189 protein-coding genes and 4 tRNA genes (2 of these 193 only partly in view) are annotated in these 190338 nt (G+C 69.1%); 112 read left to right on the top strand and 81 right to left on the bottom strand.

The genetic code is table 11. From position 1 onward, the window contains the following. The 4 genes in view from ACRSBM_RS09180 to ACRSBM_RS09195 are tightly spaced (at most 54 nt apart) and all read left to right on the top strand, a layout consistent with a single transcriptional unit that may run on beyond the window. On the top strand, positions 1-841 hold the 3' portion of the coding sequence (locus ACRSBM_RS09180; protein WP_434441840.1) for an ABC transporter ATP-binding protein. It extends 191 nt beyond the left edge of the window; 841 of the gene's 1032 nt are visible here — the last part of the coding sequence; its start codon lies off the left edge, out of view; it ends in the stop codon at positions 839-841. After that, positions 838-1971 (top strand): low temperature requirement protein A, encoded by a 1134-nt coding sequence (locus tag ACRSBM_RS09185; protein ID WP_434441842.1) that lies wholly within the window; start codon positions 838-840, stop codon positions 1969-1971. Before ACRSBM_RS09180 ends, ACRSBM_RS09185 begins: the two co-directional genes overlap by 4 nt. 54 nt (positions 1972-2025) lie before the next feature. After that, a complete protein-coding gene (locus tag ACRSBM_RS09190; protein ID WP_434441845.1) occupies positions 2026-2421 on the top strand; it encodes a VOC family protein in 396 nt (131 codons plus the stop codon). Beyond that, positions 2421-3581, top strand: coding sequence for an MFS transporter (locus ACRSBM_RS09195; RefSeq protein ID WP_434441847.1), 1161 nt, complete (start codon positions 2421-2423; stop codon positions 3579-3581). The genes ACRSBM_RS09190 and ACRSBM_RS09195 overlap by 1 nt, the downstream gene beginning before the upstream one ends. Positions 3582-3596: 15 nt before the next feature. On the opposite strand, the gene ACRSBM_RS09200 is transcribed toward ACRSBM_RS09195, so the two are convergent. Then, complete coding sequence (locus tag ACRSBM_RS09200) at positions 3597-5078, bottom strand: LVIVD repeat-containing protein (protein WP_434441849.1); 1482 nt, start codon at positions 5076-5078, stop codon at positions 3597-3599. Between the two features lie 195 nt (positions 5079-5273). Between ACRSBM_RS09200 and ACRSBM_RS09205 the strand changes: the two genes are divergently transcribed. Beyond that, positions 5274-5876: a DUF305 domain-containing protein gene (locus ACRSBM_RS09205; RefSeq protein WP_434441851.1), complete on the top strand. Its 603-nt coding sequence runs from the start codon at positions 5274-5276 to the stop codon at positions 5874-5876. An 18-nt stretch (positions 5877-5894) separates the two neighbouring features. Here the strand turns inward: ACRSBM_RS09205 and ACRSBM_RS09210 are convergent, their stop codons facing one another. Further along, complete coding sequence (locus tag ACRSBM_RS09210; RefSeq protein ID WP_434441852.1) at positions 5895-6224, bottom strand: antibiotic biosynthesis monooxygenase family protein; 330 nt, start codon at positions 6222-6224, stop codon at positions 5895-5897. A gap of 80 nt (positions 6225-6304) precedes the next feature. Here ACRSBM_RS09210 and ACRSBM_RS09215 point away from each other — a divergent pair, with 80 nt between their 5' ends. Beyond that, positions 6305-6895 carry a TetR/AcrR family transcriptional regulator gene (locus ACRSBM_RS09215; RefSeq protein ID WP_434441854.1) on the top strand — a complete coding sequence of 197 codons (591 nt, stop codon included), beginning with the start codon at positions 6305-6307 and terminating at the stop codon, positions 6893-6895. 201 nt (positions 6896-7096) lie between these two features. On the opposite strand, the gene ACRSBM_RS09220 is transcribed toward ACRSBM_RS09215, so the two are convergent. The 9 genes from ACRSBM_RS09220 to uraH all read right to left on the bottom strand — a co-directional run bounded on the left by ACRSBM_RS09220 (position 7097) and on the right by uraH (position 15583). Further along, positions 7097-7426 carry an allophanate hydrolase-related protein gene (locus ACRSBM_RS09220; RefSeq protein WP_434453026.1) on the bottom strand — a complete coding sequence of 110 codons (330 nt, stop codon included), beginning with the start codon at positions 7424-7426 and terminating at the stop codon, positions 7097-7099. Then, positions 7311-8393, bottom strand: coding sequence for an XdhC family protein (locus ACRSBM_RS09225; protein ID WP_434441857.1), 1083 nt, complete (start codon positions 8391-8393; stop codon positions 7311-7313). Before ACRSBM_RS09225 ends, ACRSBM_RS09220 begins: the two co-directional genes overlap by 116 nt. A 25-nt stretch (positions 8394-8418) precedes the next feature. Beyond that, a complete protein-coding gene (locus ACRSBM_RS09230; protein WP_434441860.1) occupies positions 8419-9825 on the bottom strand; it encodes an NCS2 family permease in 1407 nt (468 codons plus the stop codon). A gap of 115 nt (positions 9826-9940) precedes the next feature. Continuing rightward, positions 9941-10402, bottom strand: a complete 462-nt coding sequence (locus tag ACRSBM_RS09235; protein ID WP_434441862.1) for a nucleoside deaminase — start codon at positions 10400-10402, stop codon at positions 9941-9943. A 19-nt stretch (positions 10403-10421) separates the two neighbouring features. After that, a complete protein-coding gene (locus tag ACRSBM_RS09240; RefSeq protein ID WP_434441865.1) occupies positions 10422-12608 on the bottom strand; it encodes a molybdopterin cofactor-binding domain-containing protein in 2187 nt (728 codons plus the stop codon). Then, on the bottom strand, positions 12605-13957 hold the full coding sequence (locus tag ACRSBM_RS09245) for an 8-oxoguanine deaminase (protein ID WP_434441868.1): 1353 nt from the start codon (positions 13955-13957) through the stop codon (positions 12605-12607). The genes ACRSBM_RS09240 and ACRSBM_RS09245 overlap by 4 nt, the downstream gene beginning before the upstream one ends. Beyond that, a complete protein-coding gene (locus ACRSBM_RS09250; protein ID WP_434441870.1) occupies positions 13954-14415 on the bottom strand; it encodes a (2Fe-2S)-binding protein in 462 nt (153 codons plus the stop codon). The genes ACRSBM_RS09245 and ACRSBM_RS09250 overlap by 4 nt, the downstream gene beginning before the upstream one ends. Further along, a complete protein-coding gene (locus ACRSBM_RS09255) occupies positions 14406-15266 on the bottom strand; it encodes an FAD binding domain-containing protein (RefSeq protein WP_434441873.1) in 861 nt (286 codons plus the stop codon). The genes ACRSBM_RS09250 and ACRSBM_RS09255 overlap by 10 nt, the downstream gene beginning before the upstream one ends. A 2-nt stretch (positions 15267-15268) precedes the next feature. Continuing rightward, complete coding sequence (gene uraH / locus ACRSBM_RS09260) at positions 15269-15583, bottom strand: hydroxyisourate hydrolase (protein WP_434441875.1); 315 nt, start codon at positions 15581-15583, stop codon at positions 15269-15271. A gap of 144 nt (positions 15584-15727) precedes the next feature. Here uraH and ACRSBM_RS09265 point away from each other — a divergent pair, with 144 nt between their 5' ends. The 10 genes from ACRSBM_RS09265 (at position 15728) to ACRSBM_RS09310 (ending at position 24594) form a co-directional block, all read left to right on the top strand. Continuing rightward, positions 15728-17167 carry a PucR family transcriptional regulator gene (locus tag ACRSBM_RS09265; RefSeq protein WP_434441878.1) on the top strand — a complete coding sequence of 480 codons (1440 nt, stop codon included), beginning with the start codon at positions 15728-15730 and terminating at the stop codon, positions 17165-17167. Positions 17168-17176: 9 nt separating this feature from the next. Continuing rightward, positions 17177-17431 (top strand): hypothetical protein, encoded by a 255-nt coding sequence (locus ACRSBM_RS09270; protein ID WP_434441880.1) that lies wholly within the window; start codon positions 17177-17179, stop codon positions 17429-17431. A 66-nt stretch (positions 17432-17497) separates the two neighbouring features. Next, positions 17498-17821, top strand: coding sequence for a hypothetical protein (locus ACRSBM_RS09275; RefSeq protein ID WP_434441882.1), 324 nt, complete (start codon positions 17498-17500; stop codon positions 17819-17821). A 51-nt stretch (positions 17822-17872) separates the two neighbouring features. Continuing rightward, on the top strand, positions 17873-18607 hold the full coding sequence (locus ACRSBM_RS09280) for a hypothetical protein (RefSeq protein WP_434441884.1): 735 nt from the start codon (positions 17873-17875) through the stop codon (positions 18605-18607). A 123-nt stretch (positions 18608-18730) separates the two neighbouring features. Then, positions 18731-19573, top strand: coding sequence for a helix-turn-helix domain-containing protein (locus tag ACRSBM_RS09285; protein ID WP_434441886.1), 843 nt, complete (start codon positions 18731-18733; stop codon positions 19571-19573). A 166-nt stretch (positions 19574-19739) separates the two neighbouring features. Further along, a complete protein-coding gene (locus ACRSBM_RS09290) occupies positions 19740-20639 on the top strand; it encodes a superoxide dismutase (RefSeq protein WP_434441888.1) in 900 nt (299 codons plus the stop codon). 224 nt (positions 20640-20863) lie between these two features. Continuing rightward, a complete protein-coding gene (locus tag ACRSBM_RS09295; protein ID WP_434441890.1) occupies positions 20864-23233 on the top strand; it encodes a sensor histidine kinase in 2370 nt (789 codons plus the stop codon). Next, positions 23230-23667 carry a roadblock/LC7 domain-containing protein gene (locus ACRSBM_RS09300; protein WP_434441892.1) on the top strand — a complete coding sequence of 146 codons (438 nt, stop codon included), beginning with the start codon at positions 23230-23232 and terminating at the stop codon, positions 23665-23667. The genes ACRSBM_RS09295 and ACRSBM_RS09300 overlap by 4 nt, the downstream gene beginning before the upstream one ends. Beyond that, on the top strand, positions 23667-24032 hold the full coding sequence (locus ACRSBM_RS09305; RefSeq protein ID WP_434441895.1) for a DUF742 domain-containing protein: 366 nt from the start codon (positions 23667-23669) through the stop codon (positions 24030-24032). Before ACRSBM_RS09300 ends, ACRSBM_RS09305 begins: the two co-directional genes overlap by 1 nt. Next, positions 24013-24594 carry a GTP-binding protein gene (locus tag ACRSBM_RS09310; RefSeq protein ID WP_434441897.1) on the top strand — a complete coding sequence of 194 codons (582 nt, stop codon included), beginning with the start codon at positions 24013-24015 and terminating at the stop codon, positions 24592-24594. The genes ACRSBM_RS09305 and ACRSBM_RS09310 overlap by 20 nt, the downstream gene beginning before the upstream one ends. Positions 24595-24681: 87 nt before the next feature. Here ACRSBM_RS09310 and ACRSBM_RS09315 read toward each other — a convergent pair whose 3' ends face one another. The 4 genes from ACRSBM_RS09315 to eat form a co-directional block, all read right to left on the bottom strand. Then, a complete protein-coding gene (locus tag ACRSBM_RS09315; RefSeq protein ID WP_434453028.1) occupies positions 24682-25401 on the bottom strand; it encodes a class I SAM-dependent methyltransferase in 720 nt (239 codons plus the stop codon). Between the two features lie 42 nt (positions 25402-25443). Further along, a complete protein-coding gene (locus ACRSBM_RS09320; RefSeq protein WP_434441900.1) occupies positions 25444-26307 on the bottom strand; it encodes a 3-hydroxybutyryl-CoA dehydrogenase in 864 nt (287 codons plus the stop codon). Positions 26308-26428: 121 nt separating this feature from the next. After that, on the bottom strand, positions 26429-27208 hold the full coding sequence (locus ACRSBM_RS09325) for a hypothetical protein (RefSeq protein ID WP_434441901.1): 780 nt from the start codon (positions 27206-27208) through the stop codon (positions 26429-26431). A gap of 288 nt (positions 27209-27496) precedes the next feature. Next, the gene (eat, locus tag ACRSBM_RS09330) at positions 27497-28921 is read right to left on the bottom strand and encodes an ethanolamine permease (protein WP_434441902.1); all 1425 of its coding nucleotides are present in this window, start codon (positions 28919-28921) and stop codon (positions 27497-27499) included. Positions 28922-29032: 111 nt separating this feature from the next. On the opposite strand from eat, the gene ACRSBM_RS09335 reads away from it, so the two are divergent. The 6 genes from ACRSBM_RS09335 (at position 29033) to ACRSBM_RS09360 (ending at position 35733) form a co-directional block, all read left to right on the top strand. Continuing rightward, positions 29033-30373 carry a glutamine synthetase family protein gene (locus ACRSBM_RS09335; RefSeq protein WP_434441904.1) on the top strand — a complete coding sequence of 447 codons (1341 nt, stop codon included), beginning with the start codon at positions 29033-29035 and terminating at the stop codon, positions 30371-30373. Further along, a complete protein-coding gene (locus ACRSBM_RS09340; RefSeq protein WP_434441907.1) occupies positions 30360-31064 on the top strand; it encodes a gamma-glutamyl-gamma-aminobutyrate hydrolase family protein in 705 nt (234 codons plus the stop codon). The genes ACRSBM_RS09335 and ACRSBM_RS09340 overlap by 14 nt, the downstream gene beginning before the upstream one ends. Further along, positions 31061-32413, top strand: coding sequence for an aldehyde dehydrogenase family protein (locus tag ACRSBM_RS09345; RefSeq protein WP_434441910.1), 1353 nt, complete (start codon positions 31061-31063; stop codon positions 32411-32413). Before ACRSBM_RS09340 ends, ACRSBM_RS09345 begins: the two co-directional genes overlap by 4 nt. Before the next feature lie 34 nt (positions 32414-32447). Next, a complete protein-coding gene (locus tag ACRSBM_RS09350) occupies positions 32448-33215 on the top strand; it encodes a 3-oxoacyl-ACP reductase (protein ID WP_434441913.1) in 768 nt (255 codons plus the stop codon). Positions 33216-33217: 2 nt separating this feature from the next. Then, complete coding sequence (locus ACRSBM_RS09355) at positions 33218-33916, top strand: FadR/GntR family transcriptional regulator (RefSeq protein WP_434441916.1); 699 nt, start codon at positions 33218-33220, stop codon at positions 33914-33916. A gap of 173 nt (positions 33917-34089) precedes the next feature. Then, a complete protein-coding gene (locus ACRSBM_RS09360) occupies positions 34090-35733 on the top strand; it encodes an AMP-binding protein (RefSeq protein ID WP_434441918.1) in 1644 nt (547 codons plus the stop codon). Positions 35734-35898: 165 nt separating this feature from the next. Here ACRSBM_RS09360 and ACRSBM_RS09365 read toward each other — a convergent pair whose 3' ends face one another. After that, positions 35899-37386 (bottom strand): IS4 family transposase, encoded by a 1488-nt coding sequence (locus ACRSBM_RS09365; protein WP_434441921.1) that lies wholly within the window; start codon positions 37384-37386, stop codon positions 35899-35901. 299 nt (positions 37387-37685) lie between these two features. On the opposite strand from ACRSBM_RS09365, the gene ACRSBM_RS09370 reads away from it, so the two are divergent. After that, positions 37686-38945: an IS701 family transposase gene (locus ACRSBM_RS09370; RefSeq protein WP_434441924.1), complete on the top strand. Its 1260-nt coding sequence runs from the start codon at positions 37686-37688 to the stop codon at positions 38943-38945. Positions 38946-39145: 200 nt separating this feature from the next. Here the strand turns inward: ACRSBM_RS09370 and ACRSBM_RS09375 are convergent, their stop codons facing one another. After that, positions 39146-39613, bottom strand: coding sequence for a hypothetical protein (locus ACRSBM_RS09375; protein WP_434441927.1), 468 nt, complete (start codon positions 39611-39613; stop codon positions 39146-39148). Next, the gene (locus tag ACRSBM_RS09380) at positions 39610-39924 is read right to left on the bottom strand and encodes a hypothetical protein (RefSeq protein WP_434441930.1); all 315 of its coding nucleotides are present in this window, start codon (positions 39922-39924) and stop codon (positions 39610-39612) included. Before ACRSBM_RS09380 ends, ACRSBM_RS09375 begins: the two co-directional genes overlap by 4 nt. A gap of 138 nt (positions 39925-40062) precedes the next feature. Between ACRSBM_RS09380 and ACRSBM_RS09385 the strand changes: the two genes are divergently transcribed. From ACRSBM_RS09385 to ACRSBM_RS09425, 9 genes are all read left to right on the top strand, one after another. Then, a complete protein-coding gene (locus ACRSBM_RS09385) occupies positions 40063-40554 on the top strand; it encodes a GNAT family N-acetyltransferase (protein WP_434441933.1) in 492 nt (163 codons plus the stop codon). A gap of 76 nt (positions 40555-40630) precedes the next feature. Continuing rightward, entirely contained in the window at positions 40631-42637 is a 2007-nt protein-coding gene (gene thrS / locus ACRSBM_RS09390; RefSeq protein ID WP_434453030.1) for a threonine--tRNA ligase, read from the top strand. After that, a complete protein-coding gene (locus ACRSBM_RS09395) occupies positions 42634-43182 on the top strand; it encodes an HIT family protein (protein WP_434441936.1) in 549 nt (182 codons plus the stop codon). Before thrS ends, ACRSBM_RS09395 begins: the two co-directional genes overlap by 4 nt. Positions 43183-43238: 56 nt before the next feature. Then, positions 43239-43418, top strand: a complete 180-nt coding sequence (locus ACRSBM_RS09400; RefSeq protein ID WP_434441939.1) for a hypothetical protein — start codon at positions 43239-43241, stop codon at positions 43416-43418. A 276-nt stretch (positions 43419-43694) separates the two neighbouring features. Next, positions 43695-44534: a helix-turn-helix domain-containing protein gene (locus tag ACRSBM_RS09405; RefSeq protein WP_434441941.1), complete on the top strand. Its 840-nt coding sequence runs from the start codon at positions 43695-43697 to the stop codon at positions 44532-44534. A gap of 379 nt (positions 44535-44913) precedes the next feature. After that, positions 44914-45516: a phosphatidylinositol phosphate synthase gene (pgsA, locus tag ACRSBM_RS09410; RefSeq protein ID WP_434441944.1), complete on the top strand. Its 603-nt coding sequence runs from the start codon at positions 44914-44916 to the stop codon at positions 45514-45516. Further along, a complete protein-coding gene (locus ACRSBM_RS09415; protein ID WP_434441947.1) occupies positions 45513-46415 on the top strand; it encodes a phosphatidylinositol mannoside acyltransferase in 903 nt (300 codons plus the stop codon). The genes pgsA and ACRSBM_RS09415 overlap by 4 nt, the downstream gene beginning before the upstream one ends. Then, positions 46412-47524, top strand: a complete 1113-nt coding sequence (locus tag ACRSBM_RS09420) for a glycosyltransferase family 4 protein (RefSeq protein ID WP_434441950.1) — start codon at positions 46412-46414, stop codon at positions 47522-47524. The genes ACRSBM_RS09415 and ACRSBM_RS09420 overlap by 4 nt, the downstream gene beginning before the upstream one ends. Beyond that, complete coding sequence (locus tag ACRSBM_RS09425) at positions 47521-48471, top strand: NUDIX hydrolase (protein WP_434441953.1); 951 nt, start codon at positions 47521-47523, stop codon at positions 48469-48471. The genes ACRSBM_RS09420 and ACRSBM_RS09425 overlap by 4 nt, the downstream gene beginning before the upstream one ends. A gap of 83 nt (positions 48472-48554) precedes the next feature. Here ACRSBM_RS09425 and ACRSBM_RS09430 read toward each other — a convergent pair whose 3' ends face one another. The 8 genes from ACRSBM_RS09430 to ACRSBM_RS09465 form a co-directional block, all read right to left on the bottom strand. Beyond that, positions 48555-49547 (bottom strand): TIGR03842 family LLM class F420-dependent oxidoreductase, encoded by a 993-nt coding sequence (locus ACRSBM_RS09430; protein WP_434441955.1) that lies wholly within the window; start codon positions 49545-49547, stop codon positions 48555-48557. 15 nt (positions 49548-49562) lie between these two features. Then, on the bottom strand, positions 49563-50948 hold the full coding sequence (gene hydA / locus ACRSBM_RS09435; protein ID WP_434441957.1) for a dihydropyrimidinase: 1386 nt from the start codon (positions 50946-50948) through the stop codon (positions 49563-49565). Beyond that, positions 50945-51787, bottom strand: a complete 843-nt coding sequence (locus tag ACRSBM_RS09440; RefSeq protein WP_090012906.1) for a nitrilase-related carbon-nitrogen hydrolase — start codon at positions 51785-51787, stop codon at positions 50945-50947. The genes hydA and ACRSBM_RS09440 overlap by 4 nt, the downstream gene beginning before the upstream one ends. After that, entirely contained in the window at positions 51784-53292 is a 1509-nt protein-coding gene (locus ACRSBM_RS09445) for an NCS1 family nucleobase:cation symporter-1 (protein ID WP_434441960.1), read from the bottom strand. The genes ACRSBM_RS09440 and ACRSBM_RS09445 overlap by 4 nt, the downstream gene beginning before the upstream one ends. Positions 53293-53513: 221 nt before the next feature. Then, entirely contained in the window at positions 53514-54269 is a 756-nt protein-coding gene (locus ACRSBM_RS09450) for a hypothetical protein (protein ID WP_434441963.1), read from the bottom strand. 490 nt (positions 54270-54759) lie between these two features. After that, entirely contained in the window at positions 54760-55263 is a 504-nt protein-coding gene (locus ACRSBM_RS09455; RefSeq protein WP_434441966.1) for a hypothetical protein, read from the bottom strand. 36 nt (positions 55264-55299) lie between these two features. Then, a complete protein-coding gene (locus tag ACRSBM_RS09460; protein WP_434441968.1) occupies positions 55300-55923 on the bottom strand; it encodes a class I SAM-dependent methyltransferase in 624 nt (207 codons plus the stop codon). 17 nt (positions 55924-55940) lie between these two features. Then, the gene (locus tag ACRSBM_RS09465) at positions 55941-56486 is read right to left on the bottom strand and encodes a MerR family transcriptional regulator (RefSeq protein ID WP_434441971.1); all 546 of its coding nucleotides are present in this window, start codon (positions 56484-56486) and stop codon (positions 55941-55943) included. A 128-nt stretch (positions 56487-56614) separates the two neighbouring features. Here ACRSBM_RS09465 and ACRSBM_RS09470 point away from each other — a divergent pair, with 128 nt between their 5' ends. Next, complete coding sequence (locus tag ACRSBM_RS09470) at positions 56615-57064, top strand: hypothetical protein (protein ID WP_434441973.1); 450 nt, start codon at positions 56615-56617, stop codon at positions 57062-57064. 30 nt (positions 57065-57094) lie between these two features. Here ACRSBM_RS09470 and ACRSBM_RS09475 read toward each other — a convergent pair whose 3' ends face one another. After that, entirely contained in the window at positions 57095-58687 is a 1593-nt protein-coding gene (locus ACRSBM_RS09475; RefSeq protein WP_434441975.1) for a PucR family transcriptional regulator, read from the bottom strand. Between the two features lie 106 nt (positions 58688-58793). Between ACRSBM_RS09475 and ACRSBM_RS09480 the strand changes: the two genes are divergently transcribed. Genes ACRSBM_RS09480 through ACRSBM_RS09490 form a run of 3 tightly spaced genes read left to right on the top strand, consistent with a single transcriptional unit; the run spans position 58794 to position 61775 of the window. Then, positions 58794-60077, top strand: coding sequence for an aspartate aminotransferase family protein (locus ACRSBM_RS09480; protein WP_434441978.1), 1284 nt, complete (start codon positions 58794-58796; stop codon positions 60075-60077). Continuing rightward, a complete protein-coding gene (locus tag ACRSBM_RS09485) occupies positions 60074-61555 on the top strand; it encodes a CoA-acylating methylmalonate-semialdehyde dehydrogenase (protein ID WP_434441981.1) in 1482 nt (493 codons plus the stop codon). Before ACRSBM_RS09480 ends, ACRSBM_RS09485 begins: the two co-directional genes overlap by 4 nt. A gap of 37 nt (positions 61556-61592) precedes the next feature. Continuing rightward, positions 61593-61775, top strand: a complete 183-nt coding sequence (locus tag ACRSBM_RS09490) for a DapH/DapD/GlmU-related protein (protein ID WP_434441983.1) — start codon at positions 61593-61595, stop codon at positions 61773-61775. On the opposite strand, the gene ACRSBM_RS09495 is transcribed toward ACRSBM_RS09490, so the two are convergent. After that, a complete protein-coding gene (locus ACRSBM_RS09495; RefSeq protein WP_434441986.1) occupies positions 61776-63833 on the bottom strand; it encodes an elongation factor G-like protein EF-G2 in 2058 nt (685 codons plus the stop codon). A 247-nt stretch (positions 63834-64080) separates the two neighbouring features. Here ACRSBM_RS09495 and pdxS point away from each other — a divergent pair, with 247 nt between their 5' ends. Beyond that, positions 64081-64974: a pyridoxal 5'-phosphate synthase lyase subunit PdxS gene (gene pdxS, locus ACRSBM_RS09500; RefSeq protein WP_434441988.1), complete on the top strand. Its 894-nt coding sequence runs from the start codon at positions 64081-64083 to the stop codon at positions 64972-64974. 80 nt (positions 64975-65054) lie between these two features. Here the strand turns inward: pdxS and helR are convergent, their stop codons facing one another. Together helR and ACRSBM_RS09510 are read right to left on the bottom strand one after the other, a co-directional pair. Beyond that, entirely contained in the window at positions 65055-67226 is a 2172-nt protein-coding gene (gene helR, locus ACRSBM_RS09505; RefSeq protein ID WP_434441991.1) for an RNA polymerase recycling motor ATPase HelR, read from the bottom strand. Positions 67227-67596: 370 nt separating this feature from the next. Then, the gene (locus ACRSBM_RS09510; RefSeq protein WP_434441994.1) at positions 67597-68151 is read right to left on the bottom strand and encodes a helix-turn-helix domain-containing protein; all 555 of its coding nucleotides are present in this window, start codon (positions 68149-68151) and stop codon (positions 67597-67599) included. Positions 68152-68208: 57 nt separating this feature from the next. Here ACRSBM_RS09510 and ACRSBM_RS09515 point away from each other — a divergent pair, with 57 nt between their 5' ends. Both ACRSBM_RS09515 and ACRSBM_RS09520 read left to right on the top strand, forming a co-directional pair. Continuing rightward, a complete protein-coding gene (locus ACRSBM_RS09515; RefSeq protein WP_434441997.1) occupies positions 68209-68904 on the top strand; it encodes an AzlC family ABC transporter permease in 696 nt (231 codons plus the stop codon). Then, a complete protein-coding gene (locus ACRSBM_RS09520) occupies positions 68883-69191 on the top strand; it encodes an AzlD domain-containing protein (RefSeq protein WP_434442000.1) in 309 nt (102 codons plus the stop codon). Before ACRSBM_RS09515 ends, ACRSBM_RS09520 begins: the two co-directional genes overlap by 22 nt. 9 nt (positions 69192-69200) lie before the next feature. Here ACRSBM_RS09520 and ACRSBM_RS09525 read toward each other — a convergent pair whose 3' ends face one another. Continuing rightward, positions 69201-69641 carry an Lrp/AsnC family transcriptional regulator gene (locus tag ACRSBM_RS09525; RefSeq protein ID WP_434442003.1) on the bottom strand — a complete coding sequence of 147 codons (441 nt, stop codon included), beginning with the start codon at positions 69639-69641 and terminating at the stop codon, positions 69201-69203. 74 nt (positions 69642-69715) lie between these two features. Here ACRSBM_RS09525 and ACRSBM_RS09530 point away from each other — a divergent pair, with 74 nt between their 5' ends. From ACRSBM_RS09530 to ACRSBM_RS09545, 4 genes are all read left to right on the top strand, one after another. Next, the gene (locus ACRSBM_RS09530) at positions 69716-70903 is read left to right on the top strand and encodes a trans-sulfuration enzyme family protein (protein WP_434442006.1); all 1188 of its coding nucleotides are present in this window, start codon (positions 69716-69718) and stop codon (positions 70901-70903) included. A 140-nt stretch (positions 70904-71043) separates the two neighbouring features. Then, a complete protein-coding gene (locus ACRSBM_RS09535; protein WP_434453032.1) occupies positions 71044-72384 on the top strand; it encodes an amino acid permease in 1341 nt (446 codons plus the stop codon). A gap of 81 nt (positions 72385-72465) precedes the next feature. Continuing rightward, positions 72466-73098 (top strand): pyridoxal 5'-phosphate synthase glutaminase subunit PdxT, encoded by a 633-nt coding sequence (gene pdxT, locus ACRSBM_RS09540; protein ID WP_434442009.1) that lies wholly within the window; start codon positions 72466-72468, stop codon positions 73096-73098. Next, entirely contained in the window at positions 73095-73844 is a 750-nt protein-coding gene (locus ACRSBM_RS09545) for a YebC/PmpR family DNA-binding transcriptional regulator (protein WP_204766037.1), read from the top strand. The genes pdxT and ACRSBM_RS09545 overlap by 4 nt, the downstream gene beginning before the upstream one ends. A 54-nt stretch (positions 73845-73898) precedes the next feature. Here ACRSBM_RS09545 and ACRSBM_RS09550 read toward each other — a convergent pair whose 3' ends face one another. Continuing rightward, the gene (locus ACRSBM_RS09550) at positions 73899-74174 is read right to left on the bottom strand and encodes an Imm1 family immunity protein (RefSeq protein ID WP_434442012.1); all 276 of its coding nucleotides are present in this window, start codon (positions 74172-74174) and stop codon (positions 73899-73901) included. Further along, entirely contained in the window at positions 74171-75103 is a 933-nt protein-coding gene (locus tag ACRSBM_RS09555) for an alpha/beta hydrolase family protein (protein WP_434442015.1), read from the bottom strand. Before ACRSBM_RS09555 ends, ACRSBM_RS09550 begins: the two co-directional genes overlap by 4 nt. A 114-nt stretch (positions 75104-75217) precedes the next feature. Here ACRSBM_RS09555 and ACRSBM_RS09560 point away from each other — a divergent pair, with 114 nt between their 5' ends. Continuing rightward, positions 75218-75802: a TetR/AcrR family transcriptional regulator gene (locus ACRSBM_RS09560; RefSeq protein ID WP_434442017.1), complete on the top strand. Its 585-nt coding sequence runs from the start codon at positions 75218-75220 to the stop codon at positions 75800-75802. A gap of 17 nt (positions 75803-75819) precedes the next feature. On the opposite strand, the gene ACRSBM_RS09565 is transcribed toward ACRSBM_RS09560, so the two are convergent. The 3 genes from ACRSBM_RS09565 to ACRSBM_RS09575 all read right to left on the bottom strand — a co-directional run bounded on the left by ACRSBM_RS09565 (position 75820) and on the right by ACRSBM_RS09575 (position 79943). Beyond that, complete coding sequence (locus ACRSBM_RS09565) at positions 75820-77463, bottom strand: methyltransferase (protein WP_434442020.1); 1644 nt, start codon at positions 77461-77463, stop codon at positions 75820-75822. Positions 77464-77494: 31 nt separating this feature from the next. Further along, the gene (locus ACRSBM_RS09570) at positions 77495-78616 is read right to left on the bottom strand and encodes an aldehyde dehydrogenase family protein (RefSeq protein ID WP_434442023.1); all 1122 of its coding nucleotides are present in this window, start codon (positions 78614-78616) and stop codon (positions 77495-77497) included. A gap of 226 nt (positions 78617-78842) precedes the next feature. Continuing rightward, positions 78843-79943, bottom strand: coding sequence for a phenazine antibiotic biosynthesis protein (locus ACRSBM_RS09575; RefSeq protein ID WP_434442026.1), 1101 nt, complete (start codon positions 79941-79943; stop codon positions 78843-78845). A gap of 419 nt (positions 79944-80362) precedes the next feature. Between ACRSBM_RS09575 and ACRSBM_RS09580 the strand changes: the two genes are divergently transcribed. The 4 genes from ACRSBM_RS09580 to ACRSBM_RS09595 all read left to right on the top strand — a co-directional run bounded on the left by ACRSBM_RS09580 (position 80363) and on the right by ACRSBM_RS09595 (position 82288). Beyond that, positions 80363-80713 (top strand): hypothetical protein, encoded by a 351-nt coding sequence (locus ACRSBM_RS09580; RefSeq protein WP_434442029.1) that lies wholly within the window; start codon positions 80363-80365, stop codon positions 80711-80713. A gap of 60 nt (positions 80714-80773) precedes the next feature. Beyond that, positions 80774-81187 carry an SsgA family sporulation/cell division regulator gene (locus tag ACRSBM_RS09585; RefSeq protein ID WP_434442032.1) on the top strand — a complete coding sequence of 138 codons (414 nt, stop codon included), beginning with the start codon at positions 80774-80776 and terminating at the stop codon, positions 81185-81187. Between the two features lie 121 nt (positions 81188-81308). Beyond that, complete coding sequence (locus ACRSBM_RS09590; RefSeq protein WP_434442035.1) at positions 81309-81809, top strand: DUF4262 domain-containing protein; 501 nt, start codon at positions 81309-81311, stop codon at positions 81807-81809. Next, the gene (locus ACRSBM_RS09595; RefSeq protein WP_434442037.1) at positions 81806-82288 is read left to right on the top strand and encodes a GNAT family N-acetyltransferase; all 483 of its coding nucleotides are present in this window, start codon (positions 81806-81808) and stop codon (positions 82286-82288) included. The genes ACRSBM_RS09590 and ACRSBM_RS09595 overlap by 4 nt, the downstream gene beginning before the upstream one ends. A gap of 154 nt (positions 82289-82442) precedes the next feature. Here the strand turns inward: ACRSBM_RS09595 and ACRSBM_RS09600 are convergent, their stop codons facing one another. Continuing rightward, the gene (locus ACRSBM_RS09600; RefSeq protein WP_434442039.1) at positions 82443-82976 is read right to left on the bottom strand and encodes a TIGR03086 family metal-binding protein; all 534 of its coding nucleotides are present in this window, start codon (positions 82974-82976) and stop codon (positions 82443-82445) included. A 174-nt stretch (positions 82977-83150) separates the two neighbouring features. On the opposite strand from ACRSBM_RS09600, the gene ACRSBM_RS09605 reads away from it, so the two are divergent. Further along, on the top strand, positions 83151-84626 hold the full coding sequence (locus ACRSBM_RS09605) for a peptide MFS transporter (protein WP_434442042.1): 1476 nt from the start codon (positions 83151-83153) through the stop codon (positions 84624-84626). A 157-nt stretch (positions 84627-84783) separates the two neighbouring features. On the opposite strand, the gene ACRSBM_RS09610 is transcribed toward ACRSBM_RS09605, so the two are convergent. Both ACRSBM_RS09610 and ACRSBM_RS09615 read right to left on the bottom strand, forming a co-directional pair. Beyond that, positions 84784-86073, bottom strand: a complete 1290-nt coding sequence (locus tag ACRSBM_RS09610) for a cytochrome P450 (protein WP_434442045.1) — start codon at positions 86071-86073, stop codon at positions 84784-84786. A gap of 31 nt (positions 86074-86104) precedes the next feature. Further along, positions 86105-86698 carry a TetR/AcrR family transcriptional regulator gene (locus ACRSBM_RS09615; protein ID WP_030470246.1) on the bottom strand — a complete coding sequence of 198 codons (594 nt, stop codon included), beginning with the start codon at positions 86696-86698 and terminating at the stop codon, positions 86105-86107. A gap of 175 nt (positions 86699-86873) precedes the next feature. Between ACRSBM_RS09615 and ACRSBM_RS09620 the strand changes: the two genes are divergently transcribed. From ACRSBM_RS09620 to ACRSBM_RS09655, 8 genes are all read left to right on the top strand, one after another. Then, a complete protein-coding gene (locus tag ACRSBM_RS09620) occupies positions 86874-87026 on the top strand; it encodes a hypothetical protein (protein WP_434442048.1) in 153 nt (50 codons plus the stop codon). 228 nt (positions 87027-87254) lie between these two features. Then, positions 87255-89657, top strand: a complete 2403-nt coding sequence (locus ACRSBM_RS09625) for a PQQ-dependent sugar dehydrogenase (protein WP_434442052.1) — start codon at positions 87255-87257, stop codon at positions 89655-89657. Positions 89658-89798: 141 nt separating this feature from the next. Continuing rightward, positions 89799-90998 carry a glutamate-cysteine ligase family protein gene (locus ACRSBM_RS09630; protein WP_434442055.1) on the top strand — a complete coding sequence of 400 codons (1200 nt, stop codon included), beginning with the start codon at positions 89799-89801 and terminating at the stop codon, positions 90996-90998. Then, entirely contained in the window at positions 90995-92284 is a 1290-nt protein-coding gene (gene egtB, locus ACRSBM_RS09635) for an ergothioneine biosynthesis protein EgtB (RefSeq protein ID WP_434442058.1), read from the top strand. Before ACRSBM_RS09630 ends, egtB begins: the two co-directional genes overlap by 4 nt. A 4-nt stretch (positions 92285-92288) precedes the next feature. Continuing rightward, entirely contained in the window at positions 92289-93014 is a 726-nt protein-coding gene (egtC, locus tag ACRSBM_RS09640; protein WP_434442061.1) for an ergothioneine biosynthesis protein EgtC, read from the top strand. After that, on the top strand, positions 93011-93982 hold the full coding sequence (gene egtD, locus ACRSBM_RS09645) for an L-histidine N(alpha)-methyltransferase (RefSeq protein ID WP_434442063.1): 972 nt from the start codon (positions 93011-93013) through the stop codon (positions 93980-93982). The genes egtC and egtD overlap by 4 nt, the downstream gene beginning before the upstream one ends. Before the next feature lie 63 nt (positions 93983-94045). Next, entirely contained in the window at positions 94046-95641 is a 1596-nt protein-coding gene (locus ACRSBM_RS09650; RefSeq protein WP_434442066.1) for an alpha/beta hydrolase, read from the top strand. A 105-nt stretch (positions 95642-95746) separates the two neighbouring features. After that, entirely contained in the window at positions 95747-97342 is a 1596-nt protein-coding gene (locus ACRSBM_RS09655) for an alpha/beta hydrolase (RefSeq protein ID WP_434442069.1), read from the top strand. A 21-nt stretch (positions 97343-97363) separates the two neighbouring features. Here ACRSBM_RS09655 and ACRSBM_RS09660 read toward each other — a convergent pair whose 3' ends face one another. Then, positions 97364-98083, bottom strand: a complete 720-nt coding sequence (locus ACRSBM_RS09660) for a sulfite exporter TauE/SafE family protein (RefSeq protein ID WP_434442072.1) — start codon at positions 98081-98083, stop codon at positions 97364-97366. Between the two features lie 193 nt (positions 98084-98276). Between ACRSBM_RS09660 and ACRSBM_RS09665 the strand changes: the two genes are divergently transcribed. Continuing rightward, positions 98277-100040: a LamG-like jellyroll fold domain-containing protein gene (locus ACRSBM_RS09665; RefSeq protein WP_434442075.1), complete on the top strand. Its 1764-nt coding sequence runs from the start codon at positions 98277-98279 to the stop codon at positions 100038-100040. Here ACRSBM_RS09665 and ACRSBM_RS09670 read toward each other — a convergent pair. Both ACRSBM_RS09670 and ACRSBM_RS09675 read right to left on the bottom strand, forming a co-directional pair. Then, the gene (locus tag ACRSBM_RS09670; RefSeq protein WP_434442078.1) at positions 100000-100917 is read right to left on the bottom strand and encodes a sigma-70 family RNA polymerase sigma factor; all 918 of its coding nucleotides are present in this window, start codon (positions 100915-100917) and stop codon (positions 100000-100002) included. The two genes, ACRSBM_RS09665 and ACRSBM_RS09670, sit on opposite strands and share 41 nt — an antisense overlap. Next, a complete protein-coding gene (locus tag ACRSBM_RS09675) occupies positions 100914-101876 on the bottom strand; it encodes a helix-turn-helix transcriptional regulator (RefSeq protein ID WP_434442080.1) in 963 nt (320 codons plus the stop codon). Before ACRSBM_RS09675 ends, ACRSBM_RS09670 begins: the two co-directional genes overlap by 4 nt. Positions 101877-102060: 184 nt before the next feature. On the opposite strand from ACRSBM_RS09675, the gene ACRSBM_RS09680 reads away from it, so the two are divergent. Continuing rightward, on the top strand, positions 102061-102252 hold the full coding sequence (locus tag ACRSBM_RS09680; protein WP_434442083.1) for a S1 RNA-binding domain-containing protein: 192 nt from the start codon (positions 102061-102063) through the stop codon (positions 102250-102252). A 36-nt stretch (positions 102253-102288) separates the two neighbouring features. Here ACRSBM_RS09680 and ACRSBM_RS09685 read toward each other — a convergent pair whose 3' ends face one another. The 4 genes from ACRSBM_RS09685 to ACRSBM_RS09700 form a co-directional block, all read right to left on the bottom strand. Next, the gene (locus tag ACRSBM_RS09685) at positions 102289-103146 is read right to left on the bottom strand and encodes a hypothetical protein (RefSeq protein ID WP_434442085.1); all 858 of its coding nucleotides are present in this window, start codon (positions 103144-103146) and stop codon (positions 102289-102291) included. Beyond that, complete coding sequence (locus ACRSBM_RS09690) at positions 103143-103604, bottom strand: hypothetical protein (RefSeq protein WP_434442088.1); 462 nt, start codon at positions 103602-103604, stop codon at positions 103143-103145. Before ACRSBM_RS09690 ends, ACRSBM_RS09685 begins: the two co-directional genes overlap by 4 nt. Before the next feature lie 159 nt (positions 103605-103763). Beyond that, positions 103764-104240 (bottom strand): hypothetical protein, encoded by a 477-nt coding sequence (locus ACRSBM_RS09695; RefSeq protein ID WP_434442091.1) that lies wholly within the window; start codon positions 104238-104240, stop codon positions 103764-103766. Next, a complete protein-coding gene (locus tag ACRSBM_RS09700) occupies positions 104240-105673 on the bottom strand; it encodes a helix-turn-helix domain-containing protein (RefSeq protein ID WP_434442094.1) in 1434 nt (477 codons plus the stop codon). The genes ACRSBM_RS09695 and ACRSBM_RS09700 overlap by 1 nt, the downstream gene beginning before the upstream one ends. Before the next feature lie 381 nt (positions 105674-106054). Here ACRSBM_RS09700 and ACRSBM_RS09705 point away from each other — a divergent pair, with 381 nt between their 5' ends. The 8 genes from ACRSBM_RS09705 to whiA all read left to right on the top strand — a co-directional run bounded on the left by ACRSBM_RS09705 (position 106055) and on the right by whiA (position 113232). After that, entirely contained in the window at positions 106055-106549 is a 495-nt protein-coding gene (locus ACRSBM_RS09705; protein WP_434442097.1) for a hypothetical protein, read from the top strand. Positions 106550-106672: 123 nt separating this feature from the next. Continuing rightward, positions 106673-106960, top strand: a complete 288-nt coding sequence (locus ACRSBM_RS09710) for a Rieske (2Fe-2S) protein (protein WP_434442099.1) — start codon at positions 106673-106675, stop codon at positions 106958-106960. Positions 106961-107142: 182 nt separating this feature from the next. Continuing rightward, positions 107143-107595 (top strand): Rieske (2Fe-2S) protein, encoded by a 453-nt coding sequence (locus ACRSBM_RS09715; RefSeq protein WP_434442102.1) that lies wholly within the window; start codon positions 107143-107145, stop codon positions 107593-107595. A 138-nt stretch (positions 107596-107733) separates the two neighbouring features. Next, on the top strand, positions 107734-109635 hold the full coding sequence (gene uvrC / locus ACRSBM_RS09720; protein ID WP_434442105.1) for an excinuclease ABC subunit UvrC: 1902 nt from the start codon (positions 107734-107736) through the stop codon (positions 109633-109635). Next, positions 109635-110123, top strand: coding sequence for a hypothetical protein (locus tag ACRSBM_RS09725; protein WP_434442108.1), 489 nt, complete (start codon positions 109635-109637; stop codon positions 110121-110123). Before uvrC ends, ACRSBM_RS09725 begins: the two co-directional genes overlap by 1 nt. Before the next feature lie 300 nt (positions 110124-110423). Then, complete coding sequence (rapZ, locus tag ACRSBM_RS09730) at positions 110424-111281, top strand: RNase adapter RapZ (protein WP_434453033.1); 858 nt, start codon at positions 110424-110426, stop codon at positions 111279-111281. Positions 111282-111286: 5 nt separating this feature from the next. Then, positions 111287-112255 (top strand): gluconeogenesis factor YvcK family protein, encoded by a 969-nt coding sequence (locus ACRSBM_RS09735; RefSeq protein WP_434453036.1) that lies wholly within the window; start codon positions 111287-111289, stop codon positions 112253-112255. Continuing rightward, positions 112246-113232: a DNA-binding protein WhiA gene (gene whiA / locus ACRSBM_RS09740; protein WP_109637858.1), complete on the top strand. Its 987-nt coding sequence runs from the start codon at positions 112246-112248 to the stop codon at positions 113230-113232. The genes ACRSBM_RS09735 and whiA overlap by 10 nt, the downstream gene beginning before the upstream one ends. 159 nt (positions 113233-113391) lie before the next feature. On the opposite strand, the gene ACRSBM_RS09745 is transcribed toward whiA, so the two are convergent. Next, positions 113392-115743, bottom strand: a complete 2352-nt coding sequence (locus tag ACRSBM_RS09745) for an ATP-binding protein (protein ID WP_434442112.1) — start codon at positions 115741-115743, stop codon at positions 113392-113394. A 90-nt stretch (positions 115744-115833) separates the two neighbouring features. Here ACRSBM_RS09745 and ACRSBM_RS09750 point away from each other — a divergent pair, with 90 nt between their 5' ends. From ACRSBM_RS09750 to ACRSBM_RS09775, 6 genes are all read left to right on the top strand, one after another. Further along, complete coding sequence (locus ACRSBM_RS09750) at positions 115834-116046, top strand: hypothetical protein (protein WP_434442115.1); 213 nt, start codon at positions 115834-115836, stop codon at positions 116044-116046. 115 nt (positions 116047-116161) lie between these two features. Then, a complete protein-coding gene (gene gap / locus ACRSBM_RS09755; protein WP_191303910.1) occupies positions 116162-117166 on the top strand; it encodes a type I glyceraldehyde-3-phosphate dehydrogenase in 1005 nt (334 codons plus the stop codon). A gap of 16 nt (positions 117167-117182) precedes the next feature. Then, positions 117183-118376: a phosphoglycerate kinase gene (locus tag ACRSBM_RS09760; RefSeq protein ID WP_434442118.1), complete on the top strand. Its 1194-nt coding sequence runs from the start codon at positions 117183-117185 to the stop codon at positions 118374-118376. After that, entirely contained in the window at positions 118376-119164 is a 789-nt protein-coding gene (tpiA, locus tag ACRSBM_RS09765) for a triose-phosphate isomerase (protein ID WP_434442121.1), read from the top strand. The genes ACRSBM_RS09760 and tpiA overlap by 1 nt, the downstream gene beginning before the upstream one ends. 94 nt (positions 119165-119258) lie before the next feature. Continuing rightward, positions 119259-119498 carry a preprotein translocase subunit SecG gene (secG, locus tag ACRSBM_RS09770; RefSeq protein WP_030478109.1) on the top strand — a complete coding sequence of 80 codons (240 nt, stop codon included), beginning with the start codon at positions 119259-119261 and terminating at the stop codon, positions 119496-119498. A 66-nt stretch (positions 119499-119564) separates the two neighbouring features. After that, positions 119565-119909 (top strand): RNA polymerase-binding protein RbpA, encoded by a 345-nt coding sequence (locus tag ACRSBM_RS09775; protein ID WP_089912928.1) that lies wholly within the window; start codon positions 119565-119567, stop codon positions 119907-119909. Positions 119910-119986: 77 nt separating this feature from the next. On the opposite strand, the gene ACRSBM_RS09780 is transcribed toward ACRSBM_RS09775, so the two are convergent. After that, a complete protein-coding gene (locus ACRSBM_RS09780) occupies positions 119987-120331 on the bottom strand; it encodes a carboxypeptidase-like regulatory domain-containing protein (RefSeq protein ID WP_434442124.1) in 345 nt (114 codons plus the stop codon). Here ACRSBM_RS09780 and ACRSBM_RS09785 point away from each other — a divergent pair. From ACRSBM_RS09785 to ACRSBM_RS09795, 3 genes are all read left to right on the top strand, one after another. After that, the gene (locus ACRSBM_RS09785) at positions 120315-120599 is read left to right on the top strand and encodes a hypothetical protein (protein ID WP_434442126.1); all 285 of its coding nucleotides are present in this window, start codon (positions 120315-120317) and stop codon (positions 120597-120599) included. The two genes, ACRSBM_RS09780 and ACRSBM_RS09785, sit on opposite strands and share 17 nt — an antisense overlap. 348 nt (positions 120600-120947) lie before the next feature. Then, entirely contained in the window at positions 120948-121661 is a 714-nt protein-coding gene (locus ACRSBM_RS09790; protein ID WP_434442129.1) for a hypothetical protein, read from the top strand. Then, the gene (locus ACRSBM_RS09795; RefSeq protein WP_434442132.1) at positions 121658-123268 is read left to right on the top strand and encodes a serine/threonine-protein kinase; all 1611 of its coding nucleotides are present in this window, start codon (positions 121658-121660) and stop codon (positions 123266-123268) included. The genes ACRSBM_RS09790 and ACRSBM_RS09795 overlap by 4 nt, the downstream gene beginning before the upstream one ends. On the opposite strand, the gene ACRSBM_RS09800 is transcribed toward ACRSBM_RS09795, so the two are convergent. Then, on the bottom strand, positions 123255-123875 hold the full coding sequence (locus tag ACRSBM_RS09800; protein WP_434442135.1) for a TetR/AcrR family transcriptional regulator: 621 nt from the start codon (positions 123873-123875) through the stop codon (positions 123255-123257). The genes ACRSBM_RS09795 and ACRSBM_RS09800 overlap by 14 nt on opposite strands. A 38-nt stretch (positions 123876-123913) precedes the next feature. Here ACRSBM_RS09800 and ACRSBM_RS09805 point away from each other — a divergent pair, with 38 nt between their 5' ends. After that, on the top strand, positions 123914-125020 hold the full coding sequence (locus ACRSBM_RS09805; RefSeq protein ID WP_434442137.1) for a glycoside hydrolase family 113: 1107 nt from the start codon (positions 123914-123916) through the stop codon (positions 125018-125020). Here the strand turns inward: ACRSBM_RS09805 and ACRSBM_RS09810 are convergent. From ACRSBM_RS09810 to ACRSBM_RS09820, 3 genes are all read right to left on the bottom strand, one after another. Beyond that, the gene (locus ACRSBM_RS09810) at positions 125007-126263 is read right to left on the bottom strand and encodes a sensor histidine kinase (protein ID WP_434442139.1); all 1257 of its coding nucleotides are present in this window, start codon (positions 126261-126263) and stop codon (positions 125007-125009) included. The two genes, ACRSBM_RS09805 and ACRSBM_RS09810, sit on opposite strands and share 14 nt — an antisense overlap. Positions 126264-126393: 130 nt before the next feature. Further along, the gene (locus ACRSBM_RS09815; protein ID WP_434442141.1) at positions 126394-127023 is read right to left on the bottom strand and encodes a DUF4360 domain-containing protein; all 630 of its coding nucleotides are present in this window, start codon (positions 127021-127023) and stop codon (positions 126394-126396) included. 76 nt (positions 127024-127099) lie between these two features. After that, entirely contained in the window at positions 127100-127726 is a 627-nt protein-coding gene (locus tag ACRSBM_RS09820) for a DUF4360 domain-containing protein (protein ID WP_434442144.1), read from the bottom strand. 194 nt (positions 127727-127920) lie between these two features. Here ACRSBM_RS09820 and ACRSBM_RS09825 point away from each other — a divergent pair, with 194 nt between their 5' ends. Beyond that, on the top strand, positions 127921-128310 hold the full coding sequence (locus ACRSBM_RS09825) for a response regulator (RefSeq protein ID WP_434442146.1): 390 nt from the start codon (positions 127921-127923) through the stop codon (positions 128308-128310). Here the strand turns inward: ACRSBM_RS09825 and ACRSBM_RS09830 are convergent. Continuing rightward, positions 128298-131111, bottom strand: a complete 2814-nt coding sequence (locus ACRSBM_RS09830; RefSeq protein WP_434442148.1) for a substrate-binding domain-containing protein — start codon at positions 131109-131111, stop codon at positions 128298-128300. The two genes, ACRSBM_RS09825 and ACRSBM_RS09830, sit on opposite strands and share 13 nt — an antisense overlap. Before the next feature lie 118 nt (positions 131112-131229). Here ACRSBM_RS09830 and ACRSBM_RS09835 point away from each other — a divergent pair, with 118 nt between their 5' ends. Together ACRSBM_RS09835 and ACRSBM_RS09840 are read left to right on the top strand one after the other, a co-directional pair. Further along, on the top strand, positions 131230-132585 hold the full coding sequence (locus ACRSBM_RS09835) for a hypothetical protein (RefSeq protein ID WP_434442151.1): 1356 nt from the start codon (positions 131230-131232) through the stop codon (positions 132583-132585). A 125-nt stretch (positions 132586-132710) separates the two neighbouring features. Next, entirely contained in the window at positions 132711-133601 is an 891-nt protein-coding gene (locus ACRSBM_RS09840) for a M48 family metalloprotease (protein WP_434442154.1), read from the top strand. Between the two features lie 48 nt (positions 133602-133649). Here the strand turns inward: ACRSBM_RS09840 and pgl are convergent, their stop codons facing one another. From pgl to tkt, 6 genes are read right to left on the bottom strand one after another with little or no spacing between them, the layout of a single operon-like run. After that, positions 133650-134429 (bottom strand): 6-phosphogluconolactonase, encoded by a 780-nt coding sequence (gene pgl / locus ACRSBM_RS09845; protein WP_434442157.1) that lies wholly within the window; start codon positions 134427-134429, stop codon positions 133650-133652. Further along, on the bottom strand, positions 134426-135442 hold the full coding sequence (gene opcA, locus ACRSBM_RS09850; protein ID WP_434442160.1) for a glucose-6-phosphate dehydrogenase assembly protein OpcA: 1017 nt from the start codon (positions 135440-135442) through the stop codon (positions 134426-134428). The genes pgl and opcA overlap by 4 nt, the downstream gene beginning before the upstream one ends. Beyond that, positions 135439-136980 carry a glucose-6-phosphate dehydrogenase gene (gene zwf, locus ACRSBM_RS09855; RefSeq protein ID WP_434442163.1) on the bottom strand — a complete coding sequence of 514 codons (1542 nt, stop codon included), beginning with the start codon at positions 136978-136980 and terminating at the stop codon, positions 135439-135441. Before zwf ends, opcA begins: the two co-directional genes overlap by 4 nt. Next, complete coding sequence (locus ACRSBM_RS09860) at positions 136977-138563, bottom strand: glucose-6-phosphate isomerase (RefSeq protein ID WP_434442166.1); 1587 nt, start codon at positions 138561-138563, stop codon at positions 136977-136979. The genes zwf and ACRSBM_RS09860 overlap by 4 nt, the downstream gene beginning before the upstream one ends. A 25-nt stretch (positions 138564-138588) precedes the next feature. Next, a complete protein-coding gene (gene tal / locus ACRSBM_RS09865; RefSeq protein WP_434442168.1) occupies positions 138589-139701 on the bottom strand; it encodes a transaldolase in 1113 nt (370 codons plus the stop codon). Continuing rightward, positions 139698-141788: a transketolase gene (tkt, locus tag ACRSBM_RS09870; RefSeq protein ID WP_434442171.1), complete on the bottom strand. Its 2091-nt coding sequence runs from the start codon at positions 141786-141788 to the stop codon at positions 139698-139700. The genes tal and tkt overlap by 4 nt, the downstream gene beginning before the upstream one ends. A 252-nt stretch (positions 141789-142040) precedes the next feature. Between tkt and ACRSBM_RS09875 the strand changes: the two genes are divergently transcribed. Together ACRSBM_RS09875 and ACRSBM_RS09880 are read left to right on the top strand one after the other, a co-directional pair. After that, positions 142041-142973: a heme o synthase gene (locus tag ACRSBM_RS09875; RefSeq protein ID WP_434442174.1), complete on the top strand. Its 933-nt coding sequence runs from the start codon at positions 142041-142043 to the stop codon at positions 142971-142973. Positions 142974-142995: 22 nt separating this feature from the next. Further along, the gene (locus ACRSBM_RS09880; protein ID WP_434442176.1) at positions 142996-144906 is read left to right on the top strand and encodes a hypothetical protein; all 1911 of its coding nucleotides are present in this window, start codon (positions 142996-142998) and stop codon (positions 144904-144906) included. Positions 144907-145061: 155 nt separating this feature from the next. On the opposite strand, the gene ACRSBM_RS09885 is transcribed toward ACRSBM_RS09880, so the two are convergent. Genes ACRSBM_RS09885 through ACRSBM_RS09895 form a run of 3 tightly spaced genes read right to left on the bottom strand, consistent with a single transcriptional unit; the run spans position 145062 to position 147454 of the window. Further along, the gene (locus tag ACRSBM_RS09885) at positions 145062-145715 is read right to left on the bottom strand and encodes an HD family phosphohydrolase (RefSeq protein ID WP_434442178.1); all 654 of its coding nucleotides are present in this window, start codon (positions 145713-145715) and stop codon (positions 145062-145064) included. Between the two features lie 59 nt (positions 145716-145774). Then, complete coding sequence (locus ACRSBM_RS09890) at positions 145775-146422, bottom strand: hypothetical protein (RefSeq protein ID WP_434442181.1); 648 nt, start codon at positions 146420-146422, stop codon at positions 145775-145777. A 6-nt stretch (positions 146423-146428) separates the two neighbouring features. Next, positions 146429-147454 (bottom strand): hypothetical protein, encoded by a 1026-nt coding sequence (locus ACRSBM_RS09895; protein ID WP_434442184.1) that lies wholly within the window; start codon positions 147452-147454, stop codon positions 146429-146431. 319 nt (positions 147455-147773) lie between these two features. On the opposite strand from ACRSBM_RS09895, the gene ACRSBM_RS09900 reads away from it, so the two are divergent. Next, positions 147774-148295, top strand: a complete 522-nt coding sequence (locus tag ACRSBM_RS09900) for an FKBP-type peptidyl-prolyl cis-trans isomerase (RefSeq protein WP_434442186.1) — start codon at positions 147774-147776, stop codon at positions 148293-148295. A 48-nt stretch (positions 148296-148343) separates the two neighbouring features. On the opposite strand, the gene ACRSBM_RS09905 is transcribed toward ACRSBM_RS09900, so the two are convergent. Beyond that, entirely contained in the window at positions 148344-148592 is a 249-nt protein-coding gene (locus ACRSBM_RS09905; RefSeq protein WP_434442188.1) for a cold shock domain-containing protein, read from the bottom strand. Then, positions 148589-149530 (bottom strand): quinone oxidoreductase family protein, encoded by a 942-nt coding sequence (locus ACRSBM_RS09910; RefSeq protein ID WP_434442191.1) that lies wholly within the window; start codon positions 149528-149530, stop codon positions 148589-148591. The genes ACRSBM_RS09905 and ACRSBM_RS09910 overlap by 4 nt, the downstream gene beginning before the upstream one ends. A gap of 121 nt (positions 149531-149651) precedes the next feature. Here ACRSBM_RS09910 and ACRSBM_RS09915 point away from each other — a divergent pair, with 121 nt between their 5' ends. Continuing rightward, on the top strand, positions 149652-150440 hold the full coding sequence (locus ACRSBM_RS09915) for a glycoside hydrolase family protein (protein WP_434442193.1): 789 nt from the start codon (positions 149652-149654) through the stop codon (positions 150438-150440). Here the strand turns inward: ACRSBM_RS09915 and ACRSBM_RS09920 are convergent. Beyond that, on the bottom strand, positions 150437-152023 hold the full coding sequence (locus ACRSBM_RS09920) for a DUF885 domain-containing protein (RefSeq protein ID WP_434442195.1): 1587 nt from the start codon (positions 152021-152023) through the stop codon (positions 150437-150439). The genes ACRSBM_RS09915 and ACRSBM_RS09920 overlap by 4 nt on opposite strands. Positions 152024-152059: 36 nt before the next feature. Between ACRSBM_RS09920 and ACRSBM_RS09925 the strand changes: the two genes are divergently transcribed. The 4 genes from ACRSBM_RS09925 to ACRSBM_RS09940 all read left to right on the top strand — a co-directional run bounded on the left by ACRSBM_RS09925 (position 152060) and on the right by ACRSBM_RS09940 (position 154830). Further along, positions 152060-152350: a hypothetical protein gene (locus ACRSBM_RS09925; RefSeq protein ID WP_434442197.1), complete on the top strand. Its 291-nt coding sequence runs from the start codon at positions 152060-152062 to the stop codon at positions 152348-152350. Next, positions 152347-153186, top strand: coding sequence for an ATP-grasp domain-containing protein (locus ACRSBM_RS09930; RefSeq protein WP_434442199.1), 840 nt, complete (start codon positions 152347-152349; stop codon positions 153184-153186). Before ACRSBM_RS09925 ends, ACRSBM_RS09930 begins: the two co-directional genes overlap by 4 nt. A gap of 55 nt (positions 153187-153241) precedes the next feature. Beyond that, entirely contained in the window at positions 153242-154024 is a 783-nt protein-coding gene (locus ACRSBM_RS09935; RefSeq protein ID WP_434442203.1) for an alpha/beta fold hydrolase, read from the top strand. Between the two features lie 110 nt (positions 154025-154134). Beyond that, positions 154135-154830, top strand: a complete 696-nt coding sequence (locus ACRSBM_RS09940) for a hypothetical protein (protein ID WP_434442206.1) — start codon at positions 154135-154137, stop codon at positions 154828-154830. On the opposite strand, the gene ACRSBM_RS09945 is transcribed toward ACRSBM_RS09940, so the two are convergent. The 4 genes from ACRSBM_RS09945 to ACRSBM_RS09960 form a co-directional block, all read right to left on the bottom strand. Further along, on the bottom strand, positions 154790-155881 hold the full coding sequence (locus ACRSBM_RS09945) for a hypothetical protein (protein ID WP_434442209.1): 1092 nt from the start codon (positions 155879-155881) through the stop codon (positions 154790-154792). The genes ACRSBM_RS09940 and ACRSBM_RS09945 overlap by 41 nt on opposite strands. Continuing rightward, positions 155881-156207, bottom strand: coding sequence for a hypothetical protein (locus ACRSBM_RS09950; protein ID WP_434442212.1), 327 nt, complete (start codon positions 156205-156207; stop codon positions 155881-155883). Before ACRSBM_RS09950 ends, ACRSBM_RS09945 begins: the two co-directional genes overlap by 1 nt. Before the next feature lie 76 nt (positions 156208-156283). After that, entirely contained in the window at positions 156284-157861 is a 1578-nt protein-coding gene (locus tag ACRSBM_RS09955) for a solute symporter family protein (protein ID WP_434442215.1), read from the bottom strand. Next, positions 157858-158268 carry a DUF485 domain-containing protein gene (locus ACRSBM_RS09960; protein ID WP_434442218.1) on the bottom strand — a complete coding sequence of 137 codons (411 nt, stop codon included), beginning with the start codon at positions 158266-158268 and terminating at the stop codon, positions 157858-157860. Before ACRSBM_RS09960 ends, ACRSBM_RS09955 begins: the two co-directional genes overlap by 4 nt. A 333-nt stretch (positions 158269-158601) precedes the next feature. Between ACRSBM_RS09960 and ACRSBM_RS09965 the strand changes: the two genes are divergently transcribed. The 7 genes from ACRSBM_RS09965 (at position 158602) to ACRSBM_RS09995 (ending at position 164599) form a co-directional block, all read left to right on the top strand. After that, on the top strand, positions 158602-161220 hold the full coding sequence (locus tag ACRSBM_RS09965; RefSeq protein WP_434442221.1) for a nitrate- and nitrite sensing domain-containing protein: 2619 nt from the start codon (positions 158602-158604) through the stop codon (positions 161218-161220). After that, complete coding sequence (locus ACRSBM_RS09970) at positions 161217-161636, top strand: roadblock/LC7 domain-containing protein (protein ID WP_434442223.1); 420 nt, start codon at positions 161217-161219, stop codon at positions 161634-161636. The genes ACRSBM_RS09965 and ACRSBM_RS09970 overlap by 4 nt, the downstream gene beginning before the upstream one ends. A gap of 75 nt (positions 161637-161711) precedes the next feature. After that, positions 161712-162185 carry a DUF742 domain-containing protein gene (locus ACRSBM_RS09975; RefSeq protein WP_434453038.1) on the top strand — a complete coding sequence of 158 codons (474 nt, stop codon included), beginning with the start codon at positions 161712-161714 and terminating at the stop codon, positions 162183-162185. Continuing rightward, entirely contained in the window at positions 162166-162783 is a 618-nt protein-coding gene (locus ACRSBM_RS09980) for a GTP-binding protein (protein WP_434442226.1), read from the top strand. Before ACRSBM_RS09975 ends, ACRSBM_RS09980 begins: the two co-directional genes overlap by 20 nt. Positions 162784-162926: 143 nt before the next feature. Beyond that, positions 162927-163490, top strand: a complete 564-nt coding sequence (locus tag ACRSBM_RS09985) for a Uma2 family endonuclease (protein ID WP_434442234.1) — start codon at positions 162927-162929, stop codon at positions 163488-163490. Positions 163491-163595: 105 nt separating this feature from the next. Continuing rightward, complete coding sequence (locus ACRSBM_RS09990; protein WP_434442236.1) at positions 163596-164432, top strand: helix-turn-helix domain-containing protein; 837 nt, start codon at positions 163596-163598, stop codon at positions 164430-164432. Next, positions 164429-164599 carry a DUF397 domain-containing protein gene (locus ACRSBM_RS09995; protein WP_434442239.1) on the top strand — a complete coding sequence of 57 codons (171 nt, stop codon included), beginning with the start codon at positions 164429-164431 and terminating at the stop codon, positions 164597-164599. Before ACRSBM_RS09990 ends, ACRSBM_RS09995 begins: the two co-directional genes overlap by 4 nt. Here the strand turns inward: ACRSBM_RS09995 and ACRSBM_RS10000 are convergent. Continuing rightward, on the bottom strand, positions 164596-165060 hold the full coding sequence (locus ACRSBM_RS10000) for a hypothetical protein (protein ID WP_434442242.1): 465 nt from the start codon (positions 165058-165060) through the stop codon (positions 164596-164598). The two genes, ACRSBM_RS09995 and ACRSBM_RS10000, sit on opposite strands and share 4 nt — an antisense overlap. 139 nt (positions 165061-165199) lie before the next feature. On the opposite strand from ACRSBM_RS10000, the gene ACRSBM_RS10005 reads away from it, so the two are divergent. Together ACRSBM_RS10005 and ACRSBM_RS10010 are read left to right on the top strand one after the other, a co-directional pair. Continuing rightward, complete coding sequence (locus ACRSBM_RS10005; RefSeq protein ID WP_434442244.1) at positions 165200-165664, top strand: GbsR/MarR family transcriptional regulator; 465 nt, start codon at positions 165200-165202, stop codon at positions 165662-165664. 9 nt (positions 165665-165673) lie between these two features. Next, entirely contained in the window at positions 165674-166777 is a 1104-nt protein-coding gene (locus ACRSBM_RS10010) for an ankyrin repeat domain-containing protein (protein WP_434442247.1), read from the top strand. On the opposite strand, the gene ACRSBM_RS10015 is transcribed toward ACRSBM_RS10010, so the two are convergent. Genes ACRSBM_RS10015 through ACRSBM_RS10025 form a run of 3 tightly spaced genes read right to left on the bottom strand, consistent with a single transcriptional unit; the run spans position 166756 to position 169376 of the window. Next, entirely contained in the window at positions 166756-167670 is a 915-nt protein-coding gene (locus ACRSBM_RS10015; RefSeq protein WP_434442250.1) for a COX15/CtaA family protein, read from the bottom strand. The two genes, ACRSBM_RS10010 and ACRSBM_RS10015, sit on opposite strands and share 22 nt — an antisense overlap. Positions 167671-167691: 21 nt before the next feature. Beyond that, positions 167692-168390 (bottom strand): ABC transporter permease, encoded by a 699-nt coding sequence (locus ACRSBM_RS10020; protein WP_434453040.1) that lies wholly within the window; start codon positions 168388-168390, stop codon positions 167692-167694. A gap of 56 nt (positions 168391-168446) precedes the next feature. Then, positions 168447-169376 carry an ABC transporter ATP-binding protein gene (locus tag ACRSBM_RS10025; RefSeq protein WP_434442253.1) on the bottom strand — a complete coding sequence of 310 codons (930 nt, stop codon included), beginning with the start codon at positions 169374-169376 and terminating at the stop codon, positions 168447-168449. Positions 169377-169728: 352 nt separating this feature from the next. Here ACRSBM_RS10025 and ACRSBM_RS10030 point away from each other — a divergent pair, with 352 nt between their 5' ends. Together ACRSBM_RS10030 and ACRSBM_RS10035 are read left to right on the top strand one after the other, a co-directional pair. Beyond that, a complete protein-coding gene (locus tag ACRSBM_RS10030) occupies positions 169729-170271 on the top strand; it encodes a DUF998 domain-containing protein (protein ID WP_434442255.1) in 543 nt (180 codons plus the stop codon). Beyond that, entirely contained in the window at positions 170268-172253 is a 1986-nt protein-coding gene (locus ACRSBM_RS10035) for a glycosyltransferase (protein WP_434442258.1), read from the top strand. The genes ACRSBM_RS10030 and ACRSBM_RS10035 overlap by 4 nt, the downstream gene beginning before the upstream one ends. Here ACRSBM_RS10035 and ACRSBM_RS10040 read toward each other — a convergent pair. From ACRSBM_RS10040 to mptB, 4 genes are all read right to left on the bottom strand, one after another. Beyond that, positions 172234-172674 (bottom strand): hypothetical protein, encoded by a 441-nt coding sequence (locus tag ACRSBM_RS10040; protein WP_434442262.1) that lies wholly within the window; start codon positions 172672-172674, stop codon positions 172234-172236. The genes ACRSBM_RS10035 and ACRSBM_RS10040 overlap by 20 nt on opposite strands. A gap of 139 nt (positions 172675-172813) precedes the next feature. Continuing rightward, a complete protein-coding gene (locus ACRSBM_RS10045) occupies positions 172814-173350 on the bottom strand; it encodes a TetR/AcrR family transcriptional regulator (protein ID WP_434442264.1) in 537 nt (178 codons plus the stop codon). Between the two features lie 41 nt (positions 173351-173391). Further along, positions 173392-177048, bottom strand: a complete 3657-nt coding sequence (locus ACRSBM_RS10050) for a patatin-like protein (protein ID WP_434442267.1) — start codon at positions 177046-177048, stop codon at positions 173392-173394. A gap of 76 nt (positions 177049-177124) precedes the next feature. Continuing rightward, on the bottom strand, positions 177125-178660 hold the full coding sequence (gene mptB / locus ACRSBM_RS10055; protein WP_434442269.1) for a polyprenol phosphomannose-dependent alpha 1,6 mannosyltransferase MptB: 1536 nt from the start codon (positions 178658-178660) through the stop codon (positions 177125-177127). Positions 178661-178754: 94 nt separating this feature from the next. On the opposite strand from mptB, the gene ACRSBM_RS10060 reads away from it, so the two are divergent. The 13 genes from ACRSBM_RS10060 (at position 178755) to ACRSBM_RS10120 (ending at position 186739) form a co-directional block, all read left to right on the top strand. After that, on the top strand, positions 178755-179483 hold the full coding sequence (locus tag ACRSBM_RS10060; RefSeq protein WP_434442272.1) for a helix-turn-helix transcriptional regulator: 729 nt from the start codon (positions 178755-178757) through the stop codon (positions 179481-179483). Next, positions 179480-180934 (top strand): Fe-S cluster assembly protein SufB, encoded by a 1455-nt coding sequence (gene sufB, locus ACRSBM_RS10065; protein WP_434442275.1) that lies wholly within the window; start codon positions 179480-179482, stop codon positions 180932-180934. The genes ACRSBM_RS10060 and sufB overlap by 4 nt, the downstream gene beginning before the upstream one ends. A gap of 1 nt (position 180935) precedes the next feature. Next, the gene (gene sufD, locus ACRSBM_RS10070; protein WP_434442277.1) at positions 180936-182093 is read left to right on the top strand and encodes a Fe-S cluster assembly protein SufD; all 1158 of its coding nucleotides are present in this window, start codon (positions 180936-180938) and stop codon (positions 182091-182093) included. Further along, on the top strand, positions 182090-182404 hold the full coding sequence (locus tag ACRSBM_RS10075) for a non-heme iron oxygenase ferredoxin subunit (RefSeq protein ID WP_093601368.1): 315 nt from the start codon (positions 182090-182092) through the stop codon (positions 182402-182404). Before sufD ends, ACRSBM_RS10075 begins: the two co-directional genes overlap by 4 nt. 33 nt (positions 182405-182437) lie before the next feature. Further along, positions 182438-183211, top strand: a complete 774-nt coding sequence (sufC, locus tag ACRSBM_RS10080) for a Fe-S cluster assembly ATPase SufC (RefSeq protein ID WP_434442282.1) — start codon at positions 182438-182440, stop codon at positions 183209-183211. Positions 183212-183237: 26 nt separating this feature from the next. Further along, the gene (locus tag ACRSBM_RS10085) at positions 183238-184515 is read left to right on the top strand and encodes a cysteine desulfurase (protein ID WP_434442285.1); all 1278 of its coding nucleotides are present in this window, start codon (positions 183238-183240) and stop codon (positions 184513-184515) included. Then, positions 184515-184955 (top strand): Fe-S cluster assembly sulfur transfer protein SufU, encoded by a 441-nt coding sequence (sufU, locus tag ACRSBM_RS10090; RefSeq protein WP_166054513.1) that lies wholly within the window; start codon positions 184515-184517, stop codon positions 184953-184955. The genes ACRSBM_RS10085 and sufU overlap by 1 nt, the downstream gene beginning before the upstream one ends. Next, complete coding sequence (locus tag ACRSBM_RS10095; RefSeq protein WP_434442288.1) at positions 184952-185329, top strand: metal-sulfur cluster assembly factor; 378 nt, start codon at positions 184952-184954, stop codon at positions 185327-185329. The genes sufU and ACRSBM_RS10095 overlap by 4 nt, the downstream gene beginning before the upstream one ends. Positions 185330-185781: 452 nt before the next feature. Continuing rightward, positions 185782-185854: transfer RNA gene (locus ACRSBM_RS10100), tRNA-Gly, on the top strand. 107 nt (positions 185855-185961) lie between these two features. Next, positions 185962-186035: transfer RNA gene (locus tag ACRSBM_RS10105), tRNA-Leu, on the top strand. A gap of 1 nt (position 186036) precedes the next feature. After that, a tRNA-Leu gene (locus ACRSBM_RS10110) sits at positions 186037-186109 on the top strand. A gap of 86 nt (positions 186110-186195) precedes the next feature. Then, positions 186196-186273: transfer RNA gene (locus tag ACRSBM_RS10115), tRNA-Ile, on the top strand. A gap of 16 nt (positions 186274-186289) precedes the next feature. Next, entirely contained in the window at positions 186290-186739 is a 450-nt protein-coding gene (locus tag ACRSBM_RS10120) for an NUDIX domain-containing protein (RefSeq protein WP_434442290.1), read from the top strand. Here the strand turns inward: ACRSBM_RS10120 and ACRSBM_RS10125 are convergent. The 4 genes from ACRSBM_RS10125 to ACRSBM_RS10140 all read right to left on the bottom strand — a co-directional run. Further along, complete coding sequence (locus ACRSBM_RS10125; protein ID WP_434442293.1) at positions 186730-187140, bottom strand: CBS domain-containing protein; 411 nt, start codon at positions 187138-187140, stop codon at positions 186730-186732. The two genes, ACRSBM_RS10120 and ACRSBM_RS10125, sit on opposite strands and share 10 nt — an antisense overlap. 109 nt (positions 187141-187249) lie before the next feature. Continuing rightward, positions 187250-188338 (bottom strand): carboxylate-amine ligase, encoded by a 1089-nt coding sequence (locus ACRSBM_RS10130; RefSeq protein ID WP_434442296.1) that lies wholly within the window; start codon positions 188336-188338, stop codon positions 187250-187252. Between the two features lie 130 nt (positions 188339-188468). Then, positions 188469-190142 carry a GGDEF domain-containing protein gene (locus ACRSBM_RS10135; protein WP_434442299.1) on the bottom strand — a complete coding sequence of 558 codons (1674 nt, stop codon included), beginning with the start codon at positions 190140-190142 and terminating at the stop codon, positions 188469-188471. Between the two features lie 42 nt (positions 190143-190184). Continuing rightward, positions 190185-190338, bottom strand: the 3' end of a protein-coding gene (locus ACRSBM_RS10140) for a lycopene cyclase family protein (protein ID WP_434442302.1). Its footprint extends 815 nt past the window's final position; 154 of the gene's 969 nt are visible here — the last part of the coding sequence; the start codon falls outside the window, past its right edge; it ends in the stop codon at positions 190185-190187.

The following is a 190338-nucleotide window of genomic DNA, read 5'->3' on the forward strand; positions in this document are numbered from 1 at the left end:
CAAGGACATCACGAAGGTGCCGGCCAACAAGCGGGACATGGGCATGGTCTTCCAGGCCTACAGCCTGTTCCCGAACATGACCGCGGCGCAGAACGTCGCGTTCGGCCTGAAGATGCGCAAGGCCGACACCAAGCGCACCTCCGAGCTGCTGGAACTGGTCGGCCTCTCGCACCTCGGCGGCCGCTACCCGCACCAGATGTCGGGTGGTCAGCAGCAGCGCATCGCGCTGGCCAGGGCACTGGCGATCCAGCCGCGCGTGCTGCTGCTGGACGAGCCGCTGTCGGCGTTGGACGCCAAGGTCCGCGTGAACCTGCGCGACGAGATCCGCCGCATCCAGACCGAGCTCGGCATGACGACGTTGTTCGTCACGCACGACCAGGAGGAGGCGCTCGCCGTCTCCGACCGGGTCGGCGTCATGTCGCACGGACGGCTGGAGCAGCTCGACACCCCGTCCGTCGTCTACCGGCAGCCCGCGACGGCGTTCGTGGCGCAGTTCGTCGGCGTGACGAACTCGGTGGAGGCCAAGGCCGAGGGACAGACCGTCGTCATCAACGGCGTCACGGTGGCGGCGACGCACGACCAGCCGTCCGGCAGCGACGTCCGCGTCATCGTGCGGCCGGAGGACATCGGGGTGTCCGGGCACGACGGCGACCCCACTGGCAAGATCGTGGGCGACGTGCTGACCCAGTCGTTCCTCGGGCCGGTCACGCGGATCTCGGTCAGGGTGGGTGAGCAGGTGCTGCGCATCGACCAGCCCTCGAACACCGCCTCCGCGTACCAGCCGGGCACGCGGGTCGCGCTCGACCTCAGCGAGTCACGGATCATGGTGGTGCCGGGATGATCAGGAAGCTCCTCGCGCGCGACACGGCGGAGACCCATCGGGTCGCGACGCCGTTGGAGCTGTTGTTCGACCTGAGCTTCGTGGTGGCGGTCGCCCAGGCCGCCGCCTCGCTGCACCACGCGGTCTCCGAGAACCACGCCGGAGCCGGCCTGGTGGCGTTCTGCATGGCGTTCTTCGCGCTGTGGTTGCCGTGGCTGAACTTCACCTGGTTCGCCAGCGCGTTCGACAACGACGACACGCTGTACCGGATCATCACGATGGTCCAGATCGCCGGCGTGCTCGTGGTCGCGTCGGGCGTCCCCGCCGTCTTCGAACACCAGGACTACCGGATCGTCGTCGGTGGCTACGTCGTCATCCGGCTCGCGATGGTCGCGCACTGGCTGAGGGCGTCGCGCGACAACCCGTCACACCGGAGCTGCACCCGCCGTTACGCCGGTGGCATCGCCTTCATGCAGGTGCTCTGGGTGCTGTGGGTCGTGCTCGCGCCGCCCTCGCTGCAGATCCCGCTGTGGATCCTCTTCATGATTGGTGAGCTGTTGGTGCCGGCCTGGGCCGAGCGCTCCGGCGCCACGACCTGGCACCCGCACCACATCGCGGAACGGCACGGCCTGTTCACCCTGATCGTGCTCGGCGAGTCGATCCTGGCAGCGACGCTCGCGTTCCAGAAGGGCTTCGACAGCGGCGTCAACCTGATCTCGCTCGCCGTGGCGTCGTTGGTCATCGTGTTCTCGGTGTGGTGGATCTACTTCGAGGCGTCGACCCACCTGCACAACCTGAAGAAGGCGTTCTTGTGGGGGTACGCGCACCTGTTCGTCCTCGGCTCGATCGCCGCGCTCGGCGCCGGTCTCGCCGCGTCGGTGGACTACGACCTGCACATCTCGCACGCGCCGGGCACGACCGTCGCCGCGTTCACCACGGTGCCGCTGGCCCTGTTCTTCCTGTGCGTCTGGTACGTGCAGGACTGTCCTGGACAGGACGGGCTGCGCAAGTACCTGCTGCCGATCGGTGCGGTGGCGGTGGTCGCGGCTACGTTCGGGCCGGCGCCGATCCACGTCACGGCGGGGATCGCGCTGGTTCTGGTCGTCGTGACCCGGCTGGTGGCGGCGCCGGCTCAGCGCGTCGCGGTGTGAGGCATCTTCGCGTCTTCTCGTCCTTCTGACATCGGTGGTGCGATGATCGTCGCCATGACCGGTGTCCGTGAACTCCGCCTGGTCGTCACCGCCGACGACTACGACGAGGCCCTGCGTTTCTACCGCGACGTGCTCGGGCTCGAGCAACGGGCGGCGTTCGCGTCCGACGGCGGGCGGGTCACGATCCTCGAGGCGGGCCGGGCCACGCTGGAGATCACCGATCCGCCGCACGCGGAGTTCATCGACTCCGTCGAGGTGGGCAGGCGCGTCGCCGGGCACGTCCGGGTGGCGTTCGAGGTGGACGACTCCGAACGGACCACCCGTGAGCTGGAAGCCGCCGGGGCCGAGGTGATCGCGGAACCGACGCGCACGCCGTGGAACTCGCTGAACGCCCGGCTGGCCGCGCCGGCCGGGCTGCAGCTGACGTTGTTCCAGGAGTTGGGCGAGTAGTGACGATCTCCGCAGCCGGGTACCGCGACCTCGCGAACCGGGACGTGCTGGCGTGCGCCGTGGTGACGGTCGCCGCGAAGCTGCCGATGTCCATGACGCCGCTGATGATGGTGTTCCTAACCAGGGGACTGCCCGGCGGTTACGTGCTCGCCGCGTCGCTGGTGGCGGTGTACGTGCTGGGCGAGATCCTCGGCGCCGCGCTGCTGGGGCTCTTCCTCGACCCGTCGCGGATGCGCGGTCAGCTGTCGGTCGGGCTGCTCGTCGGCGCGGGGGCGTTCACGACGCTGGCGCTGACGCAGAACGTGACGGTGCTGGCGATCGCGGCGTTCGTCGCGGGTGCCGGGCCGTCGACCACGCCCGGCGGGTTGCGGGCGATGCTGCTCGGGCTGGTGCCGGACGCGTTGGTGCCCAGGGCGATGGGCTTCGACGCCATGATCACGCAGGTGGTGTGGGCGGTGGCGCCCGCGCTGGTCACCGTGCTGGCGTTGAGTGTCGACCACCGTGCGCCGGTCGTGGTGTCGGTGTCCCTGGTGGTCGTGGCGGCGTGGCTGGTGTTCATCCTGCCGCGCGGGCACGTGACCTCGCGGTCCGGCACGGCGAAACCTCGTGTGGTGGCGTCGGCCTGGCCGATCTACCTCGTGAGCGCGGCGGCGCTGGCGCAGCTGGCGGTCGCGGAGCTGGTGCTGCCGGCGTTGCTGGAGCACCGGGGGATCGGCATCGGCTGGATCGGGCCGCTGCTCATGGGGTTCGCGGCGTGCAGTGCGCTGGGGGCGGTGCTGTACGGGCTGCGGCCGTGGCCGGGGACGTTCCGCACGCAGGGTCTGGTGCTGCTCGTCGTCACCGCGACCTGCGTCGGCGCGCTGGCGTTGTTCCCGAACCTGCCGGGTATCGCGGGCGCGTTGCTGGCCGCCGGGTTGTTCCAGTCCGGTGTGCTGGTGACGCGCAGTCTGGCGTTGCGCGAACGGCTTCCGGTCGGTGCGCACGCCGCCGGGTTCTCGATGATGTACGCGGTGACGGGTGCGGGCTACGGGCTGACGGCCGTCGTGGCCGCGTGGGCGATGGACGTCGGGTCGCCGATCTGGGCGGTCTTCGGCGGTGTCGCGGTGACCCTGGTCCTGACAGCAGTCAGCGCGGCTGCCGAACGCCGGCAGCCGCGCTGATCTGAGAGAACTGAACTACCCGCGGTAGAAGTTCCCCTGGGTCTGGACGTTCAGCTCGTCCGTGCGGAACAGCTTCGCGACGAACGTGCGCGGGTCGCGCATGTCGATGACGTCGAAGCCACGGCCCATCTCCGAGGAGTAGATGTAGCCGTTGTACCAGTAGGTCGACCACGTGCCGCCGCCGCCGTTGTTCGGCATCGGGCCGCGCTCGAAGAAGCCGATCTCACGCGGCTTGCTCGAGTTCGTGAAGTCCCACACCGAGATGCCGCCCTGGTACCAGGACTGCACCATGATGTCCTTGCCGGGCACCGGGATCAGCGAACCGTTGTGCGCGACGCAGTTCTCCGAGTCGGCCTGCATGCGCGGGATCTTGTAGTAGGACTTGAAGACCAGCTTGCGCTTGTCGCCCTTGCCCACGATGTCGTAGATGCCGTTGGCACCACGCGTCGGGCCGATCTTCTCGTTGCAGGTCGCGGCGCCGCCGCCACCGAGCTCGTCGGTGAAGACGACCTTGGTGCCGCTGTTGTTGAAGGTGGCCGAGTGCCAGAACGCGAAGTTCTTGTCGTCCTGGACCCGGTGGATCTCCACCAGGTTCTCGCGGTCCGTCATGTCCCACAGCACGCCGTCACCCATGCACGCGCCGGCCGCGAGGTCGAGCTGCGGGTAGACGGTGATGTCGTGGCAACCGGAGGTGGCCGAGGTGTAGCCCGTCTCGATGGAGCCGGGGGTACCGGCGTTGCCGCCGTCCGGGAAGAGCACCGGGGCCTTGAGCAGCGAGGCCGCGGCCGGGTTCCTCACCGGGACCTTGACGATCGAGATCTTGTCGTGCGGCGGCTGGCAGTCCGGGAACGCGGCGTTCGGCGAGTAGGAAGAGACGTAGAGGTACACGTCCTTCTTGTTCTTGCTCGGCACCATCGTGTGGGTGTGCGAACCGCAGGCGGTCTCGACGGCGGCAACGTAGCGCGGCGCGCTCTTGTTGCTGATGTCGAAGACCTTGATGCCCTCCCACGACTCCTTGATCGTCGCGGACTGGGACGTGCTGTTGCACGAGTTGTCGCTGCGCGACGAGTCGGTCGAGAGGAACAGCAGGTTCCCGTAGACCGAGATGTCGTTCTGCGAGCCGGGGCACAGGACCTGGCTCTTGATCGTCGGCTTCTTCGGGTTGCGGATGTCGTAGATGACGAATCCGTCGTAGTTGCCGACGAACGCGTAGTTGTCCTGGAACGCGATGTCGGTCTGCGTCGAGTTGAGCGGAGCCTGCTTGTCCAGGTGGGCGACCGGGACCATGTTGCGGCTGCGGCTGATCTCGTCGACGCCCGGAATGCCGGTGACGCCTTCGGCCTGCGACTCGAGCTGAGCCTCGCTCAGTCCCTTGCCGTCGGCGGGGAGGTCGGGCTCGGCGTACGCGGGCGCGGTCACCGTCGACAGCGTCAGTGCGAGCGCCCCCAGAACCGCCAGCGACGCTCTGCGCCGGCCGGTCGTTGCGCGTGAAGTCACAGCTTTACCCCCTCAGTACGGGTTGGTGAGGGGGAGTATGACCCCTTCGCCTTGCTAAGGGCCAGCTTCTTTCGGGGGGTTCTGCACTCTTGTCCACGGGCCGGAAAACCGGACAAGGAAGTCGATCACCTGTTCGACCCGGCGTCACGCCGTGAGGTGGCGGCTCGCGGCGGGTCGAACTGTATTGTCCGGAGCATGCGCTCTGGGGTTCTGGTCATCGTGGCGGCGTTCGCCCTGCTGGCAGGCTGTACATCGGCACCCGATGCGGCGCCGGTCATCGCACCGGACACGCCCGGCGGGTCGGCCCCGACCGTTGCTCCGTCGGACCTGACCGGCGTGACCCCGCCGCCGCCGAACGACGCCGACCGCGAGTACGTGGCGATGATGATCGTCCACCACGAGCAGGCGCTCGCGATGACGAGGTTCGCCCCCGATCGCGCGCAGAACGAGACGGTGAAGGGTCTGGCCGACCGCATCCGGTACAGCCAGGAACCCGAGATCGGCGCCATGAAACAGTGGCAGCGCACGTTCAACGCCATCGGCACGCACGGCGACCACGCCGCGATGCCGGGCATGGCCACTCAGGACCAGTTGAACGCCCTGGGCGCCGCGCGCGGCAAGGACTTCGACAAGATGTTCCTGGAGCTGATGATCATGCACCACGAGGGTGCGATCAAGATGGCGACGGACGTGCGCGCGAAGGGCACCAACGTCCAGGTCGAGGAGATGGCGGACGACGTGGTCGCCACGCAGTCCGACGAGATCAACCGGATGAAGGCCCTGCTGCCCACGTTGTGACAGCTTGGCCTTTCCGGCTCACGCCTCGGTGCGCTGCCGCGGCAGCACCATGTCCTCCGCGTGCGTGAACCGCTCCGGCTCGTTGCCCGTGACCAGGCGGGCGATCGTGCGGTGGCCCTTGTGCGCCTCGCGGAACGCCTCGGAGGCGACCCACGCGCGGAAGGCCTCTTCCGACTCGAACTCGTTGACCGAGACGTACGGCTGGTCGTCCTGCGTCGGCTTGAGCAGGGTGCTGCGCAGCAAACCGGGGACTCCGGGCAGATGGGTGCGCATGTTGCCGCGGAAGTACCGCTCGAACTCCTCGGACATGTCCGGGTTCACGAACATCCGGTTGGTCGCGATGAACATGCTGGCCTCCCTGATCCCGACGCTCTGTCGGAAACTATTCCAACTCCCCGTCGGGAAATCAAGCGCGATACGATTCCGCTGTGCCGAGGATCAGCGCAGACACCGTGGCGGAACACCGCGCCAACCGGTTGCGCGCCCTGCTGGACGCCGGGCGGGAGATCGTGGCGACCGAGGGCGCGGAGGCGCTGACGCTCGCGTCGCTCGCGAGACGTGTCGGGCTGTCGCGGCCGAGCCTCTACGAGTACTTCCGCTCGCGCGAGGAACTGGTCGCGGCGATCGTGTCGGACGCGCTGCCGGAGTGGGCGGACAAGCTGGAGGACGCGGTCAACAGCGCCGCGTCCGTGCCGGAGAAGATCGAGGCGTACCTGCGCACCGAGCTCGCGATCATCACCGACGGCAGCCACGGCGCCGTCGTGGCCCTGTCCGCGCACACGCTGCCGGACTCGTCGCGCGAACAGATCCGCGCCGAGCACGAACGGTTGCTGGCGCCGTTGGTCGGTGTCTTCACCACGGCCGGGGTGCAGCGCGCCCAGCTTCGGGCCATGCTCGTGCACGCGATGGTCGAGGCGACGTCCCGGATGATCACGCCGGGCCGCAACGAGCACAACGAGGCGGTCATCCAGACGTTGCTCGACCAGGTGGTGCACGGGCTGGACCAGCCCATCGCCTGAGCGGCACGACCTCGCCGGGGCGGTGCTGACGTCTCACCACGGCGCGAACGTCGGCGTGGTGATCATCGCCGTGCACCGGCTTTCGTCGTGCTGTCCTTCATTTTGCTGGGAGAGGCAGGTCCCCCGCGGCGGGACCACCTCGGTGGTCCCGCCGCCTGCGGCAACTCCCCCTTGCCGGTGGCACCCCCCGATGCCACTCCCTCACCCCTCGCGATGAAGGAACTCCCGCCAGTCGCCGAGATACGAGATGTCCCGGATGTCACCCGATTGGAGCAACGGGTCCACCATCGCGTCCCTCAGCACCGTCGCCAGGGCCGCGCTGCCGTCCTCGAGTTCGATGACGCCGATCTCCAGCTCGGCGGGTTCGGCGGGGACGAGGTGGTCGCGCAGGATCTTCAGCGGCAGGTCGTAAAGTTCACCGACCACCGATGACGTGCCCGACTCGTGCATCGCGGGGAACTTCCCCCGCACCGAGAAGTAGCGGTACCTGGCCGCACTGCGCGCCCGGCACACCATTGGCGTGCCCTGCAGTTGCGCGTGCAGCGGTCCGCCCCGCATGCCGCCGCCGTTGAGGAAGATCAGTGCCATGACGCTCCAGGGGTCGGTGGATGGGAGAGGACAGGGTCGACAGCGGCAGCCCGGTGCCGCCGTGCCGCAGGGCGACGAGCTCGGCGGCGATGGAGACCGCGGTCTCGGCCGGGCTGCGGCCGCCCAGGTCGAGGCCGATCGGGGACCGCAGCCGGGCCAGCGCGGTCTCCGGAACGCCCTCCGCGCGCAGCCGCTCCAGACGTTCCGCGTGGGTGCGGCGGGAGCCCAGCGCGCCCACGAACGCCAGTGGGCGGGACAGGGCCTCCACCAGGACGGGGATGTCGAACTTCGGGTCGTGCGTCAGCACCACCACCGCCGTGTCGGGGCCGGTGTGGGTGGACGCGAGGTAGCGGTGCGGCCAGTCGACGACGACCGAGTGCGCCGCGGGGAAGCGTGACGTGGTGGCGAAGACCGGGCGCGCGTCGCACACCGTCACGTGGTAGCCGAGGAACCGCCCGATCTCGGCCACCGCGGCGGCGTGGTCGATGGCACCGAACACCAGCAGGCGCGGCGGCGGCATCCACGACTCCGTGAACACCCGGCCCTCGGCCTCGAACCGCACCGACACCGGATGGCCGTCCACAGTGGCCTGAAGAGCCGCGCGCAACGAGGGTGAGTCGCGCTGCACCAGGACATCCAGCGAGCCGCCGCAGGTCAGTCCGACCGCGAACGCCGTGTCGTCGGAGTACCCGAACGTCGCGAACGCCGGCTGAGACGTCGCCAGTACGGTGCAGGCCAGGTCGTGGACCTCGGCCTCCACGCAGCCGCCGGACACGCTGCCGATCACCTCGCCCGAGGGGCCGACCGCCATCGCGGCGCCCACGGGGCGGGGCGCGCTGCCGCGCACACCTACCACCGAGGCGACCGCGAAGCGGTCCCAGGTCAGCAACGTCTCAGCCAGGTCGCGCATCAGATCTCCATTCGCGGGGACGCGGTCAGTGGCCGCTGATCAGGTCCACGCCGAAGTACACGGCGAACATCAGGGCGAGGCCGGCCATCAGCCAGCCCGGCCAGCGGCCCTTGCAGACGCGCAGCACGACGTAGGACACGAGGCCGGCGCCGATGCCGTTGGTGATCGAGTAGGTGAACGGGATGATCGCCACGGTCAGGAACACCGGGATGGTGAAGTCCGTGTCCTGCCAGGGGATCCGGCGGATCTGGGTCATCATCAGGCCGCCGATCACCACCAGCGCCGGGGCGGCCGCCTGGGCGGGCACGACGGTCGCGAGCGGTGTGAAGAGCAGCGCCACCAGGAACAACCCGCCGGTCACCACCGAGGCCAGGCCGGTCCGGGCGCCTTCGCCGACGCCCGCGGCCGACTCCAGGAACACGGTGTTCGGCGCTGACCCCGTGACGCCACCGGCGATCGCGCCGGCGCCGTCGACCATGAGGATCTTGCCCATGCCCTCGACCTTGCCGTCCTTGGTCAGACCCGCCTCGTCCGACACCGAGGTGATCGTGCCCATGGCGTCGAAGAAACCGGACAGCACCAGGGTGAACAGGAAGATCGTCGCCGCGATCACGCCGGCGGACACGAAACCGCCGAACAGGTCCACCCGCCCGAACAGGCCGAAGTCCGGCGAACCGACGATCGACGAGGGCAGCGACGGCGTCACCAGCCCCCAGTTCTGCACGTGGAACACCGAGTTCACCACCACGGCGACGACCGTGGCCACCACGATGCTGATCAGCACGGCACCCGGCACACCGCGCGCCATCAGGACGATCATCAGCAGCAGACCGAGGCAGAAGATCACGATCGGCCAGCCGCTCAGGTGCCCGTCGATGCCCATCCGGACGGGCACCGTCGACCCCGCCGCGTCCGGCGTGCGGGTCACGAAACCGGCGGAAACCAGCCCCACCAACGCGATGTAGAGCCCGATGCCCACGGTGATCGCGATCTTCAACGGCTCCGGGATCGCGTTGATGATCCGCTCGCGGACGCCAGAGGCGGCCATGATCACGATGCAGACTCCTTCGAGCACCACGAGACCGAAGGCCTGCGCCCACGTCATGGTCGGTGCCATCTGGAAGGCCACCACGCCGTTCACCCCGAGGCCCGCGGCGATCGCGAGTGGCGCGTTGCCGACGAGTCCCATGAGGACGGTCATCACGCCGGCGGCCAGCGCGGTCGCCGTGGTGATCTCGGCGATGGTGAGCTTGGCGCCGGTGATGTCCGCGGAGGCACCGAGGATCAACGGGTTGAGCAGCACGATGTACGACATCGCGACGAACGTCGTGATACCGCCGCGTACCTCGCGTCCGAACGTGCTGCCGCGTTCGGTGACGCGGAAGAACTGGTCGAGCGGCGACGCCGCCGCCCGGCTGCGTAACTGGGTCATTGAAGGACGGCCTTTCCCATGCCGGTGGGCGCGTTCCAACGCTGGAACGCGTTTGTGCGATGCAAGCTCCGGTCAGCTGGACAGGCTTGTGGCCCTGGAGAACGACTAACTACTACTAGTAGTCGATGCGAGAAGCGAGTGACATCCACGCGGTGAACGGGGCGTTGTTCTCGCCAGTGGAGATCTGGTGCACCGGCAGGTCCCATTGGGAACGGGGCTTGCCGAACAGCTCGTAGAACTCGCGGTCGTCGAACCCGGCCGCCGCCGCGTCGTGGCGGTCGGCGGCGTAGACGACCCTGTCGACCCGCGCCCAGAGCGCGGCGGACAGGCACAGCGGGCACGGCTCGCACGAGGAGATCAGCGTGCAGCCGGTCAGCTTGAAGTCACCGAGTGCCTGGCAGGCCGCGCGGATGGTGACCACCTCGGCGTGCGCGGTGGGGTCGAGCATCGGCGTCACCTGGTTCACGCCGGTGGCGATCACCTCGCCCTCGCGGACGATCATCGCGCCGAACGGGCCGCCACCGGAGGCCACGTTGCGGGTGGCCAGGTCGATGGTGGCGAGCAGATGTGCGTTCACAGCAGAGAACTCCAAGAACTCAGGTACCGGTGAGGTGTTCCGGGCGGACCGGGACGCGGGTGAGCGCCAGGCCGGTCGCCGCGCGGATCGCCGCCACGATCGCCGGGGTCGACGAGATGGTGGGCGGTTCGCCGACGCCGCGGATGCCGTACGGGGCATGGGGATCGGCGAGTTCGAGCACGTCGATGCTCATCGGGGGCATGTCGAGCACGGTGGGGATCAGGTAGTCGGTGAACGACGGGTTGCGCACCTTGCCGCCGGAGGTCTGGATCTCCTCCATCACGGCGAGGCCGAGGCCCTGGGCGGAACCGCCCTGGATCTGGCCGACCACGGCCTGCGGGTTCAGCGCACGGCCCACGTCCTGCGCGCAGTCCAGTGACACGACGCGCACCAGGCCGAGGTCCACGTCCACGTCGACCACGGCGCGGTGGGCGGCGAAGCCGTACTGGACGTGCGCGTTGCCCTGTCCGGTGACGGGGTCGATGGCCTCGGTCGCCCGGTGCCGCCACTCGGTGGTCTCGTCGATCACCTCGTCGCCGATGTCGGTACGACCGTCCAAACGCGACCTGACCAGAGCGCAGGCGGCCTTCACGGCACCGCCCGTCACGTACGTCTGGCGCGAGGCCGAGGTCGAACCGCCGTTGCCGATCGTGGTGTCCATCGGCAGCACGGTGACGCGCTCGATGCCGAGCTCGGTCCGCACGATCTGCTGCATGATCGTCACCAGGCCCTGGCCGACCTCGCAGGCGGCGGTGTGCACGGCGGCGGCGAGTTCCCCGTTGACCATCGAGACACGCACTCGTGCCGTCGAGTAGTCGTCGTAGCCCTCGGAGAAGCAGATGTTCTTGATGCCGACCGCGTAACCGACGCCCCGCACGACACCCTCGCCGTGGGTGGTGTTCGAGACGCCACCGGGCAGTTCGCGGATGTCGGACGAGGTTCCCGCCGGCAGTGGCTTGTCCTGCACCAGCTTCAGCAGCTGGGCGACCGGCGCGGCCGAGTCGACCACCTGGCCGGTCGGCATCACGGAACCCTCGGTCATCGCGTTGCGCACCCGGACGTCCACCGGCGACATGCCCAGCGCCTCGGCCAGCTTGTCCATCTGGGACTCGTAAGCGAAACCTGCTTGCACGGCACCGAATCCGCGCATCGCGCCGCACGGCGGGTTGTTCGTGTAGACGCCGTAGGCATCGATCGTGACGTTGTCGACCTCGTACGGCCCGACGCCCAGCGTCGCCGCGTTGGCCACGACAGCGGGAGTGGACGAGGCGTAGGCGCCGCCGTCCAGGTACATCCGCGTGCGGACGTAGACCAGCTTGCCGGTGTGGTCGGCGCCGTGCTCGTAGTACAGCACGGCCGGGTGCCGGTGCACGTGCCCGTAGAACGACTCTTCGCGGTTGTAGACCATCTTCACGGGCTTGCCGGTGTGCAGGGCCAGCAGGCACGCGTGCACCTGCATCGACAGGTCCTCGCGGCCACCGAACGCGCCACCGACACCGGACAGCGTCAGCCGCACCTGCTCCTGCGGCAGCCCCAGTGCGGCGGCGATCTGGTCGCGGTCGACGTGCAGCCACTGCGTCGCGATGTAGAGGTCGACCGACCCGTCCGGAGCCGGCACCGCGAGCCCGGACTCCGGTCCGAGGAACGCCTGGTCCTGCATCCCGACCTCGTACCGCCCGGTCACCACGACGTCGGCCGTGACGTCCTGCGAGCCGCGCCGGATCGGCACGTGCCGCACCAGGTTCCCGCCGGGGTGCAGCGGGGTGTCGCCGACGGCGGTCTCCATGTCCACCACGGGTTCCAGCACGTCGTAGGTCACGACGATCTTCTTCATGGCGCGCAGGGCGGTCTCCGGGTGGTCGGCTCCGACCAGCGCGACCGGCTCGCCCTGGTAGCGCACGACGTCGACCGCCAGCACCGGCTGGTCCTTGTGCTCCAACCCGTACAGGTTCCGCCCCGGTACGTCCGAATGCGTCAGCACCGCGTACACACCGGGCACCTTCAACGCCTCGGTGATGTCGACCGACGTAATGCGGGCGTACGGGTGCGGTGACCGCAGCGTCGCGCCCCAGATCATGTCCTCGTGCCACAGGTCGGACGCGTAGGCGAACTCGCCGCGCACCTTGAGGTTGCCGTCCGGGCGCTGCGGTGACGTCCCGATGCCACCCGACACCGCGGAGGTGAGCTCGGCGGGAGTGAGGGTCATCGTGCTGCCTCCTGAAGCTTCAGGCTGGCGGCCGAGAGGTCCCGCGCCAGCTCGTCGGTCGACGCCGTCAGCAGGACCCCGTCCCGCACGACGACCCGGCCGCCCACGACCAGCAGTTTCACCGGCGGGGGAGTGCCGAGCACCAGTGCCGCCACCGGGTCCGCGATCCCCGCGTAGTCCATTCCGGACAGGTCCCACACCGCCAGGTCCGCGACCTTGCCCGGCTCGATCGAGCCCAGCGAGTCCGCCCGGCCCAGCACCTGCGCGCCGCCCATCGTGCCCATCCACAACGCCTTGCGGGCGTCCAGGGCGCGGGGTCCGCCACGCTGCCGTGCCTGGTACAGCGCCGACCGCAGCTCGACGACCAGCCCGCCGTCCTCGTTGGACGCGGCACCGTCGACGCCGAGCCCGACCGGCGCGCCGGCGTCCAGCAGGTCGCGCACGGGTGCGATCCCGGTGCCCAGCCGCCCGTTGGACGTGGGGCAGTGCGCGGAACCGGTCGAGGTCGCGCCGAGCCGTTTCACCGCGTCGGCGTTGAGGTGCACGGTGTGCGCGAGCCACACGTCCGGACCCAGCCAGCCGAGCTGCTCGGCGTACTCGGTCGGCGTGCACCCGTTCTCCGCCAGGCACTGCTCCTCCTCGTCGAGGGTCTCGGCGAGGTGGGTGTGCAGCCGGACGCCGTGCCGTCGCGCCAACGCGGCCGCGCCGGTCATCAGCTCCCTGGAGACCGAGAACGGCGAGCAGGGACCGACGGCCACGCGCACCAGCGCATCGTCGGCGGTGGAGTGGTAGTCGCCGATCGCCTGCTCGGTCGCGACCAGCGCGGCCTCGGTCTCCTCGACGAGGTTGTCCGGCGGCAGCCCGCCCTGCGACTCGCCCCGGTCCATCGACCCGCGGATCGCCTCCAGCCGGATCCCGATCCGCCGCCCGGCCGACACCAGCGCGTCGAACACGTCACCGCCGCCGGACGGGAAGACGTAGTGGTGGTCGGCGGCCAGCGTGCAGCCCGTCAGGGCCAGCCGCGCCAGCCCCGCCGACGCCGCCGCGTGCGTCACCGTGTCGTCCAGTCCCCGCCACACCGGGTAAAGCGTGGTCAGCCACTCGAACAACGTGGCGTCGGTCGCGAGGCCGCGCGTCGCCCACTGGTAGAGGTGGTGGTGCGTGTTGATCAGCCCCGGCGTGACCAGGCACGACGACGCGTCGACGTAGGTGTGCGGCGCGGAGGGCCGGGGGGCCGGTCCCGAACCGGCCGAGACGATCCGCCCGTCGTCGACGACGACGTGGCCGGACAGGTGCTCGGTCCCGGCCGAATCCACAGTGGACACCGCGCAGCGGTCGAGGATGATCATCGGCGTGACGCTGCCAGTCGCACGGCGTCCAGGATCTTCTCGTACCCCGTGCAGCGGCACAGGTTTCCGGCCAGCGCCTCGCGGATCTCCGGGTCGGACGGCTGCGGCACGCGGTCGAGCAGGTCGTGCGCCGCCACGACGAGACCGGGCGTGCAGAACCCGCACTGCACCGCGCCCGCCTCGACGAACGCCTCCTGCACCGGGTCGAGCCGATCACCCTCGGCGAGCCCCTCGACCGTGCGGACCTCGCGGTCCTGCGCCTGCCCGGCCGCGACCAGGCACGCGCACACCGGCACGTTGTCCAGGTACACCGTGCAGGAACCGCACTCGCCCTGCTCACAGGCGTTCTTCGAGCCGGGCAGCCCGAGCCGCTCGCGCAGCACGAACAGCAGCGACTCGCCCTCCCACACGTCGTCGGCCTGGCGCTGCTCGCCGTTGACCGTCACGTTCACGCGCATGCCCGCTCCCCGTCCAAGAGTTCCTGCCAGGCCCAGCCCAGCGTCCTGCGTGCCATGACCGCCAAGGCGTGCTTGCGGTACGCGGCCGACCCGCGCACGTCGTCGATCGGCGACGCGGCCCGCGCGACCAGCTCACCGAACTCGCGTTTCACCGAGTCGAGCAACGGCCGTGGGTTCGTGAAGTCCAGTTCCGCGGCGAGGAACTCCTCGGCCTCCGGCGCCCGGCGTGGCGTCGGAGCCGCGGACCCGACCGCCGCGCCGACGCGGTTCTCCGCGGGGAACAGGGAGATCGCGAACGAGCACACCGCGATCACCATGGCGTTGCGCGTGCCGACCTTCGAGAACTGTTGTGGCCCCTTGGCAGGCGCCAGGTGCACCGCCACGATCAGTTCGTCCGGCTCCAGCGCGTTCCGCTTGACGCCCAGGTAGAACTCGGTGGCCGGGATCATCCGCGTGCCGCGCACGGAGGCCACCTCGATGACCGCGTCCGACGCCAGCAGCACCGGGTGCGTGTCTCCCGCGGGGGAGGCCGCGCCGAGGTTGCCGCCGACCGTGCCCCGGTTGCGGATCTGCGGCGACCCGACCGTGCGCGCGGCCATCGCGAGGCCCGGCAGTTCCGCTCCCAGCTCGTCGATGATCCGCACGTACGGCACGCCCGCGCCGAGCCGCAGCCCACCGGAGAACTGCCGCAGCTCGGGGATCCGGGTCAGGTCCAGGAGGGCGGAGGGCCTGCGGTGGTCGAAGTTCAGCTCCACCATGACGTCGGTGCCGCCGGCGATCGGCACGGCGTCCGGCCGGGAGGCCTTCAGCTCCAACGCCTCCGCGAGCGTTTCCGGTCGAAGGAAGTCCATCGTCAGCTACCTCGGTAGGTGGAGTAGGCGAACGGCGACAGCAGCAACGGCACGTGGTAGTGCTGCGCCGGATCGGAGTAGTCGAAGGTGAGCACGACCTCGGGGAAGAACGGCGCCGCCCGCGCGGTGTCGAACACCAGCCGGTAGATCCCGGCCTCCAGACCTTCACCCCATCCGGTGATCCTGCCGTCGGTGTTCGTCTCGGCGTTCGCCACCTCGGTCCCGTCGCGGCGCTGCAGCGACACGGTGATGCCCGCGAACGGCCTGCCGCGCGCCGCGTCCAGCACGTGCGTGGAGATCGTCACTCGCCCTCCCATCTGGTTGTGAGCCAGTACACAGACCGGCCGTGCCGCTCAGCTACGGCCAGGACACATGAATCACCAGGCTCCTGCAGACCGTGAATTTGTGCTTTCCTACAAATGTCATCCATTCTGGCGACGAATGGACGAAAGTGACCTGTCATGTTGCTGCTGCGGACGTTGCTGCAGATGCCGGAACTGCGGCTGAGCCTGCACACCGGTGAGGACCAGCTCGACCGCACCGTCACGCGCGTGTACGGAACCGAGCTGCCCGATCCCAGCCGGTACCTGTCCGGCGGGGAGCTCGTGCTCTCCGGCCTGCTCTGGCACCACGGCCCGCAGGACTCCGAGACGTTCGTCCGCTCGCTCGCCTCGGCACGCGTCGCCGGCCTCGCCGCGTCCGAGACCGAGAACCGCGCGCTGCCCGACGACCTGGTCGACGCCTGCGTCCGTCACCACGTGCCGTTGCTCGAAGTGCCGATCGACCTCTCGTTCGCGACCATCACCGAGCGCGTCTCGATGGAGCTCGCCGGTCTCAGCCGGCACCGGAGGCTGCTGAACGTCGTCGCCGAGGGCTCCGGGCTGCCCGCGTTGGTGTCGGCGGGCGGCCACGAGCTGAACTCGCCGTGCTGGGTGCTGTCCACGACCGGCCGTGTCGTCGCGGGCGGCGACCTTCCGGACCGCGTTCTGCTGGTGAAGGAGTTCCTGCAGGCGGACCGCCTCCCCAAGACGGTCAGGGGCGTGACGCTCGTGCCCGTCTCCGACCGCGGCGGCAACCGGCTCACCAGCTGGATCCTCGTAGTGGGCGGATCGGTGCAGCAGGAGGCCGCGGCCGAGCTCGCCTCCCTGGTCGGGCTGGAACGCCTCCGCGAGGCACAGGGCCGCCAGATCGAGAACCGCACCGCCGCACCGCTGGTCTCGGCGGTGCTGAGCGGGTCGGCCGACCTGGAGTCACGGCTCGCGGCCGCCGGACTGGAGCGCGCCCGGCTGCGGGTGATCAGCGCGGTGACGTCCGATCACCGGACGGACCTCGCGGCGGCGGTGCTGGAGGAGACGCTGCCCCAGGCGTTGGTGACGCCCGTCGGCGAGACCGTCTACGCCGTCGCGAAAGCCGGCGACTCGCGGCCGGACGACGTCCGCGAGGCGATGCGCGTGCTGGAACCGGGCCTCGGCTCGTCCCGCGTGCTCGTCGGCATCAGCTCGCCGGTCTCGTCGCGCGGACTCCGCGGCGCCGCGGAGGAAGCGACGCACGCCCGCCGGTTGGGGGAACGGCGTGGCGGTCGCACGTGTGTGGTGGCGGGTGAGGAGATCGCGCTGCACCAACTGCTGCTCGCGGGCGTGCCGGAGGAGTTGCGGACGTCGTTGCGGCGACGGCTGCTGGGCCCGGTGCTCGACTACGACGCCGAGCACGGCTCGGACCTCGTCGGCACGCTGAAGGTGTTCCTGGACTGCAGCGGGTCCTGGACGGCGGCGGCCGCGAAACTGCACGTCCACGTGAACACGTTGCGGTACCGGGTGGGGCGCGTGGAGGAGCTGCTCGGCGCCGACCTCGCGGAGTTCGAGGCGCGCGTGGACCTCTTCCTGGCGCTGCAGGCGGGGTAGCTTGGGCTGGTGCCCGACCATCGGCCGATCGAACGAATCGCGGCCGACCTTCGTCGTGTGCGCCGGCTGCGGGCCCGGTTCGAGCCCGGTGCTTCGGCGGCCAAGAAGATCGGTGCGCGTCAGGCGTACGACGCGCTGCTCGTGCAGGCGTGCGACGCGCTGGGTGTCGAGCACCGGTTGCTCAGCCTGCCCGAAGGGATGGACCGCGAGATCGAGCGGTTGCGGGTCGAGGAACGACTGAGGGATCTCGGCTTGTCAGTCTGATGGCTGATACCGCTTGAGCCTTCAGGCTGATGCTCGGACACGCCCCCGCTTCCTACTGTTCGGGGCATGAGGACCGCCGCCTTACTCGTGGGCCTGCTGCTGGCCGGAAGCACCGGCTGCGCGGCAGCGCCCAGCATCCGCGTGGTGGTCGAGGGAACGGGCACGACCGACCGGCTCACCTACACGTTTCCCGGTGAGGAGGAACGGACCCTGCGCAACCCCGACCTGCCGTTCGAGCGCACGGGCAAGCGCAGGGGACGGGTCGCGATCAGGCTCGAGGGCGTGCGCGGCGAGATCACCTGCAAGATCATCATCAACGGCCGGCAGGTGAGGTCCTCCACGTCCAGCACGGGTGCCGCGCTCACCTGCGATCACTCGATGGCCGTCTGATGCAAGCCGGGGAAAGCCCGTAGCTTCAACGTGTCGGGGAGGTACGGGTTGATGAGTGACGCAGTGGCGGTGGCCACCACAGGGGTCATCAGGGGCAGAAACGACGTACCACCGGGGTTGCGGCCACCCGCGCCGCCGCCGCACTTCGTGGGCAGGGACGCCGAACTGGCCGGCATCAGGGCCGGGGTGACGGTGCTGCACGGCGCCCGCGGGGCGGGGAAGACCGCGTTGGCGCTGAAGTGGTTGCGGGAACGGGGATCCGGCGACCAGCTGTACGTCGACCTCGGCGCGCACGACCTCAGCCGGGTGCTGCGGGCGTTCGGCCTCGACGCCGATCCCGCCGACGAGAAGGCGGTCTTCCGCAGTCTCGTCACCCGCAGGCAGTTCACCCTGTTGCTGGACAACGCGGACTCGGCCGAGCAGGTGACGCCGCTGCTGCCCGCGTCCGGCACCGTGCTCGTGACCAGCCGCGGGAGGCTGCACCTCCCCCAGGCCCAGGAGATCGAGGTCGGACCGCTCAGCGACGACGGACGTCTCGGGCAGCTGCTCGACCGGTCCTATGTGGAGCTTCCGGAACGGCAGGCGCGGCTCTACCGGCTCTGCGCGTGGGAGCCGGGCGCGTTCGGCGTGCCGGTGGCCGCGGCGATCGCGGGGGAGTCCGAGTGCGACGTCGAGGACGCGCTGGACGACCTGGTGGAGAAGTCGTTGCTGACCGAAGTGGGCGACTACGCGTTCGGGTTCCATGATCTCGTGCGTGCCCATGCGCGCGCGAAACGCTATCAATAGTAAAAAGCACCCACGGCCGTTTAACGCAATGTGTTCCGGTAAACGAAGACCGTTGGCGTTTAACGGTTGTCAACACCGGGGTGGCTCCATTCGGAAATCCGAATCGGTCATATCCTTCACGTCATGCCGAAGGATTTCCGGGCCACGACGCTCGAACGCGCCATCGGGCGGCAGCTGGCCGGGTGGCGCGACGAACGCGAGCTCAGCCTCACCGAGGCGGGCCAGCGCGTGGGCTTCAGCAGCGCCAAGCTGTCCATGATGGAGAACGCGGTGCAGCCCTCGGCGCCGGTGGACGTCATGGCGCTCGGTTACGTCTACAAGGTGCCGACTCCGGAATGGCAGGCCGTTGTGTTGCGGGCGCAGTACGCGGAACAAGTGCGTACGCGCGCGCTCGGCAACGCGGTGCACTTCGATCCGGCGGCCGATTTCGCGAATCTCGTGTTCGAGGCGACGGTGTTGCGCGCGTTCACGACGGATCTGGTCCCGGCGGTCTTCCAACTGCCCGAGTACACGAACGCCGTGATGCAGAACGACGACCCGGTGCGCATCGCGCGGATCGCGATGGTGCGCGAGGCGTGGTCCACCAGGGTGGGCGACAAGGATCCGCTCACGGTGCGGGCGGTGTTCCCCGAGGCCGTGCTGGGACAGGTGGTGGGCGGGCCGCGGGTGATGAAGGCGCAGCTGCTGCACCTGATGGAGGTCAGCGAGCACCCGGCCGTCAGCGTGCAGGTGGTGCCGCGCGGCGCCGGTGCCTATCCGGCGATGGGCTCGCCGTTCACGTTGCTCGGCTTCCCGCACCGCCAGCACAACGACGTGGCGTACCTGGAGACGTTCGTCAGGGGCGAGTACGTCGAGGACCCGGACCTGACCGAGCAGTGCGCGCAGCGGTTCGACGGCCTGCGGGAGATCGCCCTGGGGCCGGGGGAGTCGCTGGAGCTCATCGCGGAGGCGGCGGCCGACCTGTAGCCGGTGTCGCCGGGCCGATCGCGGTGACCCGGCAGTTGCTGGGCTTCGCCGGCAGCCGCTGAGCTGTGGAGATGTCGGATTGCTGAGGAAACTCCTGTTCACCGCCCAGCAGGGGAAGGATCAGGAGCGCACTCCAATCCGATATGTCCTCTGGCAAGGAGGCGGCATGTACCGCAGATTCGGTGTCCTGCTCGCGGCGGTCCTGGGCGTTTCGCTCACGGCCGCGGCGCCGGCCACCGCAGACGGTTCCAGGCAGTTCCCCACCGAGTTCTCCCTGCCCAACGGGTGGCAGCCCGAAGGCATCGCGATCAGCGGCACCAAGGCCTACTTCGGGTCGCGGGCCGACGGGTCGATCTACGCGGCGGACCTGCGCACCGGCGACGGCAAGGTGCTCGCCAAGGGGCCGGGCACGCCGTCGCTCGGCCTGAAGGTCGACTCGCGCAAGCGGCTGTGGGTCGCGGGAGGCGTGGGCGGCGACGCTCGCGTCTACGACACGCGTACCGGCGCGTTGCTGGCGAAGTTCCAGTTCGCGACGGCGGACACGTTCGTCAACGACGTCGTGCTGACCGAGAGGTCGGCGTGGTTCACCGACTCGCGCAAGGCGGTGCTCTACGAGGTGCCGCTGAACCTCAAGCCGCACCGGACGCTCGCGCTCACCGGCGACCTCGTCGTCACTCCCGGTGCGACGAACGTGAACGGCATCGTCACCGGGCTCGACGGCGGCTTGATCGTCGTGCAGAGCAACACCGGGAAGTTGTTCAGGATCGATCCGCGGAGCGGCAAAACCGCCGAGATCAATTTGAACGGTCAAACACTCACCAATGGTGACGGTCTGTTGCGTGAGGGACGGCAGTTGTACGTGGTGCAAAACAGGCTGAACAAAGTCGCCCGCTACACGCTCAGCCGTGATGGCGGGACCCTCGCCGCGGAACGCACGGACGCTCGGTTCGACGTTCCCACGACGGTCGCCGCGTTCGGCAAGCGCCTCTACCTGCCGAATGCCCGTTTCAGCACGCCGCCGACGCCCGAGACGACTTACAACGTTGTCGCCGTGCAGCGTCCGTAGGAACGAGCACGGGAACTAGTCCGTACGGGGGTTCTTGCCTTGTGAGAACCCTCGTACCGGGTGTTGCTCCGCTCACTCGACTGGGTAGCCTGCCAACCGCGTAGAGCGTGTGATCGCTGTCATTGGGTAACGATGATCTCAACCCGTAACCTAATTGCAGCCGAAGGAGTGAGCCGGGCTACCCGCAGCGCTAGCCGTGGGACACAGGAGACCGTGAGAGCGCTGTGAACGAGAAGAGCGGTTACACACCGACCAACTACCGGACCATTCGGTCGCGGCTGGCCGGCGTCGTGGTCGTTCCGAGCGTGGTGCTCCTGGTCATGTGGGCCGTTTTCTCCTCTTACACCCTTTTCGACGGTTTCTACATGCGGTCGATCACGGCCGGGGTGAAGGACGTGACGATCCCGTCCGTCGAGGCGTTCGCCGGGCTGCAGGAGGAACGTCAGCTGAGCCTCGTGCGGCTCAGTGCCGCCGAGGGTGCCGACGCGGCGGAGTTCGGGCGGCAGCACGGGACCACCGACGAAGCGGTGCGCAGGATGAAGGACGCGCTCGCCGAGCTCGCGGGCAGCGCGCCGCAGGACGTCGTCGACCGGATCAACGCGCTCGACGCCGTGCTGAACGAGCTGCCGCAGCAGCGTTCGCAGGTCGAGTCGGGCTCGGCGAACCCGCAGGCGGTCTACAACTACTACAACAGCCTGCTGGACGCGGGGGTGGCGCTGCTGTCGCGGCAGGCGCGCCTCGTGCCGGACGCCGAGGCCGGCCAGGCGAGCGTCCAGGCCGTCGCGATCTTCCAGGCCGCCGACTGGATGTCCCGCGGCGCCACGATCGGCTCGCGCGGGCTGCTCAACGGCACGTTCACCCCGGCGGAGCGTGTCGAGTTCTCCCGGCTCATCGGCTCCTACCACGCGAACCTCGACACGGCGATCCCGTTCGCGCTGGAGCAGCCGCGGGCGCGGTACGACGCGCTGCGCGGCAGCACCGAGTACCGGACGTTGATCGACCTCGAGGGCCGGATCATCAACGGCGACCCCGGCGTCACCGACGCGCAGTGGCGCACGGCGGCGGGGCAGGTGCACGACGACCTGGTCGGGCTCGCGGTCCAGCAGGCGCGTGACGCCGCCGACCTCGGCGTCGCCAAGGCCGACAGCCGGTTCGCCGCGGTGCTCATCGGCAGCTTGATCGCGTTGATCGCGGTCGTCGTCGGCATCGTGCTGGCGTTGCGCATCTCGAACCGGCTCGTGTCGAGGGCTCTCATCACGCGGCTGACGTCGCTGCGCGAGGACACGCTGCGGCTCGCGCAGGAACGGCTGCCGCACATCGTGGCGCGGCTGCGCGGCGGCGAGCAGGTGGACGTCCACCGCGACATGCCTCCGCTGGACTACGGCAACGACGAGATCGGCCAGGTCGCGGACGCGTTCAACACCGCGCAGTACACGGCGGTCGCGGCGGCGGTGAAGGAGACGCAGGCCCGCGAGGGCGTGAACCGCGTCTTCCTCGACATCGCGCACCGCAACCAGGGGCTCGTGCACCGGCAGCTCAAGATCCTCGACAAGCTGGAACGCGAGGAGGAGCACCCCGAGCAGCTCGACTCGCTCTTCCAGCTCGACCACCTGGCGACCCGCGCCCGTCGCAACGCGGAGAACCTGATCATCCTCGCTGGGGAGCAGCCGGGCAGGCAGTGGCGGAAGCCGGTGCGGCTGAGCGACGTCATCCGCTCCGCGGTCGCCGAGACCGAGCAGTACGTCCGGGTCAGGGTCAACCCGGTGCCCGACCGCGCGCTGGCCGGCGTCGCCGTCGCCGACACCATCCACCTGCTCGCCGAGCTCGTCGACAACGCGACGGCGTTCTCGTCGCCGCGCTCGGAGGTGGTCGTCCACTCCAGCGCCGCGCCGCACGGCATCGTGGTCGAGATCGAGGACCACGGCCTCGGCATGACGCAGGAGGAACGCCTCCAGGCCAACGCGAAGCTCTCCAACCCGCCGGACTTCGAGACGATGGCGTTCCGCGGCGAGTCCCGGCTGGGACTGTTCGTCGTCGCCCGCCTCGCGGCGCGCCGGGGGATCAAGGTCGAGCTGCGCGATTCGCCGCACGGCGGCACAGTGGCCATGTGCGTCCTGCCGCCGAACATCGTCGCCCCGCACAACACCGCGGGCGACATCACCGAGACCACCCAGATGCCCGTGCGGTCGTTCCACGACACGTACCACGGCCACACCGAGGAGCACCCGAGCTTTCCGCTCGCGGTGACGCCCGAGGGGCTGGAGGCACTGAACGCGGGACTGCGGGCACTCGTAGACCCCGGCATGAACCCGACCGCGCCCGCAGTCGTTCCCACAACAGACGTACCGGTGGACGAACCGGCCCCCGCGGCCCCTCCGGCCCAGGACGGGAAGGCCCCCCTTCCCCGCAGGAAGAAGCGGCAGAACCTCGCGCCGCAACTCATGCAGTCCTCGGAGGAGCCACCCCCTGCCGAGCCCGAGAGCGGCGATCGGCCGGCCGAGCGGATCCGAGACGGGCTCGCCGCGTTCCAGCGCGGCACCCGCGACGCCCGGCTGACCGACGACTGGAGATCAGAAGGAGCCCCCTCGTCATGAAGGACAACACCACCAGCCAGCACGGCGAGCTGAACTGGTTGCTGGAGGACCTGATCCAGCGCGTGGTCGGCGCCCGGCACGCGGTCGTGCTGTCGGCGGACGGCCTCCTGCTCGGCCGCTCGGCCGGGCTGTCCCGCGACGACTCCGAGCACCTGTCCGCGATGGCGTCGGCGTTCCAGTCGCTCGCCCGCGGCACCGGCCGGCACTTCGGCGGCGGCGCCGTGCGGCAGACCATCGTGGAGATGGAGCATGCTTATCTCTTCGTGACGGCGGCCGGCCATGGCGCGTGCCTGGCCGTGCTGGGCGAGGAGGACGCCGACATGGGCATGATCGCGTACGAGATGAACATGCTGGTCAAGCGCGTCGGAACCTACCTGTCCTCGGCCCCCCGCGCGGAAACGGCGACCGTCCCTTCGGCGCGTGAGTCGCGCTGATGACCGCGCGCGAGGACTGGTGGTACGACGAGGCCGCGGGGCCGCTGGTGCGGCCCTACGCGATGGTGCGCGGCCGCACCCGGCCGAACGCGCCTGACCTACACCTCGTGACGCAGGTACGGGCGTCCACGTTTGCGTCCGACCAGACGTCGCTGACGGTCGAACATCGCGAGATCATTGCCCTGTGCGCACGCCCGCTCTCGGTCGCCGAGGTCGCCGCCTACCTCGACGTCCCGCTCGTCGTGGTGAAGGTCCTGCTGTCGGACCTCCTCGAGCGCGGTGACGTGATCGTGCAGAACTCCTCTCCCCATATCCCCGACAGGGATCTCCTGCAGGCTCTACTGGATGGTGTTCGTGGGATCTGACTCCCAGCTGACCGTGCCGACCGCGGTCAAGATCGTCATCGCGGGCGGGTTCGGCACCGGCAAGACCACGATGGTCGCGTCGGTGTCCGAGATCGCGCCCCTGAGGACCGAGGAACTGCTCACCGAGGCAGGTGTGCACGTCGACGACCTGGCGGGCATCGAGGGCAAGGACACCACCACCGTCGCCCTGGACTTCGGCCGCATCACCATCAACACCAAGGTGGTGCTGTACCTGTTCGGCACGCCGGGCCAGAACAGGTTCTGGTTCATGTGGGACGAACTGGCGACCGGGGCGATCGGCGCCGTGGTGCTCGTCGACACGCGGCGTCTCGACTCGTCGTTCCCGTCGATCGACTTCTTCGAGCACCGGGGCATCCCGTTCATCGTCGCCGTGAACTGCTTCGACGGGTCGCAGCTGTACACGGTGGACGAGGTCCGGCACGCCCTCGACCTGGACGAGGCGATTCCGGTGGTGCTGTGCGACGCGCGGGACCGGGAGTCGTCGAAGGCCGTGCTGGTGGAACTGATCCAGCACACGATGAACCGGCTGGCCGCGGTCTGAGCACCGCGGCCCTAGTTCCTCAGCGCACGCGGGGACTTTCGTTCGCTCCCCGCGTGCGGTCTGGAACGTCGCGAGGTGGTGCCGCTGTCACGGCGCCACCAGCGAGAAGAACAGGAAGCTCGGGCTCGTGGCGAGCGCGGCGTAGTCGTCGGGGAACAGCTCGCGCGCCTCCGGTACCGGCAGGGGTTCGGCGATCTTGGCGACGGTGAACCCGGCCGCGGTGAACGCGCCGGTCATGGCGTGCAGCGGGCGGTTCCAGAACGACATCTCGACGGGCTCGCCGGTGTGCTCCCAGACCTCGGTCCAGTTGTAGGTCTCGAAGTAGTTCGTCCTGCGGCCCTCGGCGCGGTGGAGGGCGTGGATCGCGAACGGGTGGTCCACCGAGACCAGGAGGCGGCCGCCGGGCTTGAGGACGCGCCGCAGTTCGGTGAGCGACGGCCCCCAGTCCTCCAGGTAGTGCAGGACCAGCGAGGCGACCACGTCGTCGAACTCGGCGTCGGGGTAGGGCAGCGGGGCGGCCAGGTCGGCGACGCGCAGGTCGGCGTCAGGAACACGACGGCGGGCCAGGTCCAGCATGCCGGGGCTCAGGTCGAAGCCGCTCACGACCGCACCCCGTGCCCGCAGTGCGGTGAGCAGGGGACCGGTGCCGCAGCCAGCGTCGAGGATCCTGCGGCCCGACACGTCCCCGGCCAGGGCGAGCATGGCGGGCCGCTCGTAGTAGGCGTTCTGGATGTCCGTCTCGTTCGACTCGCTGTAGGTCTCAGCCAGCCGGTCGTAGTCGTTCGTCGTCCCAGGCACGTGATCAATACAAGCAGAAGGCCCGCCCTGGCGGCGGGCCCTCGGCCAGCGTTACTTCGCGTAGTTGTGGAAACCGCGGCCCGACTTCTTGCCCAGCAGCCCCGCGTCCACCATGCGCAGCAGCAGCGGCGGCGGGGAGTACAGCGGCTCCTTGAACTCGTCGTACATCGACTCGGCGATGGCCTTCGTGGTGTCGAGGCCGATCAGGTCGGTGAGGCGCAGCGGTCCCATCGGGTGCGCGCAGCCGAGCACCATGCCGTTGTCGATGTCGTCGGCCGAGGCGAAGCCGGACTCGAGCATGCGGATCGAGGAGAGCAGGTAGGGGATCAGCAGCGCGTTGACCACGAAACCGGCGCGGTCCTGCGAGCGGATGACCTCCTTGTGCAGGGTCTCGCGCACGAACGCCTCGGCGCGGTCCTGGGTGGTGGCGCCGGTCAGCAGGGACGGCACGATCTCGACGAGCTTCAGCACCGGCACCGGGTTGAAGAAGTGCACGCCGATGACCTGCTCCGGCCGGGTGGTCGCCATGCCCAGCTTCATGATCGGGATGGACGACGTGTTGGACGCGAAGATGGCGTCCTCGTCCTTCACGACCTTGTCGAGCGCGGTGAAGACGTCGGTCTTGATCTGCTCGTTCTCGGCGACCGCCTCGACCACGAACTGCCGGTCGGCGAACTCGCCGATGTCGGTGGTGAACCGGATGCGCCCCAACGCGCCCTCGCGGTCCGCCTCACTGAGCTTGCCGGACTTCACGCCCCTGGCCAGCGAGGCGGCGATCCGCCCCTGCGCTGCCTCGGCCGCGCTCGCGTTGACCTCGACGACGATGACGTCGAGACCGGCGCGTGCGCTCACCTCGGCGATTCCGGAGCCCATGAGGCCGGAACCGACGACTCCCACACGTTGAATGTCACTCACGGTCCCGATCCTGCCACGACCTGCTCGAAACGGGGTTGTGACCCGGAGCCGGCCGATCGCGGGAGGCATGACTGGCCCGGCCGCGCCGTCAGGCGGGCCGGGCCACGTCGTGGTGACGAGGTCAGCCGGACACTGATGCCTTGATCGTCTTCACGTCCCCGTTGGGGAGGGCGACCTGGGCGGACGCGTAGAGCTGGTACGTGCCGCCGATACCGGGAACGGTCCGGCTCACGGTGGTGGACCAGTAGGCGGTGCGCCGGGTGCAGGACGTCGCGCAGAGGTCGCGGGTCTTGTGGGTGTCGGTGCCGTCCGAGACGATGCCGACGCGGACCCACCGCGGCTCCAGCCAGTTGCCGGCGGACGGGGTGACCGTCAGCTTGCCGCGCTCCTGGTAGGTGTCCCGGTAGGCGCGTTCATGCCGGTAGGCGCAGATCTTGCCGGCGGTGTAGGTGGCGCACTTGCCGGCGATCCGGGTCCACTCGCTCCAGGAGGCGGCGACGTCGAAGACGTAGCCGCCGGAGATCTCGCCCCTGGCGATGTAGGACCCGGCGGTGGTCTTGACGGGAGTCCACGCCGAGGTCCACGCGGAGGTCTGCGGGGCACAGCCGCCCGAGCAGATCGGGTTCGTGGCTCCGTCCGAGCTCCAGGTGTGGGTGGTCGGCTTCAACGAGTGACCCTCGGCGGGAGCGACGGTGAGCCTGGCGCGGTAACCAGTGATCGAACCGGTGTCGGTGACGCGCTTCTGCACCTCCGCGCAGGCCGAACCGGCGGTCGCGCCGCCGAAGCCGATGACGGTCTTGCAGTTCTTGTCGAAGGCTTGCCAGGTGGTCGCGGCCTGGGCGGCGGGTGCGATGACGATGCCACCCACGACGACCGCGGCCGTGGCGCCAAGGGCGAGCACAGCCGTTCTGAATTTCCGCAAAAGCCTTGTCTTTCTGTTCGGGCCGCTGGTTCGGCTGAGCTGAAATGGCGCCGCACCTCAATGGACCCGCTTGCCATCCGGCAGCGGTCCGCGGCGGCATGGTCAAAATATCAGCGACATCCGCCGGACGCTGTGGGTCGATCAACCGACAGACGATGCAAGAGATCGGTGGCAATTCGTCACGCTCGATGACCGCGCATTCAGAGAAACGCCGAACGGCGGCACGGCCGACGAGGCCCGTGCCGCCGAGGATCGACGCGCGCTGAGTTAGTCGAGTTCGGCTTCCGCACGGGCGATCGCCGCGAACTCCTCCTCCGGCGCGTTCGCCACCAGGTGATGGCGGCTGTAGAACCAGTAGTAGGCGACAGCGATCAACACGATGCCCGCCGTCACGGCGGCAGCGATCTCGTCCACGAAGAACGTCGCGATGACGGCCGCGATAGCGAGAACCAGAGCAACGCTCGTGGTCACCACACCGCCAGGAGTCCGGTACGGCCGTGGCAGGTCCGGCGCCGTCTTACGCAGGACGATGTGCGACACCATCATCAGCACGTACGACAGGGCCGCGCCGAACACCGCGATGTTGATGAGCCGCGCGCCGCCCGTCACCGGGTCGACGGTCTTCATGATCGTCGCCAGCACGAAGCCGACGGTGCCGGGCACGATCAACGCGAGGTACGGCGTCTTGCGCTTGCCGGTCTTCGACAGCCACCGCGGCAGGTAACCGGCGCGCGACAACGCGAACAGCTGGCGCGAGTAGGCGTAGATGATCGAGAAGAACGACGCCACCAGGCCGGCCAGGCCAACGTAGTTCACCAGCTGCGCCAGGAACGTGTCGCCGCCGTAGGCCGCGCGCACCGCCTCGGGCAACGGGTTGCCGGACGCCTCCAGGGTCTTCGAGCCCGCGCCACCGGGTGCGACGAGCAAGATCGCCGCCGCGAACACCAGCAGCACCACCATCGCGCCGATGATGCCGCGAGGCATGTCCCGCTTCGGGTCCCGCGCCTCCTCGGCGGCCAGCGGCACGCCCTCCACCGCGAGGAAGAACCAGATCGCGAACACGATCGCGCCCCACGCACCTGTCACGCCCATCGGCAGGAACGAGCCGTCACCGATGTCGAACAGCTTGGCCGAGTCGAACTTCGGGATCATGCCCGCCACGAACACCACCAGGGCCACGACGGCGACACCCGTGATCACGAACATCACCCGCAGCGCCTCGCCGACGCCGTACAGGTGGATGCCCACGAAGATCACGTAGCACGCCAGGTACACGGGCCAGGTGGCGTCCAGGATGCCCAGGGCCTTGACGTAGTCGCCGATGAACACCGAGATCGCCGCGGGTGCGATGGCGTACTCGATCAGGATGGCGATACCGGTGGCGTACCCGCCCAACGGGCCGAGCGCGCGCCTCGCGAATCCGTAGCCGGCTCCCGCGACGGGCAGCGCGGACGCCAGTTCGGCGAGACCGAACACCATGCAGGTGTACATCGTCGCCATCAGGATCGTGGCGATCAGCAACCCGCCCCAGCCGCCCTGGGCGAGACCGAAGTTCCACCCGGCGAAGTCGCCGGAGATCACGTACGAGACACCCAGCCCGGCCAGCAGGACCCACCCCGCCGCGCCACGTTTGAGCTGCCGGTGCTCCAGGTAGTCGCTGCTCACCTTCTCGTACTCGACGTGCTTGGCCATATGGACTCCTAGTAGTCCTTTAAGCGGTGGTTGAGGGTGGCGCTCGTCACCCAGTGGTGTCAAGATGATGCGGCCAATGGCTCGCAGACATACCTTTGGAGGAACGCGGAAATGCTGACCGTCGAGGAGTTGCGCGAGGCCGTGGACACCGGGGAGATCGACACCGTCCTGGTCGCGATCGTGGACATGCAGGGCCGCCTGCAGGGCAAGCGGTGCGCTGCCCGGTACTTCCTCGACGAGGTTCTCGGCCACTCCGCGGAGGGCTGCAACTACCTGATGGCCGTCGACGTCGAGATGAACCCGGTCAGCGGCTTCGCGATGTCGAGCTGGGAGCGCGGGTACGGCGACTTCGTGATGAAGCCGGACGTCGAGACCCTGCGCAGGGTCCCGTGGCAGGAGGGCACCGCGCTGATCATGTGCGACGTCGTCTGGGAGAACGGCGACCCGGTCGTCGCCTCACCGCGGCAGGTCCTGCGCAAGCAGCTCGACCGGCTCGCCGCGCTCGGGCTCGACGCGTACGTCGGCACCGAGCTCGAGTTCATCGTCTTCGACGACACCTACGAGCAGGCGTGGAACGCGGGCTACCGCAACCTCACGCCGTCGAACCAGTACAACGTCGACTACTCGTTGCTCGGCACCGCGCGCGTCGAGCCGTTGCTGCGGGCCATTCGCAACGGCATGACGGGCGCGGGCATGGTCGTCGAGTCGGCCAAGGGGGAGTGCAACCCCGGCCAGCACGAGATCGCCTTCCGCTACACGACGGCGCTGCGCACGTGCGACCAGCACGCCATCTACAAGAACGGCTCCAAGGAGATCGCGGCGCAGCAGGGCAAGTCGCTCACGTTCATGGCCAAGTACAACGAACGCGAGGGCAACTCCTGCCACATCCACCTGTCGTTGCGGTCGAAGGACGGCGACCCGGTCTTCGCCGAGGGCCACGGCATGTCGGAGCTGATGAGGCACTTCCTGGCGGGCCAGCTGGCCGCGCTGCGGGAGTTCACCTACTTCCTCGCGCCGAACATCAACTCCTACAAGCGTTTCGTCGAGGGATCGTTCGCGCCGACCGCGGTGGCGTGGGGCCGCGACAACCGCACGTGCGCGCTGCGGGTCGTCGGCCACGGCCAGTCGCTGCGGTTCGAGAACCGGGTGCCCGGCGGCGACGTGAACCCCTACCTCGCGGTGGCGGCGCTGATCGCGGCCGGGCTGCACGGCGTCGAGCAGAAGCTGGAGCTGGAGGACGAGTTCGTCGGCAACGCCTACGCCTCCGACCGGCCGACGGTGCCGACGACGCTGCGCGAGGCCGCCGACCTGCTGGCGTCCAGCGAGCTCGCGCGGAGTGCGTTCGGCAAGGACGTCGTCGACCACTACCTGAACGCGGCCGAGGTCGAGCTGACCGCGTTCGAGGCGGCGGTCACGGATTGGGAGAAGGTACGCGGGTTTGAGCGCCTCTAAGCCACTCGTCGGGATCAGCACGTACCTGGAGCGCACCCGCTTCGGGCACTGGGACGTGGAGGCCGCGGTGCTCTACCGCGGTTACCTCGACTGCGTGGTGCAGGCGGGCGGCACCCCCGTCATGCTGCCCCCGGTCGGCACCTGGACCGCCGAGAGCATCGCGTTCCTCGACGCCCTCGTGATCGCCGGCGGCGCGGACGTCGACCCCGCCGCCTACGGTGCCGAGAAGCACGAGAAGACCGGTGAGCCGCGACGTGACCGCGACGACGCCGAGTTCGCGCTGGTCGAGGCCGCGTTGAAGCTCGACCTGCCGGTGCTCGGCGTGTGCCGCGGCATGCAGGTGCTCAACGTGGCGCTGGGCGGCACGCTGCACCAGCACATCGAGGGCCACAACCCGGCGCCGGGCGTCTTCGAGCACACCGACATCGAGGTCGCCCCGGACACGCTGCTGCACGCGATCCTCGGTGACCGCACGAACGTCCAGTGCCACCACCACCAGTCGCTGGACCGGGTCGCCGACGGGCTCGCCGTCACCGCGCGAGCGCCGGACGGCACGGTCGAAGCGGTGGAACTGGAAGGCGCGCGGTTCGTCGTCGGCGTGCAGTCGCATCCGGAGCAGGACATCGAAGACCTGAGGCTGTTCGAAGCCCTCGTGGCCGTGGCCCACAAGTTCGGAAGGAGAAAAGCGTGACCTTCGACGTCGTCAACCCGGCCAACGAGAAGCTGGTGCGTCAAGTACCGCACACGTCCCTCGACGAGACGGACGCCGCGATCGTCAAGGCGCACAAGGCGTTCGAGACCTGGCGCACCGTCGCACCCGGCGATCGGGCCCGGCTGCTGCGGAAGTTCGCGGACCTGGTCGACGCGCACAACGAGGAGCTGGCGCGGCTGGAGGTCGAGAACTCCGGCCACACCATCGGCAACGCGCGCTGGGAAGCGGGCAACGTCCGTGACGTGCTGCACTACTACGCGGCCGCGCCGGAACGGTTGTTCGGCAAGCAGATCCCGGTTCCCGGCGGCCTGAACGTGACGTTCCACGAACCGCTCGGCGTCGTCGGCGTGATCGTGCCGTGGAACTTCCCGATGCCGATCGCCGGCTGGGGCTTCGCGCCCGCGCTGGCCGCCGGCAACACGGTCGTGCTCAAGCCCGCGGAGCTCACGCCGCTGACCGCGATCCGGCTCGGTGAGCTCGCGCGCGAGGCCGGAATCCCCGAGGACGTCTTCCAGGTCCTGCCCGGCAAGGGCAGCGTCGTCGGCAACAGGTTCGTCACGCATCCGTTGGTGCGCAAGGTGGTCTTCACCGGCTCGACCGAGGTCGGCAAGCAGATCATGGCCGGCTGCGCGGACCAGGTGAAACGGGTGACGCTGGAGCTGGGCGGCAAGTCGGCGAACATCGTCTTCGCGGACTCCGACCTGGAAAAAGCGGCTGCGACGGCGCCGTACGGGGTGTTCGACAACGCCGGGCAGGACTGCTGCGCGCGGTCGCGGATCCTGGTGCAGGCCAGTGCCTACGACAGGTTCATGGAACTGCTGGAGCCGGCGGTCAAGGGCGTGAAGGTCGGCGAACCCGGCGACGAGGCGACCGAGATGGGGCCACTCATCTCCTCGTCGCACCTCGGCAAGGTGGCGTCTTATATCCCAGACGACGCCCACGTCGCGTTCCGCGGAACGGCGCCGGACGGACCGGGATTCTGGTTCCCGCCCACGGTTCTGACGCCTCCCGCCGACCACGTGACGGTCTACGAGGAGATCTTCGGACCGGTCGTCGTCGTGCTGCCGTTCGAGGACGAAGCCGACGCGATCAGGATCGCGAACGACTCCGAGTACGGCCTGTCCGGTTCCATCTGGACCAACGACGTCGGCCGGGCGATCCGGGTCTCGCGGGCCGTCGAGGCCGGGAACCTGTCGGTGAACTCGCATTCGTCCGTCCGCTACTGGACGCCGTTCGGCGGCGTGAAGCAGTCCGGGCTCGGCCGTGAGCTCGGCCCGGACGCGCTCGACGCCTTCACCGAAGTCAAGAACGTCTTCATTTCCACCTGATTCTGGGCGAACCTGACACACGAGGAGAAACAAGATGGTGCAGCGACTCGAGGGCCGCGTGGCCGTCGTGACGGGTGGCGGTAGCGGCATCGGACTCGCGACCGTGCGCAGGTTCGCGAGCGAGGGCGCGAAGGTCGTCGTCGCCGATCTCGACCCCGCGACCGGCAAGGCGGCGGCGGACGAGGCAGGTGGTCTGTTCGTTCAGGTCGACGTGACCGACGAGGAGCAGGTCAAAGCGCTCTTCCAGACCACTGTGGACACCTACGGCAAGCTGGACATCGCGTTCAACAACGCCGGTATCTCACCGCCCGACGACGACTCGATCCTCACGACGGGCATCGAGGCGTGGGACCGCGTGCAGAAGGTGAACCTCACGTCGGTTTACTTGTGTTGCAAGTACGCCATCCCGCACATGCAGGCGGGCGGCAAGGGCTCGATCATCAACACGGCGTCGTTCGTGGCGACGATGGGCGCGGCGACGTCGCAGATCTCCTACACGGCCTCGAAGGGCGGCGTGCTGGCGATGTCGCGTGAGCTCGGCGTGCAGTTCGCGCGCGAGGGCATCCGCGTCAACGCCCTGTCGCCCGGCCCGGTCAACACGCCGTTGCTGCGGGAGCTGTTCGCGAAGGACCCGGAGCGGGCCGCCCGGCGCCTCGTCCACGTCCCGCTCGGCCGGTTCGCGGAACCCGAGGAGATCGCCGCGGCGGTCGCGTTCCTCGCCTCCGACGACTCGTCGTTCATCACCGCGTCGAACTTCCTCGTGGACGGCGGCATCGCCGGCGCGTACGTGACACCGCTCTAGTGATGGCCGAGCATGCGCAGGAGGCGTTGTTCCGCCCGGTGCGGGCGGGCAACGCCTTCGAGGAGACCGTCGAACGGCTCATGCAGTCCATCCGGCTCGGCGTCGTCGCGCCGGGTGAACGGCTGCCGTCCGAACGGGATCTGGCCACCCGGCTCGGCGTGAGCCGGGTGACCGTGCGCGAGGCGATCAGGTCGCTGCAGGAGAACGGCTACGTCGAGTCCCGCAGGGGCCGGTACGGCGGTACGTTCGTCAACGAGGTGGTCCCGAAGCCCGCGCCGGGCAAGGAGTTCGGCGACCTCCACGACGTGCTGACGTTGCGGAAGGTCCTGGAGACCGGCGCCGCGGAGACCGCGGCGGGCAGGTCGCTGGGTCCCGCGGAACGCCGCGGGTTGCGCGCCCGGCTGGACGAGGCGTCGACCTCGTCGCTCGCGGAGTACCGGCGCAAGGACTCGCGGCTGCACCTCGCGATCGCCGAGGCGACGGGGTCCGCGTCGCTCACCGCCGCCGTCGCCGAGTCGCGGATGCGCGCCAACGAGCTGCTGGACCACATCCCGTTGCTCGAACCGAACCTCGCGCACTCCAACGCCCAGCACGAGCGCATCATCGACTCCATTTTGGACGGAGACCCCGCGACGGCGCGGCAGGCGATGGCCCAGCACCTCGACGGGACGGCGTCGCTGCTGCGCGGGTTCCTGGTCTGAGCGATCAGACTCGGTGTACCGGAGCCGGCGGGAACGGCCGTGCGCGATGAAAACGTTTGCAATGGAGAAAGTCGTGTTGTCATGCACATTCCGCACGGAACAACCCTTGGCGTGGGCCTTGCGGGCGGTTACCGTCCGAACACCTCGAGGACTTGCAGCGCGAGGAGCTGTTGATGCCAGGGTTGCGCAAGGTGTTTCGCGACGCCATGGGCCGGGTGCACTCACTGCGTGTCTTGTCCGCCGCGGGCATGGTGAGTCTCACGAACTTCAAGATGTCCGTGCAGGCGTTGAAAGAGGTCAAGGTCTGGGGGCCGAACGTCACGGCGCTGCGCCGGTCGGTCCGGCTGAACCCGGACGGCATCGCCGTCGTCGACGAACGGGGCTCGGTCACCTACCGGCAGCTGGACAGACGGTCGACCGCGATCGCGCAGGGGCTGCGCGCGCTGGGTGTGCAGCACACGCACATCGTCGCGCTGATGTGCCGCAACCACCGCGGCATGGTCGAGTCGCTGCTGGCGTGCGCGAAACTCGGTGTGCGCGTCCTGCTGGTGAACACCGGCTTCGGCGCCCCGGTCGTTCTGGACCTCCTGCAACGTGAACGCGCGTCGCTCGTCATCCACGACGAGGAGTTCACGCCGCTGTTCCACCAGTTGCCGCCGTCGATCCCGCGCCGGCTCGCGTGGTCGCGTGACGGGCTGGACCGCCGCACGCCGACACTGGACCAGCTGGTGGCCAAGGCGCCGCGCGGGGAGCTGGAACCGCCGCGCGAACCCGGTGTCGTGATCCAGCTGACCTCGGGCACGACCGGGACGCCCAAGGGCACGGCGCGCGAGATCAAGTCGGTGCTGACCGCGTCCGACTTCCTCGACCGCATCCCGATGCGCTCGGGCGAGTCGACGTTCATCGCCGCGCCGATCTTCCACTCCGTCGGCTACTCGCACCTCACGCTCGCGATGTCGCTGGGGTCGCGCGCGGTGCTGCACCGCCGTTTCGACCCGCGCAAGACGCTGTGGTCGGTGCAGGGCCAGCGCTGCACGACGCTGGTGCTGGTGCCGACCATGCTGCAACGGATCATGGAACTGGACCGCCACGTGCTCGACTCGTTCGACCTGTCGCACCTGAGCGTCGTGTTCTCCTCCGGCTCGACGCTCGCGCCGGACCTCGTCGAGCGCACCCAGGCCGTGCTGGGACCGGTGCTCTACAACCTCTACGGCTCAACGGAAGTCGCCGTCGCCACCGTCGCCACGCCGGAGGACCTCGCGGCCGCGCCGTCCAGCGTCGGCCTGCCACCGCACAACTGCGTCGTGCGCCTCTACGACAGCGAGGGGAACCGGATCACGCGTTCGTTCGTGACGGGCCGGATCTACGTGCGGGGCTCGCTCACTGTCGACCTCTACACGGACGGCACGCAGAAGGACTCCATCGACGGTCTCGTCGCGACCGGCGACCTCGGGCACTTCGACCCCAGCGGCCGGCTGTACTTCGACGGCCGCGAGGACGACATGATCGTGTCCGGCGGCGAGAACGTGTACCCGGTCGAGGTGGAGAACCTGCTGATGACGCACTACCGCGTGCGGGACGCGGCGGTGCTCGGCGTGCCGGATCCCGAGTACGGGCAACGGTTGCGCGCCTTCGTGGTGCCGGTGGCGGGGACGCGGATCGACGTACGGGAGCTGCGCGAGTTCGTGCGGACCAGGCTCGCGCGGCACAAGGTGCCGCGCGAGGTCGTGGTCGTGCCGAAGCTGCCGCGCAACGCGACCGGGAAGGTGCTGCGGCGGCAGCTCCTGGCGATCCGGCTCGGGCCGCAGGCGCAGTGAGGGTATGGGCGGAACGCACGTCACAGCAGAACGAGGGGGACTGATCCAGCCATGACGTGCGTCCCTGGATAGTGGCGTGGCTCGGAACGTGGGCTGGGTGATTCACGCTCAGCAGGGCGCCTCGCGGCACCGCCCCCACGCCCCCGTACAACCAATGCCTGGAACTTAAGCGGTTCTGGGGCTGCTTGTGGTTGGCGGGTGCGTGGTAGCTGTTGTTGAAGTCGTTGTGGGGAGTACCTGGATCTGGTAGCTGGCGTTGTTGCTGGTCAGCTGCCGGGTCTTCCCGCGCCACGGGTATCGCGCGTAGGTGTTCTTGAGCGCGCGGGGGAAGATCCGGTGGTGGGTGTGGACGGTGACCAGCTGCCGGCTCAGGTCGTGTACTGCCCAGGCGAGGTGTCTGGCGGCGTCGGCGGGCGTGGTAGTGATCGCGTGCTCGACGGTGTCACGGGCGGCGGTGAAGGAGATCCGGGACGGGTCCAGGTCGTGGGTGAGTGCGGCGTGGCCGATCAGTAGCCGGATGGCCTGGTGGACGACCAGGGTGGCCCATAGTTCTTGCTGGGCGCGGATCGGGGTCTGGCCGCGTAGTGCTCGCTTGGCCAGCAGCACGGTTTTGATCTCGCCGATGCCGGTCTCGGCGGCCCACCGGCGGGCGTAGAGGGCCACCAGCTGGTCCGCGGGGGCGGTGGCGGGGTCGAGCAGGCTGGTGACCAGCCGGTATTTCTCGGTGCGGGTCTCGCCGTCGGCGGTGACGGTGATCAGCGCCTCGACCACCCGCACCACGATGCCCTTGATCGGACGGGGCGTGGGCGGGCGGTGTCCGTGTTGCTTGTTGCGGCGCACGTTGCGCCGCCAGTTGCGGGCGTCGTCGGGGTCGTGGAGCACGGACAGCCACGATCCGTCCGGCAGTGCCTGCCGCACCGGCAGAATCGGCTTGTCCAGCTTGGCCCGCCACAACAGATGCGTGCCGCGGGCCCGGCACGCGGTCCACAACGCGTGGCTGAGAAAGCCGCGGTCGGCCAGCAGCAGCATCCCGGCGCGCAGCCGCTCGATGAGCTGCCCGGCCAGGAATCTCTCGCTGCGGGCGACCCGCCCGGTGGCCGCACCCAGCAGACGGCGTCCGCCGCAGGCCAGCAGCACCAGAACCCGTGTCTTGGGCAGTCCGTGGAAGACGCCTTTGCGTTGATGGGGCGGGAAGTGCTCGCGGTTGGCGGTGGTGTCGGCCAGCTCGATCTCGGTGCCGTCCCAGGCACACACCAGCAACCCGAACGCATGCGACCACGGTCGGACTGGGGCCGGTATCGCCTGGACAAGCGCGCCGAACAACAGTTGAAACGGCACCACGCCGATCCGGTCCCGCAGCGCGGTCAACGCCGTGCTCGACGGCAGCCGCCAACCCCGCACCGATAACCGGACCAGACCGTCGAGCGGGAACATCGCCTTGATCGTTGTGGCTGCCGACTTGGTGCGCAGCAGGCATAACGCGAGCACGAAGTACACGCCCAGCCGCGATGGCAACGCCCGGAACCGTCGCTCGTCGCGGCCCGACACCGCCAATGCCTCATCGACCAACGCCGGTGGCAGGACACACGACAACAGGCCTAGCGCGGACCGGGACAACAACCGCCCCACCGGCGAGGACCACCCTGAGGGCATGACAGCATGAACAGACAACGAGGCTCCTGGCCCAGACTGCTGACTTCGACAATCACCAGTCCTAGCCGGAGCCTCGTTGCCTGTTCAGGCAGCCACACTGATCACAGCCGAACCGTGATCAACGCCCTCCGCCACCCAGCCTTAAGTTCCAGGCATTGGTTGTACGGGGGCGTGGGGGCGGCACCACGATGCACCCGTCTGACCGCGAATTCGCCCGGCAACGTTCCAAGCCACACCACTAGTAGTGCTTTGTTAGGTGTGGGTGCGCGGGTGGATGTCGCGTGTGATCTTCTTGCGGGGTGCGTCCGGAGGAGATGGCTCGGGTTCGGCCGGTGATCGAGGACTTCGCCGCGTCGATGTTCGGTGGGTTCGCGCGACGTGATCAGCGGGTGAAGGGTGAGCTGTATCTGCGTGGGTTGATGCTGGACGGCAAGCGCAAGTCGATGCAGCCGATGGCGGAGCGGCTCGGGGTCGATCATCAGCAGTTGCAGCAGTTCGTGTCCACCTCGACGTGGGATCACGTCGAGGTGCGGCGACGCCTGGCCGAGTGGGCCGGTGAGTTCGTCGATCCGGACGCGCTAGTGATCGACGACACCGGGTTTCCCAAGGACGGCAAGGATTCCCCCGGTGTGGCGCGCATGTATTGCGGTGCGCTGGGCAAGACCGGGAACTGCCAGGTCGGGGTGAGCGTGCACGCGGTCACCGACTGGGCCTCGGCCGCGATCGACTGGCGACTGTTCCTGCCGGAATCCTGGGACGACGAGAAAACCACCGATGAGCAGGCCGCCGCCGAGATCCGTGCGCGGCGGGCCCGCAGCCAGGTCCCGGACGAGGTGCGTCATCGGGAGAAGTGGCGCCTCGCGCTGGACATGCTCGACGAGGTCATCACCGAGTGGGGCCTGCCCCAGCGGCCCGTGGTGGCCGACGCCGGCTATGGCGATGCCACCGAGTTCCGGCTCGGCCTGACCGAGCGCGGCCTGGCCTACGTGCTGGCCGTCAGGGCAGACGCGACCGCCCACCTCGCCGACGCGGTGCCGACCACCGCGGCCTGGGCCGGTAACGGCCGCCCGCCAGGACCGCGTTACCAGGACAAACCTGTGGATCTGAAGACTCTTGCCATGAACGCCGGCCGGTCGGCGGGCAAGTTCGTGGTCTGGCGGCACGGAACCAAGAAGTCACCGGGCAATCCGACCGCGAGCATGCGGTCGCGGTTCCTCGCGCTGCGGGTCCGGCCGGCCAACCACAACATTCCCCGCAATCCCGACGGGAGCCTGCCCGAGTGCTGGCTGCTGGCCGAGTGGCCGCCCGGCGCACCCGAGCCCACCGACTACTGGCTTTCCACCCTGCCCGCCGACATCCGGCTGCGGGATCTGGTGCGGCTGGCCAAGATCCGCTGGCGCATCGAGCACGACTACCGCGAACTCAAAGACGGCCTCGGCCTGGACCACTTCGAAGGCCGTTCCTGGCTGGGCTGGCACCGCCACGTCACCCTCGCCGCCGTCGCCCAAGCCATCTGCACCCAGCTCCGCCGCACCCCAAAAGCCCCTGCGCAGGCCTGACGCTCTACGCGGTCCTGCGCGAACTCCAGGCCTTACTCGCGGTCTGGACAGGCGTCTGCCACACCTGCCGACAACCCGTCCAGACCCCAACACCCACAACAACACCCCAGGTCAGCAACACCTAACAAAGCACTACTAGGTGAGCGCACGACCCGCGTCGTCGGGGATCGGGCAGTAACGCGGGTCGTGCGCTCGGTCTGTCACCGCTCGAAGCGGTCGCCGCGGTCGTCGTAACGGTCGTTGAACGGGCCACGCTGCTCGAAGCGGTCGCCACCGCGGTCCGGTCCGCGCTCACCGCGCTCGTACATCCGCATGTGGCCGGGGCCGCCGCGGTCGTCGAACCGGTTGGCCGCGACCGCTCCCACGATGCCGCCGCCGAGGACGAGACCCAGCAGGCCCACGGCGACCAGCTGGGTGGCGCGGTGCCCGGCGAAACGCCTCATCCGGCCACGGCCGGCGGGTACCGCGACCGACGGGGTCACCGCCGCCGGAGCGGGTGGTGTTTCCGCGGCCGTCGCCGCCGGTTGGTCCTGGGTGGGTTGCTGACCAGGCGTGGCCGGTGCGTCGGCCGGCAGCGGGGTCGTCGCCTGGTCCGGTGCGGGCTGGGCGGCCCGCGGTTCGTCGCTCGACGGCTCCTGGGGTGGAGGCGTCTGTCCCTGCTCGCTCATGTCCTCAACGATGCGCCGTTCGGCTGAGCTGAGGCTGACAGCCACCTGTTCGTTTCCTGAAGCCCGCCGGCATCGCGCGCTGAGTTCATCACGGGCCTGGAACCAGCGAAAACGTGCCGCTGGTCGGCGTAGGTCGCGCCGACGAGCTCGGGGTCGAGGTCGCCGGACCACAGGAAGTGCAACGTCGTGCGCGTGCCGTCACGGGCGTCGCGGCGCGCGTAGTGGTCGCGCAGGTCGGCGTAGAGCAGGCGCAGTTCGTCCCGGTTGGACGCGGTGAGGCGGACCGGGCATTCGACGACCAGATCGGACATGTCGGTGCTCCATTCGGCGGGCCGGGAGACACAGGGTGCTCGCCCGGACCGCCGGGGCGCATCCGAAAAACCACTCAGAAACGTCTACGTAGGCATCGCGATCGGAAACAGGTTGCGCGCACCCGCTTCAATCAGAGGATGGAACTCGTCCCTCTCCGCAAGGAGTTCGCGCAGGCGATGGCGGCCGCCGGCCCGCACGACGCCGAGGTGAACCGTCTCACCGGTACTCACGCCACGTTCACTCTGGAGGATTACGAGGCCTACATCGAGCGGACGCTGAACGATCCGAACCGCTACACCCGTGCGATCACCGAGGACGGAAAGTACCTCGGCGAAGTCGTTCTCACGATCAATCCGGACAACCGCTCGGCGGGCATGAGGATCGCGTTGTGGGACGGTTTCGGCAAGGGCTACGGATCGATCGCGATCCGGCACGTGCTCGACCACGCGTTCAAGGAACGCGACCTCCATCGGGTGGACCTGGAGGTGTACGAGTTCAACGACCGGGCCATCCACGTCTACAAGAAACTCGGCTTCCAGGAGGAAGGCCGGCTCAGGGACGCGCTGCTGTGGGACGGCGTCTTCCACGACGCGATCGTCATGTCCATCTTGAGCACCGATAACATCTGAACCGCAATCACCATCTTCGAACGTAGGAGTCACCGTGTCCGAGTCGCGCCCAGCAGTCGCCCAGAACCCGCCGCGCGTGGTGGTTCCGGCTGGGACGACGGCGGGCACGGCCGTGCGCGAGGCCGGTCTGCCGGGCAAGGGCTCCGACGCGGTCGTCGTCGTACGCGACGCCGAGGGCCACCTGCGCGACCTGTCGTGGACCCCTCAGGTCGACGTCGAGGTCGAGGCCGTCGCCGCGGACACCGAGGACGGCCGCAGCGTCATCCGCCACTCCGCCGCGCACGTGCTGGCGCAGGCCGTGCAGCAGCAGTTCCCCGAGGCCAAGCTCGGCATCGGCCCGCCCGTGAAGGACGGCTTCTACTACGACTTCCAGGTCGACAAGCCGTTCACGCCCGAGGACCTGCAGGCGCTCGAGAAGCGCATGAAGCAGATCATCAAGTCCTCGCAGCGGTTCTCGCGCCGCGTCGTCGAGTCGGTCGACTCCGCGAAGGCCGAGCTCGCCTCCGAGCCGTTCAAGCTGGAGCTCGTCGACATCAAGAGCGACGTCGACACCAGCGAGGTCATGGAGGTCGGCGGCGGCGAGCTGACGATCTACGACAACGTGGACCCGCGCTCGGGCGAGCAGGTGTGGGGCGACCTGTGCCGCGGCCCGCACGTGCCGACCACCAAGCACATCCCGGCGTTCAAGCTGACCCGCGTGGCGGCGGCCTACTGGCGCGGCAACGAGAACAACCCGCAGCTGCAGCGCATCTACGGCACCGCGTGGGAGTCGGCCGAGGCGCAGGACGCGTACCTGGAGCGGCTGGCCGAGGCCGAGCGCCGCGACCACCGCAAGCTCGGCGTGGAGCTCGACCTGTTCTCGTTCCCGGACGAGATCGGCTCCGGCCTCGCGGTGTTCCACCCCAAGGGCGGCATCATCCGCAAGGCGATGGAGGACTACTCCCGCCAGCGGCACACCGAAGAGGGCTACGAGTTCGTCTACTCGCCGCACATCACCAAGGGCAGGCTGTTCGAGGTCTCCGGTCACCTGGACTGGTACAAGGACGGCATGTACCCGGCGATGCACCTCGACGCCGAGTTCAACGACGACGGCACGGTCCGCAAGCCCGGTCAGGACTACTACCTCAAGCCGATGAACTGCCCGTTCCACGACCTGATCTTCAAGTCGCGGGGCCGGTCCTACCGCGAGCTGCCGCTGCGCATGTTCGAGTTCGGTGGCGTCTACCGGTACGAGAAGTCCGGCGTGGTGCACGGCCTGACCCGGGTGCGCGGCATGACGCAGGACGACGCGCACATCTTCTGCTCGCGCGAGCAGGTCCGCGACGAGCTGAAGTCGCTGCTGACGTTCGTGCTGGACCTGCTGCGCGACTACGGCCTGGACGACTTCTACCTGGAGCTCTCCACCAAGAACCCGGAGAAGTTCGTCGGCCCGGACGACGTCTGGGAGGAGGCGACCGCGACGCTCGCGTCGGTCGCCGAGGAGTCCGGTCTGGAGCTCGTGCCCGACCCCGGTGGCGCCGCGTTCTACGGCCCGAAGATCTCCGTGCAGGCCCGTGACGCGCTCGGCCGCACCTGGCAGATGTCGACGATCCAGCTCGACTTCATGCTGCCCGAGAAGTTCGAGCTCGAGTACACCGGCCCGGACGGCTCCCGCCAGCGCCCGGTCATGATCCACCGCGCGCTGTTCGGCTCGGTCGAGCGGTTCTTCGGCGTGCTGACCGAGCACTACGCGGGCGCGTTCCCGGCGTGGCTCGCGCCGGTGCAGGTCATGGGCATCCCGGTGACCAGCGAGAACGCCGACCACCTGTTCGCGGTGCGGGATGTGCTGAAGAAGGCCGGCATCCGGGTGGACGTCGACGCGTCCGACGACCGCATGCAGAAGAAGATCCGCAACCACACCATGCAGAAGGTGCCGTTCATGCTCCTGGCCGGCGCCAAGGACGTGGAGGCGAACGCGGTGTCGTTCCGGTTCCGCGACGGCACGCAGATCAACGGCGTGCCCGTGGAGAAGGCCGTCGAGCAGATCGTCGAGTGGGTGCGGCGCCGGGAGAACGCCTCGCCCACGGCGGAACTGCTCTCGTGACGCCTGAGTTCTCCGAGCAGGACGGGGTCGGGGTCCACGACGCGTTGCAGCGCCTGTGGACCCCGCACCGCCTGTCGTACGTGCAGGGCGCGGGCAAGGCCGAGGGCGACGAGCCCGCGGGCTGCCCGTTCTGCCGCGTGGTGGAGCTGTCCGACTCCAACGGGCTGATCATCGCGCGCGGGGCCGAGGTCTTCGCGTTGCTGAACCTGTACCCGTACAACCCCGGCCACCTGATGGTGCTGCCGTACCGGCACGTGGCGGACTACCCGGACCTCTCCGCGCCGGAGACCGCCGAGCTGGCCGCGTTCACGCAGAAGGCGATGCGGGTGGCGCGGCACGTGGCGGCGCCGCACGGGTTCAACATCGGCATGAACCAGGGCGTCGTCGCCGGCGCCGGGATCGCCGCCCACCTGCACCAGCACGTCGTGCCGCGGTGGGGCGGGGACGCGAACTTCATGCCGGTCATCGGGCACACCAAGGTGCTGCCGCAGCTGCTGGGCGAGACCCGGCAGCTGCTGGCGGACGGCTGGAAGGCGGTCGACTGATCGTTTCACGGTGTCTATCTGTTGACTTTCGATAGATCGCGAGCGATAGTCGATCCATGCCTCGACTGCTGCTGCCCTTGGTGGGCTGTGTACTCCTGGTCGCGCTCGGTGTCGGCGCGATCATGTACGCCCACCACGACGACGCCCCTGGGCTGGGGCTCATCGGCTTTGTGCTCATTCTCGGCGCCATCGCGCTCGGTGTTCGCGCGGTATTGCGGGCTAAACGGAGTATTTAGCCGGGGTACGTGATTGAAAGTCGTACCAATTGTTGGACAAAAGAGTGACAAAAACCACTCATGTTGTCCGCCCTCGACAATCGATGTCGTTTCCAGGCGGCCCGGAATCACTTTCGGTTACAACTTTCGGGTGCATTTCTCCGGACGATCGAGACGTAACGCCAGTTCAAACCGATTCCAGGTAGGTGAGATCACCCACCTGGAGGTGTCAACTGCGAGTCAAGTCCCCGCCTATGGCCGATCGTCTGAACGTGTGCGGATGGTTACGGTGCGAACATGACCGCACCTGAGCGTTCGCGATTAGCGAGAGAACGGCTTTCGCGTGAACTACGCCGGTTGCGCACCGAGGCGAAGATGACCGGCACGGCCACCGCCCGTGCCACCGGGATGAGCCAGTCCAAGCTGTCGAAGATCGAGAACGGCATGCTGCTCCCGTCCGTCATGGACGTGGAGCGCCTCGTGGCGGAACTGGCCGCCGCGAGGGAGACGCGCATCGAACTGGTCGAACTCGCCAGGTCGCTGCACGCGGAGGCGGAGACCCGCCGCGTCGTGCTGCACCGAGGAGCGCACCGCCACCAGCAGACGATCAGCCGCGTGGAGGCGCGGGCGGCGACATCGAGGTTCTTCCAGGTCAACCTGGTGCCCTCGCTGCTGCAGTCCGAGGCCTACCTGCGCATCGTGCTGGGGACGATGCCGCATGCCGAGCAGGAGGCCGCGGTGGCCGCCCTGCGCACCCGTCGTTCGCGGATGGACGACCTGGCGAAGCAGTTCGTCTTCGTGCTCTCCGAAAGCGCGCTGCGCTGGCGGATGGGCTCGGCGGAGCTGATGGCGGACCAGGTCGAGCACCTGGCCGCGATCCAGCGCCGCCCGAACGTCCGCCTGGGCGTGGTGCCGTGGTCGGCGGACGCGAACGTGGTCGCGCTGCACGGTTTCCACGTCTACGACGAGCGCGTGGTGACGGTCAGCGTGCTGACCGGCAACGCCACCATCACCGACCCGCTGGACGTCCGCGAGTACCTCGCGCTGTTCGGCCGGTTGGAGCGGCTGGCGCTGCGGGGGGAGGAGCTGCAGGCGTTGCTGAAGCGGATCGCCGAGGACCACCGCCGGCTCGGGTAGGCCGGCTGGAGGGGTTTCGCGAGGGGGTTGAGCGAGGGGTTGGGCGGGCTGTTCGCGGGTGCTGTCACTTGAGGTGGACGGCGCTCGCTCTGGCCCGCCTCCCGGCTTGTGGGCCACACGAGAAGTGGCTGCCGTCTCGGTCGGGGGCACGCGGGACGTGGTGACCGCCTCGCACGGGGGACGCGGGTCGTGGCTCCGCCTCGGGCGGGGGCACGCGCGATCCCCGGACGTCCCGCCCGCTCGTGGACCGCACCACCACCTTGTCCTGCGAGCCGGCGACCTTCACCCCGAGCGCGAGCCGCGTCCCCTCACTCGCGCCCGCCCGCCGCCTCACCCGCGAGCGGTGCGTTTCAGCAGTCCAGCTAGGCTGCGACCTGCCATGCTGAACATCTTCGCTCGCGCGTCCGTCTCGCGCGTCACCGATCCGGTCGGGGCGTGGCTGCTGGCGCGTGGCCTCACGCCCAACGCCGTCACCGTGGTCGGCACGATCGGTGCCGTGGCGAGCGCGCTGTGGTTCATCCCCCGCGGTCAGCTGTTCCTCGGGTGCGCGCTGGTGGCGTTCTTCGTGCTGCTCGACCTGCTCGACGGCGCCATGGCCCGTGCCCAGGGGCCCACCAAGTTCGGCGCCGTCCTCGACGCCACCTGTGACCGCATCGCGGACGGGGCGCTGTTCGCGGCGCTCACCTGGTACGCGTTCGACACCGGCGACCGGTGGACGGCCGCGGCCGGGTTCATCTGCCTGGTCGCCTCGCAGGTCATCTCGTACGTGAAGGCACGCGCCGACGCGACCGGGCTGTCGGCCGACGGCGGGCTGGCCGAGCGGGCCGAGCGCTTCATCGTGGCGCTGATCGGTGCCGGCGTGCAGGGTCTGGGCGTGCCGTACCTGATGGGCATCTCGCTGTGGCTGCTCGCGGTCATGACGGTCGCGACGGTGCTGCAGCGGATCTTCGCCGTGGCGAAGTCGGCGCGGGAGGCCGCGTGAACCTCGTGACCCTCGGGTACAGCGCCGGGTGGCGGCTGATCCGCCTGCTGCCGGAGTCGTGGGCGCGCGGGTTGTTCCGCGCGGGCGCGGACTACGCGGCGAAGCGCAAAGGCCCGAGCGTCGAGCAGCTGCGCACGAACCTGCGGCGGGTCGTGCCGCAGGCGGGCGAGGAGGAGCTCGACGACCTGGTGCGCGACTCGTTGCGGTCGTACGCGCGCTACTGGCGCGAAGCGTTCCGGCTGCCGTCGATGGATCTGCGCGCCCTCCACGAGCAGCGCAGGTTCCAGGTGTCCGGCCAGGAGAACCTCGACGCGGCGCTGGAGAACGGCACCGGCGCGATCGCCGCCCTGCCGCACAGCGGCAACTGGGACATGGCGGGCGTCTGGCTGGTCGGCCACTCCGGCACGTTCACGACGGTGGCCGAGCGGCTGAAGCCCGAGTCGCTGTACCGCAAGTTCGTGGAGTTCCGCGAGACCCTCGGCTTCGAGGTGGTGCCCCTGCACGGCGGCGACCGTCCACCTGCGACGGTGCTGGCCGAGCGCCTGCGGGACAACAAGGTCGTGTGCCTGCTCAGCGACCGCGACCTGACGTCGTCCGGCGTGCCGGTGACGTTCTTCGGCGAGCAGACCCTGATGCCCGCGGGCCCGGCGCACCTGGCCGCCACGACGGGCGCCGCGCTGCTGCCGGTCGGCTGCTGGTTCACCGAGGACGGCTGGCACTTCCGCATCCACCCGCCGATCAAGGTCAGCACCGTCCAGGCCGCCACCCAGGCCGTCGCGGACGTGTTCGCCGCCGACATCGCCGCCCACCCGGCCGACTGGCACATGCTGCAGAAGCTCTGGCTCGCCGACCTGCCGGAGAGCCGCCGCACCGCACTGGCCAGGAGGCTCGCGCGGTGAAGGTAGGCATCGTCTGCCCGTACTCCTTGGACGTACCAGGGGGAGTGCAGGCCCACGTGGTCGACCTCGCGCGCGCCCTGATCGGCCTCGGGCACGAGGTGAACGTCCTCGCGCCCGCCGACGACGAGCAGGCGCTGCCGCCGTTCGTCACCTCCGCGGGCCGGGCGGTCGGCATCCCCTACAACGGTTCCGTGGCGCGGCTGAGCTTCGGCCCCGTCTCCTACACGCGGGTCCGCCGCTGGATCGAAGAGCACGAGTTCGACGTGTTGCACCTGCACGAGCCCACGGCGCCGTCGCTGTCGTTCCTCGCATTGGTGGTCGCCGACGGCCCGATCGTCGCCACGTTCCACACCTCGACGCCGCGCTCCAAGATGCTCTCGGCGCTCCAGGGCGTGCTGCAGCCGTTCCTGGAGAAGGTCACCGCCCGCATCGCCGTCTCGGCGCTGGCCCGGCGCGTCCAGGTCGAGCACCTCGGTGGCGACGCCGTGGAGATCCCGAACGGCGTCGACGTCGACTTCTTCGCCTCGGCGTCCACTTTGGACGGCTACCCCCGCGCGGGCGGCACGATCGGCTTCGTCGGCCGCTACGACGAGCCGCGCAAGGGCATGCCGATCCTGTGGGAGGCGTTCGGCCTGATCGCCGACGAGTTCCCCGACCTGCGGCTGCTCGTCGTGGGCCGCGGCGACAGCCCGTTCGACGGACCGTACGCCGATCGCGTGGACCTGCTCGGCCAGGTCGGCGACGAGGACAAGGCGAGGATGCTGCGCTCGCTCGACGTCTACGTCGCCCCGAACACGGGCGGCGAGTCGTTCGGCATCATCCTGACCGAGGCGATGTCCGCCGGCACCGCCGTGGTCGCGTCGGACCTCGACGCCTTCCGCCGCGTCCTGGACGACGGCAAGGCGGGCGTGCTGTTCCCGGTCGGCGACGCCTCCGGCCTTGCCGACGCGTTGCGCTCGGTGTTGCGGGACTCGGCCCTGCGCGCCGAGTACGTCGACCTGGCCTCGGCCCGCGTGCAGGCCTTCGACTGGTCCGTGGTCGCGAGCCAGGTGCTGCGCGTCTACGAGACGGCCATCGCCGCCGACCCGCGCCGGGTGAGCGAGGCATGACGGCGTTCCTGGTCGTCGTGCTGGTAGCGCTGCTGCTGGCCGCCTGGATCCTGGCGATGGCGAACCGCCTCGACCGTCTGCACGTCCGCACGGACGCCGCCTGGGCCGCGCTGGACGCAGCCCTGGCCCGTCGCGCCGTCGTGGTGCGGGCGCTGCTGGATCCCGCGCTCTCGGCAGCCGCTTCCCGCGCCGAATCCGCCGCACGCTCCGAACGCGAGCTCGCCGAGAACGAGCTCTCCGGCCTGCTGGGCGCCCTGGACCGCTCGTCTCTGGCCCCAGCACTGGCTTTCGAGCTCGCCGACGCCGAAGAACGAGTCGTGCTCGCCCGCCGCGTCCACAACGACGCCGTCCGCGACACGCTGCAGCAACGCCGCCGCCGCGTGGTCCGCTGGCTGCGCCTCGCCGGCACCGCACCGCAGCCGTCGTACTTCGAGATCGCCGAACCCTCGTCCCCGTCCGACGCGGTGATGCTCAAGCCCCGCCCGTCCGCCCGCGTGGTGCTGACGGATCGTGAGGGCCGCGTGCTGCTGTTCCAGGGCTTCGACCCCGCGCGCCCGCAGGAACTCTTCTGGTTCACCGTCGGCGGCGGCGTCGAGGACGGCGAGGAGCTGCGCGACGCGGCCGTGCGCGAGGCCTTCGAGGAGACCGGCGTGAAGCTGGCACCCGAGTCGCTGGTCGGCCCGGTGTGGCGGCGGCGCGCGGTGTTCAGCTTCGACGGGGTGACGTTCGACGCGGAGGAGTGGTTCTTCCACGCCTCCGTCGACAGCGACCTGTCCATCGACACCTCGGGGTTCAACGACGTCGAGGAGACCACCATCTCCGGGCACCGGTGGTGGAGCGCGGAGGAGCTGGAAGCCACCGAGGACACCGTCTATCCGGTGCAGCTGGCCGAACTCCTGCCCACGCTCGCCTCGGAGTGGGACGGCGAGATCCGCACCGTCCGCTGAGCCTCGGCCGGCAGTGAGGTTGATGAGGAGAGCTTCCCCGACCTCAGGTGATGAATGCTCCCCTCATCAACGTCGCCTCGCGTTCAGACGGCGGAGATGATCGCCGACCCGTAGGCGTCGCGCGTCTTGTCCTTCTCGTCGTGCATCAGGTAGAGCGCGAAGTTGTCGACGCCGATCTCCTTCAGCTCCTGCAACCGCTCGACGTGCGCCGACTCCGGCCCGACCAGGCAGAAGCGGTCCACGATCGCGTCCGGCACGAAGTCGGTCGACCGGTTGCCCGCCCTGCCGTGGTGGGAGTAGTCGTAGCCCTCGCGGTCCTTGATGTAGTCGGTCAGGGCCTTGGGCACGGCGCCCGAGTCGCCGTAGCGCGCCACGAGGTCCGCGACGTGGTTGCCGACCATGCCGCCGAACCACCGCAGCTGGTCCCGCTGGTGCGGAAGATCGGTTCCGACGTAGGCCGGTGCCGCCACGCACATCGTGATGGCCGACGGGTCGCGTCCGGCGGCCACCGCGGCCTCGCGGACCGAGCCGATCGTCCAGCGGGCGATGTCCGGGTCGGCGGTCTGCAGGATGAAGCCGTCGGCCTGCTCGCCGACCATCTTCAGCGCCTTGGGACCGTACGCGGCCATCCACATCTCGAGCTTTCCGTTGCGCACCCACGGGATCCGCACGGCCGTGCCGTGGTGCTCGACCTCACGACCCTCGGCCAGCTCCTTGATCACGTGCATCGCGGAACCCAGGGTCGCGAGCGACGCGGGTTTCTGGCCGATCACACGGCGGGCCGAGTCGCCCCGGCCGATGCCGCAGACCGTGCGGTTGCCGAACATGTCGTTCAGCGTCGCGAACAGCGATGCCGTCACCGACCAGTCGCGTGTGGACGGGTTGGTGACCATCGGGCCGACGACCAGGTCGCGGGTGGCCGACAGGACCTGCGAGTAGATGACGAACGGTTCCTGCCACAGCACGCAGGAGTCGAACGTCCAGCCGTAGCGGAAGCCGCAGTCCTCGGCCGCGCGGAGGCCTTCCACCACGTCCCGCGCCGGCGGGTCGGTCTGCAGCACTACACCGAAGTCCACGGGTGACCGCCTTTCTCAGACGAGGTACTGGTTGAGGTCGCGGGACACGAACCGGCCGTGGCCCGTCGAACCGTGGTACGCGCCGTCCGCGATCACCTTGCGGCCGCGGGAGAACACGGTGTCGACCTTGCCGGTGACTTCGAAGCCCTCGTAGGCCGAGTAGTCCACGGCCATGTGGTGGGTCTCGGCGGAGATCGTCTGCGACGCCGTGGGGTCGTAGATCACGACGTCCGCGTCGGCTCCCGGTGCGATCACGCCCTTGCGCGGGTACATGCCGAACATGCGCGCGGGAGTCGTGGAGACGATCTCGACCCAGCGTTCGCGGGTGATCTCGCCCTTCACGACGCCCTGGTGCAGCAGGTCGACGCGGTGTTCGACGCCAGGCATGCCGTTGGGGATCTTGGAGAAGTCGCCGAGCCCCAGCTGCTTCTGGTCCTTGAAGCAGAACGGGCAGTGGTCGGTGCTCACCACCGAGAGGTCGTTGGTCCGCAGCCCGCGCCACAGCGACGACTGGTGTTCCTTGGGGCGCAACGGAGGCGACGCCACGTACTTCGCGCCTTCGAAGCCCGGCCTGGCCAGGTCCTCCAGCGACAGGTACAGGTACTGCGGGCACGTCTCGGCGAACACGTTCTGGCCCGTGTCCCGCGCGGCCGTCACGGCGTCCAGCGCTTGCGCGGCCGACAGGTGCACGATGTAGAGCGGTGAACCGGTCACCTTCGCGAGCTGGATCGCGCGCGAGGTGGCCTCGCCCTCCAGTTCCGGCGGCCGGGTCAGGCCGTGCTGCACCGGGTCCCCCAGGCCGGACGCCAGCGCCTGCGCGACGAGCTGGTCGATCGCGATGCCGTTCTCGGCGTGCATCATGATCGTGGCGCCGGTCTCGCGCGCCTTCTGCATGGCGCGCAGGATCTCGCCGTCCGTCGCGTAGAAGACGCCGGGGTAGGCCATGAACATCTTGAAGCTGTTCACCCCGGCCGCGATGCACGACTCCATCTCCTTGAGCGACTCGTCCGTCACGTCGGAGATGATCATGTGGAAGCCGTAGTCGACCGCGCAGTTGCCGTCCGCCTTGCTGTGCCACTTGTCCAGAGTGGACAGCAGGCTGCTTCCCTTGGGCTGCACGGCGAAGTCGACGATCGTGGTGGTGCCGCCCCACGCCGCCGCGGTCGTGCCGGTCTCGAAGGTGTCCGCGGACTGGGTGCCGCCGAACGGCATCTCCATGTGCGTGTGCGCGTCGATGCCGCCGGGGATGACGTACTTCCCCGCCGCGTCGATGACTTCGTCGGCCTGCACCTCGAATCCGGGCGTGACGAGCGCGGCGATGTGCTCGCCGTCGATCAGCACGTCGGCGGCGTGCGAGCCGGTCGCGTTGATGACCAGGCCGTTGCGGATCAGAACACTCACGGCGTCACCAGACCCTCGTAGGTGTCGGGGCGGCGGTCGCGGTAGAACGCCCACGTGTCGCGGACCTCGGTCAGCAGGTCCAGGTCGAGGTCGCGCACGACGAGCTCTTCCTCGGTGTCGGACGCCGCGTCGCCGACGAGCTGGCCGCGCGGCGACACGAAGTAGGTCTGGCCGTAGAACTCGTTGTCACCCAACGGTTCCACGCCCACGCGGTTGATCGCGCCGACGAAGTACTCGTTCGCCACGGCCGCGGCGGGCTGCTCCAGCTTCCACAGGTACTCGCTCAGCGACCGGGACGTCGCCGACGGGTTGAACACGATCTTCGCACCCGCGAGGCCGAGAGCACGCCAGCCCTCGGGGAAGTGGCGTTCGTAGCAGATGTAGACGCCGATCCGGCCGACCGCCGTGTCGAACACGGGATAGCCGAGATTGCCGGGCTTGAAGTAGAACTTCTCCCAGAAGCCCTTCACCTGCGGGATGTGGTTCTTGCGGTACTTGCCGAGGTACGTGCCGTCCGCGTCGATCACGGCCGCGGTGTTGTAGTAGACGCCCGGCTGTTCCACCTCGTACATCGGCACGATCAGCACGATGTTGTTCTGCGCGGCCACTTCCTGCATCAACGCCGTCGTGGGGCCGTCCGGGATCGACTCGGTGTAGGAGTAGAAGTCCGCGTCCTGCACCTGGCAGAAGTACGGGCCGTAGAAGAGCTCCTGGAGGCACAGCACCTGCGCGCCCTGCGATGCGGCGGCGCGGATGTGCTCGACCGCGTTCGCGATCATCGACTCCTTGTCGCCCGTCCACTTCTGTTGGACGAGCGCCGCCCGGATGATGTTGCTCACCTGGTCGTCTCCTTTGCGGTGTTGTCCTTGAGAGCGAGGAAGACCAGGAAGCCGGCGACGAAGCCGACCACCCAGTTGTAGTCGTAGAGCGGCTTGAGGAACGGGATCAGCCCGTCCGCCGGGAACGGTCCGCCGTAGGCGCCACCGACCGCGAGCACGGAGCCCACGAGCGTCGCCACGACGGCACGCCAGTTCCAGCCGCCGTTGAACCAGTACGCGCCCCGCCCGTCCAGGTAGAGGTCCTGCAGCTGCAGCTCGGTCTTCTTGATCACCCAGTACCCGGCGACGAACACGCCGGCGACGCTCGCGAGGAGCCCGCCGTAGAACCCGAGCCACGCGAAGATGTAGATGCTCGGGTCGGAGATCAGCCGCCACGGCTGGATCACGATGCCGATGACACCGGTGATCAGCCCGCCGATCGCGAACGTGATGCGCTTGGGGAAGGCGTTCGAGAAGTCGTACGACGGGCTGACGACGTTCGCCGCGAGGTTCGCCGAGATCGTGGCCAGCACCAGCGAGATCAGCGCGACGATCACCAGCAGCGTGTTGTCGAAGCGAGACGCGAGGTCGGCCGGGTCCCAGATCGCCTCGCCGTACAACGCCTGCGCGCCGGACGTGGTCAGGATCGCGACGATCGCGATGAACGACATCGTGGTCGGCAGACCGAGGATCTGCCCGATCGCCTGCTTGCGCTGACTGCCGCCGAACCGCGTGAAGTCCGGCATGTTCAGCGACAGCGTCGACCAGAACGCGATCATGCCCATCAGCGCGGGGAAGAAGACCTTCCAGAAGTCCGCTCCCCAGCCGAGCTTGCTGGGCGTCTCGAGGATCGGCCCGAAGCCGCCCGCCTTCACCAGCACGTAGCCCAGCAGGATCAGGAACCCGACGCTGACCAGCGGCGCCGTCCAGTTCTCGAACCGCCGGATCGCCTCCATGCCGCGCCAGATCACGAGCATCTGCACGACCCAGAAACCGAAGAAGCACAACCACAACGTCCACGGCTGCCCGCCGATCTGCGACGCCTTCGTCCAGCCGTCGCCGGTCAGCCGGCCGATGATCACGTGCAGCGCCTTGCCGCCCACCCACGTCTGGATGCCGAACCAGGCACAGGCGATGAAAGCGCGCAGCAACGCCACCAGGTTCGCGCCGCGGATGCCGTAGAAGGCGCGGGCGAACACGGGGAACGGGATGCCGTACTTCGTGCCCGCGTGGCTGTTGAGCAGCATGGGGACCAGCACGATCAGGTTGCCGAGGGTGATCGTGACGAAGGCCTGCACCCAGTCCATGCCGATCGCGATCAACGACGCCGCGAGCGTGTAACTGGGGATGTTGTGCGCCATGCCCATCCACAGCGCGAAGAAGTTGTACGTCGTCCATGTCCGCTGCTCGACGGGCACGGGCGCGAGCTCGGGGTTGAAGAACCTGCTGTCCTGGATGGGACGCACGTCGCTCAGTTCGACGCGGCCGTCCGGTGTGACCTGGGGCGGAGAGGACTCGACTGCCATCGTTCAACCCCCTGTTACGCTGCTGAAACACGGCGAACGCGGTCAGATTCCATCCCGGAATCCTGGGTCCGCTGTCGCGGGTGTGGCAGTGTCAGAGTGTCCACGCTTGGCATGATCGGCGCACGTTGTGTCCATTGCGCCTGGGAGTGGTGTCTTCACGCGGCACAGGCGCTTGGTCCCGCTCCTCAGGGAAGCGGGACCAAGCGCCCGCCATGAGACGGTCAGCAGAGCGCGCTGGGGACTTGCAGGAAACTGTGAGAATAGGACCACTTCGGGACGTACGGGCGCGGGATAGCGGTATGCCCTCCCTGGTCTCTCGCCGGAGGCTGGTAGCTGGCTGTCACTTCCGCGAGGCTCACGAAGTAATCCATCGAGTTGGTCGAACGCAGGTTTGTGAAATCAATGGAGAACCATGTGGCGTAGGGAATTGGGCAGCTGAGTGTGAAAGTCCAGCTCTTCTCCGAGATGGATTCAGGCAAGGACGTCTGTCCCAGTACGTGGGTCATGCCGTTCTTATGGACTTTCACCGTCGCTGTCCCCGGCAGGTTGTCTGTTGGCATGTCCGTCCGGGGGTAGATTTCGATGTGGCTAGTGCCGTTCCCTAGTTGCATGTTGGACGGAGTCACGGTGACGGTCTCCGTCGCGGTCGGTGTCTTGTAATAGCCGCTGAGCCATCCTCGGCTCTGGTTGGGAGAGTGAGCAATTGTATCTCGCAGAAGTTCGCGGCAGATGTACCAGGGGCAATATTCAGTACTGGTGGTGGTCGTGACAGCCTGTGCTCGGTAGAGCACGGGCTGCAAGGCATAGAGTGCTTTCCGTGCACGCTCCATCGCCAGAGAAAAATCGCTGACCGGGTAGGAGAGCTCGTCCGATGCTGTCGTTTTGGCGTCGTTGCAGCCGAGGTCCGAGCCGCAGTTGATCGCCGCGACGGCGTTCGCTGCCACAGGGCGTTTGTCGTCTGCTTCGACCATGCCCATCTCGAGAGCTTGGACGTAGTTGGTGGTCGCGTTGTACGCGTGCAGAAATTCCTCGTTCGTGTACGCGTTCGCCGGAGAGGTGAGGGTGGTTGAGATTAGTGTGAATGCTGCTGAGGCGACCAGAAGCCTGTGATGTCTACGATGCATTTTTGCCTCTTGGAGACTGGAGGAGGAGGAGGAGCGGCGCGCGAGTTGTGTTCGGCGCCACTGGCATCGTAAGTCTCGAAAATCAACCACACGGGGTTGTGACGGCTTTGCCCTTTAGTACGGTTATGGTGGGCAGTTGCCTGGGCAGCGCCCCAGGAAGTGTGTACCTTTGGTAAATCAACAGCCGTCGTTCGGACCTCGACGAGGCTGTCGCCGGACACGAGCTCGGCGGGGCGGGGGCGTGCTGGCGGCGCGCTCAGCCCATGTCGTGGACGAGTGGCACACCGGGGCGTTCAGCACGAATGCGGTGATCGGGGCCGCGTGCTGCTGGACGCATTGCGGTTCACCGCGCGCCGGCTTTGAGGCGCACCACGGCCGTGCCCGCCTTGCGGTCGTGCCAGGTGCGCGTCCCGCGCAGGTCCAGCGACTCCACCGCGGACAGCACGAGCATCACCAGACCGCCCACCAGCAGCAGCGGCGCGAGCCATCCCGACGACGCCACCGCCAGGTGCTCGCCGACGACGACCCACGGCTGTTGCCAGCCGAGGCCCGCCATCAACGCCGGCTCCCGCCAGCCCAGACCGGTCAGCACGAGCACCATGCCCGCGCCCGGCAGCGCGGTCGTGACGAGCGTGCGGGCCAGCACGCGTCTGAGGCTCAGGCCGGCCGCGGGGCCCACCACACGCAGCCCCGTCAGGACTTTGCCGAGGCTGTTGAGCCGGAGCAGCAGGGCGTCGTACACCGCCGCGCAGAGCACCACCAGCACGGGCTCGTGGACCAGCGGCCACGCCACGACCAGCACCAGGAGCCAGTCGAGCAGACGGGCGATCAGCCGACGAACGAGCATGATTCACGCTATTCGGCGGGAGTCCGCCATAAGTGGTCAGTTCATAGTCAGTTCACGTTCGAATTCCGCGATCCAGCGGCCCCCGTCGCGCTGGACCTTGCGAGTGGACAGGCCGTCCGTCTGGAACGCGTTGATCTCGGACGGCATCAGCGGCCACGGCGGACCGTCCGCGACCGTGCCCTCGTCGCGGGCCACGGCCAGCACCAGCAGCCGCGCCCCGGTCAGCCATGCCACGCGTTCGATGGCCGCGGCGTGCAGGTCGATCGGCAACGCCTGGACGGTCATGTTCTCCACCACCAGGTCGAACGCCCGGTGCCACTCGGCGGGCGGGTTCAGCAGGTCGGCGACGACGTACGAGACGGGGGACCGCGGGTAGCGCGCCTTGACGGCGGCGATGGCGGTGGGGGAGATGTCGAACGCGACCACGTCGAACCCCAGCGAGGCCAGGAACTCCGAGTCGCGGCCGAGACCACAGCCCACGACCAGCGCGCGCCGGCCAGCGCCGTCGACGCCGGCCGCCCACTCGACGAGGTGCGGCTGCGGATGGGGAACGTCCCACGGAACGGAGGCCCGGCCGGCGTCGGCCTCCACGTAAAGATCTTCGAACCAGCCGGTCGGGTTGGCGGTTTGCAGGCGGCGTGCGTCGTCATCAGCGGACATGACGACACCTTGTCAACTCATCTGGCGGCGCGCGCCCGATTTACGTAACCGACCAGGCCGTCGCCGGCGGGCCACTGACGCGGTTCCCGCACCAGCTCGAGCCAGGACGCCTTCACCGCCTCCACGGCCTCCGTGCCCATCGCCGCGGCGCGGGACCGCAGATCGCCGAGCTGGTCGGCGGTGAAGTAGCTCTCGTACACGGCCGTCAGCTCCAAAGTGGACAGAAGGGACTCGGTGGTGTGCCCGTCGAGCAGCGCCGTGAGCCGTGACCGCAGCACCTCGGCCTGCCGCGCCTGCGCGGTGAGCGCGGCGAGCTGGGCCTGGAAGATCGGCCGCAACGAGTCCGAACGGGACAGTGCCGAGCGGACCTCCTCCAGCGACAGACCGAGCCGGCGCAGCGATCTCACCTGATAGAGACGGCGAACGTCGTCCGGTGTGTACCGACGGTGACCGGAGGTCGTTCGCTCGGAAGTGGCGACCAGTCCGACCTCGTCGTAGTGGTGCAACGTGCGGACCGTCAGTCCGCTCGCTTTGGCCAGGTCACCGATGCTCCAACGGGTCACGGCACGACCGTAGGACCTCCCGCCGCGTGAGGTTCAAGCCCTGAACACCCGATCGAGCGAGTTAATTCGCGAACCGAACGCGCCGATGAATACGAAGATCGGTCCCCAAATCCAGATTGAGGAAAACTGTGTCTCGTTCAGGACTGTTCCGCGCCGCCGCCCTCCTCGCCGCCAGCGCCGCCCCGCTGCTCGCGGGCTCGGCCAGCGCCGCTGAGGTGCCGCAGCTGAACAGCGGCCTTCCCGATGTCGGCGCGGACAAGCTGATCACCGACGCCACGAAGCTCGCGAACCCGCTCGATGCGGCCAGCGCTCTCCAGCTGTCGCAGGTCCAGGCGCCTGTGGTCGAGGACCTGCAGCTGCCCGCGCTTCCCGGCGTCCCGGTCGGGCAGGAGCGCGCCCTCCCGACCCCGATCGCGGCCGAGGTCGGCCAGATCGCGGGCCTGCCGGACCCCCGCGACCTGCCGGGCACCGCGAGCATCGGCAACCTGCCGTCGCCGGGCCTGCCCAACCTGGCGGCCAACAACGTCGTGCCGAACCCGTCCGTTCTCTCGGGCACCCTCCCGACGATCAACGGCTGAGTTGCACGCGGAAAATGGGCCCGTGCGCGCTCACGGGCCCATTTCGTGCACCAACAGCGCCACGTAGAGCGACAGCACGGACTCCGGGTCCTCCAGCGAGACGCCCAGGACCTGCTCGATCCGCCCCAGCTGCTGGTAGTAGGCCGTGCGCGACAGGTGTGCCGCCGAAGCGGCCGCCGACTTGTTGCCGCCGTTCTCGCACAGGCACCGCAGCAGCTCCACCAGCCGCGAGCCCTGTGCCGTGTCGCGCGCCAGCAACGGGCCGAGCTCGCGGTCCGCGAACGCCCGCACCCGCTCGTCCTCGCGCAGCAGGTGCAGCAGGCCGCGCAGCCGCACGTCGTCGAGCCGGTGGTAGAGCTGGGATCCCGGCGCCCGCAACGCCGCCCCGGCCACGTGCGCGGCCTCGCCCAACGACCGGCGAACGTCCGTTGTGGACGCCACGGTCGTGCCGACGGCGATGACCACCGGGGAGGCCGCCGTCCGGTGGATCTCGCGCGCGACCTTGCGCAGCACCCCTTCCACGCCCACGGTCAGCGGCACCGACAGCAGCGCCCGCACCGACGTGTCGTCCACGACGCCGACCAGTGCCGCGACCGTCACCCGCCGCCCGGCCAGCGCCGCCGCCTCGGCGAGATCGCGCAGGACCTCCTGCGTGGCAAGCGCCTGGCCCTGCAGCACGGACACCGGCCGGACCGCCACGCCGATCAGCTGCCGCCGTTCCAGCGGCACACCGAGCGCCGCCGCCCGCGCGCCCAGATCCGGCGACTGCGGCGACTGACCGAGCAGCTGTGCCAGCAGGGTGCGGTGCGTCTGCCGTTCCAGCGACTCGCGGTCACGCGCGACCAGCCGGTGCACGGCCAGGGCGGACGCCGCGCGCTCGGCCACCACGACGTGCCGGTGCGGCGGCGGCTCCGGTGACACGAGCACGAGGCGGCCCCAGTCCGCGCCGCGCGCGCCCACGATCGTGATCAACCAGCCGGATGTGGTGTCGTAGGCGGTCCGCTCGGACACCGTGACGGCCCGTGAGCGCGCCGCCCAGTCGTCCAGCAGCGCCGCGGGATCGTGCCCGGCCGCGTCGTAGGCGAGCACGTCGTGGCCCAGCGTCTCCAGCACGACCGGCAGCCCGGACGTGCGCGCCACCTCGCGCAGCACCTCGGCGGGCTCGGCACCGGCGACCGTCAGCGCCGTGAACGTCTCGTGCACCTGCTCGGCGGCCCGCAGCTCGGCGAGCTGGGCGTCCACGATCAACGCCACCACCGCCTCCGTCACGGCCACGTACTTGGTCTCCTCGGAGAGCGTGAGCAGCGGCAGCCCGTGGTGCTCAGCGGCCGTCACCAGCGCGGCCGGCACGTCGTCCCGCCATCGCCTGCCCAGTTCGACGACGAGCCCGGCGCAGCCGACGGCGGCCAGTTCCTCGACGTAGCGGGCGAGGCCGGACTCGGGCAGCATCACGCCGGTCGTGAGCACCAGCTCGCCCCCGCGCAGCAGCGGCGCGATGTCTGCGATCTCCGCCACATGCACCCAGCGCACCCGTCGGCCCAGACCGGCCGACCCGGCCACCAAACGAGGCTTTCCCTGCCGGATCACCGGCAGAGCGACGACTTCGGCGACCGTCGGGTACATGGACACAACGTAATGCCAACCAGCCGATCCGGGTACAGGTTGTGCATGGCGGCGAACCGGCCGTCCCAGCAGACTCTCGGGTCAGGTGAGAACCCCTGGAGGAGAGATGGCCCACAAGGAGCTGCTGGCACGGCACCGCGCGGTGATGCCGGAGTGGCTGGCCCTCTACTACGACGAGCCCATCGAGATCGCGAGCGCCGAGGGGCGCCGGGTGACCGACCGCGAGGGCACGACCTACCTGGACTTCTTCGCGGGCATCCTGACCAACGCCATCGGCTACGACGTCGCGGAGATCAGCGACGCCATCCGCGCGCAGCTCGACACCGGCGTGCTGCACAGCTCGACGCTCTACCTGATCCGCTCCCAGGTCGAACTGGCCGAGAAGATCGCGGAACTGAGCGGCATCCCGGACGCCAAGGTGTTCTTCACCAACTCCGGCACCGAGGCCAACGAGACCGCGCTGATGCTCGCCACCCAGGCGCGCCGCAGCGAACAGGTCCTGGCCCTGCGCAACAGCTACCACGGCCGGGCGTTCGCCACGATCGCCATCACGGGCAACCGCGGCTGGTCGGCGTCCGCGCTGTCGCCGATCAAGGTCAGCTGGGTGCACGGCGGCTACCGCTACCGCAGCCCGTTCCGGCACCTGGACGACAAGGACTACATCAAGGCCTGCGTCGACGACCTGCGCGAGATCATCGAGACGACCACGTCCGGCGACGTCGCCTGCATGATCGCCGAGCCGATCCAGGGCGTCGGCGGCTTCACCTCCCCGCCCGACGGCCTGTTCCGCGCGTTCAAGGACGTCCTGGACGAGTACGGGATCCTCTTCGTCTCCGACGAGGTGCAGACCGGCTGGGGCCGCACCGGCGAGCACTTCTGGGGCATCCAGGCGCACGACGTGGTGCCGGACGCGATGACGTTCGCCAAGGGCCTCGGCAACGGCCTCGCGATCGGCGGCGTGGTCGCGCGCGGCGACCTGATGGACTCGATCAACGCCAACTCGATCTCGACCTTCGGCGGCAACCCGATCTCCACGGCCGGCGCGCTCGCCACCGTGAACTACCTGCTCGAGCACGACCTGCAGGCCAACGCGGCCAAGCTCGGCTCGCGCCTGCTCGCGGGCCTGCGCGAGCTCGCCGAGAAGCACCCGGTCATCGGTGACGTGCGCGGCAAGGGCCTGATGGTCGGCGTCGAGTTCGTCGGTCCGGAGGGCGAGCCGAACGCGGCCGCCGCGGCCACGGTGCTCGGCGAGTCGAAGGCGCTCGGGCTCCTCGTCGGCAAGGGAGGCCTGTACGGCAACGTGATCCGCCTTGCCCCGCCGATGACCCTGACCGAGGACGAACTGGAAGAGGCGCTGGGCATCCTGGCGCGGGCGGTGGAGCGCGCATGATCAGGCACTGGATCAACGGCAAGCCCTGGGACGACACCCCGGAACGGCTCGGTGACGTCTACGACCCGGCCACCGGCAAGGTGGCCCAGCAGGTCGCCTTCGCTTCGGTGTCCGAAGTGGACGCCGCGGTCGACGCCGCCGCGGAAGCGTTCGCGTCCTGGCGGAACGCGTCACTGGCGCAACGCATGACCGTGATGTTCAAGTTCCGCGAGCTGCTCAACGACCGCAAGGGTGATCTCGCGAAGATCGTCTCCGCGGAGCACGGCAAGGTCGTGTCCGACGCCGGCGGCGAGATCCAGCGGGCGCTGGAGTCGGTCGAGTACGCCTGCGGGATCCCCCAGCTGCTCAAGGGCGGGTTCAGCGAGAACGCGTCGACCCGCGTGGACGTCTACTCGATCCAGCAGCCGGTGGGCGTGGTCGGCGTGATCTCGCCGTTCAACTTCCCCGCGATGGTCCCGCTGTGGTTCGTGCCGACCGCAATCGCTTGCGGCAACGCGGTCGTGCTGAAACCGTCCGAAAAGGACCCATCGGCGTCGAACTTCGTCGCGGAGCTGTTCGCCGAGGCCGGACTGCCCGACGGCGTGCTGAACGTCGTGCACGGCGACAAGGTGGCCGTCGACCGGCTGCTGGAGCACCCGGTCGTGAAGGCGATCTCGTTCGTCGGCTCCACCCCGATCGCCCGGTACGTCTACGAGACCGGCACCGCGCACGGCAAGCGTGTGCAAGCTCTGGGCGGCGCCAAGAACCACATGGTCGTGCTGCCTGACGCCGACCTCGACCTGGCCGCGGACGCCGCGGTGTCCGCCGGGTTCGGCTCGGCGGGGGAGCGGTGCATGGCGATCTCGGTCGTCGTGGCAGTGGGCGATGTCGGCGACCCGCTGGTCTCGAAGATCAAGTCGCGGATCGCCGACGTCAAGGTCGGTTCCGGCGCGTCGTGCGAGATGGGACCACTCGTCACCGGCGTGCACCGGGACAAGGTCACGTCCTATTTGGACGCCGGGGTCGAGGCCGGTGCGGTTCTCGCGGTCGACGGGCGCGACCACCCGATCGACGGTGACGCGAGTGGGTTCTGGCTCGGGCCGACGCTGTTCGACCACGTCGGCACGGACATGACGATCTACACCGACGAGATCTTCGGACCGGTGCTGTCGGTCGTCCGCTGCGCCACCTATGAAGAAGCCGTCGAGATGGTGAACACCAACCGGTACGGCAACGGCACCGCGATCTTCACCAACGACGGCGGCGCCGCCCGCCGGTTCCAGAACGAGATCGAGGTCGGCATGGTCGGCGTGAACGTGCCGATCCCCGTGCCGGTCGCCTACTACTCGTTCGGCGGGTGGAAGGAATCGCTGTTCGGCGACGCGCACGCGTACGGGCCGCACGGCGTGCACTTCTTCACCCGGTCGAAGGTGGTCACCTCGCGGTGGCTCGACCCGTCGCACGGTGGCGTGAACCTCGGGTTCCCGCAGAACACCTAGCAGTCAGTCGGGGGAGCACGGCCAGCCGGGTGCCCAGGTGCGCTCCACGGGCGTGCTCCGTCGAAGGCTGTGCGGAATCGGGGCCTCCGCGATGGTCCTGCAGGGCGTGACGGTCGGCGAGGACGCCGTCGTGGCTGCCGGGGCCGTGGTCACCCGTGACGTCCCCGCCCGCACCCTCGTGGCCGGTGTACCGGCGGCGGTCCTCCGGACGATCGGCTGACTACCTCCCCGTGCGCGCCACCAGCGCCTCCGGCAGCGGGTCGTACCGGGAGAACCGGCGGGTGAACGTGCCGGTGCCCGACGTGAGCGACCGCAGTTCGATCGCGTACCGCAGCAGTTCCGACGACGGCACCTCCGCGCGGATCACCGTGCGCCCGCCCTCGTCCGCCTCGGTGCCGAGCACGCGGCCACGCCGGCCGGACAGGTCCCCCAGCACGGTCCCGAGGTGCTCGTCGGGCAACCGGATCGCTAGCTCGTCCATGGGTTCGAGCAGCTGCGTGCGCCCGACGGCGGCGGCTTCCTTCAACGCCAGGGCACCCGCCGTCTGGAACGCGGCGTCCGAGGAGTCGACGGAGTGTGCTTTGCCGTCGACGAGGGTCACCCGGACGTCGACGACAGGGGTGCCGTCGCGCAGGCCTCGTTCCAGCTGTGCCCGCACGCCCTTCTCGACGGAGGGGATGAACTGGTGGGGGACCGACCCGCCGACGACCTTGTCCACGAACTCGAAGCCGGAGCCGCGGGGCAGCGGTTCCACCACGATGTCGCACACCGCGTACTGGCCGTGACCTCCAGATTGCTTGACGTGCCGGCCGTGGCCTTTCGCCGGTCCCGCAAAGGTTTCGCGCAGGGCCACGCGGACCGGTTCGGTGTCGATCTCCGCACCGCCGGCGCGCAGGCGGGCCAGCACGACGTCGGCGTGGGCCTCGCCCATGCACCACAGGACCATCTGGTGCGTCTCGGCGTTGCGGTCCAGGCGCAGGGTCGGGTCGCTCGCGACCAGGCGGTTGAGGTTGCGGGCGAGGTTGTCCTCGTCGCTGCGGGTGCGCGGCACGACGGCGATAGGCAGCAACGGTTCCGGCATGTCCCACGGCGCCACAAGCAGTGGCTTCTCGGGGGCGGAGACGGTGTCGCCGGTTTCGGCGGTGGCGAGTTTGGTGAGTGCGCACAGGTCGCCGGCCACGCAGTAGGGCACCTCGCGCAGGGAGGAACCGAGCGGCGAGTAGATGTGGGCGACGCGCTCGTCGGCGTCGTGGTCCTCGTGTCCGCGGTCGGCCATGCCGTGGCCGGAGACGTGCACGGGCCGTTCGGGGCGCAGGGTGCCGGAGAAGACGCGGACCAGCGACACGCGGCCGACGTAGGAGTCCACCGCGGTGCGGACGACCTCGGCGACGAGTGGCCCGTCCGGGTCGGCGGCCATGCGGGGCTGCGGGATGCCATCCACCGACGTCACGGACGGAAGCTCGTGCTCCAGCGGTGACGGGAACGCGCGCGCGATGCCGTCCAACAGCTCCGTCAAGCCCATGCCGGTCGCGGCGCACACGGGCATCACGGGGTGGAACGAGCCGCGCGCGACGGCGGTCTCCAGGTCGGCGATCAGCGTGTCCTGGTCGATCTCCTCGCCCGCCAGGTAGCGGTCCATGAGGGTCTCGTCCTCGCTCTCGGCGATGATCCCCTCGATCAACGCCGCGCGTTCGTCCGGGTAGTTCTCACCGGACGTCAGCAACCCGACCAGCGAGTCGCCCTCCTGCATGTACAGCTGTACGACACCGGCGCCGAACGCCGCCTGGCACTCGATGACCTCGTTGGAGAAGTTCGCTCGGTGGTGGTCGGTGCGTGTGATGACGACGGCGCGAGGCATGCCTACGAGAGCGCACTCCTCCCACAGCGCGATGGTCGCCGAGTCGACGCCCTCGAAGGCGTTGACAACAAAAAGGGCCGCGTCCGCGGCCCGTAGTCCTGCCCTGAGCTCACCCACGAAGTCGACGTATCCGGGGGTGTCGATCAGGTTGATCTTGATGTCCCCGTGCTGGATCGGCGCGACGGCGAGGCCTACCGATCGTTGTTGTCGCACGGCGGCCGGGTCGTGGTCGCAGACCGTGGTGCCCTCGGTGACCGATCCCGCGCGGGTCAGCACGCCGGTGGCGGCGAGCAGGGCCTCGGTGAGCGTCGTCTTGCCCGCGCCGGACGGGCCGACGAGCACGACGTTGCGGACCTTGGCCGGGTCGTCCACAGCGACCGCGCCTGCCGGTGTCCCGTTGTCGGAGTGCTTGCTTCCCATGGCGACCTCCGTCAAGTCGTAGTGTTCGATCTCACACCCGTCCACCTCCCGGGGCAAGGGTTCAGACCCGACTGGATGTCGACCGGCTCACGCACGCGTCTCGCGGGCCCAGTCGGTGATACCGGTCACGACCTGCGGTTGATCGGAAAGTGGCCTTCTGATTCTCGGCTCCAGTGGCTTGGATGAGGGGGCCACGTCAGACGTACGGTGAGTTCACCAAGACTTCCCCTCGTGAAAGGTTGCCCCGGTGAGCACTGATCAGGTCACGGGTACCGCCCGCGTCAAGCGCGGCATGGCCGAGATGCTCAAGGGCGGCGTCATCATGGACGTGGTCGACGCCACCCAGGCGAAGATCGCGGAGGACGCGGGCGCCGTCGCCGTCATGGCACTCGAGCGCGTTCCCGCCGACATCCGCGCGCAGGGCGGCGTGGCCCGCATGAGCGACCCCGACCTGATCGACGGGATCATCAACGCCGTCTCGATCCCGGTGATGGCCAAGGCCCGCATCGGCCACTTCGTCGAGGCCCAGGTCCTCGCGTCGCTCGGCGTCGACTACATCGACGAGTCCGAGGTGCTCACCCCGGCCGACTACGCGAACCACATCGACAAGTGGGCGTTCACCGTTCCGTTCGTGTGCGGTGCGACGAACCTGGGCGAGGCGCTGCGCCGCATCACCGAGGGCGCGGCCATGATCCGCTCCAAGGGCGAGGCCGGCACCGGTGACGTCTCCAACGCCACCACGCACATGCGCAAGATCCGCCAGGAGATCCGCCGCCTGCAGAACCTCCCCGAGGACGAGCTCTACGTGGCCGCCAAGGAGCTCCAGGCGCCGTACGAGCTGGTCAAGGAGATCGCGCAGAACGGCAAGCTCCCCGTCGTGCTGTTCACCGCGGGTGGCATCGCGACCCCGGCCGACGCCGCGATGATGATGCAGCTCGGCGCCGAGGGCGTGTTCGTCGGTTCCGGCATCTTCAAGTCCGGCAACCCGGCCCAGCGCGCCGAGGCGATCGTGAAGGCCACCACCTTCCACGACGACCCGGACGTCATCGCCAAGGTCTCGCGCGGCCTGGGCGAGGCCATGGTCGGCATCAACGTCGACGACATCCCGGAGCCGCACCGCCTGGCCGAGCGCGGCTGGTAAGACGCAGCTTCACAGCGAAGGCGCACCGCATGAAGCGGTGCGCCTTCGCTGGTCAGAGCGTCACATCGACTGTACTTCAGTCATGTGCGCACCGTCTCGGCGAGACCGGACAGAGCAGCCGGCAACGGCTCGTGGTGCAACACGCCGAGCCGTTGCGTGGCACGGGTCAGCGCCACGTACAGCTCCGCCGCGCCGCGCGGCCCGTCCGCGAGGATCCGTTCCGGCTCGACGACGAGCACCGAGTCGTACTCCAGGCCCTTCGTCTCCGCGGCGGGCACCGTTCCGGGCATGCCGGGCGGGCCGATCACGACGCTCGTTCCCTCGAGAGCGGTCTCCTGCTTGACGAACTCCTCGATGGCCGCGGGCAGCTCGTCCGTGGTCACCCGGCGGGCCCACGGCTGAACACCGTTGGCGCGCACCGACTCCGGCGCCTGCACGTCCGGCGCGAACTCGGCCAGCACCCGTGCGGCGACGGCCATGATCTCCGCGGGCGTGCGGTAGTTGACCGTCAACGACCGGTACTCCCAGCGGCCCGGCACGTACGGTTCGAGCATCTCGGCCCACGAGGTGGCACCCGCCGCCGCACGACGTTGCGCCAGATCGCCCACCACCGTGAACGAACGACCGGGGCACCGGCGCATCAGGACCCGCCAGTCCATCTCGGACAGTTCCTGGGCCTCGTCGACCACGACGTGCCGGTAGGTCCAGCTCCGGTCCGCGAGCGCGCGTTCGACGAGCGTGCGCTGGTCGTGCTGCTCGAAGCGCTCGGCCAGGTCGCCTGCCTCCAGCATGTCCGTGGCGAAGAGGTGGTCCTCGTCGTCCATGTGGTCCACGCGACTGACCATGCTGTCGAGCACCTCGGCCGCGTACCGCGCCTCGGCCGCGCGTTCGGCCGCGGCGGCCTGGTCGACGGCCTGCTCGGTGCCGTCGCGGCCCAGCAGGTCGTGCAGCTCGTCGAGCAACGGCACGTCCGAGACCGTCCAGGCCTCGCCGTCCTCGCGGTGCAACGACGGGTCACCGCCCGCCGCGGCCAGTTGCTCCGGCGTCGTGTACAGGGAGCCGAGCAGCTCGAACGGCGTCATGATCGGCCACAGGGAGTCAAGCGCCGCAACGAAAGTCTCGTCGTCGTTGAGGTCCTGGACCAGACCGGCCCGCATCTCCTCCCAGGCCTGCTTGTCGGACCGGGACATCCAGCCCTTCCCGATCCGGCCGATCGCGCGTTCGGTCAGGACGTACGTGACGATCTCGCGGAACACCTTGCGGGCCTCGTTGTGCGGCAGACCGCTGTCGCGTGCCTCCTGCCGGGCCCACTCGGCGACGTCGGCGCCGATCTGCACGACGACGTCCTTCATGCCGATCGGGATCGGCTCGGCGGGGATCCGCTGCCGGGCGGCGACGGCCGCCTTCAGCACGTCGGCCATCTTGCGCGAACCCTTGGTCCGCGCGACTTCCGGCGTGTCCTCGGCGGTCACGACCAGGCCCGGCAACAGGCTGCCCGCGGTCGAGAACACGACGTCCGACTCGCCCAGCGACGGCAGCACGCGGCCGATGTGGTTGAGGAACGCGGGGTTCGGGCCGACGACGAGCACGCCGTGCCGTTCCATGCGCTCGCGCTGCGTGTACATCAGGTACGCGACGCGGTGCAGCGCCACGACGGTCTTGCCCGTGCCGGGCCCGCCCTCGATCACCAGCACGCCGGGGTGGTCGAGCCGGATGATCGCGTCCTGTTCGGACTGGATGGTCGCCACGATGTCGCGCATGCCCTCGCCGCGCGGCGCGTTCAATGCCTCCAGCAGGGCCACGTCGCCCTGCTCCTCACCGAGCTTGCCGAACACCTCGTCGGTGAACCCGGCCACCGAGCGCCGGCGGGTGAGGAACTGGCGGCGCCGGCGCATGCCCTCGGGGTTCGCGCCGGTGGCGGTGTAGAACGGCCGCGCCGCCGGCGCACGCCAGTCGAGCAGCAACGGTTCGAAGTCGTCGAACTCGTCGAACAGGCCGATCCTGCCGACGTAGGAGACGTCCCCGTCGGCGCTGTCGAGCCGGCCGAAGCACAGCCCGTAGTCGGCGACGTTCAGGCGCTTCATCTCACGGTGCCGGGCGCGCACCTCGTTGTCGCGATCCATGGCGGTCCCGCCGGTGCCACCCAGCGCCGACTGGTACGCGGCCTTCACCCGCGCACGTTCGCCATCGAGCCGTGCGTAGAGCCCGGCAACGTAGTCACGCTCGGACTGCAGTTCTTCTTCGTACCCCACGTGCTCCCCAGTGCGCCTGTGTTCTGGCATGAGGCGATGAGTGTGAACGATGAACGGGGTCTTGTGGCAAGGGCCCCCACCTGCTATAGGTTTAAGTGGGAAGAACGGGCCGGGTCGCACTACGCGACCCGGCCCGTTCGTCGTTCACGGCCCGGTCACACGGGAGATCCTGGATGGCCGCGGAGATGGCGTCATGCCCGTGGGGCCGGCCCGGCACGATCGGCCGGTGACCCGGGCGGGAGGATGCCGGCTGGTCCCGCCGCGTCCGTTGTCGCTCCGTCCGCCTGCCTGCGCCGGATCGCGGGCCGCGTCTCAAGGTCGTCGGCGATCCAGTCGTCCCGCAGGTCGGGCAACCGGTCAGCCGGCTCGGCTAGACGGTGTGCTCCATCACCATCATCGCGGTCGTCCCCGCCTCCAGCGCCTTGCAGATGTGCGGCAGGTCCCCGGGATAGACGATGTAGTCACCGGGACCCAGCTCGACCGGGTCGTCGGCGAGGCCCGCCAGGCACCGCCCGGACGCCACGATCATGTGCTCGACGCTGCCCGGCACGTGCGGCAGGGACTCGCGGGCGCCGCCCGGTTCGAGGGCCAGCCAGTAGATGTCGTGCTTGGTGCCCGGCCGGCACGCGGCGAGCAGGGTCGCGGAGTAGTGCGCGCGTTCGGAGTGGATGATCGGCCCCTCGCCGGCGCGGATCACCTGGACGCGCGGCACGGCGGGTTCGACGAGCTGGCTGAACGGGACTCCCAGAGCCACGCCGAGTGCCCAGAGGGTCTCGACGCTGGGGTTGCCGGAGCCCGACTCCAGCTGGGAGAGCGTCGACTTCGCGATGCCGGCCTTCTTGGCGAGCTCGGAGAGCGAGATTCCGGTGCGGTCGCGCTCGCGCCGGAGGTTGGCCGCGATGAGGTCGAGTGGTGCGTTCGACACAGAAGTCCATCCGTTCGGCTTGACGAACACCCGTTCCAGTGTTCATCGTAATGGGTGATGCGTTCGATATGGCGAACCCTTGATGCTGTGCTCCTGCGTGACGTCGCCGCAGTCGCACTGGGTGCCGCGGTCACCGGCGCCTCCTTCGGCGCGATCTCGGTCGGGTCCGGTCTGCCGTGGTGGATGCCGGTGCTGATGTCGCTGGTGATCTTCGCGGGCGGCTCGCAGTTCATGGCGGTGGGCGTCGTCGCCGCCGGTGGCAGCCCCGCGGCCGCGGTGCTGGCCGGGCTGGTGCTCAACGCGCGGCACCTGCCGTTCGGGCTCGCGATCGGGGACGTGCTGGGGCGCGGCCCCCTCGCCCGGATCGTCGGCAGTCACCTGCTCATCGACGAGTCGACGGCCTTCGCGATGGCGCAGAAGGACCCCGCGAGAGCGCGTGCGGCCTACTGGGCGTGCGGCGTGTCGTTGTTCTTCAGCTGGAACGTCGGTGTGCTGGTCGGTGCGCTCGCCGGCCAGGCGATCGGCGACACGATGACGTTCGGCCTGGACGCGGCCTTCCCGGCGGCGCTGCTCGCGCTCACCCTGCCCGCGCTCAAGGACGCGGCGACGCGCAACGCGGCGCTGGTCGGCGCGGCGATCGCGCTCGCGACGACGCCGTTCCTGCCCGCGGGTCTGCCGGTGCTGCTCGCGCTCGCCGGGCTGTTCGTGTTCAAGACGAAGAAGGTGGAACCGTGCCCGTCACCGCAGTCCTGATCCTCGCCGCGGGCACGTTCGCGATCCGGCTGGCCGGTCCGCTGCTGCGGGACCGGATCACGTTGCCCGACCGGGTCCGCGAACTGATGACCGCCTCGGCGACGGTGCTGCTGTTCGCGCTGGTGGCGATCTCGGCGTTGACGAACGGCAAGCAGTTCGGCGGCTGGGCGCTCGCGACCGGGGTCGTCGTCGGCGGGCTCGCGGCGTGGCGGAAGCTGCCGTTCGTGGCCGTCATCGTGCTGGCCGCGGCGACCACGGCGGGGCTGCGGCTCGTCGGCGTGGCATAAAGGCTCCGGTCAATGCTTGCGAACGTGCGAGAAGAGCAGGTTCGTATGAACCTCGGTCACTTCCCGCCGGCTGGTGAACTTGTCGAGCACGAGTCGCTGCAGATGGCCGACGTCCGCTACCGCGACGTGCACCAGGAAATCCTCCGGACCCGTCACATGGGAGAGCGCGAGCGTTTCCGGCAGTGACAGCACATAGGCCATGAACGGGTCGACGATCTCTTTGGTGTGCGGCCGGATCTTCACCGCGAGCATCGCCTGCACGTGCTGTCCGACCGCGTTCGGGTCGACCTCCGCGTGATAGCCGGTGATCACTCCGCGTTCCCGCAGGGCCCGGTGCCGGACCACCGCCGTGGACTGCGCGACGTTGACGCGTTCGGCCAGGTCCTTGTTCTGCAGCCGCGCGTCCTTCCGCAGCTCCCGCACGATGGCCTCGTCGATCGAATCCAGCACGGCTCTTCTCCGTTTCACCGAATCAGCTGCGGTTCGTTGCCCATTCTGCCGAGGAAGTCTCCACCATTCGGGCCATGACGCGCATCGAGACCATCGCAGTGCACGGCGGCCGTGACGACCTCGCGGAACTCGGCGTGCACGCGCCTCCCATCGACCTGTCCACCACCTACCCCGTGCCCGACCAGGCACTCGGCGGGGAAGCGCTGGGTGAGTGGGCCACGGGCGCCGCGCGGGCCACCTCGCCCGTGTACGCGCGGCTGCACAACCCGACGGTGGCCCGGTTCGAACAGGCACTCGCGGCCCTCGAGCGCACCGAGACGTCCGTGGCGTTCGGCAGCGGCATGGCGGCGGTGACCGCCGTGGTCCAGGCCGCCTGCGTGATGGCGGGAAAGCCGCACGTCGTGGCCGTGCGGCCGTTGTACGGCGGCACCGACCACCTGCTGTCGTCCGGTCTCCTGGGCGTCAGGACCACCTACGTGGAAGCGGGCCTGGTGTCCTCCGCGATCCGGCCGGACACCGGGCTCGTGGTCGTCGAGACGCCCGCCAACCCCAACCTGGACCTGGTCGACATCGAGCACGTCGTGCGCCAGGCCGGCTCGGTGCCGGTGATGGTCGACAACACCTTCGCGACGCCGATCCTGCAGAACCCGGCGCTGCACGGCGCCTCCTACGTGCTGCACTCCGGCACCAAGTACCTCGGCGGGCACGGTGACGTGCTGGGCGGCGTCGTGGCGTGCTCCGAGCAGGACGCGGCGGCGTTGCGGCAGGTCAGGATCATCACGGGGGCCGTGCTGCACCCCCTCGGCGGCTACCTGCTGCACCGCGGCCTGGCCACCCTGCCACTGCGCGTCGAGGCGGCTTCCCGGTCCGCCGCCGTGCTGGCCGCGCGGCTCGCGGAGCACGACGCCGTCGAGTTCGTGCGCTACCCGTCCACGTCACGGCAGATGCGGGGGACCGGCGCGATGATCGCGTTCGGCGTGCACGGCGACCCGACGTCGGTTGTGCGACGGCTGAAGCTGATCACGCCCGCCGTGTCGCTGGGGTCGGTCGACACGTTGATCGAGCACCCCTCGGCGTTGACCCATCGCCTGGTACCCGGCGAAGAACTGCGCGCATCGGGAGTTCCGGACAATTTGCTGCGCATTTCCGTGGGACTCGAGCACGTCGAAGACATTTGGTCGGACCTGAACGCGGCTCTCTGTGACGTCCCTTACGTTAAGCCTTCCCTAGGTGATTTCTTGGTGACGACGGCCACTCACTAATGTCCCAACGCATCAGCGCGTCGGGGCGCGGGAGGTTCCGACGCGAGCGTTTTTCCGTTTTCGGAAGGAACCTCCGAGTGAGTTCTGTGGAAACTGATGCGGACGGCTACACCAAGGCGCTGAGCAAGCGCCAGGTGCAGATGATCGCCATCGGTGGCGCGATCGGCGTCGGCCTCTTCCTGGGCGCGGGCGGACGCCTCGCCACAGCGGGGCCGTCGCTGATCCTGTCGTACGCGGTGTGCGGCCTCGCGGCGTTCTTCGTCATGCGCGCGCTGGGTGAACTGGTGCTGCACCGCCCGGTCGCCGGCAGCTTCGTCGAGTACGCCCGCGAGTTCATCGGCCCGTGGGCCGGCTTCACATCGGGCTGGATGTACTGGGTGAACTGGGCGATGACGGGCATCGCCGAGATCACCGCCGTCGCGATCTACATGCACAAGTGGTTCCCGGACCTGCCGCAGTGGATCACCGCGCTGGTCGCCCTCGTCGTGCTGGTCGCGATCAACATGTTGTCCGTCAAGCTGTTCGGTGAGCTGGAGTTCTGGTTCTCCGTCATCAAGGTAACGGCCATCGTCGTGTTCCTGGTGACCGGCGTCGGGCTCGTCATCGCCGCCGCGGACATCGGCGGCACCACGGCTTCCGTCACGAACACCGTGAGCCACGGCGGACTCTTCCCGGCCGGCTTCGGCGTCGCCCTGATGACGTTGCAGGCCGTCATCTTCGCGTACTCGGCCATCGAGCTCGTCGGTATCGCCGCGGGCGAGACCAAGGACCCGGAGAAGATCATGCCGCGCGCCATCAACGGCGTGGTGTACCGGATCGCGATCTTCTACGTCGGTTCGGTGCTGTTGTTGACGATGCTGCTGCCCTGGGACCACTACACCGGCACCGAGTCGCCGTTCGTGACCGTTTTCTCCGCTCTGGGAATTCCGGCGGTCGGCGACATCATGAACGCCGTCGTGCTCACCGCGGCACTGTCCTCGTGCAATTCCGGCCTTTACTCGACCGGCCGCATCCTGCGGTCACTCGCGCAGAAGGGCGAGGCGCCCGCGTTCACCGGCAAGATGAACTCCCGGCACGTTCCTTTCGGAGGCATTCTCTTCACCGGTGCGGCGTATCTGTTCGGTGTGGTGCTCAACTACACCGTGCCCAAGGACGCGTTCGACATCGCGATCGCCGTCGCCTCGCTCGGTGTCGTGTCCACCTGGGCCACATTGATCATCTGCCAGCTCCGGTTGCGCAGGAAGGCGATGGCGGGAGAGCTGGAACGGCCCTCGTACCGGATGCCCGGCGCGCCCTACACCTCCTACGGGACGCTCGCGTTCCTGGCGCTGGTGGTCGGGCAGATGGCGTTCTCCGAAGGAGCGGCGGAGAGGATCGCGTTCTGGTCCATCCCGGTGCTCGCCCTGATCTTGTTCCTCGGGTGGCGCTACGTGCAGTCGCGCCGTCCGGCGGAACAGCGGGAACTCGTCACCACCGACTGACGCATCCCGTTCAGGCCGCGAGCCGTCCCCTCACGAAGGGGGCGGCTCGCGGCGTTCGAAACCTCGAATATGCTGGTAGGCATGGTTGTCGCTGCCCCTCCCGTCATTGGCGTGCTCGCTCTTCAGGGCGATGTCCAGGAGCACCTCGTGTCGCTCGCGAAGTGCGATGTCACCGCACGGCCCGTGCGTCGCGCCGAAGAGCTCGACGAGCTGGACGGGATCGTCATCCCCGGCGGCGAGTCGACGACCATGAGCAAGCTGCTGGACAACTTCGAGCTGCTCGAGCCGTTGCGGGCGAAGATCAAGGCTGGTTTCCCGGCCTACGGGTCGTGCGCGGGCATGATCCTGCTGGCCAACGACGTGCTCGACGGGCGAGAGGACCAGCACCAGCTCGGCGGCCTGAACATCACCGTCCGGCGCAACGCGTTCGGGCGGCAGATCGACTCGTTCGAGACCGACCTCGACCTGGCCGGCGAGCGCGTGCACGCCGTGTTCATCCGTGCGCCGTGGGTGGAGGCGGTGAGCGGTGACGTCGAGGTTCTCGCTACCGTGCCCGTTACGGCTGAGGCGGGCGATGCCGCCGGTAGGATCGTCGCGGTCAGGCAGGGCAAGGTGCTGGCAACGGCGTTTCATCCGGAGCTCACGGGGGATGAGCGCGTCCACCGCCTGTTCGTGGACATGGTTCGTGGTTTGACTGGTTCGGAGGAGAAATGAGCGGCCACTCCAAGTGGGCGACCACCAAGCACAAGAAGGCCGCCATTGACGCCAAGCGCGGCAAGCTCTTCGCGCGGCTGATCAAGAACATCGAGGTGGCGGCCCGCACCGGTGGTGGGGACCCGGATGGCAACCCGACGCTGTACGACGCGATCCAGAAGGCCCGGAAGAACTCCGTGCCGCTGGACAACATCGAGCGCGCCCGCAAGCGCGGCGGTGGCGAGGAGGCGGGCGGCGCCGACTGGCAGACCATCATGTACGAGGGCTACGGCCCCAACGGTGTCGCGGTGCTCATCGAGTGCCTCACGGACAACCGCAACCGCGCCGCGACCGAGGTCCGCACGGCCATGACCCGCAACGGCGGTTCGATGGCCGACCCCGGCTCCGTGTCGTACATGTTCAGCCGCAAGGGCGTCGTGATCGTGCCGAAGGCGGGCACGACCGAGGACGACGTGATGCTGGCGGTGCTGGAGGCCGGCGCCGAGGAGGTCAACGACCTGGGCGAGGCCTTCGAGGTCGTGTCCGAGGCCGGCGACCTGATCCCGGTGCGCAAGGCCCTGCAGGACGCGGGCATCGACTACGAGTCGGCCGAGTCGAGCTTCCTGCCGTCGGTGTCGGTGCAGCTGGAGGCCGAGGGCGCGAAGAAGATCTTCAAGCTGATCGACGCGCTGGAGGACTGCGACGACGTGCAGAACGTCTTCGCGAACTTCGACGTGTCGGACGAGGTCATGGCCGAGGTCGGCTGAGAACTGGTCCCAGAAACGCCGGTCACGCGGAGCGCGTGACCGGCGTTCTTCGTTTCAGAGGATGTTGGCGGTCCTCTGCCATTGGACGCAGGTGGGGCGGTTGCCGGTCAGCTGGAACTCGCCCAGCGCTTTCGTGATGACGTCCAGGCTGATTGCCGCGCCAGGCGGGAACGGCGTCTCGTTGGCCCTGTCGATGTACAGCACGGGCGGAGTGCCCCCGAGTTCCTCGGTCGCGACGGACGCCCATGAACCGAACTGACCGTGTGCATCGTCCGGGTCAGGTCCGACGTAGTGCAACGCGCCGAGCTCCGACTTGTCTTCGTTTCTCACCGGGTGTCGATGCGCCCGATCGGGTCGGCGGACTCCGCGAGCTCCGCCTGCACCTGCTTCCACGCCAGGCCGTCGATGCCCAGGGCGTCGCGCAGATAGGCCCAGGACGCCCGCCGAACCAGCGCCACGCGCTCGGGGCTCTCGTCGGTCGTGTCGGTGGCGTTGTAGCCGTGGATCCCGCCGAGCGAGTGCTCCCCGCCGAACAACGTGAGCAGGTCGCGGGCGCCGGGGCTGTGGTGGTGGACGTCGGTGAACCAGTCGGGGCCGCGCGTCGAGAGCAGGGACTGGTCGTGGTCACCGGCGACGACGAGCGCGGGCGTGGTCAGGTTGGCGAAGTCGGGCGACATGAAGGAGAAGTTCTCCTGGGCGAACGGTGTCAGGGCGTCGCCGCCGAAGCCTGTCGTCGCGAGGAGCACGCCGGCTTTGACGCGGGCGTCGGTCAGGTCGGGGCCGGGGGTGCCGTCCGCGCCGACGACGCGGGCGCCGAGCAGCATGCCGACCGTCTGGCCGCCCCAGGAATGTCCCGCGACGGCGAGGCGGTCGCGGTCGACGCGCTCGGCCAGGCCGGGGACCGCGCCGAGGATGTCGCCGAGGTCGTCGAGCACCCGTTGGACGTCCTGGACGCGGATCTGCCAGATGTCGGAGTACCGGGGGTCCGCGGGCGTGACGCCGAGGGTGATCGAGTCCAGGAACGTCGGCTGCACGACGACGAAGCCGTTGGAGGCCCAGAAGTCGACCAGCGGGTCGTACGAGGACATCGACTGGCTGAAGCCGTGGGCGAAGACGATGATCGGCAGGCCGGTGCCCCGGGCCGGTGCCGACACGCGCACCTGCAGGTCGTCGCCACGGTCCGGCGCGGGCAGCACGACCGGTTTGACGCTGATGATCGGGGTGGCGAAAGCGGGTACGGCGGTGCTGGTCACGGGCATGAGAGGGTCCTTCTCGAACGTGGGCGGGCGTTGCTAGACTCCTAACCGGAGCGCAGTTCCGAATATACGGAGCAATGTTCCGCTTGGCAAGCGTGAGTGATGGGAGAGTGCTGCGTGGGTGCAGGGGAGGCGTCGGCCAAGCGTGCGGACGCACGGCGCAACGAGAAGGCGCTGCTCGATGCCGCGGCCTCGGTGTTCGTGACCGACGGGGTGGACGCGCCGGTGCGCCGGATCGCCGCCGAGGCGGGCGTCGGCATGGGAACGATCTACCGGCACTTCCCCACGCGGGCCGATCTCGTCGTGGCGGTGTACCGGCACCAGGTCGACGCCTGCGCCGAAGCCGGGCCCGCTCTGCTCGCGACGGCGCCGTCACCGTTCGCGGCGCTGCGCCAGTGGGTGGACCTGTTCGCGGACTTCCTCGTGACCAAGCACGGCCTCGGCGCCGCGACCCGCAACGACCCCGACGGCTTCGCCACCCTGCACGCGCTGTTCCTCGACCGGCTCGTGCCGGTGCTCGCCGACATCCTCGCCGCCGCCCGCGACGCGGGTGAGATCACGGCGGAAATCCCCGCGTACCAACTGCTTCGCGCGATCGGCGACATCTGTGCGGGCGCCGAGCGGGTCGATCCCGACTACGACGCGCGGCTGACCATCAGGCTGCTGCTGGACGGATGCCGGCGTGAGAACGCGGCCGGCTGACCACGACGGCGCCTCGATCAGCAGGCCTTCGCCACCACCAGGTTCAGGTCCACCGGTAGCGCTCGCATCTCCTGGACCTGGAAACCCGCGTCCAGCAACAGCTTCTCGTACTCGGACCGCTCGCGCTCACGGCCGCCGGTGACGGCGAGCATCTGCAGGTCCCACACCGCCCCCAGATCGCCTGCCCGCGGTGGCGTGCCGGCCTCGGGCAGGAAGCGCTCGAGAACGAGCAGGGTCGCACCGTCCTGACACGCGTCGCGGCAGTTGGCCAGAATCCGTGCACAATCCTCGTCGCTCCAATCGTGCAGCACACGGGAAAGCACGTACACGTCACCGCCCGAGGGCACACTGGTGAAGAAGTCACCCGAAACAGTGCGGAACCGCTTCTCGCCGTGGTGCAGCGACGCGGCGTGTGTGGTCACGTGATCGCGGTCGAACACGACACCGGAGACCTCATCGTGCTCCCGGAGCACGGCTTGCAGGAGCGTTCCGTTGCCGCCACCGACATCGATCACCGTTGCCCCGATGGGGAAGTCGTAGGTTCGGGCCATCTCGTCGGCCACGAGCTCCGCCACGGCCTGCATCGCCCGGTCGAACGTCCGGGCTTCTTCGGGATTTCCGGCGAAGTGTTCGAAGTGCTCGACACCGAACCGGTGGCGGAACGCCGTCGCACCCGTGCGCACCGTCGCGCCGAGCTCGCTCCACGCGTCGTAGAACCCACCGCCGTACAGCCGCGTGAGGTCGCTGAACGGGTTGCTCGAATGCAGAAGGTTGCCCATCTCCGTGTTGGCGTACGTCGCGTCGTCGAGCTGACGGACCACACCGACGCGCTCCAGGTACCGCAACAGTCGCGTGATGGCAGCAGGGTCACAACCGGTACGTTCGGCGACATCGGCCGCGCTGAGGCGGGAGGAGTCCAGCACGTCCGCAAGCCCGATCTGCGCGGCCACATGAACAGCCCTGGCCGCCCAATGGCCTGCCAGGATCGACAGCAACGCCGTGTGCTCGTCCAGATTCTCGGCCTCAGCCGAGCGGTGCGCGTCGAGAACGTCGGTGCGATGCCCGGACGTGGTCAGTTCCAGCCGCCCGAGATGCGACGCAGCCGACCCCGCCTGGAAGTACAGCACCGTGCGGCCGCCGGTGGCGGCATGTTCGTTCGGGTTGTAGCCGCAGCCGTCCGTGCGCATGTCGAGCTGCCGGCAGCGACGCCACACCGCCTCCAGCTCGTCGCCGGGGACGAACCAGGCGAGATGCGACTCCGCTCCCGTCGACCTCTCCCGCGCCACCAGTCCACTGTGAACGGAGGCGTTCTCCTGCGGCAGCACGAAGATCTCCAGCCCGGCCTGGCCTCCGTGACGCCGGTGGGCCCGCACGATGGAGACGTTCAGATCGCGCGCGCTCACCCGGTAGCGCCGGGCGAGGCGATCCCGGACCACCACACTGGGGAACGGCTCGTCGACTTCGTAACCCTCGTTCACGCAGAACCCGACGACGTCGTCAACGCTGTCCGGAAAGACCAGGACCCCGGCATGGTCGAAGCTCATCCGGGCGCTTTCCGGGAACTCCCCACCGACTGCTCCGGCAAGGAAATCCTCGGCTGTGGCACGGGCAGCGATGTCCATGGCCGCGCGCAACCGTTGCTCATCGTGGCGGTCAAGCATGTCGTTTCCCCTCTTCAGCGAACGGAGTCGGTCACGGCAGGACTGACTTGCTCTTCATCAGGAACTCCGCGAGGTGCCCGTCGTGCGGAAGTCCCGGGCGCATGTGGTGGGTGGGGTTGTCTCCGATGTGGAGGTTGCTGATCGAACCGTCCTCGGCCAGCGACTCGAGCAGTTCGCTGTCCGTGGTGATCGCGGTCAGCGTGAGGGTGTTCCTCAACGGACCGATGCCGTCCGCACGAGACCACGGAACCACCCACGCGCAAGGGAAAGGCAGCTCGATCTGCGCCTGTGGCGCGGTGGCCTGTGCGAGCAGCACGACCGCGGGACGCAGCACGGCACCGCCTGTGTCCAGTTCGGCGATTGCGTTCTCGCCCGCCATGAACTCGGCATCGGCTGCCTGCGCCCGCAAGTAGGCCTCGGTTGCCCTTGCGCGTTCGAGTGAGAACGTCGGCAGCACGGCGTTCTCGTGCAGCGGAGGAAGAACGGGGAGTTCACCGAGCCTGCGCGCCAGCTCCTTCGCCACCGCGGCCGCGTCGCCCTCCACGAACACGGCCGAGGTGTTGACGCACGCCGTCCCGCCGAATCCACTGACCGAGTCGACGATCGTGTCGACGTGATCACGCCAGTCGTCCCGGGCGAGCAGTACCTTGGAACGCCCGGGCCCCTGGACCAGCACGTCGGAACGAGCGCCGTATGCCGCCACGACGTCGTCACCGCCGTAGACCAAAGCCAGATCCGCCGCATCGACGAGCACGTCGGCGGTGGCGTGGTCACAGGGCAGCAGAACCACCTGGTCGTCGTGGAAACCGCTGGCGCGCAACGCACTCACTAACCGGCGTGGCGTGAACGGTTCGCGTTGGGACGGCCGGACAGCGACGCGGTAGCCCAGCGCGAGTGCTTCGAGCCACGCGGCGTGCACCGCGGGATGGTTACCCGGTGCCAGCACCGCGAGCACTTCGCCGCGCCGAACCCACAGCGCGCCCGCGTCCCGAACGTTCCGCCAGTCCTGCACGGAGGTCCGAGGCTGTGCTCCGGTGACGGTCGCCTCCGCCTGGGCCGCCGTCTCGGCGATTCGCCGCGAAGCCTCGCGCACCACGGGAAGCGCGACACCGCTGGAAAGAGACACACGGCGTTCATGCTCGTCCAAGGTCACTCCGTCGACCGTGCCCAGGAACAACTCACCAGCGGCGGCAAGTGCCCTGAACCGCTCCGCGCGTGACAGTGGACGGGCATCGCGCAGCGCGCGTAGGTTCCGCCGGACGTACATCGGTGGAACAACACTCATCACAGCGAGTTCGCTGCCGTCCACACCGGACACACGACTGGTACGCGTGGTGCTGTAGGAACCCTGCACACCCAGCGCGTCCAGGCGCACGGGCTCAGTACACACCCTCGATCACCTGCGCCTGCTCGAACACCGCGACCGGCGTCACGTCCGCTACCGACACGCCGAGCGCGCCGGGGAGAGCCGGCATCCGCATGGCTTCGTCCCGCTCGAGATTGTTGGGCAGCAACATGGACTTGCTGATGTGGTGCGTGACGACCCGGCCGCGCTCGCCGTCCGCGACCGGAGTCCGCGTGTCCGGGTCGACGACTTCGAAGCTGACAAAGGGTGAGAAGGAATCGAACACGCACGGACCAGAGCCGTCCGTGTCGCTCGGCCGCTCCATCGTGCCACCGAGGATCATCGTGCTGCCGTATTGGCCGCGCAACCGCACGTCCGGAAAGACGTCCTGCTGCAGAATCGCACGGGTGTCGGCGTCCAGGTGAGCGCCGCCCCACATGATGACGGACACCTTCTCGTTGATCGCCTTGACCAGGTGGTCCCGTTCGGCCATCCGTTCCAGCAAAGGCGGCGTGATCACGAGAACGCCGACATTCTGTTGCGCGAGAACGGATTCCGCCTGGTCCACGATGTGTTCGGCATAGCGACCGGCCTCCGCGGCCCGTCCTTCCTGAAGGCTGCGACGGACCCACCGCGGATCCAGGTCGACGCTGAACCCGATCCCTCCGCGCATGCGCGGGAGTTCCGCCATGAGCCGGCCGAAGATGTGCGGACCGGTCGGGGCGAGCGTCAGCCAGTTGACGCCGCGGGGGAACCCGAGCGCGTCCATGCGGTCCGACTTCCAGGACAACAACTCGGTGAACCAGTCCGACATCAGCAGCACCCGCTTGGGCGTTCCCGTCGTCCCGCCGCTGTCGTACGAGCCGATGATGTCTGCCTTGCCGTTGTAGCCGCGCGGGATGAGTTCCTCCAAGGGAACATCTCTGAACTCGTTCGCCACGTTCGGGAACAGCCGCAGGTCGGCATGCGTCCGAATGTCCTCGCGCGGATCGAAGTCGAGCGAGCGTGCCCGTTCCAGCCAGAAAGGTGATCCCGTCCGCGGATCGAAGTGCCACCGCATCGCGGCGGACAGGAACTCGGTCTCCGACCAGGCGCGGTCCGCGCTCGGATCGGAAAAAGTGGCAGCGTCCAGCATCAGCCCTCCCAGCTGAAAAGGAAATGACGCGGACCGCGATCGTGAGGCGGTCCGCCGAAGCGATGTATCGGACGGTAGTGCGACGGCTACTCAGCGGGAGCTTGTCGTAACCCCGGTCCGCACTGGCAGACAACAGTTGGTGCCCGAAGGTGAGATTTTCCCGAGCGGCGCACACCGAGCAGGCAGGACCGGGGATCCTGCCGCGAACGATGGGTCACCGGCCGGGCGCGAGACTCCGTAGGTCACCTCCACAGGTGTCCGCGCCGACCAGGGAAGATGCTCTTGCGCCCCGCTATCGCCGCAGGTCAACGGCTGAATCCCAGTACATCGTCGGATGGCCGATGTCTCCCGGGTCACCCAACGCCAGCATTGGTTGTGCCCGACGTACCCGTGAAAGCCGAGATCGGAGGAACGTCGTCATGAACGCGACATTCGCCCAACGTCTGGTCATCGAGGACCGCGCCGAGGACGCCGGCTTCATGGCGCCCGACGACCGGCTCACCTGCCACGTGCACGGCAGGTGGATCCACCAGTGCGTCTCCTCGCCCGTGCACGTCAACCAGGTCACCCGCCACCGCTGGTGCCGCGCCTGCCGGACGCCGCTGGGCATCGTCATCGACGAGCTGACCCGTGACGTCCTGATGCGCTGCCAACGGTGCGGTGAGGGCGGAAGCGCGGCCACCACCCGGTTAATCGCGGCGTGCCGCAAGAGCTTGCGCGCTGCCACGGGCGAAGCCAGGCACATCACCCCGCTCGCGGCCTGTGCGTGACCCAGGCCCACCCCCCGCTGACTGACGCTGGTCTCGCCGGCTACGAGGAGGAAAGCGACCATGAGCAACGGAGATCTGACCGCCAGGACGACGCTCCACCTGCTGGCTCCCGGCGTGGCGCCGGTACCGGTGGAAGCGGAGTTGACGTACGCCACGGAGGACCCGTACGCGGTCACGGTCGTGTTCCACGCCGGCGGAGGGCAGGTCACGTGGATGTTCGCCCGCGACCTGCTGGCCGACGGCCTGCTGGCGCCGGCAGGGGAGGGCGACGTCCTGGTGCGGCCGGCGGCCGACGACCCGAGCCGGGTCATCGTGGAACTCAGCACTCCGGCCGGGTCCGCGGTCCTGAGCGCGGTGGCGGAGGAGCTGGCCGAGTTCCTCGACCGGTCCTACGACGTCGTTCAGCCAGGCGAGGAAGACCTGTGGATCGACTTCGACCGGGAACTCCGGAAGCTCGTCTCGACCATCGACTAGGTCGAGTCCCGCGAGTCCGTTCGCCGAGAGTCACGGACACCGAACGTGCCCGCATCCTGGAGCGTTGGAGCCGCTCCAAGCAGGCATAAGGCACCCGAGAAGGTGCCGTAGGGTGGACGGCGTGCTTTCCGACGAAGACATCGAGCTGCGGGCCCGCCTGCTCTCCGCCGCCGACCGGCACGGTCACACCAACATCGTCGTGAACCCCGACTCCGAGGGAGCGGGGTACGTGTTCTCGGTCGGGGCCTGGCGCCGGTTCGGCGTGGCCGAGGCGGTCGTGATCGGGCTTCCCCAGGGCATGGGGGAGAACCTCGTCAACACCTACGTGCGGCGGGCCAGCGGCGGTGAGCGGTTCGTGCCGGGGCAGCTCTACCACGACTTCTTCGACGGTGTGCCGGTCACGTTCGAGCGGGTCTACAAGGGGTTCTACCCCGAGTTCTTCGGCAGCGCGTACCTGCTCTACGACGGGTCGGACTTCGCGGCCGTGCAGATCATCGTGCCGACGCCGCAAGGCCACTGGCCGTGGCAGCCGGACGCGCCGGAAGGCTTCCACGACCACCAGCTGGTGCTGACCGAGAGCGGTGTGCCCGAGAGCTGGACGCCGGGGATCACCGGCCCGTGACCGTCCATATCGGACCACTGCTGCCGGCGCACGCGGGCGAGGTCATGACGGTCCAGCGGGCCGCGTACCTGCAGGAAGCACGCCGGTACGGGGCGTGGGACCTGCCGCCGCTCGTGGAGACGCTCGACCAGATCCGCGACCACCTGAGTGACGGCACACCGGCGTTGGGCGCGTTCGACGGGCAACGGCTGATCGGGTCGGTGCGCAGCCGGGTCGACGGTGACCGCATGGAGGTCGCGCGGCTGGCCGTCGCGCCCGACGTCCAGGGTGGCGGGGTCGGGCGGAGGCTCCTGCAGGCGATCAGCGCGCGGGCGCCGGAGGGTGTCGGCGTCGTCTGGCTGTTCACCGGTGCCGAGAGCGACGACAACCTGCGGTTCTACGGCCGCGCCGGGTTCAGCAAGGCCGGCGAGCACCTCGACGCCGTCGGAATCAGGTGCGTGACCCTGGAGAAACGTTGTCCGGAGGTCGTTGTCCGCTGAACTCGCTCCGACACCGGACAACGATCGACCTGTAGAAATGCGGTGCGGCCGGCCAGTCCGGGGGGATCTGGGGGCCGTAGCCGGGGGAGGAGCGCCCCGCCCCGCAGGAGGCAGGGGGATGCGGAGCGGGGCGCTTCAGAACACCGGAGACCCGTTACGGCTTGCGTCCCAGGAGTCCGATCAGTCGTGTTTGGTCGTCGGCGTCCGCGGCAACCGGAACGGGTGAGTCGAACATCGACGACCCGCCCCACTCGTCGATGTTGCGTTCCACGTACGCCAGCACCGCCGACGCCAGGTCCGGGTCGATCCGCTCGTCGGCACCGATCGACCGCGCCAGGTCCCAGGCGTGCACCGCGAGGTCCACGGTCATCTGCCAGCAGTACTCCTCGGCGTCGATCGTCCCCGACGACACGCTCACCGTCTTGTCCAGCGCGGACGGTTCGAGCCACGCCTCGCGCGCCGCCGCGGCCGCGACCACCCAGGACACGAGCGGCTCGTCGCCGAGGTTGTCGTGGTCGAAGCGGTTACCGACCTGCTTCGGCGTGCAGCCGGCGAGCAGTTCCGGAGCCCACAGTTGCTCGTAGACGAGGTGGCCGACGAGGTCTCTGACCGACCACTCCCGGCAGGGGGTGCCGAGCGACCACTGGTCCGGTGCGATCTGCCGGACCCGCCGATCGAACTCCGTCATCGCCACTCCGTGCGCCTGGATCAAGTCCACCCCACAAGTGCATCAAATCCCGCTCAAGTGCGCACTCTGGCGTGAGAGTTGGGCCACTCGGACGCAACGCCGGTTTGCTAACCGTACGAGCGTTCGGCGTAATGTGCACCGGATCCGCCGTGACATCGTTGACACGAGAGGACGATGACTGTGAGCGCACCTAGCGCCAGCATCTCCGCGCAGGACAAGGGATTCTTCGGGCACCCCCGAGGCCTGTCCACGCTGTTCTTCACCGAACTCTGGGAACGGTTCTCGTTCTACGGGATGAAGGCCATCCTCGGCCTCTACCTGTGGACAGCCGTGTCCGAGGGCGGTCTCGGCGTCGACAAGGCGCTCGCCCTGTCGGTCGTCGCCATTTACGGCACCGCGGTCTACATGTCCGGTGTCGCGGGCGGCTGGCTCGCCGACCGCGTGTGGGGCGGGCAGCGCGCGACGTTCTACGGCGGCGTGCTGATCATGTGCGGTCACATCGCGCTGGCGCTGCCGATCGGCATCACGGGCGTGTACCTCGGCCTGATCTTCATCGTCATCGGCACGGGCCTGCTCAAGCCGAACATCTCGACCGTCGTCGGCGGCCTCTACGAGCAGCACGACACGCGTCGTGACGCCGGCTTCACCGTCTTCTACATGGCGATCAACATCGGCGGCTTCGTCTCGCCGCTGGTCACCGGCGCGCTCGCGGACGGCATCGGCTTCCACGCCGGGTTCGCCGTCGCCGCGGTCGGCATGGCACTCGGCCTGGTCCAGTACCGGATCGGCCGCAAGAACCTGCGCGGTTCCGCCGCCGTGCCGCCGAACCCGCTGCCCTCGCAGGAGAAGGGCCGCGTCTACGGCCTCATCGGCGGCATCGCCGTCGCGATCGCCGCGCTGGGCGTCGTCTCGTACCTGCTGGGTGGGGTCGAGGGCGTCATCCTGATGATCAGCATCATGTCGATCGTCCTGCCGATCACGTACTTCACCGTGATGCTGCGCAGCAAGAAGACGCTGCCGGAGGAGAAGCCGCGGGTCATCGCCTACATCCCGCTGTTCATCGCGGCCGCGATGTTCTGGCTGATCTTCGAGCAGAGCGCGTCGGTCATCGCGGAGTTCGCCGACTCGCACGTCGACAACCACGTGTTCGGCTGGGAGTTCCCGATCGCCTGGTTCCAGTCGATCAACCCGATCATGATCATCGCGCTGGCGCCGGTGTTCGCGCTGCTGTGGGTGAAGCTCAAGGACCGGGCGCCGTCCACGCCGCGCAAGTTCGCGGGCGCGCTGGTGCTCGTCGGCTTGTCGTTCGTGCTGATGTACTTCGCGAGCAACTCGGCCGCCGACGGCAAGGTGACGCCGCTGTGGCTCGTGGCGATGTTCCTGATCATGACCGCCGGTGAGCTCATGCTCTCGCCCGTCGGCCTGTCCGTCACGACGAAGCTGGCGCCCAAGGCGTTCGCGTCGCAGACGATGAGCCTGTGGTTCCTCGCGACCTCGGCCGGCACCGGTGTGGCCGCGCAGCTCGTGAAGTTCTACACGACGAGCCCTTCGGCGTACTTCCTCACGCTGGGCGGCGCGGCCGTCGTCCTCGGTGGCGCGCTGGCCGTCGCGGCACCGGCGATCCGGAAGTTGATGTCGGGCGTCGAGTAGACCTCCGGACGAGGTGAGAGGGAGGCCCGTCGCGGCGGCGGTGCGGCGGGTCTCCCTCTCACTTTCCAGGATGCACTACGCAGAAGTGTCATTGGGGCACGAACATTGCTCCAGACAGGTGAAGTCGGGCACGGTCCGCAACGATTTTCGCGCCACGTCAGATCGGCTTCACTGCCAGTGACCGTTTGGTCTCGTTCGTCCGCACTGGAAGTCGCAACGCGCCGCGGATGAGCTTCGAACGCCGCCGCGCCACCGGACCGTCCGGCGCGAGGTCCGGGAAGCGCTTGAAGAGCTCGTGCAACGCGATGGCGCCCTCGATGCGGCTGAGCCCCGCGCCGATGCAGTAGTGGATGCCCGCGCTGAACGCGAGGTGCTCCCGCGCGTTGGACCGCGCCGGGTCGAACGTGAGCGGGTCGGTGAACACCCGCGGATCGCGGTTCGCCGCCGCCAGCACCAGCATCACCGGCATGCCCTTCGGCAGCGACACCCCGGCCAGTTCGAGGCGTTCCCTCGGCCAGCGGATCGTGTACTGCACGGGCGGGTCGAGCCGCAGCACCTCCTCCACGAACCCCTCGGCGTACTCCGGGCTCTGGGACAGCGGCGCGACCGTGTGCGGGTTCTCGAACGCCTTCAGCACGCCGTTGCTGATCAGGTTCACCGTCGTCTCGAACCCGGCGAAGAGCAGCAACCCCGTGGTGGCGACCAGGTCCTCGCGGGTGAGGTCGGCGTGCCGCGTCACGAGGTGGCTGACGATGTCGTCCTGCGGGGCGCGGCGGCGCTCGGCGATCAGGCCGTCGATGAAATCGTTGTACTCGACGATCGTGGCGTGCAGGCCCTTGAGCTGCTTGTGCGACCACACGCCGTCGAGCGTCTCGGCGAGAGAGCTTCCCCAGCGCGCGAAGACGTCCTTGTGGTCGTCGGGTACGCCCAGCAGGTCCGCGATGACCTGGATCGGCACCTGCGAGGCGAACTCGCTGACGACGTCGAACCGGCCGCCGAGGCGGTCGAGGTGGTCGGTCACGATCTTCTGGATGGACGCCGTGCGGTCCTTGAGCGCCCTCGGCGTGAAGAACGGCTGCACGAGCTTGCGCAACCGGGTGTGGTCCGGCGGGTTCTTCATCAGGAACGAGTCCTGCACCGGGTTGACGACCTTCTCACCGTCCCGCACGAGCGTGATCGGGATCATCGACGCCTCGTCGAAGGTCGCGGTGACGAACCTGTTGTCCCGCAGCACCGAGTCGCAGATCTCGCGGCTCGCCGTGACGTAGGCGCCCATGCGGCTGCGCACCATGTCACCCCTGGCGCGCATCTTCTCGTACATCCGGTACGGGTCGCGGTCCGGCGGCGAGGCCAGGACGCCCGCGTACGGGTCACCGAGCAGCGCGTAGCCGCGAACGAGCGTGCGCAGCGCGAAGAACTGGGTCGCGATCTTCAGCGTGGACGGCATGCGTCCACCTTGAGGTTTAAGTGAAGAACCTTCAAGAGCTGCGACGGTGGCGCCGCACGGTTTCTTCCACCAGATCGAGCACGGGTTCCATGTCGTCGGCCGGCAGGCCCATCGCGAGGTGCGAGACCAGACCTTCGAGGACCAGTTCCAGGAAGCTCGTCAGTACCGTCACGTCGACGTCGTCGCGCAGGTTGCCGGCTTCTCGCTGCCGGATGAGCCGCTGCCGCGTGGCCGCCGTCAGCTGTTCACTGCGCTCGGCCCAGCGCGCCCGGAAGTCCGGGTCCGTGCGGAGCCTGCGCGAGACCTCGAGCCGCGTGCCGAGCCAGTCCGCGGCGTGCTCCTCGGTCCGCTTCTCCGGTTCGTCGAGCAGGTCGCGCATGACCTGGACGAGACCCTGTTCGGCCACCACGTCCGCCATGCGCAGGGCGTCGTCCTCGGCGAGCGCGAGGAAGAGCGACTCCTTGTCGCGGAAGTGGTGGAAGATCGCACCACGGGAGAGTCCCGTCGCTTCTTCCAGGCGGCGTACCGTGGCACCCTCGTAGCCGTGTCGCGCGAAACAGGCACGCGCGCCGTCGAGGATCTGACGGCGGCGGGCGTCGAGGTGGTCCTGGCTCACCCTGGGCACCTGTAGATGGTGGCAGGGGAAGAGCGGGAAATCCAATCCGTACGTACGGATTGGACAGGTCCATCTGTGTGATCTTCGCGTTCCCGCTCGCCGCCCGGCGGGCGCCGCCCTTTCGTGTGGATCTTCGGCCGAGTCTGCGCGGACCGGCCCGCTCGCACCAATATCCTCTGCCGCCATGGATACCCAGGAGATCATCAAGCTGTCGACGCTCGCCGAGCGCCTGGGCTGGCAGCGGCGTGAGTCGACCGGCGTCCACGTGGTCGACCTGTTGCTCAGCCGGACGGTGTCGGACCTCATCTCGGCACTGGCGGAGTGCCGGGACAGGTAACGGGTTCTGGTAAGCGCTTTCCAGTGCGTCTCGGACGGGGTTGACTCGAACAGCCGCGCGGTGGTGTGATCTGCGCGACAGTTAGGAAAGTTTCTAAACCAAACCGCCGCCGCTTCGTCGTGATCCCCTACCCGTCTTGTGGGAGGCACAACAGTGGCACCGAGCAGAGGCCGGGCGTTGCGAACGTTCGGCGCGATGGGTGTTGCCTGCACAACAGCCGTCGCAGTGATGTCAGCACCGGGGCCGGCCCTCGCGGCGCCGGTCCGCTACGAAGCGGAGAGCGCGACGATCTCGCAGGGCGTGGCCGAGTCGAACCACGCGGGTTTCTCCGGGACCGGGTTCGTCAACTTCGACAACGTCGCCGGCAGCTCGGTCGAGTTCACCGTGACCGCGGCGAAGGCGGGCCAGGCGAGACTGGTCTTCCGCTACGCCAACGGAACCGCCGACAACCGGCCGCTCGACGTGAGCGTCAACGGCGGCCTCGCGGCCGACGACCGCGCCTTCGCGGGCACCGGCGCGTGGACGACGTGGATGTCGGCCGAGAACACGGTGAACCTGAACGCGGGTTCGAACAAGATCAAGCTCACCTCCACCGGCGCCACGGGCGGTCCGAACCTGGACTACGTCGAGGTCGAGGAGGCCGGCGCCGCACTCGAACAGGAGGCGGAGGACGCGGTCGTCGGGCAGGGCGCCGTCGAGTCGAACTGGACGGGCTTCTCCGGTCGCGGGTTCGTCAACTACGACAACGTCATCGGCTCGTACGTCGAGTACACGATCAACGCCGAATCCGGTGGAGAGCACGACCTCACGTTCCGCTATGCCAACGGAACGACGGCCGACCGCCCGGTCTCGGTGACCGTGGACGGGGCGAACGCGCAGACCGTGTCGTTCCCCGGCACCGGCGCGTGGACGGCGTGGCAGACGCGGACCGCGAAGGTCACGCTGCACGCCGGTGCCAACCGGATCCGGGCGACCGCGACGACCGCGAACGGCGGCCCGAACGCGGACAAGCTGACCGCCGTGCTGGCCGGCCCGCCGGACGAAGAGGCGCCGACGCCGCCGCGCGACCTGCGGTTCGTCAGCTCCACGCACAACTCCGTGACGCTGCGGTGGGAGGCGGCCACGGACAACGTCGGCGTCACCGGCTACGACATCTACCAGCACGGCCAGCTCGTCACGAGCGTCGGCAACGTGCTGGAGGGCACGGCGACCGGCCTGCGCCCCGACGTCGAGTACGACTGGACCGTGTTCGCGAAGGACCGCGCGGGCAACGTCTCGCAGGCCTCGAACAACGTGCCCGGCCGCACCAAGCCCGCGCCGCCGGACAGCCAGGCGCCCACCACGCCCGCCGGTCTGCGTTCCACCGGCGCCACCTCGGCCAGCGTCTCCCTCGCCTGGAACGCCTCGGCCGACAACGTGGCCGTCACCGGCTACGAGATCCACTTCGACGGCGCGCTGAAGCAGACCGCCGACGGTTCGGCGACGACCGCGACCGTCGCGGGTCTCACCACCGGCCAGACCTACGCCGTGAAGGTCAGGGCGAAGGACGCGGCGGGCAACTTCTCCGCGTTCTCGAACGAGATCAGCGTCCGGCCGAGCGCCGGCGGCGGCACCGGCACGCCGAACCCCGGCACGGTCCGGCAGATCGCGTCCGGAGTGGACGTGGCGTGGGGCCTCGCGTTCCTGCCCGACGGGTCGGCGCTGGTGACCGAGCGCGAGACGTTCAACGTCCTGCGCGTCACCGAGGGCGGCACCAAGACCGTGCTCGGCAAGGTGCCCGGCGCGATGGGCACCAACGGTGAGGGCGGCGTGCTCGGCATCGAGGTCTCGCGAACCTTCGCCACCGATCGGTTCGTCTACGTCTACCACACCTACAGCGGCGGAAACCGCCTGGTCAGGGCCCAGTTCGACGGCACGCGGCTGTCCGGCTGGACGACGTTGCTCGACGGCGTGCCGAAGAACCGCTACCACAACGGCGGGCGCCTGCGGTTCAGCCCGGACGGCCGCTACCTGTTCATCTCCACCGGTGACGCCCAGAACGGCAACAACGCGCAGAACCTGAACACCAACGCGGGCAAGATCCTGCGCGTCCACCCGGACGGCTCCATCCCGTCCGACAACCCGTTCCCCGGCAAGGCGATCTGGAGCTACGGCCACCGCAACGTGCAGGGTCTCGCCTTCGACTCGCGGGGCCGCCTGTGGGCCTCGGAGTTCGGCAACTCCCGCCAGGACGAGGTCAACCTGATCACCAAGGGCGGCAACTACGGCTGGGATCCCTGCGAGGGCACGATCGGCAACTGTGCCGGCACCGTGCCGCCGAAGAAGACCTGGCCGACCTCGCAGGCCTCACCCTCGGGTCTGACGATCATCAATGACCACGTCTTCGTGGCCACGACCGTGGGCCAGCGCATCTACCGGATGCGCATCGACGCGAACGGCGACCTGGTCGACCAGCAGATCTACTTCCAGGGCACCTACAACCGGCTGCGCACGGTCGAAGTGGACCAGCAGGGCGACATCTGGCTGACGACCACGACCGACAAGGACGGTTCGGCCGGCAACGACCGCATCCTGCACATCGACATCGTCTACGAGGGCGGTGCCTTCACCCGTCCCAACACCAGGACGTAACTCCCATCTGGTGAACAAGAGTGCTCGTGCGCACGCGTGCGCACGAGCACTTCACTTGGTTCGTAAGGATTTGGGAGCTGCAACTGTCAGACCCCGCGTGTAGCGTCGAACGCGCCAGACGATCACGGGGAGTGTGGCAGCGTGACTGCGTTGCGTAACCAACCGGTGCCGGCGAGGTTCGCCGATCGCGCCGAAGCCGAGGCTTATGTCGCCTCGGTCTGCTTCAAGCACGGACCTCCGAGGCTCTTCGGCGTGGAGCTGGAATGGACCGTCCACCACGCCGAAGACCCTGCTCAGGTCCTCGATCGGCACAGACTCGCCGCCGCGCTCGGCGCGCACGCACCACCCACTCTCGTTCCGGACAGCCCCCAGAGGCCGCTTCCCAGCGGCACACCGCTGACCGTCGAACCGGGCGGGCAGGTCGAGATCTCCACTCCTCCCTGCACCAGCCTCCCGGACCTCTTCTCCACCGTCGCCCAGGACATCTCCCACCTCACCGCCATGCTGGCCGATCACGGTCTCGTGCTCGGCGACAGAGGCGCTGACGGGCATCGACGCCCCACGCGCATGCTGCGAGTGCCCCGGTACGCCGCGATGGAGCACGCGTTCGACCCCCTCGGTGCCGACGGCATCTCGATGATGTGCAACACCGCGGGCCTGCAGGTCTGCCTCGACTTCGGCGAGCAGAAGCACCTGCGGGACAGATGGGCCGCCGTGCACCAGCTCGGGCCCGTGCTGATCGCGCTGTTCGCGAACTCGCCGAGCGTCGGCGGCATGCACGAGGACTGGGCGTCGGCGCGCATGCGGACGCTCTACGGCACGGATCCCGTGCGCACCAGGCCAAGTGCTGTGTGCGCCGATCCGGCGGCCGCGTACGCGCGAAGAGTCGTCGACACGCCCGTGATCGTCGTGCGCGGGCCGAGCTCCAGCTGGATCCCGCCGCGCAGACTGACGTTCGCCGACTGGATCGACGGGGCGCTCGACCGCAGCCCCACAAGTGACGACCTCGACTACCACCTGAGCACGATGTTCCCGCCGGTCCGGCCGCGCGGGTACATGGAGGTCAGGTATCTCGACACGCCCGCGCCTGGCGGGTGGATCGCGCCGAGTGCGCTGCTCGTCGCGCTGTTCAGCGACCCGTTCGTTGTGGACGGTGTGCTGGCGGCGACGGAACGGGCCGCCGGGCGGTGGCTCGTCGCCGCTCGGTACGGGATGGCGGACGAACGCATCGCCAGAGCCGCGCGGGACGTCGTCGCTCTGGGCATCGAGTCGTTGCACCGCACCGGTCTTTCACACGACCAGATCAGCACCATCAGCCGGGAGCTTGAGGGGAAGCTGTGACCGAAGAACTCCGCGAGCAGGTGGCGGAGGAACTGTTGCGCTCGCGCGCGCGTTCCACCGCCCTGACCGACGCCGTCGACGAGCACGACCTCGTGCGGCAGCATTCGAAACTGATGTCGCCGCTGGTCTGGGACCTGGCGCACATCGGCAACCAGGAAGAGCTGTGGCTCGTTCGCGACGTCGGCGGCCGCGAGCCGGTGCGCAGCGACATCGACGAGTACTACGACGCGTTCAAGTACGGCCGTTCCGTCCGGCCGGAGTTGCCGTTACTCAATCCCCGCGAAGCCCGCCAGTACGTCGGTGACGTGCGCGGCAAGGTGTTCGACGTGCTCGAGAAGGTGCCGCTGCAGGGCCGCCGGCTCGTCGAGAACGCCTTCGCGTTCGGCATGATCGTGCAGCACGAGCAGCAGCACGACGAGACGATGCTCGCCACGCACCAGCTGCGCACCGGCGAACCGGCTTTGCACGCACCGGCGCCTCCGCGCGGAAACCTCGTCCCCGCAACGGAAGCGTTCATCCCGGGCGGACCGTTCGAGATGGGCACGTCGGACGAGCCGTGGGCGCTCGACAACGAACGCCCCGCGCACGCCGTCCACGTCGACTCGTTCTTCATCGACACCACCCCGGTCACGAACGGCGAGTACGCCGAGTTCATCCTGGCCGGCGGCTACGACGACCGTCGCTTGTGGACCGACGAAGGCTGGGAGCACCGCACCACCGCCAAACTGGTGGCGCCCAGGTTCTGGCAGCGGGAGGAGAACTCGTTCGTCCGCACGGCGTTCGGCGTGACGGAGCCGATCGTGCCGGACGAACCCGTTGTCCACGTGTGCTTCCACGAGGCCCAGGCGTACGCGACGTGGGCGGGCAAGCGCCTGCCGACGGAAGCCGAGTGGGAGAAGGCCGCCCGGTTCGACACGGCGACCGGCCGGACCCGCCGCTACCCGTGGGGGAGCGAGGAACCCGCCGAGCAGCACGCGAACCTCGGCCAGCGGCACCTGCGCCCGGCTCCGGTCGGCGCGTACCCGCGGGGAGCGTCTCCCGCCGGTGTGCACCAGCTGATCGGTGACGTGTGGGAGTGGACCTCCAGCGACTTCGGTCCCTACCCCGGCTTCGAGGTCTTCCCGTACCGCGAGTACTCGGAGGTCTTCTTCGGACCGGACTACAAGGTGCTGCGCGGCGGCTCGTTCGGCACCGACAAGTCCGCGATCCGTGCCACGTTCCGCAACTGGGACTACCCGATCAGACGGCAGATCTTCGCCGGCTTCCGCTGCGCCAGGGACGCCTAGCCCGATGTGCCGCCATCTGGCTTACCTGGGCGCCGCCGTGCCGCTGGCCAGTCTGCTCTACGACGCACCGCACTCGTTGGAGCGCCAGTCGTACGCGCCCGGCGACATGCGGGCCGGGGGAACCGTGAACGTCGACGGCTACGGTGTCGGCTGGTTCCCCGGCCCGGTGCGGTACCGCCGCGCGGGCACGTTGTGGAGCGATCCGAACCTGCGTCAGCTGGCGACCGCCGAATCGGTGGCGTTCCTCGCGGCGGTCCGTTCGGCGACCACGGGCATGCCGGTCTCGGACGCGGCCTGCGCACCGTTCACCGACGGCACGTGGTTGTTCAGCCACAACGGACGCGTCGACGGCTGGCCGCACACCGTGGCGGGGCTGGCGAAGACGCTCGACGTGACCGACCTGCTCACGATGGACGCACCGACCGACGCGGCGCTGTTGTGGGCGGTGCTGAGACGTCGTCTGGAAACCGGGAAGGATCCGGCCCAGGTACTTGTTGAACTCGTGCGGGAAGTCGCGGACGCGGCGCCGAAGTCGCGCCTGAACTTCTTGCTGACCAACGGAGAAGTGCTCGTGGGGACGACGTGGACACACGCCCTGTGGGTGCTGCAGAAGGGACAGGGCGTGACCCTCGCGTCCGAACCGCTCGACGACGACCCTGGCTGGCGGGAGATCCCCGACCGGCACGTGGTCACCGCCGCTCCATCCACTGTGGAGGTTCTACCGCTATGACCGAGCCGGTGCTGGACGTTCATCTCACACCGGAGGACGCCGCCCACGCGCTGCGTGCCGACGTGCGGGCCGGACTGACCGCGGACCCGAAGTGGGTCTCGCCGAAGTGGTTCTACGACGCGGCCGGCAGCGCGCTGTTCGAGGACATCACGCGGCTGCCCGAGTACTACCCGACACGCGCCGAACGCGAGGTGCTCGCCGAGCGCGCGGGCGAGATCGCGGCGACGACCGGGGCGCATTCGCTGGTGGAGCTGGGTTCCGGCTCGTCGGAGAAGACGCGGCTGCTGCTCAGCGCGTTGCGCGAGCACGGCACGCTGCGGGAGTTCGTGCCGCAGGACGTGTCGGTGTCGGCGCTGACGGAGGCCGCGCACGCGATCATGGCGGACTACCCGGGCCTGCGGGTGCACGGCGTGGTCGGCGACTTCACCCAGCACCTCTCGCTGCTGCCGGGCGAGTCGCCGCGCCTGGTGGCATTTCTGGGCGGCACCATCGGGAACCTGATCCCGGAGGAGCGCGAGAAGTTCCTCCGCACGGTCCGCGACGTGCTGGACCAGGGGGAGTGGCTGCTGCTCGGCACCGACCTGGTGAAGGACGAACGGACACTGGTGCGCGCGTACGACGACGCGCAGGGCGTGACGGCGGAGTTCAACCGCAACGTGCTCAACGTGCTCAACCGCGAGGTCGGCGGCGACTTCGACGTCGAGGCGTTCGAGCACGTGGCGTTGTGGAACGCCGAACAGGAGTGGATCGAGATGCGCCTGCGTGCTACGCGGGCGATGCGGGTGACGATCGCGGAGCTCGGGCTCACCGTGGAGTTCCGCGAGGGCGAGGAGCTGCGCACCGAGGTGTCGGCGAAGTTCCGCGAGGAGGGCGTGCGGCGGGAGCTGGAGGACGGCGGATTCTCGTTGCACCGCTGGTGGACCGACGCGCAGGGGAGGTTCGCGCTCTCGCTGGCCCAAGCGGTGTAACCCGGGACACAACCCGACGATAGGCGGGTACACGCGGTGCCTGCTCAGTGATGGGCTGGATCGATGACTCCTGCATCTACGCGTGCCGTGCGCGTGGCGCTCGCCAGTGCGCTCGCGCTCGGCACCGTCATCACCGGCTTGGGCACCGCGTCGGCCCAGCCCGAAGCCGCTTCCGCCGCCAGACCCGCCGCGTGGGGGCCGTGCGCGGCCGACGTGCTCGCCGAGATCCCCGCCGCGGAACGCGCCAAGGTCAGCTGTGCCGTCCAGGAGGTGCCCGTCGACCACTCGCGTCCGCGCGGTGACTCGACGGGCATCGTCATGATGAAGCGTCCCGCCGGCGACCCGGCGAAGAAGATCGGCTCGCTGTTCATCAACCCCGGCGGCCCCGGTGGCGCCGGTCTGATCTACAGCGCGTACGGCTCCAGCTTCTTCACCCCGGAGATCCTCGAGAAGTTCGACCTCATCGGCTTCGACCCGCGCGGTGTGGGCCGCAGTGCGCCGCTGCGCTGCTTCCGCACCCAGGAAGAGGCCGAGGCCGTCAACGACGGCTGGTACGCGCTGCCGATCACGTCCGACGAGATCGCGAGCTCGATCCGCCAGTCCAAGGCCTACACGGACTACTGCAAGATCAACGCCGGTCCGCTGCTCAACCACATGTCCACCGAGGCCGTCGCGCGCGACCTCGACGTGATGCGTGAGGCCGTGGGGGACAGGCAGCTCACCTACGTCGGCTTCTCGTACGGCACCCTGCTCGGCGCGACCTACGCGAACATCTTCCCGCACCGGTCGCGTGCGCTGGTCCTGGACGGCAACGTCGACCCGCAGCTGCGCCTGACCAACGGCGCGCAGTACGACCGCGAGCGCGCCCGCGGGTTCGAGATCGCCCTCGACGCGATGCTGAAGCGGTGCGACAGCGTGGGTGTCGAGCGGTGCGCGTTCGCCGGTGACGCCCGCAAGAAGTTCGACGGCATCCGCGAGTCGCTGCGCAAGGGCCCGACGACGTTGCCCGGCGGCACCACGGTCACGCTGACCGACGTCGTGGGCCGCACGGGCGGCAGCCTGTACAGCCCGACGTCGTTCAAGGCCCTGACCGCGTGGCTCCAGTCGATCCACGCCGCCCAGAACCCGTCCGCCGCCCTGGCTGTTCAGTCCGTTGTGGACGTTCCGGTGTCGAACAACCTGAACGGCAGGCTCGACGTGCGCGCGCTGCCGGAGACGCCGTACACGAGCGACGACTCGTACTACGCGGTCAACTGCACCGACAAGCCGTTCTCGCGCACGACCCGCAACTGGGCTCGGACCGCGGCGAAGTGGGAGAAGGAGTCGCCGACGTTCGGCCGTTACCAGGCCGCGTCGGACCTGCTGACGTGCGCGACCTGGCCGGCGCGTCACCCGGATCGCTGGATCGGCCCGTGGAACCGCCACACCAAGAACCCGATCGTCGTGGTGGGCAACTACTACGACCCGGCCACGCAGTACCTGTTCTCGCAGCGCATGGCCAAGCAGCTCGGCAACGCGCGGCTGATCAGCGTGGACGCCTTCGGTCACTGCATCCTCGGTGACTCGGCCGGTGCCGACGCGGCGGTGACGAGGTACCTCGTCGACCTCACCGCTCCCGTGGACGGCACGGTGTTCCAGCCGAACGCGCAACCGTTCTGATTCGTCCCGAACGCCCGCCTGTCGTCGGGACAACCCGACGATAGGCGGGTACAAACGGTGCACGGTCGGTGATGGGGTGCATCCGTGACGTCATCTTCTGCTTCTGTGCGTGTCGTGCTCGCGAGTGCGCTCGTGCTCGGCACCATCGTTTCCGGTCTGGGCACGGCTTCCGCCCAGACCGACGCTTCCTCGGTCAGACCCGCCGCCTGGGGGCAGTGCGCGGCCGACGTTCTCGCCTCCCTGCCCGCCTCGGTGACGCCCGAGGAGCGGGCCCGGCTCACGTGCGCCGTCCAGGAGGTGCCCGTCGACCACTCGCGCCCGCGCGGTGAGAAGACCGGCATCGCCATGATGAAGCGGCCGGCGAACGACCCGTCGCGCAAGATCGGCTCGATCTTCCTCAACCCCGGTGGTCCCGGCGGTTCCGGCCTGATCCGCGGCGCCATCGCCAAGAACTACTTCCAGCCGCAGGTGCTCGACAGGTTCGACGTCATCGGCTTCGACCCGCGTGGCGTGGCCCGCAGCGCGCCGCTGCGCTGCTTCCGCACCCAGGAGGAGGCCGACGCGGTCAACGAGGGTTGGCACTCCCTGCCCATCACCTCCGACGAGATCGCGAGCACGATCCGCCAGTCGAAGGCCTACACGGACTACTGCAAGATCAACGCCGGTCCGCTGCTGAACCACATGTCCACCGAGACCGTCGCGCGTGACCTCGACATCATGCGCGAGGCGGTGGGCGACAAGCAGCTGAACTTCGTCGGCTTCTCCTACGGCACGCTGATGGGCTCGACGTACGCGAACATCTTCCCGCAGCGCACCAGGGCGATGGTGATCGACGGCAACGTCGACCCGCAGCTGCGTCTGACCAACGGCGCCGAGTACGACCGGCAACGCTCCCAGGGCTTCGAGATCGCCCTGGACGCGATGCTGAAGCGCTGCGACAGCGTCGGTGTTGAGCGGTGCGCGTTCGCCGGTGACGCCCGCGCGAAGTTCGAGGACATGAAGAAGGCCCTCGCCAAGGGTCCGGTCACGCTGCCGAACGGCACCAAGGTGACGCTGTCCGACGTCGTGGGCCGCGTCGCGGGCGACCTGTACTCGATCGCGCGGATCGCACCGCTCGCGGCGTGGCTGCAGAGCGTCCACATGGCGCTCAACCCGTCCACCGCCGTGACGACGTTCGGCGTCCAGTCCACTGTGGAGCTCGCGGCGCCGCTGAACAACAACGCCGGCCGCATGGACGTCGACCCGCTGCCCGACACCCCGTACACCGCGGACGACTCGTACTACGCGGTCAACTGCATCGACAAGCCGTTCTCGCGCACGACCCGCAACTGGGCCCGTACCGCGGCGAAGTGGGAGAAGGACTCGCCCACGTTCGGCCGCTACCAGGCCGCGTCGGACCTGCTGACGTGCGCGACCTGGCCGGCACGCCACCCGGACCGCTGGATCGGCCCGTGGCACCGCAAGACGCCGAACCCGATCGTCGTGGTGGGCAACTACTACGACCCGGCCACGCAGTACCTGTTCTCGCAGCGCATGGCCAAGCAGCTCGGCAACGCGCGCCTGGTCAGCGTCGACGCGTTCGGCCACTGCATCCTCGGCCGTTCGGCGGGCACGGACGCGGTGGTGGCGAAGTACCTCGTGGATCTCGTCGCGCCGGCCGACGGCCAGGTGTTCCAGCCGAACGTCCAGCCGTTCGCCTGATCGCGTTCCGCGGAGCGCGCTTCAGAGCAGTGCGCTCCGCACGATCAGCACCACCGCGCTCGCCCCGGCCATGACCAGGGTGGGCGTGCGGATGCCCTTGGCGTCGAACTTCTTGCGCAACGGCCCGGACAGCAGGAACCCGGCCACGAGGAACGGGATCAGCAGCACGCCGCTCCACAACTCGTTTCCGGTGACGTTCCCGGTCACGGTCAGCCCGCTGATCGAGACGGCGGAGCCCAGCGTGAAGAACGCCGCCAGCGTCGCCCTGACCTGCGGGCCCGCCTGGTTCTGGTAGAGCAGCGCGACCATCGGCCCGCCGATCGACGTGGCCGTGCCGAACGAGCCGCTCGCCACCCCGGCGGTGACCAGCGACGGCGGCGTGGGGTGCGGGCGCCACGAGGTGACCGACAGCAGCACGCACACCAGCACCGCGACGCCGACGACCACGCCGAAGCTCTTCGGGTCGAGCGAGTCGACGATCCAGATGCCGACGGCGGTGCCCGGCAGGCGTCCCAGCATCGCCCAGCCGACGCCGCGCCAGTCGACGTGGGCGAACTCCCTGGCCAGCGACATCACCGCGTGCGCGCAGGCGATGACCAGGACCGGTACCGGGACGAGCGCCGGGTCCAGCAGCGCGAGCAACGGCACGGCGACCAGGGCCAGCCCGAAGCCGATCAGCCCCTGCAGCAGCCCTCCGCACGCGACCACCACACCCGCTACCGCCAGCAATCCCCAGGACATAGTTAGCCATGCTAATCGATGGGTGCGGGACCGCTGCGTCCCCGTCGGGTCGCGCGGAAGCTTCACGCGTGCGGTTGCGCGGGACCGCCGCGGACAGTCACGGCCGCGCGAAAGCTCCCCCACCTGCCGCCCGGCAGGCAGGTTTTGCCTCGCGTTCGCCCTGCGTTGGCCAGGCGCACCTACGCTCCGCGCCATGACCGCGTCCCGCCGCTCCTTCCTCCTCGGCACCGGTGCGACCGCTGCCGCCGCCGCCCTGGTCACGCCTGGTTCCGCCGCCGCTGACAACGTTGTCGGCGGCCGTCCCGACCCCGAGGCTCGACGGTTCACGCTCGCGGTGATCCCGGACACGCAGTACATGTTCGACCTCGACCGCGGCGACTCGGCGCCGTTGAAAGCGACGCTGCAGTACCTGGTCGATCGCCAGAGATCCGAGAACATCGTCTTCGTCAGCCACCTCGGCGACCTCGTCGAGAACGCGCGGAAGAGCGAGATCGACGACATCAGCGCGCGGTTCGAGGTGCTGGACCGCCGCCGGGTCGGCTACAGCGTGCTCGCGGGCAACCACGACGTGCCGGACTCGCGCCTCGACGACCAGCGCGGCAGCACGCCGTACCTCGACAAGTTCGGTCCTGGGCGGTTCCGCCGCTCGCCGACGTTCCGCGGGGCGAGCACCGACGGCTACAACTCGTTCCACGTCTTCCGGGCCGCTGGCAGGGAGTGGCTGGTCCTCGCGCTGGACTGGCGCATGTCCGCCAAGGGCTTCGAGTGGGCGCGCTCGGTGCTGAAGCAGCACCCGAAGCTGCCGGTCGTCCTGACCACCCACGAACTCGCCTACGACGGCGGCGACGGCGTGGCGGCCATGTCCGGCTACGGACGCAGGCTGTGGGACGAGCTGATCAAGGACAACGACCAGATCTTCCTGACGCTCAACGGGCACTTCTGGCCACCGGCGCGGGCGACGATGCGGAACTCCGCCGGCAACGACGTACACGTCCACATCACGAACTACCAGGACCGCTACTACGGCGGCGGCGCGATGATCCGGCTCTACCACTTCGACCTCGACCGCGGCACGATCGACGTGCGCACGCTGTCGCCGTGGCTGCTCGGCAAGAAGGCGCTCAACCCGTTGGAGCGCAAGGAGACCGAGCTGACCGGCCCGGCCGACCGGTTCAGCGTGCCGATCGACTTCGAGCAGCGGTTCGCCCGGTTCGACCCGCCGGTGCTGCCACCCGCGCAGCCCGCCCGCGACGTGCTGGTGCGCGGCACCGTCGCGTACTGGCGACTCGGCGAGGGGCTGAAGGACCTGTCGGGCAACGGGAACGACCTCCGGCAGACGGGTGAGCTGACCGCGTCCGAGGAGCACCACCGGTTCGCGCCGTCGCACAGTTCGCTCTACTTCGGCAAGAACGGCTATCTGTCCACCGTGGACTCGGCGCCGTTGAACAGGGAGACGTTCGAGCGCGGGTACACGGTCGAGCTGTTCCTCAAGCTGCCCAACGGGTTCAACCACCCGTGGTGCGGCCTGCTCACCAAGCTCGCGCCCGGTTCGGCGGCCGGCAAGACCGGGGACGACCCGAGCGAGCCGATCGCCACGCTGAACGTCGCGGGCGGCGGCCAGCTGCAGTGGGCCGTGTTCCCGCGCAGCCTGCCGGGCATCTCCACGAACTGGGGCCACGAGATGGACTACGAGACGTGGTGGCACGTCGCCGTGGTCAACGACGGCGTGCACACCACGCTGTACGTCGACGGATCTCCTTTGCTGCGCAACCCTTCCACGCCCGCGCGCGGCATCTCGACCGCCGGCGATCCGTGGCTCGTCGGCGCCTACGCGTACAACCGGGTCGTCGAGAAGTCGTTGCACGGCTGGCTGGGCGACCTGCGGATCGTGAACCGGGCCCTCGACCGCTCCGAGTTCATGCGGTCGAAGGCAGCCCGAACCTCGGGAACAGACTGAGGTCGAAGAACGACGAGACGCGCGTGATCCGGTCGCCGACCTCCAGCACCTGGAGGTTGAACGGCCGGAACACGCCGTCCGGTTCGCGCAGGTACAGGCCGTAGGCGGGCTGGCCGTTGGCTTCCGTGGCGATCATCCTGGCGCCGTGCGGGACCGCCGGGCACTGGTTCGTGAGGTGCCACGCCACCATGTCCGGGCCCCGGTACCACTGCGGGAACGGCGGCATCTCCCAGACGACGTCCTCGGCGAACATCCCGATGATCGCCGGGATGTCCTTGGCCTCGAACGCCTTCACCCACCGGTCGAGCAACGGCTTGGCGTCCGCCGGTTCGACGACCTCGTCCTCGGAGAGGTCCTTGAGCTGCGCGTGGGCCCGCTGCAACGCGCTGTTCACGGCCGCCACGGTCATCTCCAGCTCGTCGGCGGTCTCGGCGGCGCTCAGCCTGAGCACGTCGCGCAGGACCAGCACCGCCCGTTGCCTCGGTGGCAGGTGCTGCAGGGCCGCGACGAACGCCAGCCGGGTGGACTCGCGTTCGGTGACGATCGCGGCCGGGTCGGTCGGGAACGGCTCCAGCCACGGGACCTCGTGGTCCTGCGTGAGCTGGTCGTTCTCCGTGGCGCCGCTCGTGGCGAGCCCGAACGGCAGGGGACGCCTGGCGCGGCCGTCGAGCGCGGTGAGGCACGCGTTCGTCGCGATCCGGTACAGCCAGGTGCGGACCGACGAGCGGCCCTCGAACTGGTCGTACGCCTTCCACGCGCGCAGGTACGTCTCCTGCACCAGGTCCTCGGCGTCGTGCAGCGAGCCGAGCATCCGGTAGCAGTGCGCGAGCAGCTCCCGCCTGAACGGGTCCGCGGCGGTCGCGAAGTCCACTGTCACTCCCGCACTGTAATCGCGTTCTGCAGCCTGGTGATGAGGACTCCGATGTGCTCGGCCAGTTCCGGCGGCTCGTGCAGCTGGAAGTCCAGCCCGATGAAGAGCAGGTAGAACACCATCCGGTCGAGTGACTCCGCGCCGGTGCGCATCAGGCAGGAGTCGTCGTCGATGGGCTCCAGCGACACGGCCATCGGGGAGGTGCGTTCCGCGACCACCTGGAGCGGGGCGTGGATCGTCAGCACCGCCTGGTAGGTGTAGACGTTCGACGCGACCTGCCGGGAGACGAACTCGCCCAGGCTCTCCGCCGGGGGTTCGCGGGGTGTGAACCGTGCGGCGAGCGTGGGTTGCTCCGTGACGCGGTCCACCCGGAACGTCCGCCAGTCCTGTTTGGACACATCCCACGCGACCAGGTACCACCTCCGGCCGGTGTGCACGAGGCCCTGGGGTTCGACCAGGCGCCGGGCGGGCTCGCCGTGCGTCGAGGCGTAGGTGAACCGCAGCTGCTGGTGGTCGCGGCAGGAGGCCGCGATGATCGTGAGCGTCTCCGGGTCGACCGTCGGACCCGCCATCGGCACGGGAGTGGTGTGTGCCTGCAGCGCCTGCACCCGCCGGCGGAGCCTGCTGGGCAGGATCTGTTCCAGCTTGGTCAGAGCGCGGACCGACGTCTCCTCGATGCCCGCGACCGTGCCGTTCGCGGCGGTCCTGAGCCCGACCGCGACGGCCACGGCCTCGTCGTCGTCGAGCAGCAGCGGCGGGAGCTCCGCGCCGGCGCCGAGCTGGTACCCGCCGGTCGCGCCGGGCAGCGACGTGACGGGGTACCCGAGGCTGCGCAGCTTGTCCACGTCACGGCGGATCGTGCGCACGTCGACGCTGAGCCGCTCGGCGAGCTCGGGGCCCGTCCAGTCGCGCCGCACCTGCAACAGCGACAGCAGCTTCAGCAGGCGTGCCGACGTCTCCAGCATGTGACGGATTCTAGGTTCCGTTGCGGACAACGGCTTGTGGTGGCTAGGGTTTGCGTCATGACTGCCGGGTCGGCCTTGTGCCGTGAGCGGAACGGTTGCCCGGCCCTGACTTGATCAGGGCCCCTCCGGTCCCGCGCCTGTCTGCCTTTGTGGAGATAGCGCACGGGAGAGGAGGTGATGCGCAATGCTTCCCAACGTTGGTGATGTCTTCTCGGGAAAGGTCGTCTCGACCGTTCCCTTCGGTTCGTTCATCGAGCACCCCGCCGGTGCACACGGGCTCCTGCACGGCCGGCAGGCCGAGGTCGGTGCCTCGGTGCGGGTGAAGGTGCTCGCGGTGGACGCCGAGCAGCAGCGTTTCAGCCTGGAGCTGGCGTGACGTGAGTGCCCGGGCAGAGGCGCCCTGCCCGGGCTGTCACGGCTTGCGGTAGTCCGAGCACTCCCTGGTCAGGCGGTCGTGCAGGGTCTTGCGGTGCCCTTCGTCCTGGGGCGCCGGACCGAGCGCGTCCGCCGGGCTCGTGACGCCGTGCAGCAGCCGGTACAACACGACATCCGTTGCGGTGTAAAGCCAATCGTCCGCCTTGCCGGGCGGTGCGGCGGGTCCGAGCATGTTCTCGAACCACGCCGGGAACAGCAGATCGTTCGCGACCGCGTCCTCGATGCGGGCGCGGATCTGTTGTCTCGCGTGCGCGACGGCCTCGTTGCCCGCTGACTTGGCAGCGGCGTCCTTGGCGTGCGCGTCGTCGTCCGGTGCTTCCGGGCGTTCCTGCCGGGTGATGGTTCGCCACTGCTTGTACTTCTTGCGCCACAACGATTCCGCGTTCGGCGGAAGCGTGGTGAGAGCCTCCGCGGCGTCGATCGCTTCGAGGGCTCTTCTGTCGTACTCGGCGATGGCCTTGCGGGTCTCCTTGGCCTGCTGGGGCGTGAAAGCCTTGCGCGCGTAGGCTTCCTGGCCTTGGAGGATCTTGGCGATGACCGGCTCCGGGAGGTCGGGCCAGTCGTCGAAGTCGGCCTTCCTGGTCTCGCCCGCCCGGACCTTCCTGTTGAGCGCCACGAGGAGTCGTTCCAGGCGGTGGACGCTCTCCGCCAGTTCGGTGACGCGGTCGTCGGTCCTGGTGAGCTTGCGGGTGGTGTCGCGGAGCTGGTTCGTCTGGCTCAGCTGGTTCTGCGCCGCCTCGGTCTGGGTGTTGTCGAGGCGGGTCTCAAGGCTCTTCAGGTCCCTCTTGAGGCGCTCGAGCTTGTCGTTCAGGGCCTTGACCGGGTCGATGTTCACCGGCGAGTCCTCCAGGCCCACCAGGCGATGCCCGCCGCGGTGACGAGTGCCGCCCAGCCGCTGGCGAGGGGAGTGAGGAGGGTGGCGGCGAGGGCCGCGGTGATCGCCGCCGTCCTGGCCCTGGGTTCCCAGATCGTGCGACCGGCGGGGTCCACGAGGACCGCTGCCGCCGTGGCCACCGCCAGCATGAGGGAGAGCAGGGACCAGGCGTCGAACCAGCCCACGGCGACGATCAGGGCCGCTCCCGTGGTGGCGGCGGCGATCGCGCGGTTCGGGACGGTGAGTCGCGCCGCCTCCATGTCCCTGCGGGCCTGCATCACCGCTTCGACCTCGTCGTTCGTCGTGGTGAGGAGTGTGCGGAACTCGGGGCTGCCGGGGCCTGCGGCGGTGAGGGCTCGGAGGGCTGTTCGCAACGCTTGCTGGCGGTCGGCCAGGCGAGCGAACGGATCGGCTGCCATGCCCCGAAATCGTGATCAAGGGGGAAGGGCGGGGCTAGGGCCTGAAGACCTAGTTGGTCCGGTTGCCGATGAACTTCCCTCGCTCGGACTAGTGGCGGGTGAAGAGCGAGCGGCGCCTGGGCCGCTCGCTCACGACGAGGCAGGACGGACTGACCGGCGTTACGGCTTCCGGCGTGCCTGCGGAGGCCACACGACCTCGATCGGGACGCCCTCCGCCCGTGCCTGTTCCACCACGTCCGCCGTGCCGCCCTTGCCCTGCGCCGGCAGACCGTCCCACACCGCCACGAGCAACTCGACGGAGGCGAGCATGCGTTCGTTCGCGGCCACGTAGGCCTGCCGGCCGGACGACATGTGCGGCAGGACGCTGACCACCGTCGCCGCGGCGCGCAGCTCGTCGTAGTCGGCCACCTGGTGTGGTTTCAGGCGGTCCCGGTAGTCCAGGGCGGGCAGCACGACCTCCACCTGGCCACCGAGGTTCAGGACGGCGCGGGCGAACACCTGGTCCGCCCCCGGAGCCAGGCAGGTCACGCCGACCAGGGGACGGCCCAGCCGTTCCAGCGTCTCGGTGATGGCCGCCTGGATCGCCGGGACGCACTCCGGGACGAGGTTGCTGTGCCCGGTGATGCCCACGCGCATCAGGCTGTCCGTATCGCTCTGATCGCGTCCGTGGTGTCCTGGACGGCGGGGATGTGGCGGTGCCGTGCCGCTTCCTTGGCGAAGTCCTCCAGTTTGCGCAGAACCCGGCCCGAGGAGAGCTTCGCCGCTGTCGGCAGGACCTCGTTGATCAACCCGCACGCCGCCTCCGGGTCTCCCGCGACCATCTTGGTGCGCGCCAGTCCGATCACGTCGAAGGCGCGGTTGCGCACCTTCGAGGGGTCCCGCAGTGCCAGGGCCCGCCGGATGTGCTGCTCGGCGAACACGGCCTGAGCCGGGTCGTGCATGGCGAGATCGCGGCAGCGGGCACCGATCACGCCCTCCAGCTCGGCCTCGTCGAAGCTGTGCAGGTAACGCGGTTCGTGGCCCGCGTCCCGTTGCGCGAAGCTGTCCTGTGCCATGCCCACGGCCTGGTGGAACTCGCGGGTCTTGCCCATCTGCGCGTAGGCCCAGGCCTCGCGGGTCAGCAGCAGCGCCTTCAACGTCGGCGTGCCGGTCCGGCGGGTGCCGTACTGGCCCAGTTGGACCAGCTCCAAGCCGTCCTCCGGGCGGCCGAGGTCGAACATCTGGCGTGCCATCGCGGCCAGGCAGAGCGCCGCGAAGCCGTCGTTGTGACCGGCTTTGGCCATGCGGATGGCCAGCACGTAGTAGCGCTGCGCCGCGTTGTGCAGGCCCGCGTCGAACGACATGCTCGCGGCCACCTTCGACAGTTCGGCGCCGATGAAGAACGCGCGTTCCGTCGTCGGGCCCGAGGGCGCCCTTCCCAGGCGTTCGGCCAGCTCGTCGAGCTGACCCAGGACCGCCTTGCGGGCGAGTCCGTACCCGCCCCGGCCACCCCAGCCGCGCAGCCCGTCGGCGACGCGCTGGAGGGCTATGAGCTCCTCCTCGCTGATCGCCGAGTGCGACGACCACTTCGACAGGTTCTGCAGGGGGTGCAACCACCGCTGCAGCGGCTCGACCAGTGCGGATCCCACCGTCACCGCGGCGGCTCCCGCGAGCGCCGCTCGTCTGCTGATCGCCAAGTCGCTCCTCGCCGTCTCCTCGACCGAACGGGCAATGCTCGTCGCCTCCCAGGGGGCGGCGAGCACGTCTGGCGGGCTCGTTCCGGGAAGGCCCACCTGAGCTGGGATGACGACTCGGTCGAACCACAGTCGTTCGCCCGGCACGCCGAGCACCAGCGCGAAGTGGCGCAGCCGGTCGAGGCGGTCGATCTGGTTCTCGCCCGACTCGTACCGCGAGAGCTGCGCCTGGCTGATGCCGAGCCACGCGGCCATGCGGTCCTGCGTGACGCGGCTCAGGTGCTGTGGGTGGTGCCGGTACGCGGAGATCAGCGCACCCATGTCGCGGTCCGTGCAGGCGGCTGCGATCGCCGGGTGGTCCCAGAAGTCGTTGGGGACCTCAGGCGGGCCGTGCACGTCCGCACGAGCGTTGCGGCGGCACCGGTGACACAGCCGATCGGAGTTGTCTGCGGCGATGAACGCCCCGCACGGGCAAGCGCGTCTGGATTTGGGTCTCGCGGTATCCATCGGCCTCGCCCCCGTCACTGAGCGTTTTCCAAGTGTACGGAGCTGTGATCGTCAGTCCATCCATCTCATGCATAAGACGTAATGGATTCGCGTGTCGCAGTTCCGGTGCCTCCGTGTGGCGGATGAGCTTCATACGTCCGCTGCATGAGGCCCATGCAGCGGGCGAGTGGTGTTGGCGTGAAGTGAGACGCACTCTGCACATCGTCAGGCCGCGGGTCGATCCCCGTGGCCCGTCAGTGCCTGACCCACCAACGGGGAGGACAACCGCCGATGAGCCTCACGACCGCGGAGACCGGCACCGGGAGTGCCGGGATCCCACAGAACAGGGGACACGCACGCGCGATCGGGGAGGCCGTCGCCGGCTACCGGTTGCTCGGCTGGCAGGTGACCGTCACAGAACAGGGCGTGTTCCTGCCCCTTGGCCCCGCGACGACAGCACTGGCGATGCCGGCCCGCATCGGGTCGCGCGTGCTGGCCGACCTCAAGTCGCGCATGCTCGCCGGTCCCGTCACCGTCATTCCCGGCCCCCGCGAGCACTGGATCTTCCTGGCCGAGCTGGTGGCGTTACTGCCGACCCACCTGAAGGCGCCGCCGGAGGTCCAGTTCGTGCGCTCGCCGCACCGGATCGCGCTCCCACCCACGATGACCAGGTACGGATCGCTGCGCTGGGCGAACCCGCCGTCGCACTCGCGGCACTGGTTCCCGCCCTTCACCGCCGTGCTGGCACTGGCCCGGACGGCGGCCGCGGAGGACCAGCGCCGATAATCGGTGCTCGTGGATCGTCGTTCGGTGTTGTTGTGTGGGCTCGTCGCCGCTGCCATGAGCGCGTGTGGCGAGCCCGTTCCTCGTAAGACGGGCGGTGTCGGGACCGCCCGGCCGGGAGACCGGGTGACTTCGGCTGCTTCCGTGCCCGAGGGCAGCGGCGTGCTGGTGGACATGCCCGGCAACGCCCAGCTCCTGGTCGTTCAGCCTCGATCGGGTGAGTTCCGCGCGTTCAACCCCGCCTGCCCGCACGTGGGTTCACTGGTCAACCCTCCCGCCGGTGGTGTCATCACCTGCCCTCTGCACGGGAGCACTTTCGACCCTTCGACCGGAGCTGTCCGCAAAGGACCGGCGACTTCCGGTTTGACCGAGGTCGGCATCGCTCTTTCCGGCGCGGATCTGGTCCTCTCCTAGTTGCGTGACGGGCGCTTTCGCCTCGTATTTCGATGGTCGGACAGGCGCCTCGCCAGGTCGCCGGTTCATGGTTCTGGACCTGTGCATTTGCTGTGCATCGCACTCCGCGCTGAACTTCCGCCCATCGAACCGCGTAATGCTGTGGTGTGACCCCGGACACCCACCACCACGGAGGAACGGTCGTGAACACCGAAAGCCCGGTCAACAGGCGGGCGGCGCTGTGCGGAATCGTGGTCGCCCTCGCGGTTCCCAGCGGACTTGTGACGGCGTGCAGTTCTGGTTCCACTGACTCACCCGCCCCGACCCAGGGAGGTTCCACACCGGCTTCGGGATCCGCCGGCACCGCTCTCGTCGCGCTGGCCGACGTGCCGGAGGGCGGTGGCGCTGTCGTCGACGGTCCCGATGGCAAGAAGATCGTCGTCGCGCGCGTTTCCGCGGCCGAAGTGAAGGCATATGACGCGACGTGCCCGCATCAGGGTTCCATCGTCGCCGAACCCTCCGGCGGCACGATCCTGTGCCCTTCGCACGGCAGCCAGTTCTCGCCCGCGGACGGCTCCGTGAAGAAGGGGCCGGCGACGTCCGGACTGCGCGCCGTCGCGGTGAAGGTCGACGGCGACCAGGTGGTCCTGGCCTAGTGGCTCGGAACGCTGGCTGGTGACTCACGCCCGGCAGGGCGCCTCGCCCGGCTGACCGCGAATTCGCCCGGCACCGTTCCGAGCCACACCACCAGGCCTTTTCTGTTTTTGTCAGACCACGTCGATAGTCTTGACGGCGTGGCAGATCCCTCGACGTACCGCCCCGCGGTGGGCACGATTCCTGAGGCTCCCGGCGTCTACAAGTTCCGCGACGCCGGAGGCCGGGTCGTGTACGTCGGCAAGGCGAAGAGCCTGCGCGGCAGGCTCAACTCCTACTTCGCCGATCTGGCCGGGCTGCACCCGCGCACGCGTCAGATGGTGACGACGGCGGCCTCCGTCGAGTGGACGGTCGTCACCACCGAGGTCGAGGCGCTGCAGCTCGAGTACAACTGGATCAAGGAGTTCGACCCGCGGTTCAACGTCCGGTACCGCGACGACAAGTCGTACCCGGTGCTGGCGGTGACGCTGCACGAGGAGTACCCGCGGCTGCACGTGTACCGCGGCCCGCGCAAGAAGGGCGTGCGCTACTTCGGGCCGTTCGCGCACGCCTGGGCGATCCGCGAGACGTTGGACCTGCTGCTGCGCGTGTTCCCGGCGCGCACCTGCTCGGCGGGCGTTTTCAAGCGGCACAGCCAGATCGGGCGCCCGTGCCTGCTCGGGTACATCGACAAGTGCTCGGCGCCGTGCGTCGGCAAGGTGACGGCGGACGAGCACCGCGACATCGTCCTCGACTTCTGCGACTTCCTGGCGGGCAAGACGGACCACATGGTCCGCCGCCTGGAACGCGAGATGTCGGCCGCCGCCGAGGAGCTGGAGTTCGAACGCGCGGCCCGGCTGCGCGACGACCTCGGTGCGTTGCGCCGCGCGATGGAGAAGCAGGCGGTCGTCCTCGGCGACGGCACGGACGCGGACGTGATGGCGTTCGCGCAGGACGAACTGGAGGTCTCGGTCCAGGTCTTCCACGTGCGCGGCGGCCGGGTGCGCGGCCAGCGCGGCTGGGTGCTCGACAAGGTCGAGGCGATCGACGACGCGGCGCTGGTCGACCAGTTCATCATGCAGTTCTACGGCGACAACACCGAGAACATGCCGCGCGAGGTGCTGGTCCCGGTGCTGCCGGACGACGCCGCCGCTCTCGAAGACCTCCTGTCCGAGCAACGCGGCTCCCGCGTAGCCCTGCGCGTCCCGCAGCGAGGCGACAAGCGCGCGCTGATGGAAACCGTGGCCCGCAACGCCTCCGAGGCCTTCGCCCAGCACAAGCTCCGCCGGGCCGGCGACCTGACCGCCCGCTCGGTAGCCCTGCAGCAGCTGCAGGACGCCCTGGCCCTGGACACCGCGCCGCTGCGCATCGAGTGCATCGACATCAGCCACGTCCAGGGCACCGACGTCGTGGCCTCCCTGGTCGTCTTCGAGGACGGCCTGGCCCGCAAGTCCGAGTACCGCCGCTTCGCCATCCGCGAAGCCGCCACCGAGGGCGACGTGGCCTCGATCGCCGAGGTCGTCCGCCGCCGCTTCCAGGCGATGCTGCGCGAAACCGCGTCCGGCGGCCCGAACCCCGGCATCGACCCGGACACCGGCAAACCGCGCAAGTTCGCCTACCCGCCGAACCTCCTGGTGGTGGACGGCGCGGCCCCCCAGGCCGCCGCAGCGGCCGACGTCCTGGCCGAACTGGGCATCACCGACGTGGCCGTCGTCGGCCTAGCCAAGCGCCTGGAGGAGGTCTGGGTCCCCGGCGAGCCCGACCCGGTCATCCTCCCCCGCACCAGCGACGCCCTGTACCTGCTGCAACGAGTCCGCGACGAGGCCCACCGCTTCGCCATCGCCTACCACCGCCAGAAGCGCTCGAAGCGCATGATCGCCTCCGAGCTCGACGACGTGCCGGGCCTCGGCGAAACCCGCAAAGCCGCACTGCTGCGGCACTTCGGCTCGGTCCGCAAGCTCCGCCAGGCCACAGTGGACGAGATCAGCGACGTCCCGGGCGTGGGCCGCCGCACCGCGGAGGCCGTGGTGGCGAGCCTCGCGTCGTCGGGCGGGAAGTCGTGATGGGCCAGGGGTTCGCCGGCCGCGTGCGGGAGTGGGTGGCCGCCGACGGCACACGGGTCGTCCTGCCCCGCCACCGTCGAAGGCGTGGTGCCGTGTCCACCTCCGGGGCCGCAGGGACGTTGCCGTGGGACTTGCGGGCCGTGCCGCGTGACCGTCGAAGGCGCGGTGCCGTGCCCACCCCCGGCCCAGCGGAGGTGTTGCCGTCGGACCGGCGGGCCGTGCCGCGCGATCGCGGAAGGCGTGGTGCCGCGCCCACTCCCGGTCCGGCAGGGACGTTGCTGTCGGACCTGCGGGCCGTGCCGCGTGACCGTCGAAGGCGTGGTGCCGTGTCCACCTCCGGCGCCGGAGGGACGTTGCCGTGGGACCTGCGGGCCGTGCCGCGTGACCGTCGAAGGCGTGGTGCCGTGCCCACCCCAGGCCCAGCAGGGACGTTGCCGTCGGACCCGAGGGCCGCGCCGCGCTGGACGGCGCACTTCGGCGCGGCATGATCCGGAGTGGGTCTGGCCGTGACCGGCGTCACCGAAGCGCAGCCGCCTCATCTGTCGCACCGGTCCCGCTGGTACCGCCCGTGCGGCGCGCACCCCGCCCGCGAGGCGAGGATCGTGACCGCTGCCACGGCAGCACCGTGTCAACCGCCGAACTTGCCACGCGCCGGAGCCGTTCCAGTGGAGACTCGACATCGGCGCGTCCGACAGTGGCGTGGCCCCAACACAGAGCTTGCCCAAACGAGAGCGTCCAGCTCATGAACAGGTAACGGAGTCGTAGTCGTGAACGCGGAGAAGTCCGGCATCGAAGTCGCCGTGGTGACCGGGCTGTCCGGTGCGGGCCGCAGCACCGCGGCCAAGTGCCTGGAGGACCTCGGCTGGTTCGTCGTGGACAACCTGCCCCCCGAACTCATCGCGACCATGGTCGAGCTCGGCGCCCAGGCGCGTGGAGCGATCACCAGGGTCGCCGTCGTCATGGACGTGCGCAGCCGCGCGTTCACCGAGGACCTGGCCGCCATCATCAAGGACCTCGACGCGCGCGGGTACAAGCCGCGCGTGTTGTTCCTCGAGGCCACGGACGCCGTGCTGATCCGGCGGTTCGAGACGGTGCGGCGCGGTCACCCGATGCAGGGCGACGGGCGGCTGCAGGACGGCATCGAGGCCGAGCGGATGCTGCTGACCCCGCTCAAGCAGGAAGCCGACCTGGTGCTCGACACGTCGGCACTGTCCATCCACCAGCTGCGGGCCAAGATCGAGGACACCTTCGGCACCGAGGCGGCCACCAGGACCAGGGTCACCGTGCTGAGCTTCGGCTACAAGTACGGGCTGCCGATGGACAGCGACCTCGTCATGGACGTGCGGTTCCTGCCGAACCCGTTCTGGATCCCGGAGCTGCGCGAGCAGACGGGTCTCGATGGTGAGGTGCGCAACTACGTGCTGTCCCAGGAGGGCGCTGACGAGTTCCTTGATCGGTACCACGAGCTCCTCCGACTCATCGGGGCCGGGTATCGGCGTGAGGGCAAGCGCTACCTGACGCTCGCGATCGGCTGCACCGGCGGCAAGCACCGCAGTGTGGCCCTGAGCGAAGAGCTGGCCGCGAGGCTGGCTAGCGAGGACGGCATGGCCGTGAAGGTCGTGCACCGGGATCTGGGACGCGAGTGACGAAGTTGAAAGCTGTTGCTTTGGGCGGCGGGCACGGGCTGCACGCGACGTTGACGGCGCTGAAACGCGTCACCGACGACGTGACGGCCGTGGTGACCGTCGCGGACGACGGGGGCTCGTCGGGACGCCTGCGGCGTGAGCTGTCGGACCTGCTGCCGCCGGGTGACCTGCGCAAGGCCATGGCGGCGCTGGCGGGGGAGGACGAGGCCAGCAGGCTGTGGACGTCCCTGTTCAAGCACCGCTTCGGCGGCACGGGAGCCCTCGCCGGCCACGCGGTCGGCAACCTGGTGATCGCCGGGCTGCTCGAGCAGCTCGGCGACCCGGTGGCGGTGCTCGACGTCACCAGCAGGCTGCTCGGCGTCAAAGGCCGGGTGCTGCCCATGTCGAACGACCCGCTCGACATCGAGGCGGACGTCATGGGGCTCGACGAGGACGTGACGGACGTGCGGCGCATCCGGGGACAGGTCGCCATCGCGACCACCCCCGGACTCGTGCAGCGCATCCGTCTGACCGCCCCGAACGGGCGACCTACCGGCTGTCCGGAAGCAGTACACGCTGTACTTGACGCTGATCTTGTGTTACTTGGCCCCGGATCATGGTTCACCAGCGTGTTGCCGCATCTGCTGGTGCCCGAACTGCACGACGCGCTCGTGCGCACGCGGGCCAAGAAGGTGCTGGTGCTCAATCTTGTCCCCCAACCGGGGGAAACCGCCGGTTTCTCTCCGGAACGCCACTTGGACGTAGTCTGCGAACACGCACCCGAGCTGAAGGTGGACGCGGTGATCGCGGACGTCGACTCGGTCCCCACCCCGGACCGGCTGACGCGAGCCGCCTCGGCACTGGGCGCGCGGACGCATCTGGCGAAGATCGCCGCACCGGACGCCGCCGAACGGCATGATCCGGAGGCGCTCGCCAGCTGCCTGAGGCAAGTGGTCGAGGAGACCGGAGTGGGAGGGACGAGCCCGTGGCGATGACGTCGGCGGTCAAGGACGAGCTGAGCAGGCTCGCCGTATCCAAGACCTGTTGCCGCCGCGCGGAGGTGTCCTCCCTGCTCAGGTTCGCCGGCGGCCTGCACATCGTGTCCGGCCGGGTCGTCGTCGAGGCCGAGCTCGACCTGGGTTCCGCGGCCCGCAGGCTGCTCAAGGAGATCCAGGCGCTCTACGGTCACCACGCCGAGGTCTTCACGATCCAGTCGAACGGCCTGCGCAAGGGCACCCGCTACGTCGTGCGCGTGGTGAAGGACGGCGAGGGTCTCGCCCGCCAGACCGGTCTGCTCGACCCGCGCGGCCGCCCGGTCCGCGGCCTTCCGGCGCCGGTCGTGTCCGGCGGGGTGTGCGACGCCGAGGCGGCGTGGCGCGGCGCGTTCCTCGCCCACGGCTCCCTCACCGAACCCGGCCGCAGCTCGTCGCTGGAGATCACCTGCCCCGGCCCCGAGGCCGCGCTGGCACTGGTCGGCGCCGCCCGCCGCATGGGCATCTCCTCCAAGTCGCGCGAGGTCCGCGGCGCCGAACGCGTGGTGATAAGGGACGGCGACGCCATCGGGGCGATGCTGACCAAGCTCGGCGCGCACGACAGCGTGCTGGCCTGGGAAGAGCGGCGGATGCGGCGTGAGGTCCGCGCCACCGCGAACAGGCTCGCGAACTTCGACGACGCGAACCTGCGCCGTTCGGCCCGAGCCGCCGTCGCCGCCGCCGCACGGGTCGCGCGGGCGCTGGAGATCCTCGGCCCGGAGGCACCGGACCACCTGGCCGCCGCCGGGCAGCTCCGCCTCGCGCATCGCCAGGCGTCGCTGGAGGAGCTGGGCCAGCTGTCGGACCCGCAGATGACCAAGGACGCGGTGGCGGGCCGGATAAGGCGTCTGCTGGCGATGGCGGACAAGCGCGCCAAGGACCTGGGGCTGCCGGACACGGAGTCCGCGGTCACGGCGGAGATGCTCGAAGCCGAGGTCTAGTGCTGCGTCAGCCAACCTTCGCCGCGTCTTCGGCGCTCAGCGGGCCGCCTCGCGGCACCGGCCCCGCGCCCCGGTACAACCAGTACAGGGACGCGGGGCCGGCACCACGATGCGGCCGTCTGAACACCGAATACGGGGCAAAGGCTGACTGACGCAGCACTAGGTCGTGTGCCGGCCCGCCCACACGGCGAGCTGAGCCCGCGAACGCAGTCCCAGCTTGCCGCGGGCGTGCGTGACGTGCCGGGCAACGGTGTGCGGCGAGATGCCCAGCCGTTGCCCGATCTGCCGGTTCGTCAGCCCTTCCGCCACCAGCGTCGCCACGTGCCGTTCGCGCGCGGAGATCAGACCGTCGGAGTCCTCGGGGTGCGGCTGTGCGGTCAGGGCGTAGGAAATGGCCTGTGCCAACGACATCCGCTCACCCGTCGACTCGGCGGCCCGCAACCGCCCGGCGGTGATCCGGTCGCGGCACACGGCACGGGCCTCGTCGAGCAACGCCTGCCAGTACGGTTCGGCGCGAAAGTCGTAGCGGGTGCGCACGACGGACGCCGACATCAGCAGCGAGAGAGCGCGTTCGTCGTCTGCACCCACGCCGACCAGCCCCAGCGCCAGCCCCTCCAGGTCGTAGAACTGGTCCATCGGGTGCTCGGAGCCGACGGCGAGACTCTCCCGGAACAGGTCGACGGCCTCGGGAAAACTCTTGCGCGCCAACGCGATCGCGCCCGCGGTGTGCAGGACCGGGTTCAGCATGTGCGGCAGGCCGATCAGGCGCGTCAGCGTCAACGCCTCGCGGACCAACGGCGCCGCCAGGTCCGGCTCGCCGTGCTGCAGCAACGTCCAGCCGTAGGAGTTCAGCAGGATGGCGCGCGCGAGTTTGTCGTCCTGATCGCGCAGCAACGCGACGGCCTCGTCGAACAGCCGCCAGGCCAGCGCGGGATCACCGGTGTGGGCCTCGGCGGAGGCGAGCACCTCCAGCGCTCGGGCCGTCGTGCCGGGACGGCAGGCGTCGGCGCGTTCGATCGCCAGCGACTCCCGCGCGAACTGACGCGTCACGTGCCAGCCGCCGCGGACCCGGTGGTGCATGGCGGCCAGCACCGTCAGGACGCTCCGGTACGACCGTGGCATCGGCCGGGACAGCGCCTGGTGTAGCAGTTCGGTGGGGGCGCCACGAGGGCCGCGCGGGGTCGCCGTCCAGGCCGTGGCGACGATCGTGAGGGCGTGCCGCGACCAGTCGCCGGTCTCGGCCGTGCGGGTCGCGGCCAGTTCGATCAGGCCGACGTTGCGGTCCAGGCGCAGCACCAGAGGTGGCGACGGGAAGAACGACGAGATCTCCGGCTCCACGACCGAACACACCCACTCGACCACACGGTCGGCCACGAGAGAGACATCTCCGCACTCGACAGCGCGTTCATGGCAGTAGAGACGGACCGATTCGAGCTGGCGGAACGTCGTATGGCCACCGGCCCGATCGGCGACCAGCAGCGACTTCTGTTCGAGCCCGGTCAGCAGATCCAGAGCGTCCTCGACCCCGCAGACCGCGCTCGCGACGCCGAGGTCGAACGGAACGCCCAGCACCGCGAGCCGGCGCGACGCGGCCTGCTCGTCAGGGGAAAGGAGCTCGTAGCTCCACTCGATCGCGGCCCGCAGCGTGCGGTGGCGGTCGTCGGCGGCACGCGGCCCACCGGTCAGCAACGCCAGGCGGTCGCCCAACCGGGCGAGGACGTCGGCGGGGGACAGGACGGTGATGCGGCGCGCGGCCAGCTCGATGGCCAACGGCATGCCGTCCAGCGACCGGCACACGGCGACGACATCGGCGACGTTCGACGAGTCCACCTCGAACGAGCGGTCCACCGAGACGGCACGATCGCGGAAGAGCACCACGGCGTCGTGGCGCAGGGCTTCGGCGAGGTCGGCGTCGGCGGGCGGCAGCTCCAGCTCGCCGACCGCGAAGACCCGCTCCCCGGCGAGGCGGAGCGGCTCGCGCGATGTCACCAGGATCCGCAACCGGGGACAGCGCGCCAGCAGCTCCGCCACGACGTCGGCGACGTTGGGCAGCAGGTGCTCGCAGTTGTCGAGCACGAGCAACGGGCGCCGGTGCCGGTCGATCTCGATGATCACGGCGTCGCGCACCGAGCGGTTCGGCAACGGGTGGGCGCCGACCGAGTGGTAGATCGCCTGGATGACGTCCGACACGGGCGCGAGAGCCGTCCACCACACCTGGTCAGCGCGTTTGCCCACGTGCTGGGCGGCCAGCCGCGTCTTTCCCGCTCCCGCCGGGCCGACCAGCGAGACGAGACGGTCCGTTCCGAGCCTGGCCAGCGCGGCCAGTTCCCCGCGGCGGCCCACGAACGTGTCGAGAGGCGCCGGCAGGGCCGGGTCGTGCGGCGAGCCGTCGCGGGCGGAGGCGCGTTCGCGGTAGGCGCGTTGACGGCACGCGTTGGCGCAGTAACGTCGGCCCGGGGCTCCTTCGCTGAGCGGGTTCCCACATGTCAGGCAGGCGGCGTCGGCCGTCATGAGCAATGACCGTACCGGCGTGTAACGACCCGTAACACCCGCTGTTTCGGGGTATTGAGAGGTCCTCCGCGGCGCGGACAGGATCGGGCCATGACCGCGCAGACCAGTCCCGGAAGCACACCGCCGCTCGTGCCGCCGCAGGACCGCCAGGTGGTCGACGAGTGGCTCGCCAGGATCGCGGCCGTCGTCGGCACGGACGCGGTGGACACCGGCCCGGAGGCCTGCCGCACCGCCGCGGAGGCCGCGGAGGAGCTGAGCGCCTACCTCTGGATGCTCCGCGCGTCCCGCCGCCGAACGGCCTAATCAGAGGCCCTTTTTCTGGCTCGATCCAGAGATACTCACTATCCCTGTGACCAGCGACGCAGTTCTCCAGATAGGGTGGTCTCGTTCCTACCAAGCTGAACGCAAGGAGTCAGTCGTGACGGTTCGTGTAGGTGTCAACGGTTTCGGTCGCATCGGGCGCAACTTCTTCCGCGCCGTGAGGGCCGGTGGCCACGACATCGAGATCGTCGCGTTCAACGACCTCGGTGACGTCGCCACGATGGCGCACCTGCTGAAGTACGACAGCATCCTCGGTCGTCTGGACGCCGACGTGCAGGTCACCGATGAAGGCATCTCCGTCGACGGCAAGGTCATCAAGGCCCTCGCCGAGCGCAACCCGGGCGCTCTGCCCTGGAAGGACCTCGGCGTCGACGTCGTGGTCGAGTCGACCGGCTTCTTCACCGACGCCACCAAGGCCCGCGCGCACGTGGACGAGGGCGGCGCCAAGAAGGTCATCGTCTCCGCGCCGGCCAAGAACGAGGACCTCACCGTCGTCATCGGCGCGAACGAGGAGAAGTACGACGGTTCGCAGACGATCATCTCGAACGCGTCCTGCACCACCAACTGCCTCGCGCCGCTGGCCAAGGTCCTCAACGACAGCTTCGGTGTCGAGCAGGGCCTCATGACCACGATCCACGCGTACACGCAGGACCAGAACCTGCAGGACGCGCCGCACAGCGACCTCCGCCGTGCCCGCGCCGCCGCGCTGAACATCGTCCCGACCTCCACGGGCGCCGCGAAGGCCATCGGCCTGGTGCTGCCGGAGCTCAAGGGCAAGCTCGACGGCTACGCGCTGCGCGTGCCGATCCCCACCGGCTCCGCCACCGACCTGACCGTCACGCTCAAGCGCGAGGTCACCGTGGACGAGGTCAACGCCGCGTACAAGGCCGCCGCCGAGGGCCCGCTGGCCGGCATCCTCAAGTACTCGACCGACCCGATCGTGTCGGCCGACATCGTCACCGACCCGCACTCGTGCATCTACGACGCGCCGCTGACCAAGGTGATCGGCAACCAGGTCAAGGTCGTCGGCTGGTACGACAACGAGTGGGGCTACTCCAACCGCCTCGCGGACCTGGTCAAGCTCGTCGCTTCCAAGATCTGAGTTCGGGAGTAGAGCGTTGAAGACTCTCAGCGACCTGCTCGCCGAGGGTGTCGCAGGTCGGCGCGTCCTGGTGCGCGCCGACCTGAACGTCCCCCTGGATGGCGACAAGATCACCGACGACGGCCGTGTGCGCGCGTCGGTGCCGACGATCAAGGCTCTCGCCGACGCGGGCGCCCGCGTGATCGTCACCGCTCACCTCGGCCGCCCCAAGGGCGAGCCGGACCCCAAGTTCTCCCTGGCCCCGGCCGCCGCTCGCCTCGGTGAGCTGCTCGGCACCGAGGTCGCGCTCGCGAGCGACCTGGTCGGCCCGTCCGCCACGTCCGTGGTCGGCGCGCAGACCGACGGTGGCGTCGTGATGCTGGAGAACGCCCGCTTCGACGCCCGCGAGACCTCGAAGGACGACGCGGAGCGCGCCTCGCTGGCCGAGGAGCTGGCGTCGTTCGCGGACGCGTTCGTGTCCGACGGCTTCGGTGTCGTGCACCGCAAGCAGGCCTCGGTCTACGACGTGGCGCAGAAGCTGCCCGCGTACGTCGGTGGCCTCGTCGAGGCCGAGCTCAAGGTCCTCAAGAAGCTCACCGACGACCTGGAGCGCCCGTACGTCGTGGTGCTCGGCGGCGCGAAGGTGTCCGACAAGCTCGGCGTCATCGCGAACCTGCTGTCCAAGGTCGACCGGCTGCTCATCGGCGGCGGCATGGCGTACACGTTCCTCAAGGCCCAGGGCCACGAGGTCGGCACGTCGCTGCTGCAGGAGGACCAGCTCGACCAGGTCCGCGGCTTCCTCACGGAGGCCGAGAAGCGCGGCGTCGAGCTCGTGCTGCCGGTCGACGTGCTGGTCACCGCCGAGTTCGGCAACACCGAGCACGACGTCGTGGGCACCGACTCGATCCCCGCCGACAAGATGGGCCTCGACATCGGCCCGAAGTCGCGTGAGCTGTTCGCCTCGAAGCTCGCCGACGCCAGGACCGTGTTCTGGAACGGCCCGATGGGCGTCTTCGAGATCGAGACCTACGCCGGTGGCACCCGTGCCGTCGCGGAGGCACTGGTCAAGTCCGAGGCGTTCACCGTCGTCGGTGGCGGCGACTCGGCTGCCGCGGTGCGTGCGCTGGGCCTGCCCGAGGACGGTTTCTCGCACATCTCCACTGGCGGCGGCGCCTCCCTCGAATTCCTCGAGGGCAAGGAACTCCCCGGCATCAGCGTTTTGGAGTCCTGATGGCAGCCCGGCTCCCGCTCATCGCGGGCAACTGGAAGATGAACCTCAACCACCTCGAAGCGATCGGCCTCGTGCAGAAGATCGCCTTCTCCCTGCCGGAGAAGTACTTCGCCAAGGTCGAGGTGGCCGTTCTTCCCCCGTTCGTCGACATCCGCAGCATCCAGACGCTGGTCGACGGCGACAAGCTGCTGATCAAGTACGGCGCTCAGGACATCTCGCAGCACGACTCCGGTGCCTACACCGGTGAGGTGTCCGGCCCGATGATCAAGAAGCTCGGCTGCCACTACGTGGTCGTCGGCCACTCCGAGCGGCGCGAGTACCACGGCGAGACGGACGCCATCGTCAACGCCAAGATCAAGGCGGCGCTGAAGGTCGAGGTCACCCCGATCTTCTGCTTCGGTGAGAAGCTGGACGTCCGCGAGGCCAAGGGTCACCTGGAGCTCGTGAAGGAACAGCTCGAAGCCGGCCTCAAGGGCTTCACCGCCGAGCAGGTCGCCAAGATCGTCTTCGCGTACGAGCCGGTGTGGGCCATCGGCACCGGCCGCACCGCGTCCTCGGCCGACGCGCAGGAGGTGTGCTCGCTGGTCCGCTCGTTCGTGGCGGAGAAGTACGGCGAGGAGACCGCGGCCGTCGTCCGGGTGCTCTACGGCGGTTCGGTGAAGTCGTCGAACATCGGCGAGCTCATCGGGCAGAAGGACATCGACGGCGCTCTCGTCGGCGGTGCCAGCCTTCAGGCCGACGAATTCACCAAGCTGTGCGCATTGGCTGCCGGCGGGCCTCTACCCTAAGTTGATCTGGCTAAACCCATAACCCCACTGGTTGCACACGTTCGGCAGTCGAACAGGTACTCTATGGCGTCGGCTGCCTGACAGCGAGGAAGAAATGATCCTGTTCCTGCAGATCCTGTTGATCGTCTCCAGCGTGCTGCTGGTGCTGTTGGTGCTGTTGCACCGCGGCCGTGGTGGCGGCCTTTCTTCGCTGTTCGGCGGCGGCATGCAGTCGAGTCTGTCCGGTTCCTCCGTTGTCGAGAAGAACCTCGACCGCCTGACGCTGTTCGTCGGCGCGATCTGGGTCATCGCCATCGTGGGCATCGGGCTGCTGATCAAGCTCCCCGGAGCCTGATCAACCGTTCAGCGGCAGAAGCCCTCAGGGGCTTGGGGTAACCACTTGGTGGGGGTGTAACGGTCGATGTCCGGTGGTAACGCGATTCGCGGTACCCGCGTCGGCGCAGGCCCGATGGGCGAATCGGAGCGCGGCGAGTCCGCGCCCCGTCGTCGGGTGTCGTACTGGTGCGCGAACGGTCACGAGTCCCGGCCTTCCTTCGCGGTCGACGCGGACGTTCCGGAGAACTGGGACTGCCCGCGCTGCGGCCTGCCGGCAGGCCGTGACGAGCAGACGCCACCCGCGCCTCCGCGCAACGAGCCGTACAAGACGCACCTTGCGTACGTGAAGGAGCGGCGCTCCGACGCGGACGGCGAGGCGATCCTCGAAGAGGCTCTCGCCAAGCTGCGCCGCCAGCGCGAAGAGCCGTAAGCTCGAAGATCAACGTGAATGGGTCCCCCGGCACAGTCGAGGGGACCCATTCACGTTTCCGTCTGCAGCGCGTGCGGCTAGCGGCGGAGGCCGGAGAACTGGCGGCGCAGCATCGCGGCACCGACCAGGAGGAAGAACAGCAGCACCACGAGCGTGCTGGTCGTGCCGCCCGACGAACTAGACAGCGTCACGTCGACGTTGCCCACGAGCACGATGCCGCACTCCGCGCGCACCTTGTGGCGGCCGGGCTCGATGTTCGCGAACTTCACCGGCGACCGGAACTCGCCGTTCTCGTCGGCCGTGGTCTGGCCGACGTGCTGGCCCAGCGACTTCAGCGTCACGTTCGCGCCCTTGGGGCAGCCCGTGCCGGTCGCGGTCAGGTCGTCGCCGGGCTGGATGTTCTCCTTGTCGAGGACCAGCACGCCGTCACCGGGGTCGGACGGCTCGCTGGACGACGACGGTTCCGAGGACGACGGCGGCGTGTCCGTGGTCGTGGTGGTGGTCGTCGTCGGGGGAGTCGTGGTGGTCGTGACGATCGGCGGACGAGTCGTCACGGGCGGGTTGGTCACCGGCGGGTTCGTGACCGGGGGATTGGTGGTGACGGGCGGGCGCGTCGTCGTGGTGACCGGAGTCACGGTGAACTGGTTGCGAGCGAGGCGCTGGCAGTCGTCGCTGGCGGTGAAGGTGTAGGTGCCTTGCTTCGATCCGGCGGGGATGGTCGCGGTGACCGAACCGTTAGCCGCCCAAGGCGCGGTGGCCAGTACGCTTCCCGCCCAGTTGATGCGCACTGTGCCCTTGCACCTGTAGAAGCCTGACCAGGTGAAAGTGGTGCTTGAGCCCGCCGGGCCGCTGTTCGGGGTCGCGGTCACTGCCACCTGCTGCTGGGCCGCGGCCGGTGTGGTGACCAGCACCGTAACACCGGCCGCCAAAGCCACGAGTAAGCCTAAAGACCGCATTCCCTCTCCCCGGATCAGAACCTAAGGTGCGCTAGTGAGACGTCGCATGGCCGGTGCAGGTTTACTGCTGTGGTGCGGAATTATGCTGCTCCCGTCAACGGCGGCCGCACAGGACGGCTCGGTGATCCTCGAGGCCGATGTGGACGGTAGGCCGGTTGGAGTAGGGAATCTCGTTCTCGACCCGGCGGAGACCGCCAAGGTCTCCATCACGGTGCGCAACAACTCGAACACCGTCCAGCGCGTCAAGACCGTGCGGATCAGCGGCACCGCGCTGGCGTTGACCTTCTTCGCTTACGACACAACGGTTCCGTTCGATGTGCCGGCGAATTCCTCGGAGACCCGCTCGTTCCCGCTGGAGCCCACCGACCTCGGCGCGCAGGCGATCGGGCTGCTTCCGGTGACCGTCGAGGTCGTCGACGTCCAGCGGGAGACCATCGCGTCGGTGGAGACGACCGGCGACATCAGGGGTTCGCTCTGGTCGGTGTACGGGGCGTTCGGGTTGGGTGTGCTGGTGTTGACGGGGTTGTCGTGGGCGGGGGCGTTGATCGCGCTCGCGAGGCGTCGTCTGCCCGCGAACCGGTGGCAGCGGGCGATGCGGTTCCTGCCCGCCGGGATCGGGACCGGGTTGATCGCGGTGATCTCGTTGTCGGTGCTGCGGTTGGTGGCGCCGTCGCCGACGGCTGAGATCCCGTTCATCGTGGGCGCCGCGGCGGCCGCGTTTGTTCTTGGCTATGTGACACCGCATCCGGGTGGGCAGCAACCGTCCGAAATGGATACCGTGAGGATTCAACGGTGACTCTGTCCACTGTGGTCGCCGCTCTGCCGCAGTACGCCGTCGGCGAGCAGATCGGCGAGGGCGGCATGGGTGTCGTCTACGGCGGCGTGCACCGGCAGCTGGGCCGGCCGGTGGCGATCAAACGGCTGCCACACGCGGTCGCGGAAGACCCGCGGATGAGTGAGCGCTTCGAGCACGAGGCGCGGTTGCTGGCCCGGCTCGACCACCCGCACATCGTTCCCGTCTACGACTACGTCCGGCAGCAGGGCGAGCACCTGCTGGTGATGGAACGCCTCGACGGCGGCACGGTCTGGTCGCGGTTCGCGGGCGACGGACTCACCGCGCAGCAGTCGTGCGGGCTCGTGCTGGCGGCGCTGTCCGGGCTGCACGCCGCGCACGAGGCGGGCGTGCTGCACCTCGACGTGAAGCCCAAGAACCTGCTCTTCACCTCGGCCGGCGTGGTGAAGGTGGCGGACTTCGGCATCTCCCAGGTGGTGTCGGAGGGTGCGACGCTCGTGACGCACGGCGGCGCGGTGCTCGGCACGCCCGCGTACATCGCGCCGGAGCAGGCGATGGGCAACCCGCTGTCGCCCGCAGCCGACGTCTACGCGACCGGCACGATGCTCTACGAACTGCTGTGCGGCGACCTGCCGTTCGAACGCGGCGGCGGCCCGATCGCGATGATCCAGAAGCGGGTGTTCCAGGAGCCGCGGCCGTTGCCGAACGTGCCGGAACCCCTTGCGGGCGTGGTCATGCGCAGCATCGCGCGCGACCCGGACGCGCGCTACCGCAACGCCGAGACGTTCGCGATCGACCTGGCGGGCGCGGCGGCCCACCTGTTCGGTTCGGACTGGCTCGTGCGCCTCAACATCCCCGTGCACCTCGCACCGCAGGTGTCGTCGTCGTCCACTCGTCCGTCGTTGCGGCCCGTTCCTGAGCGCGAGACGGTCACGCTCACCCAGCAACCGATCCGCGCCACGCTGGTCGACCCGGTTCCCGCCGCACGGTTGAGCGGCAGCAGCCCGCTCGTGCCGGCCGCGCAGGTGATCAAGCCGCCGTCGACGCCCTGGGCGCTGTGGCTGGTGGCCGCGTTGTCGTTGCTGGCGTTGGTGATCGTGCCGTTCGTGGCGACCGGGAGTCCGCCGGGGGTCGTCGTCACGCAGGACCTGGCCGATCCGGTGAAGGCCGAGGGCACCCACCTCGTCGTGACGGCGGCGGGGATCCCACTTGCGGACGTGCCGCAGCCCGGGCCGGACGGCTTCGTGCTGCCGGGAGCGGCGCGGTGGATCGTCGGTGGCGTCGTGACGGCCCAGGTGGACGACCAGCCGCCGTTCCTGCTGCGCTCCAGCCAGTCGCCGTGGCTGAGTCTCATGGGCACCGGATCGGTGTTGCTGCTGCTCTTCGCCCTCGCGTACCTGGAGTCGAACCTGCGGGCGTTGCGCCGGCGCCAGACCGGGATGGCGGCGGTGATCGCCTCGGTGCCGCTCGGCCTCGGGCTCGGCCTGGCCGTGTGGCTGCTGGTGTCCGTGCTGCTGGAGCACGAGCCGGCGATGTCGGTCGCGCTCACCTGCGGTGTGCTCGGCGCGGCGGCGGCTCTGAGCGCGTCGCTCGCCTCTAAGCGCGCCTGACCGCGAACTCGAACAGGTCCGCGAGCTCCCTCGCGTACTCGGCGACGTCGGTGCCCGGCCGGGCCATCAGCTCGGCCGGCGCCGCCTCCATCGCGGCGATGACCGACACCGCGATCACCCGTGGCGAGAACTCCCGCAGCTCGCCTGCCTCCTGACCCTCGCGGAACATGTCCTCCAACTCGGTCAACGTGCGCGCGTTCTGTTCCTCCGACCACGTCCGTGCGGCTTCCGCGTCCCGCGCGGCGGCCGCGATCTGCGCGATCGCGATCAGCTCGGCAGGGTGCTCCGCGCAGTAGTGCACGAAGCCCTCGACGAGGGACCGCAGCGCCGTGACGTAGCCGTCGGCGTTCTCGGTGCGTTCGGTCAACGCCTGGTCCATCGAGTCGTGCACGGTCAGCATGACCTGCTTCATCAGTTCCTCGCGCTTGGCGAAGTGGTACGTGATGAGCCCCGGGCTGATGCCCGCACGCCGTGCGATCTGCACGAACGACGCCTTCGCGTATCCGATCTCGGCGATCGTCGCGATGGTGGCGGCCACGATCTGGCCGCGCCGGGCGTCCTCGATGAAGCTGCGCTTCTGGTCGCCCGACCGATTTTCTGGTTGCATGACTAGTAGCCTAGTCGCGTAACTAGTCAGGGGGAACGATGATCAGCCGAAAGGTGTTCTTGAAGTCCGTCGCGGGTGCAGCCGTGCTGGCGGGGATGAGTGGAGGCGTGGCCTCGGCGGCGCCGAAGAAACGTGGCGGCGTCTGCTACGACACCGGCGTGCTGCACGCCGTCGGGGACCCGTTGAGCCGCGTGCGCTGGAGCCGCCGGCAGCTGGAACGGGAGATCGGCCTGATCGCGTCCGGCCTGCGTTGCCCGTCGATCACGGCGTTCGGCACCGACCTCGGCCGCCTCGCCGAGACCACGGACGCGGCGTTGCGCCACGGCATGCAGGTCTTCGTGCAGCCGAGGCTCTACGACCACCCGCAGGACGAGATCCTCGACCACATGGCGGAGGCCGCGCGGACGGCCGAGCGGAAGCGGAGCGGCGACAACGTCAAGTTCGTCACCGGCTGCGAGCACTTCCTGTTCACGCCCGGCATCATCCCCGGCGACACGTTCCTCGACCGGATCGCGCACATCCCGGAGATCCCGGAGCAGGAGTGGCCGGCGATCATCCGGCGTTTCCGCGAGTTCATGGCGCGGGCCGTCGAGGTCACCCGCCGCGAGTTCCGGGGCCGCATCACCTACGGAGCGGCCGCGGACGCCGACGCGGAGTGGAACGACTGGTCGTTGTTCGACGTCGTCGGCCTCGACTACTACTCGCACTTCGAAACCGACGCCGAGTACGCAGCTGACCTGGACAAATACCGGCGCTGGGGCAAGCCGCTGATGATCCTCGAGTACGGCTGCTGCACCTTCACCGGTGCCGCGAAGGCCGGTGGGATGGGCTGGGACATCGTCGACTGGGAGGCGACGCCACCGGTGATCAAACCGGGCTTCGAGCGGAACGAACGCGAGCAGGCCGACCACGTCGCCCGCATGCTGCGCGTGTTCGCCTCGCAGCCCGACGTCGAGGGCTCGCACCTGTACTCGGTCATCTCACCGGACTCGCCGCACCACCCGACGTGGCGCGATCGCGACTACGACATGGCCTCGTACAGCTTGCTCCGCACGATCCGTGAGCGGTTCGACGACGACAACTCGCCGTACCGCCTGGAACCCAAGAAGTCGTTCCACGCCTTCCAGCGCTTCAATCGGAGATGACGCGTTCCCTCGGGAACGACGCCGTCACCAGGAAGCCGCCGTCCTCGGTCGGCCCCGCCGAGAACTCGCCGCCGAGCAACGTGGCGCGCTCGCGCAGGCCGACCAGGCCGTGACCTCCGCTGGGCAGCGACGACGACGGGCTGGACGTTGCGGTGTTCCGCACCTCGACCAGCACGTTGTCGTCGTACTGCGCGTCGATGAACACGGTCGCGCTCGCGCCCACGGCGTGCTTGCGGATGTTGGTCAGGGCCTCCTGCACCGTCCGGTAGACGGCGCCGGACACCGGTGCGGAGAGTTCCTCGACCGGACCCTTGAGCTGGACGGTGACCTCGAAGCCCGCGCCGGCCGCCAGGTTGGACAGCTCGCCGACACCAGGCTGGTTGTCATCCGTGGTGCGTAGGACGGACACGAGCTGACGAAGCTCGTCGAGAGTGCGCGTCGACAACGTGCGGATGGTGCCGGCGACCTGCTTGTGCTCGGCGTCGGCGACGGCCATGCGCAGCGCACCCGCCTGCATGGCGATCAGGCTGACCTGATGCGACACCACGTCGTGCATCTCGCGGGCGAGCTTTGCCCGTTCGTCCGCACGGATGGCGTGCGCGTGCAGCACACGTTCTCTCTCGCGTGACTCGGCGAGTTCGGAGATGCGGTCCGACAGCTCCTGCCGGGCGTGGACGAGCAGACCGATCGCGATCGGCAGGCCGGCGACGAGGAAGCCGTAGATGGCGGAGTGGAAGTGGCCCGACGCGGGACGTTCGATCAGTTCCGCGAAGGGCCAGGCGACGAACCGGCAGAGCCACACCAGCGCGGCCGCGAGGCCCGTCTGCCAGCCACCGATGTAGCGGCGGGCGACCGTGTACAGGGCGATCATCGCGGCGAGCTGCGACCAGCCGACGAAGAAGCCGGGAATGGTCAGCACGAGCGTGAGGAACGGGAACCGGCGGCGCAGCACCAGCGCGCCGACCGCGAGCCAGCTGAGCCACAGCTGGTAGTTCTCGATCGGCGGGAGGTCCGTGATCGGGTCGGCCTCGAGCCACAGCCAGAACAGCCAGACGTCGAGCACGGCGAAGAAGATCAACGCCAGATCGGCGAGGATCTGACGGTAGTCACCACTCAGCGGCCAGCGCGAGCCGGCCGCGGTCTCCGCCGACCGCCTGGCCGGGAGCAGCGTCGTGGTCAGGATCCGACCTCCCCTGTGAACCTTCCGGCCCTCACCGTACTGCGCGTATGCCGCGGATGGCATTGGTTGCCCCTCACCCCGACCTGGCCCGTCATGGGGTAAGACGACCTCACACGCGAATCTGTACGGCTCTCGGCTCACATATGTGCTACCGCACACGCTCGTGCGAGCGCGTGCGGTAGTCACAGCACTACTAAGGGCACGTTTTCCAGCTGAACCGGTACGTCGTGTCGATGGCACCGTCGGTCGAGTCCATCGACACGAAACTCGTCGTCGTGGCCGTGTTGGACGAGCCGGGGTAGACCCGGAGCTCCGTGTTGATGTTGAAGTTGCGCTTCTCGCCGCACGGCGAGTAGACGATCGCGGCGACCTCCGTCGTGTCCGTGGCCTGCCAGTCGTCGCTGTGCGGGCCGTTGTACCGGTGCTGAGCTGTTTCGTTCTGCGACATGCCCTGGAAGTAGTAGTTGGCCTTCTGGATGGCGTAGGCACCGCGTTCCAGGTGGGCGAAGCCTCTGTAGTCGGCCTGGGCGATGCCGTAGGTGAAGCCCTGCGGCACGTTGACCCGCAGGTTGAGCTGGCAGTTCTTCCGGAAGTCGGTCGGACGGGCCCCGACGCCGACCTGGGCCAGATAGTCGCTGTAGGTGACGGTGAAGGCCTTGTTGTCCTCGGACACCGCCACGGCCGCCGTGCCCGCCGGGCAGCCCGAGCCGTTGACCGTGACGATGTCGATGGTGATGTGGTCGGGCGGCGGCGTCTCGTTGGGCGCGCCGGGCGGAACGACGATGGACGAGGCCAGCAGGGCAGCGGCAACCGCGTTGAGCATGGGTGCACCTTTCCGATGCTTCTCGCAGGGTGGAGCGGCGGCGGTGGCAATCGGGTGGCGGCGGCCTTTGGTGGAATCAGCAGCGCTTCCACGAGAAGTGGTAGAGCGTGCGCACTTCTCCGCGCGTGTAGTCCATCGTCATGAAACTGTTTGTATTGGCATCCGAAGAGCCCTTGTCAACGCGCAGGGAGCTGTTGACGTTGAGATTCTTCTTCTCGCCGCACGGTGCGTAGACGATGTCCGCGAACTCGGTTCGATGGGTGATCGACCAGTTGTCGTCGAACGGCCCCGGGAAGGTGTGCTTCCACGTGTTGGTGGCCGTTTGACCCTGGAAGTAGTAATTGACGTACTGGTAGCCCGTCGAGCCGCGTTCGAGGTGCCCGTAGCCCGCGTAGGTCGCCTCGGCGATGCCGTACGTGAAGCCCTGAGGAGTGTTGATCTGCAGGTTGAGCTGGCAGTTCTTCCGGAAGTCGGTCGCCGGAGCACCCTTGCCCGCCTGGGCGAGGTAGTCGCTGTAGATCACCCAGAACGAGGTGTTGTCCGGCGAGACGATCACTTCCGCGGTGCCTTGCTTGCACCCGGATCCGTTCACCGTCACCACGTCGATCGTCACCCGGTCCGAAGGAATCGTCTCGGCGTGCGCGGGTGCGGACGACAATGTGAACAGCACGGCCAGGGCGGCTGCTGCCGTCGCTTTACGCATGAAGTTGGCCTTTCCTGGTGCCTCTTTCTCAGCGTGGAGCGGCAGCGGTGCCGCGAAGGTTAGCGCAGACCCTCAACCAATGGTGTGATCCAAATGGCCCATGTCATCCTGATGGAGCAGTTCGTGAAGAATTCCCGAAAACAGCCGCCGACCTGGTGCTGAAGGGACGAATAGTTTCCGGCATACTTGCCCGCATGTCGCAAGCTGGGCTGGTGCTCGTGGTCGAGGACGAGGACCCCGTGCGGAGGTACACCGTGAGCCTGCTCGAGGAGCTGGGCTTCGAAGTGCTGCAGGCCAGCGACGGCGGCGAGGCGATCGCGGTCCTGCGGGAGCGGTCCGCCGAGATCCACGCGATGCTGCTCGACCACAGCATGCCGGGCCTGTCCGGCGAAGAGGTGCTGGTCCGGCTGCGGCACGAGGGCCTGACCGTGCCGGTGGTGCTGACCAGCGGTTACGACCGCGCGTCGCTGGAACGCCGGTTCGCCGGGCACGAGATCTCCGGCTACCTGCAGAAGCCGTTCCGGCTGGAGACGCTCGACGAGACGATCCGCGGCGTGCTCGCCCGGAACGCTCAGGCGTCCTGAACCAGGGCCTTCCGCACGCGTTCGAGCAGTTCCGACTCCACGTACGGCTTGGTGATCAGCGCCTCGTCGCCGAGGATCTCGTCGGTCGTGTACCCGGACATGTAGATCACGGCGGGCGCCGCACCGGTCGAGCGCAGCAGCCGGACGAGCTCGGGTCCGCCCATCTTCGGCATCACGACGTCGGTGAGCACGAGGTCGATCGTGCTGCGGTGCGCGGTCGCGAGTTGCAGCGCCTCCTGCCCGTCACCCGCCTCGATCACGGCGTACCCGGCCGTCTCCAGCGAGCGCCGGGTCATGATCCGTACCTGCGCGTCGTCCTCCACGAGCAACACGGTGCCCACGCCCCGGTGCGTGACGGTGCGGCGCGCGCACGGTGCTTCGGGCGTGCCGTCGCGGTCGTGCGGCACGGGCAGATAGACCTCAACGGTCGTGCCGGCACCTGGTGAGCTGATCAGCTCGATCTGCCCGCCGGACTGCTGCACGATGCCGAACACCGTGGACAAGCCGAGTCCGGTGCCCTTGCCGACCGGTTTGGTCGTGAAGTACGGCTCGAAGACCTGCGCCTGCACGTCCGGCGCCATGCCCGAACCGGTGTCCTGGACGCGCAGCACGACATACCGGCCCGGCCGCACGCCGACGATCCGGCCGGTGTCGCCGGAGCCGAGCGCGGTGTCCTCGATGGACACCTTCAGCGTGCCGCCGTTCGGCATCGCGTCGCGGGAGTTGACCGCGAGGTTGAACAGGATCTGCTCGACCTGGCCCGCGTCCGCCCACACCCGTGCGACGTTCTCCGGCAGACGCATCTCCAACTCGATGTGGTCGCCGACGAGCGTGCGCAACATCGAGTGCACCTTGGTGAGATTGTCCTTGAGGTCCAACGACTCCGGGTGCAGGACCTGCTGGCGGGTGAACGCGAGCAGCTGGCGCGTGAGGTTCGCGGCCCGTTCACCCGCGTGCCTGATGTCCTCGATCGCCGTGCGCCGCGGATCGTCCTGCAGGGTGCGGCGCAGCAGCATCTCGCTGTTGCCGTTCACGACCGTGAGGATGTTGTTGAAGTCGTGCGCGATGCCACCGGTCAGCCTGCCGATGGCCTCCATCTTCTGCGCGTGCCGCAGTTGCGCTTCCGTCTCGCCGACGCGTTCTTCCAACCGTGCGCGCGCATCCTTCAGTTCCTGCATCAGCCTGATGCCGCGTAGCGCGCTGCTGAGCTGCTGCTGCACGGCCTCGTAGATCCAGCCGGGTTCGGGACCCTCCTCGAAGATCGCGTACCCGAGGTGGTCCTCGTCGGTGTAGAGCGGGGTGATCAGCGCGCTGAACGGCTCGTCGCGCCGGAAGCGGTACGGCGTCAGGTGGATGGCGGGGAACGGCGTCTCTGGCGGCGACTTGAGTTCGTTGCTCTCGTAGCGGATGAGCACGCGCGCCGTGCCGGGGGTGTCGTACGCCATGACATGACACCCAGGGATGTTGAGGCGGGGGAGCTCCTCGGTGAGCGCGTTCGTCAGCTCGTCCACGTCCCGTGACGCGATAAGCCGTTGCCCTGCTTCACGCACAGTCTGGTCGTGACGCTCTTGCGACAGGTACTTGAAGCGCGCGTCCGTGGCGAACGCATCGCCGACAAGCAACTGCACGCGCAACCACAGGTCGTTGATGATCGTCGCGTCGCTGATCCGTGCCGTCACGAACCGATGCAGATCGAACAGCGGTGGCCACCATCGCGCCGGTTCGACCCCGGCGCGCGCGCTCGAACGGAGGTACTCGGCCAGCAACTCCAGGAACTCCGCGCCCTCGACCTCACCGCGGCCCGCCGCCATCAGCTCGACGACCAGCTGCTCCGCCCACCCGTCCGGCAGCGTGGCGGAGGGCGGCCCGAGCGAGTCACGCAGGTGGTCGGCCACCGTCGCGGCGGTCGCGGACTCGTTGATGGTCAACCGGCCGTGCGCGGGCGCGTGGTCGCCCAGCCCGGACGGCAGGCAACCGCACGACCCCCGCACGACCAGTTCGGTCGGCATCATCTGGCGTTGCCGCGTGGGTTCGCCCCTGACCAGCGCCACCGCCAGTTCCGCTGCCCGGAAGCCCATCTCGCGGAACGGCGACTCGACTGTCGTGAGGTCGTGCGTGCGAACGTTCGTGTGGTTGCCGTATCCGACGACGGCGACTTCTTCGGGCGTGCGGAAACCCAGCTCCTCCAACGCCGACACGACCCCGATCGCGAAGTCGTCGTTCGCGGTGGCGATGGCGTCCGGCGGCTCGTCGACCCGCGCGATCATCTTGCGCACCGCGTCGGCCGCACTGCTCGGTTCCCAGCCGGGCATCATGACGAGCGCCGGATCGAGCGGGATCCCGTGGGCGCGCAACGAGTCCACGTAACCCTGGAACCGCTCCTGGGAGCCCGCATGCGTGTACGGACCCCTGATGAACGCGATCCTGCGTTTGCCGTGCACCTCGATGAGGTGATCAACGGCCTGTTTCATGCCATCCCGGTTGTCTGCCAAGATGGTCGGCCACTGCGCGAGAGGCGTCTCCACACTCACGATCGGCATCGGCGCGTACCACTTCAGGTACTCCTGCATGCCCTCGGAGCCGATGAGCTGCCCCACGCGCGCGGTCCACACAACGAGCGCATCGATACGATTCGGCGAAATGAGGTCATAGACCGTGTTCGCCCGTCGCTTGTGCGGATCCGGATGGTCCAGTTCACTGCCCACGAAACACACGAGGTCGCACCCGAGGTGCCGGGCACCGTCACTGACACCACGCCACTGCTCGCCCGCGAGCTCGATGAGCGGGCCAGCGGTGATCATCCCGATGGTGGGACGTCGCCTCGGACTGCCGTTCGCCACAGAACCCCCGCTACTCAACGCGATTCGGGATGATACGCGTTGTCGCGGGGAATGCCTGCCCGTGTTGCCAGGGGGAGTGGTGAACGCTGTTCTGCTGGGCCTGGCGTCGAACCCCGCGCTGCCGGGCCGGTTGCTGGACCGGCTGGTCGTCTTCCCGGAGCTGGGTTTCGAACTGGCCTCTCGCGCGGACCTGTCCACCGGCCACGTGCACGCGTTGCTCTCGCACGGCGACCCGTCGGTCGTGCACCAGTTGCTGTCGACACACCGAGTCCGGCCGGCGGACGTGCCTCTGACGACCGAGCCCGTCGCGCTGGCACTGACCGGCCACCCCGGCGCCGACCCGGCGGTGGCCCGCGTGCTCGCCTTCCACCCGGATCCCGCGATCCGCCGCCAGTTGCCGGAAAGGGCGCACCACCTGCCCGCCGACGTGATCGAGCGCCTCGCCGGGGACGACGACCCGGAGGTGGTCGCCGAACTGGTCACCTTCCACGCGCTGCCTCCCGCACTGGCGCTGGCGGTGAGCCGTCACCCGGCTGCCGGGGTGCGCCACGCGGTGGCCGCCAGCCCGCACACACCCGCCCCGGTGCTGGTCGCGCTGAGCGCGGACGATTCCCTGGCCCGCGAACTCGCCTCGAACCCCGCGACCCCGCCTCTGGTCGCGGCAGACCTGCTGCGCCACCACGCGTCCCGCTACTTCCTCGCCTCGCGCACCGACCTGCCCGTGGAGGTGTACGAACGGCTCGCGTCCGAGATCGAGCCTGGCATCCTGTCGGAGCTCGCCGCGAACCCCGCGGTCCCGGCCGCGGTACTGCGCCACCTCACCGGAACCCGCGCGCTGCTCCGCAACCCGGCGATCCCGCTGGACCTGCTGGTGGAACTGGCCCCGGCCGCGCGCATCGGCACCGAGGTCGTGCCGCGTGTCGCCGCCGCTTCCGCCGCCGAACTGCGGACGCTGGCGGGATCTCCGGTGACGCAGGTGCGGATGATGGTGGCCGCACGCGCCGATCTGCCGCTGGACCTGGTCCAAAGCCTTGTCCTGGATGACGATCCCGGTGTGGCCGCAGCGGTCGTGACGAACCCGTTGGTCTCCGTCACGCAGCTCTGGGAGCTGGTGTCGCGGCACGGGGCACGGTTGTACCCGCGGGTCGCGCGGAATCCCTCGTGTCCGCCGGAGTTGTTGCACCACATGGCTTTGGCGGTGTCATCGGCGGAACAGACATATCGGGCGATCGCCCGGCACCCGGCGGCTCGGGGCGAGACGTTGTCGCTGTGCCTGGAGGACGCCCAGGCCCGGCACCTCGCCGCCGCTCATCCGCACCTGCCGGTGGAGACGATCGTGGAGTTCCTGGGGAGTGAGTTCACGGCCGGGCCGGCGGCGGCGAACCCGTCGTTGCCGGTGGCCGTGATGGAGGATCTGCTCAACTCCACCACTTGATCAGGTTCGTCTGCCGGCCTCGTATCCGTTGGCCGCGTGGACTCCCGCGCACACTGGGCGGTACGGGCGAATCGGCTGGACACAAACGGCACGCGCTGGAACGCTCGGACATCGGGGTGATAACCGTGCGCACATCCCGAAGGCGGCGCTTCGACCTGTCCGCGGTGTCCGAGCTGCTGTTCGGTGTGCCGACGGTGCTGAGCAGCCTGCTGGTGGTCACCTTGGCGGGAAGGCTGGTGGCACCGGACCGCCTGTGGCTGTTTCCGGTGGTGTGGCTGGCGTCCGGCGCTGTCGTGTTCGTCCCGGCGATGGACACGCTGCTCGCCGCCCTCGCGGCGAACCTCCGCAAGCCGACGGGCAAGGAACGCGCTGTGCTGGAGCCGTTGCTGGAGGAGGTGTGCGGCGCGGCAGGGGTCGACCCGAAGAGGTACTGGCTGCGGATCCAGAACTCCAGGGAGATCAACGCGATGGCGGTCGGCGGGCACGTCGTCGCGGTGTCGACGGCGGCGTTGCAGTTGCCCGCGCGGCAACTGGAAGCGGTGCTCGCGCACGAACTCGGACACCACCTGGCGGGCCATACCAAAGCTTCGCTGCTGCGGTGGTTCTACGAGCTGCCGGCACGGGGGCTGGTGCGGCTGATCATCCTCGTCGGGATGGGCGTTCTCCTGGCGGGCCAGGCGATCGGCACCACGTGGGCCCTCGTCACGAGCGTCGGGCTGGTCGCCGCCCTCGCCGTCGTCGCGGTCGTGGCGAGCCCGTGGTTGTTGCTGGTGCCGGTGATCGCGCCGCTGCTGGCGTGGGCGAGCCGGCGCGGAGAGCTGCACGCGGACCGGGTCGCGGCCGAACTCGGGTACGGGCCGGTGCTGCTGGAGGTCCTGCGGAGGTGGATCAAAGAGGGGCACGACGACATCCGTGCCAGGGCGCCGATGCGAGCGCGGATGCTGGCCTCGCACCCGTCGTGCGCGCGGCGGATCAGCGAACTGAGCCGCAAAAGGCCCCCAGGGCGTGTCCCGTGAGTCCGTTCGGGGACTTGCGGGACACGCCCAGGCCGAAGTGTGACGCGCTCAGGCCAGTGGTGGCGTGAACAGGGCCGGAACCTTCGCCGCGGCGGCCGTGTCCAGCAGCCACAACGTCCGGCGTTGCCCGGTCGCCCCGGCGGCTGGCAGCTGCACCTCGCCCGCGCCGGTCAGCGCCATGGCCACCGCGGCGGCCTTGGACTCACCGGTCGTCATCAGCCAGACCTCCTGCGCGCGCCGCACCGACGACAACGTCAGCGAGACACGGGTCGGAGGCGGCTTCGGGCAGTTGCGGACGGCGACGACGGTCCGTTCCTTCTCGTACACGGCAGGAGAAGCGGGGAAGACCGACGCCACGTGGCCCTCCTCGCCGACGCCCAGCAGGCACACGTCGAACGACGGCACGTCGCTGTGGTCCTCCGGCCTGGCAAGGGAAGCGAGCACGTCGGCGTAGGCCGCGGCGGCCGCTTCCGGGTCGTCGCCGAACCTGCCGTCCGAAGGCTCCATCACGTGCACGCGCGCCGGGTCCACCGGGACGTGGTCCAGCAGCGCCGCACGGGCCTGCGTCTCGTTGCGGTCCGGGTGACCGGACGGCAGGAAGCGCTCGTCGCCCCAGAACAGGTCGACGCGGGACCAGTCCACGGCGTCCCGCGCACCGTTGCGGTTCAGGTGTTCCAGCACGGCGGTGCCGGTGCGGCCGCCGGTCAGCACGACCGACGCGTAGCCGCGTGCGGTCTGGGCGTCGACCATCCGGGTCACCAGGCGGGCCGCCGCGGCGGCGGCCAGCAGGTCGCCGTCGCGGTGGACCACTACTTGCGCATTGCTCACGAACCGGCCTTCGCCTTCGACTTCTTGGGAGCGGCCGCGCCGTTGGAGGATTCCGGCGCCGCGGCGGGAGCCTCTTCCTTCGGGGACGGCGTGCGGCCCTTCGCGACCTTCGACAGCGACCGCAGCGCCGCCGCGTAGACCTCGTCCGGGTCGAGCCGGCGCAGTTCCTCGGCGAGGCAGTCCCGCACCGAACGGCGCTGCAGCGCGACCCTCCGCTCCGGCTGGCCCGGCTGCGACAGCGTGCCGACCTTGCCGTCCGGGCGCAGCAGGTCGACGTCACCGGACGGGCGGACGAGCCGCACCTCCACGATGCCTTCGCCCGAGGTCGCCTTGAAACGCTTGGCCGGAACCTTCAACCGGTCCGTCAGCCACGCGGCGAGCAGGTCGGTGGACGGCGAGTCGGCCTCACCGGTCACGTCCGCTTCCACGACCTTCTCGTACGGCGGCAGGTCCAGCGACGAGGCGAGCATGGCGCGCCACAACGTCAGCCGCGTCCACGCCAGGTCCGTGTCACCCGGCGCGTAGTGCGCCCGGCGCGCCTCCAGGGCCTTGATCGGGTTCTTCTCGGCGGCGGCGTCGGTGATGCGGCGCTGCGCGAGCTGACCGATCGGGTCCTTCGACGGCGACACCGGCGCCTCGAACGGCCACCACGCCACGACCGGGGTGTCCGGCAGCAGCAGCGGCATGACGCACGAGGCGCCTTCCTTGGCCAGCTCGCCGTACAGCCGGAGAACCACGACCTCGGACGCACCCGCGTCGCCACCGACGCGGATCTGCGCGTCCAGGCGAGGAGCCGCCTGACGAGCGCCGCGGGCCACGACGATCACGCGGCACGGGTGTTCGCGCGAGGCGTCGTTGGCCGCGTCGATCGCGGCGTCGGTGCGCTGGCCGTCCTCGGTCACGATGACCAGGGTCAGCACGCGACCGAGGGTCGTGGCACCGCCTTCGTCACGCAGGCGAACCAGCCGCGAGTTGATCTGGGAGGTGGTGGTCGAGGGCAGGTCGATGATCACGGACGCCTCCAGTGCCTTCCGGTCCTGGCGGTCATCGCGTCCGCCGACGGCGGGCCCCAGGTTCCAGCCTTGTACTTCTCGAGCGCCGGCTCGTCCTTGCGCGCCCAGAAGTCGAGGATCGGGTCGAGGATCTCCCAGGAGAGCTCGACCTCGTCGTTCTTCGGGAACAGCGACGGCTCCCCGAGCAGCACGTCGAGCAGCAGCCGCTCGTAGGCCTCCGGCGACGACTCGGTGAACGAGTGGCCGTAGCCGAAGTCCATCGTGACGTCACGGACCTCCATCGTGTTGCCCGGCACCTTCGAGCCGAACCGGATCGTCACGCCCTCGTCCGGCTGAACCCGGACCACCAGGGCGTTCTGGCCCAGCTCCTCGGTCGCGGTGTCGTCGAACGGCAGGTGCGGCGCCCGCTTGAACACGACGGCCACCTCGGTGACGCGCCGGCCCAGGCGCTTGCCGGTGCGCAGGTAGAACGGCACCCCGGCCCAGCGGCGGGTGTTGACCTCGCAGGTGATCGCGCCGAACGTCTCGGTCTTCGACTCGGGCGAGAAACCGCCCTCCTCCAGCAGACCCGGGACCTTCTGGCCGCCCTGCCAGCCACCGGTGTACTGGCCGCGCGAGGTGGTCTCCTCGAACGGCTCCGCCGGACGCGTCGCCGAGAGGATCTTCACCTTCTCCGCCCGCAGGTCGGCCGGCTTGAAGGAGACGGGCTCCTCCATCGCGATCAGCGCGAGCAGCTGCAGCAGGTGGTTCTGGATGACGTCGCGCGTCGCGCCGATGCCGTCGTAGTAGCCGGCGCGGCCACCGAGACCGATGTCCTCGGCCATGGTGATCTGCACATGGTCGACGTAGTTCGAGTTCCAGATGGGTTCGTACAGCTGGTTCGCGAACCGCAGCGCCAGGATGTTCTGCACGGTCTCCTTGCCGAGGTAGTGGTCGATGCGGAACACCGACTCCTCGGGGAAGACCTCGTTGACCGTGCGGTTCAGTTCCTTGGCGGACTTCAGGTCGTGGCCGAACGGCTTCTCGATGACGACGCGGCGCCACTGGTCGGCCTGCGACTGCGCCAGGCCTGCGCGCTTGAGCTGGTTGATCACCGTCGGGAACGCGCCCGGCGGGATCGACAGGTAGAACGCGTGGTTGCCGCCCGTGCCGCGCTCGGCGTCCAGAGCGGCCAGGCACGACGCGAGGTTGTCGAACGACTGGTCGTCGTCGAACGTGCCCTGCACGAACCGGATGCCCTCGGCGAGCTGAGCCCAGACCGCCTCGTTGAACGGCGTGCGCGCGTGCTCCTTGACGGCGTCGTGCACGACCTTCATGAAGTCCTGGTCGGCCCAGTCACGGCGGGCGAAGCCGACGAGACCGAAGCCCGGCGGCAGCAGACCCCGGTTCGCGAGGTCGTAGATCGCGGGCATCAGCTTCTTGCGCGAGAGGTCACCGGTGACACCGAAGATGACCAGCGCGCTCGGGCCCGCGATGCGGGGCAGGCGCTTGTCGCGCGGATCCCGCAGCGGGTTGCGCCACTTGGCGGATGAGGTCACGAGCCGTCCTCCTGGACTGCCTCGACGAGCTGGGCCAAGCCTGAGATGCGGTCCTCGAGGTGAAGCCGCAGAACCGGCCGACCGTGCTCGGCCAGGACCTGACCGTCACCGAGCGCCTGCGCGAGCTGGAGCTGCGCCAGCGTGTAGGGACGGCCGGGCACCTCCAGGTCGTCGCCGGACTCCCCGGTGATCTGGATGAACACGCCGTTCTGGTGACCGCCCTTGTGGTACTGGCCGGTCGAGTGCAGGAAGCGCGGACCCCAGCCGAACGTGGTCTGCAGGTGCGTCCTCTTCGCGATCTCCGCGCGGAGCAGCTCGAACGACGCGTCGTCGATCCTGTCCAAGTACGCCTGAACCGAGATGTAGCCGTGCTCGGGCGCGACTTCGACGATCGCCGCCAGCGCCTCCGCGACGGTGTGGACCTCGCGCGGTGCCCAGTCCGTGCCGTGACCCTCGACCGGACCGTCCACAAAGGACGGGATCGTGGCGGACGCCGCGGGCGCGTCCAGCAGGGCGCGGGAGGCCTTCTTCGCGGCCTCGACGTCGGGCTGGTCGAACGGGTTGATGCCGAGCACCCGGCCGACGAGCGCGGTCGCGTACTCCCACAGCAGGAACTGCGCGCCCAGCTTGCCCTCGACCGCGACGTTCGCGGAACCGGTGGCCGGTCCGATCGCGACGGTGGTGGCGTCCGTCCGCGCGTCGACGAAACCGGGAGCGCCGGGTCCTTCGACGACGACCGGCAGCAGGCCGGTGCCGTTCTTGCCGGTCGACTCGGCGATCAGCTGCTCAGCCCAGTCACCGAACCCGGCGATGCCGGAACCGGTGTCGGCGAAGATGATCTTCTCGGCACCGTTCGCGTGCGCGGCACCGAAGATCGCGGCCAGCTGGACCGCCGGGTTGTCGGCGGAGTCCTGCGACACGACCTTCGCGACCTCGGCCGCGTCGTCGAGCAGCGACTCGACGTCGGCGCCCGCGAGGTAGGACGGCACCAGGCCGAACGCGGTCAGCGCCGAGTACCGGCCGCCGACGTTCGGGTCGGCCAGGAACACCTTGCGGTAGCCCGCTTCCTCGGACGCGGACTGCAGTGGCGAGCCGGGGTCGGTGACCACCACGATGCGCGACGGGGCGTCGATGCCCGCGTCGGCGAAAGCCTTCTCGAAGATGCGCCGGTGGCTGTCGGTCTCGACGGTGCCACCGGACTTGGACGACACCACGATCACCGTGCGCTCGAGGTCACCGGCGAGTGCGTCGGCGACCTGGGCGGGATCGGTGGTGTCCAGCACGACCAGCGGAACGCCCTGCGTCCGCGTGATCACCTCGGGGGCCAGCGACGAGCCGCCCATACCGGCGAGCACGACGCGGTCCACGCCCTCGGCGTGCAGGTCCTCGCGCAGGGCCTTGAGCTCCGCGAGCAGCGGACGGGACGTCTCGTGCAACGTCGTCCACGACAGGCGGATGCTCGCCTCGGACTCGGCTTCCGGCCCCCACAGGGTCGGGTCCTGCGCGGTCAGCTTGCTCGGCACCGAATCCGCGACCAGGTCAGCAGCGATCGTGCTGACCTGGTCGGCGTTCGGTGACCTCACGATTTCGACGGAGGTCACTTGGTAATCAGCCCTTCAGTTGAGCCAGTTGGTTCGTCACCGTCTCGAGCAACTCTTCCCAGGACTTCTCGAACTTGTCGACACCCTCGGTCTCCAGGACCTTGAACACGTCCTGCAGGTCGATGCCCGCGGCGGCGAGCTGGTCGAACACCTCCTGGCCCTGGGCGGCGCGTCCGGTGACCGTGTCACCACTGATCTTGCCCGCGTCCGCGACGGCGTGCAGCGTCTTCTCCGGCATCGTGTTCACGACGTCGGCGACGACGAGCTGGTCGACGTAGAGGGTGGGGGAGTAGCTCGGGTCCTTCACGCCGGTCGACGCCCACAGCGGGCGCTGCGCGTTCGCGCCGTCCGCCTTGAGCGCGTCCCAGCGCGCACCCTGGAAGGTCTTCTCGAACGCGCCGTAGGCGATCCACGCGTTGGCGAGAGCGGCCTTGCCCCGCAACGCCTTCGCCTCGTCCGTGCCGATCTTGTCCAGCCGCTTGTCGATCTCGGTGTCCACGCGGGACACGAAGAACGACGCGACGGAGTGGATCGAGCGCAGGTCGTGGCCGTTCGCCTTGGCCTGCTCGAGGCCCGCGAGGTAGGCGTCCATGACCTTCTCGTACCGCTCGACCGAGAAGATCAGCGTGACGTTGACCGAGATGCCCTCGGCGATCGTCTTCGTGATCGCCGGCAGGCCCGCCTCGGTGGCCGGGATCTTCACCAGCAGGTTCGGCCGGTCCACGGTCTTCCACAGGTCCTGCGCCTCGGCCACGGTCTTGTCCGTGTCGAACGCCAGGCGCGGGTCGACCTCGATGGAGACGCGGCCGTCCACACCGTTGGTGGAGTTGTAAATGTCGCGGAACTTGTCACATGCGTTGCGCACGTCCGTCGTGGTGACCTCGCGGATGGTCGCCTCGGTGTCGGCACCCCGGTTCGCGAGCTCGCGGACCTGCTCGTCGTAGGACTCGCCCTTCGACAGCGCGCCGGCGAAGATCGTCGGGTTCGTCGTGACACCGACGACGTTCCACTCGCGGATCAGCTCGTCGAGGTTGCCGCTGGTGAGGCGCTCGCGGGACAGGTCGTCCAGCCAGATCGAGACACCGGCGCCGGACAGTGCTTCCAGTTGCGGCTTGCTCACTTGTTACCCCTCACTCGGTCAAGGGAACGGCGGGCGGCGGCGACGACGTTCTCCGTCGTGAAGCCGAACTCCTTGAACAGAACCTGGTAGTCGGCCGAGGCACCGAAGTGCTCGATCGACACGATCTCTCCCGTGTCGCCGACGTAGCGGTACCACGGCAGCGCGATACCGGCTTCCACCGCGACGCGCGCCTTGACCGACGACGGGATGACCGACTCGCGGTACTCGGCGTCCTGCTTCTCGAACCAGTCGATGGAAGGCATGGACACCACACGTACTGCAACGCCCTCGCCCTGCAGGACCTTCCCCGCCTCGGCGGCCATCTGCAGCTCGGAGCCCGTGCCGATGATCACGACCTCGGGGTTGTCGTCACCGAAGAGCACGTAGCCGCCGCGCTTCACGCCCTCCGCGGAGGTGCCCTCCAGCGTCGGGACGTTCTGGCGGGTCAGCGCGAGGCCGACCGGGCCGAGCTGCTCGATGACGGCCTTCCACGCGTACGCGGTCTCGTTGGCGTCACCGGGACGGACGACGGCGAAGTCCGGGATCGCGCGCAGGGCCGCGAGGTGCTCGATCGGCTGGTGCGTCGGGCCGTCCTCGCCCAGGCCGATGGAGTCGTGCGTCCACACGTACGTGACCGCCGCCTGCATGATCGCCGCGAGCCGCACGGACGGGCGCATGTAGTCGGAGAACACGAGGAACGTGCCACCGAACGGGCGGGTCGGGCCGTGCAGCGCGATGCCGTTGAGGATCGCGCCCATCGCGTGCTCGCGGACACCGAAGTGCAGCACGCGGCCGTACGGGTCGGCCTTCCACATGCCCGTGGAGATCTCCTCCGGGCCGAACGACTTGGCGCCCTTGATGGTCGTCAGGTTCGACTCGGCGAGGTCGGCGGAACCGCCCCACAGCTCGGGCAGGTGCTTGGCCAGCGCGTTGATGACCTCACCGGAGGCCTTGCGGGTCGGCACGCCCTTCGCGTCCACCGGGTACACCGGCAGGTCGGCCGCCCAGCCCTCGGGCAGCTCGCGGGACACCAGGCGGTCGAGCAGCGCCTTGTTCTCCGGGTTGGCCGCCGCCCACTCGTCGAACGAGGACTGCCACTGCGCCTTGGCGTGCTCGCCGCGCTTGACGACCTCGCGGGCGTGTGCCAGGACCTCGTCGGCGACCTCGAACGTCTGCTCGGGGTCGAAGCCGAGGATCTTCTTGGTGGCCTTGACCTCGTCGACGCCCAGCGCGGCACCGTGCGCGGCACCGGTGTTCTGCTTGTTCGGCGCCGGGTAGCCGATGATCGTGCGCAGCAGGATGAACGACGGCTTGTCGGTGACGGCCTTGGCCTTCTCGACGGCCTCGAGGATGCCCTTGACGTTCTCGCCGGACTCGACGACCTGGACGTGCCAGCCGTAGGCCTCGTAGCGCGCCGCGGTGTCCTCGGACAGCGCGATCGTCGTGTCGTCCTCGATGGAGATCTTGTTGTCGTCGTAGAAGACGACCAGGTTGCCCAGCTGCTGCGTGCCGGCCAGCGACGACGCCTCGGAGGTGACGCCCTCCTCGATGTCACCGTCGGACGCGATCACGTAGATGTGGTGGTCGAACGGGCTCTGGCCCTGCGCGGCGTCCGGGTCGAAGAGACCGCGCTCGCGGCGGGCGGCCATGGCCATGCCGACGGCGGAGGCGAGACCGGAGCCCAGCGGGCCCGTGGTGATCTCGACGCCCCTGGTGTGGCCGTGCTCGGGGTGACCTGGCGTCTTCGAGCCCCACTTGCGCAGGTGCTTGAGGTCGTCGAGCTCCAGGCCGTAGCCCGACAGGAACAGCTGGATGTACAGCGTCAGGCTGGAGTGCCCGGCGGAGAGCACGAACCGGTCGCGGCCGATCCAGTCCGCGTCCGCGGGGTCGTGCCGCATGATGCGCTGGAACAGCGTGTACGCGAGCGGGGCAAGGCTCATCGCGGTACCGGGATGGCCGTTGCCGACGTTCTGCACGGCGTCCGCCGCGAGCACGCGCGCGGTGTCCACGGCGCGCTTGTCGAGCTCGGTCCAGTCGTCCGGCAGATCGGCCTTGGTGAGCCGGGTGATGTCGTCGGTGACGGTCACGGACTTACAGCTCCAAACTTGTCGCTAGGGCGGGTGGCCGGTCTCTTCGGAATCGATCCCGAAGAGCCTGACCCGCGTCTCTCCCACGTCCTCCGGCCAGCCTAGTCCCGAGAGATTCAGATGTTGCTCTGAAAGGTCTCAGGCGGGTGTGTGCCGGGGCACACCAGCACCCGAACGGGCTGTGAATTCTTTGCGCGGTTACCATCAGTCGCTGGTTTTCACACCTGTTTCGACACGAGGAGCGTTCACCCGATGAGTGCCGACAGTCTCGTCGCCGAGGCTCCCTCCAGGTCGCCTCGCCAGGTTGTCGGTGCCTACGTGGCGCTCACCAAGCCGCGGGTCATCGAGCTCCTGCTGATCACCACGATCCCCGCGATGCTGCTGGCCCAGCACGGCCTGCCGCCGCTGTGGCTGATCGCCTGCACGCTCACCGGCGGCACCCTCGCCGCGGGGTCGGCAAATGCCCTCAACTGCTTCGTCGACGCCGACATCGACTCGGTCATGAAGCGGACCGCGTCCCGCCCGCTCGCGCACAACGCGATTCCCCCGCGCAACGCCCTGATCTTCGGCGTCGTGCTCGGCGTCTTCTCGTTCGCGTTCCTGTGGATCTTCGTCAACCTGATGTCCGCCGCGTTCGCGGTCGCGACGATCCTCTTCTACATCTTCGTCTACACGCTGGTCCTCAAGCGCCGCACCTCGCAGAACATCATCTGGGGCGGCATGGCGGGCTGCATGCCGGTGATCATCGGCTGGAGCGCGGTGACGGGCACCGTCGAGTGGCCCGCCCTGGTCATGTTCGGCGTCATCTTCTTCTGGACGCCGCCGCACACCTGGGCCCTCGCGATGAAGTTCAAGGAGGACTACGCCCGCGCAGGCGTGCCGATGCTGCCCGTGGTGGCGACAGCGCAGCAGGTGACGCGGCAGATCGTGATCTACAGCTGGATCACCGTCGTCTGCACGCTCGCCCTCGCCCCCGTCACCTCGTGGATCTACGTGACCGTGGCGGCGCTGTCCGGCGTGTGGTTCGCCGTCTTCGCGCACAAGCTGCACAACGTCGTGCGCCGCGGCGGCTCCACGAACACCATGAAGTTCTTCCACATGTCGAACCTCTACCTGATGCTCGTGTTCTGCGGTCTCGCCGTGGACGCCGTGGTCGGGTTGCCGGTGCTGGGCTGGCCGTTCTAGCTGCACCTCCAGGCGTACGGCTGTGGCGCCCGTCGAGTTCACCGTCACCGGTGGTGAAGGTTCACCACTGGACTTCGTCGCGGCACTGACACCCGCGTCCTCGCTCGTCGTGATCACCGATCCGGGCGGCTGGGCGCAGGTCAGCCAGGGTCTGCCGGTCGCGGCGGCGGCGTCCACCGCGGTCGCGACGCAGGTGCGGGTCCTGCGGTTCGCGGTACTCGACCTCCGCCACTTCCCGTCGGCGTCGGACCTGCCGTCGATCTCGGACGTGCCGGGCGACCTGGTGGCGCTGCACGACACCCGCTCGTGGGACTCGGCCCCGGTGGTCCAGGCGCTGCGCCGGCTCGGGCGGCCGGTCGTGCTCTTCACCGCCGTGCACGCGTGGGTGTCCGGTGTGGACACCGCGTCGGTGCTGCTGGGGTGGAGCGCGCCGCACGTCGTGCTCGCGGTGCCCCGCGGCCCCGGTGAGGGCCGGGTGGAGGACGTCCTCTGGCAGTTCCGGGAGATGGAACGGCGGGGGATGATGACCTACACCGCCCTGCCCGCGCCGCCTGTCGCCGAGGACCGCCCGGTGACGGTCGTGGTCGCGCTGCCGGGAGCGACCGAGGGCATCGCCGGTGCGTTGCGGCCGGGCGCCGAGTACGAGGTGTGGGTGCGCGTCGGCGCCGGTGTGGCGTTGCCGGGCGACGTGGAACTGCGGGCGGTGCTCGGCATGAACGGGCGCGCGGTGCAGTCCGAGCCGTTCGTGCTGCCCGCGGAAGGCCCGAGTCCGTGGGTCAGCTTCCCGGTGACCACGCCGTACGCGTCGGTGCCGTGGAGCGGTGAGCTGGTCATCTACCGCGGTCCGGTGCCGGTGCACGTCCAGCAGGTCGTGCTGCCGGTCGGAGCCGGCGAGTCCCGCTCGCGGCTGAGGTTCCTGCTGTCCCGGACGTTCGCCGATCTCGCGCCGTTGTCGTCGCGGGTGGCGTCGGTCCTGGTGCTCGGTGAGCGGGCGCTGGTGGCGACCGGCCGTGAACCGCACTGGGTCAGCCTGCACTCCGGCGGCGGACTGCCTGCCGTGCACGGATTCGATCCCTGGTACGGCAAGGGTTTCCCGGCGTTCTGCGAAGACCTCGCCGCGTACGCGGCGAGCGGAGCCGCACTGCACGGGCAGCTGTCCGGCGACGGCGCGGTGGTCCGGCGTGGCGGGGTGATCACCGTGGCGGGCTCGACGCGCGCGCCGTGGGCGCACGTCTACGACCTGCCGTTCACCGAGGGGCCCTACCGGCTGTGCGCGTCCGTGTCGCGGTTCGGCCCGTTCGGCGCCGGGGGAGAGGTGCCGAACGGCTGCCCCGAACCGGACCACAGCGGAAACGTGTTGTGCCCCTTCGGTTTCTGGGGTCTGTCGAGCGTGCTGGAGCAGCCCGCGGGACCACTGGCGTGGCAGGTCGCGCCGTCGACGCGCCAGGTCCAGGTGGCGCTGGCCGTCGATCCCGACCTGGACCGGGCGCTCACCCAGCGGCACGTCGCCGAGCTGATGTCGTTCCTACCGCCGGAGTCGATCTCATCCGCCTACGTCACCCCGTCGAGCCTGTCCCGCGCGTTGGCGGAGGAGCGCGCGGACGTCATGCACCTCGTCTACGACGAGAGCGCCCTGGAGCCCGTGGAGATCGACGGCTGGCCCCACCGGCCACTGGTCGTGACGACGTCACCGGCGGCGCACCTGGTGGACGGGCTGGTGAACCAGGCGGGCGCCGCGGGCGTGATCTGCCCGGAGGTGGCCGTCGACCAGGGCATGGCGGGGTGGGTGAGCGGCATGCTGCTGGCCCGGCTCGCCGGAGGGATGCCCGCCGGCGAGGCGGTACGGCGCACGCGCTGGGAGATGCTCGGCCGCGGCAACGTGCTGGGCCTCGCCTACACCCTGCACGCCGGCGCCGACCTGCGGCTCAGGTGAGTTCGGCACCTCGTGCCACCCGACGGCGGCTGCCCGCGGGACCGTGTTGAGGACACCACGTCGTGCCGCCGGGCGGCGACCGCGCGCGGCGACCGCGCTCAGGACATCACCTCGTGCCACCCGCGGCGGCCGTGCGGGACCGTGCGGGACCGTGCTCAGGACACCACCTTGGCCAGCAGGTCCTCGACGCACGGGTCGTCGAGCGACTCGACGATGCACTGCCACAACGAGAGGTTCGCCTCGGCCCACTTGGTGTAGGTCGCCGCGGCCTGGGCGTCGTAGAAGTAGTAGCCGTCGTCGGCCTTGCCCACCTGCTCGCCGACGATCTTGTGCGCGAGCTCCCGCAGCGTGATGCCGTTCTCCTGCAGGTACTTGTGCGCGAGGACGACCGGTGTGACCGGCAGCGCCTTGAACAGCGTGTCCGCGTCCGACAGCGCCTGCGCCTCCAGCGAGATGTCGCGCGAGCGGGTGCGCATCTCGGCCTCGACGACGATCCGCTCGATCCACTCGATGTCGCCCTGCGAGACGCCGGCGACGAACAGGACCTTCCGCCGCAGCGCCGCGCCGTCGGTGGGCAGCGAGTTGCGGCGGACCATGTAGTTCAGGTCGTGCACCAGTGCGGCGACCTCGACGACGTCCACCGCGGCGCCGTTGCGGCCGGCGAAGTGCACGGACTTGTCGCGGACGAAGCTCACATGGTGCCAGCCGTGGAACTGCAGCTTCGCGGCCAGGTCCTCGCACAGCCGCCTCACGCGCTGCTCCACGTCCGCGATGACAGACCTCGGAATCCTTGTGCGCGTACGCATCATCAAGCCCTCCCGACCAGGTGGGCTGATGGTAGGCGTGCCGCGGCGGCCTCGCCGGGGCTTCAGAGCTGGTTCGTCAGATCCTCCAGTCGGTCCTCGACCGGCACGTGCCGGTGGCTGATCCCGGTGTCCGGGTCGTAGCTGAGGCTCCACGGCGTGACGGCACGTGACTTGACCAGGAACGTCATGGTCCCGTCCGCCGCTCGCGGGATGCGGTGGAACTCGTGCGCGAGCAACGTGCCGGTGGTGCCTTCGGTGCATTGGGTGCGGTTCGTGAGCTCCGTGCCGACGATCGTGCGCCCGCCGACGCCGAGCCGGGCGTCGAAACGTTCGTGCAGGTAGGCGCCACTCAGGATGGTGGTGCAGAAGTGGTATCGGTGGTTGTGGACCGAGTCGGCGTACCCGGCCCGCCAGTCCGTGAGCGGCTTGTACTCGTGCAGCCAGAACGTGAACGGTTCGTCCGCGACGTCGCGCAGACACCACGCGAAGTGCGTCGTCGTCTCACGTGAATGCGCGATCACCCAGGTCGCCTGCTGGGGCGTGAGGCCGTCGATGTGCGCCCGAAGCTCCTTGCGCAGCTCCGGCCGCGCCGCCCACTCGCGGAACCACGTGCCGACGTCGTCCCAGTGGTCCACGACCGGAAATTCGGCGCGCTTGACCCGAGCGGCGAGCTCCTCGATCGGGGACAACCCGGTGAACTCGGCTAGCAAGATCGATCAGCTCCTCAACTGAGCGGAGGTGGAGAATTCGCGGCGGAATGCGTGGAACTTGTCCTGAAGCTGCTTGAATCCGTCTTCGGTGAGAGAGTCACCGGTGATCTTCTCGAACAGCGCCACGAAGTCGTTCCGGGTCGTCGCCGGCGTGATGGCGAAGTGGTAGCCGGCCTTGGAATTGCTGATGCGCAGGAACTCCGCGCGTTCCATCGCGTAAAGGAACGAACTCTCGGTGAACCTGAGCGTGCGCGGATAGGGTCTGAGCACACCCGCGGTGTTGCTGTAGAGCGTCAGCCAGGCGGAGTCGTCGAACAGCTCCAGCCGATCGAGCGGCGGATCCGAAACGATGGTGACGTCGATCCGCGAGCACCGGCTGCGCGCGGAGAAGAGCCCGACGAGCCCGATCCGGATCTGCGCCTTGAGCCGTTCCTGGATTTCGTCGTAGTCACCGTCGGCGCCCTCGTTGCGCAACAGGTACCTCGCGCGCCCGCTGATCGCGTTGTCGTCGCGCGGGTCGGCGAGCACGGCCCTGAGCTCGCACTCCGTCTGGCTGAGCAGCACTCTTCCCGCCGCGTACCGCCCGGCGAACCCGCGGAAGCAGTACAGCCTCGTCCGCTCCAGGTCCTGCATCATGAGCTGGTTGAACACCGGATCGGGCTTGGCCGTCGGCTCGAACACGTGACTGGGGAAGAACTCCCGGTCCAGTGCCCGGTACTCCTGGGTGAGCTCCCGGAGCGCCCTGCGGCTCTCCTCGACGACCGGGGCGAGAAGAGCCTTCTGCGCCGCTTTCGACGTCACCAACGTCTGGGTGAAGCTCACCACCGCCGAAATAAGCGTGCCCGTACCCACCGCGGTCAGCAGATTTCTCGCCGGCCCGGAATCCATTTGACTGGAAAAGGCCAGCGACGCACCAGACGTCACGACGAGTATGAGGAGGAGCAACCCGGTCCGCGTCCAGAACAACTCCTGGATCAGGTTGCTGCGGATGCCTCCGGCCTCCGCGGACACGTGTCCCACCTCCTGGGTCATCAGATTGGCCGCTACCCGAACGGACGAATGCGCTCAGTGTCCGATCAAGTGCGCGGAGTTACTGTACGCGTCGGTCAAAAGATAAGGAAGCTGCTATTCGTGCGACATTCAGCGCCGGAATAACCGGCCTTGAACGGAGTAGCCGGCCTGTATCCGTGTGCACCGGTGACACCCTGTCGCTGACGCCGCCGAACGTGTCGGGCCGGGGTGACCCACCCACCCGATCGCACCCACAGCGCGTGTCCAGGCCGAGCCGGAGCCCGCCCGGCGACCGACCTGCTACACCCGGCTAACACCGCCCCGAATACGCTCACCCACCATGCGTAATGTCCTGCTCATCGCGTCCCTGGCGCTCGTAGCGGCCACCGGCCTCGCGGGTTGCGGCAGCTCCGCCCAGCCGTCGACCGCCTCCAGCGCGCCGACGAACCCCTGCAAGGTCGACGACTTCAAGGTCTCCGGCGACTTCGGCGCGGCGCCCAAGGTCGAGATCCCCGCCTGCAAGCCCACCGACGAGCTCCTCGTCAAGGACCTGGTGCAGGGCACCGGCGCCGAGGTGAAGGCGGGCACGACGGCCACGGTCAACTACCAGCTCACGACGTTCTCCGACAAGAAGGTGCTGGACAGCTCCTTCGAACGCGGGCAGCCGTTCGACGTCGAGAACGTCGGCCAGGCGCCGGTCATCGACGGCTGGAACGAGGGCATCGTCGGGCTCAAGGAGAACGGCCGTCGCCTGCTGATCATCCCGCCCGCCAAGGGCTACGGCCAGGGCGGTCAGGGCATCAAGGCGAACGAGACGCTCGTCTTCGTGATCGACGGCGTGAAGGTCGCCCCCGCCGCCTGACGCAGCGAGGTGGTCCGGGACGCGAGCAGCGTTCCGGACCCACCTCGGCTACGAACGCCGCACCAGCGTGGCCCGCCAGCGGAAACCGTCCTGGTCCGCGGGCTCGGCGGTGAGCTCGACGTCCTCGTTCACGTCGAGACTCCGGTACCCGCCGGGCGAAGCGCTCCGGTCAGGCGGTGCGACGCTCGAGAAGTGGACCCAGATCGGGCCGTCGAACTCGGACGACTCGATCACTCCCCACCCCAGCTCGCGGTGCCACCGCAGGACTCTTCCGCGAGCGAAACCGGCGCCGGTCACGGCAGGAGCAGCAGCTTCCCGGTCGTGCGGCGCGACTGCAGGTCGGTGTGCGCCTGCGCCGCCTCCTCCAGCTTGTACCGGCCGCCGATCCGGATGTTCAGCTCACCGGACGCGATCGCCGTGAACAGGTCGGTGGCCCGCCACTCGAACTCCGCGCGGTCGAGCAGGTACCACCCGGTCGCCGGCCGCGTCAGGAACACCGACCCGGCCGCGTTCAGCCGCTGCGGGTCCACCGGCGGCACCGGCCCGGACGAGGCACCGAACAGCGCCAGCATGCCGCGCGGCTTCAGCGACGCCAGCGACTGGTCGAACGTGTCGCGGCCCACCCCGTCGTACACGACGTCGACCTTCTCGATCTGCGACGCGAAGTCCCCGTACCGCAGCACCTGGTCCGCGCCGGCCTCACGGGCCAGCGCCTCCTTCTCGTCGGTCGACACCGTCGCGACGACGACAGCGCCCTTCGACTTCGCCCACTGCGTCAGCAGCAGCCCGACGCCACCGGCGGCCGCGTGCACCAGCACCCGGTCGCCCTCCTTCACGGCGTACGTCGAGTGGACCAGGTAGTGCGCGGTGATCCCCTGCAACAACGACGCCGCCGCGAGTTCCACGTCCAGCTCGGCGGGCACCTTCACCGCCGCCGAGGCCGGCACCACGACCTCGGACGCGTAACTGCCCAGCACGGACATCCACGCCACGCGATCACCGACGGCGAAGGACGAGGAGTTCGACGCGACGACCTCGCCCGCGCCCTCCAGCCCCAGCGCGGAGGGCAACGGGATCTGGTAGGCGCCGCTGCGCTGGTAGGTGTCGATGTAGTTGACGCCCGCCGCGCCCACCCGCACCAGCAGTTCGTCGTCGCCTGGCGTGCGAGCTTCCACGTCCGTGTGCTCCAGCACCTCGGGACCGCCGGTCTCCCGCACCACCACTGCCTTGGGCATCTGTCCTCCTTGATCGGCTCAACCGGGGACAACCCGGCCGAACGACCTGATGTTCCCTCTCCCAGCCCGTGGGAGCAAAAGGACCGTTCACCCGGCGGCGCAACCCTGGTATGACCGATCCATGCGAAAAACAACCCTGCTGCTGATCGCATGTCTGCTTCTCATGGGAGCGCTTCCATCACACGCCGCCTCGGCCAAGAAGGGCGTGAACGCGGCCGACGACCCCGGCCCGGCCGGAGCCGCCATGTCCGCCCTGGACGCCCGCTGGTACTACACGTGGGCGTCGGACCGGCGAGGCATCCAGAGCAACGCCGAGTTCGTCCCCATGATCTGGGGCGCGGCCAGCGTCACCGACACCGAGCTCAACAACGCCAAGGCCAACGGCAGGCAACTGCTGGGGTTCAACGAACCGGACATGGCCGGCCAGGCGAACATGACCGTCGAACGCGCGCTCGACCTGTGGCCACGCCTGCAGAGCACCGGCCTGCGGCTCGGCGCCCCCGCGGTCGCGTTCGGCGGTGACGTGCCGGGCGGCTGGCTCGACCGGTTCATGGCGGGTGCGAGGGCACGCAACCTCCGGGTCGACTTCATCCCGATCCACTGGTACGGCCAGGACTTCTCCGACAAGGCCACCGGACACCTGGAGTCGTACCTGCGCAATGTCTACAACCGCTACCAGAAGCCGATCTGGCTGACCGAGTACGCGCTGATCGACTGGCGTTCCGGCCGCGCGGTCTACCCGAGCCAGCAACAGCAGACCGCGTTCATCACCGCGTCGACCAGGATGCTCAACGGACTGTCGTTCGTGGAGCGGTACTCGTGGTTCACCCTGTCCACGAAGACCAGCCCGACGGGGCTCTCCACCGGCACGAGCCTGACGGCGGCGGGCCGCGCCTACCAACCCGCCTAGTCTTCTCCCAGCGCCACCCGGCGCGCGAGCCCGAGCGGCAGCGCGCCGGACCCGGCGATGCGGTCGTGGAAGTCGCGCAACGACCCGAGCCCCGCGGCGAGGTAGTCGTCGCGGATGAGGTCGATCTCCAACGCCCCGGTCAGGTACGACGGCGCCTGCGTCGGCCACGCGCAGTACCGCTTGACCTCGCCCGCCGCGGTGCCCGGCGTGAGTGCCGTGCGCGCCACCATGAACGCCTCGGCTTCCGCGGGAGTCATGTCGCCGCAGTGCAACGCCGTGTCGACGATCATCCGCGCCGCGCGGAACAGCCGCGCCTCGACGTGGCCCATCATCGCGCCACGGGACGTGTAGTAGCCCACCGAGCGCAGCAGCTTCTCCGAGTACAGCGCCCAGCCCTCGGAGAAGTACGACGTCCGGAACACCTTGCGTAACGGGTGCGCGTCGCCCTGCGCCGCCAGCCACGCCGCATGCCAGTGGTGGCCGGGGTAGGCCTCGTGCACCGAGATCGTTGGCAGCTGCGAGCGCGCGTTGGTGCGCAGGCGGTGCGTGACCTGCTCGTCCGTGGCGCCGTCGGGGGTGAACGGCACGAAGAAGTAGCCGACCCGCCGGGACGTCAGCGGCGGTGGTCCGAGGTAGCTCGCGACCGACATGATCGCCCGCTGGAACGGCGGCGACGGCACCACCTGGCAGTCCTCGTCCTCGGGCATCGTCACCAGCGAGTGCTCGATCAGCGCCGCACGCGCCCGTGACGTCTCCGCCTCGTACTCGGCGCGCATCGCCTCCAGGGTGGGCGGGTGGTCGTCCTGCAACGAGCTCATCACCGCACGCCAGTCGGACGAACCCGCCAGCTCGATCAGCTCCGCCTCCAGCGACGCGTAGGCGTCCTGTCCGCGCAGGTGCAGTTCGGGCGCGCCGTACCCGAGCAACTCCTTGTCCTGCAACATCGTCGAGTAGAGCTTCTCGCCCATCCGCCAGTCGCCGGTCGCGCGCACCGCCAGGTCCTCCAGGAACGCGGCGTGCCGGTCGAACGCGTCGGCGGCACCTCCGGCGGCCTCGGTCATCTTCGCGCGCGAAGAGGGCGACGACACCTGCAGCGGCAGCGACTCCATCAGGAACGAACGGCCCGTCCGCACCTGGCCGAGGATCCGCTGCACGACCAGCGGTGACGCCAGCGCCGGGTCGAGGTTCGCCTCGGCCGCGGCGAGGACCGAGGGCACCTCGCGCAGCTTCGCCACCGTGGTGTCGACGAGCGCGGCCTCGGGCAGCAGCTTGTGCAGGAACGGCGCCAGCAGCCCGAAGAAGATCGGCCCGGAATACTCGTGCGGGTCGCGTTTCCACCCCGGCCACGTCTCCATCGCCGACGACCCGCGCAGCACCGACAGCGCCAGGTCGCGGTCCACCGACCGCGGCAACGGCTCCAGCCGCCCGAGCCACTCCTCCCGCTCCCTGGCGCGCTGCTCGAACGCCGAGGCGGAGAAGTCCCCGAACGTCGAGTAGTGCTCGAGTGAGCCGAGTTGTGCCGCGTGGGCGGGGTGACGGTCGAAGTACCACGAGAGGAACGACGTCAGCGTGTCGGTGGTCACCCGACCGAAGCTACCCGCTGGTTTTACAGTGTGGGGATGTCTGATCAAACCGCGCGGAAGCGCATCGCCGAGTTCGTGAAGGCCCACGGCAAGCCGGGCACGGCGGTCAGGGCCGTCGTGGAGCCGATCGGCCGGGCCGGCGCGCGGATCGTGCTGGTCGGCGCGGACGGCGCCATGGGCGACGTGATGACCAAGGACGTCGAGTCCGCCACCAAGGCCGTCGAAGCCGCCGACAACGTCGAGCAGGCCGAGTGGGACCGCGAGACCACCGCCGCCGCCAAGATCGGCCCCGCGCACCGCCGCAAGATGGCCAAGATGCAGTCATGAAGGTCGTGCTCGCGTCCTGCGCCGCGATGCCCAAGGGCGACGGCGACGAGGACCCGCTCGTCGCCGCGCTCGAACGGGACGGCGTCGACGTCACCTGGCAGCCCTGGGGCGAGCCGGTGGACGCCGACCTCGTGGTGCTGCGCGCCACCTGGGACTACACCGAACGCCTCGACGACTTCCTGGCGTGGTGCGAAAGCGTGCCCCAGCTGGCGAACCCGGTGGAGGTGGTCCGCTGGAACACCGACAAGTCCTACCTGGTCGAGCTCGCCGGCCGCGGTCTCCCCGTCGTGCCCACCGCCGTCGTCGAGCCGGGGGAGGACCCGGTGTTCCCGGACGGCGAGTTCGTGGTGAAGCCGGCGATCGGCGCGGGTTCACGCGGTGCCGCGCGGTTCACCGACCACGTCCCGGCGCGCGCCCACTTCGACGCCCTTGGTGTCAAAGCACTCGTGCAGCCCTACCAGTCCAGTGTGGATGCTCACGGCGAGACCGCGCTGGTGTTCTTCGCCGGCGAGTACTCCCACTCGTTCCACAAAGGACCGATGCTGGCACAGGGACTGGCCGAGTCGGCGTCCGGGCTCTACGTCGAGGAGAAGCTCCGCGGCATCGAACCGGCGCCGCGCCAGGTCGAGCTCGCGAACCGCGTCCTCGACGTCACCGCCGAGCTGCTTTCGTTGGAGCGCGGCGATTTCCTGTACGCGCGGGTGGACGTCGTCGCCGGCCCCGATGGCGAGCCGCTGCTGCTGGAGCTGGAGCTGACCGAACCGACGCTCGGCTTCAAGTTCACCGGCGACGAGGCCGCCGCACGGCTGAGCGCGGCGATCAGGGCACGAGCCTAGTGTCACCGCACCCGGCCGCTTGGCTTGCCCGAGAGCCCTGGTTACCGTCGGTCCCATGACAACCGCGACCGTCAACGGCATCACCATCGGCTACGACGACGAAGGCACCGGCGAAGCGCTGGTGCTGGTGCACGGCCACCCGTTCGACCGCTCGATGTGGCGCCCGCAGGTCGAGCACTTCAGCGCGAACGGATGGCGGGTGATCGCCGCGGACCTGCGCGGTTACGGCGAGAGCACGGTCGTCCCCGGTACCACGCCGCTGGGGGTCTTCGCGAACGACATCGCGGCGCTGCTCACCCACCTCGGCGTCGAGAGGTTCGTGCTCGGCGGCCTGTCGATGGGCGGGCAGATCGTCATGGAATGTGCCCGCACGTTCCCCGAACGGCTCAAGGGCCTGATCCTCGCCGACACGTTCGCCCAGCCGGAAACCGGGCAGGGGCGCCGCAACCGCCACGAGATGGCGGACCGGCTGCTGCGCGAGGGCATGTCCGGCTACGCGGACGAGGTGCTGTGGAAGATGGTGGCGCCGCACAACACCGAGGCGGGCGAGCACGTCGAGAAGATGATGCACAACGCCCCACCGGCAGGCGCCGCGGCGGCGTTGCGGGGCCGGGCCGACCGGCCCGACTACACGACGACGCTGACCACCGTCACCGTGCCGACGCTGGTGGTCGTGGGCAGCGGCGACGAGTACACGCCGGTGCGGGACGCCCAGTACATGAGCGAGCGCGTTCCCGGTTCGACGCTGGTCGTGGTCGACGGCGCCGCGCACATGCCGAACCTGGAACGCCCCGAGGTGTTCAACGAGGCGGTGGCCGCGCTGCTGGCGCGGACCTGAGGCTGGTCCACTGTGGAACGGCGATCTGCGGCCGCCCCCCGGCGCGGAAGGTTCCCGACTCGCACGCACTTCGTGTCCTGAACGCGGCGGGCCGGGCATACCCTCGTGCGGTGAGCGCGAAGATCTCCGTCGAGGCGGCGCGGGAACTCCGCGCACGCATCTGGTTCGGCCTCCCGCTGATCGCGGCGGGAGCCTTCCTGGTGGGCGACGCGGCACAGCGGCTGGTCTCGGCGTGGAACTTCGTCGGCCGGTACTGGCCGTGGCTCCTGCTCGGTCTCGCCTGCCTCAACCTGATCCGCTCGTTGTTCCGCGTCGAGTCGTTGCTGGCGCCAGGTCTCGTGGCCGTGGTTGCCTTGACCGCGTTGGCACTGCGGTCGGAGGTGGCGTCGTCCATGATCCTCGACTGGGTGCTGCCGGTGTTGATCATCGTGGTCGGCACGACGTTGCTGTGGTCGGTCGGTGCGCGCGTGCGCAGGTCGTGGACGCGAGTGCTGAGCACGGGCCGGGTGGCCGCACCGGAGGAGCTGCCGAAACGGCTCCGCCCGCGCGCGATCGTCGGCGAGATCGAGGTCGACTTCAGGGCGGCCAGGTCGGGAGAGATGGACGTGGACCTGGAGGTCACGGCCGTCTTCGGCTGGGTCCGGATCGTCGTGCCCCGCGCCTGGCAGGTCGAACTGGGGCATCAGGGCGTGTTGCTGAGCAAGATCGTCGACAGGGCGGCCGGGGAACAGGGAGATCCGCGGGAGCGCAAGCTGTTGCTGCACGTCATGGGTTTCTGCGGAATCGTCTCCGTATCGCGGCGATGACGCCGTCGGTCTCGCTGTCGTCGTCGTTGTCGTCGTAACCGGTACCGGCCATGACCCTGGACGTGAGCGCCCGCGCGCCACCTTCGCGCCACGGGTCCGCGGTGTAGAGCTTCGACAACCGGGTGAAGGTCGCCAGCTCCTCCGCCGGGTCCTTGGGCAGCGGGTAACGCCCGTTCTTGAGTAACTCGAAGCGGTAGAGGTCGTAGGCGGTCTGGATGAGCACGTTGTAGTCGGCCGCCGTCGCGACCGCGCCGACGTACGACAGGCAGCACAGGGCCGCGGCCAGCGCGATGATCCAGTAGTGGGCCGGTTCGTCGTGCAGCGCGACCACGCCGAGAACGGTCACGACGAAGAAGTTGACGCACAGGTTCGCCGCGGCATCGAGCGCGTCTCTCGCCGAGGCCTGTCCTTCGGCGAACGCCGGCGGGAAGAAGGGGTACAACCGCGGCCACGAGCTGAGGGTGTCGAGTCCGTACCTCTCACCGGCGGACGTCTCGCCCGCCTTGAGGGTGTTGCCGAGACCGGTGGGCAGCAGCGGGATCTCCGTGACGTGCCCCGACCCGGTCACCAGGGGAGCCGGGTAGCGTCCGAGCCGCCGCCCGGCCCGGCGCCGGCGGGAGTCGAACCGGGCGCGGTCACGGTGGTGGCGCAGGAGTTCGGTGAGCGATCCCGCCGGGCGCGCGGGCGGGTTCTCCTCCAGGATCTGGACCAGCTTCTCCCGCCTGCGCCGCTGGAACTCGACGAAGATCGGCGCGATCCTCGCGGTGAGGGCCCACGAGTCCCAATAGCCTTCGAGCACCCGCAGGACACGGAGCTGGAACGGCTGGACGAGGATCGACAGCAGCGCGACCGCGAGAACGAAGAGCAGGACGGACAGCGCGTCCGGCCGCAGATCACCCAACAGCCCCGTGAACCTGCTCGGCCCGGAAAAGCTCTGTGCTCGCACCAGCAGGACGACGAAGATCGCCGGTATCGCGTTCGGGATGAACCCGACGAGCACCACCCTGCCCAGCGACGCGGCGCTCGACGTCAGCAGCGAACTGACCCACATCAGCGGGCCGCCCAGCGCAGCGGTGCCTCCGGCGAGGGACTGTGGAACGTCGGCTGGGGTACGTGCCCGCCCCGCTCGCAGCGTGGGACGAAACCGGCCGAGTCCGCCTCACCCCGCGTGTAGACCATCAGCGCGTCGCACGTGGGACAGAGCGTGGCCCGTGCCGTGCCCAACTGGTGGCCGCACCCGTGCCGTCGCGGCGACCTGAGCGGCAACTGCTGGATCTCCGCGACTTCGCAGTGGGTGCAGAAGATGGCGTAGGGGACGACGTACTCGCCGTCGCCCCAGCCGCCGAGGAGGGAACGGGACCAGCTGCTCGGCGCCATCGACCGCACCTCCCCTCGCCGACGTTCCAGTATCGGCTGGAGAGATCCACGAGGCGAGAGGCCGAACGGCCCCCGTTCAGCGCAGAGCCGAGCCGAGGCCCGTCAGCCCGCGCACCTCCATCTCCGCCTGCTTGGCCTGGTCCGCCGGCTCCCTGCTCAGGATCGTGCCCAGGAACCCGGCCAGGAACGACAGCGGGATCGACACGATGCCGGGGTTCGACAGCGGGAAGTACGCGAAGTCGGCGTCCGGGAACACCGACGACTTCGAGCCGGAGATGGCCGGCGAGAACACGATGAGCAGCACGCACGACGTGAGACCGCCGTAGATGCTCCACAACGTGCCACGGGTGTTGAACCGCTTCCAGAACAACGAGTACAGCAGCGTTGGCAGGTTCGCGGACGCCGCCAGCGCGAACGCCAGCGCGACCAGGAAGGCAACGTTCTGGCCGTTCGCCGCGATACCGCCGACGATCGCGAGCACGCCGACGCAGACCGCCGTGATGCGGGCGACGCGGACCTCGTCGCGCGGCTCCGTCTCGCCGTGCTTGATCACGTTCGCGTAGACGTCGTGCGCGAACGAGGCCGACGCCGTCAGCGTCAGACCCGCCACGACGGCGAGGATCGTGGCGAACGCGACCGCGCAGACGATGCCGAGCAGCACGGCGCCGCCGACCTGGAACGCGAGCAGTGGCGCGGCCGAGTTCTCGCCGCCGGGGGCTTCGTTGATCTTGTCCGTGCCGACCAGCGCCATCGCGCCGAAGCCGATGACCAGGGTGCACGAGTAGAAGATCGCCATCATCCACGTCGCCCACACCACGGACCTACGCGCTTCACGGGCGTTCGGCACCGTGTAGAAGCGCATTAGCACGTGGGGGAGAGACGCGGTGCCCAGCACCAGAGCCAGCGCGAGAGAGAGGAAGTCGATCTTCGACAGGCCTGACTCGCCGTACTTCACGCCCGGCGCCAGCACGGCCTCGCCCAGCGGCGACTTCTGCGTCGCGCGGTCGAGCATCGAGGAGAAGTCGAAGCCGAACTTGCCGATCAGGAAGATCGTCAGCATCGACACGGTCAGGATCAGCAGGACGGCCTTGATCATCTGCACCCACGTGGTGCCCTTCATGCCGCCGACCAGCACGTACAGCACCATGACGATGCCGACGACGGCGATGATGATGGCCTGGCCGACGCTGCTGTGCACGTCCAGCAGCAACGCCATCAGGCCGCCGGCGCCCGCCATCTGGGCGATCATGTAGAAGAGCGAGATCACCAGCGTCGCGTTCGCCGCGGCCGCGCGCACGGGGCGCTGGCGCATGCGGAACGCCATGACGTCGCCCATCGTGAAGCGGCCGGTGTTGCGCAGCCGTTCCGCGATCAGCATCAGGCCGATCAGCCAGGCGACGACCCACCCGATCGAGTAGAGGAAGCCGTCGTAGCCGTTCACGGCGATCGCGCCGGAGATGCCGAGGAACGACGCCGCGGAGAGGAAGTCACCCGACAGTGCGATGCCGTTCTGGGTGCCCGTGAAGCTGCTGCCCGCCGCGTAGTAGTCCGACGCGCTGACATTCCGCGTCGACGCGCGGTAGACGATGTAGAGCGTCAGCAGTACGAAGATGCCGAAGACGGACAGGTTGATCGCGGTGTTCGCCCCGGTCACGCGAGCTCCTCATCGGTTTCCGCGAGCGCGCGCACCTTCTCGACCTGGGGGTCGAGCCTCCGTTTGGAGTAACGCGCATACGCCATCGTGATGATGATGGTGGTGACGAACTGGAGGAATCCCATCGTCAGACCGACGTTCACCGTTCCGAACAGCGGAGTGCTCATGAAGTCGGCGGCGTAAGCGGAAAGCAATACGAACGTGACATACCAAGCGAGGAACGCCACCGTCGCCGGGAGAATAAAACGCTTCACCCGGCGCTTGAGTGCGAGGAAATCCTCACTCGTTTGGATGGCACTGAAATCAGGCTCACCGTCACCGTCTATGAGCAATGAGTGACGGGGCTCTTCAAAGGTCGCGAATCCGGGGGAGGCCGGGCGTGACACGGAGGGCAGCGCCTTCGTCATCAACCGCTCGCATTCGTTACGGGGAGTGCCCGGCGAGGCTCCGCGCGGAGGGCGCGTCCGATCCGGGGGTGGGAGGCGCAAGCGTAACCACGCGTGGCCGGGAGTCAATCCCTTGAACCCGCAGGACCACCCCAAAAGGTCTGTCATCACACTCAGTGATCGATCGTGCACGCCCCAGGTCGTTGTCGCGTCACGCTCTCTGGCCTACTATCCGCTCACACCCGATACGGCTGATGGCGATATCAAGCTGCGGGGGTCTCAACTCGCGGGGATTCACCAGGCCAGGAGGTAGCCGATAGTGGGGCACTTCGAACGCGCCTTGGGGATCATTTCGTGAATGCCGGGTGGAGAAAGATCAGCGACTGGCGCAACTGGCGCCTGCCGGTCAAGCTCGGCGTCGTGCTGCTGGTACCGGTCGCGATAGCGGTCGGCGCGGGCACACTGCAGATCTCCGGTTACGTCGACCGGTCCAACGGCTACGTGCAGACGCAGGGCCTGGTGCGGCTCAGGGCCGATCTCGCGCCGCTGATCTCGAGCGTCCAGCAGGAACGCACACTCGCCGCGCAGAGCGCCACCAGCGGCTCCGGTGTCGGCGCGTACCAGAACCAGATCAGCGCCACCGACAACGCCGCCGCGACCGTGCGCCGCCGCATCGACCGCACCGACGGCGTCAGCGACGTCGCGCGCAACCGCTTCACCGAGGTCGGCGGTCAGCTCGAGACGCTCAAGAACCTGCGGGAGAAGGTCGCGCAGGGCGGCGAGGGCGGCGACCCGTCGGGCGGCACCGCCGGCTACACCGCGGTCGTGAAGTCGTTGCTGGACTTCGAACAGGCGCTCGTCAGCCAGTTCAACGACAACGCCATCTCCGGCACCGCGGCGGCGCTGCACAACATGGTCACCGCGCAGGAGCAGGTCTCGCTGCAGCACGCGATCGTCTTAGCCGGGATCGGCCGCGGCAAGCTGCTCGGCCCCGAGGTTCGCATGCTGGAGCAGTCCGACATCCGGCTGCAGGACCGCCTGAACGACTTCCAGGCCGTCGGCACCACCGAGCAGCGCCGCGCCTACGACCAGACCGTGACCGGTGCCGCCGTGGCGAACCGCTCGGCTCTCGTCGAACGCGCGCTCACCCAGCCCGACGGCACCCCGCCGCCCGCACCGCGCTCCGGCCAGCCCAAGCCGCCGCCGTCGTTCGGCATCGCCGTCGAGGACTGGAACAAGTCCTCCGGCACCACCGCCCGGCTGATGGACCAGGTCGCCCGCGAACTGCAGGACGAGCTCGCGAACACCGCCGCCGCCCTGCAGGACGGCACGTCCAACAAGGCGGGCACCGCCGCGGTCATCCTGCTCGCGATGCTGCTCGTCGCCGGCACGCTCGGTTTCGTCATCGGCCGCTACCTGCTGCGCTCGCTGTCCGAGCTGCGGCACTCCGCACTCGACGTGGCCCACCACCACCTGCCGGAGGTCGTCGCCGCCATCCGCGCCGACCGCAGGCCGGACACCGAGATCGAGCCGGTGCCCGTGCACACCAACGAGGAGTTCGGCCAGCTGGCGCGCGCGTTCGACGCCGTGCACGAGCAGGCCATCCGCTCCGCGGTCGAGCAGTCGACGCTGCGGTCGGGGATGAAGAACATCTTCGTCAACCTGTCGCGCCGCTCGCAGGGCCTCGTCGAGCGCCAGCTCAAGCTCATGGAGGAGCTGGAGCGCCACGAGGAGAACCCCGAGCAGCTCGCGAACCTGTTCAAGCTCGACCACCTCGCGACGCGCATGCGCCGCAACAACGAGAACCTGATGGTGCTCTCCGGCACCGACGTCGCCCGCCGGTTCCACCAGCCCGTCCCGCTGGCCGACGTGCTGCGCGCCGCCGCGTCGGAGATCGAGCACTACCAGCGCGTCGTGGTGAAGTCGACGCCGTCGGTCGAGATCGTCGGCTACGCGGCCAGCGACCTCGTGCGCCTCGTCGCGGAGCTGCTGGACAACGCCACCGCGTTCTCCGCGCCCGCCACCCAGGTCATGATCGGCTCGCGGATCGACCAGCAGGGCTTCGTGCTCATCGAGGTCGCCGACCAGGGCATCGGCATGGGACCGGCCGAGCTCACCGAGGCCAACGAGCGGCTGTCGTCCGGCACCGAGGACGACGTGCCCGTCTCCCGCCAGATGGGCCTGTTCGTCGTCGGCAGGCTCGCGGGCCGCCACGGCATCACCGTCCGGCTGCGCGGGGCGGGGGAGGGCCGCGAAGGCCTGCGCGCGTTCGTGCTCGTGCCCTCGGAGCTGGCCCGCACGCACGACGAGGCCCCCGCCCAGTCCCAGCCGCGCCACGCCGCGCTGCCACAGCCGAAGCAGGCCCCGAGGCACCCGCACGTCGTCGTGAAGACCCCGAACCTGGCGCCGCAGCCCGCACCCGCACCGGCCATCGAGCAGCCGCGCGAGTCGGCCGAGTGGTCGTCCTTCCGCGGCGCGGCGATCGACGAGTCGCTGCCCCGGCGCACCCCGCCGCCCGTCCAGGTCCAGGCCGAGGTCCAGCACGAGGGTGTGCCGGCGCGGACTCCGAACGAGACGACGTCTTCCTGGTTCTCGGGCAACGTCGGCTCGGGCGAACCGGTCAACGGTGATCGTTCGCCGGCCTCCACCCCTTCTTCATCACCGTCCGTAGTGGCATCGTGGTTCGGCAAGAAGCCGGGAGGCACGGTCTGGGAGCAGCCAGGTGACCCCGCGACGGACGCCGGCGAGACGGATGCCGGGTTGCCGAAACGGGCGCCGCGTAAGAACCTGCTCCCCGACCTCGCCGAACGTCCCGAGAACGGCACCCGTCCTGCCGTGGGTCCCAAGCGTGATCCGGAACGAGCACGAGGCTTTCTCGCGAGCTACCAGACGGGCCTGCGCCAGGCGCCGCTGGGCGGCGGCGGGAACGGAAGAGGCCAGGGGAACGGCCAGTACAACGGGGAGAAGGCATGAGCACGCCTCAGTCGCGCCAGGTCGACCAGTTCGGCTGGTTGGTCACGAACTTCACCGATCGCGTAGCCGGAGTCGCCCACGCGATCGTGATCTCGGTGGACGGCTTGCTGCTCACCAAGTCGACAGGTCTGCCGCCGGACCGCGCCGAGCAGCTGGCCGCGATCTCCTCGGGCGTCACGGCGCTCACGATGAGCGCCGCGCGTTGTTTCGAGGGCGGCGGAGTGTTGCGCACCGTGATCGAGATGGACTACGGGATCATGCTTCTCATGTCCATTCGAGACGGTTCCTGTCTTGCGGTTCTCGCCGCCCCCGACAGCGATGTCGGTCAAGTCGCCTACGAGATGACCGTGGTCGTCGACCAGGTGGGCCAGATCCTCACCCCCGAACTGCGAGCGCAGCTGCACAGCGTGAGGTGATGCATGAGTTCCGCTGACGCGCACCGACGACGCAGGCGAGCCGAGATGCCCGCCGAGCAGACGATCGCCGACCTGATGAACGGGTTCTCCCTGGATTCGGGCCGCAAGCGACCGCGCACGCCGTCCTCCCCGGTGCCCGAGCGGGAAGCACCTCCCGTCCCACCGCGGGAAGAGGTCCCAGCCTTCGAGCCCTCCTTGCCTGAGCCCGCGGACGCCTCGATCGTTCGTGCATATGCCTGGACAGGCGGGCGCACTCGGTCCAACATCAATCTCGAGATCGAGACACTTGTCTCCGCCAATGATCAGACTCGGCAGTCGACAGGTATCTTGCAGGCAGAGCACCAACGCGTTGTCGAGCTTTGTCACTCCCCGCGATCCGTCGCGGAGGTGGCGGCACTGATGCGGCTCCCGCTGGGAGTCGTGAAGGTGCTGCTCGGCGACATGGCGGAACGAGGTCTGGTGGACGTGCACCAGACCGCTTCCGCAGGCGGTGTCACGCCGGACCTCGGGTTGATGGAGAGAGTGCTGAGTGGACTACGTCGGCTCTAGATTTCCCGAATTCGGGCCCCCTGGGCCACCCGGTCGGGAGCTGACCTCTGCCAAGATTGTCGTCGCCGGCGGGTTCGGCGTGGGCAAGAGCACCTTCATCAGGTCCATCGTGGAGAGCGATCTCCTGACGATGAGCGCGCTCCCACCGGAACGCACAGGTGGCGTGACGGAGCTGGTGCGCATCCAGTTCGGCCGGGTCTGGCTCGACCCCGGTTTAGCTCTGCACCTCTTCGTGGCGCCGCAATGGCAGGATCCGCGCGCGGGCTGGAGCGATGTGGTGCGCGGCGCCGTGGGTGCCGTGGTGCTGTTCGACGTGATGCGCCCCGCGGACTCCGTGGACGCGATGCGCTACTTCGAAGACCACCGAATTTCTTATGTGCTGGCGTTGAACAACGTGCACGCGTCGGTCCGTTCGGACGTGAAGGCCATCATCCGCGGCATGGGGATCTCTCCCGACGTGCCGGTCGTGAACTGCGACCCGCGCGTGAAGCTCTCCGTGCGGGAAACGTTGATCACCCTGACCGAGCACGCGAAGCTGGACCGCTGGCGCCGCCGTCCCGGGCCTGACGAAACCACCCCGCTCGCGCCTGTCTGCTGACTTGGAGCTGCTCCAAGCGCTCACACTTTCTGGTTGATGCACTGATGAAACTCAGGCTGGAAGGCAGTCGCCTTCTAGTCTGGGTTCATGGTGGGCGCGTTGTGGGGGGACCGGCATCAGAGGGTCGTGCGAGAGGTGACGAAGTGAGCGCCGCGCGACTGGAGGGCTACACCTCGGACGACTGGGAAAGCCTCGATCCGCAGGAAGGCCGCCGCATCGAGTTGGTCGATGGGCGGTTCGTGGTGACCCCTGCTCCAGCGATCAAACACCAGCGCGCGGGCGACAGGCTGGCAAGAATTCTCGATGACGCTGTTTTCCCGGAAGGTATGGAAGCCGTTACCGCCGTCGGCGTTCGGATCAGCAAGCGCTTCGGCTACATCCCGGATGTGGTCGTGACGACTGAGCGCGTCGAGACGGTGTCCGTCGATGCCGCGAACGTCGCGCTGGTGGTCGAGATCGTCAGCCCGTCCACGAAGAAGAGCGACCGCTTGGAGAAGCCCGCGGCCCTCGCCGCGGCGGGCGTGCCCGCGTACTGGCGAGTCCAGCCGGACGGCGTCGACGGTCCGGCCATCTACTGCTATCGGCTGGACAACGGCGCTTACTCCGAGGTTACGACGCTGAACGCCGGCAGGGCCGGTACGGTGGCGATCACCGGCACGGCGTCGGTGACATTCGCCCCAGCGGATCTCACCCGCAGGCGCCGTTGACCGGCATTTGTCTGGCCGCTTGGAGTTTCTCCAAGCCTGCCTCTTTCAGGGCTTTTTGAGCTGAAACGATAGAGCTCGAGCCCTGGTGCCTCCTAACTTTCTCCCATGCCCAAAAGAGAGTCGAACGTCGTGGGCCGCGAGTTCGGCAACGCCCTTCGCGCCGCCATCGCCAAAACCGGTCTGACGCAACGCAAACTCGCCGAAGAACTCGACTGGGACGAGTCGAAGATGTCCGACCTGGTCAACGGCAAGGGCGGCGTCGACCTGGCCGAGGTCCGCGAGGTGCTCGCCTACCTCCGCCTCAGCCTGGTCGAGCGCAAGCACCTGCTGAAGCTGTTCCTGGAGGCGCGGGAGAAGGGGTTCATCCTGTTCCCCGAGGACGGCGTCCCGGACCAGTTGCGCACACTCATCAACCACGAGAAGGAATCCACGGAGATCGTCGCCTCGTCGATGATCGTCGTACCCGGCCTGCTTCAAACCCCTGAGTACGCCTATCTCGTCACCGAGGCCGGGCCGATCGACAAAGAGGACGTCCCCAAGGTCGCGGCTGCGCGAAGCGCGCGGACGGAGATCCTCAGGCCAGGCCGGACGTTCACGTTCTACGTGCATGAACAGGCGCTTCTGCTCCCGGTGGGCGGCGAGGAGGTCTGGCGAGAGCAGTTGGCCCATCTGATGCGGATGTCGGTGCGGGAGTACATCAACTTCCACGTCATCCCGCGGTCGATCGGCATGCACGCGGGTGCGGCCGGTGACTTCCGCGTGATGAGGTTCCCGAAGTACCCGCCGCTCGTCTTCCTGGACACGCTGAACTGTGGGTTGTTCTTCGACGACAAGGAAACCGTCGCGCTTTACGAGGGCAGGGTGAAGCGCCTCGCGGCGAGCGCCCTGGATCGTGGACAATCGAGGGCGGTGATCGACAACATCTTGGAGGGTCTCCAATGACCAACTGGCGCAAGAGCAGCTACAGCGCGACCGCTGACAACTGCGTCGAGGTGGGGCACGGCGTCGGGGTCCGGGACAGCAAGGCGCCTGCCGCCCACGTGGCGGTGTCGGAGCAGGCCTGGTCGGCGTTCCTCGCCACGGTGAAGCGAGAGCCGGTCGAAGCCTAAGGCCGCAGGTCGACCAGTTGCTGGGTGTGCACCGGCACGTGGTTCTCGGCGAGGCCGTCGATCAGAGCGGCGAGTGGGATCGGCTGGTCGAGCAGGAGTGTGTCGCCGGACATCAGCAACGTCGGCACCAGCACCGCGGTGGCCTGCTCGCTGAGCTGGTCGGCGATGTCGCACAGGAGCTCCGCCTGGCGGCGGACGTGAGCGATCAGCTCAGCCCTGCCGGAGTGCTCGGCGATGATCCGGTCGAGGTTCCAGCCGTCGAGGCAGATCCGGTTGTCGAAGGTGGGGCGTGAGCCGGACGCGACGCCGAGTGCGACGGCGGCGGTCGCCGCGTCGACGCTGAGGACGTGGGCCAGCACCTGGTCGGCGTTCCAGCCTCCGTCGGCGGCCTCGCCGAGGTCGGGTGCCGCCGCCACCTCGAAGAACTTCTCGTAGGCGCTGCGAAGTGCGGTCGTGTCCATTGGTACGTCCTTGTCGAGGTCGGGGATAACGCGCAACCGATAGTTGCACGTCCCGTATCAACCTGCAACCTTTTGTTGCGCGTCGACGTTGACAAGATCGCTACGATAATTTCAGTGTCGACCGAAAGGGATCACTGAGATGAGCGTGGGCAGGGAAACCCGGCTGTCGGCGTGGATCGAGCGGTTCGCGGCCCACTTCGCCGAGGAGGGCATTCCCCTGATCGGCGGCCGCATCCTCGGTTACCTGCTGGTCTGCCAGCCGGTCGAGCGCACCGCCGCCGAGCTCTCCCAGGAGCTCGAGGCCAGCAGCGGGTCGATCAGCACGAACCTCAAGTACCTGGTCAACGTCGGCCTGGTGACCAAGCGGACCCGCCGGGGCCGCCAGGCCGCCGAGTACCGGATCAACGAGAAGGCCTGGACCGACTTCATCCAGCGCAAGCTGACCGCGATCGCCAGCGTCCAGACGCTCACCGACGACGGCATGCGCCTGCTCAGCGGCGACCCGGAGCGTGCGATGCGGCTCAAGACCGTCGACCGGCTCTACGGCTGGCTCTCCGAGGAACTTCCCGCTTTGTGGGAGCGCAGGCCCGCCGCGCCGAAGTAGCGTGGTGCCATGTGGCACCCGTTTCGCGATGACGTCGAGTACTACGAGGAGAGAGCCAGAGGTCTGCTCGCCTCCGCGTGGGACGGCGTGCCCGGCGCTCTCGAGGTGTTCGACGACGTCCCGCTGACGGACGAGGGCGCGCACACCGTCCTCGCCCAGGCCCACGGCTGCGCGGACTGGAAGGCCTTCAAGGCGCACATCCGCAAGCCGCGCCCGTTCGCCCGCGCCTACCAGGCCATCGAGATGCAGAACCCCGGTGAGCTCAAGGCGATCATCACGCGCGACCCGTGGCTCGTGAAAGCCAGCGGTACCAACGGCAACGACCTGCTCGGGCTTTCCGCCGCCAAGGGTGACGAACGCCTGGTCGAGGTGCTGCTGAACGACGGCGCGGACATCGACCACCAGAACGTCCACGGCTGGACCGCCCTGCACCAGGCGGCGTACTCGAACCTCCCGAACCTGGCCCGGCTCCTGCTGGCCAAGGGCGCGCGCACCGACCTGGACGCGCGCGGAGAGGGCGGCACGCCGCTCGCCATCGCGTTGTTCTGGGGCAACGTCGAAACCGCGGAACTCCTGGCACAGTACGGAATCCACCCGCCGAACCTGCGCACCGCGGCCGGCCTGGGCGATCTCGACCTCGCCGTCGCACCGGAGGCCGCACGCGGCTATTACCGCCCGCACAGCGGTTTCCCGCGCTGGTGGCCGACGAACGACCCGCAGGAGGTCCTCGACGAGGCGTTGTCCTGGGCCGCCCGCAACGACCGCACCGAGGTGTTCGGCGACCTGCTCAAGCGCGGCGCCAGGATCGACGCGGACGTCTACCGCGGCACGGCGCTCGCCTGGACGGCGTACCGCGGGCTGGAGAACGCCACCCGCACGTTGCTCGACCTGGGCGCGAACCCCAACCAGCGCACGGGTTTCGGCGGCCCGATGCACGGAGAGGGCGTCACGGCGCTGCACCTCGCGGCCGAACGCGGCCACCTGCCGGTCATCCGCGTCCTGCTCGACGCGGGCGCGGACCGGACCATCACGGACGCGAACTTCGAGGCCACGCCCGCGAACTGGGCCGGCCACAACGACCAGGCCGACGCTCAGGCCTTGCTGAGCGCCTGATCCTCAGCGGGAAGCTCGACCGTGTGCGTGCGCTCACGCGACGACGTCCAGAGCGCCGCGGTGGCGACGACGACCGCGCCGGCGCCGAGCACGTGGATCGATACGAGCACCTCGGGCACGCCGGTCCAGTACTGCACCATGCCCAGCGCGCCCTGAGCCAGCACGACGCCGACGAGCGTCCAGTACGTGCGGGTACGGGTGAAGAACCCGACGGCGATCAGCAGGCCCAGGAACAGGAACAGCAGGTCCGCGTGGATCTGCGCGAGCGTCTCCACCTCGACGCCCAGGCGCGGCGTCGACGCGTCACCGGCGTGCGGCCCAGCTGCCGTCACCCAGGTGCCCGCGAGCAGCAACGCGCCGAGCACGACCGCCATGACGACCTGAAGCTTCATCAACGGTGCCGGCACCTTCAGACGGGCCGGACCGTCGCCCTCGGACAGCGAGCTCACGAGCAGCACGGCCATCCACACCAGACCCATCGAGATCATGAAGTGGATGGAGACGGTGTACCAGGCCAGGCCGGTCAGCACCGTGATGCCGCCGACGACCGCCTGCACGGCCACCCCGACGAGCTGGACGAGCGAGAGCACCAGCACCCGCCTGCGCCGCGGCAGGTGGAACCAGGCCGCCAGCACGCACAGACCCGCGATGATCCCGACGACACCCGTCAGCGTCCGGTTGCCGAACTCGACCCACTGGTGCAGGGCCGCGACCTCGGGGTGCTCCACCGGGACGACGCTGCCCTCGACGCACTCCGGCCACGTCGGGCAGCCGAGACCCGAGCCGGTCACGCGGACGATCGACCCGGTGACCGCGATTCCGGCCTGCGCGATGACGACGGCAATCGCGAACGCGCGCTGCCAGGACACGAGGAGGGCGGTCAGCTTCGACACGCCGTTGATGGTAGGTGGTCGTCAGGTGAGCTTCGTCGTCCGGGTTGCCAACGCCCCGGCCACAACGCCCCAGGCCACAAGCACTGCGACCGGGCCCACACCCGGTGCCGTGCCGTGCACCACAGAGGTTTCCAGCGCCTGGGCCAGCGCGGCCGACGGCAGCAGGTGCACGAACCCGACCGGCACCGACAACGCCACGCCGCCGACCATCAGCAGCACGAACCAGATGATGTTCGCCAGCGCCAGCACGATCTCGGCCCGCAGCGCGCCACCGAGCAGCACGCCCAGAGCACCGAACGTCAGCGTGCCCAGGACGATCAGCAAGACGACCCACGGCAGACCGCTCAGGGGAAAGCGCCAGCCCAGGATCAACGCCGTGACCGCCAGCAGGGCGATCTGGAGCGCGACCACGACCAGCGCGCCGCAGACCCGTCCGGCGACCAGCAGCCACCGGGGCAGCGCCGAGGCCGAAAGCCGCTTCAGCACGCCATAACGCCGGTCGAACCCGAGGGCGATGGCCTGCCCGGTGAACGCGCTCGAGATGATCGCCAGCGCGAAGATCCGCGCCGTCGCCGACCCCACGCGCGGCTCCGGCATCGGGATCACCGACATCAGCGACAACGCCACCAGCAACGCCAGCGGGATGAGCACCGTCAGCAGGATCTGCTCGCCGTTGCGCAACGTCAGCATCGCCTCGGTGCGGGCGTGCGCGAAGAGCATCTTCGGCAGTGACCCGCGGCCGGGCGCGGGCGTGAAGGTGCCGGGAGCGAAGGTGGTCACGAACGCAGCTCCCTGCCGGTCAGCTCCAGGAAAACGTCTTCGAGGCTGCGCTTGGCCACCGTCAGCTCCTCGGCCAGCACACCCTGCTGCGCGCACCACGACGTGACGGTCGACACGACCTGCGGGTCGATCAGCCCCTCCACGACGTACGCGCCACGACTCGCCTCGCGCACCTTCAGCCCCTCGGGCAGTGCGGCGGACAGCAACGTCGTCTCGAGGCCGGGCCGGGCGCGGAACCGCAGCTGCTGGTCGTCCGGCCGGTTCGCCGTGAGCTCGGCGGGCGAGCCCTGCGCGACGACCCGCCCCTCGTCGATGATCACGACGTCGTCGGCGAGCGCCTCGGCCTCGTCCATGAGGTGCGTCGTCAACAGCACCGCCACGCCGTCGTCCTTCAACGCGCCCACGAGGTCCCACACCAGGCGCCGCGCCTGCGGGTCCATGCCCGCGGTCGGCTCGTCCAGGAACACGAGCTCGGGACGTCCGATCAACGCGCACGCGAGCGACAACCGCTGCTGCTGCCCGCCGGACAACCTCTTGTACGGGGTGCGCACCGCGCCACCGAGCCCGAGGACCTCGATGAGCCACTTCGGGTCGAGCGGGTTCGCCGCGCACGCCGCCACGAGGTTCAGCATCTCCTCGGCGCGGATGCCGGGATAGCCGCCACCACCCTGCGGCATCACGCCGATCCGCGGCCGCAACGCCTCGGAACCGGGCAGGAGCCCCAGCACGCGCACCGACCCGTCGTCGGCCGAGCGGAACCCCTCGCAGATCTCGACGGTCGTCGTCTTGCCCGCGCCGTTGGGCCCGAGGAGGGCGAGGACGGTGCCGGGCTGCTGGACCAGGTCGAGGCCGTCGACGGCGGTCTTCGAGCCGTACCTCTTGACCAGCCCCGACACTTCCACCGCAGGCTGGGGATTCGGGCTCACGACCGGTCAGCCTAGGCGGTCCGGCCTGCCTGAGCGCACGCGGGGACCTCTGGTACTACGTGACCGCACGCGGGGACCTCCCGTACTACGTGACAGTACGAAAGCTCCCCGCGTACACCGCCAGGCTCAGGCTCCGCCTTCCAGGAAACGCGGGAGCCTTTCGTTTCCTTCCGGGGAACGCGGGGCCCCCGCGTTCTTTTCCTGAAGCGGAGCTGAAGATGGTGGGGCTGTCCCTACCCCTGGACCTAAGGGACACCTCAGGGTCACATCGGGGGAGTTCCCCATTGGTTGATCACCGAGTTCACAAGAGACTTTTGACGTGATCGAGGCGGGGGCGAAAAGACGGAGTCTGGTGGTCGGGGGACTGGTGTTGTCACTGGTCCCGATTTTCTACCTGCATGTGGTGTCGGCGGGTCAGCACAACCCGATCAGTGACGTGATCAGCGACTACGTCTTCGTGGACAACGGCACGGGCTGGCTCGCGGCGACGTCTCTTAGTCTCGCCGCCGTCTCGGCGTTGCTCGCCGTCAACCTGCGCGGTGTAGGCAGGTCAGCGCAGTGGTTGATCGGCCTGTGGTCGGCGGGGCTGACCGTGGTGACGATCTTCCCGACCGACCCGACGGGAGCGCCCACCTCGATGTCGGGCTACATCCACCGGTACGCCGGCGCGGTGATGTTCGTGGCGTTGCCCGCGGCCGGCGTGCTCATCGCCCGCCAATTTCCGGCCCTGCTCGGTATCGCAACAACCGCGAGCGTCTCGAGCGCGGCGTTTCTGGTCAGCCACGTTTCGTTCGCCGGTTTCGAGGCACGCGGACTTACGGAACGCGTTTTGTTCGCATCTCTTTACGTACTGCTTTTCGCCATCGCGGCCCTACAGGTGAGGCGCAAGTCATGACACTGCTCGCCATCACGCTCGCCGTGCTCGGCGCCGTGTGCTTCGCCTTCGCGGCCCGCCTGCAGCACGACGCGGTCGCCGTGGCCGGTGCGAAGATCGGCATGGTCCGGGATCCCCGCTGGCTGGGCGGGCTCGTGCTGCTGGTCGCCGGTGCCGGGGTGCATGCTGCCGCGCTCGGAATGGCGCCGCTGACGGTTGTTCAGCCGATCGGTGTGCTGGCGATCGGGATGACCGCGTTGCTGGACCGGCGGTTCCGTGAGCTGCCGGCGATTCTGCTGACGACTGTGGGTGTGGGCGCGTTCGTGCTCCTGGCCTCGGGCAGCGCCACCGCCACCCAGGTCGCGCCGGACGCCGAGCTGACTGCCGGTCTGGTGACTCTGGGCGCGATCGCGGTGCCGGGCGTGGTCGCCGCTCTCACGACGAACCCGCGTGTTCGTGCCGTGGCGTTCGCCTCGGCCGGTGGCGTCGCGTACGGGTACGTCTCGGTGCTGATGCGTGCGGTGTCGCAGTCGGTGCAGCAGGGCGGTTTCGGCCTGTCGCACCTCGCGTCCGTGCTCGGCATCGCCCTCTCGCTCGGCGTCGGTGGCTGGCTGGTCCAGCACGCTTACGCGGGCGGACCTCCTCATCTCGCCGTCGCCTGCCTGACCGTGGTGGATCCGCTGGTCGCGGTCGGCATCGGCGCCTTCCTTCTCGGCGAGGCCGCGCATCTATCCATTTGGACCGGTGCCGGACTGTTCGCCTGCGCTCTCGCCGCAGTTTGCGGCGTGTTCGCACTCGCTCGTCAACCTCGTGAAAACATCCGAACGGAGCTTCCCGTGAACACCTCCAGCGCGCTGCGCGTCGTCATCGCCGCCGACACGTTCCCGCCGGACGTCAACGGTGCCGCGCGGTTCGCGCAGCGCCTGGCGGTCGGCCTGGCCGGGAAGGGCCACGACGTCCACGTCATCGCCCCCGACTCGCCCAAGGCCACGGAGATCCCCGGAGTCACCGTGCACCGGCTGCGCTCGCACCGGCTGCCGTTCTACCCGGACTTCCGGTTCTGCCTGCCCTGGCAGGCCGCAAAGGAAGCCAAAGAACTGATCGCGTCGCTCAAGCCCGACGTCGTGCACGTGCAGGCCCACTTCGTCGTCGGCCGGTTCGTCCTCAACGCCGCTGTCGCGCAGGGCATCCCGACACTGGCCACGAACCACTTCATGCCGGAGAACCTGTTCAGCCACGCGCACGTGCCGGCGTTCCTGCAGGGCCTGTCCCGCAAGTGGGCCTACCGCGACCTGGCGCGCGTGTTCGGCCGCGCCGACGTTGTCACCGCGCCCACGCCGCGTGCCGTGCAGTTGCTGCACGACAGTGGTTTCCCCGCTCGTGCGGTGCCGGTGTCGTGCGGTATCGACATCGCCCGCTACCAGCGCGAGGTCACCCACAACGACCGGCCGGCCGCGTTGTTCGTCGGACGGCTGGACGAGGAGAAGCGCGTCGACGAGTTCCTGCGCGCACTGGCCCGCGTGCCCGGCGCGGTCGGCGAGATCGTCGGCGACGGCACCTGCAAGTCCGAATGGGAGCTGCTGGCCCGCGATCTGGAGATCGCCGACCGGGTGAAGTTCCACGGCTTCGTGTCGGAGGACGAACTGCTCGACGCCTACGCCCGTGCGGACCTGTTCGTCATGCCGGGTGTCGCCGAGTTGCAGAGCCTGGCGACGATGGAGGCGATGGCCGCGGGCAAGCCGGTGATCGCCGCGAACGCCATGGCGTTGCCGCACCTGGTGCACTCCGGCCGCAACGGCTGGCTGTTCGAGCCCGGTGACGTGAACCAGCTGGCGCAGCGCCTGCACACGCTGGTGCACGACGCGCCGATGCGGGCCCGCATGGGCGCCGCCAGCAGCGAGATCATCTCGCACCACGCGCTGGCCACGACCCTGGACCGCTTCGAGGCGCTCTACGCACGGGCGATGGGCCGCGCCGTGCCCGTCATCGCACTGGCAGCCTGACAGGGGGAGTCCGCGGGCCCGGCCGCAGCACGCGGCCGGGCCCAAGGTCATCGGCGGGGAAGTCGGCGGACGCGCTGACCGCGGCCCACTTCTCGGTTTCGGCGGTGCGCTTCGCCTCCGCCGTCAGCACGGTCTCGACGGCGGCGGCACCCAGCACGAGGCGGCGCGGCGGTTCGTTCGAGGCGACGACGTCGGGGAGCACCCGTGCGGCACGGGCGGGGTCGCCGGGTTGCACGCCGTCGTTCTCCTCGCGGTAGCGGTTGATCGCGCCGACGGTCTCCTCGTAGTCCGGGCCGACCTCGTGGCGGATCATCGAGGAACCCTTCGTGAACGTGACCCGCGCGGCGCTGCCGGTGCTGCGGCGGCAGCGCTCGGGCACCTTCGTGCAGTTCTCGTCCGTCGGCGGCCGCGCGGGTGGCACGCCGGCATGGGGCCTACCAGACCGCGACGTTCGCGGTGGAGGGCTTCTCCGAGGTGCTGGCTAAGTGTCCCTTTCTATGACACTTACGACGTGGAAGGCAGCCCGGAAATGCCGCCACGGGCATGGCCCTCGTCACAGGTCAGGCGCCGACGCCGTGCAGGAACGTCTCGACCACGAGCGCGGCGGCCGGACCGGGCTGGAGCGCGGGCATCTCCTGGGCGACCGCGTGCAGCTGGGTCTGCAGCGTCCGCAACGGCCAGCCGCCGGGCAGGCCGGCCGCGACCACGCCCGCCTGTTCGGCGCGGCGCAGGAAGTCGTCCATCCGCGCGTCCAGCTCCTCGCGCCGCCGCCGGATCTCCGGATCGGTCACCGCGCGGATGTCGACGGGCCAGTCGCGGCTGAGCCGGATGCCGCCCTCGGCGAACGCGAGCAGCGCGTCGCGCACCGGCCGGCCGTCGGCGAAGGTCGCGTCGATCAACGCCTCCAGCCGGTCCAGCCGCGCGCGGTAGACCGCCAGCAGCAGCTCCTCGCGCGAGTCGAAGCGCCGGTAGACGGTCCGCTTGTCCACGCCCGCCGCGGCGGCGACGTCGGTGACCCGCGCGTGGGGGTCCGTCGAGAACACGCGTGCGGCGGCGCGCAGCACCGCTTCGACGTTGCGTGTCGCGTCGGCCCTCATCTGTGCCAACGTACAGGGCCGGGCACGCCGGGTCCCGGACGCTATCCGCGTGGCTTGAGCTTCGCCTCGATCCGTTGCGCGACAACCAGTCCGGTCTGGGACAGGGTGAGCTCCGAGGGGTGCTCGCCCTCCGCCGCCACCAGGAACCGGTACAGCGAGGCGTGGCCCTCCAGCCGTTCGCGCAACGTCGCCACGACGTCGCAGCCCGGCGGGTAGATCGCCGGGATCGCCTCGGTGACCAGCTGTTCGCGGATCCGTCGGCGTTCCACGCGCGGCACGTACCAGGACGTGATCAGCAGCAGTGTCAGGCCGAACGCCAGCGCCGTGCCGATCACCACCTGCCAGCCCCACCCGCTCGGTCCGACCACCAGCAGCACGTTCGCGACCGCCAGGTAGACGACGCCGTAGACCACGGCCCAGCCCGCCGTCGCGGCGGCGGGAGGCTCGGCGCGTTCCGTGCCCCAGACACCTTCCACCCTGCGCCAGCGCTGCAACGACTTGCCGCCGCTGAGCGCCATGTACGTCCCGAACGCTCCACAGAGGACCGAGACGGGGATCACCAGCCACGGCTTGGTGTGCAGCTCGAACTGCCAGACCGTCCACACCAGCCCGGCCGCGACCAGCGCGACCACGGCCTGCCTCCACCGGCGCCGCACGATCTCCAGTGGCTTGAAGTCGGCCAGCACGGCGAGCGGGGTGCGGATCGGGGCGGGCAACGAGCCGAGCACGAGCAACGAAGCGACCACGAGCGCGACACCGGCCACCGTGATCGTGCCGGTCGTGATCTCCGTCCGGTTGTCGGGCATCCGGTCGATCGCTATGGCCACCAACGGGATCACGGGTGACAGCAGCACCAGCCCGTGCAGCATCGTGCCGCTGCGCAGTGCCGCGTAACCGAAGGCGGCGAGGAGACTGGCCGCGCCGATCGCCGCGCCAGGACCCGCCGCCCACGCCGGCAGCATCCCGAACAGCGCCATCACGACCAGCGCGCCGCCGACCGCGAGACCGAGGAGCCCCAGGAAGTGCGCGAGGTTCCCGCCGCGCGTCAGCCCGGTGATCGTCCAGTAGGGCAGCAACGCGGCTCCCCGCACCACCCGCGTGACGGGACGGACCGCGGCGAGCCCTGACCGTTCGGAGTCGGCGACCGTGACGGCGACGGCCGCGGCGGTGGCGGCCGTGCGGATCATCTGGTCCGACGCGGCTTCCTGGGTGAGGGGCTCGCGGCCGATCCCGGCGCGGTCGAAGGCGTTCAACGCCGCCATGCCGAGCGTGACCGTGTGCTCCTGCGGATACTCCAGGCGCCGCAGCAGGTCCGCGTGCTCCTCCAGGAACAGCTCACCCCGCGACCGCTCGTCCGCGCCGTCGCCCCGGTCGGCGATGATGGCGGCGCGCAGCCGGGGGAGCTCCTCGCAGATGATCCGCCAGTGCAGGCCCCACGCGGCCAGTTCGGCGAGCTTCATCGACGACGGCGACAGCTCGTTGTCGGTCTCGTAGATGCCGGCGAGCTCCTTCGTGGCCTCGTCGGCGCACGCGGCGACCCGCACCGGCAGTTCCAGCCCGAACATGGCCTTCACGACCTCGTCGACCACGGCCTTCGCGCGTTCTTCAGCTGTGCGCCGGTCGCCTTCCGGCCGGCCGAGGAGGTCCATCCTGCGCAGCCGGCGCGGGTCGAACAGCACCCGGCACAGCATCGTGGCGCCGTCGAGCCGGCCCCAGATCCAGTCGTTGACCCGCCACGAACGCTTGAGGAACCCGGAGAACCGCGACAGCGACGCGCCACCGGCCTTGTCGTCCGCCGTGATCGACTGCCGCGCGAACGCGTTGCGCGTCTGCAGCGACACCTGCACGAGCTCGACCGGCGTGTCGTGCCCGGTCGAGGCGTCGTCGGACAGGCACGTGCCCGCGATCTCCAGCGCCAGCAGGCGGGACAGCACCCGTTCGCCGTCGCTGAGCCCAGCTTCGGACGCGGTGGCCGCGGGGGTGAGCAGCGCGTGCCAGCAGCCGAGTCCACCGAGCTTGAGCCGGTGCTCGTCGAGGCCGCTCATGACCTGCCCGGCGGCACCGACGACCCGGCCGATCTCGGCGACCTGCGCCTTGACCTCCAGGCCGAGGTGCCCGTCGATCATGTGCTCGTGGTAGCTCGCGAGCCGGCCGGTCCAGTAGCCCTCGCCGAGCGAGTCGGACGGCTTCCACGCGAACAGGTCGGCGCGGAGCCTGCGCAGTTCCGCGCGCACCTGGTGCAGTTCGCGGCGAGCCGTCACCATCGCGTCGGCCTCGCCGTCCGGAGCGACCCACACGAGCCGTTTGAGCAGGTCGAGAGCGGACGAGCCGAGGCGCTCGGCCATCGTGATGCCCCACTCCCAGCCCAGGTCCTCGCGGCACACGGTGTTCGGCAGCCGCATGCCCGGCACGTAGGGCAGCACGCCGTGCTGCTCCTTCCACCTGCGTTGCGCGGTCTCCGCCGCACGGCGCGCCCGTTCGAACGACCAGTTCGCCGGGTTGCCCTCGGGCAGCGCGAACTGCTGGGCCGTCAGCTGGCGGGCCGCCAGCCGGATCTCGACGTCCTCGTAGTGGCCGAAGAGCTTGTCCGCCAGCGAGTACACCTCGTCGACGACGTTCTCGCCGCCCGCGTGCAACCGTTCCAGCAACGCCATCCGGCCGCCACGGGAGCTCGCGGCACGGCGGTTGTGCTCCTCGATCTTCTCGACGTAGGTCCTGTTGGCCTGGCTGGACATCGCGCTCAGCAACCGGGCGCCGGAGCTGACCGTCGTCATCGGCTTGTCCGCGGTGTCGGCCTGCGGTTCGGAGCCCAGCGGCTCAGCGTGCGGGAAGACCAGCAGCATGACCCGGCGCACCGGCCCGTCCGCCGGCATCCGGTCGATGGCCGCCAGTGCCTCGCGCGTCGGGGTGTTGACCAGGACGCCGCCGTCGACGGCGAACCTGCTGCGGTCCCCGCCGTTCGCCCAGCTGGCGACGTCGGACATGTCGGGCTTGTCCGGGGTGGCCTGGCCGCCGACCGGGATGAAGCTCGGCTCGAACGCGAACGGGAAGCTCGCGCTGGACCTCGCTGCCAGCGCCAGCTGCCGCACGCGCTCGTCGAGGACGCCGGGCCGGAAGTCGTCCCTGGTGTCCTCGCTGACCCAGTCGTAGGGGTCGCGGCGGAACGAGAACGAACCCTGGTGCACCGACTGGCTCAGCGGCTGGCCGAGGTCGTCGTAGCTGGTCATCGGTACGCCACCGAGCAACGTGGTGGTGATCCTGAGGTCGATCGGGCGCTCGTGGGCCTCGGTGGGCTCGAAGTCCGTGGTGAGGCGGGCCAGCGCCTCCTGCAGCCGGGGGAGGAAGAACTCGTCGCCCTTCAGCAGACTGGCGGGCTCACCGCGAAACGGTGTCCTGAGCAGCTGTTCCATCCGGCCCTGCTCGGCCCAGAGATCCCTCAGCCTGCTCAGGTCGGCGTGCTTGTTGACCTGCGACAACGCCAGCGCGGCACCGTTGATGCCGCCCGCCGACGTGCCGGCGATGACGTCCGCCCGCGCCGTGCAGCCCACCAGGTCCAGCAGCGGCTGGTAGGTGCTGCCCGGCCTGGTCAGCCGGTCCAGCTCCAGCACGACGCCGCCCATCCAGACGGCCAGGCTCACGCCGCCGTTGAGCACGACGGCGAACCGGACCTCTTCCCGCGACATGGGTTTCCCGGTCATGCCGCATCACCCCCTCCGGCGACGATCCTCCCCTGACTACGGGGTCGTCCGCCGGGGATTCGGGGTTACCGGCCGGTCACGCGGCGGTGTCGGACTTCAGGAACGGCCCGACCCGCTTGCGCGCGATCAGCACGCAGACCGCGAACGTGATCACCGCGCCCGCGACGGCCTGCGGCACCGTGTACGCCCGCCCGTCGAACGCGGACCCGGTGGGCGGCAGGATGACCGCGATGATCGCCGAGGTGACCATCGCGAACAGCCGGAACTTCGGCCCGACCACCGCCGTGGCCAGCGGGATCGCCGCCCACAGCACGTACCAGGGTTGCAGCACCGGCCCGAGCACGAGGATCGCGCCCAGGGCCGCGCCCAGCCCGTTCATCGCCTTGATCCGGCCCTTGAAGCTGCGCCACAGCAGGATCACCGTGATCACCGCGGACACGCCCTGCCCGAGCAGCCGGGTCAGCGAGATCATCGCCTCGGTGTGGTTGCCGAGGCCGAGCATGATCCCGGTGCCGGCTCCCAGGAAGCCCAGCGCGGTCGGCGGCGACATCCACGACTTCACCGTCGAGGCGACGTTCAGCGTCTCGACCCAGCCGAAGCCGAACCCGGTGCCGAGGCAGATCACCACCACCCCGGCCGCGGCTATCACGGTCATGATCCCGGCCACCAGTGCCAGGTGCTTGAGCCGGCCGCCGAGCTTGCGCGCCACCAGCACGCCGAGGAACCCGAGCGCGGCCATCGCGGGGATCTTCACCATCGCGCCGCACACGATGACCCCGGAGCCCAGCGCGATCCACGACCACTTCAACGGCTCCAGCCCGCGCATCGCGAGCTCCAGGCCGACCAGCATGAGGCCGAGCGCCAGCCCGTCGTTGTGCACGCCGATGACGATGTGGAACAGCACCAGCGGGTTCAGCGCACCCAGCCACAACGCCCCGACCGGCGGCACCCCGAACCGGGCGGCGAGCCGGGGCAGCGCCCACACGATCATCGCCAGGCCGCAGAGCACCAGCAGCCGGTGCACGAACACGCCGGACACCACGTGGTCGCCGGTCAGCATCGCGGTCAACCGGCCGAACGCGAGGAACAGCGGCCCGTACGGCGCGGGCGTCTCCCGCCAGATGTTCGGCACACCGCGCGTCAGGACGTGGTCGACGCCCAGCGCGTTGGCCGGCCCCAGCTCGTACGGGTCGAGCCCGCGCGCGGCGATCTCGCTCTGCGCCAGGTAGCTGTAGACGTCCCGGGAGAACATCGGCACGCAGAAGACCAGCGGAACGGTCCACATCAGCAGCGTGCGGTCCATCTGACCGCGTGAGATGAGCCGTGGCCTGCCAGGACGCACGAACCGGCCCAGCGCCAGCCAGGCCGACACGATCATGAAGATGCCGGTCCAGACGACCCCCATCGCGACGCTGGGCATCCTCGAGAAGAGCCCGAGGACCGGCACGCCGTAGAGCGGCGAGTAGATGGGCGCGGCGCCGCCACCGAGGGACCCGACGGTCAGCAGCAGAGCGCCGATGGTGCCCCAGCGGCGGACGATGTCCAGCTGACGACGCTCCCGACCGTTCAAGAGGTCGCTCTCCGGAGTTACAGCTCCGCCGTTCGTGGACATGTCAGGAGCGTATCGAGCCACGTTCAGCCGTGAGTCAGGTCACCCTGTGACCGCGATCTTTGCGACCTCCGGCGAAATACGCAACACTGGTGTTGTGAAAAACGCCGAGACCCACCTTGACGCCGTGCCGCAGCACGACGGCAGGACTCGGCGTGCTGTCGCCAGGCTCCTCCTGGAGCAGGGCCCGGTCACCGCGGCGGGTATCGCCGAGGAGCTGGGCATCAGTCCCACGGCCGTGCGTCGTCACATCGACGGGCTGCTCGCGGACGGTGAGGCGACGACGAGGGACGCACCCCGGCAGACCCAACGTGGTCGTGGCCGTCCCGCGAAGCTCTTCCTGCTGACTGACGCCGGACGCGCCCGGTTCGGCCACGCCTACGACGACCTCGCGGTCGCCGCCCTCAGGTTCCTCGCCCAGACGGGTGGGGAGGAGGCAGTGCGCGCCTTCGCGCAAAGTCGTGTCGACGCACTCGTGGACGGTCATCGTTCGACGATCGTGGCCCAGGTCACGCCCGCCGAACGGGCCAAGGCCCTTGCGACCGCGTTGAGCAGGGAAGGCTACGCTGCGGCGGCGCGAAATGTGGGTACGGGCGAGCAGTTGTGCCAGCACCACTGCCCGGTCGCCCACGTCGCCGCCGAGTTCCCCCAGCTGTGTGAGACCGAGACGGAGACGTTCGCGAACCTCCTCGGTACCCACGTGCAGCGCCTCGCGACGATCGCCCGCGGCCACGCCGTGTGCACGACGCACATCCCGAACAGTTCACCCAGTTCCCCCGGCTCCGCCGGAAAGCTCGACCCAGATGATGGAGGGGAGCCCGCATGACTGCCGCTGCCGAGCAGCGCACGCCCACCACGGTGCAGTCTCCGCTCACGCAGGAAGAGACCATCGCGTCTCTCGGCAACTACGAGTTCGGCTGGGCCGACTCGGACACTGCCGGCGCGAGCGCCCGCCGAGGCCTCAGCGAGGATGTCGTCCGCGACATCTCGGCGAAGAAGGACGAGCCCGAGTGGATGCTCGAGTACCGGTTGAAGGCGCTCAAGCTCTTCGACCTCAAGCCGATGCCGAACTGGGGCGCTGACCTCTCTGGGATCGACTTCGACTCGATCAAGTACTTCGTGCGTTCGACCGAGAAGCAGGCCACCTCCTGGGAGGACCTGCCCGAGGACATCAAGAACACCTACGACCGCCTGGGCATCCCGGAGGCGGAGAAGCAGCGCCTCGTCGCCGGTGTCGCCGCCCAGTACGAGTCCGAGGTCGTCTACCACCAGATCCGCGAGGACCTGGAGCAGCAGGGTGTCATCTTCGTCGACACCGACTCGGGCCTGCGCGAGTACCCGGAGCTCTTCAGGGAGTACTTCGGCTCGGTCATCCCGGCCGGTGACAACAAGTTCTCCGCGCTGAACTCCGCGACGTGGTCCGGTGGCTCGTTCATCTACGTGCCGAAGGGTGTCCACGTGGACATCCCGCTGCAGGCCTACTTCCGGATCAACACCGAGAACATGGGCCAGTTCGAGCGCACGCTGATCATCGTCGACGAGGGTGCCTACGTGCACTACGTCGAGGGCTGCACGGCGCCGATCTACTCCTCGGACTCGCTGCACTCGGCCGTGGTCGAGATCATCGTGAAGAAGGGCGGCCGCTGCCGCTACACGACGATCCAGAACTGGTCGAACAACGTCTACAACCTGGTCACCAAGCGCGCCAAGGCCGAAGAGGGCGCGACCATGGAGTGGGTCGACGGCAACATCGGCTCCAAGGTGACCATGAAGTACCCGGCCGTCTTCCTGATGGGCGAGCACGCCAAGGGCGAGGTCCTCTCGATCGCGTTCGCGGGCGAGGGCCAGCACCAGGACGCCGGCGCCAAGATGGTCCACATGGCACCGCACACCTCCTCGACCATCGTGTCGAAGTCGGTGGCGCGTGGCGGTGGCCGCACGTCGTACCGCGGCCTGGTCCAGGTCAACAAGCGGGCGCACCACTCGAAGTCCACGGTGAAGTGTGACGCGCTGCTGGTCGACACCATCAGTCGCTCGGACACCTACCCGTACGTCGACGTCCGCGAGGACGACGTGCAGATGGGTCACGAGGCCACGGTCTCGAAGGTCTCCGAGGACCAGCTGTTCTACCTGATGTCGCGCGGCCTCAACGAGGACGAGGCCATGGCGATGATCGTGCGCGGGTTCGTCGAGCCCATCGCGCGTGAGCTCCCCATGGAGTACGCCCTCGAACTGAACCGCCTGATCGAACTGCAGATGGAAGGGGCCGTCGGCTGACATGGCCGCCCTGTCGACTCAACCTCACTCCCACGGAGCTGTCGTCCCCGTCGCCTCGCGCGCAGAGCACTTCACGTCCTACGACGTGGACGCGTTCGAGGTCCCGGGCGGCCGTGAGGAGATCTGGCGCTTCACGCCTCTCAAGCGTCTTGCCGGTCTGCACTCCGGCGCTGCGGCAACGGGTTCCGCTGCCGTCGAGGTGAACGCCGCCGCCGGTGTCACCGTCGAGACGGTCGGTCGTGACGACGACCGCCTCGGCAAGGCCGGCGTGCCCGGCGACCGCATCGCGGCGCAGGCGTACACGTCCTTCTCCAACGCCACGATCGTGACGCTGCCCGGCGACGCGAAGACCGAGCCGACCACCGTCACGGTGACCGGCGCGGGCTCCGGCACCGTCGCCTACGGCCACATCCAGATCAAGGCCTCGCAGTTCGCCGAGGGCACCGTGATCCTGGACTTCCGCGGTTCCGGCGTGTACGCGGACAACGTCGAGTTCCTCGTCGCGGACGGCGCTCACCTCACGGTGATCACCATCCACGACTGGGCCGACGACGCCGTGCACGTCTCGCAGCACCACGTGAAGCTCGGCCGCGACGCGACCATCAAGCACACCGTGGTCACGCTCGGCGGCGACGTCGTGCGCGTGACGCCGGTCGTGCAGTACGCGGGTCGCGGTGGCGACGCGGAGCTGTTCGGTCTGTACTTCGCGGACGCGGGCCAGCACCAGGAGCACCGGCCGTTCATCGACCACGGGCAGCCCAACTGCCGCAGCAACGTCGTCTACAAGGGCGCGCTGCAGGGCGAGGGCGCGCACGCGGTGTGGATCGGCGACGTGCTCATCCGTGTCGCCGCCGAGGGCACCGAGACGTTCGAGCTGAACCGGAACCTGATCCTGACCGACGGCGCGCGTGCCGACTCGGTGCCGAACCTGGAGATCGAGACCGGCGAGATCGAGGGTGCGGGCCACGCCAGCGCCACCGGCCGGTTCGACGACGAGCAGCTGTTCTACCTGCAGGCGCGCGGCATCCCGGAGGACCAGGCACGGCGGCTCGTCGTGCGCGGCTTCTTCCAGGAGCTGATCGCGAAGATCGCCGTCCCCGAGGTGCGCGAGCGTCTCGAGGCCGCCATCGAGGCAGAGCTCGAGGCGGTCGGCTCGTGATCAAGGTGTGTGCACTGTCCTCACTGGACGACCGCAAGCCGTTCGCCGCCAGCGTCGACGATGTCGACCTCGTGCTGGTGCGCGACGGCGAGCGGGTGCACGCACTCGCGGATCTGTGCTCGCACGCCGCGGTGTCGCTGAGCGAGGGCGAGGTCTCCCGCAAGGGGATCGAGTGCTGGTTGCACGGGTCGTGCTTCGACCTGGAGACCGGCAAGCCCTCGTCGCCGCCCGCCAGTGAACCGGTCGACGTCTACGCCGTCGACATCCGTGACGGCGACGTGTTCGTCGACGTCACCGTCACCACGAACTGACTTTCAGCTACACCACCAGGAGAACGGCAAGTCATGGCCACCCTTGAGATCAAGGACCTGCACGTCTCGGTCGTCAGCGAGGACGCTCCCAAGGAGATCCTCAAGGGCGTCGACCTGACGATCAAGGCCGGCGAGACGCACGCCATCATGGGCCCCAACGGCTCCGGCAAGTCCACGCTGTCCTACGCGATCGCCGGGCACCCGAAGTACACGATCACCTCGGGCACCGTCACGCTCGACGGCGAGGACGTCCTCGAGATGTCCGTCGACGAGCGCGCCCGCGCCGGCCTGTTCCTCGCCATGCAGTACCCGGTCGAGGTCCCCGGCGTCTCGATGTCGAACTTCCTGCGCACCGCCGCCACCGCCGTCCGCGGCGAGGCCCCGAACCTCCGCCACTGGGTGAAGGAGGTCAAGGGCGCGATGGCCGACCTCGACATCGACCCGGCGTTCGCCGAGCGTTCGGTGAACGAGGGCTTCTCCGGCGGTGAGAAGAAGCGCCACGAGATCCTGCAGCTGGGCCTGCTCCAGCCGAAGGTCGCGATCCTCGACGAGACCGACTCCGGCCTCGACGTCGACGCGCTGCGGGTCGTGTCCGAGGGCGTCAACCGCTACAAGGCCTCCGGTGAGGTCGGCGTCATGCTGATCACGCACTACACCCGGATCCTCAAGTACATCCAGCCGGACTTCGTGCACGTCTTCGCGAACGGCCGGATCGTCGAGTCCGGCGGCCGCGAGCTCGCCGACCAGCTCGAGTCCGAGGGTTACGTGAAGTACACCGGGAAGACGGAAGCCGCGGCACTGTCCTGACGTTGCAGGTGTTGAGAGGAGGCGCTGTGACCACCACCGCAGCACCATTGGACGTGACCGCTCTTCGGGCGGACTTCCCGATCCTGTCTCGCACCGTTCGTGACGGGAAGCGCCTGGTCTACCTGGACTCCGGCGCCACCTCGCAACGCCCGACGCAGGTACTGGACGCGGAGAAGGCATTCCTGCAGACCGCCAACGCGGCGGTCCACCGGGGGGCCCACCAGCTCGCGGAGGAAGCGACCGACGCGTACGAGGGTGCGCGTCAGCGCATCGCGGACTTCGTCGGCGCCGACTTCGGCGAGCTGGTGTTCACCAAGAACGCCACCGAGGGCTTCAACCTCGTGGCGTACGCGATGGGCAACGCCGCCACCGCCGGTCCCGAGGCCGAGCGGTTCCGGATCGGTCCCGGCGACGAGATCGTCGTGACCGAGATGGAGCACCACGCGAACCTCGTTCCGTGGCAGCAGCTCGCCTCTCGCACCGGCGCGACGCTGAAGTGGTTCACGCTGACCCCTGAGGGTCGTCTCGACCTGTCCGATGTGGACAGCGTGATCACGCCGCGCACCAAGGTCGTGGCCTTCACGCACCAGTCGAACGTGACCGGCGTGATCAACCCGGTCGACGTGCTCGTCGCGGCGGCGCAGAAGGTCGGCGCGCTCACCGTGCTGGACGCGTGCCAGTCCGTCCCGCACGGCCCGGTCGACTTCCGCAAGCTCGGCGTCGACTTCGCGTCGTTCTCCGGCCACAAGATGCTCGGCCCGTCCGGCATCGGTGTCCTCTACGGACGCCGCTCGTTGCTGGAAGCGTTGCCCCCCTTCATCACCGGCGGCTCGATGATCGAGCTGGTCCACATGGAGGGCTCGACGTTCGCGCCGCCGCCGCAGCGCTTCGAAGCGGGTTCGCCGATGACGTCCCAGGCCGTCGGTCTGGGCGCGGCGGTCGACTACCTTAGCGTCGTGGGCATGGAACGCATCCACGCCCACGAGCACGCGCTGACCGTCGCCGCGCTGGAAGGTCTCTCGGGCATCAAGGGTGTTCGCCTGATCGGCCCGCAGGACGCGGTCGCCAGGGGCGGCGCCGTGCCGTTCGAGATCGAGGGCGTCCACCCGCACGACGCCGGCCAGGTGCTGGACAGCCTGGGCATCGCGGTCCGCGTGGGCCACCACTGCGCGTGGCCGCTGCACCGCTGCCTCAACGCCCAGTCGTCGGTGCGCGCGTCGTTCTACCTCTACAACACGCTGGACGAGGTCGACGCACTGGTCGACGGCGTCCGCGAGGCGCAGAAGTTCTTCGGGGTGGCCTGATGCAGCTCCAGCAGATGTACCAGGAGATCATCCTGGACCACTACAAGAACCCGCACGGCCGAGGCCTGCGCGACCCGTTCGACGCGGAGTCGTTCCAGGTGAACCCGACCTGCGGCGACGAGGTGACGCTCCGCGTGCACGTCGTCGACGACGTGGTGCGTGACGTCTCCTACGACGGCCAGGGCTGCTCGATCAGCCAGGCCTCGACGTCCGTGTTGACGGACCTCGTCGTGGGTAAGCCAGTGGGCGAGGCGTTCAAGAAGATGGACGCGTTCGTCGAGCTGATGCAGGGCCGCGGCAAGGTGGAGCCCGACGAGGACGTCCTGGAAGACGGCATCGCGTTCGCCGGTGTCGCGAAGTACCCGGCACGCGTGAAGTGCGCGCTGCTGGGCTGGATGGCCTTCAAAGACGCAGTAGCACGAAGCCAGGGAGCAGCATGAGCACCGAAGAAGTGGTCCGGGGAGCCGAAGGCATGCCGGTCTTCGAGCCCACGGCTGACGTCGCCGCGCTGGACGACGTGGAAGAAGCGATGCGCGACGTCGTGGACCCGGAACTGGGCATCAACGTCGTCGACCTCGGTCTCGTCTACGACATCCACATCGACGACAAGAACGTCGCCACCATCGACATGACGCTCACCTCGGCGGCCTGCCCGCTGACCGACGTCATCGAGGACCAGACCCGCGCGGCCCTCACCGGCGGCGGTCTCGTGTCGGACTTCCGCATCAACTGGGTGTGGATGCCGCCGTGGGGCCCGGAGAAGATCACCGACGACGGCCGCGAGCAGCTGCGGGCGCTCGGCTTCACCGTCTGAGACCCGGTTCTCCGAACGGCGCGCATCCCTCAGGGGGTGCGCGCCGTTCGTTTTGTGCGGTAGCCGCTCCTGATCACCACGGCCACCGGGCAGCTGATTTCCCAGTTTCTGGGAGCGCATTAAATGCGTTGCGATCCCGCGCGGTTGTCGCCTAACTTGATCCCATCACGACCGACAGAGAACAACCGGAGGAAGACATGCTCGCCAAGGTCCAGCTCGCGGGATGGCGAATTCTCGCCCTCATCGCCGGCGGTCTGCTGGCAGTGGCGTGGGGCTCCACGCCATGACCTGATCCCCAGGTCATGACCTCGGAGCCGCCCACGGGAAACCCTGGGCGGTTTTCTTTTTCCCGCGCTGACAATGCCGACGAGCTTTGGAAGCGGAACGGATTCCAAACCCGTTTCCCGAGGGTTCGACTCCTTCCGTCGGTGCTGCACAACCGAATATGGCATGCGGTCGTGGTGAACTCGGCGGACACGTCGGTCTTCCAAATCGAAGCAGAGGGTTCGATGCCCTCCGGCCGCTCGCTTCAAGTGGATCCAGTGGCGCGGCTCGGACCGTTGGCTGGCAATTCACGCTCGGCAGGGGCGCCTCTCGGCACGCGATGCGCCCCTACCTGCCGCTCGCTTCAAGTGGATCTAGCCCAACTGGCAGAGGCACATGGTTGAGGGCCATGACAGTCGGGGTTCGACTCCCCGGATCCGCACGCCCCTGTAGCCCAACGGAAGAGGCAACGCGCTCAGAACGCGTCCAGTCCAGGTTCGAATCCCGGTGGGGGCACGGCACAACCGAACAAGGGGGACGCGCCGGCGCGCAGGTGATCCTTGCAAGATCGCCCCGGAGGGTTCGACACCCTCGTCTTCCACCGTCCCGTAGCTCAGCCCGGTGAGAGCGTCCGTCTGATACGCGGTAGGTCCCAGGTTCGAATCCTGGCGGGACGACCACCGTACAAAGGAAGCTGTGGACCACAGCAGCAGAGCGCTCGCCGCGGCCGGCGCGTTGTTCTTCGACGAGGCGGGACGCGTCCTGCTCGTCGAGCCGACCTACAAGCCGCACTGGGAGATCCCCGGCGGCGTGGTCGAACGGGGCGAGACCCCGCTCGAGGCCTGCCGCCGTGAGGTCGAGGAGGAGCTCGGCCTGGTCAGGGACCCCGGCAGGCTCCTCGTCGTCGACTGGGCGCCGGACGGATCCGACGAGCGGGTCCTGTTCGTCTTCGAAGGCGGCCTGATCACCGCCGATGACCACATCCGGCTCCAGGCCGAGGAGCTCCGGCGGTACGAGTTCGTGCCGCCGCACCAGGCCGGGCAGCGCCTGATCCCCAGACTCGCCCGCCGCCTCACCGAGGCGCTGCGAGCCCGGGACTCAGGCGAGACCCGCTACCTCGAACACGGCGTCGCCACTCAGGCGTAGACGCGTTCCACGAACGTGGCCAGCTGGTCCTCCGGCAGGTGCCGGGCCAGGTCCGCCTCGGACACCATGCCCACCAGCCGGTGGTCCTCGATCACCGGCACTCTCCGGATCTGGTGGTCCTCCATCGTCTGCAGCACGTGTGCGACGGAGTCCGAGGCGTCGACCCAGTGGACGTGGCAGCCGAACTCGCCGACGCGGGTCGTCGCCAGGTCCAGGCCGGCGGCGACAGCCCTGATCACGATGTCGCGATCGGTGATGATCCCGTGCAGCCGGTCGTCCTTGCCGCAGATCGGCAGGGAACCGACGTCGAGGTCCCGCATCGTGCGGGCGGCGTCGACGAGGCTCGCGTCCTCGTCCACGCACCGCACTCCGGCGTGCATGATCTCGCGCGCTGTGGTCACGACCTTCTCCTTTCTCGGCTCGTGAACCAGCATCCGCCCGCCTGGCGCACCTCGCAGCGCAGACCGCCGAACGGCTCAGCCACGCAGGCCCGGACAGCGCAGACGAACCTCAGACCGGCGCGGTCTGCGCGACGAGGAACCCGACCACGTCGTCCAGCCTGCCGCGGCGCGCGAACGCCCTGCGCTGCCGCGCCGCACCCGTGCCGTCGAGCAGCAACCGGTCGATCTCGTTGGTCACCATCTCGTGGTCACCGGCGAACTCGAGCGCCGGCCGGATCCACCGCAGCAGCGACGCGACGATCGTGGCCGCGGGCGTCGGCGCACCGGTCACCGGGTCGATGCCGAAGCCCTCCAGGCCGTCGCGCGCGGCACGCCACATCGCGACCTTCAACAGGTGCGGAGGGATCTTCGAGGCCATCGCACCGGAACTCAGCGCGGTGGTGGCGATCCCGCGCACCAGGGCGGCCATCAGGACGGCCTCCTCCACCGTCGGCGCGACGTCGGAGACCCGCAGTTCGAGCGTGGGGTGGTTGGCGGAGAGCCGGACGTCCCAGTAGAGCATCCCGGCGTCCATCGCCGCGCCGCTCGCGACGATCTCCTCGCGCGCCGCGTAGTACTCGGCCGCGGAGTCGAAGTGCGGCGGCGCACCCGAAGTGGGCCAACGGTTCCAGACCACGTACCGCCAGCTCGCGTACCCCGTGTCGCCGTCGAGCCAGTACGGCGAGTTCGCGCCCAGCGCCAGCAAGGTCGGCAGCCACTGCCGCAGGTGGTTGCTCACGAAGATCTTCGCCTCGTCGTCGGGCAGCCCGACGTGCACGTGGCAGCCGCAGATCGCGAGGTCGTTGGTGAGCGCGCCCATCTCCTGCGCCATCCGGTGGTAGCGCGGGGAGTTCGTCAACGGCGTCGGCATCGTCAGGCCCAGCACGGGCGTCCCGGTCGCGGCGAGCCTCGCATCGTGGCGTGCGGCCCGTTCGATCAACGCCCGGCGCGCGACGGCCAGTTCCTCGCGCAGCGCGGCCATGTCCGTGCAGATGCCGCTGGCCGATTCCACCTGGTACTGCGCGATTTCCGGCTGCAGGTCGACCTCGAAGCGGTCGGCTCCGGCGAGAACTTCGTTGGCACGATTGGCCAGATGGCCCGTCGATTCCTCGACGAGCACGAATTCTTCTTCCACCCCAACGGTGAGGAGGCCGTCCATGCTCGTGCGTTGCGCGGGTACCGATTGAGTTCTGCTGCCGACGTGCACGCCGAACCTCCTGTGCGCTGAGTAGCGACAACAATGCTATGAGTGATCACGTTGTCGCACAGGAGGCGTTTGGTTGTACTTGTCAACTCACCGCGCGTTGCGCGACACCGCGCAGCACGTCGCGTCGTTCACTGCCCGGCCGGCCCATGACCCAGCTGGACCCGGCGAGCGACTTCGCGTGCTCCTTGACCGGTGCCAGCAAGCGCGATACCTCGCGATACGACCCCACTGATCCCGCAACACAGATAAGGGTCGCAAGAGAGAGAGTGATGTGTCGTCCCTCTGCCGTGTACGGCTTGTCGAGCAAATGGGCGGACAACGGCACCGTTTCGTCGAGCCCGGCGAGAATCAGGAAGTCGTCACCGCCGACGTGCCCCACCTGCACGCCGGGGAACGCGACCGCGAGGTCGGCCAGGTCGTGCCCGATCTCGCGGATCAGGTCGTCGCCGGCCGCGAACCCCACGGTGTCGTTGACCAGCTTGAAGCTGTCGACGTCGAGCCAGGACACCGCGAAGATCTCGCCGGCCTCGATGCGCCGGTCCACCTCCTTGGCGATGGCGTCGCTACCGGGCAGGCGCGTGAGCGGGCTCAGCGCGGCCGCCTGTTCCACCTTGAGCTCCGCGACACCGCGCACGACGTCCGCCACACGCACGACGCCCATGCACCGCTCGTTATGGTCCACGACGATGAGGTCGTCGTTGGTGCGCTCACGGTTCGCACCGGCCACCACGTCCAGCAGGTCGAGCGCCGACGCCTCGGTGCCGATGATGTGCGGCCTGTCCGCGAGCCGTGCGGCTTCCCGCTTGGCGTGCAGGGCGTGTCCGTACGGGCCGGTGACCGCGAGCAGGAACCGGTTGCGGTCGACGGACCACCTCGGGCGGCCCGCGTCGTCGACGAGCACGACACCGGTGACGGACGGCTGCGTCGCCAGGACCTCCCGCACCTCTTCGCTGGTGGCGTTCTCGGGCAGGGTCGTCGCCGGATGCAGGAAGTCCGTGACCCTGGGGCCGCTGTGCCGGCGGATCTCCCCGGTCTCCGTGACCGCCTCGGGCGCGATACGGGCGTTCACAGCCGGTCTTCGTTGCGGAGGAGCGAGCATGTTTCCCTGTGCGTGCCCCACGCCCAGTTTGCGCAGGTACGTCAGTTCGGCCTCGGTCTCCACACCTTCAGCGACGACCTGACCGCCCGTGTACTCGCCAAGGTGCACCAACGACCGCACGAGCGCGCCTCGCGCCGCGTCGTCCGGCAACGAGCGGACGATCTCGCGGTCGAGCTTGATGAAGTCCGGGGCCGCACTGGTGAGGAGCCCGAGCGGGACGTCACCCTCGCCCACGCAGTCGAGCGCGATTCGGAAGCCGTTGTTGCGCAGCGTCTGCATGCCACGGGCGAGCCGGGCGCGGTTGGCGCGGGAGTACGGCTCGCCGACCTCGATGACGATGCCGTCCGGCGAGCGGCCGGCGTCCCGGAGCGCGCCGTAGAGAGGGCTCATGACCTCGGGCTTGTCGGCGACCGTGATCGCGAGCAGGTTGACGTGCAACGGCAGCATCAGGTCGAAGTCGGCCGCGGAACGGATCGCACGGCAGGCGAGCCCGACATCGGCGTTGACCAGCAACCCCGCCCGGAAGGCGGCTTGAAGGAGGTCCTGCACGCTGCCGTCGTGCGGCCGGGCGAGCGCCTCGACTGCCACGACGCCCCCGGTGTTCAGGTTGAACAGCGGCTGGAAGGCGAACCTGACGTCATCCAGTAGAGCGGGCACGTCTCAGATCGTGCAGGCCCGAAGGAGCAGCTCCAAGAGGGTTCACCAGGTGTTCACCAGCTTGGCGCGAAGCCGCCACGGTGCCGCGCGGAACAGCCGCGCCATCGCCGCCGCGGTGCCTGCCACGTCCTCACGGCCGGAGAGGTAGGCGCGCTGGAGCTCGACGTCGAGCTGGAAGAACAGCTCGAAGAAGTCC

Source organism: Lentzea xerophila, assembly GCF_051094245.1.
Taxonomy (GTDB): domain Bacteria; phylum Actinomycetota; class Actinomycetes; order Mycobacteriales; family Pseudonocardiaceae; genus Lentzea; species Lentzea xerophila.

What these genes read in the sequence shown, in the direction of transcription:
- ACRSBM_RS09185 (WP_434441842.1), top strand. Translation starts at nt 838, where the DNA reads ATGATCAGGAAGCTCCTCGCGCGCGACACGGCGGAGACCCATCGGGTC.
- ACRSBM_RS09190 (WP_434441845.1), top strand. Translation starts at nt 2,026, where the DNA reads ATGACCGGTGTCCGTGAACTCCGCCTGGTCGTCACCGCCGACGACTAC.
- ACRSBM_RS09205 (WP_434441851.1), top strand. Translation starts at nt 5,274, where the DNA reads ATGCGCTCTGGGGTTCTGGTCATCGTGGCGGCGTTCGCCCTGCTGGCA.
- ACRSBM_RS09210 (WP_434441852.1), bottom strand. Translation starts at nt 6,224, where the DNA reads ATGTTCATCGCGACCAACCGGATGTTCGTGAACCCGGACATGTCCGAG.
- ACRSBM_RS09225 (WP_434441857.1), bottom strand. Translation starts at nt 8,393, where the DNA reads ATGCGCGACCTGGCTGAGACGTTGCTGACCTGGGACCGCTTCGCGGTC.
- ACRSBM_RS09230 (WP_434441860.1), bottom strand. Translation starts at nt 9,825, where the DNA reads ATGACCCAGTTACGCAGCCGGGCGGCGGCGTCGCCGCTCGACCAGTTC.
- ACRSBM_RS09240 (WP_434441865.1), bottom strand. Translation starts at nt 12,608, where the DNA reads ATGACCCTCACTCCCGCCGAGCTCACCTCCGCGGTGTCGGGTGGCATC.
- ACRSBM_RS09245 (WP_434441868.1), bottom strand. Translation starts at nt 13,957, where the DNA reads ATGATCATCCTCGACCGCTGCGCGGTGTCCACTGTGGATTCGGCCGGG.
- ACRSBM_RS09250 (WP_434441870.1), bottom strand. Translation starts at nt 14,415, where the DNA reads ATGCGCGTGAACGTGACGGTCAACGGCGAGCAGCGCCAGGCCGACGAC.
- ACRSBM_RS09255 (WP_434441873.1), bottom strand. Translation starts at nt 15,266, where the DNA reads ATGGACTTCCTTCGACCGGAAACGCTCGCGGAGGCGTTGGAGCTGAAG.
- uraH (WP_434441875.1), bottom strand. Translation starts at nt 15,583, where the DNA reads ATGGGAGGGCGAGTGACGATCTCCACGCACGTGCTGGACGCGGCGCGC.
- ACRSBM_RS09265 (WP_434441878.1), top strand. Translation starts at nt 15,728, where the DNA reads ATGTTGCTGCTGCGGACGTTGCTGCAGATGCCGGAACTGCGGCTGAGC.
- ACRSBM_RS09275 (WP_434441882.1), top strand. Translation starts at nt 17,498, where the DNA reads ATGAGGACCGCCGCCTTACTCGTGGGCCTGCTGCTGGCCGGAAGCACC.
- ACRSBM_RS09280 (WP_434441884.1), top strand. Translation starts at nt 17,873, where the DNA reads ATGAGTGACGCAGTGGCGGTGGCCACCACAGGGGTCATCAGGGGCAGA.
- ACRSBM_RS09285 (WP_434441886.1), top strand. Translation starts at nt 18,731, where the DNA reads ATGCCGAAGGATTTCCGGGCCACGACGCTCGAACGCGCCATCGGGCGG.
- ACRSBM_RS09290 (WP_434441888.1), top strand. Translation starts at nt 19,740, where the DNA reads ATGTACCGCAGATTCGGTGTCCTGCTCGCGGCGGTCCTGGGCGTTTCG.
- ACRSBM_RS09300 (WP_434441892.1), top strand. Translation starts at nt 23,230, where the DNA reads ATGAAGGACAACACCACCAGCCAGCACGGCGAGCTGAACTGGTTGCTG.
- ACRSBM_RS09305 (WP_434441895.1), top strand. Translation starts at nt 23,667, where the DNA reads ATGACCGCGCGCGAGGACTGGTGGTACGACGAGGCCGCGGGGCCGCTG.
- ACRSBM_RS09310 (WP_434441897.1), top strand. Translation starts at nt 24,013, where the DNA reads ATGGTGTTCGTGGGATCTGACTCCCAGCTGACCGTGCCGACCGCGGTC.
- eat (WP_434441902.1), bottom strand. Translation starts at nt 28,921, where the DNA reads ATGGCCAAGCACGTCGAGTACGAGAAGGTGAGCAGCGACTACCTGGAG.
- ACRSBM_RS09335 (WP_434441904.1), top strand. Translation starts at nt 29,033, where the DNA reads ATGCTGACCGTCGAGGAGTTGCGCGAGGCCGTGGACACCGGGGAGATC.
- ACRSBM_RS09350 (WP_434441913.1), top strand. Translation starts at nt 32,448, where the DNA reads ATGGTGCAGCGACTCGAGGGCCGCGTGGCCGTCGTGACGGGTGGCGGT.
- ACRSBM_RS09355 (WP_434441916.1), top strand. Translation starts at nt 33,218, where the DNA reads ATGGCCGAGCATGCGCAGGAGGCGTTGTTCCGCCCGGTGCGGGCGGGC.
- ACRSBM_RS09360 (WP_434441918.1), top strand. Translation starts at nt 34,090, where the DNA reads ATGCCAGGGTTGCGCAAGGTGTTTCGCGACGCCATGGGCCGGGTGCAC.
- ACRSBM_RS09365 (WP_434441921.1), bottom strand. Translation starts at nt 37,386, where the DNA reads ATGCCCTCAGGGTGGTCCTCGCCGGTGGGGCGGTTGTTGTCCCGGTCC.
- ACRSBM_RS09375 (WP_434441927.1), bottom strand. Translation starts at nt 39,613, where the DNA reads ATGAGCGAGCAGGGACAGACGCCTCCACCCCAGGAGCCGTCGAGCGAC.
- ACRSBM_RS09380 (WP_434441930.1), bottom strand. Translation starts at nt 39,924, where the DNA reads ATGTCCGATCTGGTCGTCGAATGCCCGGTCCGCCTCACCGCGTCCAAC.
- ACRSBM_RS09385 (WP_434441933.1), top strand. Translation starts at nt 40,063, where the DNA reads ATGGAACTCGTCCCTCTCCGCAAGGAGTTCGCGCAGGCGATGGCGGCC.
- ACRSBM_RS09400 (WP_434441939.1), top strand. Translation starts at nt 43,239, where the DNA reads ATGCCTCGACTGCTGCTGCCCTTGGTGGGCTGTGTACTCCTGGTCGCG.
- ACRSBM_RS09405 (WP_434441941.1), top strand. Translation starts at nt 43,695, where the DNA reads ATGACCGCACCTGAGCGTTCGCGATTAGCGAGAGAACGGCTTTCGCGT.
- pgsA (WP_434441944.1), top strand. Translation starts at nt 44,914, where the DNA reads ATGCTGAACATCTTCGCTCGCGCGTCCGTCTCGCGCGTCACCGATCCG.
- ACRSBM_RS09425 (WP_434441953.1), top strand. Translation starts at nt 47,521, where the DNA reads ATGACGGCGTTCCTGGTCGTCGTGCTGGTAGCGCTGCTGCTGGCCGCC.
- ACRSBM_RS09445 (WP_434441960.1), bottom strand. Translation starts at nt 53,292, where the DNA reads ATGGCAGTCGAGTCCTCTCCGCCCCAGGTCACACCGGACGGCCGCGTC.
- ACRSBM_RS09450 (WP_434441963.1), bottom strand. Translation starts at nt 54,269, where the DNA reads ATGGGCATGGTCGAAGCAGACGACAAACGCCCTGTGGCAGCGAACGCC.
- ACRSBM_RS09455 (WP_434441966.1), bottom strand. Translation starts at nt 55,263, where the DNA reads ATGCTCGTTCGTCGGCTGATCGCCCGTCTGCTCGACTGGCTCCTGGTG.
- ACRSBM_RS09460 (WP_434441968.1), bottom strand. Translation starts at nt 55,923, where the DNA reads ATGTCCGCTGATGACGACGCACGCCGCCTGCAAACCGCCAACCCGACC.
- ACRSBM_RS09475 (WP_434441975.1), bottom strand. Translation starts at nt 58,687, where the DNA reads ATGTACCCGACGGTCGCCGAAGTCGTCGCTCTGCCGGTGATCCGGCAG.
- ACRSBM_RS09480 (WP_434441978.1), top strand. Translation starts at nt 58,794, where the DNA reads ATGGCCCACAAGGAGCTGCTGGCACGGCACCGCGCGGTGATGCCGGAG.
- ACRSBM_RS09485 (WP_434441981.1), top strand. Translation starts at nt 60,074, where the DNA reads ATGATCAGGCACTGGATCAACGGCAAGCCCTGGGACGACACCCCGGAA.
- ACRSBM_RS09495 (WP_434441986.1), bottom strand. Translation starts at nt 63,833, where the DNA reads ATGGGAAGCAAGCACTCCGACAACGGGACACCGGCAGGCGCGGTCGCT.
- ACRSBM_RS09515 (WP_434441997.1), top strand. Translation starts at nt 68,209, where the DNA reads ATGCGTTCGATATGGCGAACCCTTGATGCTGTGCTCCTGCGTGACGTC.
- ACRSBM_RS09530 (WP_434442006.1), top strand. Translation starts at nt 69,716, where the DNA reads ATGACGCGCATCGAGACCATCGCAGTGCACGGCGGCCGTGACGACCTC.
- ACRSBM_RS09535 (WP_434453032.1), top strand. Translation starts at nt 71,044, where the DNA reads ATGATCGCCATCGGTGGCGCGATCGGCGTCGGCCTCTTCCTGGGCGCG.
- pdxT (WP_434442009.1), top strand. Translation starts at nt 72,466, where the DNA reads ATGGTTGTCGCTGCCCCTCCCGTCATTGGCGTGCTCGCTCTTCAGGGC.
- ACRSBM_RS09545 (WP_204766037.1), top strand. Translation starts at nt 73,095, where the DNA reads ATGAGCGGCCACTCCAAGTGGGCGACCACCAAGCACAAGAAGGCCGCC.
- ACRSBM_RS09555 (WP_434442015.1), bottom strand. Translation starts at nt 75,103, where the DNA reads ATGCCCGTGACCAGCACCGCCGTACCCGCTTTCGCCACCCCGATCATC.
- ACRSBM_RS09565 (WP_434442020.1), bottom strand. Translation starts at nt 77,463, where the DNA reads ATGCTTGACCGCCACGATGAGCAACGGTTGCGCGCGGCCATGGACATC.
- ACRSBM_RS09575 (WP_434442026.1), bottom strand. Translation starts at nt 79,943, where the DNA reads ATGCTGGACGCTGCCACTTTTTCCGATCCGAGCGCGGACCGCGCCTGG.
- ACRSBM_RS09580 (WP_434442029.1), top strand. Translation starts at nt 80,363, where the DNA reads ATGAACGCGACATTCGCCCAACGTCTGGTCATCGAGGACCGCGCCGAG.
- ACRSBM_RS09585 (WP_434442032.1), top strand. Translation starts at nt 80,774, where the DNA reads ATGAGCAACGGAGATCTGACCGCCAGGACGACGCTCCACCTGCTGGCT.
- ACRSBM_RS09600 (WP_434442039.1), bottom strand. Translation starts at nt 82,976, where the DNA reads ATGACGGAGTTCGATCGGCGGGTCCGGCAGATCGCACCGGACCAGTGG.
- ACRSBM_RS09605 (WP_434442042.1), top strand. Translation starts at nt 83,151, where the DNA reads ATGACTGTGAGCGCACCTAGCGCCAGCATCTCCGCGCAGGACAAGGGA.
- ACRSBM_RS09610 (WP_434442045.1), bottom strand. Translation starts at nt 86,073, where the DNA reads ATGCCGTCCACGCTGAAGATCGCGACCCAGTTCTTCGCGCTGCGCACG.
- ACRSBM_RS09620 (WP_434442048.1), top strand. Translation starts at nt 86,874, where the DNA reads ATGGATACCCAGGAGATCATCAAGCTGTCGACGCTCGCCGAGCGCCTG.
- ACRSBM_RS09625 (WP_434442052.1), top strand. Translation starts at nt 87,255, where the DNA reads ATGTCAGCACCGGGGCCGGCCCTCGCGGCGCCGGTCCGCTACGAAGCG.
- egtC (WP_434442061.1), top strand. Translation starts at nt 92,289, where the DNA reads ATGTGCCGCCATCTGGCTTACCTGGGCGCCGCCGTGCCGCTGGCCAGT.
- egtD (WP_434442063.1), top strand. Translation starts at nt 93,011, where the DNA reads ATGACCGAGCCGGTGCTGGACGTTCATCTCACACCGGAGGACGCCGCC.
- ACRSBM_RS09650 (WP_434442066.1), top strand. Translation starts at nt 94,046, where the DNA reads ATGACTCCTGCATCTACGCGTGCCGTGCGCGTGGCGCTCGCCAGTGCG.
- ACRSBM_RS09660 (WP_434442072.1), bottom strand. Translation starts at nt 98,083, where the DNA reads ATGTCCTGGGGATTGCTGGCGGTAGCGGGTGTGGTGGTCGCGTGCGGA.
- ACRSBM_RS09665 (WP_434442075.1), top strand. Translation starts at nt 98,277, where the DNA reads ATGACCGCGTCCCGCCGCTCCTTCCTCCTCGGCACCGGTGCGACCGCT.
- ACRSBM_RS09675 (WP_434442080.1), bottom strand. Translation starts at nt 101,876, where the DNA reads ATGCTGGAGACGTCGGCACGCCTGCTGAAGCTGCTGTCGCTGTTGCAG.
- ACRSBM_RS09680 (WP_434442083.1), top strand. Translation starts at nt 102,061, where the DNA reads ATGCTTCCCAACGTTGGTGATGTCTTCTCGGGAAAGGTCGTCTCGACC.
- ACRSBM_RS09690 (WP_434442088.1), bottom strand. Translation starts at nt 103,604, where the DNA reads ATGGCAGCCGATCCGTTCGCTCGCCTGGCCGACCGCCAGCAAGCGTTG.
- ACRSBM_RS09695 (WP_434442091.1), bottom strand. Translation starts at nt 104,240, where the DNA reads ATGCGCGTGGGCATCACCGGGCACAGCAACCTCGTCCCGGAGTGCGTC.
- ACRSBM_RS09705 (WP_434442097.1), top strand. Translation starts at nt 106,055, where the DNA reads ATGAGCCTCACGACCGCGGAGACCGGCACCGGGAGTGCCGGGATCCCA.
- ACRSBM_RS09725 (WP_434442108.1), top strand. Translation starts at nt 109,635, where the DNA reads ATGGGCCAGGGGTTCGCCGGCCGCGTGCGGGAGTGGGTGGCCGCCGAC.
- ACRSBM_RS09745 (WP_434442112.1), bottom strand. Translation starts at nt 115,743, where the DNA reads ATGACGGCCGACGCCGCCTGCCTGACATGTGGGAACCCGCTCAGCGAA.
- ACRSBM_RS09750 (WP_434442115.1), top strand. Translation starts at nt 115,834, where the DNA reads ATGACCGCGCAGACCAGTCCCGGAAGCACACCGCCGCTCGTGCCGCCG.
- tpiA (WP_434442121.1), top strand. Translation starts at nt 118,376, where the DNA reads ATGGCAGCCCGGCTCCCGCTCATCGCGGGCAACTGGAAGATGAACCTC.
- secG (WP_030478109.1), top strand. Translation starts at nt 119,259, where the DNA reads ATGATCCTGTTCCTGCAGATCCTGTTGATCGTCTCCAGCGTGCTGCTG.
- ACRSBM_RS09775 (WP_089912928.1), top strand. Translation starts at nt 119,565, where the DNA reads ATGTCCGGTGGTAACGCGATTCGCGGTACCCGCGTCGGCGCAGGCCCG.
- ACRSBM_RS09790 (WP_434442129.1), top strand. Translation starts at nt 120,948, where the DNA reads ATGCTGCTCCCGTCAACGGCGGCCGCACAGGACGGCTCGGTGATCCTC.
- ACRSBM_RS09800 (WP_434442135.1), bottom strand. Translation starts at nt 123,875, where the DNA reads ATGCAACCAGAAAATCGGTCGGGCGACCAGAAGCGCAGCTTCATCGAG.
- ACRSBM_RS09805 (WP_434442137.1), top strand. Translation starts at nt 123,914, where the DNA reads ATGATCAGCCGAAAGGTGTTCTTGAAGTCCGTCGCGGGTGCAGCCGTG.
- ACRSBM_RS09810 (WP_434442139.1), bottom strand. Translation starts at nt 126,263, where the DNA reads ATGCCATCCGCGGCATACGCGCAGTACGGTGAGGGCCGGAAGGTTCAC.
- ACRSBM_RS09815 (WP_434442141.1), bottom strand. Translation starts at nt 127,023, where the DNA reads ATGCTCAACGCGGTTGCCGCTGCCCTGCTGGCCTCGTCCATCGTCGTT.
- ACRSBM_RS09820 (WP_434442144.1), bottom strand. Translation starts at nt 127,726, where the DNA reads ATGCGTAAAGCGACGGCAGCAGCCGCCCTGGCCGTGCTGTTCACATTG.
- ACRSBM_RS09825 (WP_434442146.1), top strand. Translation starts at nt 127,921, where the DNA reads ATGTCGCAAGCTGGGCTGGTGCTCGTGGTCGAGGACGAGGACCCCGTG.
- ACRSBM_RS09830 (WP_434442148.1), bottom strand. Translation starts at nt 131,111, where the DNA reads ATGATCACCGCTGGCCCGCTCATCGAGCTCGCGGGCGAGCAGTGGCGT.
- ACRSBM_RS09875 (WP_434442174.1), top strand. Translation starts at nt 142,041, where the DNA reads ATGAGTGCCGACAGTCTCGTCGCCGAGGCTCCCTCCAGGTCGCCTCGC.
- ACRSBM_RS09885 (WP_434442178.1), bottom strand. Translation starts at nt 145,715, where the DNA reads ATGATGCGTACGCGCACAAGGATTCCGAGGTCTGTCATCGCGGACGTG.
- ACRSBM_RS09895 (WP_434442184.1), bottom strand. Translation starts at nt 147,454, where the DNA reads ATGACCCAGGAGGTGGGACACGTGTCCGCGGAGGCCGGAGGCATCCGC.
- ACRSBM_RS09900 (WP_434442186.1), top strand. Translation starts at nt 147,774, where the DNA reads ATGCGTAATGTCCTGCTCATCGCGTCCCTGGCGCTCGTAGCGGCCACC.
- ACRSBM_RS09910 (WP_434442191.1), bottom strand. Translation starts at nt 149,530, where the DNA reads ATGCCCAAGGCAGTGGTGGTGCGGGAGACCGGCGGTCCCGAGGTGCTG.
- ACRSBM_RS09915 (WP_434442193.1), top strand. Translation starts at nt 149,652, where the DNA reads ATGCGAAAAACAACCCTGCTGCTGATCGCATGTCTGCTTCTCATGGGA.
- ACRSBM_RS09925 (WP_434442197.1), top strand. Translation starts at nt 152,060, where the DNA reads ATGTCTGATCAAACCGCGCGGAAGCGCATCGCCGAGTTCGTGAAGGCC.
- ACRSBM_RS09930 (WP_434442199.1), top strand. Translation starts at nt 152,347, where the DNA reads ATGAAGGTCGTGCTCGCGTCCTGCGCCGCGATGCCCAAGGGCGACGGC.
- ACRSBM_RS09935 (WP_434442203.1), top strand. Translation starts at nt 153,242, where the DNA reads ATGACAACCGCGACCGTCAACGGCATCACCATCGGCTACGACGACGAA.
- ACRSBM_RS09945 (WP_434442209.1), bottom strand. Translation starts at nt 155,881, where the DNA reads ATGTGGGTCAGTTCGCTGCTGACGTCGAGCGCCGCGTCGCTGGGCAGG.
- ACRSBM_RS09950 (WP_434442212.1), bottom strand. Translation starts at nt 156,207, where the DNA reads ATGGCGCCGAGCAGCTGGTCCCGTTCCCTCCTCGGCGGCTGGGGCGAC.
- ACRSBM_RS09960 (WP_434442218.1), bottom strand. Translation starts at nt 158,268, where the DNA reads ATGACGAAGGCGCTGCCCTCCGTGTCACGCCCGGCCTCCCCCGGATTC.
- ACRSBM_RS09970 (WP_434442223.1), top strand. Translation starts at nt 161,217, where the DNA reads ATGAGCACGCCTCAGTCGCGCCAGGTCGACCAGTTCGGCTGGTTGGTC.
- ACRSBM_RS09975 (WP_434453038.1), top strand. Translation starts at nt 161,712, where the DNA reads ATGAACGGGTTCTCCCTGGATTCGGGCCGCAAGCGACCGCGCACGCCG.
- ACRSBM_RS09990 (WP_434442236.1), top strand. Translation starts at nt 163,596, where the DNA reads ATGCCCAAAAGAGAGTCGAACGTCGTGGGCCGCGAGTTCGGCAACGCC.
- ACRSBM_RS09995 (WP_434442239.1), top strand. Translation starts at nt 164,429, where the DNA reads ATGACCAACTGGCGCAAGAGCAGCTACAGCGCGACCGCTGACAACTGC.
- ACRSBM_RS10000 (WP_434442242.1), bottom strand. Translation starts at nt 165,060, where the DNA reads ATGGACACGACCGCACTTCGCAGCGCCTACGAGAAGTTCTTCGAGGTG.
- ACRSBM_RS10005 (WP_434442244.1), top strand. Translation starts at nt 165,200, where the DNA reads ATGAGCGTGGGCAGGGAAACCCGGCTGTCGGCGTGGATCGAGCGGTTC.
- ACRSBM_RS10010 (WP_434442247.1), top strand. Translation starts at nt 165,674, where the DNA reads ATGTGGCACCCGTTTCGCGATGACGTCGAGTACTACGAGGAGAGAGCC.
- ACRSBM_RS10020 (WP_434453040.1), bottom strand. Translation starts at nt 168,390, where the DNA reads ATGCTCTTCGCGCACGCCCGCACCGAGGCGATGCTGACGTTGCGCAAC.
- ACRSBM_RS10035 (WP_434442258.1), top strand. Translation starts at nt 170,268, where the DNA reads ATGACACTGCTCGCCATCACGCTCGCCGTGCTCGGCGCCGTGTGCTTC.
- ACRSBM_RS10045 (WP_434442264.1), bottom strand. Translation starts at nt 173,350, where the DNA reads ATGAGGGCCGACGCGACACGCAACGTCGAAGCGGTGCTGCGCGCCGCC.
- ACRSBM_RS10050 (WP_434442267.1), bottom strand. Translation starts at nt 177,048, where the DNA reads ATGACCGGGAAACCCATGTCGCGGGAAGAGGTCCGGTTCGCCGTCGTG.
- mptB (WP_434442269.1), bottom strand. Translation starts at nt 178,660, where the DNA reads ATGTCCACGAACGGCGGAGCTGTAACTCCGGAGAGCGACCTCTTGAAC.
- sufB (WP_434442275.1), top strand. Translation starts at nt 179,480, where the DNA reads ATGACTGCCGCTGCCGAGCAGCGCACGCCCACCACGGTGCAGTCTCCG.
- sufD (WP_434442277.1), top strand. Translation starts at nt 180,936, where the DNA reads ATGGCCGCCCTGTCGACTCAACCTCACTCCCACGGAGCTGTCGTCCCC.
- sufC (WP_434442282.1), top strand. Translation starts at nt 182,438, where the DNA reads ATGGCCACCCTTGAGATCAAGGACCTGCACGTCTCGGTCGTCAGCGAG.
- sufU (WP_166054513.1), top strand. Translation starts at nt 184,515, where the DNA reads ATGCAGCTCCAGCAGATGTACCAGGAGATCATCCTGGACCACTACAAG.
- ACRSBM_RS10095 (WP_434442288.1), top strand. Translation starts at nt 184,952, where the DNA reads ATGAGCACCGAAGAAGTGGTCCGGGGAGCCGAAGGCATGCCGGTCTTC.
- ACRSBM_RS10130 (WP_434442296.1), bottom strand. Translation starts at nt 188,338, where the DNA reads ATGGACGGCCTCCTCACCGTTGGGGTGGAAGAAGAATTCGTGCTCGTC.